The sequence below is a fragment of the Nocardia yamanashiensis genome, from assembly GCF_021183565.1.
Classification (GTDB): Bacteria; Actinomycetota; Actinomycetes; order Mycobacteriales; family Mycobacteriaceae; genus Nocardia; species Nocardia yamanashiensis.
Window position 1 is genome coordinate 5,248,607 of sequence record NZ_CP089226.1, and the last position, 226,974, is coordinate 5,475,580.

Consider the following 226,974-nt stretch of genomic DNA (forward strand, 5'->3'; position numbering starts at 1 on the left):
CTCGCGTTCTCTCGGGTCGCCCCGCATCCGCGGGGAGCACAGTTACTGACCCTGCACAGTCCCTACCCGCTACGAGCCGAGTCGGACCCGACGGCACCAACCGGCACGTACAGGATGCCGGTCCATGTTACCGGGCCACTCTCCGGCGAACGAAACGGGTCGGGCCTGGGGACTTACGGAGTACGCCTACCCCGCGTCGAAGTAGGACGTCTCCAGGTAGTCGTGCACCGCTTTGGCGTGCACCCGGAAGGATCTCCCCACCCGCACCGCGGGCAGCTCTCCCGAATGCACCAATCGGTACACCGTCATTTTGGATACCCGCATCAGATTCGCCACTTCGGCGACAGTCAGGAACTGAGTTCCACCGCCGATGACGTTTCCTGCGCTTACGGGTGAGTTACCGGACCTCGCTTGACTGTTTCCAGACATCATTGCGCCACTGACCTCCGGCACGTCCGCGCCGCCGGCTTCCCCACCGGCGGAACAGACACGCACGTGCTCCTTGAAGCTTAGCGGGACCAGTGGGATTGCTGCGACGGGTGTGAGAAATCAGCCTTTGCTGTGGCGAGTCGCCCCCTTGCAGCAAACCAGCTACCGCCCAGTATCGGAATCGCTGGTGAAGGCGACGGCGAACCGTCGCCTACTCCAACGCTAGTCCGAAATCGCGCCCTGTTCGGCGGAACGTCGTTTTGCGGCATTCAAAGCCTCGTAGAAGGACGAGCGCAGGGCGCCGCGTTCCAGTTCCCGGATGGCCGCGGCGGTCGTCCCGGCGGGCGAAGTGACGGCCGCGCGCAACTCCACGGCGGACTGGCCGGACTCCTCCAGCAGGGCGGCCGAACCGAGCATGGTCTGCTGCACCAGCTGGGTGGCCACATCGCGGGTCAGGCCCAGGCCGACCGCGGCGTCGATCATGGCCTCGACCACCAGGAAGAAGTACGCGGGGCCGGAACCGGACACGGCGGTGACGGCGTCCATCTGCGATTCGGCGACGGTGGCGACCTGGCCGACCGACTCGAGCAGTTCGCTGACCTGCTGCAGCTGCTCCTTGCGGGCGTGCCGGCCGGGCGAGATGACGCTCATGCCCTGGCCGACCAGCATCGGGGTGTTCGACATGACGCGGACCACCGGGAAACCGGCGGGCAGCTTGCCCTCGAAGCGCGTGGTGGGGACGCCGGCGGCGAGCGAGACCAGCACCTGATCGCGTTCGTCGTCCAGGCCGGCGCGGGCGATCTCGGTGACGACGCCGTCCACATCGTGCGGTTTGACCGCGATCACGATCAGATCGGCGGACTTGGTGGCTTCGGAAATATTGTCGGTAGCGCGAATGGCGAAGCGCTGCCCCAGCAATTCCGCGCGGGCCGCGACCGGCTCGACCACCACCAGATCTTTACTCGCCCGCCCGGATTCGAGCAGGCCGGCAATCAGCGCCTCCCCGATCCGGCCTCCACCGATTACCGCAATCCTCGTCATAGGTTTCAAGGCTAGCGTCGAACCCCCCGGCGGAAATTTGGGGGCGAGCCCCCAAACCCCCGAATCGGGTGGGCAGACCGTTCCGGCTAGCGGGCCTGGGGGATCAGGGCGAGCTGGCGGCTCTGGGCTACGACGGCTCCGGCGGAGTCGATGACGAGTTGGTCCTCGTCGAACATGCGGCCGCCTACCTCGCGGGCGTGGGCGATGACGCGGAGCCAGCCGGGGGCGGGGCGGCGGCGGAGGTAGGTGGTGAGCTGAACCGTTGGGGCCCAGCCGAATTGGCCGAGGTTCATGGGGACGGGCGGGGACATGTCGGCGGCCATCATGGCGAAGTAGGCGGACACGTCGGGGTCCTGTTCGTCGCCGGCGCGGGGGCGGATCCAGAGGCGGAGACGGGGTTCGGCGGTTTCGCCGCGGAGGAAGGCCGCCCATTCCGGGTCGATGGCGACCGAGGCGCCCTCGGCCACGTGGACGAGTTTGCCCATGGGGTTGGCGGAGTCGTAGTGCAGGGCGTCGGCGGACGGCTCGGCAGGCATGTCGCCGGCGTGGTCGGCGGTGTAGGCCGGGGCGGTGTCGTCCAGGTGGCTGAACGTGAAGGCGGTGTGCACGAGGGTGCGGCCGCCCTGGATCAGGCTCGCGTCGATCAGGCAGATCTGGCGGCCCACTTTGCGGGTGCGGACGGTGTATTCGACCTCGCCGGGGTCGGGAGCGCCGAGGAAATCGGTGCTGGCGGAAATGGGGAACATGGCCGCATGGTCCGGCGCGGTGCGACGCAGCCATTCGGTGGCGGCGGCCGCGCTGCCGGCGACCATGGTGCCGCCGTGCACCTTCGGGCCGATGGTCCAGGTGGGGTCGATGACGCCGGCGTAGCGGCCGGTCTCCGGATCGCCGCCGGGGAGTTCGGCGAGGGTGCAGACGCGGCTGAACGGCGCGTCGGCGAGATTCGCCGGGTCGAGGTCGACGGTCAACTCCGTTGTCATCCGCTGCTTCCTTCCGCTGTCGGTTTGTACAGCGTACAAGCGCACCCCGGGCAAATTTCTTCCCCGGTGGGATGAATCACTGCCGGATCGGCGAGATTCAGGCGCGGTGAGCGACCGACGGCTCGGGTTCCGGCCGGGGTTCGGGGGCGACGCCGTTGAGGTGTTCACGGGCGAAGGTGAGGGCGCGATTGAGCATCGCGGCGCGGTCCATGGTGGTGCGGGCCGTCTGGGTGTTCACCTCGATCACCGCCTGACCGTCGAACCCGTTGGCCACCAGCTTCTGGCAGAGCTGAGCCAGCGGCTGGGTGCCCTCGCCGGGAATCAGGTGCTCGTCGGTCGCCGCGCCCCGCCCGTCCGCCAGATGCAGATGGGCCAGGCCGGAACCCATGCGCGCGGCCAGTTCGAGCGGGTCCACGCCCGCCGTGGCGGTGTGCGAGCTGTCGAGGGTGTAGTGGCGGTAGCCGGTATCCGTCGGGTCGTAGGACGGGCTGAAGGTGGTGATGGACGGACCGGGCCCGCCGCGCCGCTCCAGCCGCCGCACCGAGCTGCCCCGGAACAGGGTGTCCGCGCGCATGGGAAACATGTTCTCCACCGCCACCGAGACCGGGCTGCCGTCCTCCAGTTCGGCCACCTGGCGGGCGAAACCCTCGGCGTAGCGCCGCTGCCAGCGGAACGGCGGATGCACCACCACGGTGGCCGCGCCGAGCGCCTCGGCGGTGTGCACGCTGCGGGTGAGCTTGGCGACCGGGTCCGACCCCCAGACCCGTTGCGAGATCAGCAGACACGGCGCGTGCACGGCCAGCACCGGAACGTCGTAGCGGTGCATCAACTGCTGCACGGCCGAAATGGATTGGCTGGCCGGTTCCGCCCAGACCATCAATTCGATGCCGTCGTAACCCAATTCGGCCGCATAGCGGAACGCGGCCTCGGTGTTCTCCGGATAGACCGAAGCGGTCGAGAGTCCGATCCGGACTTGCCCGCCCCGGTTCTCAGTCGCCCCCTGCGCGCTGTTCCCCACTGCTGCTCCCTGCTCAGTTAGTACTGAGTAGAAAGGCTAGCGGTCCGAGCGTCACAAAGACGCCTACGACGACGGCAATCACAGTGCTGAAAATATCGTCGGTGCGGCGCAGCACCCGCACGAGCGCGACCAAGCCGAGAATCACGACCATCGCCAATGCCAGGGCAACCCAGGGAAGCAATTCCCACATGCGTTCGAAACCCTTGAACAGCAACATTCCCGCCACCGCGGCGCCCGCGCTCTGGCCGCCGAGCACCATCCATTGCCGGCGATTCTCGTCGTCCTCGGACAGGCCCTTGCCGCGGCTGCGGGACGGGGTCGAACGGGTGCCGCGGGTGGCCTTCGAGGCCAGCGCCGAGAGCCGGCCGACCACGGAAGTCCGTTCCTCGTCCGGGATTTCGTCGTAATCGTCGAGCGGCTCGTAGAAGTCGGTGAGCTGTTCGTCGGGATCAGGTTCGGCGACGGCCGCGCCCCGGCGGCGCGAACCACCGGCCCGGCGTTTGCCGCCGCGGCGCGAATTCCGTTCGTCCGCACGGTCGCGCGCATCGCGGAGCAGATCACCGGCAACCGTCTCGCCGGACAGCAGCTGCTGATCTTCCTCGGCATGCGCCCAGGAATCGGCGTGATCATCGTGGTCGTCGTGGTCGTCCGCGACTTCGGCGGGCCGGCGGCGCGCCGTCCATTCGGCGAGTGCGCTCTTGCCGCGCCGCGAATCGTCCTCGCGCACATCACGACCCGCGCCACGGCCGTTGGGAGCGAGATCGTCACGACCGCCGCGGCCGTTGCGATTGTCGAAACCGGGACCCTGATCGAGTCCGCGCGGGTCCTGCCCGAAGCGCGGCTCCGGGGCTTGACGCTCGGCCTCGGCCTGACGCTGCGCCTCGGCGTGCCGGCGGGCCGAGCGCGACATGGGCGGCGCGGCCGGCGCGGGCGCGGGCGGCGCCATGGGGGCGGCCTGGACGGGATCGAAACCCGGGGTGCGCGGCGGAGCCGGCGGGGCGGCGGGCGCGGACCAGGAGGGCCCGGAGTCGCCGTGCTGCAGGCGGCCCGCACCGTCACCGCGGAAGGGGTGCACCTCGTCGGTGGACTCGTCGTCGGGATCGAAGCGGCGGCGGCGACCGCCCTCACGCGGGGCTTCCGGCGCGGCGCCGCCGTCGAAGCCGCCCGGGGCGAGATCGTCGTCCAGCGGATCGGGTTTGCGGCGGCGGCCGCCGCGCGACTTCCCGGCGGCCGGGGCCTGCCCGTCGAGCAGGGCGGCGGCATCGAAGGAGCCGTTCGTGCCGTTGGGATAGCCGTTGCGGGGGGCGGCGTAATCGTCCGGGGACCCGTAGCCGTTCGGCGCGGCGTACCCGTTGGCGGACTGTCCCGCATAGCCGTTCGCGCCGGCGGCCGGATCGGCGTAACCGTTCGCGCCGTAACCGTTCGGGGCGCCGTAACCGTTGCTTCCGCCGCGCGGGTCGGCCGGGGGCGTCTGCGCGGGGGGCCAGTCGATGCCGCTGGACCAGCTGTAGCCGGAGGAATCGGATAGGGAGCCCGAGCCCGAATCGGGCTGTTCGGTCGGCGCTAGGGGGTCGTAGAACGAAATCGGCCCGGAGAGCGGTGAATACGCGGGCTCGGAATCGGGTACCGAGTAGCTGGAGTAGTCCGGCTGCGGATCGGCGGAAGGAGAGGAATAGTCCGAAAAGTTCGAGTAGTCAGAATAATTCGGGAAGTTCGAATAGTTTGAAAAGTCCGAATCGGTGGACGTAGGTTCGGACGCCGGCTCGGCCGCCGCTTCATCCGGCGCGGCGTGCGAGGAAGGCCCCCGCCCCACCACCGGAATATCACCGGTGAGGTCCGCGACCGAAATCCCGCGGCCGCTACGCCTTCTGCGCCCACCCCCGCCGTTGGCGGGCGCCGCTTGTTGCCCGTTCCGCGCCAATAGCTCGGCGACGGACAGCTGACTTACATCCTCGGTCATCGAGACACCGTTTCGATCGTGCCCGACGCAGCGCCGTTGGGGCCACCGGCTATCGGTTCGCTATCCAGGTCGGTATCGAGTTTTCGCAATATCAATCCCTCCCGTAGCGCCCAGGGACAGATTTCCAGCGTGTCCAGCGACAACGCACGCATGCTCGCTTCCGCGACCAACGCGCCCGCCACCAACTGCTGGGACCGATCAGAACTTACGCCTTCCAATTCTGCCCGGTCGGCCGCCGTCATTCTCGATATGAACGCAATCAGCTGCCGCAGGCCGGAACTGGTGAGGGTACGCCGTACCCGGGTCCCCGCGGTAGAGGGGGCGGCGCCGGTGAGACGGGCGAGCGAGCGGAAGGTCTTCGAGGTGCCGACCGCTAAGTCCGGTTTGCCCACTTCGAGCATCTGCTTGGCGGGGACCACCAATTCGGCGTCCAGCCAGTCCCGCAGCACCGCGACCCGGCGCTTGCCCGGCGGATCGTGCCGCAGCCAGTCCCGGGTGAGCCGGCCCGCGCCCAATTGCAGCGACAGCGCCAGATCCGGATCCTCGTCCGCGCCGTTGCTCAACTCCAGCGAGCCGCCGCCGATATCCAGATTGAGAATCCGCCCGGCGCTCCAGCCGTACCAGCGGCGCACCGCCAGGAAGGTGGAGCGGGCCTCGTCAACCCCCGACAACACCTTCAGGTTCACGCCGGTCTCGGCGCGCACCTTGGCCAGCACCTCTTCGGAATTGGTGGCCTCGCGGACCGCGGAGGTGGCGAAGGCCATCAACTCCACGCAGCCGGAAGTCCTTGCGATACTGGCGAATTCGCCGACCGTCGCGGTGAGCCTGGCCGCCCCGGCGGGCGTGATCCGCCCCCGGCTGTCCATGCTCTCCGCCAAACGCAACGTCGCCTTCGTGGAAGACATCGGCAGCGGATGGCCACCGCGATGCGCGTCCACCACGAGCAGGTGGACGGTATTGCTTCCCACATCGAGTACACCGAGCCGCACAAGAACACGGTACTGGGTGCGTCACGACTTCAGGCATGGCGACTGAACTGTTAGCGTTCCGCGGTGTGACGGCAGGTGCATCGGCGAGCGCGCCGACCGGGCTTCGACCAGCGGCGAAGATCAACCCGGCCCCGGAGGTGGAACTCGACTTCCCCAGGGAATGGATCGAGTTCGTGGATCCAGCTAATGACGAGCATTTGATCGCGGCCGATCTGACCTGGCTGTTGTCGCGCTGGACCTGCGTCTTTGGTACGCCGGCGTGCCAGGGCATCATCGAAGGGCGCATCGACGACGGCTGCTGCTCACACGGGGCATTCCTGTCGGACGAGGACGACGCCAAGAAGCTGCACAAGGCTGTGAAAATGCTCACACCAGAGGATTGGCAGCTGATGCCGGAGGCCACCGACGCCTCCGGGAAGGTGCGCAAGAAGCTGTATCTCGAGGAGGACGACCTCGATGACGAACCGGCGGTGCGCACCCGGCGTTTCGATGGCGCGTGCATCTTCCTGAACCGCCCGGGCTTCGCGAACGGCATCGGCTGCTCGCTGCACACCATGGCGCTGCGCAAGGGTCTGGAACCGCTGACGGTCAAGCCCGAGGTGTGCTGGCAGCTGCCGATCCGGCGCACCCAGGAGTGGGTGGACCGGCCCGACGGCGTGGAGATCCTGCGCACCGTGGTCACCGAGTACGACCGGCGCGGCTGGGGGCCGGGCGGGCTGGACCTGAACTGGTACTGCACCGGATCGCCGGACGCGCATGTCGGCACCCGGCCGGTGTGGGAGGCGTACGCGCCGGAATTGATCGAGCTGCTCGGGCAGCCGGCCTACGACGAACTCGCGCGGCACTGCCGGCGGCGGCAGGGGCTGGGCATCGTGGCGGTGCATCCGGCGACGGTGGTCGCGCAGGAAAAGGCGGCCGCGGAGGCTCCGAAGGCGAAGGCCGCCAAGTCCAAAGCCAAGACGGCCGGGTAATCCCGGAGAAACTAGACAACTGACCGGTAACTTTCTGAAAACCGGTAATTTCAGATAGCTGCTCACTTACTGTGCGACAGACCCATCCCCCTCAATGGGTCGCAGCACAGGAGAACAGCATGAGCACTTTCACCCCCGGCCGCCGCCGTATCGGTCTCGGCATCGCCGGGCTCGCGGTGGCGACCGGCGTGGGCGCGGCCCTCTACGCACCCGCCACGCCGGACGCCAACGCGGCGGTCGACTCGATCAGCGTCTCGGCGACCGATCTGAAGGTCGGCACCCAGTACACGCTGAGCGCCAACCTCAGCGGCGCCGGCTTCGGACTGCTCGTCTACTGGACCGACAACGGCGACGCCATCACCGATCCCGCGGCGAAAGTGCCGTACCCGCCGTACCACACCAGCACCCCGTGGACGCCGAAAACCGCTGGGCAGCATGTGATCGCGCTGTCGCAGGGCAGCAGCACCAAGACCCTGGTGCTGAACGTGAGCGATGGTTCGGTCCCGACCACCACGGTCCCGCCGACCACCACGACCACGGTCCCGCCGACGACTACGGTCCCGCCGACCACCACGGTCCCGCCCACCACCGAGCCGACCACCACGGTGCCGCCCACCACGACCGTGCCGCCCACCACGACGGTCCCGCCGACCACCGAGCCGACGACGACGGTCCCGCCCACCACGACCGTGCCGCCGACCACCACGGTGCCGCCGACCACCACCACGGTGCCGCCCACGACCACCAAGCCCGGTGGCGGCTCGGGCAGCTTCGACGGACTGCCGTTCTGATCCGAAGGGGATTCCGTGTCCCGGGATCCCCTTCTCACCCCTCCCCTGATTCACCCCTCCCCTGATCGCAGCACAGGAGAACCCCCATGAAGTTCAAACCAGCCGGGCGCATCGGCGTCGGTATCGCCGGGCTCGCGGTCGCCGCGGGCGCGGCGCTCGTCGTCGGCAATTCCCCGGACGCCGCGGCGACCGTGGACGCCATCAGCATCTCGTCGAACGATCTGCGTGTCGGGCAGACCTACGACCTGCAGGCGACGCTCAGCGGCGCGTCGGTCGGCCTGCTCATCTACTGGGCCGACAACGGCGAGGCGCTGACCGACCCGGCGGCCCAGGTGCCGATGCCGCCGGGCCACTCCAGCGCCAGCTGGACGCCGAAAACCGCTGGGCAGCACGTCATTACCGCGACCCAGGGCGGCAATACCAAATCGCTGGTGGTGACCGTGACCGATGGCTCGACCACCGTCCCGCCGACCACGACGGTCCCGCCGACCACCACCGCACCGCCCACCACCACCAAGCCGAGCTCCGGCAGCGGCGGCCTGGGCAGCGGTTCGGGCGGTTCCGGCAGCGCGGGCAAGATCCTCGGCGGACTGCTCGGCAGCAGCTAGGTACAGGAGAAACAGCACCATGCGCATCACCCCCGCGCGAATCAGCCTGCGCCGCACCGGCATCGGGGCCACCGGCATCGCCGCGCTGGCCGCCGCCGCGGTCCTGGCCGCACCCGCCGCCCTGGCCTCGGTCGACACCGTCACGGTGGAAGGCTCCGGTTACACGGTCGGCAAGGAATACACCATCTCGGTCACCGTCAGCGGCGCCCCGGCCGGGCTGCTCGTCTACTACAGCGACAACGGCGACTTCATCGGCAAGCCGAAAGTGCCGTGGCCGCCGGGCAAGTCGAGCACCGCCTGGACGCCCTCGACCGCCGGCAAGCACACCATCACCGTCGAGCAGGGCGGGTTCACGCGCTCGGTGGTGGTCGAGGTGAAGGAACAGCCGATCGGGTCCGGCAGCTCCTCCAGCGGCAGCGGTTTCGGGCCCGGCGGTCCGCTGGGCAGCGGCAGCAGCGGCACCACGCCGGACAACAAGTGACAGGACGCGTCATGAGCACCTTCTCGCACCGGATGGGCGCCGCGGTGACGAGCGTGGCCGCCGCGGCCGCCGTGGCCGTCATCGCGGCCCCGCAGGCGCAGGCGACGGTCGATGCCGTGGCCATCTCCGGGGCCGCGCCGTACAAGATCGATACCGAGTACACGCTGACCGCCAACCTGAGCGGGGCGGGCATCGGGCTGCTCGTCTACTGGACCGACAACGGCGAGAAGCTGGAACCGAAAGCGGGTCAGGTGCCGTGGCCGGTCGGCGAGGCCAGCATCAAATGGAAGCCGGCCACGGCGGGGCAGCATCTGATCACGGCCGCGCAGGGCGGGAGCACCAAGACCATCACCGTCAATGTGGTGGATCCGTCCGTCCCCGGCAATCCGGGTACGCCCGGCGGCGGCGATTCGGGGAGCGCGAGCAAGGGCCTGGGCAGCATTCTGGGCGGGCTCACCGGCAGCGCCGGGTCTTAGAGCGATTCCGTATCACCGAAGGTGTCCGGCGGGTGAATTTCCGGGGTTCGGCGCGGTCATTCCAATCAGGCTGCGCCGAACCCGGTTTCGGGAAACCTCGTGGTCGATGACCTGGCGCTGTGAGTAGCCGGAAGTAGGCCCGACACCGTTCGGCTATAGCGAATTCACCAAAACGTGTTAGACATCCTGCCCATGATCAAGAAAACCCTCGCCGTCGCCGCTCTGGCCGCCGGCGCCGCTGTCGCCCTCGCTCCGATCGCCGGCGCCGACAGCGTCGATCCCACCAAGTTCTCCGACCGCACCGCCGATTTCGTGCCCTACAACGATCCGGCCGCGCTGAACGCCAAGGCCAACGGCAAGCTGCTCATCATCAGCCCCACGGGCGTCAACGGCACCATCGCCTGCCGCGGCAACGGCGTGGACGTGGCCTGGTACGACTGCATGCAGGAAGACGCCTACGGCTGGGTCAACCTCAAGGAAATCGACACCCCGCTCGGCAAGGCGTGGACCACCCTGCCGCTCTGACGAACGACCATTCGACGGTCGGGGTGAAAGACTTTCTCGCGCCCGCTTCGGTAGAAGCGGGCGCGAGTTCTTTGCAGGGGTCCTGCCCGAGACCGCCTGGGCAGCGTTCGAAGCCCGCTGCGTGACACGCAGCGGGCTCGAATCATGTTCGGGGAGGCGGTTTTACGCTTCCAGCTTGTAGCCCAGGCCGCGGACCGTGACCAGGTGCTCCGGCTTGGCCGGATCCGCTTCGATCTTCGAGCGCAGGCGCTTGACGTGCACGTCGAGGGTCTTGGTGTCGCCGACGTAGTCCGCGCCCCACACCCGGTCGATGAGCTGCCCGCGGGTCAGCACGCGCCCGGAGTTGCGGAGCAGGTACTCCAGCAGGTCGAACTCCTTGAGCGGCAATGTCACCGACTTGCCGTTCACCTGCACCGTGTGGCGATCCACGTCCATGCGGACCGGTCCCGCCTCCAGCACGCTGGTCTCGCCGCCCTGATCGGCCTCCTCGCCCACGCCGCGGCGCAGCACGGCGCGGATGCGCGCGATCAGCTCACGCGAGGAATAGGGCTTGGTGACATAGTCGTCCGCGCCCAGTTCCAGGCCGACCACCTTGTCGATCTCGCTGTCGCGCGCGGTCACCATGATGACCGGGACGCTGCCGCGAGCGCGCAGCTGCTTGCACACGTCGGTGCCGCTCATGCCGGGCAGCATGAGGTCGAGCAAGACGATGTCCGCGCCGGAGCGATCGAACTCGGCCAGGGCCGAGGGGCCGTCACCGACCACGGTGACTTCGAACCCTTCCTTGCGCAGCAGGAACGCGAGCGGATCGGCCAGCGACTCCTCGTCCTCGACGATCAGCACACTCGTCATCGGGTTGCCTCCACACCGTTGGTTCTGGCCCGCCCGAGGGGGCGCGTGCCGTTTTCCTTCTTCACCGCCGGGATGCCGGCGGAGAGCTTCTTGTCCGCGCCGTTCAGGTCGGCGGGGTGGGCCGGGATCCGCAGGGTGAATGTGGATCCGGTGCCCAGCTTGCTCCACAGGGTGATCTCACCGTTGTGGTTGGCGGCCACGTGCTTGACGATAGCCAGCCCGAGCCCGGTACCGCCGGTGGCGCGCGAGCGCGCCTTGTCGGCCCGGAAGAATCGTTCGAAGACCCGTTCCTGATCTTCCTTGGCGATGCCGATGCCGCGGTCGGTGACGGCGATGTTCACGTAACCGCCGCGCAGCGACCGGCTCACCGAGACGTGCGAACCGCGCGGCGAGTACGCGATGGCGTTCTCCACCAGGTTCGACAGCGCGGTCACCAGCAGGGTCTGATCGCCGAGCACCTCGAGGCCGCTGTTGGCGTCGGTACTGACGGTGATGCCCGCGGCCTCGGCCACGTTCCGGGAGCGCTCGAGCGCCTGGGTGACCACGGAATCGACGTCCACGGCCTCGAGTTCGGGCAGCTTCTCCGCGCCCTGCAGGCGGGACAGCGCGATCAGCTCGGTGACCATCTTGCCCATGCGGCGGGCCTCGCCGTGCAGGCGCTCACCGAAGTGGCGCACCGAATCGGGATCGTCGGCGGACTCCAGCAACGCCTCGGCCAACAGGCTCATGGCGCCGACCGGGGTCTTGAGTTCGTGGCTGACGTTGGCCACGAAATCGCGCCGGGTGGCTTCCATGCGAGCCTGCTCGGAGTCGTCGTCGGCGAACAGGACCACGAAGTTCGTGTTCTCCTGCGAGAGCGGGCGAGCAACCCCTCGGACAGCGAGGCGGGCGCGGCCGGGCATGGGGATCTTGGCGGTGAGCTCGAATTCGACGTCCTGGGCGCCGGAAAGCACCTGTTCGACGGCGGCCCAGGCGCGTTCGTCGAGCAACCGGTCGTGCACCACGCCCAGTTCCTCGGCGCGCGGGTTCACCAGCACCACGTCCCGGTACTGGTCGACCACCGCGATGCCGCTCTCGGAGGCCAGCACGATCAGGTCCAGGACCTGCGACATGGTGAGCCCGGGGTCGGCCGCGGCGCGCAGCCGCTCCTGCCGGGCATTCACATACGGGATGAGCAATCCACCGACGGCCAGTCCAACTACGGCCGCCAGGACTGCCAGAAGCACGGCCTGTGGAACGCTCACATACTGAATCGTACGGTCGCCGACACGCGGGCCAACCCGGGGTGTTGGAAGTTTCACCCAGGTCACGGGCACTTCCACGGGCGTTACCCGGGCGTTTACGTGTTGTTCGCACTCGGCGTGGCGAATCCCCCGCGAACTCCCCGGAGGGAAATGGGGATTCTCCGGGGCGAGCCCCTGAAACCCCAGTTGGGAGGGGAGTCTCGACGGCGCGACCGGACGAAGTCGGCAGACCGGTCAGTCGTCTGGATCGCCGTAGAGGGTCGCGCGGACGGTGTCGCCGTGGCGATCGGCCCACTCCCCCAGGGCGAGAATCGGGATCAGCAGATCGCGGCCCGCGGCGGTCAGGGCGTATTCCACGCGCGGTGGGGCTTCGGCGAATCGGCGACGCTCCAGCAAACCCATGCTCTCCATGCGGCGCAGGGTCTGGGTGAGCATCTTCTGGCTGATGCCGCCGATGGCGCGGCGCAATTCGACCGGGCGCATGGGGCCCTCGCGCAGCGTGTAGACGATCACGGTGAGCCAGGAGTTGCCGAAGATGTCCACAGCCAGCCGGGCAGGGCAATCGGATTCGTAGTCGCCGTAGGGCTGGAACTGCACCACGTTCGGCTCGGCGGCAGTCATGCCTCCAGCCTGCCATGAAACAACTCTCGTAACTCTCAGGGGCAAGCCCCTGAAACCCCTTCGGCCCGAAGCGCACCCGCGGGTGCCTATCGGAATTCGTAGCGTCGGGCTCGTACGACGACCTAGGAGTTCAATCATGCGAATCGGAATCATCGGAGCCGGGGTTATGGCGCGGGCACTCGGCGGCGGCTGGGCGGCGGCCGGGCACGAAATCCTGGTGGGCGCACGGGATTCGGCGCGGGCCGCGGAGACCGCGGCGGCGATCGGGAACGGCGCCCGGAGCGGATCCGTCACGGCGGCAGCCGAATTCGGCGAGGCGGTATTGCTGGCGGTCCCGGTGTCGGCGCTGACCGACGTTCTGACCGAGACCCTCACCGGGCGCACCCTCATCGATTGCACCAATGCCTTCGCGCCCGACAGCGGCGGGTTCGTCCTCTCCGAAGACGCTGTCGCCGAACGGATCGCGGCCGCGGTGCCGGGCGCGCATGTGGTGAAGGCGTTCAATCTGTGTGCGGCCGAGGTGTGGGAAGGAACGGCGCGCGAGTTCGAGGGCCGTCCGCTGCTGGTCCCGCTGTGCGGCGACGACCCGGACGCCATCTCACTGGTGTCCGGCTTGACCGAGGACCTGAAGCTGCGTCCCGTGCCCGCGGGCGGACTGCGCCGGGCCCGATATCTGGAGGCCACTTCGGCTTTCGTGGTCGGCCTGTGGTTCGGCGGGCAGGACGCCCGCGCCATGTTCCCGCCCCTGGAAGCGACCTTCGCGGACGCCGACTAGCCCCGGAAAGGCGAAAACCCCGGATGCGCACGCCGTTGTGCACATCCGGGGATTTCATTCCCGGCGAGGCGGTTTCACCAACCGGTATTGCCGCGGACCGGGATATTCACGAAGCTCGGACGGTTCGGATCCAGCTGGATGTGCTGGTTCTTCAGACCGGTGTCGTTGAGCATGGGCAGGATCGGCAGACCCTTGGGGAAATTGCCGGCGAACACGTCCACCCGCAGTCGATGCCCCGGCTGCAGCACGGCCTGGGTGCCGGACAGCGCGATATCGAGGGTGGTGGCCTCGCCCGGCACGGTCGGCTGCTGCTTGTCGATCGAGGTGAACGAGCGCGGATCGGTGTAGTCGCCGTTCTCGGAGCGAGTGCTGTTGGCCTCGTCCACTTCCCGCAGCGACGCCATGAGCTGGCCGGAGGTCAGCACGGTGGAGGTGCCGTCGGGCGCGACATCGTTGACGGTCACGGTCCAGTAGCCGTCGCTGGCGTCCTGAACGGTATTGAGCCGCACCGCGATCGGGCCGGAGACGGTGGTGGCATCGGCGACCGGCGCGCTGGTGAAGGTCAGCGCGTTGGTCTCGGCGATGCGGGAGTCCTTGGCGCAGAAGTCCAGCAGCGACAGGAAGCCCGCGGTGGCCTGGGCGGCGTCATTGGAGCAGATGGTGCTCAGGCCGGGCGCGACGGTCAGGCGATCGGTGTCGCCGTTGGCCTCGCCGGTGAGCGAGCCGTCGTAGAGGCTGTTGGCGGTGCCGGAACGCTGGCCGGACAGGTACATCCGGCGGTAGCGGGAGGCTTCCTCGGCCGGAGCCGATTCGCCGAAGCCGCCCTTGGTGACCCAGCCGCCGCCCTGTTCGCGCAGGGTGACCGGACCGTAGGTGTCGATGCCGTTGTCGATGCCCTTGAGCCACTTGTCGAACCAGGCGCGCTGCAGCACGTCCAGGCGCGGCGGCAGGCCCGGCTTGCCGGCTTCGGCGCCGGAGGTGATGTGGTAGCCGTTGCCCATGAGCAGCTGCTTCTCACCGGGCGCGGCCGGAATCTCGTTGTAGATCTTGGATTCCGAGTAGGTGAACAGGTCGTGCCAGCCGCCGACCACGAAGGTCTTGGCCCGGATCCGGCTGGGATCGCCCAGCCACGCCTGCCGTTCCGCGGACAGATCGTTGAGCATGGCCTTGACGCGCGGGTCGAGGCTGTTCATATCGGCGCTGGTGTAAGCCGACATGAGCACGTCCAGGTAGGTGAAGGGGTCCGACGCGCGGTCCTGCAGCCACTTGAAATCGAACTTGCCCTGCGCGACGGCGGTCAGGTCCGGCACCCACTTGAGGCCGTTGATGGCGCTGAGCCACAGCGGGATGAAGTTGAAGCCGAAGCCGCCGCCGGGCGCGAGCACATCGTTGATGAGGTCGCTGCCGGGCACGATCGGGAAGATGGCCTTCAGCGCGGGCGGCTGCTTCTCCGCGGCCTGCACCTGGTTGATGGCCGAGTAGGACAGTCCGGTCATGCCGACGTCGCCGGTGGACCAGCCCTGCCGGGACGCCCAGTCGATGACCTCGACGGTGTCGTCCTGCTCGCGGGTGCGCAGCATGTCCCATTCGCCCTGGCTGAAGCCGGTGCCGCGGACGTCGACGACGATCTGGGTGTATCCGGCCTTGACAAGCTGGCGGTCGACGGAGAAGTTGCGGAGTTCGCCGTTGCCCGCGGCGTTCAGCAGTTCGCCGAAGCCGGAAATCGGTGTGCCGGAAAGGTTGATGCCGCGGAACAGGTTGACCAGCGCGTCACCCAGGCCCGGAATGGCGAACGCGCTGTCGGCGACGTTCGACACCAGCTTGGTGTACGGGGTCATGTTCACGACGGCCGGAGTCCGGGTGTCCACGGGACGGCCGGAGGCGTCGGCGGGGTGGTAGACGTTCGCCTTGAGGACGGTGCCGTCACTCATGGTGATCGGGACATCCCATTCGATGAAGACGTTCGGGTACTGCTGCTGCCCGTCCTCGGCGGCGGTCCAGGCCGCGCCCGCGGCGCCGCCGTCCGGGCCGATGGACGTGGGGGCCGCGTCAGCTGCGATGCCGGTCACAGGCAATAGCAGCGCGGCGGCAGCGGCGAGCACGGTGGCCCGGAGCGTGTTCCTCATCGAACGTGATCTACCTCTCGCAAATGGTCGAACGTCCAGAGCATATCTACTCCGAAGTAAGTTGCAAACCCCGGTTACACCTACTGTTTTTAAAGGAGCAATACTTCGGCAAATTCGATTGCGAGAGAAAGAAATACCCTACGGAAGCGTAGTGAGATGCAGCTCACAGTACATTCAGGATAAATGAAAAACGCGCCACTGCCGAGTAATTCGGCCGTAGCGCGTTTTTCGTTTCAGGCTATTGCCCGAGAGTCGTTATTTCCCACCCTGGTTCGCCACGGCGGCGGCGCCGGCGGCGGCGGCTTCGGGGTCCAGGTACTCACCCTTGCCGATGGGGCGCAGGTTCTCGTCCAGCTCGTACTTGAGCGGAATGCCGGTGGGGATGTTCAGCTCGGCGATGTCCTCGTCGGAGATGTTCTCCAGGTGCTTGACCAGCGCACGCAGCGAATTGCCGTGCGCGGCAACCAGAACCGTCTTGCCCGAGCGCACATCGGCGGAGATGGTGTCCTCCCAATACGGCACCATGCGCGCGACGACGTCCTTGAGGCATTCGGTCGCGGGCACGTCGATGCCGGCGTAGCGCGGATCGCCGTCCTGGCTGTATTCCGAATCCACCTCGATGGGCGGCGGCGGGGTGTCGTAGCTGCGGCGCCACAGCATGAACTGCTCGTTGCCGAACTCGTCCTTGACCTGCGCCTTGTTCTTACCCTGCAGCGCACCGTAGTGCCGCTCGTTCAGCCGCCAATCCCGCACCACCGGAATCCAGTGCCGATCACAGGCGTCGAGGGCATTGTTGGCGGTGGAGATCGCCCGGCGCAGCAGCGAGGTGTAGACGATATCGGGGAGAATCCCGTGCTCGGCCAGCAATTCGCCGGCACGCTTGCCTTCGGCCACGCCCTTGTCGGTCAGGCGGACATCCACCCACCCGGTGAAAAGATTCAGGGCATTCCATTCGCTCTCGCCGTGGCGCAGCAGCACGAGGGTGTACGTCATGGGGTCATCCTCCCATCGCGCGGATTCATCCCAGGACTGGGCCTACCGGGTGGCCAGCAGGGCCGCACCGGCGAGGGTGGCCTGGTCGGTGAGCTCCGACGGGACGATGCGCAGGCCGCGCAGGAAGCTGAGCCGGGCATGCCGGGCGGCGCTTTCCCGCAGCGGTCCCCACAGCGGCTGCCCGGATTGCGCGAAGCCGCCGCCGATCACGACCAGGTCGGTGTCCAGCAGCGCGGCGGCGGAGGAAACCGCGACGCCGAGCGCGGTTCCGGCCCGGGCGAGCGCGGCCACCGCGATCTCGTCCCCGGCCTGCGCGTCCCGGGACAGTTCGACGCCGTCCGCACCGGTCCAGCCCTGCCGCCGGGCCCAGCGCACCGAGGACGGTCCGCTGGCCACCGCCTCCACGCAGCCGAAACCGCCGCAGGCGCAGGGCTCTTCATTGCCGGGCACCACGATGTGACCGACGTGCCCGCCGTTTCCGGTGCGGCCCATGATCACTCGGCCGTCGGAGCTGACGCCGCCGCCGATGCCGGTGGAGACCGTCACGGCCAGGAAATCGGGAACGCCCCGCGCCGCACCCCAGCGCTGTTCGGCGAGCGCGAGCGCGACCCCGTCGATGGCGAAGCGAATCCCGGCCGCGGGGAACAGTTTCCGGATCGACTCGACGATCGGGAATCCCGCCGCCCATTCCGGAATGTTCAGCGGACCGGCCACCCCCGTGGTGACGTCCACCGGCCCGGCGGATCCGATGCCGATCGAGGTCACCTCGGCGTCGCCCGCCACGGACAGCAGCAGATCCCGGCACGCCGCCCAGACCCGCGCGGGCGGAACGGCTATCCGCTGCGCATCGATCGGCCGGTCCTCGGCATCCACCAGGGCGGCGGCGAATTTCGTGCCGCCGATATCCACGGCCAAAGCCACCATGGTCCGCTCCGGCTAGTTGTCGTCGGTGTCCACGAGATGTTCGAAAGCGCGCAGGTTCTTCAGCGATTCCCCGCGCGACACCCGCCATTTCCATTCCCGGCGAATGGATTCCGCGAATCCGAGTTCGAGCAGGGTATTGAAGTCGGCGTCCACGGCCTCGAGGATCTGCCCGAACCAGCGGTCGAGTTCGTCCGGCGTGACGCGTTCGTTGGACATCCGGCCGACCAGGTAGATATCGCCCACCCGGTCGATGGTGTAGGCCACGCCGTAGAGCCGGCGATTGCGGCGCAACAGGAATTTGTAGACGCCTTCGAAATTCTCGTCCGGCTTGCGGCACACGAAGGATTCCATGCGAATGCCGTGCTTGCCGATGGAGACGCCGATGACGGTCTTGAGCTTGCGCTCGCCCGGCAGCACCACCACGAACAGGTTCGGGGCTTCCCGGCTGTACTCGATCTCGCGGTCGCGCAGCGTCTCGTCGATGAGTCGCGCTGTCGCACGGGCGGTGTCGTCGTTGAGCTGACCGCTGCTCTCGTGCGGGCGGACGGCGACGCCGCCCTGGGCGCGCGCGGCGGTATCCGGGCGTTCGGTTTCGCTCATCGGCGTACTGCTCCCATCCGGCGGCGCCACAGCGACTGCGATCGGGCGTGATTGCTGTCGGTGTGCAGGCTACCGGCGCGCGGGCGCGGGACACGCGTCTGGGCCATGGCGGCGGAATAACTGTCGAGCAGACCCTCGGCGGTGTGCGCCCAGGAGAAGTTGGCGGCGTGATCGACGGCGGCCGCGCCCATGAGCTCCAGCCGGACCGGATCGGACAGCAGCGAGCGCAGCGCGCCGGCCCAGTCCGGGGTGCGATGGCCGGGCACCAGCAGGCCCGAAACCCCGTCGCGGACAGCCGTTCCCAGGCCGCCCACATCGGCGGCCAGCACCGGCGTACCGCTGGCCTGCGCCTCGATGGCGACCAGGCCGAACGATTCGTTGTAGCTCGGCACCGCCACCAGGTCGGCGGCGCGATAGACCTGCACCAGGCGGTGCGGCGGCTGCGGCGGCAGGAAGGTGACGCGATCGGAAATGCCCAGGGCCGCAGCCAATTCGATCAGCGCGTCGGGCCGTTCCAGACCGGTGCCGGAGGGTCCGCCGACGATCACCACGCGCAGCGGCCGGGCCGGCGGATACGGCAGCGCGGCCTCGTCGGCGAGCATCTGCGCGGCGGCGCGGATCAGCACGTCGGGGGCCTTCAGCGGCTGGATGCGGCCGACGAAGGCGACGATCCGCTCATCGGCGCGCAGCCCGAACTCGGCGCGCGCCGCGGCCTTGTCACCGGGGTTGTAGCGGGTCAGGTCCGCGCCCGGCAGCACCACGTCGATGCGGTCCGGATCGGCCCCGTAGAGCTCGACGAGCTGGCGGGCTTCCTCGGCGGTATTGGCCACCAGTCGGTCGGATTCGGCGACGATCTGCTTCTCGCCGATCTCGCGCGCGGCCGGTTCCGGGGTGTCGCCCTCGGCCAGGTAGGCGTTCTTGACCGCGGCGAGCGTGTGCGCGGTGTGCACCATGGGCACCCGCCAGCGATCGCGGGCGAGCCATCCCACCTGGCCGGACAACCAGTAGTGGGAGTGGATCAGGTCGTAGTGGCCGGGCAGGTTGCGGGCCTCGGTGCGCAGCACCTCCGCCGCGAACGGGCACAACTGCGTGGGCAGATCGTGCTTGTCCAGACCTTCGAACGGCCCGGCCACCACGTGGCGCACCAGGACTCCGGGCGCCGCCTCGACGACGGGTTCGTCATTGGAGGAGGTGGCGCGGGTGAAGATTTCGACCTGGGTGCCGCGGCGGGCCAGTTCGACGGCGGTCTGCAGCACGTAGACGTTCATGCCGCCCGCGTCGCCGGTTCCCGGTTGGGCGAGAGGTGAGGTGTGCACCGACAGCACGGCAATCCGATCAGGCCGTAGGTCGGGGCGTTGACTCACCTCTCCAGTGTGCACGCAACCCGTTATCCGGCCTACGTGGGTTACCCGACCAAGTGAGCTGAGTCACAAGGATTCTCGCCCGGATACGGGTCAGGCCAGGGCGTTCACGAATGCGGTGAGTTCGCTCACGAAGCGCTCGGGGTCCTCCACGAACAGTCCGTGCTGGGCATCGGCCCAGTACGAGGTGGTGGCGGCGGGCACGGTCTCGGCGATGTAGCGGCCGTTCTCGATCGGGACCACCGGGTCGGCGGTGCCGTGCAGGACGAGGACCGGGACGTCGAGGCCGCGCAGGGTTTCGGTGTTGTCGACGGTGCGATAGAACAGCGCCTTGCGGACCCGCGGGCGGGTGGCCAGGCTGCCGCCGAACAGGCGCTGGGCGTCCTCGCCCTTGTCGCGGCCGGGACCGGTATTGGCATTGCCGAAGGCGGCGAACCCGCGATTCGCCCGGCCGGCGCTCTCCTCGAACACATCGGGAATGGCCTTCTGCATGGCGGGGCCGGGCGTCGCGCCCGGGACACCGCGGCCGATGCCGGCCTGCGAGCCGGTGTACACGACGCCCGCGACCGCGCCGGTGCCGTAGGCGGTCAGGTAGTCGGTCAGCACGATGCCGCCGTAGGACCAGCCGAGCAGGACCGCGCCGGCGGTGATCGCCTCGGCGGCGAGCACGGCGGCCACGTCGGCGGCCCAGTTCTTCGGATCGTCGTAACCGGCTTCGGGGGCATCGGAGTAGCCGTGGCCGCGCAGGTCGAGCGCGATGACCCGGAACTCGCGCGCCAGCTCGTCGGCGGCGCGTCCCCAGCAGCGCAGATTGCCGGACCAGCCGTGCAGCAACACCAGCGGCCGCGCGCCCTCCGGCCCGGTGACGCTGTAAACGATATTCGTGCCGTCCGCGCTAGCTACTTCCCTGATCGCCATGTGAGTGAGGCTAACCACCCGCGACGCCGATCCGGTATGCCGTGCCTAAGCTCTGCGTATGAACGGTCAAGCCCGGAGGAGGCAGCGCAGCGTAACCACGCAGGGCTCCGTTCATGCGCGAAAGGACACAGCATGAGCACTCGTACCGCCGTCGTCACCGGAGCCAGCTCGGGCATCGGGGAAGCCACCGCCCGTGAACTCGCCAAGCAGGGCTATCACGTCTATGTGGGCGCGCGCCGGGTCGAGCGGCTGGAAGCGCTGGCGGCCGAGATCGGCGGGACGGCACTGGCGCTGGACGTGACCGACGAGGAATCGGTGCGGGCCTTCACCGACGCGGTCGGGCAGTGCAATGTGCTGGTCAACAATGCCGGTGGCGCAAAGGGTTTGGCGACCGTGGCCGAGGCCGATCTGGACGATTGGCGCTGGATGTGGGAAACCAATGTGCTGGGCACGCTGCGTATGACGAAGGCATTGCTGCCCAAGCTCATCGAATCCGGCGACGGGCTCATCGTCACCATTACCTCGGTGGCGGCGTTCACGGCCTATGACAATGGTTCCGGTTACACCACCGCCAAGCACGCGCAGGCGGTATTGCACCGCACGCTGCGCGGTGAACTGCTCGGACAGCCGGTGCGTTTGACCGAAATCGCCCCGGGCGCGGTGGAAACCGAGTTTTCGCTGGTGCGTTTCGACGGCGATGCCGAGCGGGCCGCGAATGTGTACAAGGGCATCGATCCGCTGGTCGCGCAGGATATCGCCGAAATCGTGGGATTCGTGGCGTCGCGGCCGCCGCACGTCAATCTGGACACCATCGTGGTGAAGCCGCGGGATCAGGCCGAAGCGGGGCGTTTCGCGCGCCGCGGCTGACTCCGCAATTCGGCCATCCCGCAGGGAAATTGGGAGCGCCGCATTCACCTCGAATTTCGCGGTTTTCGCCGATGCGCGCCGGTGACAACGGATAGCGTCCGGTTCGAAAGCACCGACGGCGGCCGCGTCTCCGGATCGCCGGCGGTGACTCTCGGCGAGCTTCGGGTGTGATCAGTATGGCAATCATCATTTCGGCCGTAGCGGTGGAAACCGGCGGCGGCAGCTCCATCGACCAGGCCGTGGCCGCCACCAAGCGGGCCGTCGCGGCGGCGGGCGGTACACCCGAAGCGGTGGACGCGCTCATCAATACCGGCGTGTACCGCGATGCGCACCTGGTGGAACCGGCCGGGTCCGCGCTGATTCAGCAGGCCGCCGGCATCGGCCTCGAATACCGCGGCGGGGCGACGCCGTGCCTGACGTTCGACCTGATGAACGGGGCCGTCGGGGTGCTCAACGCGATTCAGGTCAGCCAGGCGCTGCTGGCGGCGCCGACGGTCGCGCGGGTCGTCGTGGTGGCGGGTGACGCGCATCCGGAACCCGGCTCCCCGAGCAAGCCGGTCGGGGCCGCGCTGGTGCTCGAAAAGACGAGTGCGCCAATCGGATTCGGCGCCCTGCACATCAGCGCCACCGACGGCCGCCCCGCCGCGACCGGCTTCGTCCGACTAACCGAGCCGGGCAGCCCCGGCCGCGAATCCATTACCGTCGACCGCTCCGGCACCGCCACCGGGGAATTGCTGCATCACGCCGAGAGCGCCGCCACCGAAGCGCTCGAAGTAGCCGGCGCCGACCCCGCCCGGGTGTTCCTGCTGTGCGGGCGGCCCACCCCCGAATTCCCCCGGCTGCTCGCCGCCCGCCTCGGGATCGCGCCCGACGCGATCGCCACGGACGACGACCGCTGCCTCGACGACCGGGCGGGAGCCGAGGTCGGCACGAGCTTTCCCCGCGACGCCCGCACCTCCGCGCTGCCCGTCGCCTACCTGGCGGCCCGCGACAGCGGTCGCCTCGAACGCTTCGCCGTGGCATTGTTCGTCGCGGCGGGCGCGGGACCATCCGCCGCCGCCATCACCTATCGCCTGCCCGCGACCGGGTGAACAAGCCGGCGCCACGGTCGGGTATCGAAGGGAGCAGGACATGAGCAGGTTCTCGCCGGCCGGCCCAACCCGCGGCCGGACGCGCTGCTCCCCGGCGAACCGGTCGGCTGGGACCGCACCACGGCCCACCGCCGGCAGGTGAAGGCATGAGCAAGCTTTGGGTCGTCGTGCCCGCCTACAACGAGGAACACGGCATTACCGCGACGCTGCAAGCGCTGGCGGCACAGCGGGATCGCGATTTCACGGTGATCGTGGTGGACAACGAGTCGACCGATCGGACCGCGAAAGTGGTGCGGGAGTTCGCGCTCCAGCATCCGGTGCCGCGGATCGAGGTCGTCGTGGAATCGCGGAAGGGCACCGGGGCGGCGGCCGACACCGGTATGCGGCACGCGATCGCCGCCGGGGCGGTGCGGCTGGCTCGAACCGACGCCGACTGCCTGCCCGCACCCGATTGGACCGAACGGATACACGCCGCTTTCGATTCCGGGCTGCGGCTGGTCAGCGGGCAGTTGCTGCCGCGCACCGATGAGGGCGTGCGGTGGGTGGATCGGACGATCATCCGGGTGGCGCTGGAGTTGGCGTCCACGTTCGGGAAGTTCCGGCCGGGGAATCAGGATCCGCGTTATCTCGGGCCGTATGTGATGACCCCGGGGTGCAATATGGCGATCACGGCCGAATTGTACGAAGCCGCAGGCGGATTCCCGCGCACCGCGATCGAGGAGCTGCACGAGGATCGGGCGCTGGTGAACGCGGTGCGTATGCTCACCACCGACTACGGATTGCGGCGGGATGTGCGGGTGTACGGGTCGAATCGGCGAGTGCGGGCATGGGGGGTGCGGCGGACCTTGGAGTGGTACGCCGACCATCGATACAAGCCGGAAGTGGTCGATATCCGTTGAGCGACAAGGACTTCATCGAACTGCTGCGCGAGCGCGGGCGGGAACAGCCGCTGGCGGCGGCGCTCGGGATCGTCGGGCAGCCGGCGTTGACCTACGCACAGCTCGCCGATCGCATCGACGGAGTGGCGAATCGCCTGCACCGGAGCGGATTCCGGCCCGGCGACCGGATGCTGTTCTCCATCCGGCCGTGCCCGGACGCGGTGGTGCTGATCCTCGGGACCATCGCGGCGGGCGGCACCATCGTATTCGTGGATCCCGGCGTCGGACCGGAACTGTTCGCGCGGCGCATCGAGCTGGCGCGACCGGGCTGGGCGGCAACGGAATCGCTGCTGTATGCCCTCGGCGGACCGTTGCAGGGCGCGGGGCGGCGGCTCGGCCTGTCGCTGCCCGAATTCGCGAAACTGCCGGTGCACCATATCCACAGCGGCCCGAGGCTGCCGGGCACGCCCAAGGGTTCCATCCCGGCACAGTGGCTGCTCGGGCCGAGTTCGCCCGCCGCCGCACCGACGACCGGCACCGCACCTGCCGATCCACCCGGCGGGTGGATTCCCGGCCGCCCGGCCCACCCGGATCCGCTGCCGCACGAGTGGATCTCGCCGGGCTTCATGCCCGACGCGCAGCCGGCGGCCGGACCCGCGGCAGCCGATCCGGCGGCCGAAGCGCTCATCGTCTTCACCTCCGGCACCACCGCCGCCCCCAAAGCCGTGGTGCACACCCGTGGTTCGCTCGGCGCGGGGCTGGCGGCGGTGGCGGGGCGCAGTAGCGTCGCGCGGGGCGCGCATCTGCACACCGAGCAATTGATGATCGGCCTGCCCGCGCTCATGGCGGGCGCGCGCTGGTCCATGCCCCGCTATCCGCGCTTCGGCACGCATATCGATCCGCTGCGCTTCACCCGGCAGCTCGAACCGGCCACGCACGCGTTCTTCACCCCGGCGGATCTATCCACAGTTCTCACAGCTGTGGAATCCGGGCGATTGCGCGCGCCGGGACGGCTGCGCGAAATCTCGCTCGGCGGGGCGCCGGTCACCGCCAACCTCTTGCGGCGCGCCACCGCGGCCCTGCCGGGCTGCGAGTTCCTCGCCATCTACGGCATGACCGAAATCCTGCCCGTGGCAATCACTTCGGGGGCGGCGAAGCTCGGCTACACCGGATCGGGCGATCTGATCGGCGCACCGGTCGACGGCATCACCGCGCATGTCGCCGGGGACGGGGAACTCATCCTGTCCGGGCCGAACCTGTGCCGCGGCTATCTCGGCGAGCCGCCGCTGACCGAGATCGCCACCGGTGATTTCGCGCGCTTCGACGGCGACGAACTGGTGCTGCTGGGCCGCAAGAAGGACATGATGATCCGCGGCAAGACCAATATCTATCCGGGCCTGTACGAACCGGCCATCGGCGCGGTGGCCGGGGTGCGGCAGGCCGTCATGGTCGGGCTGCCGGATCAGGTCGGGGACGAGCGCATCGTGCTGGCCGTGGTGCCGGAGCCCGGGAGCGGCGATGTCGAAGCCCGGCTGCGCCGCGAATTGCCCGCGCTCATCGATATTTCCGCGCTGCCGGACGACATCGTGACGGTCGCGGAGATTCCGGTGAGCGGGCGCACCAGCAAGCCCGATCGCGCCCTGCTGCGGGCGCTGCTGGCCGATCGAATGGCGCGGGCCGGACGCTAACGCGGTTCGAGCAGCTTGGCCATGGTGTGGTCGGCGAACGCCGCGGCCTGCGCCGCGGTCAAAACGCCTTCCGCATAACAGAATCCGAGGCGCAGCTCACCGTGTGCCGCGGTGACGGTGACGGTGAGCGCGCCGGTGCCGGAGTTCGACGCGGCGAGCGCGACGCCCGAAAGTCGCGCGGTCCCGGCCTGTTCCGGCATTTCGACCCGTCCCGGATCGATCACCGAGGTGTTCCAGGTGACCCGGCCGTCCACCGCGTCGACCAGCGCACTGTGCACGGTGACGCCCGCGCGATGGCAGTCCGCGGCCAGTGTGGCCAGCCGCTGCGCGTCCAGCACCCGGTACACGATCCGGGTCCGGCCGTGCGGTTTGGTGAACAGGCAGCGCCAGAAACCGCGCGGCGGAATCCGGATCAGTTCGTTCGCGGGCGGGATGGGAATGCGCGGCGTGCGCGGCGGCGCGCCGGCCGCGGCTTCGATCAGTTCGCGCAGGGCCGCCAGCGACGAACGACCATCGCCGATGATGCGCGACACGGTGAGGATGACGTCGTGAAACTCCCCCGCCGCGGCGTCCCGGCCGTCGACCACGGCAATGCGCGACAAACCCGCTCGCACGTCGAACGGCCGGGCCAGCTCGGCTTCGATCTCATGCTGCCAGGCCTGCGGATCATCGGATGCGATGCGCCGCACCGGAATCACCGGCTCGGCCAGCGAGGCCAGCCACGGATCGTCGGCGGGGCCGCGCACGGCCGCCTGCAGCACGGGATATTCCGAGACCAGGGTGTCCGCGGCCGCTTCCAGCCGTTCCGGCGTGAGCACCCCGTGCACCCGCACCCGCGCAACGCAATTGGCGGGCGAGATCGCGTCGATCACCCAGAACCAGCGCTCGGCCCGGCTCAGCGGCCGCGCGAACCCGCGCCGCGCCCGCGTGAATCCCGTTGCAGCCGTTGCCGCCCCACTCGCCACCGGGCCTCCTCACCACCGAAGCCAGCTCCGGGAGAAACATAACCCGGAATCCGGCGGTCCGCTCGGCGGCGAGGCGCGGCCTTACGGTGCGGCGATCAGCGGGTGCCGCCCGGCGCCTGCGGCGGGACCGGGGTGGCGGAGACCACCGGGGACGGATCGCCCTGCAGCGCGGACATGCTCTTCCAGGTGTTCCAGTCGATGGTCCAGTCGTAGAGATCGCCGTCGGCGGCCGACAGGTTGATGCGGGTGCCGGTCACCTCCACCGGATCGCCGTAGAGCGCGGTCGGGAAGTAGGACTGGGCGTCGCCGTCGCTGAGGTTGATGCAGCCGTTGGTGACGTTCGTATTGCCCTGCGCCGCCGAGGACATCGGGTTGGCGTGAATGAACTCGCCGTTGTTGGAGATCCGCACCGCCCAGCGCTCACGCACATTCGTGTAGTACGGCGGATTGGACATCATGAAGTCCTGGTACTTCTCGGTCACCACGTGCACGCCGGAGCGGGTCACATTGCGATCCTCGTTGCCCTCGCCGTACGAAACCGGGAAATCGAAGACGACCTGACCGTCCCGCACCACCTGCATGCGATGGCTGGGCGCGTTGGCCTTCACGATCTGCGAACGGCCGATGGTGAAATCGGAGGTGATGTCGGAGTCGCCGTACACGCCGTCGCCCAGATTCAGGCCGTACAGCTTGGCCGCCACCTGCACCTTGGTGCCGGGCTGCCAGTACTCCTTGGTCCGGTAGTGCGCGCGGGAGCCGCCGTTGTCGTCGGGCAGCCAGGCCCAGGAGCCCTCGTTGTTCGGGGTGGTGGTGACCGACAGCGCGCGTTCGACCGCGGCCTTGTCGCTCACATGGCCCTTGAACTGCAGGATGATCGGCGCCGCGATGCCGACCTCCTGGCCGTCGCCGATATTGATGGTCGCCGTCGCCACGCTCTTCGGGGTGACCGTGCTGAACTTGGCGTCGATGGCGACCGGCTTGCCGTCGGTGCCGGTGGCGGTGCCGTTCCAGGTGTAGGTGACGCCGTAGCCGAGCGGCTCGGTCACGGTGAACTTGCTGTGGTCCGGGGTGAATTCACCGGCCACCTGCTTGCCATTGGGATTGGTGAGCGCCACCTGGTCGATGCGGCCGCCCGTCACGGAGACGCTGACCGCCGCCTTGGGGTCGACGTCGGCGGTTCCATTGCCGGGACTCACGGTGACCTTGGCGGCGGGTTCGGCTTCCTTGGCCGAACCACCCGACTTGTCGGAGGTGCACCCGGCTACCAGCGCGACCACGGCCAACAGCGCCGCCACTACGGCGGCCGACCGCCGAGACACTTGTCGATTGCTCACTTCCTCGACCTTACCCCGGCAAACCAGGTCCCCCGGTCTGTGCGGAAGTGGTCCAGGACACCAATTACAGGGGCACACCCACGGTCACGGGCTCGGGTTCCAAGGTGATCCCGAAGCGGTCGGCAACCCCCTGGCGAACGGTGCGGGCGAGGGCCGCGAGATCGGCGGCGGTGGCGCCGCCCCGATTGGTCAGGGCCAGGGTGTGTTTGGTGGACAGCCGGGCGGGGGCGTTCGCGCCGGGGTAGCCCTTGGCGAAGCCGGCGCGCTCGATGAGCCAGCCGGCGGAGAACTTCACGCCGCCGTCGGCGGGCCAGGTGGGGACGGCCACATCGGGGCCGGCATGTGTGGCGATCGCCGCCAGCACGGCCGGTACCCGGGAGTCGGGAACGATCGGATTGGTGAAGAAGGACCCCGCGGACCAGGTGTCGTGATCCTCGGAATCGAGCACCATGCCCTTGCTCGCGCGCAGGCGCAGCACCTCGGCGCGGACCGCGGCGGCGGGCCGGGATTCCCCCTCCTGGGCGCCCAGGACATTGGCCAGTTCGCGATAGCCGAGCGGTGCGCTGGAGCCGTCCGCGCGCAGCGCGAATTCCACGGCCAGCACGACGGCGGCGGTACTGTGCTTGAGAACCGAAGTGCGGTAACCGAATCCGAGCTCCTCCGGCTCGGCCCAGCGGGTCTCCCCCGTCGCCCGGTCCAGCAAACGCACGCGGCGCAGCAAACTCGCCACCTCCACGCCGTACGCGCCCACGTTCTGGACCGGCGTGGCCCCCGCGGAACCGGGAATACCGGACAGGCATTCGAGGCCGCCGAAACCGGCGGCCACCGTCTCGGCCACCACCGCGTCCCAGTTCGCGCCCGCCTCCGCGACCACGAACACCTCGTCCTCGTCCTCCTCGGAGCCGCCCGCGGTGACGATGCCGACGCCCTCGGTGGCGATCCGCACCACCACGCCTTCGAAACCGGTGTCGGCGATGAGCAGATTCGAGCCACCGGCGATGAGCAGCAGCGGAATTCCGGCCGCGTCCAGTGCGCGAACCGTCGCGACCAGCGCCTCGGTGGTCTCGCAATCGGCCACCACGGCGGGACCGCCGACCCGCAGCGTGGTCAGTTCCGCCAGCGGCACCGACTCGCGCAGCCGCGCCCCGGTCGCCGCCAGCAGGTCTCGCAGTTCGTCGAACGCCACCACCCGAGAAGTACGCACGACCACAGACGGTAGCCTGTCCCACCATGGCGACACCTCTGGCCTTCACCGCGCACTCGACCCATCCCATGGCCGCGGTGCGTGCGGCGTTCGCCGACGAGCAGTACTGGAAAGACCGCATCGAAGCGGTCGGCGGCCCGGGCGCGCGCATCGACAACATCTCCATCAGCGGCGACAACGTGCGGGTGGAAATGGTGCAGGCCATCTCGCCCGACGATCTGCCCGCGCAGATCACCGCGATCAAGCCCGAGGGCCTGATCATTCCGCGTATCGAGACCTGGCACGGCAACGGCGGCACCGTCGAGGCGCATGTGGACGGCGCGCCCGCGAACGTGAACGGCACGCTGACCGTCACCGACGACGGCACCGGTTCGACCTTCGTGGTGGACGCGTCGATCGACGTGAAGATCCCGCTCTTCGGCAAGAAGATCGAGGCCGCCATCCAGCAGCACCTGACCGAACTGCTGGAGCGCGAAGCCGAGTTCACCGACAATTGGCTGAGTTCGCACTGACGGGGGCTTCCCGGCAGTAACCTGAGCGATCGTGCCCCGCCGACTCGACTACTCCGCACGCTATCCGCTGCACACCACGCAAGAGGTGTACGCGGCGTTGATGAACCGCGACCACTGGGACGCGCGCATCGAGGAAATGCGGAAACACTCGCCCAACGACATCGTCAGCCTGGAGGCCGGCGAGCACGGCATCGAGATCGAGACGCGGCACGTGCTGCCGCGCGAGAAGCTGCCGGAGATGGCGCAATTGGTCATGCACAAGGACATGGTGATCACCCGCCGGGAAAGCTACGGCCCCTTCGGACCCGAGGTGACCGGCGAATACACCGCCGAGATCCCCGGTGGGCCCGGCACCCTGGGCGGCACCATGCGCCTGTTCCCCACCGAGACCGGGTGCACCCTGCGCACCTCTTCCAAGGCCACGGTGACCATTCCGTTCTTCGGGCGCAAGCTCGAACAGGTCATGCTGGTGAACCTGATCGACCTGTTCCGCGCCGAAGCCGAGGTGACGAAGCTCTGGCTGGATCAGCAGCATCCCGTCGGCTGAACAAGCCGATCGGGACGATCACCCGCGGTACCACCGGAATCAACCGCCTGCGGCGCGGGGACCGGTGGATGATGCACGATCCCTTGGTAACTCAGCGCTTGCTGAATGCCGCCGATCCACTCGTGGTCGACCTCGGCTACGGCGCCAGCCCCGTCACCACCCTGGAAATGGCGGGGCGACTGCGCACGGTCCGCCCGGACCTGCGCGTAGTGGGCCTGGAGATCGACCCCGACCGCGTGGTCCCCGGCCGCGACGGCGTCGAATTCGCCCGTGGCGGTTTCGAACTCGCCGGCCACCGCCCAACCCTGGTGCGCGCCTTCAACGTCCTGCGCCAATACCCGGAATCCGCCGTCCCCGACGCCTGGTCCACCATCCTCTCCGGCCTCGCCCCCGACGGCCTCCTCCTCGACGGCACCTGCGACGAACTCGGCCGCCGCTGCGCCTGGATCCTCCTCGACCGATCGGGCCCGCTGTCCCTGACCCTCGCCTGGGACCCCTTCACCGTCGAAACGCCCTCGGACATCGCCGAGCGACTACCGAAAGCCCTGATCCACCGCAATATCCCCGGCGAACCCGTCCACGCCCTGCTGACCGCCGCCGACCGCGCCTGGTCCCACGCCGCGCCCCTCGCCCCGTACGGCCCCCGCGTCCGCTGGCGGCATGCCGCGAACCTGTTGCGGGAGCAGGGCTTTCCGCTCCGCCCACAGCGCCGCCGACTGCGTGACAATCAGCTCACCGTGCCGTGGGCCGCGGTCGCGCCGCTGCCGTCTTCCGAAGCCACCGGCTGACATCGAGATAACCGGGATAGCGGGAATTCGAGACCACGTGGGATGCGGGGTCGAGTGGCACATGGGCGAGGGGGTTCTTCGGCGTGTTGCCGCGCTCATGTGCCACTGATCATGAAGTGGGGGTGGTCGATTCGATTGCGCGGGTGAGGAGGGCGCGGGCTCGGTCTCGGGCTTCTTGGACGCTGCCGGAGAGGGCGGCGGGGGCCAGGAGGGAGCGGGGGGCGAAGGGCTGGCGCCAGAGGCCGCCGTGGGCGGCGCCGAGGGCGAACAGGGCTTCGGGGTTCGCGGGCGGGGGTTCGGGTGGGGTGTGCAGATCGGCTACGAGTTTGGCCGCCAGGAGCGTACGGGCGGTGGCGGGGTCGAAGACCTCCACGCCGAAGGCGGAGACGGCGCGGTAGGCCGCTCTGCGCCAGGCGGTTTCGCGGACGGCGGCGGTCCAGGCGGGCGGGGCGACCGTGTAGGAGACGGTGACGGCGGAGTCCTGGGCGAGGACGGCGCGCCAGCGGGGGAGGCGGTGGGCGAGGGCGTAGTCGGCGCCGGAGAGGACCGGGAGGTTGTCGAAGAGGCCCCATTGGGCGCCCGCGATGTCGGTGACCGGGTTGGTGTAGTTGGGGCTGTAGACGGAGCTGGGGGCCAGGCGGTGCAGGAGATCCTGTGCGGCGCCGCGCAATCCGCGTTCGGTGAAGTGGCGGCGGGCGGCGGTGACGACCTGTTCGGGGACGGCGTAGCAGTCGGTGGGGGAACCCAGGGCGGCCAGGGCGGTGCCGGGGTGGCGGCGGAGCAGGGCTTCGGCGAGGACGTCGGAGGCGGCGGCTACCCGCAGGGCGGCCGCGCCGGGGAGACCCGCGTACATGCCGAGCACCGGGCGAAGGTCCGGCGAGTGGGAAAGCCAATGGAGCAGGGCGGGAAGGCTTCTCGCGATATCCGCGCCGGGACCGGCGGCGGTGACGGGAAAGGTCATCCGGCCCGCGCCCGCTCGGGCGTGAGTGCGCAGGCGATGCCAGCGGCTCCGGCCGGGGCGATCCACGGCGATCACCTCCGCGCCCCAGGCCAGCAAGGGGCGGACCGGGCCCAGTTCGGCTCCCGCGCCGAGTGCGATCAGCCGGAAACCCGGTAGCCGCAACCATTCCGGGTGATCGATCACCTGCTCGATCGCCGCCGCGAAGCCAGGCTCGACGATGCCGCGCCGCTCCCAGACCGCCAATTGCGCCCGCAGTTCGTCCTGGGCGAGCAGCCGCCCGCGCCACGGGATCTCCAGCCGCGGCACCGGTTCGGCCTCGCCGCGCACCTCCCCGGTATCCAGCAGGCCCGCGGCGGATTCCGCCTCCGACTCGAGCGCGTCGGCATCGATCGAATCCAGCGATGTCACCGCCCGCCCGGAAGCGAACCGCAGCATGGTCCGCGCCGACGCCAGGCCGGCCCGCGCGATTCCGAGCGACGCCTCCGGCCGGCTGACCGCCAGCGCCGTCATGTTCCGGAACAACCGATGATGCCGATGCCGCCAATCCCGGCACGTCTCCACCGACTGCGCGAGGTCCGCGTCGAACTCCCGCACCGCGTCCGCCACCACGGCGGCGGTGACCATATCGGAAACCCGATCCGGCGGTCCGGGCGGAAAAACCAGGTCCCACATGCCATCACCGACGGTCCCCATGATCAGCACCCTGCCACGAAACCGGCCCTCGCAAAACTCGAAACCTCGCTGTGCAGTCTCACCACCGGGGACGTCTTCAGGCCCGGGTCAGGGCGCGATGCAGCCGGGCCGCCGTCTGCGGGGGCAGCGCGGTACTGGCGGAACGGATTTCGGCGCGCGCGCAACGGTGGATGGCCACCGCGTCGGCCACCACCTCGTCCAGGGCGGCCTGCCCGATGCCCGCCTCCGCGAGATCGAGGACGGTGCGCAGCGGGGTGGTGACGAGAAAGGTGCCGGCGGATTCGACCTCGTTGCGGGCGAATGCGCGGCGCAGCACGACCAGGCGGGGGGACAGCGGAAACCGGCCGACGCGGGCGGACATGTGCACGAAGCGCGGGCGCAGGCGGCCCAATCCGTGCAGTTCGGCGGCGCTGTGATGGGAGACGGCGGCGGCCCCGTCGAACCAGGCCGACCACATGGCGTACTCGTCCAGCGGGCCGTCCGGCCATTGCGACAGCCGGAGCAGTCCCACCCCGGCGCGCATGACGCTGCCGTCGCGCAGACCGTCCCGGATCCGGGCTTCACATCCGGTGCGCAGCACTTGTCGGGTGGTGAAATACCCCGCGTGCTGCCCGGCCACTTCTTGCAGCGCCTGCCAGCCGTGCTCCGGGTCCGGCTCCGCTGCGGGCTTCCCAGCCATACCGATCAGGCTACGCCAGCCTCCTGTGTGTTATGTCACAATCGGCCGGGGTGACGCGACACCCTCACCGGAAGCACAGAACTCGCACAGAAAGCTCGGGAACAATCGGGCCCATGAGTTCGAAACCCACCTCGGACGACGCGACCGCCCACGGCCCGGAGACCGGCGCCTCGTCCGGCACGGACGACAAGACGCTACGTACGGGCGGCGGGCCCGAAAACGGCGGTGGCGAAACCGAAGTGATCGCCCCCGGACCGGGGGCGACGCCGCAGCCCGCGAACGACGCCGCGCCCACCGAGGCGCTCGGCGGCACGGGACAGAACTGGTGGGACACCGAGCAGGAGCAGCACACCCAGGTACTCGACGCGCAGCACCCCGATGCCCAGCCGACGCAGGTGCTCGGACCGCAGAGCGGCGCGCCCTACGGCACCACCGGATCGCAGCCCACCGAAGTGCTCGGCGCGGGCTTCACCGCACCGCAGCCCGCGGAGGCGGGGCCGGGACCGAATCCGACCCAGGTGCTCGGCGCGGATGAATTCGGAACCACCGGACCGCATTCCACCCAGGTGCTCGGCGAGCCGGTCGGCGCCTACCCGGTGGGCCCGGGCGGCACGCCCCCGCCCGGCACTCCCCCGCCGACGAAGGTCGGTGGCGGAGAAGGCGGTTCGGGCAAAGTGCGGCGTACGCGGCGCACCGTGCTCATCGTCGCCCTGGTGGTGGCGCTGCTCGCGGTCGGCGGCGTGGCGGCCGGCGAGGTCTACACCCGGCGCACCATGGAGAACTGCATCAGCTCGCAGTTCGAGAAGGAGATGGGCACCAGCATCGACGTGTCCTTCGGCTGGAAACCGCTGCTGCTCACCATGTTCGACAACAAGGTGTCGTCGGTGACGGTGGACAGCGAGGACAGCAAGTTCGGTCCCGCGCAGGGCATGGACGTGCACGCTAAGTTCAACGACATCGAGGTCAAGGACAACGGCAAGGGCGGCGGCACCATCGGCAGCTCGACGGCCGACGTCACCTGGAGCACCGACGGCATCGTGAAGACCATGGGCGGCTTGGTTTCCGGCGCGAAGGGCGATCCGGCCAATGGCACCCTGGACTTCGCCGTGCTCGGCGGGCTGGCCGAACTGCAGGTGAAGCCCAAGATCGTCGGCGACAAGGTCGAGGTGGAGACCATCCAGGCCTCCCTGCTCGGCTTCGGCCTGCCCACCGATCTGGTCTCGGGCATCGTGCAGCTCATGACCGAGAGCCTGCAGAGCTACCCGCTCGATATGAAGCCCACCAAGGTCGAGGTCACCAATGACGGCCTGAAGGTGCACCTGGAAGGCGGGCGCACCGAACTGCAGTCCGCGAACGGCCAGAGCACCACGGTCAGCTGCTGATTCGCCGATGACGGCCCGCCAGGCACCCTGGCGGGCCGCATCCGTGCGCGCCGATCAGCCCGGAAAGCCTTCCAGCACTTCGCGGCTGCGCGAGAGCCCCAATCGGGTGGCGCCCGCCGCGATCATCGCCGCCGCCGCGGCCGCGTCCCGGATACCGCCGCTGGCCTTGACGCCCAGCCGGTCGCCGACGGTCTCCGCCATCAGCCGCACCGCGTGCGCGCTGGCTCCGCCCGCGGGGTGAAAACCCGTGGAGGTCTTCACGAAATCGGCGCCGGCCTTCTCGGCGGCCAGACAGGTCTGCACGATCGCCTCGTCGCTCAGCGCCGCCGATTCGATGATCACCTTGAGCAGCGCGCGATCCCCGACCGCCTCGCGCACCGCGATGATGTCGCCCAGCACCGCGTTGTAATCACCCGCGCGCGCCGCGCCCACATCGATGACCATATCCACCTCGGCGGCGCCCTGTTCGACCGCCAGCCGCGCCTCCGCGCCCTTCACCAGCGAATGATGTTTGCCGGAGGGGAAACCCGCGACGGTCGCGACCACCAGCCCGGGTGCGCGCACCGGCAGCATCGAGGGCGACACGCAGATCGCGAGCACCCCCAGCTCGCGCGCTTCCTCGATCAATGCCGAAACATCCGCGGCGGTCGCTTCCGGCGCGAGGAGGGTGTGATCGATCATCGCCGCCACGTCCCGGCGGGAAATCTCAGCCATGAGCACCGAGTTTGGCATATGCGTGGCGAATTTCGTTGCGAGCCGCCACCGATCTCGCGCACACTCGTAGTGTGCTGATCCGTCGTGAACGTACCGGCGACGCCGCCGCGATCGACGCGGTGCACCGCAGCGCATTCGCCCGCCAGTACGCCGCCGCCAACGGCGAGACTGCGGCCGGTGCCATCGAACCGCCGGAAGTGAGCCTGGTCAGGCAGCTACGCGACCACTCCGGGTGGATGCCGACACTGTCCATGGTGGCCGAATTCCGGGACCAGGTGGTGGGCCACGTCTGCCTCACCCGGGCCGGCATCGGGCCGTTCCCGGTGCTGGCGCTCGGGCCCATCGGCGTGCGCGCGGACCAGCAGGGCGCGGGCGTCGGCTCCGCGCTCATGCACGCCGCGCTCGGCGCGGCCGAAGCCCTCGACGAGCCCCTGGTGGGTCTGCTCGGCAGCCTCGATTACTACCCCCGCTTCGGCTTCGTGCCGGGCATCCGGCTGGGCGTGGTCCCCGACCAGGCCGACTGGACCTCGCACTTCCAGGTGCGCCCGCTGGCGGCCTACGACTCCGAGATCAAGGGCGAGTTCCGCTACGCCGAACCCTTCTACGAGCTGTAGCGGAGCTGACCCGGCAATTCGCCGGCACATCGGGGCTGGGACTATGTCCGGTATGAGTTCCACCCCCGATGACCGCCGCTACGTGCTCACCTTGGGCTGTCCGGACCGTCCCGGCATCATCGCCCGCATCACCTCGTTCATTGCCGACTTCGGGGGCTCGATCGTCGAGGCCGGATACCACTCCGACCTGGACACCGGCTGGTTCTTCACCCGGCAGGCGATCAAGGCGGCGACCGTGCCGTTCTCGCTGGAGGAGCTGCGCGACCGGTTCACCGCGGTGGCGGCCGAGCTGGGACCGGACACCGAATGGCAGGTGCACGACACCGGGGCCAAGCGCCGGGCGGTGCTGCTGGTCAGCAAGGACGGGCACTGCCTGCACGATCTGCTGGGCCGGGCGGCGTCGGGTGAACTGCCCGCCACCATCGAGGCCGTGATCGGCAATCACCCGGACCTGGCGGCGATGACCGAGGCGCACGGGATCAAGTTCCACTACGTGCCGTTCCCGAAGGATCCGGCCGAGCGCGGCCCGGCGTTCGAGCAGGTGCGGGAGCTGGTGGACGCGCACGATCCGCACGCGGTGGTGCTGGCGCGGTTCATGCAGGTGCTGCCGGAATCGCTGTGCGAGCACTGGGCCGGGAAGGCCATCAATATCCATCACAGCTTCCTGCCGTCCTTCGTCGGCGCGCGGCCGTACCACCAGGCGTTCGCGCGCGGGGTGAAGCTGATCGGCGCGACCTGCCACTACGTGACCGCCGAACTGGACGCGGGGCCGATCCTGGAGCAGGACGTCACCCGGATCGATCACGCGGACACCGTGCACGACATGGTGCGCCAGGGCCGCGATATCGAGCGTGTGGTGCTGGCGCGCGGGCTGCGCTGGCATCTGGAAGGCCGCGTGCTCGTACACGGCCGCCGCACCGTCGTTTTCGACTGACGAGCCTCGAAAAGCCGAACGCCCCTTCCGCACCGGAGTGCGGAAGGGGCGTTCTTCTTGCGGCCGTGATCTTTTCGATCAGCCCGCGACGGCGACGTTGCCGCGACGGCCCGAGCGGATCACGCGGTGCAGCTCGCTGTTGAAGGCCTGCTCGGCCTCGATGTTCACCAGGTGCCCGGTGGGCAGGATGGTGTAGCGATCCAGGTAGCCGGCGGCCGCGAGGGTGTCGGCGATCTCGCGCGAATGCAGTTCCGGCAGCAGGCGATCCGACGAACCGGCGATGACCGTGGTCGGCACCGTGAGGTTCGCGGCGGCGCCGTGCAGGTCCAGCCGCAGCAGGCCGCGGGCCACGGCCGCACGCGCCGACGGGCGGCAGGAGCGGACGATCGAGGTGCCGAAGGCGACCTGGTCGGCGGTGGCGGTCCTGGTCATCAGGCGGCTCTTGGCGACCATGTGCACCGCGCGGCCGCCGGGCAGCGGGAGCGGGGTGCCGAACATGACCTTGGCGACCCAATCCGGCGCGGGCACCACGTCATTGAGGAACGGGATGACCGTGGCGCGGCCCGGGATCTCGCGGGCGGCGGTGGTGGCCAGCAGCACCGCGGAGGCGCGCCGGGCGACCTGCTCCGGGTAGTGCTTGGCCCACGCCTGGATGGTCATGCCGCCCATGCTGTGCCCGGCGAGCACCGCCCGCTGGCCCGGGCGCAGCACCGCGTCCAGCACCGCGACGAAGTCGTCGGCGAGCTGTTCGGAGCCGAAAGCCCGGCTGCCCATGGTGGATTCGCCGTGGCCGCGCTGATCGTAGGCGACCACGCGGTATTCGCCGGCGAAGGCATTGATCTGGGGATTCCAGTATTCGATGGCGCAGGACCAGCCGTGCACGAGGACGATGACCTCGCCGTCGGCGGGACCGTAGGCGTGCACCCGCAGTCGCGCGCCATCGGGGGTGGTGACGGGAATGACCGCGTCCGGTTCCGGGGTATTGAACGACTCGGTCGCGTAGGTGCGGGACCGCAGTGCGGTTCGGAAGGGGGCGGTCAGCCTGTCGGCGCCCGCCTCAGGCAGCTTTACCAGCATGAGCACTCCTTTGTGTTCCAGGCCACACTACCGCGCTAGCAGTAGTGCTTGCTAGAGCAAGCGGCAAGATTTTTCGATCCTGCCGCATTGCGGCCCGCCTTTCCGGGATACCCGTTCCGCCGCAATGGCATTCCTGTTTTTTGCGCTCGGACCAGGGGACTTCTGTTACCTACAACACAGTTTGGGGCGGATTCATGCCCCGGATAAGGACCCCAAGGGGTGGGAAACCCCACCCGCTCAGGCCCCCACCGCCGTCGCAATCCCGAACGCCGCCTTGGCAATCCGCGCGAGTTCGCCGTTGAACTCCGCATAGGCCTCGACATTGCCGAGATGGCCGGTCGACAGGATTCGATAACCGTCCAGACTGCCGGTCGCGGTGAGCATTTCGACGATCCGCTCCGAATGGACCACGGGCGTCATGTCATCCAGCGATCCGGCGATGACGGTGGTCGGCACGGTCAGGTTCGCCGCGCCCCGGCCCACATCCAGGTAGGACAGCAGGGTGCCGAACTTGCCGCGCACCCGCGCCGGGCAGGACCGCACGATGTTCAGGCCGAAATCGGCGATATCGCCGACCGAGTTCAGGCTCATGATCTGCCGCCGGAAGACCCACTTCATCGGCGCGACCGGCGGGAACAGCACGGGAGCGCTCAAACCGAGCAGGCCCAGCACGAAGGGCAGCTTGGTCAGGCCGCGATTGAAGAACGGCACCACGGTGGTCTCGGCGATGAGATTCCCGGCGGCGGTATTGGTCAGCAGCACCGCGTGCGTGCGCCGCCCGACCTGCTCCGGATAGCGCCCGGCCCAGCCCTGAATGGTCATGCCGCCCAGGCTGTGTCCGACCAGCACGGCCTTCTGCCCCGGCCTCAGCGCGGCGTCCAGCACGGCCGAGAGGTCGTCGGCGAGCTGGTCGGTGGTGAGCGGCGCGGTGCCGAGGTCGCTCTCGCCGTGCCCGCGCACGTCGTAGGCGACCACACGGTATTCACCGGCGAAGGCATTGATCTGGGGATTCCAGTATTCGAGGCAGCAGGTCCAGCCGTGCACCAGCACGATGACATCGCCATCGGCGGGGCCGTAGGAGTGCACCCGCAGGCGGGCTCCGTCGGTGGCGGTCACCGGGATGACCTCGTAGGGCCCGGCGGGCGGGTTCAGGTCCGCATTGCCGTAGGTCCGGGTCCGCAGGTCGGCCCGATGGTTACGCAGCATTGCGCGCATGGGGACACTCCTTTGTGTTACTCCTCGATACAGTAACCCTGCGCACACCGTGCTAGCTAGAGCAAGCACCAAAAAAATTCGGCCGCCACCCGAACGGGTGACGGCCGAAAGCCTGGAAAGGGCGCGACTACCAGCGCGGACCCCGCTGGATCTCGTCCACCTTGGGCCGCACATCGGCGAGATATACACCGGTCGCGATGATCGCCGCGATGCCGAGAATGCCGACCGGCGTCCGGGCCAGCAGCAGCCCGATCAGCGCGGCGGACAGGATGCCGATCCAGACCGGCTTGGTGAGCTTGTCCACGGCGGTGAAGGCGTCCGGCCGCTGCCGGATGGCGTGCACCAGCGCGAACACCGTCATGGCCAGCGCACCTAGTTGCAGCACCCACAGAATGAAATCCGGAATCGCGTTCACCTGCCCCATCATACGAGCGAAGCCCCCGGGTACCAGCTGTACACGGGGGCTTCGGGCGAACGAATCGCGTTACTTCTTGGCGGCCGGAGCAGCCTTCTTCGCGGGGGCCTTCTTGGCCGGAGCCTTCTTGGCCGGCGCGGCCTTCACGGGAGCCTCGGCCGGCTCGGCCTCGGTGGTCACGCCCACGACCTCGGCGTCGACGGTCTCGACGACCGCCTCGGTCTCCTCCTTGGCGCGGCCCAGCAGCGGCGACACCTGCTCGGAGACCTTGCCGAACACGTCCTGGGTCTGCGCGACCAGGTCGTTGTAGAAGCTCTCGGCCTGGCCGATGCGCTCCTCGAAAGCCGGGTTGGTGCGCAGCTTGTCGACCGCCTCCTCGCCGCGGGCGGCCAGATCGGCGTACAGGTCCAGCAGCTGGTGGTAGTACTGGTCGACCAGCTTGCGCAGCTCTTCCGGGGTGGCCTTCTCGCGCAGCTCGGCGAGGTCCTCGGGGAGCTCGGACGGCAGCGCCTGCACGCGCTGGCGCAGGGTCTCGAACTGGCCCTGGGCGTCGGCCGGCAGGTTGGCGAAGCGCTCGCGGGCCTCTTCCACGCGGCCGCTCACGTCGACGGCGGCGGCGCGATCCTTGAGCTGCGCGTAGGCGTCGAGGACGGCGGCGTACACGGCGTCGCCCGCACCCACGGTGGCGTAGATCGGCTTGGTCACGGTGGCGGTGCTGATCTTGGGTTCGGTCATGATGTTTCGTTCTCCTGGCGTGGCGGAACTTCGGTCGTGCGGTGCGGAACCTCGTTGTCCCTCAGGGCATCGCTGCCCTGGATCCCCCCGGGAACGCCCCCTTGGTGGTCCGTCGCGTCCCCTTCGTTCTCGTTCGCCTGGTTCTCGCGGCGAAACGATTCGTAGATGTCCAGCAGCACCTGCTTCTGACGTTCGGTGAGACCGTCGTCGTTCAGCAGGGCGTCCCGGACCGGACCGTGCGGCCTCTGCTCGAGGTACCCGGCCCGCATGTACAAGACCTCCGAGGAGACCCGCAGACCCTTGGCGATCTGCGCGAGTACCTCGGCGGACGGGTTGCGCAGCCCTCTCTCGATCTGACTGAGATACGGGTTGCTCACCCCCGCCAGCGCGGCGAGCTGGCGCAGCGAGACCTGAGCGGCTTCGCGTTGCGCCCGGATGAAGCCCCCGATGTCGTGAGCCGCGCTGGCTACGCGGCCCGACCGATCTTCGGCGGCGGACGTCTCCGTGCCGTCGTTCGGTTCGGGAACCTCGGGGTCGTGTGTCATCACTCACCTTCCGGCGGTTGTAGGGCCAATTCTAGAACGGGGTGCTAACTCTTGCAAGCAGTCTGTTAGCACCATTACGGCTAACGCCCGGCGCCACGCCCGCGAGCCATTTTGGACAATCGATCAGCCATTGAACAGCAAATGTGAAATGGCGTAGATCGCGAGGCCCGCCAGGGAACCCACCACCGTGCCATTGATGCGAATGAATTGCAGATCCTTGCCGGCCGCCAATTCGATCTTGCGACTGGCCTCGTCCGCGTCCCACCGGGCAACGGTGTCGCTGACCAGCGTCGCGAACTCGGCGCCGTAGTTGGCGACGAGATACCGGACGCCGCGCTCCAGCCACCCGTCCACCTTGTCGCGCATCTCCGGATCTGTCGAGAGGCGCTCGCCCAGCTGCTGCACGTTCTCGGCGACCTTGCGGCGCAGCGTGGAGTTCGGATCGTCGGCCGATTCCAGGATCATCCGCTTGCCGGCGCGCCAGGTGGCGTGCGCCATACCGGTGATCTCCTGCCGGCCCATGAGCTCGGTCTTGATCTTCTCGGCCTTCTTGATCATCGCGTCGTCGAATTGCAGATCGTGCGCGAAATCCTCCAGGAAACGATTCGCCGCCAATCGCACTTCGTGATCGGGCTGCGTCCGCACCTTCCAGGTGAATTCCACCAGCTCGCGATAAATGCGTTCGGCCAGCAGCGAATTCACGAATTTCGGGGCCCAGGAGGGCGCGTCGCGATTCACGATGCGATCGAGGGTCTCCTGCGAATCCAGGGCCCACTGGTGCGCGCGCTCGGCCAGCAGATCCAGCAGCGGCGCCTGGCGGTTGTCGGCGATGAGCTCGTTGAGCACCTTGCCGATCGGCGGCCCCCACAGCGGTTCGGCGATGCGCTTGACGATGGTCTGGTCGATGACCTGCTCGACGTCCTCGTCCCGCAGCGCCCCGACGACCGCGCGCAGCAGGGTGGAACTCTCGTCCGACACCCGCGCGGCGTGCTCCGGATCGGCCATCCAGCGGCCCAGCCGGAAGGAGATCTGCGCGGAATTCAATTTCGCCGCCACCGCGTCCGGGGAGAGGAAATTGGTCCGTACGAAATCGCCCAGGCCCTCGCCTACTTGATCTTTCTTCTTACGGATGATGGCGGTGTGCGGAATGGGGATACCGAGCGGATGGCGGAACAGCGCGGTGACCGCGAACCAGTCTGCGAGTGCGCCGACCATGCCCGCTTCCGATGCGGCCTTGAGATAACCCACCCATTCGCCGCCGTTCCCGCGCGATTGATACCACGCGCAGAACAGGTAGATGAGGGTCGCCGTCGCGAGGAAGCCGGTGGCGATGGCCTTCATCCGCCACAGTTCGCGCTTCTTGCCCTCTTCGTCCAGCAGGTCGGCAAACGCCCCGCCGGAGGTGGTGACCGGTTTCGTCGTCTTCGCTTCGAGTACCCCGGCACTGCCGGCAGGTTGCTCCATAAGCTCCATTCTGCTGGTTTCTCCGACAAGTTCCCGGCCACCGGGCCGGTCCCGATCGGCGACCAGCGGACGCATGCGAGGCTTAAGCTGAATAGGCCCAGCACAACCCGCGAACGAGGAGTCCACCCTGTCGACTACGAAGGGCACCGTGAGCGCCGCCATCGACGCCGCCGGAGGCACCCGCGGTACCGGCGGTCGGGTGGACGGCCGCAAGCGCCGCTGGCAGCAGCACAAGATCGACCGCCGGGAAGAACTGGTGGACGGCACCCTCGCCGCGATCCGCAAACGCGGGGGCGACGCGGGCATGGACGAGATCGCCGCCGAGATCGGCGTCTCCAAAACGGTCCTGTACCGGTATTTCTCGGACAAGCAGGATCTGACCCGCGCCACCATGGAACGGTTCATCGAGACCACGCTGATGCCGCGCATCTACGAGGCCATCAGCGACGATCTCGACGAATATCAGCTGGTCCGCAATACTTTGGCCGCCTATGTGCACACGGTCGACGAGGACACCGACGTCTACCGCTTCATCATGGGCAACGGTTCCTCCACCGACACCTCCACCCTCGCGGATTTCGAGAAGCTGTTCGCGCAGGTGGTGTCGGCGGTCATCATCGACAAGGCCTTCGACCGCGGCGTGCAGACCGAAGGCGCGATGCTGTGGGCGTACGTGCTCGTCGGCGGCGTGCAATTGGCCACCGACTGGTGGATCTCCAACCGCACCATGTCCGTCGAGGAGATGCTGGACTACCTGACCATGATGGCGTGGAGCGCCGTCGAGGGCATGGTCCGGGCGGGCGGCGACCGCGCGTGGTTCAACTCCAAGCAGCACACGCTGCCGGACCCGGAGAACATTGACTAGCCTGGGTACGCGACAACTGATCTCGCAAGATTCGGGGTAACTCCCCGGGTACGCCCAAAATCGGTTTGTCTCCCACCGTGGGCACGCATGCAGGACAGGCGACGGCACCCCGCCGGGCGCTAAAGTCGCGGGGAGGCGGCCAAGCACCAACGGGGGTGTTGGCTCCAATGGAGGGTCACTGATGGCGAAAGAGCTGCCTACTTCCAGGCTCGCGCGGGGGACCAAACTGGGCATGGCCGTGGCCGGCAATGCCATCCGGGCGCAGAAGACCCGACGTTCCATGCGCGGCAGATCCGAGGCGGTGCGCGCCCGGATGGCCGAGGAATCCATCATTCGTTCCACCGAGCAGATGGTCATGGTGCTGGGCACCATGAAGGGCGTCGCCATGAAGCTCGGGCAGATGCTCTCGGTGCTGGATCTGGATCTGGTGCCGCCGGAGCATCGCGAACGCTTCCAGCGCCGGCTGGCCGTGCTGCGCGACAGCGCGCCGAGCGTCTCGTTCGAGACCATGGCCGCGGTCATCGAAGAGGATTACGGCAAGCCGCTTTCCGAGGTGTTCGCCGAATTCGAATCCGAGCCGATCGCCGCCGCCTCCATCGGGCAGGTGTACCGGGCCACGCTGCACGACGGGCGGGTGGTCGCGGTGAAGGTGCAGTACCCGGGCGTCGATGCCGCGGTGCGCGCGGATCTGAAGAACCTGGCCATGTTCCGGCGCATCCTGCAGTCGGCCATGCCGTGGGTGACCCCGGCGGTGCTGGACGAGCTGCGGCTGAACCTGGAGAGCGAACTGGACTACGTCGCCGAGGCGACCACCCAGGCGCGCATCGCCAAGGTGTTCGCGGGGCATCCGTTCATCTTCGTGCCGGACACCATGCCGGAGCTGTCCACGCAGCGGGTGCTGGTGAGCGAGTACTTCCCCGGCAAGGGTTTCGAGGAGATCCGGCAGCTGCCGGCGGCGGAGCGGGACCGGATCGGCGAGATCATCTACCGGTTCTACGTGGGCTCGCTCTTCACCTTCAACGAGTTCTGCGGCGATCCGCATCCGGGCAATCTGCTGCTGGGCGCGGACGGGCGGGTGGCGTTCCTGGACTTCGGGCTCTACAACCTGATGGATCCCGAGCACGTGCAGTTCGAGGCCACCTGTATCCGGGCGGCGGCCGAGGAACGCGCGGAAGACCTGCGGGACCTGATGATTCAGCGCGGGGTGATCGACGACGAGGACGAGATCACGCCCGAGGAATGCCTGGAGTACGTGCTCGCCGCCTGTGAATGGGCGCTCATCGACCAGGATCTGACCATTACGCCGGAACTCGCTTCCGGCGCTTTCGTGCTGGCGGTGGATCCGCGGGCGAGCGAGTTCTCGGAGATGAAGCAGCAGAATCTGCCGCCGGAGCATCTGTTCTCGCGGCGCGCGGACTTCCTGACCTTCGGCATGCTGGGGCAGTTGGAGGCCACCGGGAACTGGCATCGGATCGCCCGGGAGTGGTTGTACGGCGACGCGCCCGTCACCGAACTCGGTCGCGCCCATCACGAATGGCTGGCGGGCCGCCCCAAGCCGGAACCCACCACCTCCCAGGCCAAGAAGACCCGCAAGCGCACCGCGAAAGCGTGAGAGGAAAGACCATGGCAGACAGGGAATTCGACCTAGTCCTATTCGGGGCTACCGGTTTCGTCGGCAAGCTGACGGCCGAGTATCTGGTGGGCGCGGCGCCCGCCGGGGCGCGGATCGCGCTGGCGGGCCGGTCGCCGGAGAAGCTGGCCGCGGTGCGCGCCGAGCTGGGGCCGCAGGCGGCGGATTGGCCGCTGGTGCAGGCGGATTCGAATGATCAGGCGAGCTTGAACGCGCTCGCGGCGCGGACCAAGGTGGTGGTGACCACGGTCGGACCGTACCTGCGTTACGGGCTGCCGCTGGTCGAAGCGTGCGCCGAGAACGGTACGCACTACGCGGATCTGACCGGTGAGCCGCTGTTCATCCGGGAGTGCATCGACCGCTTCGGCGAGCGGGCCGCCGCGACAGGCGCGAAGATCGTGAATTCCTGTGGCTACGACTCGATTCCGTCGGATCTGAGCGTGTACCAGCTGTACAAGCGCACCGTCGCGGACAATACCGGCGAGCTGACCGACACCACCCTGGTCGCCTGGCTCAAGGGCGGGGTCAGCGGCGGCACGGTGGATTCCGGCCGCGCCATGATGGAGGCCATCGCGGCCGATCCGTCCAAGGCCTCGGTCATGTCGCACCCGTATTCGCTGAGCCCCGACAAGTCCATGGATCCCGATGTCGGCCGCCAGACCGATCAGGCGCTGCAGCGGGCGTCGAGCATCGACCCGAGCCTGCACGGGTGGGTGTCCACCTTCATCATGGCCGCCCACAACACCAAGATCGTCCGCCGTTCCAATGGCCTGCTCGGCTGGCCGTACGGCAAGAACTTCCGCTACCGCGAGGTCATGAGCGCCGGTTCCGCACCCACCGCCCCGCTGGTCGCGGCCGGTATGGCGGGCGGCATCGTGGCGACCATGGCCGCGGGCGCGGTCCTCTCGCGCGTCGGCCTGGGCCGCAAACTGCTCGACCGGATCGTCCCCAAGCCGGGCACCGGCCCCAGCGAGAAGGCCCGCAACAGCGGCTGGTTCACCATGCGCACCTTCGCCCACACCACCTCCGGTGCGAAGTACGAGTGCACCTTCGCCGGCCAGGGCGACCCCGGCTACCAGGCCACCTCGGTCATGCTCGGCCAAGCCGGCCTGTGCCTGGCCTTCGACCAGCTCCCCGAACTCGCGGGCATCCTGACCCCCGCCTCGGCCATGGGCGACGCCCTCACCGACCGCCTGCGCAAGGCGGACATCACCATCGAGGTCGAACGCGGCTGAGCCTCATGCAGGTCGGCGCTCGATCAATGCATCGAGCGCCGACCGCAGCTCCGCCCGCACTCCGCCGGAATACATTTCCACCAGCGCGATCTCGGCCGCCATCGCGATGACCAGCCGGGCCACCGCGGCCGGATCCGCCCAGCCGAGCATCCCCAGATCGGGTTCGAGCAGCGCGACGAATTCCTGATTACGCGCCAGCACTTCGTCCAGCAGGTCCGTCTCGGTGCGGGATTGGGCCAGGAAAGCCTTGGTGCCCCGGGTGTTCAGGCACGCGTCGAGATAGGCGGTGATGCCGATGCGCAGCCGTTCCGCCCCCGGCGCACGCCCCTCGATGGCCGTCCCGATGAGCTTGCCGAGTTCCTCGTGATACCGCCGGTGCAGGGCGATCACATAGCTGCGCCGGTCCGGAAAATGGTGGTAGAAGGTCCCTTTGGCCATGCCGGCCGCCGCCACCACGGCATTGATGGACAATCCGCGCAAGCCGTCCGCGGCGGCGATATCGGTGCCCGCCTGCAGTAGGGCATTGCGGCCGGGTTCGGGCGGGCGTGGCATAGCCGAATTCCTTTCGTCCTCTTCCGGAAGGGTACACAGCGGCGTTAATCTGTGACCGACCGGTCGGTCATGCTGGACTCGAGGGGTGCCCGGCGGCCGATCGGACCGAAACGAGGAGTACGCCAATGCGATTGGCCCATCGTTGCGCCGTCCTGGCCGCCGCCCTGCTCGCGGCCGTCGCGCCGAACCTGACCGGCAATGCCATGGCCGAGGAACCGTCCTACAGCTACCTGGGCGGCCTGGCCGCCCAGCTCAGCGGTCCCGGCCAGCCGCCGCCCGGCGCGAACGACTGGAACTGCAAACCCACTGCGGCGCATCCGGATCCGGTGGTGCTGCTGAACGGGTTGTCCAACGAGACCATCACCTGGAACACGCTCTCGCCGGTGCTGGCCGGCGCCGGGTACTGCGTCTTCACCACCACCTACGGCGCCGGCCTGCTCGGACCGGTCTTCGGCGCGATGGCGCCGATTCCCGAAAGCGCCCGGCAGATAGCCGCTTTCGTCGATCTGGTACGGACCGTCACGGGTGTGGAGAAGGTGGACCTGGTCGGCCACTCCATGGGCGGTGCGGTGCCGTTCTACTACCTCAACTACCTGGGCGGCATCCCGAAGGTCGACGACTACATCGCGCTCGCCGCGCCGCTGCACGGTTCCACGGTCAGCGGCATCGCCGAACTCCAGCCGCTGCTCGAATCCACTTCGCTCGGTGCGCAATTGGTGGAGCAGTGCGGTCCGTGCCAGCTCTCGCCCGGTAAGACGTTCCTGGACATCTTGAATCCCGACCCGGCCCTCGCGCCCGATATCCGGTTCACCACGGTGGTCACCCGTTACGACGAGATCGCCACCCCATGGCCGACCGGTCAGCTCTCCGGCCCGAACGTCACCAATGTGATCCTGCAGGACCTGTGCGCCACCGATTTCACCGAACACTATGAGCTGACGGCGGATCCGGTGGCGGTGCGCGTGGTGCTCAATGCCCTCGATCCGGCGCACGCCGAACCGGTCGGCTGCCGGGTGGTGCTGCCCTTCCTCGGCCCGATCGGCGGGTGAGCAGGGCGGCGACTGCGGTTCCGGCGCTGACAATTACGGCTCCGGCACCGACAAATCGTGCCATCCGCATTCGGGCGATCGCCATCACCACCTCCGGTTCCCGTTCACGGCGCGCGGCCACACAACTCCTGGTCAATCGACCGGAGGGGCTCGATGCGCACCTCCCGGCCGGAACGCCACCGGGCGTTTGCCGGATTCGAGTGGCTTGTCCGACGAACGGCGACCGGCCGACCCCTCGGGTAGGGTCGCGATCGGGACGGAGGATCGCACCAAGGAAAGGGGGGACACCCGATATGTCCACTTCGGACATCGGGTCAGGTTCGACTGGCCCCGCCTCCACCGGAGGCCGGCCACAGTGAAATGGATCCTGACCCCCGATGAGTTCGCACTGGTCTGGACCCGTGAAACGCAGCGTGACCGCCACCCCTATCCGCTCGACACCATGCCGCCCGCTCCGGAGAACCCCGCCGCCACACCGCGTTTGGCGCATCGCTATCTGCGCCGCACCGATCCCGACCTGGCCGCCGCGCTGGCCCTGTGCGCCCGCAGCGACACCACCACGGTCACCCTCTACGGCGAGCGCACCGCGCCCGAGTCCGGCCGCATCCTGGCCTTCGCCGCCGTCGCCCAGCAGCGCGCGGGCATTCTGGTCGGCCTGCCCGACACCGTGACCGTATCGGTCTGTCCCGCCGAGCAATTGGGCCGGGAACTGGTCGAGATCATCGGTTCCGCGCCGCCCGGCCGGCTCGCCCCCATGCAGGAGGCGCAGAGCGCGGTGCTGCAACCCGATCCCACCGCCGATCCGGCCGGCGCCGACCGCTTCCGCAGCAAGCTGCGCGATCCGGTGGACGGCCGCGGTTTCATCACCGTCTCGGTGGAACCGGCCAATCCGCTGTCCCCGCCGACCCGCCATCGCACCTGGCTGGATTTCTCCGGCGACGGCCGCTATCTGCTGACCACCGCCGCGGATCTGACGCTGGCTCCGGTCAGCGACGAGGAGTTGGCCGACCATTTGGTACGTCTCGCCCGGGTCTGATTCGGCGAGGTTGCCTGCGCGAATGGTCCCCTCGTGTTAACCATGGAGGATGGCGAAAGCGACTACCTGGTCGAAACCGGTTTCGAAAGCCCTGCGCGCCGACGGCGTCCAGGTGAAAGATCTGAACACCGCGGCAACCCCCGGATTCAAAGGCGATAAGAAAGCCGGCGAGAAATATCTCGAGGAACGCCGCGAAGTGCTCTCCGATCTCCAGGAAAAGCTCTACGCCAACGGCCGATCCGGCGACACCCGCAATGTGCTGCTGGTGCTGCAGGGCATGGACACCGCCGGCAAGGGCGGCATCGTCCGGCACGTGATCGGCTCGGTCGACCCGCAGGGCGTGGACCACGCGGCCTTCGGCGTGCCGACCGCGGAGGAGAAGAAGCACCACTTCCTGTGGCGGATCCGCAAGCAGCTGCCCAAGGGCGGGCAGATCGGCGTCTTCGACCGCTCGCACTACGAGGACGTACTGGTGGTGCGGGTACACGATCTGGTGCCGCCGGAGGTGTGGGGCAAGCGCTACGACGAGATCAACAAGTTCGAGCGCAAGCTGGCCGACGAGGGCACCACCATCGTCAAGGTGGCCATGTTCGTCTCGCTCGACGAACAGAAGAAGCGCCTGGCCCAGCGGCTGGAGCGGGCCGACAAATACTGGAAGTTCAATCCGGCCGATATCGACGAGCGGGCGTACTGGCCCGCGTATCAAGAGGCCTACCAAGCCGTTCTGGATCGCACCAACACCGACTACGCCCCGTGGTTCGTACTGCCCTGCGATTCCAAGTGGTACGCCCGCCTGGCCGTCACCGAATTGCTGATCGACGCGCTGCAGGGCTTGAAGCTGGATTGGCCGCCCGCCGATTTCGATATCGAGGAACAGAAGAAGCGCCTGGCGAAGGCGTGATCCCCGCCACCTCTCGAACTCCAAACCGTTTTCGCCGAAACCCCAGGTTCGCGGCCCGTCTCGTTCTGGACTGAGCGGCGCGGGGGAGCGCAGCGGAGGAGCGGAGGGAGGGAAGAACGGAGACATAGGGGGCCGCGAACCCGCCCGGAGCGCAGCGGAGGGCAATAGATACAGCAATCTCTCAGGTTTGCGGGCGAAGATGGGCCCGCAGGACGTGACACGACGGAAGGCGTGGTGAGCGCTCAGGTGAACAAGAAATCCGGCAACAATCCGCTGGCCAAAGCGGCGCAGGCCGATCGCAATCGGAAGGTGCTGATCCAGGTCGGCGTGGCCGTGGTCCTGGTCGGCCTGGTGGCCGCCATCGGCATCGGATTGGCAATGCGCAAGTCCGACAAGGACTCCGGCGGCGACGGCGCCAGCGCCTTCGCCCCGACGGTCACCAGTTCGGGCGCGATTCCGCCGAATGTCACCGCCGGCGGCGCGATCCGCATCGGCAAGGCCGACGCCAAGGTGCGCGTCCAGGTCGTCGCCGACCTGCAGTGCCCGGCCTGCCAGATGTTCGAGCAGGCCAATGCCAAGACCCTCGAGGAGGAGGTGGCCAATGGCACCGCGTCCGTCGAGTACAACATCATCTCGTTCCTGGATCGCGCCTCCAACGGCAACCAGTACTCCACCCGCGCGGCCAATGCCGCCTACGTGGTCGGCTCGGCCGATCCGTCGAAGTTCCAGAACTGGCTGGCCACCATGTTCGCCAAGCAGCCCAAGGAGGGCGGCAACGGCATGACCGACGACCAGCTGATCCAGATCGCGAACGAGGCCGGGTACACCGATCCCGCCATCGCCGAAGCGATTCGCGGCAACAAGTACGCCCAGTACGTCAAGGACGAGACCACCGCCGTGTTCGGCACCGGCCTCAAGTCCACGCCGAGCGTCTATGTGGCCGGCAAGCAGGTCACCGACGGTCAGTCGCTGATGAGCCAGGGCGGTTTGAAGCCGGTCATCGAGGCCGCGGCGAAGCAGTGATCGCCGCGGCTCCCCCCAAGTCCGCCTGGCCGTTGCTGCTGGGCGGACTGATCGGCTGGATCGCGTCGGTGACGTTGCTGGTCGACAAGTTCAAGCTCTTCACCGAACCCGGGTTCAAACCGCTGTGCAGCATCGATCAGGTGGTGGCCTGTACGACCATCATGGAATCGGATCAGGCGGCGGCGTTCGGGTTCCCGAACCCGATCATCGGCGTGGTCGGGTTCTCGGTGGTGGTGACGCTCGGGGTGCTCGCGGTGGCGGGCATCGGTTTCCCGAACTGGATCTGGGGCGGGCTGTGGATCGGCCTGGCCGCGGGGATGGGATTCATCGGCTGGCTGATCTATCAGGCGGTCTTCCAGATTCACGCGCTGTGCCCGTGGTGCATGGTGGTGTGGGCGGTGACGCCGGCGCTGCTGGCCATCGTGACCGGGCAGCTGTGGGGCCGGTCGAAGGGATTGCTGCAGATCATCATGGAATGGCGGTGGACCGTGGTCGCCGTCTACTACGCCGTGGTGATCCTGATCGTCTACATCCAGTTCCAGGATTACTGGGCCGAGAAGCTCTGAAAAACGAGTCGATTGGGGGCGCCGGGGTGTGGGGCGCACGCTAGTTGGGCGGGCCGGCGGTGAGCGTCACGCTCACCGTCCGCTGCACTCCCCCGGGCTCGGAAATATCCAGGTGCACAGCGTCTTCGGGCTTGTACAGGTTCAGCGCCGACTTCAACGCCTGGGTGTTCGCGATCGCCCGGCCGTCGACGGCGGTGATCACCTCCCCCTCGGCGAGCCCCGCCGCGTACGCGGGCTGCCCGAACACCGCGACGTCGATGCGCGCCCCCACCGGTTTGGCGTCCGAGGTGATGATGCCCAGCGTCGCCGTCGGCCCCACGTGCACGCTGTCGGTCGGTGTGCCGGAACGGATCTGGCGGACCACGCGCATGGCGGCGTCGATCGGCACCGCGTATCCGTTCGGCCCGCGCCCCAGCGCTTTCTGCATTTCCCCCGAGGCGGCCGTGACCACCCCGACCACCGCCCCGTACCGGTCCACCAGCGCCCCGCCGGACTGCCCGGCCGCCACCTGCGCCGCCACTTCGATCATGCCGCGCAAGGATTTCCGGGACAGGTCCGCCGAATTGCGCGCCACGATGGACGAATCCAATCCGGTGATATTGCCGCCCACCGCGGTCGGCGAGCCGGTGCCGCCCGCGTTCCCGATGGCCAGCACCTCGTCGCCCAGACGCAGCGGCGCGGAACTGCCGATCCGCGCCACCGGTAGGTCGCTGGCCCCCGGCAGCTCCAGCAGCGCGATATCCGCGCCGGAGTCGTACCCCAGCACGACGGCCTGATACACCGCCCCGGTGCCGATATCCGAAACCGATACGGTGTCCGCCCCTTTGATGACGTGATGGCTGGTCAGCACCTGCCCGTCGGCGGTGAGCACGATGCCCGACCCGGCCGCACCGACCCCGTACGGCCGCAGCCCCGCGGTGATGTTCACCAGCGCGGGCTCGACCTCACCGGACACCAGTGTGGCGTCCAGCGGCGGCAGCGGCGGCCCGACCAGCCCGGCGGTGCTGGTCTGCGCACCGAACGACCAGCGGGCGAATTCGCCGTGATAGCCGAGGAAGGCGGTGCCGGCCAGGACGGCCGCGACGATCAGGGCGAGGACGCGGCCGCCCCAGCTGGGTCGCGTCCGGCGCGAGTCGTCGTACATGGACCCTCCCGACTGCTGTTCGCCCGCCGGCTTCGAGCGTCTGTTATCTACTGGTGTACCAGTTTTTCAATGGCTCAGTGCGGCGATCCCGAGCATGAAGAGCACCCCGGCCAGGGTGCAGAACAGCGGTCCCTTGGCGGGTTTGCCGGCATGTGCCTCGGGCAGGATGTCGGCGGTGGCGAGGTAGAGCAGGAAGCCCGCGAAGTAGCCGAGGTAGAGCCCGACGAGTTCGGCCGGGACCTTCACCAGGGTGCCGATGATCGCGCCCACCACCGGTGCGACGGCGTCCAGGCCGAGCATGATCAGGCCGCGTTTGCGGGCATTGCCGTACAGCGTGGTGATGGTGAAAGTGTTGAAGCCGTCGGCGAAATCGTGGCAGATGACGGCGATGGCCACCGCCGCGCCGATCGCCGAACTGGCCTGATACCCGAACCCGATGCTGAGCCCGTCCAGCGTGGAATGGAACACCAGCCCCGCGCCCGCCAGCAAACCCACCGAGGCGAAATCGTGGTGGTGCGAACCGAATTCGTCCTCGTACCCGGTGTGGATGGCCACCGTGCGCTCGATGATGTGCACGGTGAAGAACCCGACCACCGCGGCCAGCAGCGGAATCGGCACCCCGAGCGCGCTGCCGGTCTCGGCTTCCAGGGCCTCCGGCATCAGGTCGAAGGCGACCACGCCCAGCATGACGCCCGCGGCCAGGCCCAGCACCAGGCGTTTGCGCTCGCCGATGCGGACGGCCAGCAGACCGCCGATCAGCGTCGCGCACATGGAGACCAGGGACAGCAGAATGGCCATCGAACCAGCATGCCGAGCGGTTGCCGGTCCTTCGGCACGCCACACCGCGTGCCATGCTGGAATCCATGAGCACTGCTGCCGCGTATGCCGTATCCAGTCCCGAGGGGCCGTTCGAGAAGGTCGCCGTCGAGCGACGGGAGCTCGGACCGCACGATGTGCTGATCGACGTGAAATACGCCGGTATCTGCCATTCCGATATTCACACCGCCCGTGACGAGTGGGGCGGCACCCGGTATCCGTGCGTGCCCGGGCACGAGATCGCCGGGATCGTGGCCGCCGTCGGGTCCGAGGTGGTCCGGCATCGGGTCGGGGATCGGGTCGGCGTGGGCTGCATGGTCGATTCGTGTGGCAAGTGCGCGCCCTGCCTGGCCGGTGAGGAGCAGTACTGCGTGCCGGGGGCGACCATGACCTACAACTCGCCGGTGCCGGAGGCGGCGCAGGCGGGCGGGTACACGCTCGGCGGGTACTCGACGCAGGTGGTGGTGACCGAGGGGTTCGTGGTGTCGATTCCGGAGGGGATCGGGCTGGATGTGGCCGCGCCGCTGCTGTGCGCGGGGGTCACGCTGTTCTCGCCGCTGCGGCATTGGAACGCGGGGCCGGGCAAGAAGGTCGCCATCATCGGGATGGGCGGGCTCGGGCATATCGGGGTGAAGATCGCCGCGGCCATGGGGGCCGAGGTGACGGTGCTGTCGCAGTCGCTGTCCAAGCAGGAGGACGGGAAGAAGTTCGGGGCGGCGCACTACTACGCGACCGGGGACCGGCAGACGTTCAAGGATCTGCGCGGGCGGTTCGACCTGATCCTCAATACCGTCTCCGCGGATCTGCCGATCGACAGCTACCTGAAGCTGCTGGCCTTGGACGGCACGCTGGTGATTCTCGGCCTGCCCGAAAAGCCTTTGGAGGCCAAGCCTTTCACCCTCGCCGGCTACCGTCGCTCGCTCGCGGGTTCGATGATCGGCGGCGTCGCCCAGACCCAGGCCATGCTGGACTTCTGCGCCGAGCACGGCATCGGCGCCGAAATCGAGGTCATCTCCGCCGACCGCATCGACGAGGCCTACGACCGCGTGATCGCCAGCGACGTCCGCTACCGCTTCGTCATCGACGCCGCCACCATCTAGTAGGTACAACTCTTGAAATTCTCAGGGGCTTCGCCCCCGAACCCCCTCGGGAGGGTGGCGTCCGCACTCTCGGAGACTTCACCCCGAACCCCTTGGGGGAAGGCTGCGTCCGCGCTCTCGGCCACGAACCCCTGGGGAAGGTAGCGCCTGCACTCTCGCCCCCGAACCTCCCCGAGGGAAGGCGGTGCCCGCACTCTCAGGGGCTTGGCCCCGAAGCTCCTGGGGGAGGGTGGTGGCCGCGCTCTCGGACACTTCGCCCCCGAACCTCTTGGGGGAGGGGAATCCGTGGGTTGTGGCGCGCGGCCGCGCGCGCCGCTCCCGGCGGGACAGGCGGTCGCGGACTACGTTTGCCGTGTGTCCGAGGATGATCGTGTTGCCGAGGAAGAGCTAGCGCCCGAGCCGGTTCCGGTGTCGGCGGTGCTGCCGCCGTGGCTACCGCGTGCGTATCTGCTCGCGGCGGTCACGGTGGCGGCGGTGGTCGTCACCTTCTGGGTGCTGTTGCAGTTGCGCGGGCTACTGACCGTGCTGGTGGTGTCGCTGTTTCTGGCGTTCGCGATCGAACCGGCGGTGAACTGGCTGGCGAGCAAGGGGTGGAAGCGCGGGCCGGCCACCGGGGCGGTGTTCGCGGGCGTGCTGGTGGTGCTGATCAGTTTCGTGTGGACGCTGGGCGAGCTGGTCGTCGAGCAGGTGACCTCGCTGGTGCGCAATGCCCCGCGCTATGCGGACGACACGGTGGATTGGATCAATTCGACCTTCCACACCGAACTTTCGGCCGCCGATATCACCGAGCGGGCCGGTGAGGTGAGCTCCTCGCTGGAGGGGTACGTGGTGGGGCTGGCCGGGGATGTGTGGGGCATCGGCACCACCGCCATCGGGGTGATCTTCCAGGGTCTGGGGGTGCTGCTGTTCACCTACTACTTCGCCGCGGACGGCCCGCGCTTCCGCAACGCCGTGTGCTCGCTGCTGCCGCCGCAGCGTCAGGTACCCGTGTTGCGGGCCTGGGATATCGCGGTCGAGAAGACCGGCGGCTACCTGTATTCCCGTGCGCTGCTGGCACTCTGCTCGACTGTCGCCCACTACGCGGCCATGCGGATCATCGGGATTCCGTCGGCGTTCGCACTGGCCATCTGGGTGGGCGTGGTCTCGCAGTTCATCCCGACCGTCGGTACCTACCTCGCCGGGGCGCTGCCGGTGGTGGTGGCGCTGGCGCAGCAGCCGCGCGACGCGCTCTGGATTCTGGCGTTCATCGTGGTGTATCAGCAGTTCGAGAACTATGTGCTGCAACCGCGCATCACCGCCACCACGCTCGATATGCATCCGGCGGTGGCCTTCGGGGCGGTGCTGGCGGGCGCGGCATTGTTCGGCGCGACGGGCGCATTGCTCGCGATACCCGTGACCGCGACCGCGCAGGCGTTCATCGGCGCGTACATCCGGCGCTACGAGGTGGTGCCGCCGGACGTCGCGAAACCCCAAGCCCGCCCGCGCAAATCGCTGCGCGACCGATTCCGTTCCGCTCCCTCCTGAACCTGCCGCCCGCCCGGCTCGTAGTACCGGGTGATCGGTGGCCGCCGTGCGCTACCCGCCGACCGGGTGGAGGCGGATGTCGACCACCCGCCGAACGGCGGGGTGGAAGCCCACCACCTCGAAGAAGGGGGTGGGGGGTGAAACCCCCACACCTTTCCTTCGGCCGAAGGCCGGATCACGGCGTACTGTGACTGCACGGCGCGTGTATCAGGGGAGGTAGGTGCCCGATGCGGTTCCGGGCTGGAGCGAGGTTCGCGGGGTACACCATCGAACGCCAATTGGGCGCGGGCGGAATGGGTGTGGTGTATCTGGCCCGGCATCCGCGCCTGGAGAGACTGGTCGCCCTCAAAGTTCTGAACGAGAGCTTCGCCGACGACGAGAAGGCGCGGGCGCGATTCGAGCGCGAGGCAGCGATGATCACCGCGCTGGACCATCCCAATATCGTGCCCATCTACGACCGCAATTCGCCCGATGACGATGTGCTGTGGATATCCATGAAGTTCATCGAGGGCGGCGACGCCGCCGGGCTGCTGAACGCCTCCGGCGGGCGCATCCCGGTGGCGCGGGCCGTGCGCATGATCGGCGATGCCGCCGCCGCGCTCGACCACGCCCATCGCTACGGCATCCTGCACCGTGATGTGAAACCCGCGAATCTCCTTGTCGAACAAGAGGATTACGAACGCACCCTGGTCACCGACTTCGGCATCGCGCGCAGCCTGGACGATACCGAGACCGGCTCCCGGGTCTCGGCCACCGTCGCCTACGCGGCCCCGGAACGCTTCAGCAGCAACCCCGTCGACCATCGCGCCGACATCTACTCGCTGGGCTGCACGCTCTACAAACTCCTCACCGGCGAGGCCCCGTACCCGCGCCCGGACGAGGCCGCCATCATGGCCGCGCACCTGTACTCGCCGCCGCCGCGCCCCTCCGAGCGCTACCCGGATCTACCGGCCGCACTGGACGAGGTGTTCGCCACGGTGCTGGCCAAGCATCCGGACGACCGCTACACCGACTGCACCAGCATGGCCCGCGCGGCGCACGCGGCGCTGGTGGCCGAACCGTCCGGGAACACCGTGACCCGGCGCTACGTCCCCGCCGCGGACGAGGCGACGATCACCACGCCGCCGGGCGAACCACGCACTCCCCCACCGGCGGACACGCCCGGATCGGATCCTTCCGGCCGCGGACTCGGCTTCTACCAGCCGGAACGCCGTACCCCGACACATCCGGAAGGCATTGCGGCTCAGCAGCTTCCGGGCGGCGGCCCGGTGACCGGTCCCGCTACTGGACCGGAAAGGTCTGCGGCACAGGGGATTACCCCCGAATCACCACGGCGTCTCATCACACGGCGGCGCTTGCTCATCGGCGGCGCGGCAGCTGGGGTCAGCGCGGCGCTCGCGGCGGCGGCGCTCGCGGTCTCGACCCGGGACGGCGACCAGAACTCCGCGAGCGAACCCGCCCAGTCCGCGAAGACCCCGGAGCGGCTCACGCTTCCGTCCCAGGTGCTGGCCCTGGCGTTCACCCCGGACGGCGGCACGCTGATCATCGGCGGCAAGGACAACACCGCCCGCTATTTCGAGGTCGCTTCCGGCCGGGAGCTGGGCAATCCACTGACCGGGCACAGCAATTCGATCCGCGCGCTCGCCATCTCCGCCGACGGCGCACTGCTCGCCACCGGCAGCGAGGACATGACCGTCCGGCTGTGGGACGCGCACACCCGCCAGCCACTCGGCAGCCCGCTCACCGCGCAGACCAATGCCATTCGCGCACTGGCCTTCTCCCCCGACGGCAGCCTGCTCGCCACCGCCTCCGAGGACACCACGACGCAATTGTGGACGGTGCGGTCGCGGCAGCCGGCGGGCGCGGCGCTCACCGGGCACACCGGCGCGGTGCGCGGCCTGGCGTTCCATCCGGACGGCGCCACCATCGCCACCGGCAGCGCCGACACCACGGTGCGGCTCTGGTCGGTCAAGACCCGCGCCGCCCTGGCCACCCTCACCGGCCACAACAGCCAGATCCGCACGGTCGCCTACAACCCGGGCGGTACCCTGCTGGCCAGCGGCGGCGACGACGCCACCATCCGGTTGTGGGCCGACCGCGCCGCCTCGGGTAAACCGCTGAGCGGCCACAGCGAACCGATTCTGAGCCTGGGATTCAGCCCCGACGGGACGCTGCTGGCCAGCGGGAGCCGCGACGGCACCGCCCGGCTGTGGCATCTCGGTACCCGGGAGCCGATCGGAAATCCGTTGTCCGGCCACACTTCTCCGGTGCACACCCTGGCATTCAGCCCGGACGGGAAGGTGCTGGCCACCGGCAGCGCCGATGCCACGGTGCGGCTGTGGCAGGTGTCGGAGCTGCTGCGCTGAACCGAGGGCGACTGTCGGCGCGAACACACTTGGTCCGTCGAGCAGCGGACAGAGAATATCGGCGCTGAACAGCACCATTGTTTGCAAGGGAATCGCCCCGAGTCCCAATGCAACAGGAGCCCATCGCATGAAACACACCGCCAAGCGCCTCGCCACCGTACTGGTCGCCGCCGCCTTCACCCTCCCCCTGGGCGCGGGCATCGCCGCCGCGAACAGCGATCGCGACGACTACCACTACTACTGCGATCGCAACAGCCGCGGTTACGACTGGAACTACTGCTGGAGCCACTACAAGGACCGCTGGCAGTCCGAGCACGGCCACGACCGCGGCGATCACAACGGCAGCGGCGGCAACGGCCGGAACTGGTGAATCCCGCTCCGTCCGGGGGTTCCCGGGGGCCGGGCTCCCGGGTTCCGCCGAGGCCCCGAAAGACCCTGCGGCAGTAGCGAACCGGCGACAGCGTAGCCGCCGGCCGCTCGACGAGGAGTGCCCGCTACTGCTGTCCCGCCTGCTCGTGCAGCGCCTTCTTGGCCGCGTCCTGCACCTTGTCCACGTGCTCGGCGTATTTGCCGGAGGTCTTCTCGTCCAGCATGTCGCCGGCCTTGTCCACCAGCGGATCCAGCTTGTCCGCGTGCTGTCCCGCCAGCTCGGCGGCCTTCCCGGCGGCATCCTTCAAGTTGTCGAACAGACCCACGGCCCTACTCCCATCTCGATTCGAACCCGCCCAGGCTAACCCGGCGCATCCGCCCGATCCGGGAACTCCGGACGCGTTCTACGCCACTCCCCGCCCTAGCGCGAGGTCTTCCACTGCCATTCCGGCGGCGCCTCGCCGGTTTTCTCCCGGTAGCTCTCCCCGGCCTCGCGGGCGGGCGCCGGGTCGGGCTGGGGCTGGTCGGTCTTACCTGACGGATCCATCTCGTTCTCCTTCCGAAAACCTTCCTCCGCAGGCTAATTCGCGTTTCGTGACCGGTTCATGACCGCGCATCGGGCACGAAAAAGGGCGGCGCGGACGAAAGCCCGCGCCGCCCCTCGGTTTTCGAGCTACCCCTGTTCGGCGGCTTCGGCCCGGCGGCGGACGCGGCGGGCGGCCGCGACCATATTGCGCAGGGACGGATCCAGCTGCCAGTGGTGGCGGGTCTTCAGGCCACCGTCCGGATTGGCCCACAACCGCTGCGGCGTAACGGCTTCCGCGGCGGCGGTGAGCAGTTCGTCCAGCTCGTCGATGTCCGGGATGCGAGCCGATCGCGACTCGTACACGCCCGGGCCGACGCCGTGGGTGAGGCCGCGCCCTTCGGCGCAGTCGTCCTTCAGCGATTCCAGCACCCATTCGATGGAGCGGGTGGCGACGATGGCGGTGACGTCGGCGTCGAGTTCCTCGATGGCCTGCACCACGTCGTCCCGGCTGGAATAGCCGATGTGCGTGTGGATCTGGGTTTCCGGCTTGACCCCGGAAGTGGCCAGCTTGAACGCCCCGACCGCCCAGCGCAGGTATTCGGCCTGCCCCTTCTTGCGCAGCGGCAGCAGCTCGCGAATGGACGGCTCGTCCACCTGGATGATGGCGATGCCCGCCTTCTCCAGATCCACCACCTCGTCGCGCACCGCCAGCGCCACCTGGTCGGCGGTCTCGTACAGCGGCTGGTCCTGCCGCACGAACGAGCGCGCCAGCATGGTGACCGGTCCGGTGACCATGCCCTTGACCGGCTTGTCGGTGAGCGACTGCGCGTAGGCGGTCCAGTCCACCGACATGGCCTTGGGCCGGGACACGTCGCCGTACACGATCGGCGGTCGCACACAACGGGATCCGTACACCTGCACCCAGCCGAAGTGGGTGGTGGCGAAGCCGTCGAGCAGCTCCGCGAAGTACTGGATCATGTCGTTGCGCTCGTGCTCGCCGTGCACCAGCACATCGAGGCCGATGTCCTCCTGCAGGCGGATGGTGGACTCGATCTCGGCTTCGATGCGCTTGCGGTACTCGTCGTAGGACAGCCGGCCCTGACCGAGGTCGTAGCGCGCCTGGCGGGCGGTGAAGGTCTGCGGGAAGGAGCCCAGCGTGGTGGCCGGGACCAGCGGCAAGTTCAGCTTGGCCTGCTGCGCGACCTTGCGGGCGGCATACGGTTCGCGCTCGCGCATCTGCGGCGTGATGGCGTACACCCGCTGCCGCACCGCGTGCTTCTGCTTGAAGTGCACCGCGGTCGGCACCTTGCGCCACTTCTCCGAGGGCCCTTCGGTGAGCGCCTTCGCGAGCGAAACCACTTCCAGGACCTTCTGTTTGGCGAAGGCGAGCCGGTCGGCGACGTTCTCCTCGAGCTCGTACTCGACGAGGGTGTCGTAGGGCACGTGCAGCAGCGTCGATCCGGTGGACACCACCATATCCGGGCACACCTGGGCCAGCTTGTGCAGGTAGTCCAGGGTCCGGTAGCGGTCGGCGCGCCACACGTTGGTGCCGCTGATGACGCCCGCGTACAGCCGCTTGCGCTTGATGCCGGGGATCTCGGCCAGCGCCTCCGGGGTGATCCGGAAGCTGGCCAGGTCGAGCCCGATGGCCTCGACATTGGACCGCGCCAGCACCGTGAGCGCCTCGCCGAAGTCGCCGTACTGCCCGGTGACCAGCAGGCGCGGCCGCAGCGGGGCCTTCGAGAGCCGCTGGTACGCCTTCTCGAACAGTTCGATGGTGGACGGCGAGCGATCGCTGGTGAAGCACGGCTCGTCCAGCTGCACGCAGGTGGCGCCGCGCTTGGCGAGCACCTCGAACAGTTCCTCGTAGACCGGCAGCAGCTTGTCGAGCAGCTTCAGCTTGTCGAACTCGGTCTCGCCGGGCACGTGCCCGGTCTTGGACAGCAGCAGCAGCGACAGCGGCCCGAGCACGACGGGACGCAGTTCGATGCCGGCCGCCTTGGCCCGGTCGAATTCGTCCAGCAGCGCCTCGGGGTGCAGCGAGAACTCGGTGTCGGTCTCCAGCTCCGGCTGCCGGTAGTGGTACGGGGTATTGAGCAGGCGCACCAGTTCCAGCGGCGGCAGATCCGGACGGCCACGCGCCATCAGGAAATAGAAGTCCAAGGGGTGCAGGCCTTCTCGCTCCGCCTCGAACCGCTTCGGGACCGCGCCGAACAGCAGCGCGTTGTCGAGAATGTGGTCGTAGTAGGAGAAAGTGTTGCCCGGAACCTGGGTGAGCCCGGTGGCGGCCAGTTCCAGATACTGGCTCTCCTGAATTTCACGCCCGACGGCCAGCAGCTCGTCGCGTGAAAGCGTGCCGTGCCAATAGGACTCCAAAGCACGCTTGAGTTCCCGGTGCGGACCGATGCGCGGGTACCCCAGAATGCTGGACCCGAAGCCGTCGGTGACGTTGACCATGAGCGGGACACTCCTTCCGAGCTGCTGGCCGGACTCGACCTATTTGCAGCTTATGCCCGATGAGGGTGGACGCCGCCACATGCCCGGCGACGCTCCCCTGTGAGAGAGGCTCCGATGAACCCCGCCCGACGCGACCACTGATTTCGCGAGGGGCGGGTAACTCATCGGGTACGTCCAAAATCGGTTGGGCACCCAACCGCCGGCACGGGTTGCCGACGTCGACGGCTCACAGCCGCCCGCTGAGTACGCGGAGAGGCGGGTTAGCCCCGGTTGTACTGGTAGAAGCCCGCTCCGGACTTCTTGCCCAGCAGTCCCGCTTCGACCATGCGCATGAGCAGCGGAGGCGCGGAGTACAGCGGCTCCTTGAACTCCTCGTACATGGAGTCGGCGATGGACTTCACCGTGTCGAGCCCGACCAGGTCGGTCAGGGCGAGGGGCCCCATCGGGTGGGCACAGCCCAGCACCATGGCCTTGTCGACGTCTTCCTTGGTGGCGAAACCGGATTCGACCATGCGGATGGACGACAGCAGGTACGGCACCAGCAGCGCGTTGACCACGAAGCCGGAGCGGTCGGCGGAACGCACGACCTGCTTGCCGAGCACGTCGGCGGCGAACTGCTCGGCGCGCTTGGTGACGGTCTCGGTGGTCTTGAGCGTGGTGACCAGCTCGACCAGCGGCAGCACCGGCACCGGGTTGAAGAAGTGCATGCCCACCACCCGCTCGGGGTTGTTGGTGGCCACGGCGATCTTCATGATCGGGATGGAGGAGGTGTTGGAGGCCAGCACCGCATTGGGATCGGTGACGACCTTGTCCAGCTCGGCGAAGATCGCGGTCTTCACCTCTTCGTTCTCCACGACGGCCTCGACGACCAGCTGACGATCGGCGAAATCGCCGAGGTCCGAGGTGAACCGCAGCCGCCAGGCGGTCTGCTCACGCTCCCGCTCGGTGATCTTGCCGCTGGACACCCCGCGGTCCAGCGACCGCAGAATGCGGGCGCGACCGGCAGCGGCGAGTTCACGAGTCTGCTCGAAAACGAGGACATCGACATGCGCCCGGGCGCAGACCTCTGCGATACCCGCGCCCATCTGTCCCGCGCCGATAATGCCGACACGCTGAATCTTTTCGGTGCTCACGTCCCGCTCCTGCTGGTTGTTGGCCGTCGTGGCTCGTGGGTGAAGGCGTCGGACTGACTTGTGACCCTGCGCCTTCTTAAGGTCTTGATTTCGAAGCTATAGGAAAAAACCCTCCCCGCCGGGGCTGTCGACGGGAAGGGTGGGCGGACCCGCCGAGGGAGGCTTGCCGTCTCCCTCGGCGGATCCGAGGCCCTGGGCAGCGGAAGGTGTGATGCGACTGCTGCCCGGGGTTAGTCCTCAGAACCGGTTGTGGCTCAGTGGAACTGGCCCTCTTCGGTGGAACCCTTCAGCGCCGCGGTGGAGGTGTTGGGGTCAACCGTGGTGGCGATGGTGTCGAAGTAGCCGGCGCCGACCTCACGCTGGTGCTTGACGGCGGTGAAGCCACGCTCGGCGGCGGCCTTGAACTCGCGCTCCTGCAGGTCGACGAAGGCGGTCATGCCCTCGCGGGCGTAGCCGTAGGCCAGGTCGAACATGCCGTAGTTCAGCGAGTGGAAGCCGGCCAGGGTGATGAACTGGAACTTGAAGCCCATGGCGCCCAGCTCGCGCTGGAACTTCGCGATGGTGGCGTCGTCCAGGTGCGCCTTCCAGTTGAAGGACGGCGAGCAGTTGTAGGCCAGCAGCTGGTCCGGGAACTCGCTGCGGACGGCCTCGGCGAACTTGCGCGCGACCTCGAGGTCCGGCACGCCGGTCTCCATCCAGATCAGGTCGGCGTAGGGGGCGTACGCCTTGGCGCGCGCGATGCAGGGGTCGATGCCGTTGCGGGTACCGAAGAAGCCCTCGGGGGTGCGGGTGCCGTCCAGGAACTCACGGTCGCGCTCGTCCACATCGGAGGTGATGAGGGTGGCGGCCTCGGCATCGGTACGGGCGATGATCACCGACGGCACGCCGGCGACGTCGGCCGCGAGACGCGCGGAGGTCAGGGTGCGGATGTGCTGCTGGGTGGGGATGAGCACCTTGCCGCCCAGGTGGCCGCACTTCTTCTCGGAGGCCAGCTGGTCCTCCCAGTGCACGCCGGCCGCGCCGGAGGCGATCATGGCCTTCTGCAGCTCGTAGGCGTTCAGCGCGCCACCGAAGCCGGCCTCGGCGTCGGCGACGATCGGGGCCAGCCAGTTGGCGACCGAGGTGTCACCCTCGACCTTGGCGATCTCGTCGGCGCGCAGCAGCGCGTTGTTGATGCGACGCACCACGGCCGGAACCGAGTTGGCCGGGTACAGCGACTGGTCCGGGTAGGTGTGGCCGGACAGGTTGGCGTCACCGGCGACCTGCCAACCGGACAGGTAGATGGCCTTCAGGCCGGCGCGGACCTGCTGCACGGCCTGGTTGCCGGTGAGGGCGCCCAGGGAGTTGATGTAGTCCTCGTTGTTGACGAGATCCCAGAGGATCTCGGCGCCACGACGGGCGAGGGTGTGCTCCTCGACGACGGTGCCCTGCAGCTTCACGACCTGGTCGGCCGTGTAGTTACGGGTAACGCCCTTCCAACGCGGGTTGGTGTCCCAGTCCTGCTGGAGCTCCGCAGCGGTCTTCGGGGTGCCGACGTTCGACATCTTTGACTCCACTTCTTCGTTCGGTCTCGGTAGCCCCGCCGGTCCTGAATCTCTCGCGATGATTCGGACACTGCTGGAGCGGCAATTTGCAGACTTGCTAGGCCCGCGAGGTGTACTTCCACACGATGGCACAGGAAAAAATGTGCGTCTACCTGTTGCAAGTGTGAATCCCGGCTAGCTTTCACAGGCCTTCTGCTAATCCTGCGAAATTTGCTTGTTAATAGCAGCCGGGCAATCTACTTGCCAGTAGCTCTGACATGCGGTTTTGCATAACGCGCGTACTGTTTGCGTGATCGCGACCACCGCCGACCGACACGCCGGGCATCGCGGTGGTGTGAGCACCTTCACAAGCGGAACAGGCGGCGGTGAGGTGAGGAGGGCCACTCCGCCGGCGAGCGATAGCCAACGCCTACTCTGAGCGAACGTCCAGTCTTTCAGCAGTCTTCGCGCTGGATGTCGCGGCACCACACCCCGGGAGATATCGATGCGGACACGATGGGCAGGCTCGGCGGCACTCGCCCTCGCCACCACTGCGGCGCTGATCAGCGGGGGCCCGGCCGCCCTCGCGGACCCGGCCGGCGACGTCGGGACGGTCACCTCCACCGCACCCCTGGCGCCCGTCGCCACCCCGCCCGGCGCGGTCGATTCCGAACGTTTCCTCTACACCACGACCACGGCGCGCGAGCAGGAGACAACCGCGAGCGCCGCGGTTTACTTCCCGCCCGGCGACGCGCCCGCCGGGGGCTGGCCGGTGCTCGCCTGGGCGCACGGCACCCTCGGGCTCGGCGACCAATGCGCGTACTCGATCGCGGGACCCGCGGCGCGCGACCGGGATTGGGCCTATCTGGCGACCTGGCTGCGGCAGGGGTACGCGATCGTTGCCGCGGACTACGCGGGTCTCGGGACGCCGGGCGACCATCCGTACCTGAACGGCACGGTCGAAGCCCACAATGTGGTCGACTCGGTCAAGGCCGCTACCCGGCACTATCCGGCGCTGTCGCAGCGGTGGGCGGTGATCGGGCAGTCGCAGGGCGGCGGGGCGGCGGTGACCACCGCGCGCTACGCGACCGAATTCGGCGGGCCGGAACTGGATTACCGGGGTGCGGTCGGGACGGGCGTGCCCGCCTATATCGAGGACATCATGCTGCCGCTGGGGCCGGGGGTGCCGCCGGTGCGGCTGCCGTCGCACACCTCCGGGTACGTGCTGTACATCCTGGCCGGGCTGCGCACCACCTATCCCGAGCTGGATATCGACTCGTACCTGACGGATTCGGGGCGGGACTGGCTGAACCGGGCGAACGCGTCCTGCCTGGAGTCGTTCGGCACGGAGCTCACCGCGGCGAACGTGGTCGTGGGTGAGCTGTTCGCGCGGCCGCTGGCGCAGCTGGCCGACCTGCCGGGCTTGCTGACCCGGTACATGGGCCTGCCCGAATCCGGTTACGACAGGCCGGTTTTCCTGGGACAGGGCCTGCTCGACACCGATGTCCTCACCCCGGCGACGCTGGCCTTCGCCGCCAAGCTGCAGGCCGGTGGGCAGCCGGTCACGGTGCGCACCTATCCGACCGATCACAGCGGTGCGGTGAACGCGTCGCTGGTGGACTCGGTTCCGTTCGTGCGCAGCCTTTTCGGCTGATCAGAGACCTGCGCGGAAGTTTTTCCTAGCAGCGCTAGACAATCGAGCTCTAGCGCTGCTATCTTTGCTTCAGTTCCTAGCAACGCTAGATAGCGCAGAAGAGGTCAGGAAAATGCTCATCACCCTCGGCACGATCACCGCCGCTCTCGCCGTCCTCGGCAATGGCGTCATCTACGGCACCGATGCCTGCGCGGGGCTCATCATGCGGTCGGTCTACAAGAAGCTGGACGACGCCACGGTGACCATCAGCGCCGGGTGGGGACACTTCTACGGCGACAAGCGGATGCCCGTCTTCGGGGCCGGCGGCACCGTGGCCACCGCGCTGACGCTGCTGTTCGCGATTCTGGCCGGGCAGGCCGGCGCGGCCATCGGAGCCGGGATCGCCTTGCTCGCCCTGGTCATCTGGCTGGCGCTCTACGCACGGGTCGCCAAGCCGGTCAACAATGCGCAGAAGGCGGCCGCGCAGTCGGGCGTTATTCCCGCGAACGCCCGTGCGCTGCAGGACAAGTGGGACAGCATCATCTGGATCCGGGTGGGGCTGCAGGGCATCGCGCTCGCCGGACTGTGCGCCGCGCTCGCCCTGTTCTGAGGCGGCCGGACACGACGAAGCCCCGCACCGGAGTGCGGGGCTCACACGTGATTACCGGCGTGTCAGTGCGCCGACAGCGAGGGGCGGTGGCCGCGACGGACATCGGTGCAGATGCCGGACAGGTCGATATTGTCCGAGACCACGGCGCATACCGGATCGGCGGTGACGACCTCGGCGGCGGCGACCGGAGCCTCGGTGAGTTCCAGGCCCTGCGCGGAGGCGGACGGCGCGACAATGCTCAGCGTGGCGGCCGCGGCGGCGACCAGGCCGGCGAATCCGGCGGTACGACGACGCGTGACGAACTTGCTCATGTGAATCCCCTGTTCCGAGAAGTTAATTGGTCGTGAAATGGAAACCAGCTCGGAGTCCCCACCCCGCGACGGACAGTATCATCACGGGCCGATCACGCAAATTCTTTTTCGGATACGGCGGAATCACGCAGGTCACGCCAGATTCGGTCGGCCGTCATCGGAAGCCGTTGCGGGCGAACGCCGGTGGCGTCGCGAATCGCATTCGCCAGCGCGGCTGCGACCGGGTTGTACGGGGATTCGCTCATGGATTTCGCGCCCAGCGGGCCGAGCGGATCGCTGGTCGCGGCGAAATAGACCTCGGTTTCGGGTAGGTCGGCGAATTGTGGAATGTGATAGTGGCGCAGGGTTTTCGTGGTGACTTCTCCCGATTCGACGCGGACTTCCTCGTAGAGCGCGCTGCCGATGGCCTGCGCCACGCCGCCCTCGACCTGCCCGCGGCACTGGGCGGGATTGAGCACCGTTCCGGCGTCGGCGGCCTGGACCGATTGCAGGATGCGGATGCGGCCGGTGGGCGGATGGACGGCGACGCGGAAGGCGTGCACGTTGAAGGCGACCGTGCGCGGGGTGCCGTCGTGGGTGGCGGTGGCGTGCGCGGGGCCGTCCGCCGCGAGTTGTTCGCGCAGGGCGAGGCAAGCCGCATGCGTGGCGCGGCCCGCGACGGTGATGCCGGTGGAGCCGAACGCGCCGGTGTCGTGGCCGGTCAGGTCGGTGTCCGCGTGCCGGACGCGGATCCGGTCCAGTTCGACGCCGAGCACGGCGGCGGCGATCTGCGCGTGCACGGTGGTGGTGCCATTGCCGAATTCGGCGGTGCCGACCCGGATTTCGTAGTTGCCGTCCGGCAGCCGGGCGGCGTGCGCGGTGGAGCGGTGCCCGCGCGGCGGCACGGTGGCGATCATGGCGGCGGCCATGCCCTCGCCGATCCGCCAGTCCGGGCCGGGCGCGGCGACGCCGTTGCCGCGGCGCAACGCCCGTTCGGCCAGGTCCAGGCATTGATCCAGGCCGTAACTGGTGATGGTCAGGTCCGGTTCGGGATGACAGAACCCGCCGACCAGATCGTCACCGGGCCGGACCACATTGCGGCGGCGGAACTCGAAGGGGTCCAGGCCGATTCGGCGGGCCAGTTCGTCCAGCGCGGATTCGATGCCGAACATGACCTGGCCGAGGCCGTACCCGCGGAAAGCCCCGGACGGCACATTGTTGGTGTAGACGGCGCGGCCGTCGACCCGCTTGTGCGCGCACCGGTACAGCGCCACCGATTCGCTCACGCCGTGGAAAAGCACTCCGGCACTGTGGTTTCCGTACGCGCCCGCATCGGACAGGACGTCCACGGCCAGGGCGGTCAGGCGGCCGTCGGCATCGGCTCCGGCGGTCACCTCCACCCGCATGGGGTGTCGCACCGTGGTGTGGAATTCATCGGATCTGGTCAGTTCGTACTGCACCGGTCTGCCGGTGCGCAGTACCGCGAGCGTCACCAGGTCCTCGGTGAACATCTCCTGTTTGCCGCCGAAGCCGCCGCCGACGCGGGCGGCGAACACCCGCACGCGATCGCGGTCCAGGCCGAAGACGCGGGCGATCTCGTCGCGGACCAGGAAGGGGACCTGGGTGCTGGTGCGCAGCACCAGGCGGCCGTCCGGATCCAGCCAGCCGATGCTCGCGTGCGTCTCCAGGTGCACGTGCTGCACGCGCTGGGTTTCCCACACCCCGTGCACGACTTCCGCCGCGGCGCGCAGTCCGGTGGTCACGTCGCCGGCGCGGCCGTGCACCTCGGCGACCAGATTGTGCCCGGTGCCGGCGATCCGCGCGCTCGCCGGCTTGTCCGCGTGCAGTTGCGGCGCGGTGTCCGCGATGGCCTCGGCGGGCGTGAAAACCGCTGGTAGCGGCTCGTATTCGACGCGCAGGGCGCGGCAGCCTGCGCGGGCGGCCGCGAGGGAATCGGCGACCACGGCCGCCACTCGCTGCCCGATGAAACGCACCACTCGATCGAGTACCACCGTGTCGTCCGGGTCGTCCTCGCGAATCTCGTGGCGGGCGGTGGAGAAGGTGACGTCGGGGGCGTCGGCGTAGGTGAGTACGGCGCGTACGCCCGGAATCGACTCGGCCGCAGCGGTATCGATGGAGATGATGCGTGCGTGGGCGTGCGGGCTGCGCAAGACCTCGAGGTGCAGCGGCGGTTCCGGGGGTAGGTTCCCGGGTGGCTGCTCGGACGGCCGGTCCGAGTCCAAGGCGGGCGCGTCCATGGTGAACGGCTCTGTGCCGGTGACGATTCGGGCGCCCGCGAGCGCACCCGGACCATCCCCGCATTCCCGCCGTTCCCCGCTGAGCGCTTCGCCGATGGCCCGGTAGCCGGTGCAGCGGCAGAGGTTTCCCTTCAGCGTTTCCGGCAAGGTGGCCGTGTCCAGTGCACCCTGGTTCTCGAGATCGGTTGCGGTGACCAGCATTCCGGCGGTACAGAACCCGCACTGGAACCCGGCGCGGCGCACGAACTCGCGTTGCAGCCGGCTGGGCGCGGCCGGTGTGCCCAGCCCGGTGACCGTGGTGACCGTGCGGCCCTCGGCACGATGGGCCGGATACACGCACGAGTGCACGGCCGCGCCGTCCACCAGCACGGTGCAGGCTCCGCAATCCCCCGCGTCACAGCCCTTCTTCGGCCCCGTGAACCCGTTCTCCCGCAGCAGGGTGCGCAGGCATTGCCCCGGGCGCGCACCGGTCTCGACGGGCTCGCCGTCGACCTGGAACTTCACGACCGGACTCCGTTCAGCTCGGCCACGACCGCCGCCGCGAGCAGACCGGTGACGTGCCGCCGCCAGTCCGGAGTACCGTGCGGATCGTCGTACCAGAGCGCGGCATCCAGCCCAGCCAAGGTTGCCGACAGTTCGCCATCGCCGGGCAGCGCCGGGAAGGACAACACCACCGGGCGCGTGGTGGCGGCGCTGAGGGTGAGCTGACAGCTGCCGTCCAGGTCGTGCCGCCCCATCACCACCGCGCCGGAGCGCCCCGTGGGACTCAACGCGATCTTGCGAAAGGCGGTGCGGGCCCGCAGGTTCGCCTCCGGCACCCGAATCGACCGCACCACTTCACCCTCGCTCAACGCCGTCTGTCCCGGCGCGATCACGAACCGGGACAATGGAATTCGCCGATCCCCGCCCGGACCCCAGACCAGTGCGGAGCCGCCGAGCGCCACCAGCGCCGCGAGCACCCCGCCGGCGGGCAGCGCCAGGCACACATTCCCGCCCACCGTGGCCGTGCGGCGGATCTTGTAGGAGGCGACCAATGCCGAGCACCCCTGCTCGAACAGCTGGGCTCCGGACCATCGCGCCGGATACGCACCACCCGCCAGCTCGGCGAGCGTGCAGGTAGCCGCGATTTCCAGCCCGGCGTCATCGATGGTGAGCGGCGCCCACCCCAGCCCCGTGATATCGACCAGGCGCTCCAGCCCGTCCTGCGGTTCCGAGTACAGCCAGGTCCCGCCCGCCAGCACCGCCGTACCCACCCCGACCGTGCCCAGGTCGGCCCGATCGCGGGCCACCACCACTTCGCGGATCGTATCCAGATCCATCCGTATCACCCGCTCTCACCCGCGTTCCGCACCTCCCGGGCCCGGCGGCGAAACCGCAGGCCCCCGAGAGATGGGATGTTTCCAGCCTAGGAGCGCGGGATTGCGCGGAGATTGCGGAAATCCCCGCCCCTGTTTCGAGCCCGTTACTCTTCCGAAGGAGTCAGCGGTGTCGGCGCCACCCCGCAGAACGGGTAGCACTCCCCGGCCACCCGGGTCTGCGAGACGCCGCGCTCCTCCGGCACCGCGGTGCGATCCCCGCCGCAACTGGTCACCACCACCAGCAGCACCAGCACCGCGAACCCCAGCACCGCAGCGAGCAGCCCGAAGAACCACGCCGCGCTGACCCGCCGATACGGCACCACGAACACGACCGGCCCGATATCGAAGAACTCGAACATCACCCGCTCGCTTCCCCGACGCCGGCCGCCTGCGGACTGTCCTCGCCGCCCGCGCACCGCAACGCCAGCAGACACATCACGTCCGTGAGCGGAATGCCCAGCACCCCCGCGTGCAGCACCGCCATCTCACTGTCGAATTCCCCACCCGCCCCGAACAATTCGAGCATGATCAGCTCCGCCAGCACCACCCCCGCCAGCGCCTGCTCCTGCGAGAACCGCATCCCGGTCGGCGCATACGACAACACCCACCGCCCCCGCCCCGGTTCCGGCACATCCACCCGAAACCCCGCCTCGCACGCTATGTCACTGGTTATCAACCATTCCGAGATCGTTATAGCCATCGATTCACCCCTTCGCGTCCCCCCGGAGCCCGTCCCCGCCGCGGGCTCCGGGTCGTGTCACTCCATTGAATCGATTTCCCGGCACCGGCTGAATCCCAGCGGCGAATGCGATACCTTGGCGTACCCAATGGTGCTTGACCTGCTGAAACATGCGCGGTACCAAGGAAATATTCACATCGGGGGGCGACCGATTGCGTGCGGCCGCCGGGTTCGGGAGGCGCAGCGTGGCAGCCAATGGGGATGCGGAGGTGCACGGGGCGGAGGTGCGTAAGGAGTTGCGGCGGATTCTGCTGGGGACGGGGTTGCGAGAGAACGAGGTGCTGGAGCCGCTGGCTGCGGAGTTGCGGGCGCGGGGGTGCCGGCCGCGGAAGGCGTGGCGGCTGGCGAACGAGCTGACGCAGCAGGAGGTGGCCGACGAGTTCAATCGGCTGACCGGGAAACCCAGTGCGCCAATGAAAGCCAGCCGGATATCGGAGTACGAGAGCTGGCCGGGGGTGCGGGGGGCGGCGCGGAATCGGCCGCGGCCGACGGTGGAGGTGCTGCGGTATCTGGCGACCATCTATCGCACCAGCTGGGATCAGCTGGTGGACACCGTCGATCTGGGGGCGATGCCGAACGGGGAGGTCCGGTCCTATCGGGATGCGGTGGCGGAGCGGTGCACGGCATCACCGCGCGGGCAGGTAATGCCCGCTGCCACTGTGGTTTTCGTCGGACGGCAGCGCGAGCTGGAGGTGCTGGGGCAGCGGGTGCGCGAGCAGTTGCGCACCAATCGGCCGGTGGTGCAGGTGGTCAACGGGCTGGCGGGCACCGGGAAGACGGCCTTGGCGCGGCGGCTGGTCGAGGAGTTCGCGCCCGCCTACCCGGACGGGTGGATCTGGGAGGACCTGCGCGGACACTCCGAAGGGCGGGCGCCGCGCACGCCGACCGAGGTGCTGGAGCAGTTGCTGCTGCGCCGGGGCGTGCATCCGGAGACCATCGATCCCGATCCGGGGCGGCGGGCGGAGCGCTGGCAGGAGGAGATGCGCGACAAGCGGATGCTGATCGTTTTCGACAATGTGCTGGAGAGCAAGCAGATTCGCGATCTGATCCCGAACGCGCCGGGGTGTTTCGTGCTCATCACCAGCCGCCGGAAGCTGACCGGCTTGACCGGTGCGGCGCCCCCACTGCAATTGGACGCCATGCCCCGCGCCGAAGCGGAGGAACTGCTGGTCACGCTCAGCCATCTGCCGCCGGACTACGACGTGGGGGCGGTGCGGCGGATTCTGGAGACGGCGGGCCGGCTGCCGCTGGCGCTGCGCTTGATCGCCGGTCAGCTGGCACACGGCGGCCCGGATATGCTCGCGGCCGCCGATCAGGACTTCCAGGAGCTGTCCGAGCGGTTGCGGCGGGCGTCCGCGGCGGAGGAATCACCGGCGGCCGATATCCTGGCGCGCTTCTCGGCCGAGGGCGAAACCCTGCGCGCCGCATTCGAATTGTCGTATCAGCGCCTGCCGGACGCGGACCTGCGCCGGGCGGTGCGGCTGCTGGGCTGGTTCCCCGGCTCGGAGATCAGCGCCGAAACCCTCGCGGCCATCGGCGATATGTCGGTGGCGAGCGCGAACGTGCTGATCCGGCGCATCTTCGAGGTCGGGCTGCTGGACCCGGCGGAGGCGGGGCCGCGCGGGCCGCGCTATCGCATCCACGATGTCACGCGGCTGTTCGCGCGCACCCAGGCGGCGCTGGAGGATCTGCCCGGTGATCATGCCGCCGCCATCGGCCGCCTGATTCGCTACAGCCTGCGCATCGCCGGAACGGTCGGCGCGCCAAGACCTTTCGATCTCGCGGGCACCTTCCCCAATCCGCCCGCCTCCGACGACGGCGCGCTGCGGCAGGCGAGGGCCTGGCTCACCCGGGAACGCGAGATGCTGCTCGGCTGTGTGCGCGCCGCCGGCTCCGGAGCCGAAACCGGGCGACTGGCAAGGCTTTTGGCCTCGCACCTGTCCGGGCTGGGGCATTGGTCGGACGCGCGCTGGCTGTTCGTGCGGGCGCTGGACATCTCGCGGGGCACCGGCGACCGGATCGAGCAGTGCGATGTGCTGTACGGGCTGGGCACGGTGCACCGGCTGGCCTGCGATTACGACATCGCGTCCCGGTGTTTCAAGGAGGCGCACGCCATCGCCTCGGAGACCGCGGACGCGCTGCGCACGGCCTCGGCGCTGTGGGGGTACGCCGAGGTGACCCGGCATATCGGCGACTATCCGCGCGCCCGCGACGCCTATGCCGATGTGCTCGCCATCGCCCGGCAGCTGGAGAATCCGAAATTCGAGGGTGACGCGCTGCGCGGGCTCGGGCATCTGGAACGCATGGGCCGCAATCCGGATACCGCGCGGATCTACTACGACGCCGCGCTGGATATCGCGATCGCCATCGGCGACAACTACAGTCGCGGCTGGTCGCTGTGGGGCATCGGCGACATTCACCGCAGCATGGGCGAATTCGGCACGGCGCGTGAGCAATTCGAGGAGGCACTGGAGATCGGCCAGCGCATCAAGGACAGCCTCCTGCAAGCGGACGCCTTGCGCGGCATGGGGCACATCGAGCGCGATCTGAAGGAACTGGATTCCGCGCAGGGCTTCTATTCGGAATCCCTCGACGTGGCCCGCCGCAATGGCGATCCGCACGGCGAAGCCGACGCCTGGCGCGCCCTGGCGCTGCTCGCCCTGCTGGTCGGCGTCCAGCATCGCGCCCGCGCCCGCGATTTCCTGTGCCGCGCGCTGGCGTTGTACGAGGCCATGGGGGTCAAGGTGGCCGAACGGGTGCGGGAAGAGTTGCGCGCGCTGGACGAGCGATAGTTCAGCCGGCCTTGGCGACCAGCGCGGCCTGCGCCCGCGCCACATCCCGGCCCGCAGCTACCTCGTCGATGGTCCGAATCTCCCCGTCCCGCACCACGATCCGGCCGTTCACCACCAGCGCCGCCAGCGGTGGCGCGGCGCCCAGAATCAAGGCGGTGATCGGATCCTCGATTCCCGCGTGGGCGGGCCCGTCCAGCCGCCACAACGCCAAATCAGCGAGTTTGCCCGGCTCCAGCGAACCGATCTCGGCTTCCCGCCCCAGCGTGCGCGCCCCGCCGATGGTCGCCAGCTCCAGCGCGGTCCGCACGGTCAGTGAACTCGGACCGCCGCGCTGCCGGGCGAAAAGCAGTGCGTTGCGCGGCTCTTCGATGAGAGAACTGGATTCATTGCTGGCCGCGCCGTCCACGCCCAGCCCCACCGGCACCCCCGCGGCCAGCAGATCCGCGGTGCGGGCGACGCCGCAGCCGATGCGGGCATTGGAGGTCGGGCAGTGCGCCACGCCGGTTCCCGTGCGCGCGAGGGTGGCGATGGCGTCGTCGTCGAGATGGATGCCGTGCGCGTACCAGACATCGGGGCCGACCCAGCCGAGCTTTTCCAGGTATGCGGCGGGCGTGCACCCGTGGGTGCGCAGACAGTAGTCGTGTTCGTCCAGGGTCTCGGCGGCATGGGTGTGCAACCGGACCCCCAGTTCACGCGCCAACGTGGCGGATTCCCGCAACAGTTCGGGCGATACCGAGAACGGCGAGCAGGGCGCCAGCCCGATCCGGAGCATGGAATCGAAAGACGGGTCGTGCCAGCGCGATACGGCGTCCTGGCTGGCGGCCAGAATGTCGTCCAGCGTCTCCACCACCGAATCCGGCGGCAGCCCACCGGCGCTCTGCCCCAGGTCCATGGATCCGCGGGTGGGGTGGAACCGCAGTCCGACCTGCGTCGCGGCCTCGATGGTGGCTCCCAGCAGATCGCCGGCGTCACGGGGGAACAGGTAGTGATGGTCGGTGGTCGTGGTGCATCCGGTACGAGCCAGGGAAGCGAGCGCACCGGTGGCCGCCACCCGGGTGGCGTCGGCGTCGATGCCCGCCCAGATCGGGTACAGCGTGGTCAGCCATTCGAAAAGCGTTGCGTCGGCGGCCAATCCACGCGTCACCCACTGATACAGGTGATGGTGCGTGTTCACCAGGCCGGGGGTCAGCAGGCAGCCGCTCCCGTCGATCCGGTTGCCGCCCTGGGCTTCCGGCGCCCGCCCCGGGCCCACGGCGGCGATCCGATTCCCCCGCACGACGACATGCCCGTCCCGATACTCGGTGCCCGCCGGATCCACCGTCGCCACCGCGCAGCCTTCGATCACCAGGGTCATGTCGTCCACGGGTCAGCTCCCTCGATAGGTGGAATACGCGAAGGGCGACAGCAACAGCGGGACGTGATAGTGCCGTTCCCCGCCCACCGTGAAGGCGATGCTCACCTCCGGATAGAAGGCGTCCACGCCCTGCGCCGCGAAATAGTCCCCGGTAGCGAAGACCAGCCGATACACCCCGGGCGGCAGTTCCGCGCCGAGCGCGCCGATCCGGCCGTCCGCGTCGGTCTTCCCACCGGCGAGTTCCGCCCCGCTCGCGTCGGACAGGCGCACCGTCACCCCGGCGGCCGGTGCGCCCCGGACCGCGTCCAGCACATGCGTGCTCAGCGAGCTCATGCCTGCCCGCCGATCAGGCGCCCCAGCCGAATCCGGTTGATCTTCGCCAATTCCGTTCGCACGATCCGCCTTTCCTCGGCCGGGTCGTTCCCGAGCCGCTCGGTGAGAATGGCGAGCAGCCGCTCCGGAGACAGCCCGGTGGCGCACACCAGATAGACGTGCCCGAACTTCGCCTCGTACTCCCGGTTCCCGGCCGCGATGGCCGCCCGTACCGCGTCGCCGGCGTCGGCCATCCCGGCCTGTTCCCGGGCCGAGTTCGCATTGTCCGGCCGATCGCCGATGCGCGGATGCCCGGCCATGGCCAGATCGATCTCCGCCTCGCTCACCCCGGCCAGCGCCGCGTCGGCGGCGGCGAACAAAGCCCCGGCCGAGCCGTACGGTCTTTTCGCCGCCACCGCCCGCGCCCATTCCGGCGACGCGCAGCATGCCAGCAACAACTCGATTGCCTCGGGTTCCGGCAGCGCGTCGAATCGCGCCGGCCCGATTCCGTTATCCGTCATCCCCTCCAGCATCGGCCAGGCCAACCGCCGCCGCCAGTCGGCCCGTCCGAGCGCGCCGCCGTGTCGCGTCCGGCTGTGAGTCCGCACAGCGCCCGCACGTTCAGGAAGCGAACTGATCGGTACGGAGTTACCCTGCCCGCATGACCCCCCTACGCTGCGACGGCATCGTGCTCGCGGCGGGTGCAGGCACCCGCTACGGCATGCCGAAAGTGCTGGCCGAAAACGGCGCGTGGGTGGAGTCGGCGGTCCGTGCCCTGCGCGACGGCGGCTGCGAGCGAGTGTTCGTGGTACTCGGCGCAACCGGCCCCGCACAACCGGAATCCGACGACCCGGCAGACCTCGACGCCGACCCGAACCACCCCTCGCGGTGGCTGGTGTCACGAACGCCCCGCATCGCACTGCCGGACGGCGCGCACCCGGTCTGGGCCGCCGACTGGGCAACCGGCCTCAGCGCTTCCATGCGCGCCGGCCTCGCCGCCGTCGCGAACGCCGACGCGGCGGCAACGGCAACCGACGCACCCAGCAGGGCGGCAACACCGACGACAACAGCCGTCAGCGGGCCGAACCAGTCGATTGCGACGCGGATTACCAAGGCGGGGAACACTGCACCGCGGAATACTGCCAGCGGGAATACCCCCACTGAAACTTCCGGGCCCGCAGGCTCCGCATTGCCCGATACGAGCGATTCCGCCGCGTCAACCGCGGCCACAGGTGGCGGCGTTGCGGAGTTCGTGGCGATCATGCCGGTGGATACGCCCGATGTGGGGGCCGATGTGGTCGCGCGGGTGATCGCGGCGGCGCGGGGGTCGGCGAGTGGGCTGGCGCGGGCGGTTTTCGGGGCGGTGCCGGGGCATCCGGTGGTGCTGGGGCGGGAGCATTGGGCGGGGGTTTCGGCTGCGGCTCAGGGAAATTCGGGGGCCGGTAGTTATTTGCGGGAACGAGCGGATATGGTGTGCGTCACGTGCGACGACCTTGCGACGGGGATGGATCAGGACTATCCACGCAGCGGCGCACGATGATCTGGAGCTGGTGATGCGGGAAATCGTCGACGACCTTTTGCGGATTTGGCACAGTGGGCGGACCGCCGGATTGGCCACGCTGGTGCGGACGCAGGGGGCGGCGCCGGTGCCGATCGGCGCGTCCATGGTGGTGGACGCCGACGGACGGGCCTTCGGATCGGTGTCCGCGGGCTGCGCCGAAGCGGCGGCCTACGAAGCGGCGGCGGAGGCGGCGCGGACCGGGCGGCGCGGATTGCAGCGGTTCGGCCCGGGCAGCGGGCTCGACGCGGGCATGGACTGCGGCGGCATGCTGGACGTGTTCGCGGAACCGTTCTCCCGGCGGCACTTTCCGGAATTCCCGAACGTAGCGGCGGATATCGCGGCGCAACGGCAGGTCACCGTGTTCACGGTGGTGTGGCATTCCGACCCGGAGGTGATCGGGCAGCATCTGGTGACCGATCGCAAACACGCCACCGAACTGGTGTCGCTGCCGGATTCGGATGTGTTCGTGGCCTCCTTCACCCGCCCGCCGCGCGTGATCCTGGTGGGCGCCAACGCTTTCGCCGCCGCGCTGTCCACCCAACTGCTGCTGCTCGGCTACCGGGTGACCATTGTCGACGCCCGCCCCACCTTCGCCAATCCCGACGCGTACCCGGGCTGCGAAGTGGTCGTCGACTGGCCGCACCGCTACCTGAACACCGTCGCCGCCCGCGGCGAAATCGGTTCCGACACTTCACTGGTGGTGCTCTCGCACGACGCCAAATTCGAGATACCGCTACTCACGGTCGCGCTCCGACTACCCGAGCTGGGTTACCTGGCCGCCTTCGGCTCGGGCTCAGCGCATACGCATCGACTGGAAGCCCTGCAGGCCGGCGGCTTCGACGCCGCCACCCTGGCCCGCCTGCACTCCCCCGCCGGTCTGGAGCTGGGCGCGCGCACGCCCGCCGAGACCGCGCTCGCCATCGCGGCGGAACTGGTGGCGGTGCGCAACGGCGCGACCGGGCACTCCGGTTCGGCCGGTACCGATCCCGGCCTGCGCCGCCCCACCCTCGTCCGCTGAACCGGACGAGAGCGACGACGACAAGTATTACGCCACAGGCTTTTTCAGCTCCGGATGCTCGGCGAACACCTCTTTGAGCACCGACAGGTCGAACAGCTGCTCGGCCTTGATATCGATCTTGGCCTTGGCCAGCGCGCGAATATTGCCGGTGATCAATTCGTCGGACATGGTGAACAGGCCGTTGTAGACCGTCTCCGGCGACGTCACCAGGCTGTTCTGCGCCGTCGCCTCCTTGGTCTGCTCCGCCAGATCCAGCCGCTGGTCCTTGCCGTACACCTCGACGGCCAGCCGCGCCGACTCGGCCGGATTCGCCACCGCGTCCCGCCAGCCCTTGATCTCGGCCACCAGGAACGCCTTCAGCTTGTCCCGCTCGTTGTCGATGGTCTGCTGGCTCACCGTCAGCGTCTCCGCCACCAGGGGCAGCCCGTAATCGGCGAACAGGAAATTGGTATTGGCGAATCCCTTGGCGCTCAACGTGATCGGCTCGTTGGTCACATAGCTGACCCACCCGTCCACCTCACCGTTGGCCAGCGGCGTCGGATCGTACTGCGCGGGCACGATGGTGACGTCGTTCGGCGTCATATTGTTGGCGGTGAGCAGGGCGTTGAAGATGAGCTGATTGGTGTCCTGCACCCCGATCTTGCGGCCCTTCATATCCTGCGGCGTGGCGATCGGCTTGGCCGCCGAACTCACGATGCAGAACGGATTCTTCTGATACGTGGTGCCGACGATCTTGGCCTTCAACCCTTCCAGCAGCGCCGGCGCGGTGGTCTGCGGCGCGGACAGCCCGGCCCAGATCTTGCCGGTGCCGAGCCCCGCCTCCACCGAGGTGCTGGCCGCGCCGCCGGCGATCAGGTTCACCGACCCGAATCCGGCTTCCTTGTAATAGCCCTTGGCGTCGGCGAAGTATTCGCCCGCGAATTCGATGTTCTTGAGCCAGGACAGCTGGACGGCCACCGTCCCGTATTTGGAACCGTCCTGGGTGGTGCCATTGTTCGATCCGGTGGAGTCCTTGCCGCAGGCGGCGAGCACCCCGGCCCCGCCGACCACCGCGCCGGTGAGCCCGGCGTAGCGGAGGAAGGATCGGCGATCCATGGAAAACTGCGTGGCCGGGCGCGGCCGGGACATACGACTCATGGGCCGAATCTAGGAGGTTTGGGTTTCAGATATTTTGCTTTCGCGGACCCATTTGTGTGCGGCACGTTAACTCGTTCACCGGTCGCGGCCGCGTTCGGGCGCGAAGCGGGCCAGAATCAGGTTCTCCAGCACGCCGACCACCGCGTAGGCGAATACCGACACCACGGTGACCAGTGCGATCGACGCCCACAATCGGTTGTATTGGAAAGTCGGAATGGCGCGAATGAGTCCCGCCCCCAATCCGGTTCCGCTGCCCAGCCATTCGCCGAGCAGCGCACCGATCAGCGCGCCGGGCACCGACACGCGGGCGGCCGCGAACACCGACGGCAGCGCGGCGGGTACCGCCACCATGCGCAGCGCCGTCCAGCGCGAACCGCCGTAGGCCGCGACCAGTTCCATGGCCTGCCGGGGCGCGGTCTGCAAACCGGTCATGATCATGACCAGCGCCGGGAAGAACACCACGATGGCCGCCATCACCGCCACCCCGAGCGTGCCGCGGCCGAACACCAGCACGATGATCGGCGTCAGCACCACCAGCGGCACCGAGCGCAGCAGCGTGGCCACCGGCATGAAGGCCGCCGAGAGCGCGGGTACGCCGACGAACAGCGCGGCCACCACCAGCGCCCCGCCCATACCGGCCGCGAAGCCGACGGTGGCGTCGCGCAGGGTGATTCGCATTTCCTCGAAGATGACCCGGCGGGCGCCGTCGGCGTTCGGCCCGGTCACCAGGTAGGTCCAGACCTCGCCGGGCGTCTTGCCGACCAGGCCGACCTGCGGGTACAGCTGCAGGAAGCCGTACCAGAGCGCGACCAGCAGGATGAGTGAAACCACCAGCGGCAGCAGGAATTTGCCGATGGGTCGTAGTACGTCGAGCGTTCGCATGCTCAGGCCTCCGCTCGGGTCCACGGCACCGCGACCCGCGCCACCAGCGCCACCACCGCGTAGCCGAGTCCGGCGAGCGCGGCGGCGGCCAGGGCCATGCCCCAGGTGCGCGGGACGTTGTAGGCGGTCTGCGCGGCGGTCAGGGCCACGCCGATGCCGCTGTCCACGCCGCCGAGGTATTCGCCGATGATCGCGCCCAGCACCGCCGAGGGCGCGGCGATCTTCAAGGCGGCCAGGGTGTTCGGCAGCGCGGCGATCACCTGGACCCGGCGCAGCTGCTGCCAGCGCCCGCCCCCGTAGGCGCGGATCAGGTCGAGGCTGGTGCCGTCGGCGGAGCGCAGACCAGACACCACGCCGACCATGGTGGGGAAGAAGCAGTACATGGCGGCCAGGAACACCGTGGGCATGCGGCCGCCGAACACCACCAGGATGATCGGGCCGAGCGCCAGCAGCGGGGTGCAGTAGCTGAGTATGGCCAGCTGGGTGACCAGCATTTCGATGGGCGGGATCAGGATCACCAGCAGCGCCAGCGCGATGGCCAGGGCATTACCCCACAGAAAGCCTTGCAGCGCACCCCAGGCCGTGATGCGGAAGTTGGGACCGTAGAGCGCCCAGCCGTCGGTGTACATGGTGTGCACGACCGTCCACGGTCCGGGAATGGTGCCGCCCGCGACGTGCAGCGCGGCCGCCAGCTGCCAGATCGCCAGCAGGGCCAGGATGCCGGCCACACCGCCTAGTCGTTGCAGCGAGAATTGCGCGCGCAGGTTCATTCCGCCGTCACCCCGCCCTGCCCGGTGCGGCCGAAGAGCAGCTCCGAGAGATAGTCGTGCAGTTTGTGGAATTCGGTGGTGCGCATCATTTCCGGGGTGCGCGGGCGGGGCAGGTCGATGTCCACCAGCTCCACCACCCGGCCGGGGCGCGGGCTCATCACGGCCACCACGTCGGAGAGGAAGACGGCTTCGGCGATGCCGTGCGTGACCATCAGGGTGGTGGCGGGCTTCTCGGTCCAGATGCGCAGCAGTTCGAGATTGAGGCGCTGGCGGGTCATATCGTCGAGGGCGCCGAAGGGTTCGTCGAGCAGCAGCACCTTGGGTTTGACGACCAGCGCGCGGGCGATCGAAACCCGTTGCCGCATACCGCCGGAGAGCTGTGCGGGTTTGGCCTTCTCGAAGCCTTCCAGGCCGACCAGGGCGATCAGGTCGGCGATCAGCTTCGGATCCACCGGCAGGCCCGCCACCTGCAAGGGCAGTTTGATATTGGATTCCACACTGCGCCAGGGCAGCAGCGCCGAATCCTGGAAGGCGATGCCGAACTCGTGCCGCCGCCGCAGTTCGGCCGGGGTCTCGCCGTTGATGGTGGCGGTGCCCGTGGTCGGGGTGTCCAGGCCCGCGAGAATGCGCAGGATGGTGGACTTCCCGCAGCCGGACGGACCGAGCAGGGACAGGAACGCGCCCTCTTTCGTGTGCAGGTCGACCGTGTCCAATGCCTGCACCGTGCGCCGCCCGGACCGGAAGGTCTTGCTCAGACCGCTGATGTGAATGCCCGAACCCTCGGCGACTTCCGAACTCATAGGGTCACGGTAAGCGCCCGGAATTGCACGCAGATTGCGAATCGGCAGACGAGATTTCGCGGTCGTTACGTCCACGCGCCCGATCCGGTTACCGGAACCTCACCACGGGTCGGGTTCGAACCAGTCCCGCGCCTCGGCCCGGAACAGCAGCACGATCACGATGAGCGACACGATCGGGCCCAGCGGCCCGGGCGGATGACCGTCGGTGATGGACGGGACGGTCCACAACATGTTCATGGCGGCCAGCAGAATCGCACCGATGCGAATGGACTGCCCGACCGAATTGAAGGTCAGCGCGACGAGCCCGAGCAACCACGCGGGCACGAACGGCACCGCGGTCCAGATCGCCGCCTCGGTGCCCAGCAGCCACCCCGACGACGCCGTGCACACCACGCCCACCAGGGCCAGCCCCACCGCGACGAGCTGTGCCGCGCGCACCGTGCGCGGCATCCGAAAACTGTCGTCTACGCCCGACCCCTGATCGGGCGGTATTTGTAGTTCCGACATCTCCCCGACCATACGCGGGCGAACGGTCGGTTCGATGCCACCACGCCGCCAATCAAAAACCGGTCATTTCGGGCATCGGCTCAGGTGTGCCAGCGATGTCAGCCGCCCTTGGCGCGCGCCATCGTCCGGGTGGACGACGTGGGGCGGATTCGGCAGCGCGCTGCTCAGCTCGCGCCGGGCAGCCGGGCGGCGACCAATTCGAGTTCACGCACCCGGACGGTCGGGGCGAGGCGGTCGCGCAGGACGCGGTCGATCTCACCCGCGACCGGAATCACCACGGCGGCAGCGGAAGTAGCGACGGCATCGACGAGAATCGCGGGCCAGTCCGGGACGGGTTCGACGGCGAGGGCGGCGATGAGGGCGGCCACGGCGGCGTCACCGGCACCGGTGGGGTTGCCCGCCAAGGGTTCCGGCAAGGCCGCCGACCAGGCGCGGGTCGCGGTCACGGCGAGCATGCCCGCGCCGCCCCGGGTGACGATGACGGCCGCGACGCCCTCGGCGATGAGGGGTTCCACGGCCGCCAGGATTTCCGGGGCGGTTTCGGCCGGGCGGCCGGTGAGGCGTTCCAGTTCCTCGGTATTGGGGGTGAGCACGATGCCGGGGACGCGGGCCGCGAGTTCCAGCGCGGGACCGTCGAGATCGCAAATGGTCGGGACCCCGGCGGCGATCGCGGTGCGCGCCAATTCGGCCGGAATGTCCGGTCCCACCCCGCCGGGCAGCGATCCGGATATCACCATTCCGCTCATGGCCGAGAGCATGCCGCGTACCCGGACCCGCAATTGGTCGACCGCGTGCGGCTCACTGACCCGCGGCCCGGGTTCCCACAGCGCGGTGGCCGTCCCGTCATCGGATTCGCTGATCACCACCGTGCGCCGCACCCACGGCAGCGCGTGCACGAAATCCACCGGCATCTCCAGCTCCGCCGCGGCGGCGAAGGAATGGTCGGCGAACCCGGTGGCGCGCGCGTACTTCCCGAGCTGGTTCAGCACCCGGGTGACGTTGATACCGCGCCCGCCCAGCCGCTGATCCACCGACCGCACCCGATGCGCCCGGCCGCGCTCGAAATGCTCGACCCGATAGGTCATGTCGTAGGCCGGGTTCATGGTCACGGTGAGGATCACCAGTACCACTCTGCACGGCAGCGCACCGGATGCAAGCCCCAGTTGGTCCGGTGACTCCGAATACCGTTGCCATTCGGAGACATTGGCGTAGCAGGATGGCCGCCGTGCACCCGCTCCCACCGAAACACCTGCTGCTGCAGGCTTGCCGCGGCCTGCCCCCCGACGATCATCCGCTGCTGCGCTGCGCGGGGCTACTCGCGGACCTGCACGAGCGGCGGTTGACGGCGGTGAGCGGCGCGACCGGCCGCATCGACCACGATCGCGCCCGGCTGGTCCTGGACATCGATCGCTGGGTGGCGGCGGAGCTGCCGCGCGCCGACCGGGACGCGCACCTGCACACCGAGACCGTGGGCACGGTGGTGGATCGGCTCGCGCAATTCTCGGCGCTGGCCTACCTCACGCTGGCAAGCGCGCCGGACGACGCGGTGCACGATGCGGCGCAACGGCTCACCGAATTGGCGGTGGCGTACGAACATCTGGCCGGGGATCTGGCCACCGGCCGGCGGCGGCTGCCGAATCTCACCGGGAACCGCGAATACGAATACTGATCGGGCCGGAACGACCGCGCGGCGGGATCGAATGTGAAAGGGTCGGCGGCACGCCCGGCGAGGGGGCGGGGCGTGCCGTCGACAGCACAGGTGGATCATGCGCAATCCACCGCCGACTTACCGGCCCTGCGACTCGGCGCCCGGGTTGAATCCGCGTGTGGAGGCGGGGCAGTACCCGAGCACCGTCACCTGACGACCGCTGGGTCCGATGCATCGACACTTGAATACTGCCCGGTAATTCTCGAGGAGTGCGTCCGCTCAGCTGTGAGTCTGCTGTGAGTCTCGAGCTAGCTGTGCACAGCGTCGGCTTCGAGTTGTATTGCGGCGCCGCCCGGTAGCAGTTCGCGCACCCGGTCGATGGTGTCGGCCTGCGCCGCTTCCTTGTCCGGCCGGTAGCGCACCACGCGCGCGAAGCGCAGCGCCACTCCGCCCGGATAACGCGGGCTGACCTGCACTCCGTCGATGGCGATCTCCACCACCAGTTCCGGGCGCAGGTAGACGGTATTGCCGTCCTGGCGGATTTCGTGCCGCGGGAATTCCACTGTCTGCCAATGCAGCAGCGCGTCGGTCAGGCCCTTGAAGGTCTTGCCGACCATCACCGGCTCGCCGCCCTCGGGATCGCGCGCGCCCAGGTGCAGATTGGACAGGTATCCGGTGCGCCGCCCGTAACCCCATTCCGCGCCGAGCACCACCAGATCCAGGGTGTGAGTGGGTTTGATCTTCTGCCAGGCTCGTCCGCGCCGCCCGGCCGCATAGGGCGCGTCCAGCGACTTGATCATGATGCCCTCGTGCCCGGAAGCCAGTGCGCCGTCGAAGTATTCGGCCGCGATCTCGGGATCGGGCGCGATGAGCGCCGGAATGCTGTGCGATCCGGCCACCCTGGTGAGCGCCACCCGCCGTTCCCGCAGCGGCGCGTCCAGCAGATCCACCCCGTCCAGGTGCAGGCAGTCGAAGAAGTACGGGTGTAGTAGCAAGTCCCGGGTCGAACTCGCCGCCGCCACCGTCTCGACCAGCGCCGGGTCCGCCGCGAAGCGGCTCATGGTCTCCTGGAACGGCCGCGGCCGCCCGGAATCGTCCAGGGCGAGAGTCTCCCCGTCCAGCACCAGACTCGTGCACTCCAATTGCCTTACCAATTCCACCAATTCGGGCACACCGGACGTGATGTCACGCAGCGTCCGCGTGAAAACCCACACCCGATCCCCGTCCCGGTGGACCTGGATACGCGCCCCGTCCATCTTGTGCTCGACGGTCACCTCCCCGCCGAATTCGGCCATCACCTCATCCAGCGCCCCGCCCGGCGAGGCGAGCATCGGCTGAATCGGCCGCCCCAGCTCCAACCGGAACTCCCCGAGCGCCGCCACGCCGCCGGTTCGCGCGGCCATCGCCGTCACGGGCAGGCGTCCCGACAACATGTGCGCCCGCCGCACCGCCTCGATCGGCACGTCGAACGCCGCCGCCACCGCTTCGGCCACGATCGCGGTGAGCGCCCCCTGTCGCATCTCTCCCGTCAGCAACCGCAGCAGAAAGTCGTGTTCGTCTTTCGTCGCCGCGCCGAGCAACCCGCCCAGCAACTCGCGCCGCCGCTCGGCCGACCCCTTCCCGCTCACCCCCGCGAGCTCGCCGAACACCGCGTCCACCGCGCCCACCGTCAACCCCGGTTCGGCGGCCGGCTCGACCTCCATGGTGGTCAGCGTGCGCCACCCCGTACCGATCCGCCCCTGCGGTAGTTCCCCGGATATCCAGGCCACCACCTGCGCCAATTCCGCGGGCGCGGCCTCCCTGAGCAACTCCGCGAAAACCTTGATCTTGTTCTTCCGCGCGGAAGTCTCACGCACGGCCTGCGACGCTCGCACCACATCCGACAAGAGCACGCCTACGACGGTAACCCCGCGGACCGACAAAACCCACGGCATCACGGCGGCGGCCGCGGCGGCCGCCGGGCGCGACCTGTGACGCAAGCCTCAGCAAGCGCTGCTAATTTTTCGTTGGCATGGTTGCGAAAGGGCCCATAAACTGGGCGAATGGCCAAGACTTTTGTCGGGGCGCGGCTGCGTCAGCTGCGTACCGAACGCGGGCTGAGCCAGGTCTCGCTGGCCAAGAAGCTGGAGATCTCGGCCAGTTATCTGAATCAGATCGAGCACGACGTGCGCCCGCTCACCGTACCGGTGTTGCTGCGCATCAGCGAAGTGTTCGGGGTCGACGCGGGATTCTTCTCGTCGCAGGACGACACGCGATTGATCGCCGAGTTGCAAGAGGTCGTGATGGACCAGGAACTCGGGATCGAGGCCGACGCCCAGGAGATCGCCGAGATGGTGTCGGCGCATCCGGGGCTGGCGCGGGCGATGGTGAACATGCACCGGCGGTACCGGAATACGACGGCGCAGCTGGCGGCGGCCACCGAGGACCGGTTCGCGGACGGCAGCGGGTCGGGGGCTATCTCCAAACCGCACGAAGAGGTTCGGGACTACTTCTATCAGCGGCAGAATTACATTCACGAATTGGATACCGCGGCCGAGGAACTCGCGAATCGCATGCGATTCCACGGCGGGGATTTGAAGCGGGAGATTCCGCGGCGGCTGACCGCGACGCACGGGGTGCAGATCGTGGAGCGCATCGATCTGGGCGACGGCCTGCTGCACCGATTCGATCCGGACCAGATGCGGCTGGAGATCGCGCCGCATCTCTCGGGCGGGCAGCGGGTCTTCAAACTGGCCGCCGAGCTGGCCTATCTGGAATGCGGCGAGCTGATCGAGAAGCTGGTGGCGGAGGGCAATTTCTCCTCGCCGGAATCGCGGGTGCTGGCCAAACTCGGGCTGGCGAACTACTTCGCCGCCGCGACGGTATTGCCGTACACGCATTTTCACGAAGTCGCCGAGACCTTCCGCTACGACATCGAGCGGCTGTCGGCGTTCTTCGCGCAGAGTTACGAGACCATCTGCCATCGGCTGTCCACGCTGCAACGACCGAACCTGCGCGGGGTGCCGTTCTCGTTCGTGCGCGTGGACCGGGCCGGCAATATGTCGAAACGGCAGTCCGCCACCGGTTTTCATTTCTCCTCCAGCGGCGGCACCTGCCCGCTGTGGAACGTGTACGAGACCTTCGCCTACCCGGCCAAGATCATGACCCAGATCGCGCAGATGCCCGACGGCCGCAAGTACCTGTGGATCGCGCGCACCGTGGAACGCCGCGCCACCCGCTACGGCGAACCGTCCAAGATCTTCGCCATCGGCCTGGGCTGCGAACTGCGGCACGCCGGCCGCGTGGTCTACGCCGACGGCCTGGATCTCAACGAGCCCAAGGCGACTCCGATCGGCGCGGGTTGCCGGGTGTGCGAGCGCTCCAACTGCCCGCAGCGCGCCTTCCCGCCGCTCGGCAAATCCCTCGACATCAGCGAGCACCGAAGCTCCATCTCGCCCTACGTGATTCAGTGACCGCGGGGGACGGACCCCCGATCCGGCCCCTTCCACCCCCTCTCACCAGCGCAGACTCCGGAATCGATCGACTCCGATCCCGGTGCGGTGAGGATAGTTTCACGTCCCGGCAACATACGAAATCGGACATTCACCGAGAGTCATTCCGGCGCAATACTTCCCGTTTACCGTTCTGCCCACGAATACAGCCGTTGTATACGCGGCGGTATTCGCAAGCGACGCACGTGGCGTCGCGGGTAGACCGTGAGTGAGAAGGGCCCGCCCCATGCAAGAATCCCTCCGCCGAGATCGCAATCGGCGTCTGATGAAGGCGATCACCATTCCGACCGCACTGGCGCTGTCCGCCGTGCTGGTCGCCGGTTGCGGTTCGCGTGACAGCGACACGGCCGAGGGCTCGAGCGCCAAGTCCTGCCTAGACACGTCCAAGGACACCATCAAGATCGGGTCGCTGCACTCGCTCACCGGCACCATGGCGATCTCCGAGGTGACCGTCGCCAATGCCACCAAGCTGGCGGTCGATCAGATCAATGCCGCGGGCGGCGTGAACGGCAAGAAGATCGAGATCGTGCTGGAGGACGGCGCTTCCGATCCCAAGACCTTCGCCGAGAAGGCCGAGAAGCTGATCTCCTCGGACTGCGTGGCCGCGGTCTTCGGCGGCTGGACCTCCTCCTCGCGCAAGGCCATGAAGCCGAAGTTCGAATCGCTGAACTCGCTGCTCTACTACCCCGTCCAGTACGAGGGCCTGGAAGATTCCAAGAACATCTTCTACACCGGCGCGACCACCAACCAGCAGATCGTGCCGGCCCTGGACTACCTGAAGCAGAAGGGCGTCACCTCCCTCTACCTGGTCGGTTCGGACTACGTCTTCCCGCAGACCGCCAACCGCGAGATCAAGGCCTACGCCAAGGCCAACGGCATCGAGATCAAGGGCGAGGACCTGGCCCCGCTGGGCTCCACCGACTTCTCCACCATCGTCAACAAGGTCCGCAACTCCAAGGCGGGCGCGGTCTTCAACACCCTGAACGGCGACTCCAATGTCGCGTTCTTCCGCGAGTACGCCAACGCGGGCCTGAAAGCCGCTGAGATGCCGGTGGTTTCGGTGTCCATCGCCGAGGAAGAGGTCGGCGGCATCGGCGTGCAGAACATCACCGGTCAGCTGACCGCCTGGAACTACTACCAGACCGTCGATTCCCCGGCCAACAAGGCGTTCGTCGCCGCGTACAAGGCCGCCTTCGGCGCCGACAAGCCCACCTCCGACCCGATGGAAGCCGCGTACGCCTCGGTCTTCCTGTGGAAGAACACCGTCGAGAAGGCGAAGTCCTTCGCGGTGGCCGACATCCAGGCCGCGGCCGACGGCGTCAGCTTCGACGCTCCCGAAGGCACCGTCGTCATCAACGGCGCCAACCACCACATCACCAAGACCGCGCGTATCGGTGAGATCCGGCCGGACGGACTCATCTACACCGTGTGGGATTCGGGCAAGGCCGTGCAGCCGGACCCGTACCTGAGCTCCTACGAGTGGGCCAAGGGCCTGAAGTAGATCGGTAACCGCCGATGAGGGGCGGCCGGTGCGAATCTCGCACCGGCCGTATCGGCAGTCACCCGACCGACGCGAGAGAACTGCAGAGGTATTCACAATGGAAGTCGCAGTCGGACAGCTGTTCGCGGGCCTGAGTCTGGGCTCGATTCTGCTGCTCGCCGCGCTGGGCCTGGCCCTGACCTTCGGTCAGATGGGCGTCATCAATATGGCTCACGGCGAGTTCATCATGGCCGGTTGTTACACCACATTCGTTGTGCAGCAGCTCATTTCGTCGACGGGGGTGGCGCTCATCGTCTCCCTGTTCGCCGGCTTCGTCGTCGGCGGACTGCTCGGCGCGGCCCTGGAAGCCGGTCTCATCCGCTGGATGTACGACCGGCCGCTCGACACCCTGCTGGTCACCTTCGGCGTCGGATTGGTGCTGCAGCAGGCCGCGCGCAATATCTTCGGCGCGCCCGCCAAGAACGTGGTCGCCCCCGACTGGCTGACCGGCGGCATCAGCATCGCCGGCGCGGTGGTGCCCAAGACCCGCATCTTCATCATGGTGCTCGCCATCAGCGCGGTGATCGCGCTGGCCACCGCGCTCAAGGTGACGCCGCTGGGCCGCCGCATCCGCGCCGTGGTGCAGAACCGCAGCCTGGCCGAAACCTCCGGCGTCTCTTCGCGTCTCACCGATATCAGCACCTTCTTCATCGGCTCCGGCCTGGCCGCCGTGGCCGGGGTGGCGCTCACCCTGATCGGTTCGACCTCGCCCACCATCGGGCAGTCCTATCTCGTCGACGCCTTCCTGGTGGTGGTGATCGGCGGCCTGGGCCAGATCAAGGGCACGGTCATCGCGGCCTTCGCCATGGGCCTGCTGAATTCCTTCATCGAGTACTCGACCACCGCCTCGGTCGCCAAGGTGATCGTCTTCGTGGTGATCGTGATCTTCCTGCAGGCGCGCCCGCAGGGTCTGTTCACCGTTCGTACGAGGAGCCTGGCATGAGCATCGTCCAGCGTCTCAACGCTCATTCTTCCCTGAAAGCCTTCGGCGGCTTCGCCATCGGCGCCGTGCTGCTGTTCGGCATCGCGCCCGCCGCGCTCAGCGATTTCCGGCTCAGCCTGCTGGCCAAGTTCCTGTGCTTCGCCATCGTCGCGGTCGGCATCGGCCTGGCCTGGGGCCGCGGCGGCATGCTCACCCTCGGGCAGGGCGTGTTCTTCGGCATCGGCGCCTACATCATGGGCATGCACCTGCAGATGGCCGACGCCGCCAAGCGGCACGAGGACGTGCCGGAGTTCATGACCATCTCCGGCATCAGCGAATTGCCCTCGTACTGGCAGCCTTTCGCCTCCGCGCCGGTGGCGCTGCTCGGCATTCTGGTGCTGCCCGCCGCGGTCGCGGCCGTGCTCGGGTTCGGCGTGTTCAAGCGCCGGGTCAAGGGCGCGTACTTCGCCATCCTGAGCCAGGCGCTGGCGGCGGCGCTGGCCATCCTGCTGATCGGGCAGCAGTCCATCGGCGGCTTCACCGGGCTCTCGGATTTCAAGTCCTTCTTCGGTTTCCGGCTCTCCGATCCGGCCAACCGGCGCATGCTGTTCTTCATCGCGGCGGCGACCCTGCTGGTCGTGCTCGCCATCGCGCGGCAGCTGATGCACTCGCGGTACGGGGAACTGCTGGTCGCGGTGCGCGATCAGGAGGAGCGGGTGCGCTTCCTCGGTTACGACCCGGCCAATATCAAGATCGTCGCGTATGTGGTGGCGGCCTTCTTCGCCGGAATCGCGGGCGCGCTGTTCACGCCCATCGTCGGGATCATCTCGCCCGCCGACATCGGCGTGGTGCCCTCCATCGCCTTCCTGATCGGCGTCGCCATCGGCGGGCGCACCACACTGCTCGGCCCGGCCCTCGGCGCGATCGGCGTGGCCTGGGCGCAGACCTCGTTCTCCGAGGAATTCCCGTCCGGCTGGACCTATCTGCAGGGCGCGCTGTTCATCGTGGTGGTCGGGTTCCTGCCTGCCGGCCTCGCCGGACTCGGGCCGCTGGCCAAGCAGCTGCTGGAACGGGTGCGCGCGCTGCGGCCCGCCGGTACGCCCGCGACGCCGGTCACCCCGGCCGCCGAGGCCATCGTCGCCTCGGTCATGTCCACCGGCACGCCCGCCGAGGAAGAGAAGGTGGAAGCGCGATGAGCAGCGAATACCTCGAAATCCGGGGACTGTCCGTCAGTTTCGACGGGTTCAAGGCCGTCTCCGACGTGGATCTCACCGTGCTGCAAGGGGATCTGCGATTCCTCATCGGACCCAATGGCGCGGGCAAGACCACGCTGATCGACGCCATCACCGGCCTGGCGCCCGCCACCGGGTCGGCGCAGAAGTCCGGCAGTGAGCTGATCGGCAAGAAGGTGCATCAGATCGCCCGGCTGGGTGTGGGCCGCACCTTCCAGACCGCGAGCGTGTTCGAGCAGCTCACGGTTTTGCAGAACCTCGATATCGCGGCGGGCGCGGGACGTTCCGCGCTCACGCTGCTGCGCCGCCGCAAGTCGGTGCTGCCCGCCATCGAAGAGGCGCTGGAGATCACCGGCCTCACCGAGCTGCGCGACAAGCCCGCGGGCGTGCTGGCGCACGGGCAGAAGCAGTGGCTGGAAATCGGCATGCTGCTGGTGCAGAACGCCTCGGTGCTGCTGCTCGACGAACCCGTCGCGGGCATGAGCGCCGAGGAGCGCGAGGAGACCGGGAACCTGTTGCGCCGCATCGGCGATACCCGGGTGGTGATCGTCGTCGAGCACGATATGGACTTCATGCGCGCCTTCGCCAATTCGGTGACGGTGCTGGCCGGCGGACGCGTGCTCAGCGAGGGCAGCGTCGAAGAGGTCCAGGCCGATCCCAGGGTGCAGGAGGTCTACCTGGGCACCGCGGCGGCGGGCGATCTGCCGCCCGCTGAGCCCGGTCCCGCCGAAACCGACTCCGCCGCAGCGGAACCCGATGCGGTCGTGGAATCCGAGAAAGAGGAGGCCGCCGATGCTGGAGCTCGTTGACCTACACACGGCCTACGGCCGCACCCAGGTCATTCACGGTGTGTCCCTGACGGTTCCGGACGACGGGGTGGTCGCCGTCATGGGCCACAACGGCGCCGGGAAGACCTCGCTGCTGCGCGCGGCGGTGGGATTGCTGCCCGCCAAGTCCGGCAAGATCCGGTTCGACGGCGAGGACATCACCAAGCTGCCGCCCTCGCGGCGGGTCAAACGCGGCATCGCCTATGTACCGCAGGGGCAGCAGTCCTTCCCGCAGCTGTCGGCGCTGGAGAACCTCCAGGTGGTCGCCGACGGGCGCAAGCGCGGCAAGGAACTGATCGCCGAATCCCTGGATCTGTTCCCAGCTTTGAAGGAACTGCTCTCGCGCAAGGCGGGGTTGCTGTCCGGCGGTCAGCGCCAGCAGCTGGCCATCGCACGGGCTCTGATCACCGAGCCGAAGCTGCTGATCCTGGACGAGCCCACCGAGGGCATCCAGCCGTCGGTGGTGGCCGAGATCGAGCGCACCATCATCGATCTCACCAATCGCGGCGGCTTGAGCGTGCTGCTGGTGGAGCAGCACATCGGCTTCGCGCTGCAGGCCGCCGGACAGTACTACGTGCTGCAATCGGGCCGCGTCACCTCCTCGGGGGCGGGCGGCCGGGGCGCGGAATCCGCGGTCCGCCTGGCGATGGCCATCTGAGCGGACGTCCCGTCATGCTGCGCAGGGGGCGAATCCCGCTGTCGGAAAAGGTATATCGGGAACTACAGCGGGATCTCGCGGCGGGGGTGCTGGCGCCGACCGAACGGCTCGGCGAGGAACGGCTGGCCGAGAACTACGGCGTCTCCCGCACGCCCGTCCGCGAGGCGCTGGCCCGGCTCTACGCGGACGGGCTGCTGGAACGGCACTCGGACGGGCTGTATCCGTACCGGCCGCGGGTCGAAGAGCTCGGGGATCTGTTCGAACTGCGAATCGTGCTGGAGTCCAGGGGGATTCAGCGGCAAGCGGACCGGTCGCACCGGCACGACGCGACGGCGGTGGAGAAGGAGCTGGAAACCTGGCGGCGGCTGCGCGAGGCGCCGCCGGAACCCGGGGCCGAGCTGATCGCGGTCGACGAGCAGTTCCATCTGACGCTGCTGACCGCGGGCGGCAATACCGCGCTCGCGGACGCCCTGGCGGCGGTGTACGCCCGGGTCCGGCCGGTGCGCTCGCTGGATATGCCCACCCCGGAACGCATCGCGGCGATGACCGAGGACCACATCGCCATCGCCGAATTGGTGCTGACCGACGACCTCGACGCCGCCCTCCGCCTCCTCCTGGCCCACCTCACCAGCTCCCGGGCGCACGTCCTGACGCGAGCCCGGCGAGCCTTGGAGCTCACCAAACTCGGTCAAGCCGTGCGGGAGTGAACCGCCACCCGGCGGCTCGGATCAGTGATCGGTTTGGATGCGCAGGGCGGTGATCGTGCTGGCCAGACCTTCGTACTGGTTTGTCAGCAGGACGATTTCGATGAGGCGGCGCTCGTCGTAGTGGACGGCGAGTTCGCGCCAGGCGGTGTCGTCGAGGTCGCGGGTGCCGACCAATTGGTCGACCGCGGTGAGCAGGGCGCGTTCCTTGTCGGTCCAGCCGGCGGCGGACGGGCCTTCGCGGAGCCGGTCCAGGATCGGCTGGGTCACGCCCGCGCGCTTGCCCAATCGGATGTGATGGTCCATCTCGTATTCGCAGCCGCGCAGGTGCGCGACCCGGATGATCACCAGTTCGGTCTCGTAGCGCGGCAGTCTGCCGCCGGGCATCAGCCGCCCGGAGAAGTGCAGCCAGCCGCGGAACAGCCCGCCGGTGCGCCCGAGCGTGCTGAACAGATGGGCGTCCTCGGTCCCGGCGGCCCGGGAGAGCACCTGCCAGACAACCCAATTGACCGGTCCGAGCTCCCGCAGACGGCCGGGAGCGATACGTGGCTGCGTCGACACCATGTGGCCACGCTAACAAGCCCGCACCCATCCCGGGAGTCCCCGGCGGCGGCCCGATCGCGCCAATTCGCCGGGAGCCGCTGTCAGCGGCGGTACACCCGGCCCGTGGGGATCTCACTGGTCGCGGCGTCCAGGTCGTCCCCGTGCACGCGGGCGTGCAGGTGCATGTCGTGCCAGCCGTCGGCATGCAGTCCGGCGCTGCGGTTCACGCCTTCGAGCCCGAACCCGGCCTTGAGCGCCACCCGGCAGGACGGCGCGTTGAGCACGGAGTGCCGCAATTCCAGGCGATGGAATCCGGCGCGCTCGAACGCCCACCCGGTGAGCGCCTCCACCGCGCGCGGCGCCACCCCGCGCCCGCGCGCCTGCGGCGCCACCCAGTACGCCACCGCCGCCATCCCCTGCGACAACACCAAGTGCTGCAGGGCCACCCGCCCCAGCACCCGACCGGTATGACTGTCCGCCACCGCCCAGCTCGCGTTCTGCCCGAGCTTCCAGGTGCGCGCCCACGCCTCCACGCACTCCTCGGCCTCGTCCTCGGATTCCACGGTGCGCACCTGCCAGCGGCTCAGCGCCGGATCCTGGAAGGCCGCGTACACCTCGGGCGCGTCGCGGCGCAGCCACGGCCGCAGCACCAGCGCATCGCCGGCCGGGATCACCGGCTGGGCTGCCCGGGTGAAGGTTTCGGCGGCGACGAGTGCCGGTGCGGATCGCGGCATAGCTGGAATTCTGCCCGCGGGCGCGGCGGAAGGGGAGCCGAATGGCACTATCGTGCCGATCAGCGGCGGACGAACGGCGCGATCGGCTTGAGCCGGATCTGCAGGCGCGCGGTGTCTTCCCACCAGTTGAACACCACCCTCACCACCTCGAAGCGGCCGCTGTCACCGACCGTAGGCCATTCGGATTGTTCCCCGGGTAGGTGCGCGACATCGACGAACGCCTGCACCGGCACCCCGATATCGACGAACAGACCGGTCGCGCCGACACCCCACGGCAGCGCCTCCACCCGGCCCGACACCAGCGCGCCCTGCGGCAGCGGACCCGTGTCCTGCGGTGCGAAATTCCGGTGCAGCACCGCGGTTCTCCACACCCGCCCGAATTCCTCCGCGGATACCGATTCGACCGCAGCCGGTCCGCCGACAGCAGCTCCAGGCGACGCCGACGCGCCGGTCGCGGAGTCCGACGGCGCAGACTCGCACGGCGCGGAGTCGCACGGAGCGGGTGCGCCCGCCGCGAGGTCGGTTGACGGACCGGGTGCGCCCGCCGCGAGTTCGGTTGGCGGCGGTGCGGGTTCGCCGCGCACCGACTCGTACAGCCAGGCGCCGATATCGCCGTAGCGGGCGCGGACTCCGGCCAGTTCCTCGGCGGAGGAGGCCACCACGGCCTGGCCTTCGAGGTCGGGCTCGGTGGGACGGTGATCGGCCGGCAGCGGATTCGGCAGGCGGGTATCGATTTCGACGCACCGCAGCAGGGTTCCGTCCGCCGCCGTCTCCCGCCAGTGCCGGACCGCGCCCACCGAGAATCGAACCCGCCGCACCATGCCGTAACGCTACTACCGAGCCGGGCGGCGGGCAGTCTGTGCGCGAATTCTGTTCAGCGCGAACGTGATTCGATCAGCGTCGCCAGCCCGTCGAGCACCCGGTCCAAGCCGAAGGCGTAGGCGTGATCGGCGCTGTAGGCGCTGTCGTGCGCCTGCCCGGCCGCCGCGCCGACCCGGGCCGCGAGCGGATAGCGCTCGGCGTCGAAGACCCGCTCCAGCAGCGGCGCGGCCCGCTCCCACCATTCGTGGTCGCTCGCACCGCTTTCCGTCGCGGCGCGGGCGGAATCGATGGCCAGCTGCGCGACCGAGGTGACGAAGCCGAGCACATAGGTGAGGGCGGAATCCATCTCCAGATCGTCGAGCCCGAGTCCGTCGAAGGCGCGCAGTTCGTGGTCGTATTTGGCGGCCACGCCGGGGCCCAGCGGCGGGCGGGTGGTGGGCAGGTAGGCGATCCACGGGTGCGCGGCCAGCATGGCGCGATTCTCCGCGGCGATCACCGAAACCCGCTCCCGCCAGGGCATTCCGGTCAGATCATGGCGCTCCATGCGCTGATAGACGGTGTCCAGCATGAGATCCAGCAGTTCGGCCTTGCCGGGTACATAGGTGTAGGTGGCCATGGGCGTGATGCCCAGCTTCGCGGCCACCGACCGCATGGTGAGCGCGCCGAGGCCCTCGGCGTCGGCGATCTCCAGCGCGGCGGCGATGACGGCATCGAGTGTGGTGCGCTGTTTGGGCCCGCGCGTGGGCGCGCCACTGCCGGGCACCCGCCACAGCAGTTCCAATGTGCGCACCGGATCTCCGGCGCCGCTGCGTTCGGCCATTCCGCTCACCTCCACGGCGATCGTAGCGACGTGACAGCCGTCACATGGCAGCCCGTCGGGAATTTCCGTACAAAGTACAGCGTACTAAGTACAGAGTTAACCGGCACCGAGGAGGATCCATGAAAATCACCGCTTCCGTCATCTCCCTGAACGTGCCCGACCCGGCCGCCTCGGCGCGCTTCCTGATCGAGCACTTCGGTTTCGCCGAGCAGATGTCGGCCGACGGGTTCATCTCGCTGGCCCGCGAGGACGCCGGATTCAATATCGTCTACCTGCGCACGGGACTCGGCAGCTTCAAACCCGAGCGCATTGCCGGCGATGCCGGGCAGGGGCTGCTGGTGGCGTTCGTGGTCGAGGAAATCGACGGCGAATACGAGCGGGTGCGCGCCGAAGGCGTGCCGATCGTGACCCCGATCGAGACCGAGCCGTGGGGCGAACGGTACTTCCAGACCGTGGACCCGAACGGGATCGTGATCCAGCTCGTGCAGTGGGTCTGAGAATTTTTTCCGGCCGATGTCGATTTCGCGTCCACTCGTTCGAGGAGTAGCTGAACACACCCGCACAGCGAGAGGATGCAGACATGCGCCATCTGATTTTGATCCGGCTCGACCCGGCTCAGATGCCCGAGGACGGGCCGGGCGAGCAATTGATCGCGGATATGAACGCGCTCATCGAGGAGATGACCAAGGCAGGCGTACTGCTCGAAACGGCCGGGCTGCGGCCCGCCGCGGAGGGCACCCGCATCCGGCAGACCGACGGTAAGCAGACCGTCATCGACGGGCCCTACACCGAGGCCAAGGAGATCATCGGCGGCTACTGCATGTTGCAGACGCGCTCCGATGACGAAGCCGTCGAATGGGCGCGGCGGTTCCTGCGCGTACACGGCCCCGAATGGGATATCGAGGTCGAGGTGCGGCAGCTCGACCACCAGGGATGAGTTCCGCGCGGTCACCCGAAAAGCGGGCCCGCCAGGCCGTCGAGGCGGCCTGGCGGATCGAGTGGCCGCGGCTGGTCGCCGGCCTGACCCGCATGGTCGGCGATATCGGGCTGGCGGAGGAGGTCGCACAGGACGCGTACCTGGCGGCGCTGGAGCAGTGGGTGCGCGACGGGGTGCCGCCCAATCCCGGCGGCTGGCTCATGCTGACCGCCAAACACCGTGCGCTGGACCGGATCCGGCGCGATGCCACCTTCGCGCGCAAGCTGGCGCTGCTGGGGCGGGAGCTGGAACACGGTCCGGAGGAGGCGGAGCCCGCGCCGCCGATCCAGGACGACCTGCTGCGGATGATCTTCACCGCCTGTCACCCGGTGCTCACCCCGCCGGCCCGCGCCGCACTCACGCTGCGCATGGTCGGCGGGCTCAGCACCGCCGAGATCGCCCGCGCCTATCTGGCGCCGGAATCGACGGTGGCGCAACGCATCGTGCGCGCCAAGCGGACCATCGCGAAGGCCCGGGTGCCCTACGAGGTGCCGGCCGGGCCGGAACTCACCGAGCGCCTGGATTCGGTGCTGGAAGTCATCTATCTGATCTTCAACGAGGGGTACACGGCCACCCACGGCGACAGCTGGGTACGAGCCGAATTATGCGAGGACGCACTGCGATTGGCGCGCATCCTGGCCGAACTGCTGCCCGGCGAGGCGGAAACCCACGGGCTGGCCGCATTGCTCGAGCTCCAGGCGTCGCGGCTGCGCGCCCGCGGCGGCGGGGACAGCGCGCCCATCCTGCTGGCGGATCAGGATCGGGCGCAATGGAATCGGCTGCTCATCGGCCGGGGATTCGCGGCGCTGGGCCGCGCGCACGCGGTGAATCGCGCCCGGGCCGCGGCGCCCGGACGCTATGCCCTGCAAGCCGCCATCGCCGCCATGCACGCCATGGCCCCGACCGTCGCCGACACCGATTGGCAGCGCGTCGCGGGACTGTATGCCCAGCTGGCGCAACGCTTCCCATCGCCGATCGTGGAACTGAACCGGGCGGTCGCGGTGGGCATGGCGCTCGGCCCCGCCGCCGGACTGGAGCTCGCCGACAAGCTCGCCGCCACCGGCGTGCTCGACGACTACCACCTGCTCTACGCAGTCCGCGGCGACCTGCTGGCCCGCCTCGGCGACACCGCCGAAGCCCGCACCGCCTTCCTCCGCGCCGCCGAACTCACCGCCAATCGCGACGAACAGGAACTCCTGCGCCGCCGCGCGGCAGAAGCCTGATCCCTTCGCGATCCCGGCGGCGGAACTGGCCTGTTGACCAGCACAAACAGGGTCGGATCGAGATCTCGACACGCCGCGTAGCTCCCGGGACGCGGCTGTTCGCGCGGGTATGGTCGCTGCCTGATCCGTCTATTCGTGATTGGCAACGGTTCGAAGAAGGCGACGCGCCGGAGTTTCCGAGTCGGAGTGCTCGGACTGCTCCTGGCCGCGGCGGTACCGGCGATGACCGGCACCGCACCCGCGGCGCAGGCGGCTCCCGAAGTGGATGTCGCGCTGCTCACCAACCTGTCCGCACGATTGGCCGAGGCGACCATGTCCTCCGGCCTGGTCGAATTCGCCATGGTGCCGGGGCTGACCGTGCTGTCGGCCGTGGTGGAGCCGGAGTTCGCCTACCCCAAGCCGGCGTTGAAGACCATGGCGCTCACCGTGGTTCCGCTCGATCAGTTCCCGGCGTTCGACCAGATCATCACCCATGAGAGCAGCTGGCGGGTGTTCGCCGTGAACCCGTCGTCGGGCGCCTACGGCCTGGCTCAGGCCCTGCCCGCGCACAAGATGAGCAGCGAGGGCGTGGATTGGCTGATCAACCCGATGACCCAATTGCGCTGGGCGTACCGCTACATGGTGCAGCGGTACGGCAGCCCCAACGCGGCCTGGGAGTTCTGGCAGGCCAACCACTGGTACTGAAAAGCGTCAGGCTGGGGGCTCAGCTCAGGGCGGCGCGGAATACCTCTGCGGCCGGGGTCGACGGGCGACCCAGCAGCTGCTGCAGGTGCCCGCTGTTCACGTCCAGCAGACCGCCCTTCGCGATGCCCGCGTCCGCGTCGGCCAGCGCCCGCGCGAATCCTTCCGGCAGTCCCGCCCCGATGAGCCCGGCGGCGTAATCGGCCTCGGGCAGATCCTGGTAGCGGACCGGCTTGCCGGACGCTTCCGACATCGCCTGCGCCAGTTCGTCATAGCTGAGCAGCGCGTCACCGCCGAGCTCGTAGACCTGACCCGCGTGCCCGTCGCTGGTCAGCACGTTCGCGGCGACCTCGGCGTAATCGGCGCGGGCCGCGCCCGCCACCTTGCCGGCGCCCGCCGCGCCCGCGAACACTCCGGTCTCGACCGCGTGCGGCAGCCCGTTGGTGTAGTTCTCCCAGTACCAGCCGTTGCGCAGGATCACATGCGGCACAGTCGCTTCCGCGAGCACGGCCTCGGTGCCGGTGTGCTCCTGGGCGAGGATCATCGGATTGCGGTCCGCGACCGGAATGCTGGTGTAGGCCAGCAGCCGCACCCCGGCCCGCTCGGCGGCGCGAATCACATTGGCGTGCTGGGCGACTCGCGCCCCGAACTCGTTGCCCGACACCAGCAGCACCCGATCGACGCCGGCCAGCGCGCGGTCGAGGGCCGCCGGATCGTCATAGCTCGCCTGCCGCACGTCCACACCGCGCTCGGCCAGATCCGCCGCCCTGGCCGGATCACGGACGATGGCGACCGGCGTCTCACCCTTCTTCAGCAGCGCTTCGACGACGAGACGGCCCAGCTGGCCGGTGGCTCCGGTGACGGCGACGGTCATGACTTCCTCCATGGTTCCAGGGAATGAACTGCTTGATCAGACTGTACTAACTAATAGTAAGCACATCCTATTCCGGAACCGCTACCCCAAAGTTAGGTAATCTCGTCTCATGAGCACGCGGCCCGCCGACCAGGTCGATACCGACGACCCCACCCTGGAAGCCGACGTCTTCGCCCGGAACTGCCAATCCCGGCCGGTACTGCAGGACGTCGCCAGCCGCTGGGGCGTGCTCGCCCTGGTCGCCCTGCGGGCGGGCCCCTACCGCTTCAGCGCCCTGCGCCGCCGGGTGGACGGCATCAGCGAACGCATGCTCTCGCAGACCCTGCAAACCCTGGAACGCGACGGCATGATCAATCGCGAAGTCCAGCAATCCATCCCGCCCCACGTCGAATACACCCTCACCGAACTGGGCGAGCAGGTGGCCGACCACCTCGAAGCGCTGATCGTCGTACTCGAGACGAACATCGAGACGATCAAGGCCGCCCAGGACGCCTACCACCGCGAGTGAGTAGGCAACTCTCGGACTCTCAGGGGCTTCGCCCCCGAACCCCCAGGAACACTCCGGGGCGCACCACCCCCGAACGCTCGGAAACACCCGCCCGGGACACACCACCCCCGAACGCTCGGAAACACCCGCCCGGGACACACCACCCCGAACCCTCGGAAACGTCCCGGGACACACCACCCCGAACCCTCGGAAACGTCCCGGGACACACCACCCCGAACCCTCGGAAACGTCCCGGGACACACCACCCCGAACCCTCGGAAACGTCCCGGGACACACCACGCTGGACACGCAGGAACCAACGCTCGGGGGCATCCCCCGAGCACGACGAACGGAGAGCCTCCGATATGCCGAACGCGACCGAGTTGCGATACCTGGAGCGCTGCGTCGAACTCGCCGCCGAGGCGCTTGCCGCGGGCGACGAGCCGTTCGGTTCGGTGCTGGTCGCCGACGACGGCAGCGTGCTCGCCGAGGATCGCAACCGCGTGGCGGGCGGCGACCACACGCGCCATCCGGAATTCGAGCTCGCCCGCTGGGCCGCCGAAAATCTGAGTCCGGCCGAGCGCGCCACTGCCACCGTCTACACCTCTGGTGAGCACTGCCCCATGTGCTCGGCCGCGCACGCCTGGGTCGGTCTGGGCCCCATCGTCTATGCCGCCTCGACCGAGCAGCTCAGCGCCTGGCTCGCCGAATTCGGCGTCGCCCCGGGCCCGGTGGCCGCGCTTCCCATCCAGGCAATCGCGCCGAATGTGCCTGTCTCCGGCCCGTTCCCGGAGCTGACCGACCGCATCTACGCCCTGCACCGCGAACTGCACCGACCCGCCTGAGCGAAACCGCGTCCCTGGCCGTCCGCCCCATAGGATTCGGCGGGTGGAGAACCGTCTCTCGCATCGGGGCTGGGCCAATGCCACCCGCGTGATCGCCCTGGCCACGGCGATCCTGTGCCTGACCCTGCTCTGGCTCGAGATGTCCGGCGAATCGACCGGATCCACGCTCCTCACCCGATTCCTGCTCGGTCTCACCGCCCTGGCGTGGTTCGGCACCGCCGCCGCCGGCCTGCTGCGCTATCGCGCCTGGGCGCTGAGCCTGCTGGCTCCGCTGGTGGTCCTCGCCACGTTCGTCGTCGCGCGCTCGGGCGCGCCCGCCGACCTCGGCTGGACCCTCTCCAAATCCGCTCTCGAGCAGGCCGCGATCACCTGTGCTCCCACCACGGGCACCCGGATCGGCGTCTTCCACGTCTCCGCCATCGCCAACCGCGAAGGCGGCTGCCTGCTCTACACCACCGGCGGTTTCATGACCTATTCCGGCTTCGCCTACTTCCCCGATGCCGCGCCCGCTCCCGGCGGCGACCTCTATTACGAACCGTTCGAAGGCCCCTGGTATCGCTTCGAGGAGTCCTTCTGATCGACGGCACGAAAACGGCCCGGCCCCAGCGGGTTTCGCTGGAACCGGGCCGTACGAATGCCGTCGATCAGAAGTTGATCATGTGGCCGGCGAGGCCGTGGATGGCTTCCTGGAGGGCTTCGCTCAACGTCGGGTGGGTGTGGACGTTGCGGGCCAGCTCGTTGACCGTGAGATCCCACTTCTGGGCCAGGGTCAGCTCCGGGAGCAGTTCGGAGACATCGGGGCCGATGAGATGGCCGCCGATGAGTTCGCCGTACTTGGTATCGGAGATGAGCTTCACGAAGCCCTGCGCGTCGCCCAGACCGTGCGCCTTGCCGTTCGCGGTGAACGGGAAGGTCGCGACCTTGACGTCGTAACCCTCGGCGCGCGCCTGCTCTTCGGTCAGGCCGAACGAGGCGACCTGCGGCTGGCAGAAGGTGGCGCGCGGCATCATGCGGTAGTCATCGATGGGCAGCGTCTCCGCGCCCGCGATGGTCTCGGCCGCGACCACGCCCTGCGCCTCCGCGACGTGCGCGAGCTGCAGCTTCGCGGTGACATCGCCGATGGCGTAGATGTGCGGGACATTGGTGCGCATGACATTGTCGATGGCGATGGCGCCGCGATCGGTCAGCTGCACGCCGGTCTTGTCGAGGCCGTAGCCGTCGATGCGCGGGGCGAAGCCGACGGCCTGCAGCACCTTGTCGACCGTGACGGTCTCGATGGAACCGGTCTTGTTGTCCTTGATCGCGACGGTGACCTTGGAGCCGTCGTCGTCGATGGACTGCACGGCCGCACCGGTGGTGATGGTGATGCCGAGCTTCTTGTACGCCTTGGTGATCTCCTTGGAGACGTCGGCGTCCTCGTTCGGCAGGGCGCGGTCGAGGAATTCGACGATGCGCACGTCCACGCCGTAGTTCTTGAGGACGTAGCCGAACTCCATGCCGATGGCGCCCGCGCCGACGATCAGGATCGAGCCGGGCAGGTCACGGGTGAGGATCTGCTCCTCGTAGGTGACCACATTGGCGGACAGGGAGGTGCCGGGCAGCAGCTTGGTGACGGTGCCGGTCGCGATGATCACGTTGTCGAACGTGATGGTCTCGGACCCGCCCTTGCTCAGCGCCACGGAGATCGTGTTGGCATCGACGAAGGTGCCCGCACCGTCGAACTCGTCGATCTTGTTCTTCTTCATCAGGAAGTGGACGCCCTTGACGCGGCCGTCCGCCACCTTGCGGCTGCGGTCGAACGCCGCGCCGAAGTCGAAGCTCGCCTGGCCGGAAATGCCGAAGGTCTTGGCTTCCTTGGTGAAAATATGGGCCAGTTCGGCGTTACGCAGCAGTGCCTTGGAGGGAATGCAGCCCACGTTCAGGCACACGCCACCCCAGTATTTCTGCTCGACGATCGCTGTTCGCAGGCCGAGTTGAGCGGCGCGGATCGCGGCGACGTAACCGCCGGGACCAGCGCCGAGAACGACGACATCGTAGTGGGAAGTCACGGCACCGAGCCTAGCCCTGTTCCCGCGCGCTCACTCAGCCATCCCCCGCCTCGGTGAGAGCGCGAACACAGCGGGACTCAGGCTTGCCCGGTCTCGAACCGACTGATCAGTCCGTCGAACAGCGTGAACTTCCAGGCGGTCCGCATCGCGCCCCAGCGATCATTGCTGTAGTCGGCCACGAACGAGGTCGGCGAAGTCACGGATTCGATCTTCATCCGGCCGTTGGTGGCGAAGATCTCGGACTCGGTCCACTGCGCCAGATTCCGCTCCTGCCCGTCGTCGGACATGCTGGCGTCGGAGGCCAGAGTCCGGAAGAAGGCGTCGGAATCGTGCGCGTTCACCGCGTCCACGAACTTCGTCACGATGGGTTCGAGCTGTGCGGTCATCCGGTCATCCCTCTCGAATCGGTTGGGCAGGACGGACAGCGAACACTCGGCAACGAGTCTAGTGCCAGACCTTGCGGGCGACCCGCGCGAAATTGCCGCCGAACACGGCCGCGCGATCGGCGTCCGAGAAACCGCGCTCGGCCAGCACCTGGTTCAGGCCCGGGAAGCCGGACTCGCCGAGGAAGTCCTCCGGCGGCGTCCATTGCAGCTGGCCGTAGCGGGTGTACTCCTCGGAGAAGCTCTCCGGGCTGTCGGCCAGCATGGCGTTGAACTCGTCGGCGTCGAAGGAATAGTCGGAGCCGATCCCGATGTGCTCGATGCCGACCAGCTCCGCGCCGTAGGCGATGTGATCGGCCATGGCGCGCACCCGCTCGGCGCCTTCGTCAGGTGCGTTGTACCCCAGGAAGATTCCCACCCCGTTGATGCCGATGACGCCGCCCGTCTCGGCGCAGGCGCGGGCCTGATCGTCGGTGATATTGCGCGGATGCGCGTGCAGGGCGGCGAAATTGGAGTGGCTGTAGATCATCGGCACGGTGCTGACGCGCGCGATGTCCAAGCCCGTGCGCACCGAGCAGTGCGAGCCGTCGGCGAAGACCCCGACCTCGTTGAGCACCCCGATCAGATCGCGCCCGTAGGCGGTCAGCCCGGTGTCCTCGGTGTCGAGACAGCCGCAGCCCGCGGCATTGCGGGTGTTGTAGGTGGGCAGCAGGGAACGCAGGCCCAGCTCGTGGAACACGTCCACATTGTCGAGATCGCCGTCCAGCGGATTGGAGTCCTCGAGATCGAAGGCCAGCACGCTGGTGTCGTCGACGGTGTCGGCGCCCGGCTCCGGCCAGGCGTCCTCGGCGCCGGCGACCATGCGGAAACGGCCGTCCGCCAAGGCATCCCGGCGGAATTGCTCGGCCAGCGCGCGGGCGTCGGCCGCCGAGTGCGGGGCGTAGCCGATATTGATCGACAGGTAGGAGCCGAGCGGATACCGGCCCAGCTCACCCATATCGGCGGTGGGCAGCAGGGGCGGGCAGCAGTGCTGCTCCCACAGCCGGGGCATGACGATCGCCGGACGCGACAACCCGGACCTCCTCGCGGACTCGGTCTCCGAATCCGCAATCCTACTGACCGGTGCGGAAATGCCCGCTCACTAATGTGAGGCGCGTGGACACGCTCGACGGCACGGTTTCGACCCAGCTCATCCGGCTGGTACGCGATGCCGCGGTCCGGGCGGGGGTCGACGCCGCACAGCTGACCGGGATGCACGGACTCGACGACGCCACCCTCACCGGTGAACTCAACCGCATCCCGTTGAACTCGCTGATTCGGCTGTGGGAGTTGATCGCTCATGCCGGGCCGGCGGCGGGCGCGGGGCTCGCGGTGGTCACGGCGGCCCCGCTCGGCACCCTCACCACCTGGGACTATCTGGTGACCACGGGGGCCACCTTCGCCGATTCCCTGCTCGCCGCCCAGCCCTACCACCGGGTCGTCACCGCCGCCGGTGAGGGTTTCGACCTGGATGCCGACGGCGATCTGACGGTCAGCTATCGCACCACCGCCGGTGACCCGCGAGTGGCGGCCGTGGTCAACGAGTACGTGCTCGCGTACTACCTGCGCCGCGCCCGCGAAGCCACCGGCCGGCCGGTCCGAGCCAAACGCATCACCTTCGGACACGCAGCGCCCCAGCATCATTCGATCCTGACCGCGGCGTTCGGCACCGATGCCATCGAATTCGGCGCCGATTCCGACAGCATCACCTTCGCCGCCGCCGACGCCACCGCACCCCTGCACCGCACCGACCCCATCCTCGGCGACCTCCTGCGCAGCCACGCCGACCTGGTGCTCTCCAGCTCGAAGGCGATTCCCGGTCCGCTGGAAGCCTTCCGAATCGCCCTGGCCGCCGCCCTGGACAGCGGCGACCTCGCCCTGGACGCCGTGGCCCGCCGCCTCCTCCTCAGCCGCCGATCCCTGCAACGCCAACTGGCGGACGCCGGCACCACCTGGCGACACGAAGTCGACCTGCTCCGCTACGAACGCGCGGAAACCCTACTCGCGGAAGGAAATACCACAGTCACGGTAGCCAACCGCCTCGGCTTCACCGACGACCGCGCCCTACGCAAAGCCTTCCACCGCTGGACCGGCGCAGCACCGACACACGCTCACTGACAAGCCGCCACCACCCCCGAGGCCGGACGCACCACAGGACCGGGCGCGACACCGCATGGTCCCGACACCTGACACCGCAGGACCCGAACGCCTGACACCGCTGGTCCTGAATCCCTGGCACCGCAGGACAGGACGCCTGACATCGCAGGACCGGGCGACTGGCACCGGAGGGCCGGGTGGTGGCATCGCGGGACCTGGGAACGGGTGCGGCGCGGCAATAGCGTTCTTCTCAGCAGGCCGGACACACCGGCCGGAGAGACGAAAAGGGCTGTGCGACATGACTACTCAGATCCGCACCGGTAAGGAAATCCTGCTCGCGGCTCGCCCGGACGGCGCGCCCACGGCGGCGAATTTCGAGCTGGTGGAGCGCCCGCTGCCCGAGCTCGCCGAGGGGCAGATCCTGGTGCGGAACACCTGGATGTCGGTGGATCCGTACATGCGCGGCCGGATGGACGACAAGGAGTCCTACATCCCGCCGTTCCAGCTCGGCGCTCCCCTGGACGGTTCGGCGGTCGGCGAGGTGGTGGAATCGCGATCCGATATCCCGGTGGGGGCCACCGTGACCCACTTCGCGGGCTGGCGGGAGTTCGCCGTCGTCGACGCCGCGACGGCCACCGTCATCGACACCGAGCTGGCGTCGCCCCAGCACTACCTGGGCGTGCTCGGTACCACCGGGCTCACCGCCTACGCGGCGCTCACCGAGGTCGCTCGGGTCAAGCCGGGTGACACCGTTTTCATCTCGGCGGCGGCGGGCGCGGTCGGCAGCGTCGCGGGGCAGATCGCCGAGGCGCTGGGCGCGAAGCGGGTGATCGGTTCGGCGGGCGGTGCGGCGAAAACCGCCCTGCTGCTGGAGGAATTCGGCTTCGACGCGGCCGTCGACTACCGGGCCGGGAATCTGAAGGAGCAGCTGGAGGCAGCCGCGCCGGAGGGCATCGACGTCTACCTCGACAGCGTCGGCGGCGACCACTTGAAGGCCGCAATCGAGGTCATGCGCCAGGCCGGCCGCATCGCCCTGGTCGGCGCGATCAGCGGCTACAACGGCGCGGCAGCCGAACAAACCCCAGACCTCTACCTGGCCGCCACCAAGGAGATCACCCTCCGCGGCATGCTGGTCACCAGCTTCTTCGACCGCTTCCCCGAATACATCGGCCGCGCCGCCGGCTGGCTGGCCGACGGCACCCTCCGCACCCGCGAAACCGTCTACGAGGGCCTCGAACAAGCCCCGGCCGCCTTCCTCGGCGTCCTCTCGGGCCTGAACACCGGCAAGATGCTCGTCCGCCTCGGATAAGCACGTCCTGGGAATCCAGGATTCCGAGGCTTCAAGGGGTCCCGGGCATTCCAACAATCCGGGGTCTGCGAGGGTCCAGGGCACTCCGGGGGTCCGGGGGCCTGGCCCCCGGAGTCCCTTGTTCACCCCACGGGGGTGCGGGAGCGCAGCCCCACTCCCAGGGTTCGCGACCAGCGAACGCGGTGCTCGGCAACAATGTGGGCATGACCGGTGTTGGAGAGAGCGTGACAGATCCGTACCTGTGGCTGGAGGAAGTGACGAGCGATCGCGCCCTGGACTGGGCACGAGCGCACAATGACGTGGTCGTCGAGAGGTTCGCCTCCTCGGACCGGTTCAGCGGCCTGGAGTCCCGCATCCTCGCCATGCTCGACACCGACACCCGCATCGCCTATCCGGGCCGGCGCGGCCGCTGGCTCTACAACTTCTGGCGCGACGGCGACCACCCGAAGGGCCTGTGGCGGCGCACCACCTTCGCCGAATACGCGAAAGCGGAGCCGGCGTGGGAGGTGCTGATCGACCTCGACGCCCTCGCTCGCGACGAGGAGGAGAACTGGGTGTGGGGCGGCGCGGCGGTGCTGCGCCCGGAACAGCGCCGGGCTTTGATCAGCCTGTCGCGCGGCGGCGCGGACGCCAAGGTGGTCCGCGAATTCGATATCGAGGCAAAGGCTTTCATCGATCCGGCCGACAATGGCTTCTACCTGCCCGAGGCGAAATCCGAGATCCGCTGGATCGACGACGACAATGTCTATGTCGGAACGGATTTCGGCGACGGCTCGCTGACCGATTCCGGTTATCCGCGCATTGCCAAGCGCTGGCGGCGCGGAACCCCTTTGGCGGCAGCCGAATCCGTATTCGAGGGGCGAATGTCCGATGTAGCGGTTTCGGCCGGCTACGACCGCACCCCCGGTTACGAACGCCATTTCATCGGCCGCGCCACCGACTTCTTCAACGAAGAGGTCTATCTGCTGGAAGCCGACGGTTCGCTGCGGCATATCGACGTCCCCACCGACGCCTCCGAATCCTGGTACAAGGATTGGTTCCTGGTGCGCCTGAAGTCACCGTGGGAGGTGAACGGCAGCAACTATCCGGCGGGCGCCCTGCTGGCGCTGAACTTCGAGGAATTCCTCGCCGGCGGACGCGATTTCGAGGTCCTGTTCACCCCCGACGCGCACACTTCGCTGCACGGCTACGGCTGGACCGAGAACCACCTGCTGCTCATCACCCTCGCCGACGTGCAGACCGAACTGCACGTGCTGACCCCCGGCCCGGACGGCTGGGTGCGCGAGCCGCTGGCCGACGCCCCGCCCATGGCCACCACCAGCGTCATGAACCTGGACCCGCTCGAGGGCGGTGACGAATTCATGCTCTCCACCAGTGGTTTCACCAGCCCGACCACGCTCATGTCGGCGTCGGTCGGCGGCGCCACCGAGGTGCTCAAGCGCGAACCCGAGTTCTTCGACGCCGACGGGGTGGAGACCGAGCAGTTCTTCGCCCGCTCCGACGACGGCACCATGGTCCCGTATTTCGTGATCCGCCACCGTGATCGCAAGGGCGTGCCCGGACCGACCATCATGTCCGGCTACGGCGGTTTCGAGGTGTCGCGCACGCCCGCCTACAGCGGCGCGTCGGGCATGGGCTGGCTGGAACGCGGCGGCACCTGGGTGATGACCAATATTCGCGGCGGCGGCGAGTACGGCCCCGAATGGCACACCGCCGTCCTGAAGGCCAACCGCCACAAGGCCTACGAGGACTTCGCGGCCATCGCCCGGGATCTGGTGGCGCGCGGCATCACCACCCACGATCAGCTGGGCGCGGTCGGCGGCAGCAACGGCGGTCTGCTGATGGGCGTCATGCTGACCCGCTACCCGGAATTGTTCGGGGCCATCGTGTGCCAGGTCCCCCTGCTCGACATGAAGCGCTATCACCTGCTGCTGGCGGGCGCGTCCTGGATGGCCGAGTACGGCGACCCGGACAAGCCGGAGGAGTGGGAGTACATCGCCAAGTACTCCCCGTACCAGAACACCGATCCGGAGGCGAAGTACCCGCCGATCCTGCTCACCACCTCCACCCGCGACGACCGCGTCCACCCCGGTCACGCCCGGAAGATGGCCGCGCTCTTGGAATCCCAGGGTCACCCGATCTGGTACCACGAGAACATCGAAGGCGGGCACGGCGGCGCGGCGGACAACAAGCAGTCCGCCTTCCAAGCGGCGCTCATCTACGAATTCTTCACCCAGACGCTGATCGACCGCACCACGCCCTGAGCGCCCACGGTAGTGGACAACTCTCGTAGCTCTCAGGGGCAAGCCCCTGAAACCCCGCGGGAGTGATCGCGGCTACGGGAGCACGGTCGCCGAATCAGCGGTCCCGGAGCCATTTTTCGACGTAGTCGAGGGTGGATTCGGGATCGCTGATCCAGCCGTTGTGGCCCAGCGACTCCGGGTTGTGCCAGCGGGTGACCTTGGCGTTGGGCAGTTTGTCGAGCAGGTGGCCGGCCGAATTCTGCGGCGTCAGCTCGTCTCCGGTCAGCGTGATCGACAGGACCGGCAGTTTGAGCCTCCGAATGCGCTCCTCGTAGTCGATATCGGCGTCGGCGGGCTGGAACCTGCCCGTGCGCGCCAAACGCGCCCAATCGGCGATCAGCTGCTTCGACTGCCGGCCGAATCCGCCTGCGGGCAGCGTGTTCCCGGGCCAGAATCCGGCCAGGTTGGCGGTCAGCGAGACGGCCGCGCTGCCGAGCCGCAGCCCGGTCCCGGTCAAGCCGTGGAATCCGCGGTGATACGGCGTCCCCGAGGCGACCAGGATCAGCCCGCCCAGGCGCCCGCGGATGCGAGAGGCGTACATGACCCCCAGCTGCCCGCCCATGCTGTGCCCCAGCAGGTATGGCGTGCTGTCCGGGAACCGTTCCCGCACCACCTCGAACATGGCCGGGAAGTCCACCGCCACCAGCTCCTGATACCCGTAGGCGGAGGCGGGATTCGGCCGGCTGTCCCCGTTGCCGCGCAGCTCCAGCAGCGCCACGTCGAACCCGCGTGCGGCCAAGGGCGATCCGAACAGCGAGTAGTACTCCCCGGGCACGCCCAGCCCCGGCACGATCACCACCACCGGTCGCGGCGCGTCGGGCGTGATCGGATGCCGGTGCGCCCCACGCGCCGGAATCAGCCGCACCTTCACGGCGGTTCCGTCCGGCATCTGGATCGGCACAGTCTCCATGCGCGGCACGCTACCCGCCGGAACTAGTTCGCACCCGTCCCCGGGCAGGGGAAACGGGTGCGAATTCGCTGTGGTGGATGCCGGATTCGGCGTGGGTTCAGGCGCTGACCGCGCCCATGATGATGCGGCGCAGGACGGCGATGACGTCGTCCAGCGGTGGTCTGGGTTCGGACCCGCTCCAGGCGTCGACCACGTAGTTGACCGCGCCGATGATGGCGAGGACGCGCATTTCGTAGTCGCCCGGCGGGATTTCGCCGTGCATGGCGGCGTCCTCGGCGGCGGAGGCGAGCAGCGCGCCCCAGGCTCGGCGGAGTTCCAGGCGGAACTTCTCGACCTTGGGGCCCGCGCCGACGACTTCGACGAGGGCGACTCTGGCTTTGCGTGGGTCGCGTCCGATCGACTCGATGTAGGCGCGGACCGCGGCGTCGATGACGTCCACGGCGCTGGCCTCGGATTGCTCGGCGATGGTGGCCGCCACCGCTTCCCGCGATTCCCGGTCGATCTGTTCGTAGAGTTCCAGCAGCAGCGATTCGCGACCGGTGAACTCCTCGTAGAACTGCCGTGAGGAGAGACCGGCGTCCTTGCAAATCGCGCCGACGGAGCTGTTGGCGTATCCGTCTCGCGCGAACACCGTCAGCCCGGACTCCAGAAAACGCGCACGACGCTGCCGCTGCCGGTCTTCTACGGGCTGCCCGGCGTACATTCTTCCCGCGTTCGTTTCCTGTGACATTGCGCCAGACAATACCGAAGGGCCCGATCCCCTCGTCATGGATCGGGCCCTTCGTTTGTTCCTTCGGCTTACCGCGCGTTAGCCGAAAGTTGGCTCAATGACTTCGGGTACTGCGACGCACCCGGGACAGCGGGTATAGGCAGGGGAACTGTCCCGGGTTCGGAACGCGGGTCCGGGGGGAGACACGCGGTCCGATGTCGCAAAGACCCGAAAGTCACTGATCGTTTGCCGTTCCACACGATACAGAGCGGACGAACTGGACGGAATACTTTTCTAGGATATTTTTAGAACTTATTCCGCGAGTCGGCGCGACGCGCGTGGCGACCAGCCCCGGAGCGCCGGCGCACCCCGGAGACGACGACGGGCCCGATCCCCTCGTCATGGATCGGGCCCGCGACCACCCGCTCGGCTTCCGCGCAGTAGCCGAAAGGTGGCATCGCCGTGGCTACTTCGCCGACAGGCTCGCCGAACCGCTGGCGATCAGCTTCAGGATGGTCTGGGAAAGGATGCCCGAGATGAGGTCTGTCATTGTGGTGCTCCGATTCGAACTATGCGGTCAGTGCTGTCACTGACTGTTTGCTATCGGGACCATACCGACCGCCATGACTCGCGCGGAGGTTTTCCAGGAAAAATCTAGGTTTATTTCGCGATCTTGCGGAAACCGCTTCCACCTGCGGTTATCCAAGTCCCCGGAAATGCCGAACGCTCCGGCACCGCCGAAGCGATACCGGAGCGCCGGGAAATGGCTGGAACCGTTTGTCACGGCTCCGAAGGTTGCGGGACCTCCGGTTCACCGAGGGTGAGCATGAGCCGATTCGCCCACGAGAACGACGCGGTGGACAGCACCAGATCGTGAATCTCGGTATCGCCGAAACCGACCGCGCGCAGCCGGTCCAGGTGCGCCTGTTCCGCACGCGGCGGATTGGCGGCCAGCGCGTCCACGAAATCGATTACGGCATCCCATTTTTCATCGATCCGGACGGTATTGCCTTCGTCCAGCAAACGCTGCACATCGTCGCCGCGCTTGGACAGCGCGGTGGTGAATCGGGAATGCACGGAGGCGCAATATTCACACCCGTTGTGCCGGGAGGTGACGGTGGCGGCGAGTTCTCGTTCGGCACGCCCCAAACCGGTACGGCCGTAAAAGATCTCTTTGTCGTTCGCGCTGCGGTGCCGCAGCACGCCGGCATTGCGCGCCAGCAGCCGGAAGTACGGCCCGATACCGCGGTCACCTTCCAGCAACGGACGCTGCGCGTCGTCGGCGTCGGCCAGCACGATGGGCTCCACCCACGGCACCCAGTCCAGCTGCTCCTGGGTGAATCCGGTTGGCCGCCGGTCGATCTCGACGCTGCGGACCTCACTCATGCGACGCTCCGATCAGGCTGAGGCCGGCCAGCAGCCGGACCTGGTAGTGCACATATCCGATGAGCTGGGCGACCGTCACGATGTCGCGCTCGGACAGTCCGGCGGCGGCGAGCGCGTCGATATCGGCGCGGGTGATGGCCGCCGGGGCGCTGGTGACCCGCGCGGCGTGGCGCAGGATGGCCGCCAGCACCGGATCGCCCTCGGCCGGGGTGGTGCCGAGACCGGCGTAGTGCGCGGCCAATTCGGGCGCGCCCGCCAGTTCGGCGACCGCCACAGCGGCCGCGACCAAGCGTTCCCGGCCGACCGACTCGGCGGCGGGACCGTCGAACAAGGCGTCGTAGACGCCCTGGGTGTGCTCGACCACGGCGGGTCGCGCCTGCCGCAGTTCCCGCACCGCGGCCGCGTGGTCGCCCAGCACCGCGTCGATCACATCGCCGGACCGGTCGCCGGCCACCGGGGTGGCCTCGGCCGGCGCGACGGCAGTCGCCTCGCTCACTGCTGATTCCTTTCGTCGGCTCGCCAACCCAGTTGCGGGGCAACCTCGGTGGCGATGAGTTCGATGGAGCGCAGGGTCGCCGCGTGGCCGGGATCGACCGGGTGGACCTGCACGATGAAGTCGGTGGAGCGCAGCAGCGCGGTGTCGGCGGACAGCTGCTCGACCACCTCGCCGGGGGTGCCGAAGTAGGAGTCGCGCAGCACGTCCGAGACCGTGGTGGCGAGGTCCGGAACATGGTTGCGGCGCAACTGCTCCAGGAAACGTTCCGCGCCGCGTTCGGCCAGGGCGACGGCGGCGTCGTGATCGTCGGCCACGAAAACGCCTCGGGAGGCCCCGATCCGGGGTTCGACGCCGTCCGGCAGCGCCTTCAGGTAGGCGTCCACCAGCGGCTGCTGGATTTCCCACAGGGTGGCGTCCGCGTTCGCGGCATCGCGCGGCTGTGCCTTCGACAGCAGCAGCCCGTCACCGGCGCGGCCCGCCCGTTCCGCGCCGCCGGCCGAGAAAGTGGCCTGCCACAGACGATTACGCAGACCGCCGGCGGGCGGATTCAGACCGCGATCCTCGACCAGCGGCGCGCCATCCAGTGCGGCGACGACTTTCGCGAGCTTGTCCGCGTACACCCGCTGCCGGTCCGCGTCGCCGAGATCGAACAATTCGAAGGCGTGCTTGGAACCACCCGCCCCGAAACCCAATTCGAGCCGCCCGCCGCTGAGCACGTCCAGCACCGCCGCGTCCTCGGCCACCCGGATCGGATCCTCGAGGGCCAGCGTCACGATGGCCGTTCCCAGCCGCAGTCGCGGATTGCGCGCGGCGGCGTGCGCCAGGAACACGAACGGCGACGGCAATCCGCCCTCCGCCGGATCCAGATGATGCTGCGCCACCCACGCGGTGTCGTAGCCCAGCCGTTCCGCCAGCTCGAACTGTTCCAGCGCCTCCCGATACACCTGCGCCGCATCCTCACTCGCGTCGGCGCGCACCAGCCGGGTGAAGAACCCCAGCCGCCGGATCGCGGTGCCCTGCACACTCATACCGTCACCTTCCCCAGATACGCGTCCCGCACCGCCGGATCGCCCACCAATTCCGCTGCCGGACCGTGCAATACGATCTCCCCGGTCCGCAGCACGTTCGCCGTGTGCGCGATGCTCAGCGCCAGTTCGGCCTGCTGCTCCACGATCAGAATCGCCAGCCCGAGTTCCTTGTTCAGCCGCGCGATCTCATCGAGCACCCGGTCCACGAACAACGGCGACAACCCCATGGTCGGCTCGTCCATGCAGATCAACCGCGGCTTGCTCATCAACGCCCGCGCGAAAGCCAGCATCTGCTGCTCCCCACCGGACAATGTCCCCGCCCGCTGCTTCCGCCGCTCGGCCAAGCGCGGGAAATGATCGAACATCTCCCCCGCCCGCGCAGCCAGCACCGCCCGCCGCTCCTTCCGGATATACCCGCCGACGAAAAGGTTCTCCTCCACCGTCATGGCCGGAAACACCCGCCGCGCCTCGGGCACCGAAGCCAACCCCGCCGCGATCCGCGCCGACGGCGGAGTCTTGCTGACATCCACCCCGTCGATCCGCACCGCCCCCGAGGTCGGCTTCAACAACCCCAGCGCCGTCTTCATAGTCGTCGACTTCCCGGACGCGTTCCCGCCCAGCAGCGAAACGATCTCCCCCGGAAACACCTTCAGCGAGACTTCGTTCAACGCCCGCGACGGCCCGTAATGCACCACCACCCGATCGAACTCGAGCAGCGGCACGCCCTCGGTCTCAGGCATCCGCCGTCACCTTCCCTTCACCGCGCACCTCGTCGGACCGGCCCGCGCCGACGGCTTCGTCTCGGTCTTCCTCGCCGGATACGCTCACCGCGGTCTCCGGCCCGGCTTCGGGCTCGCCCGAACCATCCACTCCGGATTCAGCGGCCGGAGTCACCCGGCTGCGGCCGAGGTAGGCCTCGATGACGCGGGGGTCGGCGAGGACCTCGTCCGGTTTGCCTTCGGCGATGACGCGGCCTTCGTCCAGGACCAGCACGCGGTCGGAGAGGTCGTGGACGATGTCCATCTTGTGTTCGACCAGCAGGACGGTTTGGCCCTGGGCCTTCAGTTCGGCCAGCTGCCTGCCGATTTCGGCGGTTTCGGTCTGGTTCATGCCGGCGGCCGGCTCGTCGAGGAGCAGCAGGTCCGGCTCCAAAGCCAGGGCTCGGGCGATCTCGGTGCGGCGGCGGTTGGCGTAGGAGAGGGTGTAGGCGGGGTTTTCGGCGCGCGGGGTGAGGCGTTCGCCGAAGCGGGCCAGTTGCGCGTCGATACGGTCCGCGGTCGCCTTGCGTTCCGCCCGCGCGGCGGGCGTCGGCACCAGGGCCACGGCCAGTTCGGCGAGCAGCGAAACCCAGCGCAGCACCGGCAGATTCGCCAGCGACCGCAGTGGGCGAGACGCGGTGAGCGTCGTCTGCAAGCCGACGTCCACGTTCTCGCGAACCGTCATATTGCCGAAGACACGGCCGTTCTGAAAGGTCCGGGCCAGCCCGGCCGCCGCGGCGGCTTCGGGCTTGCCGGGGCGGATTCGCTTGCCGCGCACCAGGACTTCCCCGGCGTCGGGTTTCAGGACGCCGGAGATGAGGTTGATGGTGGTCGATTTGCCGGAGCCGTTGGGCCCGATGATCGCGACGAACTCGCCGGGCGCGACGGTCAGGTCGATGCCGTCCACGGCGTGCACGCCGCCGAACGAGCGGCGCAGGCCGGTCACCTGCAGCACGGGTTCAGGCGTTGACGGGGACACGTTCCCTCCTCACCAGGATGCCCTGCGGCCGGAAGCGGACCACGAGCAGCAAGACCAAGCCGTACAACACGATTCGCCATTCGGGTGCCAGCCGGAGTGCCTCGGGCGCGCCGATCAGCACCGCCGCGCCGAGCACCGCGCCGTACGGCGACGAGGTGCCGCCGAGCACCAGGATCGTCACCACCAGCAGCGACATGGGCAGGTTGAACACGGTCGGATCGATGTAGGAGTACTGGTGCGCCAACAGCGCCCCGCCGATCCCGGAGAAGAACGCCGCGATGGCGAAGGCCAGCGCCTTGTAGTCGCGCACCGGCACACCGGCCGAGCGCGCCGCCACTTCGTCCGCGCCGATCGACTTTATGACCGTGCCCAGCCGTGACCGCTGCACGCCCACGATCACCGCCAGCACGATGGCCAGCACCACCAGCTCCAGCTGGAAAATCTGTTTGTGCGTGGTGAATTCGAACCCGAACAGCGACGGCGCGGGAATCCCGAAGATGCCGTAGCTGCCACGCGTCACCGGCTCCCAATTGCGGATCAACGCCACCGTCACGATGCCGATGCCCAGGGTGGCGATCGCGACATAGTGCCCGCCCAGCCGCCACAGCGGCGCGGCCAGCACCGAAGACGCCACGGCCGCGACGATTCCCGCGATGACGATCGCGGGCAGAAACGACCGGCCGTGCGAAACCGTCAGCACCGCAGAGGTATACGCCCCGATGGCGATCGGACCCGCCTGCCCGATGGCCAGCTGTCCCGCCGACCCCGCGACCAGCGTCATGGACACCGCGATGATCGCGTACGCCACGATCTGCGTCCCCACCGAGATGCCGTAATCGTTCGAGATCGCCGGAATCACCAGTCCCGCAAGGGCGAACGCGATGAGCGCATGCCACCACCGCACCCGCAGCTGCCGCCCGGCCCCCAGGAACGTCCCGGTCAGCGGTTCGGATTCGATGGCCGGCGGCCGCGCCAGCAGCCCGCCCGGCCGCAGCACCAGGAACACCACCAGCAGCCCGAACGTGATCAGGTCCCGGTACCCGTCCCCGAAGGTGTAGATGCCGAACGCCTCCACCAGCCCGAGCACGAAACCGCCCACCACGGCCCCCGGAATCGATCCGAGCCCGCCGATGGTGGCCGCCACGAACCCGGTCATCCCGACCACCCCGCCGCTGGTCGGCGAGATATTCGAGTTGTAGAGCCCGACGAAGATCCCCGCCAGCCCGCCCAGCCCGGACGCGATGGCGAAGGCCAGCGACTGCACCCGCCCCACCCCGATGCCCATCTGCGCGGCGGCGTCCGGATCCTGCGCGGTGGCCCGAATGGCCAGCCCGTGCCGGCTGTAGCGCAGGAACGCCCACAGCCCCGCCATCACCGTGACGGTGATGGCGAACATGACCACGTCGGAGGTGCCGAACCGCACCCCGCCGAGCCGGAAGTTATTGGTGGACAACACCTGTGGGAACGGCCGGGTGTCCGGCCCGAACACGATGGCCACCACGTTCTCGATGATCAGCCCGACCGCCACCGTCGCCAGCAGCGCCGCGATGGCGGGCGCGCGCCGCAGCGGCCGCACCGCCAGCACGTCGATGGCGACGCCGACCAGCGCGGTCGCCCCCACCACCAGGATCAGCGCCGCCCACAGCGGCAGCCCGTGCTCGGCGATCAGCCACCAGCCGAACACCGACCCGAAGGCGAAGATCGCGCCGTGCGCGAAGTTGATGACATTGCTGACCCCGAAGATCAGCGTGATGCCCACGGCAATGAGCGCGTACGCATTGCCGTGGACCAGACCCGCGATGAGCGTGTCGAACATCTACTTGTTCCCGGTGGGCACGAACTGCCCGTTCTTCAGCACCAGCTCGATCGGCTTCACGCCGCTGGGACGACGCGTGCCCTGGTCGAAGGCGAACGTGCCCAGGCCGATGCCGTCGAAGTCCTTGATCTCGCGCAGGCCCTTCAGAATGCCCTCGCGGGTCGCCCCGCCCTGCTTGGCGGCCTTGACCAGCACATTGAGCGCGTCATAGGCGTACACGTTGAAATCGCCCGGGTCGGTGCCGAACTTGGCCTTGAACTTGCCGACGAACGCCTGGATCTTCGGGTTCGGGTCCGAGGCCGAGAACACGCCGTTGACGATGTCGCCCTCGGCCGCGGTGCCCGCCAGCGAGATGAACTGCGGGGTGTTCTGCCCGCCGAAGAACTGCCCGCCGAAGCCGACATCGCGCAGCTGCTTCACCACGAGCGCGCCGTCCGGGCCATAGCCCAAGTGCACGAACGCATCCGGGTTGGCGTCGCGGCCCTTGATCAGCACCGGACGGAAGTCCTGCGAGTCGGGCAGGATCGGCGACGAGTACACGATCTCGACGCCCTTCTCCTTCGCGAACTGCTCGAAGAACTTGAAAGCCTGCTTACCCCAGTCGGTTTCGAGGTAGACCACGGAAACCTTCTTGGCCTTGGCCGACACCCACTGGGCGTTGCGCTCCTGGAACACGTCCAGGGTGATCGACGGGCTCCACGAGTAGTCCCCGCCCTTGGTGAAATCGGTGGAGGAGTTGGTGAACCCGTACTGCACCAGCTTGCCCCGGTTGTACACCGGCGACGCCGCGATGGAGGCCGGCGAGGAGAAGTCGCCCAGCTCCGCGATGATGGAGTTGTCGCCCACGAACTTGGTGGCGATCGGCACCGTCTGCTTCGGGTCGGATTGCGAGTCCTCCCACTTCAATTCGACCTTCTTGCCGTCGATTCCGCCGGCCGCGTTGATCTCGTCCAAGGCCAGGTCGAAGCCCTGCTGCCAGAGCCGCCCGTACTCCGCCGAGGCGCCCGTCTTGGGCCCCGACACCCCGAAGTAGACCGTCCCCTTGTCCGCGGAAGAACTGTCGGAGCACGCCCCCGTCAGACCCGCCACCAACGCCGCCGACGCGACACCCACCACCAGCCGGAGCCGACGCGACCCGGACCACTGCTTGCTCATCTTGTTCCTCTGTGACTCACCCACGCGACGCCCGGGCCTGAAAGCGCTTGCGATGCCCGGTCGGACACCGCCTGGTCGTCACCCGGGGCACCCCACCGCCGCGCGAGGGTTGCCGATCAGCGAGCCGGGGCTCGAACATGCTGATACTCGTGACCGTGCGCCAGAGAGTAATTAGGCGCCACGGGCCTCGACAGTGTTCGAATCACCGTGAAGTCAAAGACCATCCGCGCCCGCCCGGGAACAGGGGGCGAGCGCGGGCCGTCGAATGCGCCGCCGGGGGCGGAGATTCGGTTTCGCGCGTCAGGCGTCGAGGTGACCGGCGAGCCAGGCCGGGAACTCGGTGAGGTCGGTCAGCACCACGTCCGCGCCTTCGGCCGAGAGTTCCTCCGCCGCATACGGTCCCGTGGTCACCGCCACCGCGATCGCGCCCGCGGCCTTCGCGCCGCGCACATCTCCGAGGTGATCGCCGACGTAGATGCGGGCGCCGTGCGCGCGCAGCACCTCGCCCTTCTCCTCCGCCCACACCCCGCCCACGAGATCATCCACATCCATCCCCAGGTGATCCACATGCAGTTGCGCCTGCGGCTGGTTCTTGGCGGTGATCACCAGGACCTTGCCGCCCGCCTTGTGCACGGCCGCCAGCGCATCGTCCACGCCCGGCAGTTCCCGGCTCGGTGTGATGGCCAGCCCGGGGTACAGCTCGCGATAGCGCGCGACCACGCCCGGCACCTGATCTTCCGGGAACCAGTGCGCGGCCTCGATCTGCAAGGGCGGCCCGAGCCGTGACACGGCGAGCGCGGAATCGATCGGCACGCCGGTTTCGGCGGCCACCGCATCCCAGACGGCGGCGATGCCCGGCCGGGAATCGATCAAGGTCATATCCAGGTCGAATCCGACGACGAGCCCATCGCCCCGACCGGTCGCATGATCAACAGCCACGGCTCGACCCTACGGACCGGCGGGAAAACCGGAGGCGGCAGGGTTCGGCCGCGAACTAGGCTCGGGCCATGACTGATCAGGGCACGCTGTTCTGCGGGATGGAGCTGGGCGCACGCATCGAGGGCGTGGAAACGGATCTGATCACCAAGGGCGCGGCCGCCGCCCACGCCCGCCGGTCCGACGGCCAGGGCTTCGCCATCCCCCTCGCGGGCGGCGTGGCCGCCTACGCCGAACCCGGTTCACCGCTCAACAAGGTGGCGGGCCTCGGCTTCGACGGGGTGCCCACCACGCGCGAACTGGTCGAGATCGAAGCCCTGTACGCCAAGCGCGACACCCCCGTCCAGGTGGAGCTCTCCCACCTCGCCGACCCCGAGATCGGCGCCCTGCTGACCGCCCGCGGCTATCGGCTGCTCGGATTCGAGAACGTCCTCGGCCTGGCACTCACCGGCGTAGACCTGCCCACCCCCGCACCCGGCGTCGTCGTCTCCCCCAGCGACGACACCGAATTCGACCTCTGGCTCACCCTGGTCGCCGACGGCTTCGCCCACCCCGACGCCCAGGGCATCGCCTCCCACGAGGAATTCCCCCGCGAAATCATCGCCGCCGCCATGCGCGACCTGACCGCCGCCGCCGGCGTGACCCGCTACCTCGCGCGCCGCAACGACGCCCCCGCCGGCGGCGCGAGCATGCGCCTCGCCGCAGGCATCGCCCAATTGACCGGCGCGGCAACAGTTCCCGCACATCGCCGCCACGGCGTCCAAACCGCCCTGCTCGCCGCCCGCCTGTCCGACGCCCGCGCCGCCGGCTCCGACATCGCCACCATCACCACCCAGCCCGCCTCAAAATCCCAGCAGAACGCCCAGGCCCGCGGCTTCTCCCTGCTCTACCCACGCGCGATCCTCGTCAAATCCTGACCCCCACAGCCGGAACCCCCGGCCCGGCAGACGATCTCCACGACGAGCGGTCATATCGGCGATCTGCTGCCGGGTCGGCAGTTCCCCTGCCGTCCCAGCCGTCCGGCCGAGGCGAGCAGATTGAACTGGGTGGGGGGTGAGCCCGAGCGGCAGCAGATTCCGTATTCGGGCGCAGGAATCGGGGCGGAAGTCGGTGGCGGCGTAGCAGGTACGCCGCCACCGACTGGTCCCGTGGTTACTGCGCCGGGGCGTAGCCGAGCGGGCGGGTGGTGAAGGTGCCTCGGCCTTGGGTTCGGCTGCGCAAACGGGTTGCGTAGCCGAATAGTTCGGCCAGGGGGACGGCTGCCGTGATCACCACGACGCCGGTTCGGGTCACCGAACCGGAGACGCGGGCGCGGCGGGCGGCCAGGTCGCCCAGGACGGCGCCGACGTAGTCCTCCGGCACCATGACGGTCATTTCCACCACCGGTTCCAACGTTGCCATCGCACTGGCGCGGAGGGCGTCCCGGAGGCCGAGGCGGGCCGCGGTGCGGAAGGCCAGCTCGGAGGAGTCCTTGCTGTGCGTCGCGCCGTCGACCAGCGTGACGTGCAGCCCGGTCACCGGGTGGCCCGCCAGGGGACCCGTCGCGAGTGCGTCGCGGCAGCCCTGCTCGACTGCACGGACGAACTCGGCGGGCACCCGGCCGCCCACCACGGTGGAGGCAAACTCGAAACCGGTGGCGGCCGTGCGGAAACCGCTTGTCTCGTGCTCGACGAGGCCGGGAGCGGCATCGCTGTCACGAGATGCACCCAGCGGCCGGACGTCGAGGACGATGTGCGCCCACTGTCCGGAACCGCCGTCCTGCTTGACGTGGCGGTAGGTGAAGCCGGTGACTCCGCGGACCACGGTTTCGCGGTAGGCGACCTGCGGTTGGCCGACGGTCACCACCAGGCCGCGGTCGCGGCGCAGCTTCTCCACCACGACCTCGAGGTGCAGTTCGCCCATACCGGCCAGCAGCGTCTGACCCGTTTCGGGATCCGTGCGGACCACCAGCGACGGGTCTTCCTCCGCTATCCGGGACAGCGCCACGGCCAGCTTCTCGGCCTCGGCATTGTTCTTGGCCTCGACCGCCACCGAGATCACCGGATCCGTCGGGTTCGGCGGTTCCAGCAGGACCGGAGCCTCGGGTGCGCACAGGGTCGCGCCGACCCGGGCCTGCTTCGGGCCGACCAGCGCGACGATATCGCCGGCGGTCGCGACCTCCACCTCCTCGTGCCGATCCGCCTGCACGCGCAGGATGCGGGCGATGCGTTCGCGGCGGCCCGGACCCGCGTCCAGCACCGTGTCGCCCTTGCGCAGCTCGCCCGAGTACAGGCGCACGAAGGTGAGCCGGCCGGTGGGCGTGGCGTGCACCTTGAACACCAGTGCCGCAAGCGATTCCGCCGGATCGGCTGTCCGGTCCAGCGGCGAGGGCAGGTAGGCCACGGCGGCGTCGAGCAACGGCTCGATGCCACGGTTGCGGTAGGCCGCGCCGCACAGCACCACGACGGCCGCACCCGAAAGGGTCAGCGCGCGCAGGGCCGCGGACAGGGTGTCGTCGGCCAGTGCCGAGTGTTCGACATATTCCTCCAAAGCGTTCGAATCATGTTCTACTACTGCTTCTTCCAGCGCGCGACGACGGTCGCGCGCCTGCTCGGCGAGGTGATCGGGAATCGGTTCCACGACGGGCACCGCGGCCCCGTCCGCCCACACCATGGCGCGCATGCGAACCAGGTCCACCACTCCGGTGAACTCGTCTTCGCTGCCGATCGGCAACTGCACCAGCAGCGGATTCGGGTGCAGCCGTGCGCGAATCGACGCGACGGCCGCGTCCAGGTCCGCCCCGGCGCGATCCATCTTGTTGACGAACGCGAGGCGCGGCACGGCATAGCGATCCGCCCGCCGCCACACCGATTCGCTCTGCGGCTCCACACCGGCGACCGCATCGAAAACCGCTATGGCACCGTCCAATACGCGCAGCGAGCGCTCCACCTCATCGGAGAAGTCGACGTGCCCGGGAGTATCGATGACGGTCAGCCGGTGACCGTTCCACTCACAGCTCACGGCGGCCGCGAAAATGGTGATGCCGCGATCGCGTTCCTGCGGATCGAAATCGGTGACGGTGGTGCCGTCGTGCACCTCACCGCGCTTGTGCGTCATACCGGTGCGGAACAGCATCCGCTCGGTGACGGTGGTCTTCCCCGCATCGACGTGCGCGAGAATGCCGAGGTTGCGAACGGTGGCGAGGGATTGTCGGGAAACATTGGTACGCACGGTCTTACGTCCTTCGTGCTGATCCTGGACAGGACAGCGCGATTCCCGGACCGGGAATTACGGGATGAATGAGGTCCGGGTACTCAGTACCGGCCGCGCAGCCGGCACCGAGCCGGCGAAGACACCAGGATCACCTCGTAGCGAGGGCGAGCCACGACAGCAGCGTGTGGACGCATGACCGGCTCCCTTCCTGGTACGAGTCGAGCGGTCCGGCGGACCGCAGGCGGCGAGGAGAGCGGAGGTGCTGGAGTGTTTTCTACCCAAAGAAAGATTAGAAGGAAGCTCCCCCATGGCCTCGCCGCTTCCCACGGTAACAGTCAGGCCGGGATCAAGTCACCAAGATTTTCCGGAGTGAAGATCTCGCAACCCGCGGGCAGGTCGTCCGGGCGGGCCATCCCGATGAAAGTGACCGGCTCGGTGAGGGTTTCGCCGCTCCACACCACCACCTCGGCGCTCATCAAACCCGCGAGATAACGCACGGTCAGGTAGTCCCGGTCCACCACGGCCCGGGCCAGATCGGCCGTCGTCACCGAATTCTCCTCCACCCGGTTGTAATCCGGCTCGCCCGCCAGATTCAGATGCAGCCACTTCACCCGCCACTCGTCGCCCCGGCGAAAGAACACCAGCGGGAAGGAGATCCGGCCCGCGCCCCGCAGTTCGGATTTCATGCGCACGGTGCGCGGCTCGTACGGCAGTCCGGCCTGATCCGCCTCGCGCAGCATGAAACCGAAGAAGGACTCCCGCACCTGCTCGAAACCCTCCCCCGAGTAGATGTTCACCTGCGGTAGCACCGCGTGCGCCGCCACCTTGCCCAATTCGATCTCGATGAATTCCGAAGCGCCGTCGGGAGCCTCGGTGATATCGCCGGAATGCATGCCGCCCAGCTCGGTCAGATTCGTGTACGACAGCCAGCCGCATTCCTCGAAGCCGGTGTCCAGCAGTAGCGCCGACAGATCGAAATCAGTGCGCTCGGCACGCTCGTGCCAATACACGAAGAACCGCAGCAGCTCACCCCGCACCTGGCCGATCGACCCGCGCGGCAGTACCCCCAGCCCGCCGCTGATCGCCTTGCCGCTCAACGGCAAGGCCACTTCCAGCATGTCCGGGTCGATCACCACGCGGGGCCGCACCGGCAGCCGCCGGCGCAACTCGGCATCCAGCAACGCGCACAACCGGTCCAGGAGACCGGCGTCGATCGGCTCCCGGGTATCGGGAACCACCTTCCCGCGCCCCACCCGATTCGTGAACACCCGCCGCCCGGCCGCACCGTGCGATACCGGGGTATCCGGCGTCGCAGCCCGGTTCTCCAGGTGTTCTCGGACCGACAGCAGCACCCGGCCCGACACCTCACCACACGTGGCCTCGACCGCGCTCACCACGGCCGCGCGCTCGGAATCGTCAGCCGCCGAGCGCAAGAGCCGGTCCAGCGAGCGGAACAGCTGACCCGGCGCCGCCCGCAGCAGAGTGACCGCACCGATCACATCGCCGGTGGACAACAGCCGCTCGAGGCGCGACGCGAAGGACGGGGCGTGCCGGTCGCCGCGCGCGACCTCGAAAACCGCCGCGGCATCGGGCCACTGGGGAAACTCGTGCGGATGCAGGCGCTCGCCGAGCCGTTTCCAGGCTTCCCGGTGGGCCGCGATATCGCCCAGTTTCGCGGGCTGCGCCGCGATCACCGCATCCAGGGCTGCGAGTAGAGCGCGACGATTGCGGCGGGACAGCGAACGAAAGCGGGTAGGCGACAACAGGGAGGCGTCGCCCTCGGACAGCCGGCAGGCCAGGCGCAGTACATCGGTCACGGTATCGACGAGCAGTTCCGCGCACGCGGCGAGCCGGACCTCGTTCACCAGCGTCCGATGCTCACGGACGGGAATAACGGCGGGCTGTGGACCGGTGGCGCAGTACAGCGCCAGCTCTCGGAGCGCGGCCAGCTCCTCGGCGCCCAGCGGCGTCGTTGCACCGGCCATGGCGAGATACAGCGCCGAGATCTCCTCGGCCAGTGGCGCTCCGGCGTGCAGCACGGTTACCCGATCGCTCGCGGAGGCCAGCAGTTCGTCGTGCGCCGCCGCCAGTTCCGCATAGGTGTGCTGGTAGCGGCCGTACTTCGGCAGCGCCAGCAGGTTCAGCACACCCAGGTCGGCGTCAGCGGCGATCCGCGCGGCGGCGAGCTCGTCGGTCAGGGCGTCGAGCAGGCAGTCCATCCAGAACTCGACGGTGTCCGGCACATTCGCGGGGAAGTCCTTGAAGTACGCGTTGTGCTCGACGTGTGCGCCGGCCATGCGCTCGACAATCGGCAGCACGCGCACCGCGGTATCGATGACGGTCGCCTCCGACAGGCCCGACAGGCGGGTCAGCAACGCACCGGAAAGCTTGAACCCCACCGACATGAGCACGGCGTCGAACTGGCGGGTGGCGGTGGCGCCGGGTCCGGCCGGGCCGTCGACCTCCGGGAGGCGCAAGGTGCGACGGATGACGAACGTTTCCGGATCCCAACTCACCCCGGCATCTTCGCATCAACCGATGAGCAGCGCCGCTGATAAAAGTACGGCCAAGGCGAGCAGTGCGCCTTCGATCCAGGTCAGGCGGCGGCGTGGAGTGTCGGCGGCTTTGAGCATGCGGTAGCCGAGGGCCAAGCCGATGGCGAGGGCCAGGAGGTGACCGACATTGGTGAAGGTGCGGCCGGCCAGGACGGCGTCGATGGCCAGGGCGGACCAGCCTGCGGCCCAGAGGAATCGGAAGTCACTGGGGATGGAGGCGATCAGCGCGCCGACCAAAGCCATGGCGCCGTAACTGATTCCCACGTCCTCGGCCGACGCGATGCTGTCGGGGAGCCAGTCCTGGTGGACCCCGATCCAGAGACCGATGGCTACCAGCAAAGTCGCGCCGATATGACCGGCGAGGAAGACCGCCAAGAGCCGGCGACCGCCGAACCTCAACTCCGACAGGGCGAGCAGCGCGCCGAACATGATCAGCACGCCCCAGGCGACGGTGTCATCGCCGATGATCAGCGCGCTGGAGAAGAGGGTGCCGACGTGGCCGTGGAGCAGATTGTGCAGGTTGGTGCTGGCGTGCAGGACGACTTTCGTTGCGGCGGCATCGTTCAGGATGGTGAGCACGATCGTCGACAAGGCGAGCAGCAGCAGGTAACTCAGCGTCACCCGCAGCCTCGGCCGGCTGGTAGCCGGTTCTCGCACAGCCGAATCCATGCTTTGCACAACGGAACCCGCGGCACGCGTTGTTCCCCGCCACGCCGGTTGTGCCATAAGACGCAGCAAACTCACCCCGAAAACGCAGAAACCCCCTGACCGTGAGGTCAGGGGGTTTCGCGAATGATGTTCCGGCGGTGTCCTACTCTCCCACACCCTGTCGAGTGCAGTACCATCGGCGCAGGTGGCCTTAGCTTCCGGGTTCGGAATGGGACCGGGCGTTTCCCCACCGCTATAGCCGCCGTAACTCTATGAAACTGTCACTCCCGTGACGATCAGGAATATTCGAGGGCAAACCCTCGAGCACCCAGATCGGGGAAGACTCCACACCCCGAAAGGGAGTGTGGACCACCCTCTTCCGAGGGGGTTCGGGGGCGAAGCCCCCGGAATCTTCTCCAACACACGGGACGTGTGTTGTTTCAGATACCGCACAGTGGACGCGTAGCAGCTTTGTTGGTAAGTCCTCGGCCTATTAGTACCGGTCACCTACACCCGTTACCGGGCTTCCAGTTCCGGCCTATCAACCCAATGGTCTGTTGGGGGCCTTAACCCATCAAGTGGGTGAGAAACCTCATCTTGGAACAGGCTTCCCGCTTAGATGCTTTCAGCGGTTATCCCTTCCGAACGTAGCAAACCAGCCGTGCCCTTGGCAGGACAACTGGCACACCAGAGGTTCGTCCGTCCCGGTCCTCTCGTACTAGGGACAGCCTTCCTCAAGTTTCTGACGCGCGCGGCGGATAGAGACCGAACTGTCTCACGACGTTCTAAACCCAGCTCGCGTGCCGCTTTAATGGGCGAACAGCCCAACCCTTGGGACCTACTCCAGCCCCAGGATGCGACGAGCCGACATCGAGGTGCCAAACCATCCCGTCGATATGGACTCTTGGGGAAGATCAGCCTGTTATCCCCGGGGTACCTTTTATCCGTTGAGCGACACCGCTTCCACTTGCCGGTGCCGGATCACTAGTCCCGACTTTCGTCCCTGCTCGACCTGTCGGTCTCACAGTCAAGCTCCCTTGTGCACTTGCACTCGACACCTGATTGCCAACCAGGCTGAGGGAACCTTTGGGCGCCTCCGTTACATTTTGGGAGGCAACCGCCCCAGTTAAACTACCCACCAGGCACTGTCCCTGAACCCGATCAGGGTCCGAGGTTAGAGGTCCAATACGATCAGAGTGGTATTTCAACGACGACTCCACGAATACTGGCGTGCATGTTTCACAGTCTCCCACCTATCCTACACAAACCGTACCGAACACCAATACCAAGCTATAGTGAAGGTCCCGGGGTCTTTTCGTCCTGCCGCGCGTAACGAGCATCTTTACTCGTACTGCAATTTCGCCGAGTCTGTGGTTGAGACAGCTGAGAAGTCGTTACGCCATTCGTGCAGGTCGGAACTTACCCGACAAGGAATTTCGCTACCTTAGGATGGTTATAGTTACCACCGCCGTTTACCGGGGCTTAAATTCTCAGCTTCGCACCGAAGTGCTAACCGGTCCTCTTAACCTTCCGGCACCGGGCAGGCGTCAGTCCGTATACATCGTCTTACGACTTCGCACGGACCTGTGTTTTTAGTAAACAGTCGCTTCTCACTGGTCTCTGCGACCCCTCCTAGCTCCCACCGTAAAGGTGTTCACCGGGCTGGGTCCCCCTTCTCCCGAAGTTACGGGGGCATTTTGCCGAGTTCCTTAACCACAGTTATCTCGATCGCCTTAGTATTCTCTACCTGACCACCTGTGTCGGTTTGGGGTACGGGCCGTGTACCAACTCACTAGAGGCTTTTCTCGGCAGCATAGGATCACTGAATTCGCCTCAATCGGCTACGCATCACGTCTCAGGCTATATGCGGTGCGGATTTGCCTACACCACGCCCTACACGCTTACACCAGGTATTCCATCACCTGGCCCAGCTACCTTCCTGCGTCACCCCATCGCTTACCTACTACACCCAGGGTCTCGTGCAGCCACTTCCGGCTCCCCGAAGGGAGTCCATCCGCTTTTGGACGATTAGCACAGATGATTCGATATTTGGCGCGGATACACGGGTACGGGAATATCAACCCGTTGTCCATCGACTACGCCTGTCGGCCTCGCCTTAGGTCCCGACTCACCCTGGGCGGATTAACCTGGCCCAGGAACCCTTGGTCATTCGGCGGACGAGTTTCTCACTCGTCTTTCGCTACTCATGCCTGCATTCTCACTCGCGCAGCCTCCACGGCTGGATCACTCCGCCGCTTCCCTGGCTACACGACGCTCCCCTACCCATCCACGCTCCTGGCCCGAAGGCGGGATAATGCGTGAATGCCGCGGCTTCGGCGGTGTACTTGAGCCCCGCTACATTGTCGGCGCAGGATCACTTGACCAGTGAGCTATTACGCACTCTTTCAAGGGTGGCTGCTTCTAAGCCAACCTCCTGGTTGTCTTCGCGACCCCACATCCTTTTCCACTTAGTACACGCTTAGGGGCCTTAGCCGGCGATCTGGGCTGTTTCCCTCTCGACTATGAAGCTTATCCCCCACAGTCTCACTGCCGCGCTCTCACTCACCGGCATTCGGAGTTTGGCTGACTTCGGTAAGCTTGTGGGCCCCCTAGGCCATCCAGTAGCTCTACCTCCGGTGAGAAACACGCGACGCTGCACCTAAATGCATTTCGGGGAGAACCAGCTATCACGGAGTTTGATTGGCCTTTCACCCCTACCCACAGCTCATCCCCTCAGTTTTCAACCTAAGTGGGTTCGGGCCTCCACGACGTCTTACCGTCGCTTCACCCTGGCCATGGGTAGATCACTCCGCTTCGGGTCCATAGTGTGCGACTCGTTCGCCCTATTCGGACTCGCTTTCGCTACGGCTCCCCCACACGGGTTAACCTCGCCACACACCGATGACTCGCAGGCTCATTCTTCAAAAGGCACGCCATCACCCCACAAGAGGGCTCTGACGGTTTGTAAGCGCACGGTTTCAGGTACTATTTCACTCCCCTCCCGGGGTACTTTTCACCTTTCCCTCACGGTACTAGTCCGCTATCGGTCACCAGGTAGTATTCAGGCTTATCGGGTGGTCCCGACAGATTCACAGCAGATTTCACGGGCCCGCTGCTACTCGGGTGCTCATTACAAGAGCCAAAATGTTTTCGTCTACCGGACTCTCACCGTCTACGGTTGGCCGTCCCAGACCAATTCGACTAACACTTTGGTTTCTTACTCTTGCTCCTCACGGCAGTGAGAAGAAAATGAGTCCCACAACCCCAGAAACGCAACGCCTGCCGGCTATCACACGCTCCTGGTTTAGCCTCTTCTGGGTACTGAGATGTTTCACTTCCCCACGTTCCCTCCACACACCCTATATATTCAGGTGCGGGTGACACGACATCACTCGTGCCGGGTTTCCCCATTCGGAAATCCTCGGATCTCAGCTCGTTTGACAGCTCCCCGAGGCTTATCGCAGCCTACTACGTCCTTCATCGGCTCCTGGTGCCAAGGCATCCACCGTACGCTCTTTATCACTTACTAACAAAGATGCTCGCGTCCACTGTGCAGTTCTCAAACAACACACCCACTCAAACCTGTATCTCGGGGCCAGCCGCAGCATGCTGCGCGGTACTCACGAAGATCCGAGCGGATCGTTTGTTGATTTCCTAGAAAGTCCAAACTCGCGTCTGTTCTTTCAGGACCCAATAGTGTGTCGGTATATTCACCGCGATGTCGGACATGGCCGGCATCGTAGTGCGGTGAAGATTGTCAGTGTTCCACCCATGAGCTCCAGCCGGACTACGTGTGAGTCCGAAACTGTCTCTGCCAGAGCGACATTCACCTGTGTGAAGTGCTTCTGGAGAAGTGCTCCTTAGAAAGGAGGTGATCCAGCCGCACCTTCCGGTACGGCTACCTTGTTACGACTTCGTCCCAATCGCCAATCCCACCTTCGACGGCTCCCTCCACAAGGGTTAGGCCACCGGCTTCGGGTGTTACCGACTTTCATGACGTGACGGGCGGTGTGTACAAGGCCCGGGAACGTATTCACCGCAGCGTTGCTGATCTGCGATTACTAGCGACTCCAACTTCACGGGGTCGAGTTGCAGACCCCGATCCGAACTGAGACCGGCTTTAAGGGATTCGCTCCACCTCACGGTATCGCAGCCCTCTGTACCGGCCATTGTAGCATGTGTGAAGCCCTGGACATAAGGGGCATGATGACTTGACGTCGTCCCCACCTTCCTCCGAGTTGACCCCGGCAGTCTCTCACGAGTCCCCGCCATTACGCGCTGGCAACATAAGATAAGGGTTGCGCTCGTTGCGGGACTTAACCCAACATCTCACGACACGAGCTGACGACAGCCATGCACCACCTGTACACCGACCACAAGGGGGGCCATATCTCTATGGCTTTCCGGTGTATGTCAAACCCAGGTAAGGTTCTTCGCGTTGCATCGAATTAATCCACATGCTCCGCCGCTTGTGCGGGCCCCCGTCAATTCCTTTGAGTTTTAGCCTTGCGGCCGTACTCCCCAGGCGGGGCGCTTAATGCGTTAGCTACGGCACGGATCCCGTGGAAGGAAACCCACACCTAGCGCCCACCGTTTACGGCGTGGACTACCAGGGTATCTAATCCTGTTCGCTACCCACGCTTTCGCTTCTCAGCGTCAGTTACTGCCCAGAGACCCGCCTTCGCCACCGGTGTTCCTCCTGATATCTGCGCATTTCACCGCTACACCAGGAATTCCAGTCTCCCCTGCAGTACTCTAGTCTGCCCGTATCGACTGCAAGCTTGCAGTTGAGCTGCAAGTTTTCACAATCGACGCGACAAACCGCCTACAAGCTCTTTACGCCCAGTAATTCCGGACAACGCTCGCACCCTACGTATTACCGCGGCTGCTGGCACGTAGTTGGCCGGTGCTTCTTCTACAGGTACCGTCACTTGCGCTTCGTCCCTGTCAAAAGAGGTTTACAACCCGAAGGCCGTCATCCCTCACGCGGCGTCGCTGCATCAGGCTTTCGCCCATTGTGCAATATTCCCCACTGCTGCCTCCCGTAGGAGTCTGGGCCGTGTCTCAGTCCCAGTGTGGCCGGTCGCCCTCTCAGGCCGGCTACCCGTCGTCGCCTTGGTGAGCCGTTACCTCACCAACAAGCTGATAGGCCGCGGGCCCATCTCGCACCAGTAAACCTTTCCAACAACCCCCATGCAGAGGCTGCTCATATCCGGTATTAGACCCAGTTTCCCAGGCTTATCCCAGAGTGCGAGGCAGATCACCCACGTGTTACTCACCCGTTCGCCGCTCGTGTACCCCGAAGGGCCTTACCGCTCGACTTGCATGTGTTAAGCACGCCGCTAGCGTTCGTCCTGAGCCAGGATCAAACTCTCCGTTGAAGACTCTCGAATCCATCCTTGCGGATGTAATCGGAAGAATTAACCAGAGTCCGAAAACCTTGGCAAAATCAAACGCCAACAAAAAGTATTTGCTGACTAAATGTCCAGCCCCATCACACGGGGGGTGTGAGGCCGGAACCAAATTAAATATTTGGCACTGACATTCATCGACACACTATTGAGTTCTCAAAGAACACACGCACACACCAACATCCCCGGCTTGAACCGGCTAGTCGGTGAGGCTGCTTGTTTCTTGCTGGTGAAGCTTAGCTCAACCCTTTCAGCAGAACCAAATCCGCTGTTCGGGTGAAGCTGATGTGATCATCAGGCGCTCGCCGTCCAACCTCGTGTCCCTGGCCTCTCGGCTCCGGGTCGGTGTCCGTGTCGCTCTGACCTGGAATAAGTTACGTGTTGGTAGTTCGCATGTCAAATCGCCTGTTCAGGAGGGGTTTTCGCGAACACGTCCCGACACCTGTTGTTCAGTCGGCGGTTCCGACCCGTTCGATCTCGGCCCCGAGCGAGCGCAGGTTCTCCACGAAATCCGGGTAGCCCCGGTCGATATGGAAGACATCGTGGACTTCGGTGACCCCGTCGGCGACCAGACCGGCGAGCACGAGTCCGGCGCCGGCGCGAATGTCGGAGGACCAGACCGGCGCGCTGGACAGCCGCGGAATCCCGCGCACCACAGCGTGATGCCCGTCGGTGCGGGCGTCGGCGCCCAGCCGGATCATCTCTTCCACGAAGCGGAAGCGCGCTTCGAAAATGTTCTCGGTGATCATCGAGGTGCCGTCCGCGATCGCCGCCAGGCCGATGGCCATCGGCTGCAGATCGGTGGGGAAACCCGGGAACGGCAGGGTCGAGAAGTTCACCGCGCGAGGGCGATCCGACTGCACCACCCGGAAACCGTCCGGCTCGAACGAGATTCGCGCGCCCGCGGAACGCAGCTTGTCCAGCACCAGGGACAGGTGCTTGGGGTTGATACCGGTGACCCGCACATCGCCCTGCGTCATGGCGGCGGCGATACCCCAGGTGGCGGCGACGATGCGGTCGCCGATCACCCGGTGGGTGGTGGGCGAGAGCTTGTCCACGCCCTGCACGGTCAGTACCGAGGTGCCCGCGCCGGCGATCTGCGCGCCCATCTGGACGAGCATGTTGCAGAGGTCGACGATCTCCGGCTCGCGCGCGGCATTGTCGATGACCGTCTCACCGTCGGCGAGCACCGCGGCCATCAGGATGTTCTCGGTCGCGCCCACCGACGGGAAGTCGAGGCGGATGCGCGCGCCCTGCAGCTCCTCGGCACGCGCCACCAGGCAGCCGTGCTCGATTTCGCTGGTCGCGCCGAGCAGCCGCAGTCCCTGCTGATGCATATCGAGGGGACGCGAACCGATGGCGTCGCCGCCGGGCAGCGCGACGACCGCGCGCTTGCACCGCGCCATGAGCGGACCGAGCACGCACACCGAGGCGCGGAACTGGGTGACCGCCGGGAAGTCCGCGTGGTACTTGGGTTCCGGCGGCGTCACGATGGTGACCGTGGCGCCCTCCACCGTCACATCGCAGCCGAGACCGCGCAGCACGTCCGCCATCAACGGCACATCGAGGATGTCCGGGCAGTTGGTGATGGTGGTCGTACCCTCGGCCAGCAGCGCGGCGGCCATCAGCTTGAGGACGCTGTTCTTCGCGCCGCCCACCGCGACCTCACCGACGAGCCTGCTGCCCCCGGTCACCAGAAACCGTTCACTCACGGCAGTCAGCCTAATGGCCCTCACCCTCCCCCGTGGCTTCTCCGCCCGGGCGCCAGAGGATGTCGCCGTCGGGATTGGCGACACGGCTGAGGATGAACAGCAGATCCGACAGGCGATTGAGGTATTTGGCGGGCAGCGCGCTGGTGTCGTCCGGATGTTCGGCGACGGCGGCCCAGGCGGAGCGTTCGGCGCGTCGCGCGACGGTGCGCGCGGTGTGCAGCAGGGCGGCGAGCGGGGTGCCGCCGGGCAGGATGAACGAATTCAGCGGCGGCAGAGGCTCATTGAACTCGTCGCACCACTTCTCCAGGCGATCGATATACGGCTGGGTGATGCGCAGCGGCGGGTACTTGGGGTCCGCGACGACGGGCGTGGAGAGATCGGCGCCGGCGTCGAAGAGATCGTTCTGTATGGAACGCAGCACCCCGAGAATGCGATCGTCCGGCTGCCCGAGCGCGATGGCGACGCCCAGCGCCGCATTGGTTTCGTCACAGTCCGCGTAGGCGATCAACCGCGGATCGGTCTTGGCAACTCTGGAGAAATCACTCAACCCCGTCGTACCGTCGTCGCCGGTCCGGGTATAGATCCTCGTCAGATGCACGCTCACGGGGTTCACACTAACCGGGCTCGTGAACGCTCGTGCGTCAGCTCGCGCGGCGGCGGCGAATACGTTCCGAGGGGCGGGATTCCACCCAGGACAGCAGCGAGACCAGGGCACCGCGATCCAGCGCGACCTCGAAGCTGCCGTCACCGTCGGACAGTTCGATGATGAGCTCGTCGGTCATGATGTCGTACTCGTCGCCGTCCGGGGAGCGCCGCTTGCCGACCTCGACGGTCAGGCGGCGCAGGGTGGAGTCCGGGCCGAGTTTCAGGCTCGAGAGTTTGTAGAAGACCAGCTGATCCTCGTCGTAGCGGATCAGGCCGTGCCGCCAGCCGCCGCCGTGCCCGCGGGCCGGCATGACGCGCATCAAGGCGGCGGTGCCGCCGCGACGAAGCATGACGAGGCGATATGTCGAGGCCAAGGCCAAACCGACAAGCAGCACCACCAGAATGATCAGCACAACCATCCCGGTCCGCAATGCTGGTCCGTCCCTTCACTTCTACCGCGCTGTCGGGTCCGTATCGGCCGGTAGGCCGGGACCCGTTCGCTCGATCCTAGCGACCGCGCGAGCGGAGGTCCCGACCATCCACCGAATGTGACGTATGCCCTGTTCAGGGAACGGGGTCGATCACCCGATGCTGAACGGCTGGCCGTAGAGCACCAGGTTGCCGATGTAGTACGTGCTGTCGACCTCGGCGGCGACGAACGACCGCGCCTGCGCGTACCCGCCACAGCCGTCCACCGCGAAGGTCTCGTCCGCCCAGGTGACCCCGGCGTGCGGGCCGGGCACCTTGTTGTAGCGCTTGTGCGACTCCTGGCCGTAGTCGTCCGGCTTCTCCAGATCGAGCATGAGCAGCGCCTTGGCCTGGCCGGGTCCGAGGGTGATGCCCGCGCCCATGGTCTCGGTCGGCAGGCCCGGCGTGATCCCGCTCTGGCCGATGGTCGCCTGCTCGCTGGCGTTCTCGCTCGGCGAGAAGGAGCCGATGTCCACCTGGCAGCCGACGATATAGCCGGGGCTGATCTTGATGGTGGCCGATGACGCGGTCGGTCCGTCCAGATCGATGGTGGCGCGCGCCGAGGTCCACACATTGCGGTGCATCGGCGTACTGCCCATGGAACCGCTGATGTTCGCCGATTCCTCCGTGATCCGGACCGTCATGACGGTGCCGTCGCCGAGCGTGCGGCTGATGGCCGCGCCCGGCAGCGGAACGAAGGTGTCCGCCCGCGCCACATCCGCCGGACCCAGCCCGAACGCCAGCGCCGCGGCCAGCGCGACACCCAGGACCCGGCCGCCGCGGACGCGAATTCCCTTGCCGTACATACGATCCCTCCCTAGAAGTGGATCCGTCAGCCGATGCTGAACGGCTGACCGTAGAGGCTGACCTTGGCGTAATCGGTGCCGATGATCTCGACCACGGAGACCTGCCGGGCCTGCGCGTAACCGCCGCAGCCCTGGATCTCCATCGGGACGTCCTGGTAGTTGATGGTGTAAGTGCCGCTCTTGACCAGCTCGATGTTGTTGATCGCTACCCAGACCACCTGTCCCGGCGAGATCGGGAAGCTGAACCCGCCCGCGATGGTGGGCGTCAGGCTCAGGGCGAACGACGAGTTCGCGCTCAGCACGCCCAGGTTCACCTGACAGCCGACGATGTATCCGGTGGTGAGGTTGGACGACCCGTGGGTGCCCGAATTATTGGTGCCCGGGAAATTCTTCGGGCCGTTGTTGGGGCCGACCGTGCCGTCCGGGGTGTCCACCTCGGCGATCACATTGCCGGTCACCCAGGAGGTGCGGCCCGCGCCGTTGGCCGCGAGCGACGGCGAAATGATCGCGCGCTCACCGACACTCGTGAGCTTGACGCCCGCGCGCTCGATGTGACCGTCCGGCAGCGGGACCCACGTATCCGCGTTCGCCGCGCCCGGTGAGAAGAAACCGAGGGCCACAGCGGCTACGACCGCCACGCCCCACTTGCCAATTCGAAGCCCGCTCATCAACCCCTCGCTCGTCGTGCAGATGTGCAACGCATGAGGCAAAGCTGAAAACGCTGGAATTGCCATGGCTTTGCCGGATGCTTCAGATCACATCCGGATACCGGCGAAAGCATTTAACCACACGTCTAGTCCCCGGCCCACTCAGTGGGATAGGGCATGTCCCACAACTGGAACATGTTCTTATGCTCCGGACAATTCGGATGTGTTGGAGGAGATTCCGTGGAAATTACCGCAGCGGTCGCCCGTGGCGCGGCAGCGCCGTTCTCGCTGGAGAACGTGACGATGGAAGAACCGCGAGCCGGTGAAGTGCTGGTTCGCCTGGTCGCGACCGGGGTGTGTCACACCGATCTGGTGACCAAGAGCGTGTTCCCCGCCGAATTGCCGATCGTGGTCGGACATGAAGGCGCGGGCATCGTCGAGGCGATTGGCTCGGAGGTAACCGGCATCGCGGTCGGCGATCACGTACTGATGACGTACGCCAGTTGCGGTACGTGTTCACGCTGCACGAACGGGCTTCCGCCGTACTGCGAGAATTTCGTCATTCTGAACACTTCGGGCGGGCGATCGGATTTCACTTCCGCGCTGAGCGTCAATGGGGAACGGGTGATGGGCTCGTTCTTCGGGCAGTCGAGTTTCGCCACCCACGCCTTGGTCCCCGCGCGTTGCATCGTCGTCGTGGACGAGAGCGTGGATCTGGTGGCGACCGCGCCGTTCGGGTGCGGCGTGCAGACCGGTGCGGGTGCGGTCGCGAACGTCATGAAGCCGGGGCCTGAAGACTCCATCGCCATTTTCGGCGTGGGTGGCGTGGGTATGGCGGCGCTCATGGCTGCCCGCGCGATCGGCGTCGGAACGATTGTCGCGGTGGATCTTTCGGCTGACCGCCTGGCGGTGGCGAAGGAGCTGGGCGCGGACGTCACCATCGATGGCGCGGCCGAGGATGTGGTGGCCCAGGTGATCGCCACGACGAACGGCGGGGCGAATTTCGCGCTCGACACCACCGCCCTCAACGCGGTCATCGCCAAGGGCCTGGAAGCCCTCGCCCCCATGGGCACGCTCGTGCTCGTCGGCCTCGGTGAAGCCACCATGAATGTCGAGATCGGACATCTCACGGGTAATGGCAAGGCAATTCGCGGCTGCATCGAAGGCTCCACCGATCCGCAGAAGTTCATCCCCCAGCTGCTGCAGTGGCATCGCGAGGGCAAATTCCCGATCGAGAAGATCAGCAAGCAGTACAAGTTCGAAGACGTCAACCAGGCTTGTGACGACGCCCACCACGGGACCACGATCAAGCCGATCCTGACCTTCTGATCGACCCGCAGCACGAAAAGAGCGGCGGCCCTAGGGAAATTCCCTAGGGCCGCCGCTTTCGCTTCGTGAGAAGGCTAGGCCGAAGCCGCCTTCTCGAGGGCACGGATCTGCCCCTGCGCCTTCGCCAGCGCCGCCGGCGAGGCATCGGCATCGGCGAGCACGGCCTTGGCCGCGGCCTCGTCGATGTCGTCGGAGAAATCAGCGGACTCCGCGAGCACGCGCACCGAAGTGCCGGTGACCGAGAAGAACCCGCCGTGCACGGCCGCGACGATGCGCTCGTCGTTGTCCGACACGATGGTCACGGTCCCGGCCTCGACCAGCTGGCCGAGCAGCGGCTCGTGACCCGCGAGAATGCCGATCTCACCTTCCGTGGTCTGCGCCGAGACGAACTTCGCCCGGCCCGACCACAGCAGTCGCTCGACGGCGACCAGATCAACGGACATATCTGCCATGGGTGACTACTTCCCGAGGATCTTCTTCGCAGCAGCCTCGACGTCATCCAGGCCACCGCAGGAGTTGAACGCCTGCTCCGGCAGGTGGTCGAACTCGCCCTTGCAGACGCGATCGAAGTCGTCGATGGTCTGCTCCAGCGGCACGACCGAACCCGGCTGACCGGTGAACTTCTCGGCCACGATGAAGTTCTGGCCGAGGAACTTCTCCAGACGACGGGCGCGGCCGACGAGGACCTTGTCCTCTTCGGAGAGCTCGTCCATGCCGAGGATGGCGATGATGTCCTGAAGTTCCTTGTACTTCTGCAGGATTCGCTTGACCTCGTTGGCCACCCGGAAGTGACGCTCGCCGACGATCGACGCCTCGAGGATACGAGAGGTCGAGGACAGCGGGTCCACGGCCGGGTAGATGCCCTTCTGCGAAATCGGACGCGAAAGCTCGGTGGTGGCGTCCAAGTGCGCGAAGGTGGTGGCCGGCGCGGGGTCGGTGTAGTCGTCGGCGGGGACGTAGATCGCCTGCATGGAGGTGATCGAACGGCCACGGGTCGAGGTGATGCGCTCCTGGAGCTGACCCATCTCGTCCGCCAGGGTGGGCTGGTAACCCACGGCCGAGGGCATACGACCCAGCAGGGTCGAGACCTCGGAGCCGGCCTGGGTGAACCGGAAGATGTTGTCGATGAAGAGCAACACGTCCTGGTTCTGCACATCGCGGAAGTACTCCGCCATGGTCAGGGCCGACAGGGCGACGCGCATACGGGTGCCCGGCGGCTCGTCCATCTGGCCGAAGACGAGGGCGGTGTCCTGGAGGACGCCCATCTCTTCCATTTCCAGGTGGAGGTCGGTGCCCTCACGGGTACGCTCACCGACGCCCGCGAACACCGAGGTGCCGGAGAACTCGCGAGCGATACGGGTGATCATCTCCTGGATCAGCACGGTCTTGCCGACGCCGGCGCCACCGAACAGACCGATCTTGCCGCCCTTGACGTACGGGGTCAGCAGGTCGATGACCTTGATGCCGGTCTCGAGGATCTCGGTCTTGCCCTCGAGCTGGTCGAAGGCGGGCGGCTGGCGGTGGATGCCCCACTGCTCGCCGTCGCGGCCGAGGCCCGGGGTGTCCAGGCAGTCGCCGAGGGCGTTGAACACGTGGCCCTTGACGATGTCACCGACGGGCACCGAGATCGGCTTGCCGGTGTCGCGCACCTCCACGCCACGCACCAGACCGTCGGTCGGCTGCATGGAGATGGTGCGGACGATGTTGTCGCCCAGGTGCTGCGCGACCTCGAGGGTCAGGGTCTTGGCCACCGACGGGAGCGCGATGTCCACGTTGAGGGCGTTGTACAGATCAGGGATCGACCCGCGCGGGAACTCGACGTCCACGACGGGGCCGATGACACGGGAGACGCGGCCGGTGCCGGCGCCAACCCGGGTTTCGTTGCTGACAGCTGCGGTCATTGGTTCTCTTCCTGGGCCTAGTCGCGGTCCGAGCTCGACGCCAGCGCGTTGGCGCCACCGACGATTTCCGTGATTTCCTGCGTAATCTGTGCCTGGCGCAAGGAGTTCGCGGTACGGGTCAGGCTGTTCACCAGTTCCGTAGCGTTATCCGTTGCGGCCTTCATGGCGGTGCGGCGCGCAGCCGACTCCGATGCCGCCGCGTCGAGCAGCGACGAGTAGATCCGGGTGTTGACGTACTTCGGCAGCAGCGCGCCCAGCAGGCGATCCGCATCCGGCTCGAACTCGTACTGCGCGGTCAGCACAACCTCGTTCGAATCGGTGAAGCTGTCCGGACCGAGCTCGTAGTTCTCGTCCACGTAGCTGACCTGGATCGGGGCCAGCCGGCGAACCTCCGGCTGCTGCGACAGCATCGACACGAAACGCGTGTAGACGATGTGCAATTCGTCGACGCCGGCCATGGTGCCCTCGCCGTCCGGCGCGGGAACCTCGCCGTCGGCGCCGGCCATGAAGGCCTCCACCAGGTGGTTGCACGCCGCGGACGCGTCCGCGTAGTTGGGCGTCTGGGAGAACCCGGTCCAAGATCCGTTCACGGCACGCTTACGGAAGTTGTAGTAGGTCAGACCCTTCGAGCCCATCACGTAGATCACCGGCTCTTTGCCCTCGGAACGCAGGGTGGTGACGAGCTCCTCGGCGCGCTTGAGCACGTTGGAGTTGTAACCACCGCACATGCCGCGGTCGGAGGTGATGACCAGAATCGCTGCGCGACGCGGGTTCTCACGCTCGGTCAGCAGCGGGTGCGAGAGATTGCCGCTGGCGCTGGCCAATTCGGCCAGCACCTTGGTGATCTCCTCGGCGTAGGGCTTGGCCGCGGCAACGCGGGCCTGCGCCTTGCTGATTCGCGAAGTCGCGATCAGCTCCTGCGCCTTGGTGATCTTCTTGATCGAGCTCACGGAGCGAATTCGGGAGCGAAGTTCACGCACGCTTGGCATTAGCGGTCCAGCCTCCCTTCATTCGTCGATTCGGTCAGTCGCATAGCAGTCTCGATTACTTCTCGACGTGCTTGCGGGTGACGGAAAGGGACTCGACCTCTTCGTGGTCCAGCTGGCCCGCTTCGGCCTCGTTGACGACACGGCTGCCGTCGGAAGCCAGGAAGCCCTGCTTGAACTTGTCGGTCGCGGCCTTGATGGCGTCGGCGGCCTCGCCCTCGAGCACCTTCGCGCCGCCCTGCAGGGCGTCGAAGGAGGACTGCACGGTGGCGTGCAGGTTCTCCAGCAGCTCCGAGTTGAAGCGACGCACGTCGGCGACCGGCACCGAGTCGTAGTAGCCGCCGTCGACCAGGAACAGCGAAACAACCTGGTCCTCAACGGAAACCGGGGCGTACTGGTCCTGCTTGAGCAGCTCGACCCAGCGCGCGCCACGCTCCAGCTGCGCCAGCGACGCGGCGTCGAGGTCGGAAGCGAACGCGGAGAACGCCTCCAGCTCACGGTAGGAGGCCAGCTCCAGACGCAGCGAGCCCGAGACCTTCTTCATGGCCTTGGTCTGCGCGGCGCCACCGACTCGGGACACCGAGATACCGACGTTGATGGCCGGGCGGACACCCTTGTTGAAGAGGTCCGACTCCAGGAACACCTGGCCGTCGGTGATGGAGATGACGTTGGTCGGGATGAACGCCGAGACGTCGTTGGCCTTGGTCTCGATGATCGGCAGACCGGTCATCGAGCCCGCGCCCAGCGCGTCGGACAGCTTGGCGCAACGCTCCAGCAGACGCGAGTGCAGGTAGAAGACGTCACCCGGGTACGCCTCGCGGCCCGGCGGGCGACGCAGCAGCAGCGAGATGGCGCGGTAGGCCTCGGCCTGCTTCGACAGGTCGTCGAACACGATCAGGACGTGCTTGCCGTCGTACATCCAGTGCTGGCCCAGGGCCGAACCGGTGTACGGCGCCAGCCACTTGAAGCCGGCGGAGTCGGACGCGGGGGCCGCGACGATGGTGGTGTACTCCATCGCACCGTGGGCCTCCAGCGCGGCCTTCACGCCCGCGATGGTGGAGCCCTTCTGGCCGATCGCGACGTAGATGCAGCGCACCTGCTTCGACGGATCGCCGGTGGCCCAGTTGGCCTTCTGGTTGATGATCGCGTCGATGCAGACCGCGGTCTTGCCGGTCTTGCGGTCACCGATGACCAGCTGACGCTGGCCGCGGCCGATCGCGGTCAGGGCGTCGATGGCGGTGATGCCGGTGGCCATCGGCTCGCCGACGGGCTGGCGCTCCAGCACGGTGGCGGCCTGCAGCTCGAGCACGCGACGCTCGTCGGCCTCGATCTCGCCGAGGCCGTCGATGGGGGCGCCCAGCGGGTTGATCACGCGACCGAGGAACTTGTCGCCGACCGGGACCGAGAGCACGTCGCCGGTACGACGGACCTGCTGGCCCTCTTCGATGGTGTCGAACTCACCCAGGATGACGGCACCGATCTCGGTGTCCTCCAGGTTCAGCGCCACGCCGAGGACGCCGCCCGGGAACTCCAGGAGCTCGTTGGCCATCGCGGACGGCAGGCCACTGATGTGGGCGATACCGTCGCCGGTGTCGGTGACGACACCGATCTCTTCGATGGAGGTCTCGGGGGTGTAGCTCTGGGTGTAGCTCTCGATCGCGCTACGGATCTCATCGGGGGAGATCGTCAGCTCCGCCATGTTCTTCCTGCTCTCGCTGTGGTCTCGAATGTCGGTGTGTTTATGCGCTTTTGGCGTGTCTCTAAGCGAGAGACTGACGCAAGCGCTGCAGCCGGCCGACGGCGCTGCCGTCGATCAGGTCGTCGCCCACGCGCACGACGACGCCGGCCAGCAGGCTCGGGTCTTCCTGCACGTGCACCGTGATCGGCTTGTCGTAGATGCGCTGCAACGAGGCAGCCAGCTGCTCCCGCTGCTGCGGCGTCAGGGCCACCGCGGCGCGCACGTGCGCCACGATCTGCTCCCGGAGCGACGCGGCCAGGTCGGACAGGGCGTCGAAGGCGTCGCCGATATCACCCTTCTTGCTGCGGGCCACGGCCTGCTGCACGAGTTCCAGGGTGATGTCCTCGACCTTGCCCGCGAGCAGACGCTGCACCAGTTCACGCTTGGCCGAGACCGGCTTGCCGTGATCGGTCAGCGCCTGCTCCAGCGCGGGGTTGTCCTCGACGATCCGGCCCAGCCGGAACAGCTCGTCCTCGACGGCGCCCAGGCGACCGCGGTCCTCCGCGGCGCGCAGCAGGGCTTCGCGGCCGAGCAGCACCAGCGTGTCGACCAGGTCGCGAGCCCGCGACCAGTCCTGGGCCACCGCGGTGGTCAGCACCGCCTGGGTGGTCCCGCTGATCTTGCCGCCGAACACGCGTTCGGCGAGCTCGGCACGGGCCGAGCTCGACACCGACTTATCCGCGAGCGCCACACGCAGCGAGCGCTGGTCGTCGAGTACGGCGACAACGGCGAACAGTTCGGAGCCCGTCGTGGCCGCGACGGTGTCGCTTCCGGTCAGAGCGGCCCGAAGAGCTTCCCGCGCACGGGAGCTCGCCTCGCGGCTCGCTGCGTACATGCTTCCCACTTTCGGTTCGTTACCTTCCGACCCCGATGCCGGCGTTCGAATCCAGTTCCGCCAGGAACCGGTCGATCGACGCCGCCTGCTTGGCCTCGTCGGCCACCGACTGACCGATGATCTTCTCGGCCAGGTCGACCGCGGTACGGCCCAGTTCGGACCGCAGCTCGGTCACGATCTGCTGGCGCTGAGCCTCCAGCTGGGAGTGACCCGCGGCGACGATGCGGTCGGCCTCGGCCTGAGCCTCGGTGCGCATCTGAGCGAGGATCTGCTGGCCCTGCGTACGGGCCTCTTCGCGGATCCGGGCAGCCTCGAGGCGAGCCTCGGCCAGCTGCTCCTGGTACTGCTGCAGGGTCGCCTGCGCCTCGGCCTGCACGGCCTCGGCCTTCTTGATGCCGCCCTCGATCTTCTCCGAGCGCTCGTCCAGCACCTTGGTCAGGCGCGGGACGACGTACTTGGCGAAAGCGAAAGCGATAACGATGAAGACGACGGCAGACCAGAAAATGTCATACACCTCGGGGATGAGGGGGTTGACTTCTTCAGCCCCCTCAGCCGCGAGCAAGTAAGTGCTGTTCATCGTCGATTCCTAGTCTTAGGGGCCGGAATCAGAAAATGAAGCCGGCGACGAGACCGATCAGCGCCAGGGCTTCGGTGAACGCGATACCCAGGAACATGGTGGTCCGGATCTGGCCCTGCAGCTCGGGCTGACGGGCGATGCCCTCGATGGCCTTGCCGACGACGATGCCGACGCCGATGCCGGGGCCAATCGCAGCGAGGCCGTAACCGATGGCGCCGTAGCCCTTGGCCTTGGTCTCAACGGCTTCCTGGGCCAGGTACGCGAGGGTGCTCATTTGTGTTTATTCCCTTTCTGTCGCCCACCCGCCGATGGCGCGTGTAGCAGATTTGGTGTTGGTACCGGTCGGTCAGTGAGAGTCAGCGTGCTGCGCGAGACCGATGTACACAGCGGTCAGCAGCGCGAACACGTACGCCTGCAGGAAGACCACCAGCAGCTCGAAGAGGGTGAAGCCGAAGCCCGCGAGCAGCGAGAACGGCGAGAACACCTTCATCCAGTTGGCGGCATCGAACAGGAAGAACTGGGTGGCACTGAAGAACAGCACCAACATGATGTGGCCGGCCAGCATGTTCGCCATGAGACGGACGGTCAGCGTGAACGGACGCAGCAGGAAGGTCGAGATGAACTCGATCGGGATCAGCAGCACGTGCAGGGCAGGCGGCACATTCGGCACCACGATGCTCGAGCGCATGTACTTCAGGAAGCCGTACTTCTTGATACCCACGTAGTTGAAGGTGACGTAGGCGACGACGGCCAGGACCAACGGCATACCGATTCGCGCGTTGGACGAGATATTCAGGCCCGGAATGACACCCGAGATGTTCAGGAACAGGACCGTGAAGAAGATCGACGCGATGAGCGGGAAGAACTTCTTTCCGGATTCCTTGCCCAGGACTTCATCGCAAATCTGTTCCCGCACGAACACCAGACCGGTTTCCGCGACGTTCTGCAGACCCCGGGGAACCAGTTTCGGACTCCGGAATGCAAGGAACATGAAAGCCAGCAGCACGGCCGACATCAGGATGCGAATGAGCATCAGACGGTCGAGCTCGAACGGCGTCCCCTCGAACAGCACAGCTGGAGGGAAGAAGTCGTTAAGCGACGGCGCGTGGAACTCGCCCGCCAAAATGGTGACGCTCAGCGTTCTCTCCCGTGTTCGGGCCGCAGAAGATAGTTTTCTCCTGCGGTTCGATCGGACATTGACGATCTGGTGGGTCGACTCAGGTCGGCTCGAAGTTCGTCAGCAGCTGATGGGCTTTGCGGCCCGGGCGTCTGTACGCGCGTCGGCGACATCGTCGACGGTGCAGAACCGTGACCCGATGGGTCCGGTACGGCTGTAAGCATAACCTGCTCTCAGGCGGGTCTCAGGTGACCCCCCCTGTTGATTCGGTTGGCTACAGGTAAAGAGTTTATCAAGTTATCTACGACAACGTGTAGGGGGTCGCGGAAACTCGCGGTGAACTGTGTCGCAGGGCCTCGGTTTGCCGGCCGATGGCTACAGGTCGCGGTCGACCTGAACGTACGGAACCTTGTGGCGCAGAAGGCCATACGTCTCCGCGCCGAGCACCACCAGCAGTGCGCCGACGACGGTCAGGAACAGGGCCGGGCGGCTGTAGAAGTCGTAGTTCTGCAGCACCGCGACCACGATCACGGCGACCAGCAGCTTGCCGACCCAGCTACCCAGCAGCACGACGCCCTGCAAACCCGATTCGATCTTGGCGCTGAACAGCACCGAAGCCGCGGTCGTCAGGATGAAACCGCCGCCGATGGCGGAACCGATCAGGGCGCCCCAGAGACCGGGGAGACCGGCGAAGATCGACGACAGAATCGCCGAAATCACCACCAGCACAGCCAAACCGGCAATGCCATAGCGCAGCGCCGCGCGGAGCGGGGCATCGGGATGGGAATCGGAAGGCGTGCTCACGTTCGGCCACTTTACCCGGCGGCGGATTCCGGGCCGGGCGGCGGTTTACGCCCGGCGCGCGCGCTCAGTTCCCGCCAGGACGGGACGGCGGTGACGATCAGCGCGAAAACCAGTCCGGCCGCGAACAACAGCACCACCAGCGTGCGATCCATCAGCGAGGTGCCGACCGCGCCGAATGCCAGCACGCTCACCCACAAGTAGATCAACAAGACCACCCGGCGATGGGAATGGCCGATCTGCAGCAGGCGGTGATGCAGATGCATTTTGTCCGGAGTGGAAAAACTCACACCGGCGCGGACGCGGCGCACGATGGCCATTACAAGATCGAGAACGGGAATGAACATCACCGCTCCCACCAGCAACAAAGGCGACAGCAGACCCACGATGTCGCGCGGGCCGTAACCCTGCAGCGGAATTCGCCCCGAAGCGCCGGTGGAGACCGCGGCGAGCATCAAACCGATGAGCATCGAGCCGGAATCGCCCATGAATATTTTTGCGGGCTGAAAATTGTGCGGCAGAAATCCGAGACAGCCACCGGCCAGCGCGGCGGCCAGCAACGCCGGCGGATAGGTGTCGGTGGCGCCGCCGACTTCGTAGAGCAGGCCGACCGTGAACACGAACACGGCCACCGAGGCGATGAATCCCAGGCCCGCGGCCAAGCCGTCCAGGCCGTCCACGAAATTCATGGCATTGATCATGGTGACCGTGATCCCGACGGTAACCAGGCCGCCCTGCAGGGGGTCGAGCACCACGGTTTCGTTGGTAAAGGGGTTGTAGATCGCCACCCAACTCAGGCCCATCACGGCCATCACGCCCGCGGCGGTGACCTGTCCGACGAACTTGGTGAGCGCGTCCAGGCCCCAGCGGTCGTCGATGATGCCGACCAGCACGATCAAAGTGCTGGCCGCCAGCACGGCCGGAATGTCCTTCGGATATTCGAATCCGCGCCGCAGGGCGGGCAGTTGGTGCGCGAAGGCGACCGCGGCCAGCACACCCAGGTAGATGCCCACACCGCCCATCCGCGGAATCGGCTTCACGTGCACGTCGCGCTCACGCGGGACGGCGACCGCGCCGAACCCGATGGCCAGCGAGCGCACGCCGCCGCCCACCAGATAGGTGATCACCGAGGCGACCAGCAGCACCAGCAGCAGCTCCCGCAGCGGGACGACCGCACCCTGGCTGAAAACGCCCTGACTCAGCAGCATCTATCGGGCCGTCACCGCGTGCCCGGCTCCCGGAGCTCCTCCGGCGACATGCCGAGGACCTCCGCGACCTTCTCCGCCGGGATCGCGCCCTCGCGCAGAATGCGCGGCGAATCCGAAGTCAGGTCCACGATGGTCGAGGCGACCGCGTGATCGGCGGGCCCGCCGTCCAGGTAGACGCTCACCAGATCGCCCAGCTGTGCCTTGGCCTCGTCCGCGGTGGTCGCGGGCGGCTGACCCGAGACGTTCGCGCTCGACACCGCCAGCGGGCCGACCTCCTTGAGCAGTTCCAGCGCCACCGGATGCAACGGCATCCGCAGCATGACCGTGCCGCGCGCGTCGCCCAGATCCCACGCCAGCGAAGGCGCCTGCTGCACAACGAGACTCAGGCCGCCCGGCCAGAACGCGCGGATCAGCTCGCGGGCCTGCGGGCGCACCGAGAACACCAGTCCGTCGATGGTGTTCCACGAACCGACCAGCACCGGCACCGGCATGTCCCGGCCGCGCCGCTTGGCCGCCAGCAGCGCGCTGACAGCCTGGCTGTCGAAGGCGTCGGCGGCGAGGCCGTAGAGCGTGTCGGTCGGAATGACAGCCAGCCGCCCGGACTTCAGCGCACTCCGCGCCGCATTCAGCCCGGCGGCACGCGAATCGGGATCGGCACAGTCGTAGACGGTACTCACGGCAGACATCTTGGCACGGATGAACTCTCCATAGCTCTCAGGGGCTTCGCCCCCGAACCCCCTCGGGTGGAGGAGAGGACAACTCTCGTAGCTCTCAGGGGCTTCGCCCCCGAACCCCCTTGTGAGGTTGGGACGACAACTCCCGGTGCTCTCAGGGCTGCGCCCACGAACTCCGTCGCGCGGTGGCACGACAACTCTCGAAGGCCCGACGCGGCAACTCACGTGGCTGTCGGTGCTTGGACTTCGACGGCGTTCACAACGTCCAGGGGCTTCGGGCTTGGAGCTGTTCGGCGATCGACGGCGGGTCGAAGGCTGGGACGAGGGATGGGTCGTTGAAGGAGGTTATGCGGGAGATGTGGGGGCCGATGAGGGTGAGGACTTGGACGCAGTAGGGGGTGTAGTCGGAGGTGGGGGTGCGGCGGTAGACGGTGAGGGCGGGCTGGCCGTTGGCTCGGGTGGGGTGCATGCGCCAGGTGTGGGGGCGGAGGACTCGGGCGGTGAAGAAGCCGATCACGGCGGGGCGGCCGGTGAACCAGGTTGGGATGGGGGGCATTTCGAGTTCCACGTCGGCGCGGAGGAGGTTGACGAGGGCGTCGGGGTCGGAGGTCTCGAAGGCGGCTACGTAGTCGTCGAGGAGGGCGCGTACCGCTTGCTCGTCGGGTTCTCCGAGATCGTCCTGCACCGGTCCGGCCTCGGCCATGCGGGTGCGGGCGCGCCGGAGGGCGCTGTCGACGGCCGCGGCGGTCATATCGAGGATCTCGGCCACCTCGGCGGTCCGGAAGGCGAGTACGTCGCGCAGCGTGAGGACGGCCCGCTGGCGGGCGGGCAGGAGTTGGAGGGCGGCCACGAAGGCCAGGCGGACGCCGGCGCGGGCGGTCACGACGGCGGCCGGGTCGGCCGCCGTCGACGCCTCCGGGATGCCCAGGCGGGCATCGGGGGCGGGTTGCAGCCAGGGGACGGTCGTGTCCCAGGCGCCGACCCGGATTCGATGGTCGTCCGACGGCGCGCCGAGACCGGAGGGAAGCGGGCGGCGGGCCCGGGATTCCAGGGCGGTCAGGCAGGCCCGCGTGGCGATCGCGTAGAGCCAGCGGCGCACCGAGGAGCGGCCTTCGAAGTTCTCGAAACCGCGCCAGGCGCGCAGATAGGTCTCCTGGACGAGATCCTCGGCGTCGTGGATCGAGCCGAGCAGCCGATAACAGTGGGCCAGCAGGTCGGGACGGAAACCTGCTGCCAGCGTGTCGAATTCGGCGAGCGATGCCATCGCGGGGCTCCCTTGGTCAGGAATTCACGGTAGTCCGGGCACCGGGCTCAGCCGAGCGGTTCCGCGCCCGCGCCGGTGACGCGGTACTCGGCGGCGGCGCCAGGATCGGCCGCGATCTCGAGCACGGTCTTGGCGATGTGGTCGGGAGTGAGGATCGGGGTCAGGCCTTCGACGAAGGTGGCGGTGTCCACACCTGTGCGGGCGGCATAGGCGGCCACCGCCATTTCGCCCATATCGGTGGCGGGCGTCAATTGCGGCAGCAGGGTGACGAAGCGAATACCGAGACCGGCACGCTCCGATTCCTCGGCCGCGTACCCGCGCATATAACGAATGGCCTGCTTGGCGCTGGCGTACCCGCCGCTCAACGGCGAGCCGAGCAGCGCGGCGGCGCTGGAGAGCGAGACGACCACGCTGCCCGGTGCGAGGGGCGCCAGCAGGGCGGCTCGGGTCCAGGTGAAGACGTGCCGGGTATCGGTGTTCCAGTTGCGGCTGAAGCTGTCCCAGGTTTGCTCCTGGATGGGCCGCATGAGCGCACCCACCCCGGCATTGAGAACCAGCAGGGTCGGGCGGTGCTCGCGAATCGTGCTGTCGGCGAGCGATTCCGCGGTGGCGTCGGCGGCGACGGGGGTGAAGTTCGCGCCGAGCTCGGCTTGTACGGCGCGCAGCCGGTTCTCGTCGCGGGCGATGCCGACGACCTGGGCGCCGGCGGTGACGAGGGCGGCGGCGATGGCGCGGCCGAAGCCACGCCCGGCGCCGGTGACGACTGCGGACTGGATGGGATCGGACATCGGAAGCTCCCTGGGCTCGAGGGTCGGTCCATATCTAGACCGCCCGCACGCCCGGAATCCGTCGCCGGGATCGGAGAAAGTTTCAGTCGGCGCGGCGGCGCGCGACCACGAAGCGGGGTTTACCCGCCAGATCGGGATGCTCCACCACTTCGGTGAAGCCGCCGTGCATGGTGAAGAGCGCCGCGACGCCGGAACCATTGCTGTCGTCGTGTTCCACCGCGACCGTCCCGCCCGGGCGCAACAGCCGGGCGATGGTGCCGATCATCGGCCGGATGACGTCGAGCCCGTCGGGTCCGCCGAACAGCGCCCGGTGCGGATCGTGGTCCGCCACTTCGGGATCCAGTACGGCGTCTTCGGGAATGTAGGGCGGATTGGACACCACCACGTCCACCCGGCCGTTCAGATGCTCGAGGATGGCCGGGTCGGTGACGTCCCCCGCGTGCAGATCGATGGGTGTGTCGCCCTCGTCCGCGAGTTGCAGCGCATTGCGTTTGGCCCAGGCGTGCGCTTCCGGATCCAGCTCGACCGCGTGCACCTGGACGTCGGGCCGGGCATGGGCGATGGCGAGCGCCAGCGCCCCCGACCCGGTGCACAGATCCACCGCGATCGGCTGGTGCTCGTGTCCGAGCGCTTCGAGTTGCCCGAGCGCCCAGGCGAAGATCAGTTCGGTTTCCGGCCGCGGGACGAACACCCCCGGGCCGACCGCGAGATCGATCTCGCCCATCGCCGCGGTCCCCGTAAGGTGTTGCAACGGAACACGTTCCGCCCGCCGCGCGACGAGTTTGCGGAATTCCTCGAGCTGGTCGGCGGTGAGCATGGGCATGAGCGCCAGCCGCATCCGATCCACCCCGAGCACATGAGCGGCCAGGTATTCCGCGTCGGCGGCCGGGCTGTGCACCCCGGCGGCGGCCAGGATGTCGATGGCTTCGCGGATGGCCGGACGCAAGGGCACTCTGGTCATGACAGGCCTCCGCTTCTGCGCGCTGGGCTGATGGTCTCGATTCTCCCCCGCACGCCGCTACCCGGTCGCGGTTCGGTGCGGACCGGGTAGCGGTGCGGGCGTGGCTTATTCGGCGGCGAGCCGCGAGGCACGGTCGGCGGTGCCGAGCGCGTCCAGCAAATCGTCGAGGTTGCCGTCGAGGACGGAGTCGAGGTTGTGCGCCTTGAACCCGATGCGGTGATCGGCGATCCGGTTCTCCGGGAAGTTGTAGGTGCGAATGCGTTCGGACCGGTCGACGGTGCGGATCTGCGAGGCGCGCCCCGCGGCCGCGTCGGCGTCGGCCTGCTCTTCGGCCAATGCCTGGAGCCGGGCCGCCAGCACCTGCATGGCGCGGATCTTGTTCTGCAGCTGCGAGCGCTCGTTCTGGCAGGTCACCACGAGCCCGGTGGGCAGGTGGGTGAGGCGCACCGCCGAGTCGGTGGTGTTGACGCCCTGACCGCCCTTGCCGGAGGACCGGTACACGTCGACGCGCAGGTCCTTCTCGTCGATCTGCACTTCCTCGACCTCGTCGGGCTCGGGGTAGACGAGCACGCCGGCGGCCGAAGTGTGAATGCGCCCTTGGGATTCGGTGACCGGCACGCGCTGCACGCGGTGCACGCCGCCTTCGAACTTGAGCCGCGACCACACGCCGTCGCGCGTGGGTTCCTTGCTCTTGATGGAGAAGGTGGCTTCCTTGTACCCGTCGAGATCGGAGTAGGTGACGCCGAGCACCTCGACCTTCCACCCGTGCCGTTCCGCGTACCGGATGTACATGCGCGCCAGATCCGCCGCGAACAGCGCCGATTCCTCGCCGCCTTCGCCGGACTTCACTTCCAGCACCACATCGTCGGCATCGTGCGGGTCGCGCGGCGCGAGCAGATCGGTGAGCTGCTTGTCCAGCTCCTCCACCTGTTCCTTCAACGCCGGCACCTCGGCCGCGAACGACGAGTCGTCGGCCGCCAGCTCCTCGGCCGCGGCCAGATCGTCACGCGCACTGGTGAGCTTGTTGTAGGTAGCCATGATCGGCCCGAGTTCGGCGAACCGCTTCCCGACCTTGCGGGCCGCGCCCGGGTCGTTGTGCAGCGCCGGATCCGAGAGCTGGAGTTCCAGCCCCGCGTACTCGGCCAGAATGTCGTCGATGGCGGACGGTGCCGTGGACTTCTCGGCCATGGCGGAAATTCCTCCTGTGGGAGTCGTACCCGGGTGGGCCGCCCCGGAGTCTGTGTATCGAGGCCCTACAAACGCCGCGACGCCCGGCCTGCTCGAGAGCAGGACGGGCGTCGGCAGGGTCGCTAGTTGGCAGCCTTGGTGCGCTTGCCGTAGCGGGCCTCGAAGCGGGCCACGCGGCCGCCGGTGTCCAGAATCTTCTGCTTGCCCGTGTAGAACGGGTGGCACTGGGAGCAGACCTCGACCGTGATCTGGCCCGACTCCTTGGTGCTCTTGGTCTGGAAGGTGTTGCCACAGCCGCAAACGACCGTGGTGTCCACATACGTGGGGTGAATTCCCGCCTTCATGGGTGTCCTTTCGAAAGGCTCCGGGTCGCCTGGCCTACGCGAGACGTGAACCGGAACCGACTTGAGGCATGGTTGCCGACGGACCAGTATAAGCGGTTCTCGCACGCGCTTATTCCAGCCCCCCGCCACCGCGCCCGATCACCGCCCACCCGGCGCCGGTCAGCCCTGGCGACTCGGCGCGACGCCGCACGGACCGGGGCAGGCCGCGTGGCGGCTGCGGGCTGTTGACCTTGCTACGCGGGAGCAGGTAGCCGTTTTGCGCGGCGATCCCCAAGAAAATACGGGCACGCATATTTCCGGGGCTCGAGCGAGGCTGAAAGTCGAGTAGTTCGCTACTCAAGAATGCGAACACTCGTGTTCATAGAGTTTGTCCAGGTGAGAGTCCCACGACGATCGGAAGGGCGATACGTGACCGGGAAGGACGCGACGGGCGGGGGACTTTTCCCCGCTGCCGTGCACGCCGTGACCGGGGGAGGACACCGGCGGCGCGCGGAAATCGTCGCGGGGGCGGTCCTGGGCACGTTGAGCCTGATGGTGGTCGTGGGGTGGCGGTCCGCTCCCGGGGAGTCCGGCGAAGCGGTGGGGAACCAGACCCTGGCCCCTACCCCACCGCACGGGGACGGCGCCCTCACCTACACGGCGGTCACGGCGTCGGGCTCGTCCGACGCCGTGACCGCTTCCATCCTGGCGTTCATGATCGCCGGGGCGGCCCTGATCGGACTGTTCTTCTACAGCCCGCGGCCGGATGCGGATGCGCCCGCATTCGTCCGGGCCGCCCTGGCGCAAACGCAAAGGCGGCTCCGCCGAAGCGGAGCCGCCTTTGCTACGACCTGCCTGCGCGGGGCCGAAGCCCTTGCGCACGAGGCCTATTCGTCGATGGCGCCCGGGGCGGTCTTGGAGACCGTCATCAGGAACTCGACATTGCTCTTGGTCTTCTTCAACCGGTCGACCAGCAGGTCGATCGCCTGATGTGAATCCAGACCGGACAGCACGCGCCGCAGCTTGTGCAGCACCGCCGCCTCGTCGGCCGACATCAGCAGATCGTCGCGGCGGGTGCCGGACGGGTTGACGTCGACGGCCGGGAACACGCGCCGCTCGGCGATCTTGCGATCGAGCTTGAGCTCGGCATTACCCGTGCCCTTGAACTCCTCGAAGATGACCGTGTCACCGGTGGAACCGGTCTCCACCATCGCCGTGGCGATTATGGTCAGCGAGCCGCCGTTCTCGATATTGCGGGCCGCGCCGAGGAACCGCTTGGGCGGGTACAGCGCGGTGGAATCCACACCACCGGAAAGGATTCGGCCCGAGGCCGGGGACGAGTTGTTGTACGCACGGCCCAATCGGGTGATCGAGTCGAGCAGCACGACGACGTCCTGACCCGCTTCCACCAGTCGCTTGGCCCGCTCGATGGCGAGTTCGGCGACCGAGGTGTGATCGCTCGGCGGCCGGTCGAACGTGGAGGCGATGACCTCGCCGCGCACCGAGCGCTGCATATCGGTCACTTCCTCGGGACGCTCGTCCACCAGGACGACCATGAGGTAGCACTCGGGGTTGTTCACGGAGATCGCATTGGCGATGTCCTGCATGATCGTGGTCTTACCGGCCTTGGGCGGCGACACGATCAGCGCGCGCTGACCCTTGCCGATCGGCATGATCAGATCGATGATGCGGGTGGTCAGCTTGTTGGGCTGAGTCTCCAGGCGCAGGCGCTGGTTCGGGTACAGCGGCGTGAGCTTGCTGAATTCCGGTCGGCGCTTGGCACTTTCGACATCCGCGCCATTGACGGTGTCCAGGCGCACCAGCGGATCGAACTTCTGGCGCTGGTTGCTCTGGTCGCCGTCGCGCGGAGCGCGCACCGCACCGGTGATGGCGTCACCGCGGCGCAGGCCGTTCTTGCGCACCAGGTTCATCGACACGTACACGTCGTTCGGGCCCGCCAGGTAACCGGAGGTGCGCACGAAGGCGTAGTTGTCGAGCACGTCGAGAATGCCCGCCACGGGCTGCAGGACGTCGTCCTCGCGGAGTTCGGGCTCGCGCTCACGGCTCTCGCCGCCACCTGCCACGCCGCCGTCACGGTCCCGGCCACGACGACGCTCCCGGAAACGCCGGCCGCGGCGTCCACCGCGCTCGTCGTCATCGCCGCCACGGTCACGATCGCGGTCCCGGTCGCCCCGCGGGGCGCCGTTCTGCTGGCCACCGTTCTGGTTGCGCTCACCCTGCTGGCGATCGCCCTGCTGGTCGCGGCCGCCCTGATTGCGCTCGCCCTGCTGGTTGCGGTCGCGGTCGCGGCGACGCTCGCCGCCCTCGGACTCGGTCTTCTCGCCGGCGTCCGCACTGCCCTCGGCATTGGCGGTCGCGGCGGCGGCACGCTGCTCGCGGCCTCGGCGCTGCCGGCCCCGGCCACGCTGACCGCCCTCGCGGTTGTCGTCACCGCCCTCGGCGCGCGCGTTGTCCCCGGCCTCGTCACGCTTGGATTCGCGCGCCTCACTGGCGTTTTCGCGAACCTCGGCCGGAGCCTCGGTCTTCACCTCGGCCTTGGACTTGGCCTCGGTCTTCGGCGCTTCGCTGCGCGCCGGAGCGGACTCGGCCTTGGCCGGAGTCAGCCCCGATCGTGCGACGTCAGTTTGTTCGCTCATCTTCGAAATCTGTCCGGATTCACTTTCGCGGCTTCCCGAGGAATTTTGACTTTCCACCCCGGGTGTCGCGAGCAGGTCCGTATCTGTCACGGAAATCCTTTCCTTCCCTCGACTGCCGTGTGCCTGTTCGAGGGTTCCTCCTGCAGTCCGGTCTCGTGCCGGACTCGGATGCCGTATCGCCTGTCTCGCCGGGTTGGTGGATTACTTACCACCGCGTGGGCTATCGCATCGATTCCTGTGCTCATCGACAGACAAGGTGGGAGAGATCATTCCAGTTGACTGGCTACCCCCAAGTTTCGAGCCTCAAGCCTCGAGCCCGAGTAAGGAGCCTCTGGAGCGATTTGCCCTGATGAAGCACCGGCGTCTGACGCGCACGATGTACGGACTCGCTCAGGATAGCCGTCGCCCGTATCGTCGGCAAGGCAGGCACGCTGTCAATCCACCATTACGGCTTTTACTCAATTCACCAGGACGCCGTCGGCAATACCCGGTTCCAGCACGCGCAACCCTTCGGAGATCGCGAGTTCACGCAGTTCCGCGGGAAATTCGCTGGTCACGAAGGCGAGCACGGTCGGACCGGCGCCGGAAACGGTGGCCGGGATGCCCGCGGCGCGCAGCCGTTCGATCCATTTCGTGGTGAGCGGCAGCGCCGAGGCGCGGTAGCCCTGGTGTAGCCGATCCGCGGTGGCGGCCATCAGTAGCTCGGGTCGTTGCGTCAAGGCGACTACCGCCAGTGCCGCGCGCGACACATTGAAGGCCGCGTCGACGTGCGGAACCGTGTCCGGGAGCAGGCCGCGGGTGTGCGCCGTGGAGGAATGCTCCTCGGGAATCAGCACCACGGGGCGCAGGCCGGCCTCGGGTTCCAAACGCACCGCACGGTATACGCGGGGATTGTGGTCGCCGGCGCCGTTTCCGTCTGCGGGACGGTCGGTTTCGGTCCAGGACACCACCACGCCGCCCAGGATGCTGGCCGAGGCATTGTCGGGATGACCCTCGAATTCCGAGGCCAGCTGCACCATCACGTCGTCGCCGTAGGCCAGCGCGGCGTCGAACTTGGCGGCCAGACCGCGGCCGGCGGCCAATCCGCCGACCACCGCCGAGGCGGAAGAACCCATCCCCCGCGAATGCGGAATCACGTTGTGGCACACCACGTCCAGGCCGTCGGCCCAGACGCCCGCGGCCTGCAGGCCGCGCTCGATGGCGCGCACCACGAGATGCGAAGGGCCCCAGGGCACATCGGCGGCCCCTTCACCCTCGACGCGGATGGTGAGACCGGAGTCCGTGGTGGACACCGTGATCTCGTCGTACAGCCCCAAAGCGATTCCGAGGGAATCGAAACCCGGCCCCAGATTGGCACTGGACGCCGGAACCCGCACGGTGACGGAGATTCCGGCGGGCAGGGTCCTGGTCATCAGCTGACCTTCGCGCGAATTCAATGTCAGGCCAGCTCGAGTGCGTGTGCGACGGCGATCGGATCGACCGCGATGGGCTGAACTTCGGGCATGCCCTTGAGGGCGTTGTCCGGGTCCTTGAGGCCGTTGCCGGTGACGGTGCAGACCACCCTCAGGCCGGAATCGAGCCAGCCTTCCTTGCGGGCGGCCAGCAGACCGGCGACCGAAGCGGCCGAAGCGGGTTCGACGAACACGCCTTCCTTGGACGCCACCAGGCGGTACGCGGCCAGGATCTCCTCGTCGGTGGCCGCGCGGAACGCGCCGCCGGACTCTTCCTTGGCGGCCATGGCCTGGTTCCAGGAGGCGGGCGCGCCGATCCGGATGGCGGTGGCGATGGTCTCGGGATCCTTGACCGGAGCCCCGTTGACCAGCGGCGCGGCACCGGCGGCCTGCACGCCGAGCATGCGCGGGCGCGAGGTGGTGACGCCGTCGGCGTAGTACTCGCTGTAGCCCTTCCAGTACGCGGTGATATTGCCCGCGTTGCCGACCGGGAGCACGTGCACGTCGGGGGCCTTGCCCAGGGCGTCCGCGATTTCGAAGGCCGCGGTCTTCTGGCCCTCGATGCGGGCCGGGTTGACCGAGTTGACCAGGCCGACCGACGGGAATTCCGCGGTCACCTTGCGGGCCAGCTCCAGGCAGTCGTCGAAGTTGCCGTCCACCTGAATGATCTTCGCGCCCAGCATGACCGCCTGGGCCAGCTTGCCCATGGCGATCTTGCCCTGCGGGATCAGCACCGCGCAGTGCAGGCCCGCGCGGGTGGCGTAGGCGGCGGCCGAGGCCGAGGTGTTGCCGGTGGAGGCGCACAGCACCGCGGTCTTGCCGTTGTACTTGGCGTCGGTCATGGCCATGGTCATGCCACGGTCCTTGAACGAACCGGTCGGGTTCGCACCCTCGACCTTGAGGTACACCTCACAGCCGGTCAGCTCGGACAGATGATGTGCGGGCACCAGTGGAGTACCGCCCTCGAAGAGGGTGACGGCTTCCCAGTCGGCCGGAATCGGGAGACGATCCCGATAGGCGTTGATCAGGCCGGGCCACGGGGTGTGCACGGCTGCTGCTCGTGCGGTTGCACTCATTCCTCGGTGCCTTCCAATCTCAGAACACTGGTCACGGACGTGACGGAGTCCAGTTCGGCCAACGCCGCAACGGTATCGGCCAGTGCCGATTCCTGCGCGTGGTGGGTCACCACGACCAGGCGAGCGCCTTCGTCGTGGCCTTCCTGGCGGACCGTCGAGATGCTCACACCGTGCTTGGCGAACTCACCGGCGACCGCTTCCAGCACACCGGTGCGGTCGGCTACCTGCAGGTTCACGTGGTAGCGGGTCGGGGTGTCGCCGATCGACGCGATCGGCAGCTCAGCATAAACCGATTCGCCCGGCGCGCGGCCACCGTAGAACTTGTTGCGCGCCGCCATCACCACGTCGCCCATCACGGCCGACGCGGTGGGCGCGCCGCCGGCGCCCTGACCGTAGAACATCAGGCGGCCGGCGTTCTCGGCCTCCACCACCACGGCGTTGAACGCGCCGCTGACCGAGGCCAGCGGGTGCTTGCGCGGGATGAGCGCCGGGTAGACGCGGGCCGAGATCTGCTCCTTGCCGCCCTCGTCCACCACGCGCTCGGCCATGGCCAGCAGCTTCACGGTGCAGCCGACGGCCGCGGCGGTCTCCAGATCCTCGGAGGTGATCTTGGAGATGCCCTCGCGATAGACATCGCCGGAGGTGACGCGGGTGTGGAAGGCCACCGAGGCCAGGATCGCGGCCTTGGCGGCGGCGTCGTAGCCCTCGACATCGGCGGTCGGATCGGCTTCCGCGTAGCCCAGGCGGGTGGCCTCGGCGAGCACGTCGTCGTAGTCCGCGCCGGTCTCGGCCATCGCCGAGAGGATGAAGTTGGTGGTGCCATTGACGATGCCGACCACCCGGTTCACCCGGTCGCCGGACAGCGACTGGATGAGCGGGCGCACGACCGGGATCGCGCCCGCGACCGCGGCCTCGAAATACAGGTCGGCGCGGTGGTTCTCGGCCGCGTTGGCCAGTTCGCCGGTGTAGTCGGCCAGCAGCGCCTTGTTGGCGGTGACGACGGACTTGCCCGCGTTCAGTGCGGCGGTGATCAGGGCGCGAGCCGGATCGATGCCGCCCATGAGCTCGACCACGATATCCACATCGTCACGGGTGACGAGGGTTTCGGCATCGGTGGTGAGCAGCTCGGCCGCGATGCCGCGATCCTTCTTCAGGTCCCGGACGGCCACCCCGCGCAGCACGACGGGCGCGCCGACACGGTTGCACAGATCGTCCGCGTGATCGCGAATGATGCGAACCACCTCGGTACCGACCGTGCCCATGCCGAGGACCGCCACGCCGATCGGATGATCCGATCCCCACACACCGGTCTTATTAGCTACCTCGGTCATGCGTTCACCTCCAAGCTCAGTAGGTCCTCCACCGTTTCACGGCGAAGAATCAAGCGCGCCTTGCCATCCCGCACAGCGACCACGGCGGGCCGGGTGAGCAGGTTGTAGCGGCTCGACATCGAGTAGCAGTACGCGCCGGTCGCGGCCACCGCCACCAGGTCGCCGGGGCCCACATCGGCGGGGAGCCAGGTATCGCGAATGACGATATCCCCGCTCTCGCAATGCTTTCCGACGACTCGTGCGACCACCGGACCGGAATCGCTACTCCGCGAAACCAATCGGCAGTCGTACTCCGCTTGATACAGGGCAGGGCGAATGTTGTCGCTCATGCCGCCGTCGACGCTGACATAGCGTCGGCGATTACCCCCGTCGAGCACAACATCTTTGATGGTGCCGACCTCGTACAAGGTCACGGTGCCCGGACCCGCGATGGCGCGGCCCGGCTCGACGGCGATGGTCGGGACCGGCAGTCCCGCGCGCTCGGCCTCCTCGGCGACGATGCGGCGCAGATTGGCGGCGAAGTCGTCCAGGGCCGGCGGATCCTCGTGCGGCAGGTACGAAATACCCAGGCCGCCACCGAGATCCAGAATGTGCACCTGCGCGGCGCGTTCGGCGCCGAACTTGTCGGCGACCTCGCGCAGCACCCCCAGCATGCGGCGGGTGGAGATCTCGAAGCCGTCGATCTCGAAGATCTGCGAGCCGATGTGCGAGTGCAGCCCGACCAGGCGCAGATTGTCGGACTCGAAGACCCGGGCGATGGCCTGCATGGCATCGCCGCTGGCGATCGAGAAGCCGAACTTCTGATCCTCGTGCGCGGTCGAGATGTATTCGTGGGTATGGGCTTCCACGCCGACGGTGACCCGGACCAGCACGTCCTGCACCCGGCCGGCGCGCTTGGCGACGGTGTCCAGGCGCTCGATCTCGATCATGGAGTCCAGCACCACGTGCCCGACGCCGCGCTCGACCGCCAGCTCCAGCTCCGGCACCGATTTGTTGTTGCCGTGCAGGGCGATCCGCTCGGCCGGGAACCCGGCGTGCAGCGCCACCGACAGCTCGCCGGCGGAGCACACGTCCAGGTGCAGGCCCTCGTCGCGGATCCAGCGGGCGATCTCGCCGCACAGGAAAGCCTTGGAGGCGTAGTGGACTCGCGAGCCCTCGCCGAAGGCGCGCACCATATCGCGGCAGCGGGAACGGAAGTCGTCCTCGTCGATGACGAACAGCGGGGTGCCGTATTCGGCGGCCAGCTCGTGCACCGGCACGCCCGCGAACAGCACGACGCCGTCCTGATCGCGGGATGCGTTGCGCGGCCACACATTCGCGGGCAGCTCGATCATCTGCTTCGGATCGGCGGGACGCTCCGGCAGACCCGGGGCGTGCGGGATGTCCGCGTGACGGGGACCGGCGGGGTGGGCACTCATCTACATACGCTCCGGTGCACTGACGCCTAGCAGGCCGAGGCCGTTGGCGAGAACCTGACGGGTGGCTTTGACCAGCTCGAGCCGAGCCGAGTTCAAGGGGGTGACGGGATCGTCGCCCTGCGGGATCACCCGCATGTCGTTGTCGGACTGGAAGGCGTGGTAGACGCCGGCCAGATCCTCCAGGTAGCGGGCGATGCGATGCGGCTCCCGCAATTCGGCGGCGGTGGCCACCACGCGCGGGAACTCGCCCAGGGTGCGGATCAGATCGCCTTCCCGGCTCGAGCTCGCGAGCGCGAAATCGGCGGGAACGGCCTCGAATCCGAAGGCGGCGGCATTGCCGATGATGGAATTGGTGCGGGCGTGCGCGTACTGCACGTAGTAGACCGGGTTCTCGTTGTCGGTCCGGGTCCACAGGTCCAGGTCGATATCGATGCTGGAGTTCACCGAGGACCGCACCAGCGCGTAGCGCGCGGCGTCGACGCCGATCATCTCGACCAGATCGTCCAGTGTGACAACGGTTCCCGCGCGCTTGCTCATCTTGACGGCCTTGCCGTCCTTGACCAGGTTCACCATCTGGCCGATGAGCACCTCGACGGTGTCGGGGTTGTCGCCGAACGCGGCCGCGGCGGCCTTCAGCCGGCCGATGTAGCCGTGGTGGTCCGCGCCCAGCATGTAGATGCACAGGTCGAACCCGCGCGAGCGCTTGTTCTGGAAGTAGGCGATGTCACCGCCGATGTAGGCGGACTTGCCGTCGCTCTTGATGACGACGCGGTCCTTGTCGTCGCCGTACTCGGTGGAGGCGATCCACCACGCGCCGTCCTTCTCGTACAGGTTCCCGGACGCCTTGAGGGTTTCCAGGGCCTGCTCCACCGCGCCGCTGGCGAACAGCGAGCTCTCGTTGAAGTACACGTCGAAGTCGGTGCCGAAATCGTGCAGGGTCTGCTTGATGTGGGCGAACATCAGCTCGACGCCCTCGCGGCGGAACAGCTCGTGCCGTTCGGTCTCCGGGAGTTCCAGCACGCCCGGATTGGCCTTGACGACGGTGTCGGCGATCTCGTTGATGTACGCGCCCGCGTAGCCGTCCTCGGGGGTCGGCTGCCCCAGCGCGGCGGCCACCAGCGAATTGGCGTAGCGGTCGATCTGCGCGCCGTGATCGTTGAAGTAGTACTCCCGGGTCACCTCGCCGCCCTGCGCGGCCAGGATGCGGCCCAGCGCGTCGCCGACCGAGGCCCAGCGGGTGCCGCCCAGGTGGATGGGTCCGGTGGGGTTGGCGGACACGAATTCCAGGTTGATCTTCGTACCGGCCAGCGCGTCCGCGGTGCCGTACTTCGCGCCGGCGGCCAGGATCTTCTCCACGATGGCGCCCTGCGCGGCCTTGGCCAGCCGGATGTTCAGGAAGCCCGGGCCCGCGACCTCGGCGACCTCGATGCCCTCGGCGTCCGACAGCGCCTCGGCCAGCAGGTTCGCGAATTCACGGGGGTTGATTCCCGCCTTCTTCCCTACCTGCAGCGCCACATTCGTGGCATAGTCACCGTGCTCGGGGTTGCGGGGACGCTCCACCTTGACCTCGTCGGGCAGGACCGCTGGGTCGGATCCGCGTTCGACAAGTACCTTCGCCGCTGTGGCACGAAGGAGATCTGCAAGGTCAGCTGGAGTCACGAGTCACTATCCTATGGTCTGAGCAGGTAACCGCCGCGCGCGGGCACCTACCGGGCAGGCGCCCAGCAAACGATGCGGCCGCACCGTTTGATTGTCCGATACGTCGAAAAGAGCACCAAAACCATGCCGAGCAGGACCAGCGCCAAGTCGGCCAAGGCCATCAAGGCGGCGGGCAAGTCCGCCCCGTCCAAGAAACGCGGTGGGGGTGGCAAAGTCGGTGGCAAGCGTCAGATTCCCTGGCTGACCATCGCGGCCGTGGTGTCGATTCTCGCCCTGATCGGCGGAATCGCGGCCTATCTGGTGCCGAAGTACAACGCCAAGGAAGAGCTCAAGAACCCTTCCGCGTACATCGACGGCATCGTCAAGAAGGACTACCCGGCCGGGCTGCACGTGGCCTCCGCCCAGCGCGTGGCCTACGACCAGGCCCCGCCCTTCGGCGGCCCGCACGACGGTTCCTGGGCCGATTGCATGGGCACGGTCTACGAGAAGGCCATCCGCACCGAGAACGCGGTGCATTCGCTGGAGCACGGCGCGGTCTGGATCGCCTACAACCCGGACAAGGTGGACGCGGCCGGCATCGACACCCTGAAGCAGAAGGTGGCCGGCAAGCCCTACTCGCTGATGTCGCCGTACCCGGGCCTGGACGCCCCGGTCGCGCTGATGTCGTGGGGCCATCAGCTGAAGGTGCAGAGCGTGAGCGATTCGCGCGTGGACCGCTTCATCAAGGATCTGCGCCTGAACGAGAAGTTCTACCCCGAGGTGGGCGCGAGCTGCTCCAACCCGACCTTCGACACCAAGAACCCGCCCGCCTTCGACGCGTCGGCCCCGGGCCCGGACGCGGTGCCGATGGACGGTAAGGGCGCGACCAAGGTGCAGAACGAGGGCAGCGGCGGCCTGGGCAGCATTCCGGGCATGCCCGGCGGCCTGACCGGTCTGCCCGGCGGTCTCACCGGCATCGACCCGACCGGCGGCCTCGGCGGCGCCGGCCTGACGCCCGAGGGCGTGCCGAGCATTCCGAACCCGGCCGAGGCCCCGCAGACCGAGCCGCAGGCCGGTCAGCAGCAGCCGGGCCAGTGATGCCGCCCCTCGTGTCCGGCGACGACGTCTTCGATCACGACCAGGCCCCGGACGCCGATCCGGCCGCCCCGCAGCGGAGTCAGCGCACCGCGCTGCTGGTGCTGGGCGTCATCGGCGTCCTGCTGATCGGCGTGGCGCTCGGCCTGTTCGCCCACATTCCGCTGGAGAAAGCCGGCAAGGCCGATCCGAATCCGGTGGATATCGGCTTCAGCCAAGACATGTCGGTGCATCACGCCCAGGCGGTGGAGATGTCGGCGGTGGCGCTGAGCGGTTCCACCGATCCGGACGTGAAGCGGCTCGCCTACGACATCCTCACCACCCAGCAGAACCAGATCGGCCGCATGCAGGCCTGGTTGCAGGGCTGGGGCGAACCGTTCCTCGCCACCGACGGCTACATGTCCTGGATGACAGGCACTTCCGGGGCCTCGCATCACGGCGGCGGCACCGCGGCGCACACCGGACCGATGAACACCATGCCCGGCATGGCATCTCAGGACGAGCTGGCGGCGCTGAAGAAGGCCACCGGCACCGCGCTGGACATCCAGTTCCTGCAACTCATGCTGCGCCACCACCAGGGCGGCATGGGCATGATCGAGTACGCCGAGCAGCGCGCCGACACCGATGTGGTGCGCGCGCTGGCGCAGAGCATGGCCAAGACGCAGACCAGCGAGGCCGAACTGATGACCCAGATGCTCGCGGCCCGCGGCTCCGCGCCGCTGCCGATGAACTGAATCCGAGGGTGGACCGGGCCGCAAAACGCCCGGTCCACACCGGTTTTTGGCGCAGCGCACCCAATGCGATAGGCTTTCCCAGCCTGCTCGAGGAAACCCGAGCGGGACCATCCCCGCCCTCGTAGCTCAGGGGATAGAGCGTTTGCCTCCGGAGCAAAAGGCCGCAGGTTCGATTCCTGCCGAGGGCACCGATAAGGCCCCGACCGTGAACCACGGTCGGGGCCTTACTCGTTCGCGCGGGCGGCTCAGGCGGTGACCGATTCGCGCTGCGCGGCCAGCCATTCGGCGAAGGTGGGCCCGGCCAGGCGCGCGTGCGGATTGGGGAGCAGGCCGCCGTTCTCGTTCAGCGGGGTGTCGGGGTTGGCGGGATCGGAGACCTCGTCCACCGTCACCGGCAGTTCGAGGTGTTCGGCGAGCTGTGCGGCCGCCTCGGCCAGGCGCTCCTCACGCGGGCCCGCGATCTCCGGGAAGGGCACGGCGGCAGTGGCTTCGGGATCGAAGGCCAGCCGGACCAGTTCCTCGGCCACGGTGCGGGCCGCGACCAGCTGGGTGCGCATCTTCGGCAGGTTCGCGGTCTCCCACCGCGTGCCCCAGCGCAGCAGCAGTTCCACGAATTCGTGGAACTGGGCCGCGCGCAGGATCACCGCGGGCACCGGACCGGCGAGCACCTCCCGCTCGTGGATCTGCTTGGCCAGGTTGTATCCGGCTGCGGCGGCATTGATTCCGATAATGGAGACGACCACCAGCCGCCGCACCCCGGCGGCCTGCCCGGCGGCATGCAGATTGCGGGCCGAGGCGGTGAAGAATTCGGTGGCGACCGCCAGGTCGGGGGACGGCGTGCTGGAGGCGTCGATGATCGTGTCGACTCCGGTCAGCGCCTCCGCCAGGCCCGCGCCGGTGACCACGTCCACGCCCTGGGAACGGGACATCTCCACCACCTCGTGACCCTGCTCGCGCAGCACCGCCACCACGTGGCGGCCCAGCCGTCCGGTGGCGCCCGCGACGGCAATCCGGTTGTGCGCCTTGACGTTCTGGTTATCGATGGTCATCGTCCGCTCTTTTCTCCGCGCTCTGTTTCCGGGTTCACCGGGATGACGGGACAGCCGGCCCAGGTGTGACACGGGCGGGTTCATTGCCACCACGGAGATCAACGGACCGGTATGTTTTTGGACATGTCGGACATCGGAAACGCCTCCGCGCCACATCCGGCAGCTCGGCGCGCCCGGCGTTCCGGACGACTCACGCCCGCCCTCGCGGCCGCCCTGACCAGCATCGGAATGGTGACCGCGACGGGCACGGCCGCCGCCGCCGGGGAACCCGACCCCCTGGCCTTCTACACCCCGGCCGCGGAACTGGTGGCGGGACCGCACGGTTCGGTCATCCAATTGCGATCGATCACCGGCGATCCCGGCTTGGCGGGCGCGCGCAACTACCTGGTGCTGTACCGGTCGATGGATATGCAGGGCCGCACCGTCGCCGTCTCCGGCACCGTCGCGATCCCCGAGGGCACTCCCCCGCCCGGCGGCTGGCCGCTCATCTCCTGGGCGCACGGCACCACCGGCGTGGCCGATATGTGCGCGCCGTCGCTGGATTCCTCGCCCGAGTATCCGGCGCACGATTACACCGCCCTGGTGCGCCGGGTCCAGGAACAGTGGGTGGCCGCCGGTTACGCGGTGGCGCAGACGGATTACCAGGGCCTGGGCACGCCCGGACCGCACGGCTATCTGATCGGGACCGCCGAACAGCGGGCCGTCACCGATATGGCCCGGGCCGCACGGGAAATCGATGCCGAGATCGGCACCCGCTGGGTGGCGGTCGGGCATTCACAGGGCGGGCAGGCCGCCGTCTTCACCAATTCCCAAGCGCGGCAATGGGCTCCGGATCTGGAACTGCTCGGCTCGGTCGCGCTGGCGCCGGCCTCGCATCAGGGGCTGGGCGTACAGGCGTCGCAACTGGCCACCGCGGCCGGCGCCGCACCGGTTCTGGCTCCGATCACCGGCGGCGCGACTTCCTTTCTGCCCCTGATCATCCGGGGCGCGCAGACGGTCACCGTGGTCGATCCGGCCCGCTTCCTGACCCGGCGTTCCGACGACATGCTGGCGCTGGCCGACACGGGCTGCATCGGGCAACTGCGGCAGGCCGACGAATGGGGCGGGCTGAACGCCGCCGAGGTCTTCGCGCCGAACGGCGACATCGCCGCACTGACCCGGGTGCTCGATGAAAACGACCCCAGCGCACTGCCTTTCACGCAACCGCTGCTGGTGCTACAGGGGCGCGCCGATACCACAGTGCCCGCGGTCGCCACCGATGCCATGGTGATCCAGCAGCGCGCGTCCGGCCGTCCGGTGGAGTACCGCGGTTATCCGGGCATCGACCATCGCGGCGTGCTGGAGGCGTCCTATCGCGATGCGCTGGCCTGGGTCAACGCCAGATTCGGCCGCTGATCCGGGCGTAGCTTCGCGGCCGCCGGACGCCGCCGGATGCGATAGAGCAATGCCAAGGCCAGCGCGCATCCGGCCGTGACGCCCAGCGCCGCCCAGCCGGGGGCCGCCGAGGTCAGCCCCTGCGGGTCGCGATACCAGCGCGGTGAATACGCCACCCGGCCGAAACTGTTGCCGCGCATGGCGATCACCAGGCAGGGCACCAGCAGCACGGCCAATCCCACCGCCACGCCGGGCGCTCCGTTCGGCAAGGCGGCGGCGAAGCAGTAACCCGTCACCAGCCCGATCGCGGTGATGCCGAGGACCGGCAGCATCGCACCGGTGTGGGCTTGGTTCGCGGTGACCCCCGCGAAGACCGACAGGGCGGCGATCCCGGCCAGCCCGATCCACGGCGAGGGGAAGCGCCGACCGGCGAAATAGCCCGCCGCGACGGCGGCGATCGGGATGGGCGCACTCCAATCCGGCCGGGGCACCGCCACTATCGCACTGCCCGCATTGGTGACCGCGATCATGAGCAGCAGCACCGCCCCGTCCCGGCCCGGGAGCAGCAGCGCGGCCACCAGCCCGGCCAGCACGGTGCCCGCCGCCACCACCGCGACATTCGGCAGATTGTCGGTGTGCCGGACGAACCACTCGGTCGAGAACGCCACGGTGACGACCAGCAGCAGCGCGGCCAGGATGGGGCCGATGGGCAGATCCGAGGTCTCCTCCTCGGTGGGCCGCAGCCATTGCATCAGCAGGGCGCAGGCCAGCGCCGGCACGGTGAGCAGCAGCAGCCACATCGGCGGCGTGCCGCTGGACGCCCATTCGATGAGCGAACGGTCGGTCACGTGCCCGGCGGGCAGGGCGGTGAGATCGCCGATCAGGATGGCCGACAGCGCGCCGATCAGGAAGGCGGCGCGGGTGAGCGGTTTGCCGAAGGCGGCCACCGCGAGCGCGCCCAGCAGGATGCCGCCGAAGATGGAGTCGATGTAGTTGACGGTGGTGAGGGTGCCGGTGGTGGCCACGTCCCGGTCGGTCAGATGTCCGGCGAACAGCACCAGCAGGCTGCCGAAGGCGGCGACCCAGGCGGTGCGGCGGCCCAGGGCGACGGCGAGCGCGGCGGCCACCGCGGCGAAAATGGCGCCCGCGGCGGCGGCGCGGGGCATATTGAGCACCAGCATGTCGAGTTGCAGGATCGGGCCCTCGGCGGTCCACGCCAGATCGAGCGGGGCCATCAGCAACAGTCCGGCGACCACTGCGCCGAGGAAGGCCGCGATGCCCTCGAGCTGCCCCGCGAACCTGCGCAAATCGGGCATGGCGGCCACTTGGGCCGGTCGGGCCATCGCGAATTTCGCGCCCATCTCTCACCTACCTGTCGGTGATGCGACGCCTATCGCGCTGCAAGCAAAAGAATCAGCAAACTTACTCACAGGCTAACAACAAGCGACCACAAGGGCCGACGCGGTGACTTTCCTCATAGTCCGCGAGCGCGGCGGCGAGTCAGGCCGAAGCGCCGGCGTGCCAGTGCGGATCCCGGCCGAACCAGGCGGCCAGCCGGTCGTAGGCGGGCGCGTCCGCGGCGACCGGCACCTCCGGGCCGAAGGCCTTGCCCGGACCGCGATACTCCGGCCGCAGCAATCGCTTGGACCAGGCCAGCGCGCGTTCGGCGAGTTCCGGGTCCAGTTCCGGTTTCTGCCCGGTGGCGCGAGCGAGATCCCAAGTGTGCATGGCGAATTCGGCGATCTGCTGATCCGCGCGCCCGCGCAGCGGCCCGGTCCCGCCCATCGCCCGGACCGGGCGATCCAGGTCGCCCGAACGCCACGCCTCCAGCAGCGGGCCCGAGCGCACCTCGAATTCCGCGCTCCAGTCGGCGTCGATCTCCTCGTGCGGGACCGACGCCCAGTCCACGTCCTCGCCGCGCGCGGCGGTGGTGAAGGCGGGCAGATCCTGCCCGACGAGATGGTCCAGCAACCGGCCCACCCGCCACTCCTCGCACGGAGTGGGAAGTCCGGCCTGGTCCGGACGCACGGCGGCGATGACGTCACCCAGCTGGGCGACCGCCCGTTCCACCAGATCGACGGTCGGGTCCGAACGCGATGTGTCGCCCATGCCGCCAGAGTAGTCCTGCCGCAAAGCTGTTCGTGGAGCCTTCAGCGCACCCGGAAGGTCTGCGGCACGGGACCTCGGCGCAGCCAGACCTTCGGCGCGGTGTGGCCTCGGGCGCGGTGACGACCTAGGCGCAGCGGAATCGGAAGGTGGCGATGGGGGTGATGCCCGGCACCGCCGTGACCTGCTGGGTGGGGTCGCCGTCGAGCGAGCAGCCGGTGGGGGTGGCCACCTTCACCTGGTAGCAGCCCGCGCCGCCGTGGAAGGTCGCGGTGCCGTCGGCGCCGGTGGTCACGGTGGCCGGGGCCCCGCCGGTGCACGGCGCGACCTCGGCGGCGACCTCGCCGATCGGGAACTGTTCGGGCCCCCACACGGCCCGCACCTGGACCGCGGCGTCGGCGGGCTCGGCGGCGGCGAGCGGGGTCGCGGCGCAGGCGGCGGCGAGGACGGACAGGGCGAACAGCGAGCGGCGCAAAGGATCTCCTCGAATGAAGCCGGACGTTTGGTCCACCGGTCAATATAGGTGGTCGCCGCCGCGGGCCGGTCACATTACATCCGGGCGTCCGGTCACCGGAGCATGAGCAGGAAACTCCGGGGCGAGCCTCGCGTCCTCGGGTATCGGCTGACCACCATCATCAGGGCCGAATCCGCGTGCACCGGATCTGGACGGCAATCGCCTCACCCCAGGCGGGTTCTGGACCGCCGCCGCGATCGCGGAGTTCGTTCCGCTGACCGGCGGTGTCACGGATATCGCGTCAGGTTCGGCGATGAATCACCGGGTGTGGACGGCGTTCTTCGGCCTGTGCGTGCTGATCTCATGGGGTTACGTGCCCCCGCCCTCACGCCGCCGACGCGACAGCCGAATCGTTCCGCGCCACCGCGGCGGCACACTGCTCGGATGTGAAAGCCACTGCCGCACCGAGGACTTCGATATCCACCCGATCGCCGACCGTGGGTGCGCCGACGCTGACCCGGCGCACCTGGATCGGCTCGGCCCGGCCGTCCAGGTCCAGGCTCAGCATGACGTCCGCGCCCCGGAACTCGACGGCGCGGACCGTCGCGCGGCCGCGGCTGCCGTTCGAAACCACATGGGCGACAAGCTGTTCCGGTCGCATCATGACGGTGGCGGCGGAATTCGGGGCGCCGGACTGGACCGGGATGCGGCCCAGCGCGGTGTCGGCCGTGCCGGCCCCGACGGTGGCGTCGAGCAGCACGGTGTCGCCGAGGAAGCCCGCGGTGAACAGATCGGCCGGGGCGGCGTAGACCTCGGCGGGCGCGCCCACCTGGGTGAAGCGGCCGGTGCACATGACCGCGACCTGATCGGCGAAGGACAGCGCCTCCTCCTGGTCGTGGGTGACCAGAATGCTGGTCATGCCCGCCGCGCGCAGGGTTTCGGCGACGGCCTGGCGGGTGGCGGCGCGCAGTCCGGTGTCGAGCGCGCTGAAGGGCTCGTCGAGCAGCATCACCTCGGGCTTGCGAGCCAGCGCACGGGCCAGGGCGACGCGCTGCTGCTGACCGCCGGAGAGCTGATGCGGGCGGCGATCGGCGTAGGACGCGTCCAGCGACACCATGTCCAGGAGTTCGGCGATGCGCTGCTTGTGCTTTCGCCGTCCGGCCAGCCCGCCGTTCAGGCCGTAGGCGATGTTCTGTCCCACCGTCAGATGCGGGAACAGCGCCCCGTCCTGCGCCACGTAGCCGATATTGCGGCGATGCGCGGGCAGCGTGAACCCTTGGCGCGTCACGGTTTCCGCGCCGACGGACACCGATCCGGCGTCCGGGTGCTCGAATCCGGCGATCACCCGCAGCAGCGTGGTCTTACCGCAGCCGGAGGACCCGACCACGGCGGTGGCGCTGCCGTCGGGCACATCGAGGCAGATCTCATCGAGCACCAGGTTGCCCCCGAAGTGCTTCGAAACATTCTCTACGACAAGACGACTCATACCCCCGCCGCCTTTCTGGATTGAGTGAACAGCAGATACGTGACCGGCACCGCCGCGATGATCATGATCAGCGCGTAGGGCGCGGCCGCCGCGTAGTCCAGTTCGCCGGACAGCGACCAGAAGCGCATGGCCAAGGTGCGAGTTCCGTTGGGAGCCAACAGCAAAGTCGCGGTGAGCTCGGTGGCTACCGCCACGAAAACCATCGCCGCGGCGGCAGCAGCGGCGGGCGCGGTGAGCCGCAGAGTGACGCGGAAGAAGGTGACGGCGCCAGACTTTCCGAGCGCCTGCGACACCTCCTCCAGGCCGACCGGCACCTGCGCCAGGCCCGCGCGCACGCTCACCAGGGCGCGCGGCAGGAACATGAGCGTGTACGCGGCCAGCACCATGGCGGCGGTCTGGTACACGGCGGGCAGCCATTTCAGCGTCACCGTCACCATGGCCAGCGCGATCACGATGCCCGGCAGCGAACTGGTGATGTAGTTGCAGCCCTCGATGACGCGGGCGAATCGCGAGGTGGAGCGCACCGCGATCCAGGCGACCGGAAAGGCGCACAGCGTGGTGATCACCGCGGCGGTGGCCGCCAGCCCGACGGTCTGCCCGAGCGCCTCGCCGATATCGGCCCAATCCCACACCGCCGCACCGCCGATGCGCAGCCAGCGCAGGATGGTCCACAGCGGCACGCCGAGCGCCGCCACCAGGGCGGCGGCCAGCAGCAGGAACATCGGGGCCTTACCGGCGCCGAGCCGGACCCGCACCGCCGCGCGCGGCACGCCGCTGCCGATCCGGGCATAGCGCGCATGCCCGCGGGCGGCCGATTCCCCGGCCAGCAGCACCAGGCAGCACAGCACCAGCACGCCGGCCAGGGTGCTGCCCGCCGATCCGGCGAAGCTCGACTGGTACTGCTCGAAGATGGCGGTGGTGAAGGTGGAGAACCGCACCATGACGAACGCGCCGTATTCGGCGAGCAGGTGCAGCGAGATCAGCAGTCCGCCACCGAGAATCGCGAGCCGCAATTGCGGCAGCACCACGCGCACGAACACCTCGAACGGCCCCGAGCCCAGCGCCCGCGCCGATTCCTCCACCGCCGGATCCAGCCGCCGCAGGGTGGCCGCGGCGGGCAGATAGACCAGCGGGAAATACGACATGGTGGCGATGAGCACGCCCGCCCACAGGCCGTGCAGCGACGGGAACGCGCTCACCCACCCGTAGGAATTGACGAAAGCGGGAACGGCCAAGGGGGCGGCGAAGATCGGCCCCCACAGCGCGGTGCCCGGCACGTCGGTGCGTTCCACGATCCAGGCCAGGCCGACGCCCAGCACCACGCAGATCGGCACCGTGAGCACCACCAGACTCGCGGTGTTCTTCAGCAATTCGCCGACGCGCGCCCGGAACACCAGGTGTGCGGTCTCGCTCACGCCATTGGAGATCAGGGTGGACACGATGTAGCCCAAGGGCACGAAAGTCGCCGCCACCAAGAGCAGTGCGGCGATCGCGACGAGAAGCCCGGGCCTGGTGGCCCGGGTGGCTACAGCGGTCCGGACTGCCACGGTTAGAGCAGACCCGCCTCGGTCATCAGCTGGGTGACCTTCTTGGCGTCCAGCTTGGCGGGATCGATCTTGGGCGCGCCGAGCGTGTTCAGCGGCGGCAGTGCGGGATTGGCGCTCACATTGCTCGCCACCGGGTACTCCATCGAGTCACCGTCGCGCAGTACTTCCTGGCCCTGCTGCGAGGTGATGAAGGCGACGAACTTCTGCGCGTTCTCCTGCTTCTTGCTCGACTTCAGCACGCCGCCACCGGAAACGGAGACGAAGGCGCCGGGATCCTGGTTCTTGAAGTAGTACAGCGCGGTATTGCCGCTGTTCTCCTTGGTCTTGGCCTGATCGCGGTACCAGTAGTAGTGGTAGATCACGCCGCCGTCGAACTGCCCCGCGTTGACGCCCTTCATGGTCGTCACATTGTTCTGCGAGACGATGGCGTTCTCCTTCATGCCCTTCAGCCACGCCTTGGTCGCGTCCTCGCCCTTCAGCTCCAGCAGGGCGGCCACGATGGCCTGGAAGTCGGCGCCGGACGCGCCCGCGCTCCACTTGCCCTTCCACTGCGGCTGTTGCAGATCCAGCAGCGACTTGGGCAGCTGGTCGGCGGTCAGCTTGCCGGTGTTGTAGACGAAAACCGTGGAGCGCGCGGCGATTCCGGTCCATTTGCCGGTGGACGGCCGGTATTCGGCGGGCACATTGGCGACGGTGCTCTGGTCCAGATCGGCGAAGAGCCCGGCGTTCTCGACCAGCGCCATGGCGGGCGAGTTCTCGGTGAGGAAGACGTCGGCGGGCGAGTTCTTGCCCTCGGCCACGAGCTGGTTACCGAGATCGGTGTCGCCGCCCTGGCGCAGGGTGACCTTGATGCCGGTCTGCTTGGTGAAGGCCGCGGCCCACTCCTTGGTCAGCGACTCGTGCTGGGCGTTGTAGACGAGGATCTCGTTGTCGTCGCCGGACGAGTTGGAGCAGGCCGTGACTCCGAGCAGCGTGATAGCCGCGAGCGCTCCGGACACGAGTTTCCATCGAGCCGCCGTCATGACCGTCCTTTCGACACGCCAATCCTCATCGCTGAGGTTTGGCTAACCAACGTACAACCATTGAAACCGGACGGAGGCGGCACCCCACCGAATCGCAACGGTTTTGCCGTAGTCTGCGGACATTCAGTGGTGGCGCGAGCACAAGGAACCCGATGACCTTCCCGCCCGGCGGACAACGGTACAGCGCAGTTCAGGACGTTCAGCAATCTTCAAGCAAGCTTCACCTACTGATCGGGGCTCTCGCCCTGGGCGCCACCCTGCTGAGCGGCTGCACCGCCGCGGCCGGCTCCACCGGCACCGCCAAGACCGAGGAACAGCAGGTCGAATCGGCGGTCCGGGACTTCTACCAGGCCCTCAGCAAGGAGGGGCCGGGCGTCGCCTCCACCAAGGCCTGCGCCCCCGATCGCACCGAATACCAAGCACTTTCGGACGCCCAGAAGAAAGCCGCCGAGCAGGGCCGCTTCGAGATCCACATCGATTCGGTCGGCAAGGTCGCCATCACCGGCGACCGGGCCACCGCCGAAATGAAGGGCACCGTCGCACTGCCGGGCGCGGAAGGCAAACAGACCACCGGCAATGAGCACCTCCGCCGGGAGGACGGCAGCTGGAAGGTCTGCTCCTCGGACGGGAAATAGCGGCCGGCGAACGAAAAGGCCCCGGCGAGATTCTCACCGGGGCCGATCCGACAGAGCGAGCGGCGGGAATTGAACCCGCGTGAAGGGCTTTGCAGACCCTCTCCTAAACCACTCGGACACACCCGCATGCTTTGTCCGGTCCATTCTGGCCGTCCGGAGCGGCCGTGCCCATCGTTGAAATCAGGGTGATTCCAACGATGTCGGACGATGCGGGGCCGCCGTGCGATGATCGGGGCATGTCTCGGCCCCGTCCCCTGCCGCTCGATCCCATCGAGGAGGCGCATCGCCAGTGGTCCGAGCACGGCTGGGGCGATGTCGCCGACGGGATGGCGGCGGTCACCTCGCTGGTGCGAGCCCAGCAGATCGTGATGGCGCGGGTGGACGTGGCGTTGAAGCCCTCCGGGCTGACGTTTTCCCGCTACGAGCTACTGATGCTGCTGAACTTCAGCAAAACGGGTGCGTTGCCGATGGCGGTGGCCAGCGCCCGGCTGCAGGTGCATCCGACCAGCGTCACCAATACCGTGGACCGGCTCGAGGCTGCGAAGCTTGTGAAGCGGGTCCCGCATCCCAGCGACCGCCGGGCCACCTTGATCGAAATCACCGATGCCGGGCGGGAATTGGTCGACAAGGCCACCGGTCAATTGAATCGGCAGGTCTTCGCCGATGCCGGTCTGCCGCCGGAGCGTTTGCAGTTGTTGCTGCAATTGCTGGCGGAATTCCGGCAAGCCGCGGGCGACTTCGACACCGGTAGCGAGGCCAGCCGCTGGGCCGGACAGTAACCGTCCAGCATCCGACTAGCCAATTTCCTGCGTCATAGTCTTGGAATCGGACCGGAATAGGTTCACCATGGAGGCCATGGTGCTGGTCCTCGGGGTGTCGGCGGGCGCTGCTGGCGCACGCGCCATGCTCACCCATTCCGACCAGCCGCATCTGCCGCCCATCGACCGCTGCCTGGTGCCCAGGCGTAGCGGCGGCGGCGTCGAAGAGGGCGTTTTCGAGGCCATCCGCCTGATGCGCAAGTCCGCCGCCAAGCGCGACGAATTCATTACCGGCATCGCCGCCACCTGCCGTTGCACCTCGCACGCCGACGCGCTGCGCACCACGGCCGGCCGCAATCGACTCACCGTCATCGACGAGCCGGTGGCGCAGCTCAGATATCTCCGGTTCACCGGCCGGCTGCCGGCCGAAGGCTCGGTCGTGCTCTACGACCTGGGCGCTTCCGGTCTCACCCTGACCCAGATCGACTGCCGCACCGACGCCATCATCGCCACCAAGCGCAGCACCGTGCTCAGCGGCGACGGCCACGACGCCCTCCTACGCTGGTTACTCGTGCGGGGCGGCGTCACCGTGGACATGGGCGTCACCCGCCGGCACAAGGAAGCGCTCGCCTCGGACCGGGTACTGACGGTCTGCGATCCCATCTCCGGCCACCGCACCGTGGTCACCCGCAGTGATTTCGCCGAGCTCGTCGAAGCCGGCATCCACCATTCGGCTTCTTTCATCCGGCACATGGTCGAGGAGACCGGCGTGCACCCCTCGGCGGTGGCCCTGCTCGGCGGCTGCTCCCGCAACAAGAGCATCCGCGACGAGCTGAAACACCAGCTGGCCATGCCGCTGATCTACGACCCGGAACCCGAGTTCGTCTCCACCCGCGGCGCGGTCCTGCTGGCCGCCGAACGCCCCTCCGCGCGCCGGGTGCGCAGCGTCCGGTCCGCACCGGTGGTGCACGCCCACGCCAATCCCGATTCGCCGGTATCGCGCAAGAAGCTGGTGGCCGCGGTCGCGGTCACCGCCACCCTGGGCGGCACCATCGTGGGCGCGCTCGCGCTGGACCGGCAGACCGGCGACCACACCGACGGCAAACCCCCGACCGTCGAAGTGGTCGGTCCGCCCAAACACGGCTGAGCCGCCCGCCCGGGTGCGCGCCGGGCGTCAGCGTGCGAGACCCAGCCCGGTCAGCCGTACCGTGCCGCGCGCACCGCAGGACACCGTGGTGCGACGTAGCTCGGACGGGGACCACACGCCCCGCGCCTGGGCCTCCGCGACCAGCAGCGCCGCCGCCGCGGACGCGCTCTCCGGTTCGGAGAAGGGAAACCTGGTCGCCCACCCGTACCAGGTTTTGCGCTGCCAGCCGCGCGCCCGCATCGCGGTGGTGGCGGCCGTGGAGTAGCTGCCACCGGCATGCTGCAGCAGCACGCTCAGTCCGCCGGGTTCGACGGCCACTCCCAGGCGGGCTTCCTCGTACGGCAGCAGAATCTGGAAGTCGAGCGTGTCGGCTCCCACCTGCGGGGACAGTTGTTCGCGCAGCGCGGTGAACAAGCGGGTCAGCGCATCCTGCCATTGGCTCATGGTCCGCGCCGCGCTGCCCTCGGGGAACGATTCCGGATTGTCTCCGGCGCCGTTCCGGTCGAGCTGCCAGAGATACGGCAACTCGGTCGATTCGGCGGTCGCTGGCGCGTCTTGCCCACCGCTGCTGTCGAATTCGAGTTTCTCGTCGCGGTCCAGCGACTCGGTGTCGTACCCCTCGAAGCGGATGTCTCCGGCCCGGCCACGCAGTATCAGGGTGCGATTCGCATTGCGCCAGCGCACTTCCGGGCCGTCGGACCGGCCGCCGTAGAGCGTGGGCCCGCCGATGACCCCCATCACCGCGTCCAGTACCGCGCCGTAGATCGCCCGGCGTTCGCCCGCCGTGGCGTCGTTGCGGTGCTCCCATACGCTCACCGTCGAAACCGGTTGTCCGGCAGCGGTTCCCAGCTCCGCCGGGGACCAGGGCCCGGGTCCGAGGTCGTGCAACGTCCGGGCGAACCGCTCGATCCGGTCCAGGTCCGCCTCCGGCACCAGATCGGCGCCGGGCCGGGTCGGGCGCAGTTCCAGCCACGCGAGCCGGTTGCTGCGTTGCAGCAGCAGCGTGCGGTCGGGTAGCTGCCAGCGGAGTCCGGTGGCCACAGCCGTCGAGTGGTGCGGGACCGGGGCGCCCGCCTGCGCCAATTCCGTGACGAGCGTGCCGAATTCCTCGCTGTCGTGCAGGTGAGCCGGCAGCGAGAGTTGTGCGCCGCGGTACTCGCCCCGCTCCGGTCTGGCCTTCCCGCACTGGAAGTCGAGATAGCCGGCGGGCGTGGCGATCCGGGTGTAGGCATTGGTGGATTTCACCGTCCACCATCCGGGCATCGCGGTCGCCGCCTTCGTCACCGCCTGGACCGACCAGTCTCCCAACTCCAGGCCGCATACCCGCTCGATTGTGTAGACAAGTTCGGACCTCATCGGCAAACCCCCAGTTCGCTCGCCCCTACCCCCCAATTCTATTGGGCCCCACCGACACAAAACGCCCCGCCATTCGCGCGGAATGGCGGGACGTTGCGATGGAACGTGAGCGCAGCCTACTTGTTGCCGAAGTTCGGCGCGCGCTTCTCGACGAAGGCGGTCATGCCTTCCTTCTGATCGTCGGTGGCGAACAGCGAGTGGAAGACGCGGCGTTCGAAGCGCAGGCCCTCGGTGAGGGTGGTTTCGAAGGAGCGGTCGACGGCTTCCTTGGCGATCATGACCGAGGGCAGCGACATGGAGGCGATGGTGGTGGCCACCTCGAGCGCGGTCGAGACCAGGTCGGCGGCCGGGACGATGCGGGAGACCAGGCCGGCGCGCTCGGCTTCCTCGGCGTCCATATTGCGGCCGGTGAGAACGAGATCCATGGCCTTGGCCTTGCCGACGGCGCGGGTGAGGCGCTGCGAGCCGCCCATGCCGGGGATGACGCCGAGCTTGATCTCCGGCTGTCCGAACTTGGCGGTGTCGGCGGCGATCAGGATGTCGCACATCATGGCCAGTTCGCAGCCGCCGCCCAGCGCGTAGCCCGCGACCGCCGCGATGATGGGCTTGCGGAAGGCGACCAGACGGTCCCAGCCGGCGAAGTGGTCGGCGAGGAACATGTCCATGTAGGACTTGGTCTGCATCTCCTTGATGTCGGCGCCGGCCGCGAAGGCCCGGTCCGAACCGGTGAGCACCACCGCGCCGATCTCGTTGTCGTGCTCGAGTTCGTCGAGCGCCGCCGAGATGTCTTCGAGGACTTGCGAATTCAGCGCGTTCAGGGCCTTCGGCCGGTTGAGCGTGATGAGGGCGACGCGGCCCTTCCGCTCCAACAGAATGGTCTCGAACACACTCACGCGGGTTCCTCTCCAGATCGCTTACGGATATCGGTGACGATAGCCGAGAAGTCCTTGCCAGCTTCGTCCTGGTTGAAGCGCTGGTAGATCTCGGCCGCGAGCTGCCCGATCTGCCCGTCGACCCCGTTGGCCTGCAGCGCACTCGCGGCCAGACCCAGGTCCTTGGTCATGAGCGCGGTCGCGAAGCCCGGCTTGTAGTCGTTGTTCGCGGGGCTGGTCGGCACCGGTCCCGGCACCGGGCAGTAGGACGTCAGCGCCCACGACTGCCCCGACGCGGTGGACACCACATCGAAGAACTTGTCGTGCGTGAGCCCCAGCTTCTCCCCCAGCACGATGGCCTCGCCCAGCCCGATCATCGAAATGCCCAGCAGCATGTTGTTGCAGATCTTGGCGGCCTGGCCGACGCCCGCGCCGCCGCAGTGCACGACCTTGCCGCCCATGACCTCCAGCAGCGGCAGGGCGTCGGCGAAGTCGGCGTCCGCGCCGCCCACCATGAAGGTGAGGGTGCCCGCCGCCGCGCCCGCCACGCCGCCGGAGACCGGGGCGTCCAGGGCCCGGTGTCCCGCTGCCACAGCCAGTTCCGCGGCCCGCTTGGCATCGGCCACGTCGATGGTCGAGCAGTCCACGAACAGCGTCCCCGGCTTGGCGGCCGCGAGGATCTCGGAGTAGAGGTCGAGCACGATGCGCCCGTTGGGCAGCATGGTGACGACGAGGTCCGAGGCCGCCACGGCCTCGCCGGCGGTGCCGACCACGGTCGCGCCGTCGGCCTTCGCCTGTTCCCGCGCCGCGGGCACGGGATCGAAGGCCAGGACTTCGTAGCCCGCCTTGACCAGGTTGGCGGCCATCGGGCCGCCCATGTGCCCGAGGCCGAGGAAGGCGACCTTCTTGTTCACATCTGTGCTCACTGCTCGTCCTTCGGTGCGGCCAAACCCAATTCGTGCGCGCCGAGCGGGACGAAGTAGGCGTCCACGTCGGCGTCGGTGACGTCCGCCAGGGTCGCGGGCGACCATTGCGGATTGCGATCCTTGTCGATGACCTGGGCGCGAATGCCCTCCACCAGGTCGTGGGTGGCGAGCGAGGCGATCGACACCCGGTATTCGGAGTTCAGCGCGGTCTCCAGGTCCGCGGCGGTGCGCGCCGCCCGCAGCGAGCGCAACGTGACCTTCACCGCGACAGGCGATTTCGCCAGCAGATCGGCCGCGGCCTTGGCGGCCTCGGCGCGGCCGTCGTTGCGCAGCCGGTTCACGATCTCCTCGACGGTGTCCGCGCTGTAGCAGGCGTCGATCCAGTCGCGCTGGGCCACGAACTCCGAAACCGGCGCGGGCTGCGCGAATTTCGCGATCGCCACGTCGGCGGGGTTCTCCCGCAGCGCGTCCAGCAGCGCCGGAAGCTGTTCGGACGGAACGAAATAGTCCGCGAATCCGGCGGCGATGGCGTCCCCGGCGTTCATGCGCGCGGTGGTGAGCCCGACGTGGGTGCCGATCTCACCGGCCGCGTGCGACAGCAGGTAGGTGCCGCCCACGTCCGGAATGAAGCCGATGCCGACCTCGGGCATGCCGACCATGGAGCGTTCGGTGACCACGCGATGCGAGGCGTGCCCGGACAGCCCGACGCCGCCGCCCATCACGATGCCGTCCATGACCGCCACGTACGGCTTCGGGTACCGGCCGATGTAGGCGTTCAGGATGTACTCGTCGCGCCAGAACTTCCCGGTCGCCGATTCCGCGGCGGCAACGCCACTCGCCCCCTCAGCCCCTCCGACCCCCGCTGCCCCAGCAGCGGGGGTCGGGTTCTCCAGGTTCTGTCGCGCCGCGACGATGTTCTTCGCGTCGTTGTGGATGGCCACGATGTCGCCGCCCGCGCACAACCCGCGTTCGCCCGCGCCGGTGAGCACCACGGTGCGCACCTCGTCGTCGTGCTCCCACGCGCGCAGCGCGTCCAGGATGACCAGCGCCATGGCATGGGTCAGCGCGTTGATGGCCTTGGGCCGGTTCAGCGTGATGAGTCCGAGCCCGTCGCGCTTGTCGATCAAAACCTCAGGCTCGCTCATGCTGCTCCTACTACCGAGCGGGCGACAACCACCCGCATGATCTCGTTGGTCCCCTCGAGAATCTGATGCACCCGCAGGTCGCGAACGATCTTCTCGATACCGTATTCGGCCAGGTAACCGTAGCCACCGTGCAATTGCAGGGCCTTGTTGGCCACATCGAACCCGGCGTCGGTGGCGAACCGCTTGGCCATGGCGCACAGCTCCACCTTGTCGGGGGCGTCGGCGTCCAGGGCCGCGGCGGCGCGCCACAGCAGGGTGCGGGCGGCCTCCAAAGAGGTGCGCATATCGGCGAGTTCGAACTGCAGCGCGGTGTTGTCCAGCAGGCGCGAGCCGAAGGCCTTGCGCTCGGCCAGATAGGCCACGGTCTTGTCCAGGGCCGCCTGCGCGCCGCCCATGGAGCAGGCGGCGATATTCAGCCGCCCGCCGTTGAGCCCGTTCATGGCGATGCGGAAGCCGTTGCCCTCCGCGCCGAGCAGGTTGGCGGCGGGCACCCGGGCATTGTCGAGAATGACCTGGCGGGTGGGCTGCGCGTTCCAGCCCATCTTCTTCTCGTTGGCGCCGAAGGACAGTCCCGGCGTGTCGGCGGGCACGATGAAAGCGGAGATCCCCCGCGCCCCTTCGGTTCCGGTGCGCGCCATGATCACGTAGACGTCGGTGCTGCCCGCCCCGGAGATGAATTGCTTGACCCCGGTGAGCAGATAGTCGTCGCCGTCGCGAACGGCCTTGGTGCTCAGGGCCGCCGCGTCCGAGCCCACCGACGGTTCGGTGAGCGCGTAACTGGCCAGCAGGTCCATGGACGTGAGCCCCGGCAGCCACCGATTCCGTTGCGCCGCATCGCCGTACGTGTCGATCATCCACGTCGCCATATTGTGAATGGAGATGTAGGCGGCGATGGCCGGGCAGCCGGTGGCGAGCTGTTCGAAGATGCGCACCGCGTCCAGCCGCCGCAGCTCCGACCCGCCCACGTCCTCGCCCACGTAGATGCCGCCCAGCCCGAGCGATCCGGCCTTGCGCAGCACATCCACCGGGAAGTGTTTGCGCTCGTCCCATTCCAGCGCGTTCGGCGCCAGTAGCTCGTCGGCGAAGGAGCGGGCGGTCTCGACGATCGCCTGCTCTTCCTCGTCTAGTACGAACATCGGTCAGTCCATGGTCGGAATGACGAAGGCGTTGGACTCCTTGAGGCCGGAGGGCCAGCGCTGCGTCACCGTCTTGGTCTTGGTGTAGAAGCGGATCGAGTCCGGGCCGTGCTGGTTGAGATCGCCGAAGCCGGAACGCTTCCAGCCGCCGAAGGTGTGGTACGCGATCGGCACCGGGATGGGCACATTGATGCCGACCATGCCGACCTGCACGCGCGCCGCGAAGTCGCGGGCGGTGTCGCCGTCGCGGGTGAAGATGGCCACGCCATTGCCGTATTCGTGCTCATTGGGCAGCGCGAGGGCTTCCTCGTAGTCCTTGGCGCGCACGATGGCCAGCACCGGACCGAAGATCTCCTCCTTGTAGATCCGCATCTCGGGGGTGACGCGGTCGAAAAGCGTTGCGCCGGAGAAGAAGCCCTCTTCGCCGCCCTCGACCACCAGGCCGCGTCCGTCGATGACCAGCTCCGCGCCTTCGTCCACGCCGATCTGCACGTAGTTGTTCACCCGGTCCACGCCGTCGCGCCCGACCAGCGGCCCGAAGTCCGCGCCCGGATCGTCGGAGAGGCCGACATTGAGCTTGCCGACGCGCTCGATCAGCTTGTCGCGCAGGCGATCCGCGGTCTCCTCGCCCACCGGCACCGCCACCGAGATAGCCATGCAGCGCTCGCCCGCCGAGCCGTAGCCCGCGCCGATGAGCTGATCCGCCACATCGTCGAGGTCGGCGTCCGGCATGACGATGGCGTGGTTCTTGGCCCCGCCGAAGCACTGCGCGCGCTTGCCGTTGGCGGTCGCGGTCTCGTAGATGTACTGCGCGATCGGGGTGGAGCCGACGAAGCCGACGGCCTTGATCCGATCGTCGCCCAGCAGCGTGTCGACGGCTTCCTTGTCACCGTTGACCACGTTGAACACACCGGCCGGCAGCCCGGCCTCGAGGAACAGCTCGGCCAGCCGCAGCGGCACCGAGGGGTCGCGCTCGGAGGGCTTGAGCACGAAGGCGTTACCGCAGGCCAGCGCCGGTCCGGCCTTCCACAGCGGGATCATGGCCGGGAAGTTGAACGGGGTGATGCCCGCGACCACGCCGAGCGGCTGCCGCATGGAGTACACGTCGATGCCGGTGCCGGCGCTCTCGGTGTACTCGCCCTTGAGCAGATGCGGGATGCCGGTGGCGAATTCGATGACCTCGAGTCCGCGCTGGATATCGCCCTTGGCGTCGGGGATGGTCTTGCCGTGCTCGGCGGAGAGCAGCGCGGCCAGCGAATCCATCTCGTCCTGCACCAGGGTCAGGAACTTCATCAGCACGCGGGCGCGCTTCTGCGGGTTGAACGCGGCCCATTCGCGCTGCGCCTCGGCGGCATTCGCGATGACGGCTTCCACTTCGGACTTGGACGCCAGCGGCACCCGCGCCTGCACCTGTCCGGTGCTCGGGTTGTAGACGTCGCCGAATTTGCCGGACGTTCCCGGGACGTGCTGCCCGCCGATGAAGTGGGTGAGTTCGCGAACCATGCCAGTCCTGTCTCGAAGCTTGCGCGCGAATTGCGCGGTACGTTGGCGATCCTATAGTTGGACATCCAAGTATTGGTTGTGGGATAATTCACAGCAGCTACCGGTGCGCAATGACTCCCCGAAACTTGGAGAACCCATGGCCGACCTGCATGTCCCGGCCCATCCCGTGCGGTTCGTGACCGCCGCGGCACTGTTCGACGGCCACGACGCGGCTATCAACATCATGCGGAGAATCCTGCAATCGCAGGGGGCCGAGGTGATCCATCTCGGGCACAACCGGGCGGTGAGCGAGGTGGTGGACGCCGCGGTCACCGAGGACGTGCAGGGCGTGGCCGTCAGCTCGTATCAGGGCGGGCACATCGAGTATTTCGAGTACCTGACGAAGGCGTTGAAAGAGGCCGGGGCCGGGCACGTGCGGATCTTCGGCGGGGGCGGCGGGGTGATCATTCCGGAGGAGATCGCGCGGCTGGCCGAGTCGGGGGTGACGATCTTCTCGCCGGAGGACGGGCAGCGGCTCGGCCTGCCGGGCATGATCAATCAGCTGATCGCGGGCTGCGATGTGGATCTGTCGGTGTCGCCGCCGGATATCGACGCGGTGCTGACCGGCGACCGGGCCGCGCTGGCGCGCACGCTGACCTGTTTGCAGCAGGACAATCTGCCCGCGGAGGCGCTGGCGACCCTGACCTCCGCCGCGGCCGCGCGCCGGGTTCCCGTACTGGGCATCACCGGCACGGGCGGTTCCGGAAAGTCCTCTCTCACCGATGAATTGGTGCGCCGGCTGCGCACCGACCAGCAGGACAAGCTGCGGGTCGCGGTGCTCGCGGTGGATCCGACCCGGCGGCGCGGCGGCGGCGCGCTGCTCGGCGACCGCATCCGGATGAACGCCCTGGACGGCGACCGGGTCTTCTTCCGTTCCCTCGCCACCCGGGGCGAGCGCGAGGTGCCGCGCAATATCGACGAGATGGTGATCGCCTGCCAGGCAGCGGGTTACGACCTGGTGGTGCTGGAGACCCCCGGCATCGGGCAGGGCGATGCCGAGATCACCGGGCACGTGGACGTATCTGTGTATGTGATGACGCCGGAGTTCGGCGCGGCCTCCCAGCTCGAGAAGATCGACATGCTGGATTACGCGGATGTGGTGGCCATCAACAAGTTCGAGCGGCGCGGGGCCGAGGACGCGCTGCGGGACGTGTCGCGGCAGCTGGTCCGCAATCGCGAGGACTTCCACGCCCTGCCGGAGGACATGCCGGTATTCGGCACCAGCGCGGCCACTTTCAACGACGACGGGGTGACGGCGCTCTATCAGGAGTTGAGCGCCCGGCTCGCCGAGCACGGACTGCCGCTGGAACCCGGCGTGCTGCCGCGGGTGGACACCCGGGCCTCGACCCGGTTCGCGCAGATCATTCCGCCCGCGCGGGTGCGGTATCTGGCCGAGATCGCGGAGACGGTGCGCGGGTATCACGCGGAGACGGCGCGGCAGGTGCCGGCGGCGCAGCGGGTGCAGCGGTTCGAACAGGTGCTGGCCGAACTTCCCGGGGAGGCATCGGTCGCGGAGCTGCTCGAGCGCGCCCGGCGCGAATTGCCCTCGGAGAGCGCGGCTCTGATCGCGCGGTGGCCCGCCCTCACCGAGTCGTATCAGGGTGACGAGCAGATCGTGCGGGTCCGCGACAAGGAGCTGCGCCGGGAAACGTTGTCCGGCAGCTCGATTCCCCGGGTGGCGCTCCCCCGCTACACCGATCACGGTGAGCTGCTGCGTTTCCTGCGCGCCGAGCATCTGCCCGGCCATTTCCCGTACACGGCGGGAGTGTTCCCGTTCAAGCGCGACGGCGAGGATCCGGCCCGCATGTTCGCGGGCGAGGGCGATGCCTTCCGCACCAATCGCCGGTTCAAGGTGCTCTCCGAACACGCCGACGCCAAACGGCTTTCGACCGCCTTCGACTCGGTGACGCTCTACGGCCACGATCCCGCCGAACGCCCCGACATCTACGGCAAGGTCGGCACCTCCGGGGTCTCCATCGCCACCCTCGACGATATGAAGGCGCTCTACGACGGTTTCGACCTGGACGCGCCCGGCACCTCGGTGTCCATGACCATCAACGGCCCCGCGCCGACCATCCTGGCGTTCTATCTCAATGCCGCCATGGATCAAGCGCTGGAACAGTTCTCGGCCGCCGAGGGGCGCGAACCGACCGCCGCGGAAGCCGCCGAATTGCGGGCCCGCACCCTGGCCACCGTGCGCGGCACGGTGCAGGCCGACATTCTCAAGGAGGATCAGGGCCAGAACACCTGCATCTTCTCCACCGAATTCAGTCTGCGCATGATGGCCGATATCCAGGAATGGTTCGTGCGCAACAGCGTTCGCAATTTCTATTCGGTCTCCATCTCCGGATATCACATCGCCGAGGCGGGCGCGAACCCGATCAGCCAGCTGGCCTTCACCCTCGCCAACGGCTTCACCTATGTGGAGGCGTATCTGGCGCGCGGTATGCGCATCGACGATTTCGCGCCGAACCTGTCCTTCTTCTTCTCCAATGGCATGGACGCGGAATATTCGGTGATCGGCCGGGTGGCGCGGCGCATCTGGGCGATCGCCATGCGCGACAAGTACGGGGCCGACGACCGCTCGCAGAAACTCAAGTACCACATTCAGACCTCCGGCCGGTCGCTGCACGCACAGGAGATGAGCTTCAACGACATTCGCACCACGCTGCAGGCGCTGATCGCGGTCTACGACAATTGCAACAGCCTGCACACCAATGCCTACGACGAGGCGGTGACCACGCCCACCGAGGAATCGGTGCGCCGGGCGCTGGCCATTCAGCTCATCATCAACCGGGAATGGGGGCTCGCCATGAACGAGAACCCGCTGCAGGGCAGTTTCGTCATCGACGAGCTGACCGATCTGGTGGAAGAGGCGGTGCTGCGCGAATTCGAGCGGATCAGCGAGCGCGGCGGGGTGCTCGGGGCCATGGAGACCGGGTATCAGCGCGGGCGCATCCAGGACGAATCCATGCTGTACGAACGGCGCAAGCACGAGGGCAGCCTGCCGATCATCGGCGTCAACACCTTCCGCAATCCGCACGGCGAGGAGCAGCGGGTGCTGGAATTGGCGCGCGGCACCGAAAGCGAGAAGCAGTCGCAGCTGGAGCGGGTGCGCGAGTTCACCGCCCGCCATCGCGGGGAGGCCCCGGCGGCACTGGCGGAACTGGCTGCCGCGGCGGCCGGCGACGCCAATGTTTTCGAGGTGCTGATGAACGCCGCCCGGGTGTGCACGCTGCAGCAGATCACCGATGTGTTCTTCACGGTTGGAGGTCAGTACCGCCGGAATGTGTGACAATCCGAATCAGCCGATTCGGACGGAAGGGACGTCATGGACCTTGCGGGAATGACAGTCGTCGATGCGCACATTCACCAGTGGGATCCGCTGACCACCCCGCGCGAGTTCAGCCCGGTGGCCAGACTCTTCCGGTATCTGCCCGTTCCGATCGATGTCGCCAAACGGGTGGCGCCGCGCCGGGATCGTGAATTCGTCGGCGACCCAGCGCCTTTCGTCGCCCCCTATCTGCCCGCCGACTATCGCGCCGATGCGGGCGAGGTGCCGGTCGAGGCGATCGTGCACATCGAAGTGGAGTGGACCGGGAAGGGGCCGCTGCGCCAGGTCGACGAGACCCGGTGGGTGGCGAGCCTGCCGTTCGGGGTGGACACGCCGATGCTGGGCGCGATCGTCGGCGCGGCCGATCCGGTGCGACCCGGATTCGCCGAACTCCTCGACGCCCATCGCGCGGCCTCGCCGTTGTTCCGGGGTATTCGCACCCGGGTCGAATATCACCCGGATTCCGGTGTCCGCGCGCACAACAAGGAACCGGGCGCGCTCACCGCCCCGCGTTTCCTGGACGGTTTCGCCGCGCTGGCCGAACGCAAGCTGGGTTTCGAAGCCTGGGTCTACTCGAATCAGCTACCCGAGGTGACGGCGCTGGCCGGGCACTATCCGGACGCCACCATCGTGCTCAACCATCTCGGCACGCCCGCCGGTATTTTCGGGCCGGTCGGCAAGCACACCGGCCGCAATCCGGGTGAGCGCCGCGAGCTGTTCGTGCGCTGGCGCGACGATATCGCCGCGCTGGCAACGCATCCGAACGTGGTGGCCAAGGTGAGCGGGCTGATGATGCCGATCCTCGGCCATCCGGTGCCGCCGCGCGGCGAGCCCACCCCGGTACCCGTACTGCTCGACCGCATTTCACCCCTGCTGCACCACGCCCTGGACGTCTTCGGCCCCGACCGCCTCCTGTGGGGCTCGAATTTCCCGGTCGACAAACCGATTACGAGCATTCCCCATGCCGCCGCGGCGGTGGCGACGGCGCTCACCGACCACGGCGCGGACGCCTCCGCCCTGGATCAGGTCTTCCGCACCACCGCGCAGCGGGTCTACGGGGTCGGGGACTGACCTCCGGTACCCGGGGCTCGAACAGCGCTTCGGCCCCGCACGCCCACCCATTCCAGCGCCCCGAACACCGCGACGAAAACCGCGCCGATGAGCAGGAACGCGATACCCCACCCGGTCAGGTCGATCAGCCCGGACCAGGTCAGCGCGATCAGCCCGACCGCCGATGCCGCATTGACGGCGACCACCGAATAGCCCAGGCGCACAGGTATTTCCGGGTATCCGGCGATCAACAGCAGCGCGATGGCCCCGCCGAGCACGGCGACGCCGAACGGAATCGACCAGGCCGTCGGCAGGCCGAGCGGATCCCGCAGCGCCCGGGCGGCGGCCAGCATGAAGACGCCGAAGACGCCGGTGCCCGCGCCGTCCAGGCGCAGGGCCGTACGCAGCGGAACGACCGGCGCGGCGGATGTGGCGGGCGCGGTGATGACGGTCATGAGCGAGAACCTCCCGTAACTGGCTGAATTCCGCCTCCGACGCTCCCCCACCGCGAGCAGCGTCTCAATAACCTCGGAGGTTATGGGATGCCCGCACCTGCATGGCTACGCTGCGCATATGACGCAGACCGCACCGCGGCTCTCCAGAATCGGCGTGCTGCTCCGGGATTGGCGGCAGCGGCGCCGATTGAGCCAGCTGGACCTCTCGCTGGCCGCCGGCACCTCGGCGCGGCACCTGTCCTATGTGGAGACCGGGCGCGCCGAACCCAGCCGCGGCATGGTGCTGCGGCTGTGCGAAACCCTGGATATCCCACTGCGGGAACGCAATACGCTCCTGCTCGCCGCCGGATACGCCCCCGAGTACCGGGAGAGCAGTCTCGACGACGCCGGACTGGCCGCCGTGCGCAGCGCGCTCGACACCATGCTCACCACCCACGAGCCCTACCCGGCGGTGGTGGTGGATCGGCATTGGGATGTGGTGACCGGCAATCACGCCATGGGGGTCCTGATGCGGGGCATTCCCGATCACCTGCTCGGCCCGCGCCCCAACGTGTACCGCCTGGTCCTGCACCCCGAGGGCCTGTCCCGGCACCTGGTCAATGCGGCTCAGGTTCGCGAAGCGTTCCTGGAACGCCTTGCCGCCCAGGTCGATGCGACCGGCGATGCCCGGCTGCGGGCGCTGCGCGAGGAGATATCCGCCTATCCCGCGGCCGACTCCGGCGAGCGCACGGATGCTCCCGAGACCGGTCCGTTCCAGGTTCCGCTGCGCATCCGGACCCCGATGGGTGAGCTGTCCATGTTCAGCACCATGGCCACCTTCGGCGCGCCCGCCGACGTCACCCTGTCCGAGCTGGCCATCGAATTCTTCTATCCCCTGGACGAATTCACCGCGACCACGCTGCGCGGCCTGGCCGGGCAGCCCTGACCGCGCTCAACCGCGTCCCAGCCGGACCGCGCCCACGCCCAGCACCGCCGCACCGGCCACCAGGATGAGCACGGCGGCGCCCACCGAATGGTCGGTCCATTCCCAGACCGCTTGCACCACCGCGATGGTCACCAGTGCGCCGCCGCCGAGCACCAGCACCGGGTTGCGGTCGGTGAAGTAGAGAGCGAAACACGTTGCGGCGGTCGCCAGCAGGAAAGCGACGGCCCAGCCGGTGTGCAGGTCGCCGGTCAGTTCGGCGCCGACGACGGCGATCACCATGGCGATGACGTAGCCGGCCCAGGTCGGCGCCGCACGGCCGGAGCGGCCGGCCGCGAACCAGATTCCGGCCAGCACGAGCAGGCCGATACCCATGCCGAAATCGTCCAGATCCGCCCAGACCGTGAGCATCGCCGCCACCGCCGGGGCGGAGAACAGGCCACCGGCCACCAGCCCCATCAGCGATGGCAATGCCGTGTAACCGAGCACCGCCAGACCCGTGCCGACCAGCGCGGCCCAGACGAACGCGTTGTCGTCGCCGCGTTCGTCGATGGCCAGCCCCACCAGCAGCGCGGCGGACACCGGAGCCAGGGCGAACAGCGTCGCCGCCAGCCGGGCCGGACCGGTGCGGGCGAAACCATCGGGCTGGAACAGTCCGCGCCGGCCGCCCGCCAAGGCCACGCCGCCCGCGATCAATCCGGCCGAAACCAGTGCCAGCGCCAGCATTTTCCCGGCCGTGCCGAGGTCGTCCCAGGAGGAATCCAGCAGCACCACCAGCCCGGCCAGCACCAAGCCCGCCCCCGCATAGGCCGCGATCTCGGCCAGCAGCCGCCCGGGCGCGAGTCGTGCCGCGCGTTCCCGCGCCACCGCCGCCACCACGGCATCGCGCTGATCCCCGGTCAGCACTCCGTCGTCGACCAACCGCGCCAGTGCGGTCCCCACCTCACGATCAACCGTCATGCCTCATTATCGGCGGGCGCGAGCATTGCGCATCGCCGTGTGTTCGCGGCGTGGCGGATCAATCCGGCAGCGCCAGATACTGGGTGCCGAGCAGGTCGGCGGTGCGGCAGACGTGTTCGACGATGGCGGCGGTATCGGCCTCGATGGCGCCGGTGCGCCAGGCGGTGAGCAGCTCGCTGAATCCGCCGATGCCCATGAGAGTGCTCATCCGGAAGGCGGATTCGTCCACGCCGGGGCGCAGGTAGGGACGGCCGGTGGCGATGAGCAGATCGGTGGCCTCGGTGAGGGTGGCCTTGCGGCGCTCCTCCAGCACCCGGCTGCCGGCGTGATTGTCGAACAGGATGCGGGCGTGCCCGTTCGACTGCAGATCGATGGCGCGCGCCACCGCCAGGTGCAGGATATCCAGGGGCGCTTCCGAAAGATGTTCGGCGACAACGGCGGAGAGCTCGCCGAAGACCTCGAAGCAGACCTCGTCCCAGACCGCGCCCAGCAGTTCGTCCCGGTCGGCGAAATGCTCGTAGAAGTAGCGGTCGTTGAGCGCGGCGCGAGTGCACACGCCGCGCATGGTGACTGCGGCCCAGCCGTTTTCGAGCCAGATCTCCAGGGCCGCGTCGAGGAGCCGGCGGCGGCGTTCGGCGCGGCGTTCCTCGGGGGTGCGGCCGCCCCAGGTTCGAGCGGGTGCGCGGACGTCCATGCTTGACAAAATAGCGCACCGCGCGCCTAATTGGTGGCAGGTGCGGCCAATGGGGGGCAGACGCCACCAGTTGACCGCCCGGATGCCAACTCTCCGGGAGTTCCCATGCGGCTCAATCCATTCGGCGGCGCTCGCCGCACCCGGCACGCGGACGCGGTGGTCACCGGCTCCGGCAGCGGGATCGGGCGGGCCTTCGCGGTCGAGCTCGGCCGGCGCGGCGGGCGGGTGGTCTGCTCCGATATCGATCCGGCGCGAGCACGGGCCACCGTGGACCTGGTGTGCGATGCCGGCGGCAAGGCCTTCGACGTGGTGTGTGATGTGAGCAGCCTGAATCAGGTTGCGGCACTGGCGAACACCGCCGAGGAGTGGTTCGGCAAGCCCGCCGATGTGGTGATCAACAATGCCGGGATCGGCCGGGGCGGAGCCGTGATCGGCGATGCGCCGCTGAGCGAATGGCATCAGGTGCTGGATATCAATCTGTGGGGCGTCATCCACGGCTGCCACGTCTTCGCGCCCCGGCTGCGGGCCGCCGGACACGGGGCGATCGTGAACGTGGCCTCGGCCGCGGCCTTCGGATCCGCGCCGCGCATGGGCGCCTACAACGTGAGCAAGGCGGGCGTGCTGGCGCTCTCGGAGACCCTCGCGGCCGAGCTCTCCGGTTCCGGCGTGCACGTCACCGTACTGTGCCCCACCGCCGTGAAAACCAACATCCTGGAAGGCGTTTCGATCGGCGACGAATCGGTCGAACGCTGGGGTGATCGCCTGCTGCGCTGGACCGGGCGACCGCCCGCCGCCATCGCGCGCACCACCCTCGACGCCGTCGACAGCGGCCAGTTCTACGTGGTGCCGCAGCTCGAGGCCAAGTTGATCTGGCAGTCCAAACGGCTGCTGCCCGACCCGTACACCCGCGCCGCCGGATTACTGGAGCGGCTGGTGCGCTGATTCGCAGGGAGTCTGAACAATGGCGTTCGCATATTCCGACATGCTCGCAACGGTCCAGGACCGGCAGTGGGCGCTGGCCGATATCGATTGGGACGCACCGGGAGCCGAGCTCATCACCGACGAGCAGCGGCCGAACCTCGCCAAGTTCATGGCGGATCTGGTGTGGATCGAGCATGTAGGCGCGCGCGGATTCGCGGCCCTCACCAAACGCGCCCCCGAAGGCCCGCTCAAGGAGATCTACCGGCACTTCCACGCCGAGGAGCAGAAGCACGCCAATGCCGAACTGGCGCTCATGCGGCGCTGGGGCATGCTCGACGGCGACCGGATGCCGTTGCCCAACAAGAACATCCGCCTCATCATCCAATGGCTGGACCGGTACGGGGACGGTCTCACGCTGCCGGTACTCGGCACCGTCATCCCGTCGCTGGAATGCGCCCTGGACGGCGCGCTGGTCAAGTTCCTGCTCGACGAGGTGCGAGATCCGCTGTGCCACGAGGTTTTCCGCAATATCAACAGCGACGAATCCCGGCATCTGGCCGTGGGCTTCCAGGTGCTCGAACAGCTCGGCGCGGGGCCCGCGCGGCGCATCGCCATCGAAACGGCGGGCTACGCGCTGCGCCCCACCTTCCTGATGGGCGCGCTGCTGTACACGCCGCTGCTGTCGCGCATGTCGGCCAACATCATGGCCATGGGCCTCGACGAGGAGAAGCTCTGGAACGCGGTCCGGCGGTACGAGAAGGCGGGCGAGCGCAGCCCGGATATCAAGCGGCTGCCGCTGTTCCACGTGGTGCGCATGCACGGGATGGCCACCATCAACCGCTGGCAGCCGGTCCAGGCCGTGAACGACGGCTTGAACAAGGCCATCGACCACTTCCCGGTGCGCGTGCTGGGCCGCACGCCGTCCTGGTCCAAGGCGCTGACCCATGAGCCGGTGGCGAAATGAGCGCCCCGATCCGGCGCGGTGATCGGCGCGGGCGCGGCGCGGCGGCGTATCAGGGACCGGAGGTGCGCTGCGCGCATTGGCGCGACCAGCTCGACCTGCGTGGACGGCATGCGGCGGTGATCGGCGGCGGCGCGGCGGTCGCGCGGGTGCTGCCGCCGATCCTCGCGCGGGCGCGCAGAGTGACCGTCTTCCAGCGTGATCCGGTGTGGGTGCTGCCGACGCCGCCGCTGCCGGGCGCACGGGAGCTGGTGCGCCTGCTGCCCGAGGATCTGCTCGGATTGCTGCCGTCCGATTCGGCTCCGCCACTGCCCGGCGATCCCGCGCCGGGGACTCGCGCGCCGAGCGGACGGGTAGCGCACCGCCTGACTCGGTCGATCCTGCACGGCGCGGCATCGCTGAATCTGCGTGTGCAAGTTCGTGATTCGTGGCAGCGGCGGCAGCTCACCCCGGACACCACGGCGGGCGTGCGCGTGCACGGCCACTACTACCGAGCCCTGCAAGACCCCCGCTGCACGCTCGTCACCTGGCCCATCGCCCGGCTCGCTCCGCTGGGCATTCGCACCGTGGACGGCATCGAGCATCGGGTGGACTGCATCATCTACGCGGAGGATTGATATGAGCACCGCATCGCGCAGCGATTCCATGAGGGGTGGTGGTCGGGCGGCGGGTGGGCACAGCACCGTCGTCGACCACGAGATACTGATCGTCGGAGCCGGCTTCTCCGGCATCGGCATGGGAATCGCGCTGCGCAAGGCCGGATTCGAGGATTTCGTGATTCTCGACGAGGCCGACGGCGTGGGCGGGACCTGGCATTGGAACACCTATCCCGGTATCGCCGTGGATATTCCGTCGTTCAGCTACCAGTATTCGTTCGAGCAGCAGAACTCGTGGTCGAGGGTGTACGCGCCCGGTAAGGAGCTGAAGGCGTACGCCGAGAAGTGCGTCCGCAAGTACGGCCTGCGCCCGCGAATCCGGTTCGGCACCACCATCACTCGCGCCGATTTCGATGACGAGCTGCATCTGTGGCGGGTCGGCACGGCCGACGGGGACGAGATCACCGCACGCTATCTGATCGGTGCGACCGGCGTGCTCACGCGGCCCAAACTGCCCGAGATCCCGGGAGCCGAACGGTTCGAGGGCATCACCATGCACACGGCGCGCTGGGATCATGCACAGGACCTGCGCGGCAAGCGCATCGGCATCATCGGCACCGGAGCCTCGGCGGTACAGGTGATTCCGGAGATCGCACCCGAAGTCGCGCATCTCGTGGTCTTCCAGCGCACCCCGATCTGGTGCCTGCCCCGGCCCGACGCCCCGCTCTCCCCCGCGCTGCGCACCGTCATGCGGCTGCCGGGCGGGCAATCGCTCACCCGGCTGCTGAGCCAGGCCTTCGTGGAGCTCACGTTCCCGCTGTCCGCGCACTATTACAAAGTGCTGCCCGCCGTGAAACTGGGCGAGCGCACCGGGCTGGCGCATCTGCGGGATCAAGTCGAGGATCCGGTGGTGCGCGACAAGCTCACCCCGCGTTATGCGCTGGGCTGCAAGCGCCCGTCGTTCTCCAACGACTACCTGAAGACCTTCAACCGGGACAATGTGCTGCTGGAGACCGACCCGATCACCGAGATCACGCCGACCGGATTGCGCACCGCCGCCACCGATCACGAGGTGGACGTGCTCATCATGGCCACCGGCTTCAAGGTCATGGAATCGGGCAATATGCCGACCTTCGACCTGCACGGCAGTGCCGGCGTGCGCTTGGAGGACTGGTGGGACAAGAACCGGCTGCAAGCCTACGAGGGCGTGAGCGTGCCGGGTTTCCCGAACTTCTTCACCATCATCGGCCCGTACGGCTACAACGGTTCGTCCTACTTCACCCTCATCGAGATGCAGACCCGGCATATCCTGCGGCTGCTGCGCCGGGCTCGCAAGCAGCACTGCACCCGGGTCGAGGTGACCGGCGAAGCCAATGACCGGTACTTCCGGGAAATGCTGAATCGCCGTGGCACGCAGGTGTTCTGGCAGGACAGCTGCGCGGTGGCCAACAGCTACTACTTCGACAAGAACGGCGATGTGCCGCTGCGGCCCATGAGCACCGTCGAAGCCGCTTGGCGTGCAGGGCATTTCGACCTGGACGACTACCGATTCGACACGGTGCCCGCGGATTCCTACGCGTCCAGCGAGCGGTACACGGCGCGCAGCTGACGCAGCCCGGATTCGGCGCTGCGCTCGTCCTCGGCGGTCATGCGCAGCGCCTGCCGCAGCAGGATGGCGTCCAGATCCTCCGGGGCCGGGCGGAAATCCGGTTTCGGCAGGGCGGGCAGGGCGGTCTCGTCGCCGTAGATATCGGTGGATGTCGCCGTCGCGCCCGCCTGCTGCACGCTGCCGATGAGCGCGTCCAGTTCGACCCCGCGCAGGGTGAGCAGATCCAGCGGCCGCTCGTCGAAGCGCTCGGCAAGCACGTAGCAGACCGCCGCCACATGCTTGCAGGGCCAGCCCATATCGGGGCAGTTGCAGGAGAAATCCAATTCCGACGCGGTGGTGGGCAGCAGCAGCGGGCCCAGCGCCCTGGGCAGGGTGCCGGCGGCGATCTCGCCGAGCATGCCCGGCGTGGAACGCACCAGCTCCACCAATTCGTCGAGCCGTTCGTCCCGCAATTGCCGCAGGCTGAGCACGCAGACGAACGGGCGCGGCTGACTGCCCTGCACTTCCGCGCCCACCGCGCCGGGTTCCAGGTGATAGCTGATCACCTGGCCCGCGCGGGCGTAGGTGCGGCCGCGCGTCAATCGGCCTTGATCGGCGACCTGTTCGACGGCTTCCAGGAACGAACGGCCCCACCAGGTTTTGGCGAAGGCCGCCCCGCGCTGACTGCGCGCCGCGACGCCGCCCTTGACCGGGCGGCGCTTGCCGAACTCCGAGTAATCCACGAACGGGCTCATTCGCCGACCGCCTCCGCACCCAGCGCGAACAGTTCGCGCAGTTCGTCGTCGCCGAGTTCGGTGATCCACTTCTCGCCCGCGCTCACCGTCAGATCGGCGAGTTTGCTCTTGCCGCGCAGCATGTCGTCCACCCGCTCCTCGATGGTGTCCACGCACACCAGCTTGCGCACCTGCACGTCCTTGCGCTGGCCGATCCGGAAGGCGCGGTCGGTGGCCTGGTTCTCCACCGCCGGATTCCACCAGCGATCCAGGTGCACCACGTGATTGGCGGCGGTCAGGTTCAGGCCGGTGCCGCCGGCTTTGAGCGAGAGCAACATGAGCGGCGGGCCGTTCTCGGACTGGAAACCGGTGACCATGGCGTCGCGGCGCTGTTTGCTGACGCCGCCGTTCAGGAACGGGACCTCCGCGCCGAAACGTTCGGTCAGATACGGGGCCAGCAGGTTGCCGAACTCGGCGAACTGGGTGAACAGCAGCGCCCGTTCACCGTCGGCGATGACGGACTCCAGGATGTCCTCCACCAGCGCCAGCTTCCCCGACCGGTGATGCCCGCGCCGCAGCAGCGCGGACCCGTCGCTCAGATAGTGCGCCGGGTGATTGCACACCTGCTTGAGCCGGGTCAGCGCGGCCAGCACCGCGCCCTTGCGCTCCATGCCCTTGGCGGACTTGAGCTTTGCCGACATATCGTCCAGCACCGCCTGATACAGCGCGGCCTGCTCCACGGTGAGGTTGGCCCGCACCGTCATCTCGATCTTGTCCGGGAGGTCGGAGATGACCGCCGGATCGGTCTTCACCCGGCGCAGCACGAACGGGGACGTGATGGCCTTGAGCCGCGTCACGGCATTGGCGTCGTGCTCTCGTTCGATCGGCACCGCGAACCGGGCGTGAAAGTCCTTGGGCTTGCCCAGCAGCTGCGGATTGGCGAAATCCAGAATCGACCGCAGCTCTTCCAGGCGGTTCTCCACCGGAGTTCCGGTGAGCGCCAGGCGATGCCGCGCCGGCACCAGCCGCGCCGCCCGCGCCTGCCGCGTCCCCGCGTTCTTGACGTGCTGCGCCTCGTCGAGCGTCACCCGCTGCCACGGCTGCCGCTTCAACTCCTCCACATCCCGCGCCAGCAGCGCATAGGTGGTGATCACCAGATCCGAATCCGCCACCGCCGCATCCAATTCCGCGCCGGAGCGACGCGCCGCCCCATGATGCACCAGCACCCGCAGATCCGGCGCGAACCGCTCCGCCTCCCGCTGCCAGTTGCCGACCACGGACATCGGGCACACCAGCAAGGTCGGGCCGACCGCGAGACCGTCCGCATCCGGTCGCCCGGCCTCGGTGATCTGCACGCCGCCGACGGAAAGGGCAGCGCCGCTGGAAAGGGCAGCCCCGGGGAGGAGCACAGCAGCGTCCCCGGACAGCGCTGCCCCAACGGGCGGCGCAACTCCCTCCGGCAGTGCGATTCCAGGCGGCGGAGCGCCCCCGGGCAACCCGGTAACCGGCGTCGGAGCGGCTGCCGTTCGAGTCGAATCCTTAACGGCGGCAGCCGTTTCCCGCTCGTGGACGAGTAGCGCGAGGACCTGGACCGTCTTGCCCAGACCCATATCGTCGGCGAGGACCGCACCGCAGCCGAGGCGGCTCATGGTGGCCAGCCAAGTCAGGCCGCGCTGCTGGTAGGGGCGGAGCTGCGCCTTCAGGCCGATCGGTTCCGGGACCGGTTCGACGGCGTGGTCGGCGTCGAAAAGCTGTGCGGCCCAACCGGTCGCGCTGACCTCTTCGACGGGCACGCCGATCACCGGTTGCCGCGCGAGCTCGGCGAACAGGCCGCCCATGGTGGTCTCGGTGCCGTCGGTGCGGCCCGAGACGTAGTCGGCCGCCGCGGCCAGCATGCGGTGGTCGGCCTGCACCCATTCGCCGCGCAGCTGCACCAGATCCGATTTGGACTGCACCAGCCGCGCCATCTCGGCGGGGGTCAGCACGATGTCGCCGAGGGCCAGTTCCCAGCGGAATTTCACCAAACCCTGTAGCCCGACCGCGCTTTCGGTCGCGGGCGGGCTCTGCACCTGCAATTTCATGGTGGGCGCGGCCACCCGCCAGGCGCGCGGCAGCAGCAGCCGCACCCCGGCCGCCTGCAGTACGGGCGCGCCGTGCGCGACCAGGTCCATGACGACCTCGGTGGGCATGAACAGGTCCATGCTGCGCGAATCGCCCGGCAGGTCGCGCAATCGCGGATATGCCTGTTTGGCGGCGGCCAGCTTCTCCCCCGCCAGCCGCACCAGATGCGGATCACCGGGCAGCAGCACCGGTTGCGGCGCTTCGCCTTCCGTGCGCAGGCACACCTCCAGCCGCCACAAGCCGGAGGTGTCGTCCTCCTCGGGTTCCAGCAGCCGCAGCACCAGCACCGGCTCGTCCACGGTCAGGCTGGTCCGCCAGTCCTCCAGCACCGCCGACACCCGATGCGATCCGGTCTCCAGGGGTTCGGCGGTGAGCAGCGCGGTCAGCAGCGGATGCGATGGCGCGTCCGGCGTCCCGGCATGCCGGGTGGCCGCGTCGTCGCCCAGATGCGTCCGAACGATCGGATCGGTCAGCTCGCCGATCAGGTTCTCCAGCAGTTCGGTGGGGCGGCCCGCCACCTGAAGCGCGGGCGGCATGGCCACCGCGAGCTCGGCCAGCCAGGCCCGTTGCCGCTGGCCCCCGACCAGTCGCCAGCGCGCCCACCATTCGCCGTCGTCACGCCGGACCTCCGGCACGATGCGCCCGGCCCGGACCCAGCGGTCCACCCCCCTGGCAACATGGGCGAGGAAGCGCAGATCCCCCGCCACCGCCCCGCTGGGCAGTGCTTGCAGCAGCACCCGGGCGGCGAATTCAGGGGCCAGGGCGTGCGCGGGCACCTTGGCGCGCTCGGGCCCGTACATCGCGTTCACCAGCACTTCGGCCTTGTGCCGGAACTTGGCCGCACGCACGATCCCGCCCAGCGGATCGGGCAGATTCACGCCATCGGCCGAGGTCAGCGGCTCACCCGGGGTCGCCGCAGCACCGGCGCCGGCCGCCGGGTCGCGCCACAGCAGCAAGCCCGAGCCCGGTGACCACAGTCCGTGCAGCATCCGACCATCAAATCAGCCGGGTCCGACAGCCCGGAATCAACCCGTTATGCCGTGTTTCCGAGGTGTCATCCGGGGGCATTGCGGAAATCCGGCAAATCACCGCCCCCGGCAGGTCTTCTCTTTTCCGCCGCCACGGAACATACTGGTATATCCGCAGGTCACCGCATACGGCGAGGTCGCTTGTGCCCGTCCGCCGACGGGTCTCGGCGTCGACCGGCGGGGGCGCACCCTGATAATCCACCGCGACTCAATCCGGAGCCGTGGCACTTTCGATACCGAGGGAGGCCGTGAAGATGACGATTCTGCTCCAAGTGCTCGAGCAGAGCTTCACGCCGACAACGCCGTGGGAACGACGCAAGTTCACCTTCGTGGACACGACCAAGATCGTGGGGATGCGCCTGGACGGGCAGTCCGGCGTCTGGCTGGACTTGTCCAGGCCGGGAGAATCACAGCGCCTGGCGCGCACCGCCGACCCGCGTGACTCCATCACCTTCCTGCTCACCACCTTCGCCAAAATCGCCGAATGCGAGGACCGCGGCGGGTCCTGGCTGATCGGCCACGACGGCGCGCACAGCGAATCCATCCAGGCCATGCGGTACCCACCGCAGCTGTCCGAGACCGCGGCGGACGACCTGCTGGCGCACGCCTGGTTGTAGACACACCCGCGCGGGTCGCGCGAACCTGCCCGAAAGCGGCGTAGGACAGCCGCTTTCGGGTAGACCCGTGAGGTGTCCTCCGCACTTCCCGGGCCGTACGCGCATCGGATACCGGCCGCGCTCGCGGTGCTCACCGCGCTGATACTGCTCGCGACAGGGTGCACAGCTATCGGCGGGGAAACCGCGCCCGCGCCCGGCAGTCCGGCTCGCGCGGAGCTCGAAAAGCTCCTGACCACAGTGCGAATCGTGGATTCGCGCGGGCATCCGGGCGGATACGAACGCGGGTGCAAGGCCGGGCAGGGCTGTGTTTTCGGGCCGGCGTGGAGCGACGATCAGGACGCGCCGCGCGGGCACGACGGCTGCGACACCCGCAATAATGTACTGGGCGAACAGCTTTCGGGCGTGGTGCGTAAAGGCGACTGCGTGGTGGTGTCGGGGACGCTCGACGATCCGTACACCGGCAAGCGCATCGACTTCACCAAATCCGACGCCAAGGATATTCAGATCGATCACGTGTATCCGCTGGCGGCGGCCTGGGATATGGGCGCGTCCGGGTGGGGCGCGGCGCAACGCCTGCGGTTCGCCAATGACGTGGAGGTCAACCTGCTGGCCGTGGCCGCGAAAGCCAACCAGGACAAGGGTGATCGAACGCCCGGCGACTGGCTGCCGCCTTCCCGGGCCGGGCACTGCTTCTACGCCGGCAAGTACCTCACCGTCGCGGTCCGCTACGAGCTACCGGTCACCGCCGCCGACCGCGACGCGCTCGCCCGCATAGCCCGAACCTGCCCATAGCTCCCCGAACCTGCGGAACGCCTCCGCCGCGGTGAGCGGATCGCGTGGATCCACCACCGCTTCCTGCAATCCGAGCAGGCCCCAGGACAGGAAGGTCACGGTGGCGGCCAGTTCCCGCGGCGGCAGTCCCAGTCGCGGGCCCAGATGCTCGGTGAGCAGATCGGCGTACATCTGCCGGACCGCCCGCAGCACAGTGGCGTTCGCGCGCGGGCCGACCAGCGGGTTGTACACCTGCGGATGCTCACCGGCCAGCCGGAACAGGATCGCCACCGGAGCCAGCAGCGAGCGGTCCGCCGGACGCGCCGCCAGGCCGTCCGCGATCATCGCCCGCACATGCTCGGTGCAGCTGACCAGCAGCAGATCGTCCTTGTCGCGATAGTGCGCGTAGAAGGTGGAGCGGCCGACGTCCGCGCGATCGATGATGTCCTGCACCGTGATCCGCTCGTACGGTCCGGCGGTCATGAGTTCGATGAGCGCCTGATGCAGGGCCAGCCGGGTCCGCCGCACGCGCCGGTCCCCGGCCGGCAGCGGCGTTTCCGCACACTTTCCCCGGCCCTGTGCGGAAACGGACGGATCTGCCGAAACTGGTTCTGGCCTGGACTTTTCCATCCTCCGATGATGAACACATGGCCCGAAACGAACAAGGCTCCACAGCCGAATCCACCGCGGTCGGCGGTCTCATCACCTGGCCGCGCCGCTACAACCTGCTCACCGATGTGTTCTTCCTCGGCCGCACCGGCCGGCTGATCGCCGAACTCGCCGATGCCGGCGGCGTGCGCTCCGGTGACCACGCCGTCGATATCGGTTGCGGCCCCGGCCGGTTGGTGCGCGAGCTGAGCACCCGCGTCGGCCCGCACGGCCGGGTGGTGGGCATCGACCCGTCCGCCCCGATGATCGACTACGCCACCGCGCACTCGCCCGCCAACTGCCGCTTCGAACTCGCCCCCGCCCAATCCCTCACCCAGCCCGACGCCGCCTTCGACGTCGCCACCTGCACCTTCGCGATGCATCACATCCCGGAAGCGGAACGCGAACGCGCCCTGCGGCAGATCTTCCGCATCCTGCGCCCCGGCGGCCGGCTGCTGCTCGCCGACGCCACCCCCACCAGCGGTTTCAGCAGCGCGGCAATACGATTCATGGCCCGGGTATCGGCCCGCCGCCACGGACGCGGCGGCGCTGCGCACAGCCACCACGCGCACGACGAAGTGCACGGGCACGACTACAGCGCCAACGCGAACGACCCGTTGGCGACGGTGAACGTACAGCGCTACCGGAAAGTGCTGTCGGACATCGGCTTCACCGACTTCGAATACCGCACCAGCCGCTTCCCAGTCGGCATCCTGACAGCCGTGAAGCCGGCGTGATCAGCTCACTGTCCATTGGGCGCAGCCCACTGAGCACACTTGGCGTGTACAGCCCGTGTGCACAGTCGGCGTGCACAGCCCGGTGTGCGCACTCGGCGTGAACAGTTCGGTGTTTACAGCCGACCGGCGACCCGGATTACGTTGGGGCGCAGCGGGATCAGACCGGTTCCGGACCGGTGGCGACGGGGCGCTTGGGGTCGTTGGACCATTGTGACCAGGAGCCGGGGTAGAGCGCGGCGTCGATGCCCGCTACTGCGAGGGCGGCGACCTGGTGGGCGGCCGTTACGCCGGAGCCGCAGTAGGCGGCGACCTGACCGGAGCCGAAACCCTGGAAGCGGGAACGCAATTCGTCGACCGGTTTGAAAAGGCCTTCTGTCGTCAGGTTTTCGGCGGTCGGGGCGCTGACCGCACCCGGAATGTGCCCCGCGCGCGGATCGATGGGCTCCACTTCGCCGCGATAGCGTTCGCCCGCCCGGGCATCCAGCAGCAGTCCGCTCCAGGAAGCGGCCGCGTCGGCGTCGATCACCGGCATGTTCCCCGAACTCAGCACCACGTCCCCGGTCTCCGGATCGGGCTCCTCCCCCGACATGATCTTGCCGCCCGCCCGCTCCCAGGCCGGCAGCCCGCCGTCGAGAATCCGCACCTCGGCCACGCCCGCCCAGCGCAGCAGCCACCACGCCCGCGCCGCCGCCATCCCGCCGGTGGCGTCGTAGACGACGACCGAATCCCCTTCGCGCACACCCCAACTCCGCGCGCACTTCTGCAAATGCGCCACCTCCGGCATCGGATGCCGCCCCTTGGCGGGCGACGGCGGCGCGGCCAGCTCGGTCTCCAGGTCCACGAACACCGCCCCGGGAATGTGCCCGTCCAGGTAATGCTGCGGCCCGTCCGGATCCCCCAGCGCCCACCGCACATCCAGCAACCGCGTCCGGGAAGCCCCGGCCGCCAGCCGCTCCTGAAGTTCCCCGGCCGAGATCAGCACCGCGCTCAAGCCCACTCCTCTTCGCAGAAATCCGCACCTGAAGACGACGCCCCCACCCTACGCAGCCACCGCCGCCGCCACACCGGAAGCCTATGGACGAGTGCGGCGCCTGCGTCCCGCCGTCTCGAGGCGGGTCTCACCCGCACCGTGAGATTCCGGCCGAACGCGGGCCGGAACAACCGAGCAAAGCGGAACGACGGCGGACGCGGCGCGACCTTCGGTCAGGCGGCGGCCGGGGGCAGGAGCCAGCGCACCAGCAGGCCCGCGACCAGGGCCCAGAAGGCGGCGCCGATGCCGAGCAGGGTGACGCCGGAGGCGGCCACCAGGAAGGTGAGGGCGGCGGCGGAGCGGTGGGCGGCGGGGGTGAGGGCGGCGGTCAGGGCGGCGGCCAGGGTGGCGATGAGGGCCAGGCCCGCAACGGTTTCCAGAACGCCCTCGGGTGCGGCGGCGACCAGGGTGACCAGGGCTCCGGAGGCGAGGGCCAGGACGAGGTAGGCCAGACCCGCGGTGAAGGCGGCGATCCAGCGGCGCTTCGGATCGGGGTGCGCGGAGGGGGCGGCGGAGAGGGCGGCGCTGATGGCCGCCAGATTGATGGCGTGACCGCCCGCGAACGCGCCGAGCGCGGTGCCGATGCCGGTGACGCTCATCGCGGCTCGCCAGGGGACCTGGTAGTCGAAGGTCTTCATGACGGCCGTGCCGGGGATGTTCTGCGCGGCCATGGTGACGATGTAGAGCGGGACCGCTACGCCGATGAGCGCCTGCCAGCTCCAGTGCGGGACAGTCAATTCCACGCGCGGGACCATGGCGGCGAAGTCCAGGCTGCGATGCGTGACGACGATGTCGATCGCCGCGCCGACGGCCGCCACCGCGAACGCCGCCAGCACGGCCCAGCGCGGGGCGAAGCGTTGCAGCAGCAGCCAGGTCACGATGACCGGGACGACCACCGCCGGGCTCACGGTGAGCGCCTTCATGGGCGCGAGACACAGCGGCAGCAGCACGCCCGCGAGCATGGCCTGCGCGATCTCCACCGGAATCGCGGCGATCAGCGCGCCCAGCCGCTGCCAGAAACCGGTCAGCACAATGAGAATGCCCGCCACCACGAACGCGCCCACCGCCGCCGGCCAGCCGCCCGCCACCATGCCGGTGCTCGCCAGCAGCGCCGCGCCGGGCGTGGACCAGGCCAGTGTGATCGGCATCCGGTAGTAGCGGCTCAGCAGCAGCATGCCCACGCCCTGCGTGACGCAGATGGCCAGCAGGCCCGAAGCCGCTTGCCCGGCAGTAGCTCCCATGGCGGTGAGACCGGCCAGCACCACCGCGAAGGAGCTGGTGAAGCCGACGAGCGCGGTGACGATACCGGCGCCGATGGGCTGCCCGAGCCCGGTTTCGGGAGGGCTTTCCACGGCCGGGGCGATATCGCTTGCGCTCGTGCTCATCGAGCTATCGTGGCGGTCCAGTCGGGGGCAGGTCAGCGGCCAATCACGTGAAACTGGACTGAAATTGGTGGCGAATGCCCGGAACCGTGAGATCCCGGCCGAAAGCACGCCGGGATGACGGGCGGGGTTCAGCGAAGGTCGAGGTCTTCGGTGGGGCGAGTGGGAATGGTGTTGGTGGTGGCGAGCCGTTCCAGGAGGGGTGTGGCGCGGGGGCCGACCAGGGAGCGCATGACCAAGGCCATATTGGTGCGTTCCACGCCGGGGATCTTCAGGATGTGGCCGGTGATGCGGTAGAGGTCGTCGGCGTCCTGGGCGACCACGCGGACCGTGAGGTCGGTGGGGCCGGTCATACCGCAGACCTCGGTGACCTCGGGGATTTCGGCCAGTTCGGCGACCACCGCGTCCAGTTGGTGCTGGTCGACGACCACCGCCACGAAGGCCGAGAGAGGGTAGCCGAGAGCTCGCGGTTCGACCCGGCGCTCGAAGCTGGCGAGCACCCCGTTGGCTTCCCAGCGCGCCAATCTGGCCTGCACCGTATTACGCGAAAGCCCCAGGCGGGCGGCTAGTTCCACCCCGGTCGCACGGGGATTGGCCACCAACTCCAGCAACAGCCGGGCATCGGTGGCGTCGATCGTTCCGGTAGCGGGCTCCCTACTGGACATGTCAGGCAGTATGACACCCCCGACCCGCGCCCAACCGCGCATTCTGCTCAGTTGCCGTGTCGCTGCTTGCGCAGTTCGCTCGAAAGAGGATGCTGTGTGGTACAGGACACACACCGGTTGCTCACAGGACACAATCCTCCGGCGATGACGGTGTACCCGGTGTTTCGAGGAGGCGATACCCATGCCCGAGAAGAACGCCTATCCGGTGCAGTTGATCCAGCCCGACGGCCGCCGCGTGCACGATCGCGTCCACGCCCCGCTCGTCGCCGATATCGATGCCGAACGTTTGCGGGCCATCTACACCGATATGGTGATCGCCCGCCGCATCGATACCGAGGCGACCGCCCTGCAACGGCAGGGCCAGCTCGGCTTGTGGCCGCCGCTGCTCGGTCAGGAAGCCGCCCAGATCGGCTCGGCCCATGCCTTGCGCACCGACGATTACGTGTTCTGCAGCTATCGCGAGGCGGGCGTGGCCTGGTGCCGCGGGGTCCCACCGGAGCAGATGACCACACTCTGGCGCGGGGTCGCGCATTCCTGCTGGGACGCCGACGCGGTCAAGATGACCAATCCGGCGATCGTGGTGGGCGCACAGGGTTTACACGCCACCGGCTACGCCTTCGCCGCCCATCTGGAAGGCGCGGAGATCGCGACCATCGCCTACTTCGGCGACGGGGCCACCAGTCAGGGCGATATCGCCGAAGCGCTCGGGTTCGCGGCGAGCTGGAGCGCCCCGGTGGTGTTCTTCTGCCAGAACAATCACTGGGCGATCAGCGCCCCGGTCCGGGTGCAGAGCGCCACGCCGATCGCACAGCGCGCCGTCGGCTACGGCATTCCGGGCATACAGGTGGACGGCAACGACGCCCTGGCCGTGCTGGCGGTGACCCGGCAGGCGCTGATCCGGGCCCGGTCCGGCGGCGGGCCGTCGTTCATCGAGGCCATCACCTACCGGATGGGCCCGCACACCACCGCCGACGATCCCACCCGCTACCGCACCGCCGCCGAACTCGAACTGTGGCAGCGCCGCGACCCGATAGACCGCATCCGCCGGCTGCTGGAGCGAGAAGAGCTGTGGGACAGCGATTTCGAACAGGAAGTGGCGGTCCGCTCCGACGAGGTGGCGGCGCGGCTGCGCAGCGCCACCCTGAACATGCCGGACCCGCAGGTGTCCGACCTCTTCGACCACGTCTACGCCACCCCGCACCGGCTGCTCGCGGAGGAACGCCGCGAGTACACCGCCTACCTGGAGGGAGCCCAGTCATGAAGACGACATTCGCGGGCGCGATCAACTTCGGGTTGCGGCGAGCCTTGGAGGACGATCCCAAGGTCGTGCTGATGGGCGAGGACATCGGGCGGCTCGGCGGCGTCTTCCGGGTCACCGACACGCTGCAGAAGGACTTCGGGAACAATCGGGTCATCGACACCCCGCTGGCCGAATCCGGGATCGTCGGAACGGCTTTCGGAATGGCATTGCGCGGGCTGCGACCGGTTTGCGAAATCCAGTTCGACGGATTCGTGTATCCGGCATTCGATCAGATCGTCAGTCAGGTCGCGAAAATCCACTATCGGACGCGCGGAAAAGTGGTCGCGCCCATCACCATTCGCATTCCGTTCGGCGGCGGGATCGGCTCCGTCGAGCATCATTCGGAATCGCCGGAGGCGTATTTCACGCACACCGCCGGGTTGCGGGTGGTGTCGCCGAGCAATCCCGCGGACGCGTATCTGATGATCCGGCAGGCCGTCGCGCTCGACGATCCGGTGATCTTCTTCGAACCGAAACGGCGTTATTGGGACAAAGCCGACGTGGATTTCGAGGGGCTGGACCGGGACGGCGGATTGGCCCTGGACCAGGCGCGGGTGTGCGTCAGCGGCACCGACGCCACCGTGGTGGCCTACGGCGGCACCGTCGCCACCGCGCTCACCGCCGCCGATATCGCGGCGGCGGAAGGACATTCGCTGGAAGTGATCGATCTGCGCAGCCTGTCGCCGATCGATTTCGACACCATCGAGACCTCGGTGCGCAAGACCGGACGCTTGGTGATCACGCACGAAGCGCCGGTATTCGGCGGGCTCGGCGCGGAAATCGCCGCCCGCATCACCGAACGCTGTTTCTACCAGTTGGAATCGCCGGTATTGCGGGTCGGCGGGCACGACATCCCCTATCCCCCCGCTAAACTCGAACGGCACCACCTGCCCGACCCCGACCGCATTCTCGCCGCGGTCGATCGCACGCTCGCCGCCTAATCGGTCACGCACGGAGGAAGCTCGGTGGACAATCAGCGTCAGGTCATGGAATTCCGGCTGCCCGATCTCGGCGAGGGTTTAGCGGACGCCGAATTGGTGTCCTGGTCGGTGGCGGTCGGCGACACGATCGAGCTGAACCAGATCATCGCCGAGGTCGAAACCGCCAAAGCCCAGGTGGCCCTGCCCAGCCCGTACGCGGGCACCGTGACCGAACTGCTCGCCGAACCCGGCGAGACGGTGCTCGTCGGCGCACCACTGATCCGGGTGGCGAGCACGGCCGACGCCGATCGGAGCCCGGAGGCGACGGCCGGAACCGCCTCCGGCACAACGAGCCTCGCCGAGGTGAGCAGCCCTGCCGAGGCGCCGAGTGGGCGGCAGTCGGTGCTGGTGGGCTACGGCCCGGAGAACGAGGGCGTATCGCGGCGGGCCCGCGCTGCCGCGGCCCGGGGCGTCACGGCGGCAGGGGATGTGGATATCGCACGCCCCTCGGCGGACACCGCCCGAACCGGTGCGGTCGGCCAGGGAAACGCCGTGGCGGCCGGCGAGACCGATGCGGCGCGACCCGCCGCGACGCCGGCAGCGCGCAAGCTCGCACGGGAGATGGGGGTGGATCTCGGCACCATTGCGGGGTCCGGGCCGGACGGGGCCGTACGGGTGGAGGATCTGGCCGGGGCACGGCCACAGCCTCGCGCCGATCACATTCCGATCCACACCGCGCCACCGGTCACGCCGATGAGCGCGACGGGTACGGAGCGGGCGAATTCCGGTGAGCGCGAGACGCGTACGCCGATCGCGGGCGTTCGTAAGCGGACGGCGGCGGCCATGGTGGCGAGTGCGCAGCACATTCCGCAGGCGAGTGCGTTCGTGACGACAGACTTCACGGGGTCGATGGAGCTGCTCGATCATCTGCGGGCGACGACGTCGTTCGCGGGGCTGACGCTCACGCCGCTGGCGCTGGTGGCGAAGGCGACGCTGGTGGCGCTGAGCGAGTTTCCGGAATTGAACGCGCATTGGGACGAGGCGAATCAGCAGATCGTCACCAAGCATTACGTGAATCTGGGGATCGCGGTGGCGACCGAGCGCGGGCTGCTGGTGCCGAATCTCAAAGAGGCGCAGGCATTGAGCCTGCGGGATCTGTGCCTGGCGATCGGGAAGGCGGCGGAGGTGGCGCGGGCGGGGACCGCGACGCCGGGCGATCTCACCGGCGGGACGTTCACCATCAGCAATGTGGGGGTGTTCGGCGTGGATGCCGGTGTGCCACTGGTGAATCCGGGCGAGGCGGCGATCCTGTGCCTGGGCTCGATCCGCAAGAAGCCGTGGGTGCATCGCGACGAATTGGCGGTGCGGTGGGTGACCACGCTCGGTGTGAGCTTCGATCACCGGCTGATCGACGGCGAACAGGGTGCGCGGTTCCTGGCGAATATCGCTGCGCTGCTGGAAGATCCGCTCACCCTGCTCGGCCGGGTCTAGCTGTCGGCGGCCGCCGTCACGACCAGCGGTTCGACGGCATCGCGGATCACGTCCGGGATCGGCACCGGCTTGCGCGTCGTCTCGTCCACGTAGACGTGCACGAAGGTGCCGGTCGCGGCCAGCTCCAGATCCACGCCGTCGAGGCGGAAGATGGCGAGCTCGTAGCTGATGCTGGAGTTGCCCAGCCGTGCCACCCGGATACCCACCCGTAGTTGATCCGGGAAGCTGACCGAGCCGACGAACTTGCAGGACGTCTGGGCGACCACGCCGATCGCGGGTAGGTCGCGGATATCGGTGCCGCTGGCGTGAATCAGGAACGCATTCACGGCGGTATCGAAGTACGAGTAATACGTCACGTTGTTGACGTGCCCGTAGTGGTCGTTGTCCGCCCAGCGCGTCGGCATGGGCCAGAGCACCGGGTATCCCGAATCCTGAGTCACCAGCCGACCGTATTTGATTTGCCTCCGCTACGCTCCGGCGGGGTTCGAGATCATCAAGCGGAGCGCTGATCTGCGCCGTTGCGGTGGTCACGCGGGCTCACGCCGTAGTGGCGTTTGAAGGCCGTGCTCAAGGCGAACGCGCTGCCGTACCCGACCCGGCGGGCAATGGATTCCAGGGTGGCGTCGGATTCGTGCAGCAGATCCGCGGCCAGTGCCAGCCGCCAATCGGTGAGGAACGCCATGGGCGGCTCGCCGACGAGTTCGGTGAAGCGCCGGGCCAGCGCGGCGCGCGAGACGCCCACCTCGGTGGCCAGCAGCGCGACCGTCCAGCCGTGCGCGGGATTGTGCTGCATGAGGCGCAGTGCCTTGCCGACCAGCGGATCACCGTAGGCGTGATACCAGGCGGGGGCGTCGTCGCGGGAGAACCAGGCGCGCAGCGAGGCGATCAGCAGCAGATCCAGCAGGCGGTCGAGCATGGCGCCCTGCGCGGGCAGATCCTTGGCGGCCTCGTCGACCAGCAGATCCAGCACCCGATTGTCGATATCGCCGCGATTCAGCACCGCGATGGGCGGCAGCGCGCGCAATAGTCGGCGGCTGGCCGCGCACTCCTGCTCGTAGGTGCCGGTGACCAGCACGGTCTGGGCGTCGGCGCTGGTGCCCCAGCTGCGCACGCCCAGGCTCAGGGTCTCGCACAGCACTTCGCCCTCGGGGGTGGTGGTGACCTGACCCGGGTGGATGATCACCTGCGGCAGCGTGCCCGGATCGTCGGACATGGTGTAGTGATCGGGCCCGCGGAAGATCGCGATATCGCCGGCGCGCAACTGGCGCGGCGCGACCGGCTTGCCGTTCTTGGGGTCCGGCACCACCCAGCCGCCGCCGCGCACCACCGCCACCAGGGTCAGCGGCGCTTCGTCCCGGATCCGCAGGGACCAGGGCGGATCGAACGATGAGCGCATGACGAATGCCGCCCGCGCGCGTGGACCTTCGAGCAGGCTGGCCAGCGCATCCATACCGAAGACGATGGCAAATGCGGGCGCGCTTCTCAACCATGTTTCGTCTCGAGTATTCGGGATGTACTTGTCACATGACGATCAAAGACATTGTGAGCAGCGAAAATACCGTGCTGGTGCTGGGCGCCACGGGCAAGACCGGTAGCCGGATCGTGAGCCGGTTGACGGCGCTGGGCGTGCCGGTGCGCCGCGGGTCGCGCTCGGCGGCAATCCCGTTCGACTGGCAGGACCGGGCCGGCTGGGCCGCCGCGCTGACGGGTGTCGACGCCGTCTACATCGCCTACCAACCCGATCTGGCGGTGCCGGGCGCGCCCGCCGATATCAAGGCGCTGTGCACCGCCGCGGTCGCCGCCGGGGTGCGCCGGCTGGTGCTGCTGTCCGGGCGCGGCGAGCCCGAGGCGCTGGAATGCGAAGGGATCGTGCGGGATTCGGGGCTGGAGTGGACCGTGGTGCGGTGCGCGTTCTTCGCCCAGAACTTCAGCGAGGGCGCGTTCACCGACTACATCCTGGCGGGCGAGGTGGCCATGCCGTCCGGTGACGTGCCGGAACCCTTCGTCGATGCCGACGATATCGCCGACGTGGCGGTGGCGGCGCTGACCGAGGCCGGGCACACCGGCGAGGTCTACGAGCTGACCGGCCCGCGCGCACTGACTTTCGCCGCGGCGACCGCCGAGATCGCGGCCGCCGCCGGACGTGAGATCGCCTTCGTTCCACTGTCCCGCACCGATTTCGTGGCCGCGCTGACCTCCTACGGCGTGCCCGGCGACGAGGTGAGCCTGCTCGACTATCTCTTCGGCACGGTGCTCGACGGCCGCAATTCACAGCTGTCCGACGGGGTGTTCCGGGCCCTCGGCCGCGCGCCCCGGGACTTCGCGGACTATGCCCGCGACGTGGCGTTTTCCGGTGTCTGGTCGGTCACAGCGCCGGCTTAATCTGTCGGTGCCCGGGCATACAATGAATACGAAAGAGCTTGGAAGTCACAGGATTCGGATCCCCGATCGGGCGCGTCGACGCAGCCGCACCGGCAGGGGGTGACGAGGAGCCACCGATCTTCGGTAGCGTCGTGCCGATGGCCGCCGCGACGCCCGCTCCTCCGATCCGAAAAGCGCGACTCGCCCTGTTCGCGGTGTTCGGCCTGAATGGAATGCTGGCGGCCATCTGGATCGTCCACATCCCGGCCGTCACCGAGCGCACCGGGGTCTCCCACACCACCCTGGGAATGCTCATCCTGCTGATGGCGGCGGCCGCCATCGCCGGGATGCAGACCGCCGGTCCCTTGGCGGACCGGCTGGGCAGTCGCGCTCTGACCGCCCTGGCCGCCACCGAGATGTCGCTGGCACTGCTCGGCCCCGGCTTCGCCGGCTCGCCGCTCACCCTGGCAATCGCCTTGGCCGCCTGGGGTTTCGGCAACGGGGCTTTGGACGTCTCGATGAACGCCCAGGCCGTCCACGTGGAACGCGCCTATCCCCGGCCCATCATGTCGGCCTTCCACGCCTTCTTCTCCTGCGGCGGCTTCGCCGGTTCCGTCGTGGGCGCGGCCGCCCAGCGCGCGGGGTGGAACATCCACCTGACCTTCGCGCTGGCGGGGGCCGCCGGCCTCGCGGTGGTGGCGCTCAGCGTGCCGCACCTGCTGCCGCACCGCGCCACCGCGCTCACGGATTCCCCGGAGACCCCGGCCGAGACTCCCGCCCCCGGCACGCCGCCGACCCCACCGCTCGACACGCATGTGGACGCCGCGCCGGTGCCCGGCTCCGGCTCGGGGCTCACGCGAAAAGTGCTGCTGCTGGGCCTTATCGCGTTCATCCTGCTGATGGCCGAGGGCGTGGCAGCGGACTGGAGCGCGCTGCAACTGCGCGACCGGCTCGGTGCGGACGCCGGCACCGCCGGACTGGGATTCGCGGCCTTCTCCCTGACCATGACCCTCGGCCGTTTCGCCGCGGACCGAGTGAGCGGGCGCTTCGGCCGCGTAGCGATCGTGCGATACGGAACCCTGCTGGCCGCAGCGGGTTTCGCGATCGTGCTGGTCTCGGCCTGGACGCCCCTGTCCATCCTCGGCTGGGCGCTGTGCGGCATCGGCCTCTCCGGTGGCGTACCCCAGGTCTTCACCGCCGCCGGAAATCTCGGTTCGGCCACCGCCGCCACCGACATGTCACGCGTCTTCGGCCTCGGCTACGTGGGTCTTCTCGCGGGCCCGGCCATCATCGGCTGGCTCAACAAACTCATCCCGCTCACCACCACCATGCTCGTGCCCTGCGCCGGCCTGCTGCTGTGCGCATGGCTGGCGCGCTCGGTCGAGCCCGCGAAAACGGTTTCGCGCCAGTAGTTCCCGGTCTCGCCCGGCCGCCCGATTTCAGCGGTCGGTACCGGCCGGGCGGCGGTCGCGGGCGCCCGGGACGAAGTCGCCGATGCTCTCGGCGTGGTCGAGGAAGGCGTCGACCATGCGGTGGTTGAGGATCGCGAGGGCTTGCAGGTCCTCGGTGGTCCAATCGGCGAGGGCGTCGGCCATCCAGCCGCGCAAGACTTCTCGCACCGCGTCCACGGCCGCGCGGCCCCGTTCGGTCGGCTTCACGCGCTGGGCGCGGCGGTCGTCGGGGTCGGGCACGCGTTCGACGTAGCCCGCCTTCTCGAGGCGCTGGATCTGCCGGCTCACGTGCGGGGCCTCCACATCGAGGCGGGTGGCGAGTTCGCCGAGGCGCATGGGTTCCTCGGCGTCGGCGAGCAGGCGCAGCAGCGGCACGCTGGCCCGGTCCATGGTGATTCCGCACTGCGTCATGGCGCGGTCGTGACGGCGGACGCGGGTCAGCAGGTAGGCGACTCGCGCCAGCGCGCGTTCCAATTCCACGATGTGACCTGCGTCAACTTCGGGCACGGAGATGGCTTCCGGGGGCGGCATGTGGTTATCTTACGAAACCCATTTACTTAATTTTGGTAAGTAATCCAAAGGGAAAGTAAACCGTAAGGATCAGCGCTCCCATGACAACGACCTCAGTCGGTCAGGCCGTCGACACGAAACCCGACGACCGCTCGCAGGCCAACCTCGGCCTGACTCTGCTCGCTCTCTGCGCGGCCGGCCTGGTCGTCTCGCTGCAACAGACCGTCGTCATCCCGCTGCTGCCGCGGATGATCGTCCAGCTGCACACCGACGTCTCCGGCGTCACCTGGCTGTTCACCGCCTCGCTGCTCACCGGCGCGGTGTGTACTCCCCTGCTGTCCCGCTTCGGCGATATGTACGGCAAGAAGCCGATGGTCATGACCGCCATGGGCGTGCTCATTCTCGGCTCGGTGATCTGCGCCTTCGCCACCACGCTCGGCGTCTACATCGTGGGCCGCGCACTGCAGGGCATCTCGGCGGCCATGATTCCGCTGGCCATCGGCATCATTCGCGATACCTTCCCGCCCGAGCGCCTGGTCGGGGCCATCGGTGTGGTGTCGGGCACCATGGGCGTCGGGGGCACCGTCGGCCTGCTCGCCACCGGCATCATCGCCGATCACACCCAGAATCCGCACCCCGTCTTCTGGCTGACCGCGGGCCTCGGCGTCGTCGCCACCGTGCTGATCCAGGTGAGCGCCAAGAACAATGGCGTGCGGCACGGCGGCAAGCCCGACTTCATCGGCGCGGCGCTGCTGGCCGGATTGCTGGTGTGCCTGCTGCTCGGCATCAGCGAGGGTCCGCGCTGGGGCTGGGGTTCCAGCTCGGTGATCGGGCTGTTCGTGGCCGCGGCCGTGCTCACCGTGGTGTGGGTGCTGATGGAGCTCAAGGTTTCCCAGCCGCTGGTGCGGTTGCCGCTGCTGGTCGGGCCGCAGTCGCTGTCGGCGAACGTGGCGTCGGCGCTGCTCGGTTTCGCCATGTTCGGGTCGTTCACGCTGATCTCGAACTTCATCCAGACCCCGGCCGACAAGGTCGGGTACGGGTTGTCGGGATCAGTGCTGGCCGTGGGTCTCTACGGCATTCCGAGCGCGGCGCTGATGACGTTCTTCTCCTTCCGGACCGGGCGCATCGCGGCCAAGATCGGTCCGGCGTACACGCTGGCCATCGGCGCGGCGTTCGCGGGCGCTTCCATGGCGTGGCTGGCGATCTCGCACGATCACGGGTACGACATGGTGATCTCGCAGATCCTGCAGGGCACCGGATTCGGCATCGGCTACGCGGCTTTGGGCACCCTGGCGGTGCAGCACGTGCCGATGAGCGAGAGCGGTATCGCCTCGGGCATCAATTCGCTGGTGCGTACCGCGGGTGGTTCCATCGCCGGTGCGGTGACCGCGTCGATCCTGTCCGCGCACCTGATCGCGGGCACCAAGGTGCCTTCGGTCAACGCCTACGTGGCGAGCTTCGCGATCCTGTCGGTCGGCGCGTTCCTGACCGCGGCCGTCGCCGTCGGCCACGGCCTGCGCCACAAGGGCGAATGAGCTGACGCTCCTTCGGAGCAAAGCGGATTCCGGCCCCACCGCGTACCGCGGTGGGGCCGGTTTCGTTCAGGTGAGGACGTCCAGGCGCTCGCCGTCCACGACCACCACGTGATCGTCGGTCAGCGCCCAGTGCGGGGTGCCCGCGGCGATGTAGGCGCGCACCAGTTTCCGGGACAGGCCGTCCGGGTCGGTGGGCGAGTCCAGGTGCGGGACGATGGGGCGGTCCACCAGACCCAGTCCGTCCCAGCGCGGTTCGATGCCGCAGGCGGTGCGGACTTCCGCGGGATCATCCATGGTCTCGATGCCGTGCAGGTCCGGGGTGAGCACGCAGGCGCCGGCGCTGTAGCCCGCGTAGACCAGGGCGTCCTCGGCGAGCAGGCGGGTCAGGGCGAGATCGGCGCCGCTGCGGGCCAGCTGGGCGCGCAGCACGAAGGTATTGCCGCCGCGCACCCAGACCATGGGGAAACCGGCGAGCGCCGCGGCGACCTCGTCCGGGCGATCCACGTATTCGCGCAGGTCGAGCACCTCGGGCTGAAATCCCAAGCGGCGCAGCGGCACCAGATCGCTGGTGACCGCGCTCTGCCAGGCCGAGGGCCAGGCGTCACAGGCGTTGGCGATGACCGCGACCCGGCCGGGCGTGCCGACCAGGGACAGCAGCCGCTGCTGGTGCGCGCCGAAACGGTAGCTGGACAGGAAGAGTCGCACCGGAGCTCAGAGGGTGAAGGCCAGCGCGCGCACCAGGCGCTCGCCGAGGTCGGTGTCGCCGGTGACGGTGTACTCGCCGGGATGGGCGTCGGCGGTGGTGCGGCCGCCGCGCAGGCGGGCGAACAGGTCCGAGCCGAGGGTGAGCACGAGAGTGGCCGGAGCGTCCAGGGTTTCGACCAGGTCGGCCCGGCCGCCTGCCACCGCGATGTGCACGGCGCGCGCTACCGGACCGGTCACTTCGAGGGTGATGCGCGAGCCGTCGGCCGCCTTCGCGCCCTTGACCACGGCGCGGCCCAGGGCCGGCAGCAGTTCCTCGAACGCGAGCTCGCCGCGCTGCCCGCCTTCGTCGACGGAGACGCGCAGGCCATCGGCGATATCGTGCTCGTGCATCCAGCAGTCGAACAGCCGGACGCGCATGAACCGCCCGTACGGAGCCATCCCCACCGGGGTCGGCACCAGCCCGGCCCAGTCCGCCGGGGCGATCTCGCGGAGCGCCTTCAACCGCCGCCCGGTGACCTCGAGAAACCGGTCCAGCAATTGCGTCCCGGCGAGCGGCCGCAGCGCCTGGATCCACTTCTCGTTCAGCGCGCCGATGTCATTGCGCACATGCCCGAATCCGCTCACGTCCAGATCCGGCGCGGGCTCGCCGAGCAGCAGCGATTCGGTGCCGACGATATGCGCGAGCACATCGAACACGGTCCAGCCCGGCAGCGCCGAGGGTGTGCGCCAGCCCTTTTCATCCAGGCCGTCCACTAGCCGGGTGAGCGCGTCCCACTGGTCGGATAAGGCGGCGGTAATGACGGCGTGGTCGGGCACCGTGTCGGTCATGCGCTCGCTTCTTTCATCTAGACAGCCTTTTCTTCGGCGGCGAGCCGGTCCAAACCGGTTCGGATAGCGGCCGCGGTCGCTTCGCGGTCGTGCGGGCGGCGCAGGACGAAACCCTTGGCGAAGGTCAGGGTGTCGCCCTTCTGCCTGGGTACCACGTGCAGATGCACGTGATGCACGGTCTGGAAGGCCGCCTTGCCGTCGTTGATCAACAGATTGGCGCCGTCGGCGGCCAGATCGCTGCGCCGCATGGCCTTGGCGAGCCGGTGCCCGAAAGCGAACAGCTGTGCACCGAGCGCGGGATTCAGCTCGTCCAGATCGGTGGCGTGCCACTTGGGGATAACCAGGGTGTGCCCGCGCGTGATGGGACGGATGTCGAGGAACGCCATCAGGATGTCGTCCTCGTGGATCTTGGTGGCCGGCGCGGTGCCCGCCACGATCCGGCAGAAGATGCAGCCGCTCACGCTGCAGACATTACGGCGTAAGAGTGATACGCGACACCCCGGAGGCAATCCCCTAGGGCCCCAGCTGCATACACACCTTCCGGTTGGTATCGCACATTTTCGTTGGTACTTGTGGCCGGTACGGGCGGTGTCCGAGCATTGAGATGTGGAGAAATTTCGTTCCACTATGTGATGTCCATCTCCGCTATCCTCACCGCGGACCAGGTACAGTAGCGAGAATTCTCACGAACTTACTCAAGAGTAAGTTCGGCCCATCGTTGGACCGGTGACGCGGCCCATCAAGCAGAACCAGGGTGGCCTGGGCTCACCACGAGAAGGAAGTTTGACAAGTGGACACAACGCAGAGCGCACAGACGGCTGCTGCGCCCCGCGGTGCGCGCGTCGGCGTGGTTCGTGAGACGAACCCGGACGAACGACGCGTCGCATTGGTGCCGAAGATCATTCCGGCCCTGCTGAAGCAGGGTGTGGAAGTGGTCGTCGAAGCCGGTGCCGGTCTGGGCGCACTGATTCCGGACGAGGCGTACACCGAAGCCGGTGCGACGCTGGGCGATCCGTGGAGCGCCGAGGTCGTCGTCAAGGTCGCCCCGCCGAACGATGCCGAGATCGCCAAGCTGCACTCCGGGCAGACGCTGATCGGCTTCCTCGCGCCCCGCAATGCCGACAACAAGATCGGCGCGCTGAAGGACGCGGGCGTGCAGGCCTTCGCCGTGGAGGCGATTCCGCGCATCTCGCGCGCCCAGGTCATGGACGCGCTGTCCTCGCAGGCGAACGTGGCGGGCTACAAGGCCGTGCTGCTGGCCGCCAGCGAATCCACTCGCTTCTTCCCCATGCTGACCACCGCCGCGGGCACCGTGAAGCCGGCCACCGTGCTGGTTTTGGGCGTGGGCGTCGCGGGCCTGCAGGCCCTGGCCACCGCCAAGCGCCTCGGCGGCCGCACCACCGGCTACGACGTGCGGCCCGAGGTCGCCGACCAGGTGCGTTCCGTGGGCGCGCAGTGGCTGGATCTGGGCATCGACGCCGCCGGTGAGGGCGGGTACGCCCGCGAGCTCACCGACGAGGAGAAGGCCGCCCAGCAGGTCGCGCTGGAGAACGCCATCAAGGGCTTCGACGTGGTGGTCACCACCGCGCTCGTCCCCGGCCGCCCGGCCCCGCGCCTGGTCACCGCCGCCGCCGTCGAGGGCATGAAGCCCGGCAGCGTGATCGTGGACCTCGCCGGTGAGACCGGCGGCAACTGCGAGCTGACCGAACCCGGCAAAACCGTTGTGCGCCATGGCGTCACCATCGCCTCGCCGCTGAACCTCCCGGCCACCATGCCGGAGCACGCCAGCGAGCTGTACTCCAAGAACATCGCCGCCCTGCTCGAACTGATGCTGAAAGACGGTGCGCTGGCGCCCGATTTCTCCGATCAGGTGCTGGCGGACTCCTGCGTCACGCGTGAGGTGAAAGCCTGATGTACACCGAACTGCTGGCGAATATCGCGATCCTGGTGCTGTCCGGGTTCGTCGGCTTCGCCGTCATCTCGAAGGTCCCCAATACCCTGCACACCCCGCTGATGTCGGGCACCAACGCCATTCACGGCATCGTGGTGCTGGGCGCGCTGGTGGTGTTCGGCAAGGTCGAGCACCCGTCGGTGCTCATGCAGATCATCCTGTTCGTCGCGGTCGTGTTCGGCACGCTGAACGTCATCGGCGGCTTCGTGGTGACCGACCGCATGCTGGGCATGTTCAAGGCGAAGAAGCCTGCCGCGCAAGAGAAGGCGAGCAAGTAAGCCATGGACAACCTGGTCAATATTCTCTACATCGTCGCCTTCTCGCTGTTCATCTACGGCCTGATGGGACTGACCGGTCCCAAGACGGCGGTGCGCGGCAACTGGATCGCCGCGGCAGGCATGGTGATCGCGGTCATCGCGACCTTCATCTCCATTCGTGACACCAGCAACTGGATCATCATCGCGGCCGGTCTGATCGTCGGTATCGCGCTCGGCGTGCCGCCGGCCCGGTTCACCAAGATGACCGCCATGCCGCAGCTGGTCGCCGCGTTCAACGGCGTCGGCGGTGGCACCGTGGCGCTCATCGCGTGGGCCGAATTCCTCGACAGCGACGGCTTTTCCGCGCTGCACGAGCAGCCGTCCGTGCACATCGTGATCGGCTCGCTGTTCGCGGCCATCATCGGCTCGGTGTCGTTCTGGGGCTCGATCATCGCGTTCCTGAAGCTGCAGGAGACCCTGCCGGGCCGCCCGATCGGCATCGGCAAGCTGCAGCAGCCGCTGAACCTGCTGCTGTTCGCGGGCGCCATCGCGGCGGCCGTGGTGATCGGCATCGGCGCCACCAACGATGGTGTGCCGCAGTACTGGATGATCCTGGTACTGGTCCTGGCCGGCATTCTCGGCCTGATGGTCGTGCTGCCCATCGGCGGCGCGGACATGCCCGTGGTCATCTCGCTGCTGAACGCGCTCACCGGTCTGTCCGCCGCCGCGGCGGGCCTGGCGCTCAACAACACCGCCATGATCGTGGCCGGCATGATCGTCGGCGCGTCCGGCACCATCCTGACCAACCTGATGGCCAAGGCCATGAACCGCTCCATCCCCGCCATCGTGGCCGGTGGATTCGGCGGCGGCGGCACGGCTCCCGGCGCTTCCGGCGGCGAGCAGAAGCAGGCCAAGGCCACCTCCGCGGCCGACGCGGCCATCCAGATGGCCTACGCCAACCAGGTCATCGTGGTCCCCGGCTACGGCATGGCCGTCGCCCAGGCCCAGCACGCGGTCAAGGAAATGGCGGCCCTGCTCGAAGCCAAGGGCGTCGAGGTCAAGTACGCCATCCACCCGGTCGCCGGCCGTATGCCCGGCCACATGAACGTGCTGCTGGCCGAGGCCGAGGTCTCCTACGACGCCATGAAGGAAATGGACGACATCAACGGTGAGTTCGACCGCACCGATGTCGCCCTGGTCATCGGCGCCAACGACGTCACCAACCCGGCCGCCCGCGAGGACTCCTCGTCGCCGATCTACGGCATGCCGGTGCTGAACGTCGACAAGGCCAAGTCGGTCATCGTGCTCAAGCGCTCGATGAACTCCGGCTTCGCCGGCATCGACAACCCGCTCTTCTACGCCGACACCACCTCCATGCTGTTCGGCGACGCCAAGAAGTCCGTCGGCGCGGTCACCGAGGAACTGAAGGCGCTGTAAGCGCGGCTCACGCAAGATGATTCGGCCCGCGCCCCGCTCCGGAGCGCGGGCCGCTTCTTTCCCATGATTCTTGACCTCAAGGTCTAGAACGGGGTAGGTTCGTTCCCATGGGCAGGCCGCGCAACTTCGAGACCGACTCCGTGGTGGAGGCGGCGATGGAGGCGTTCTGGACCCATGGGTACGCGAATTGCTCACCGGCGCAGCTCGCCGAAGCCACCGGCATCGGGAAAGGCAGTCTGTACAACGCTTTCGGGAGCAAGCGGGAGTTGTTCGATCTCGCGATGGCGAAGTACGACCGGGCCGGAGTGGAGCTCGTGCAAGAGATCCTGTTCCAGCCGGGCACCGCGAAGGAGCGGCTGCGCGCCTGGATGCGGTTCCTGGTGGACCGCGACCTGGAGGCTCCCGCCCGGCGCGGGTGCCTGGTGGTGAATACCGCCATGGAAATGGCGGGGCAGGACCCGGCCGCCGCCAAGGCCGTGCGGGAGGCCTACGACCACATGACCGAGGCGTTCGTGGCGCGCATCGCGCAGGGGCAGCAGGACGGCGACGTCCGGGGCGATCTCGATGCGCGCGAGTACGCGGAGTATCTGATCAATGCCATTGGCGGACTTCGCATCAGCGCCAAGGTGTCGGAGGCCGAGAGCCTGTACCGGATCATCGACACCACACTGTCCACCCTCTGACATAAAGGCCGCGCCCGGCGGCCTTTTCTTCTGCCCTAGTTTTTGACCTGTAGTTCAAGAAAGGTACGTATCATGGATCTCGGATTGAACGGGAAGACGGCGCTGGTCACCGGAGCGAGCCGCGGCATCGGACTGGCCGTGGCCGAAGCGCTGGCGGCGGAGGGCGTACGCGTGGCGGGCGTCGCGCGCACGATCACCCCGGAGCTCGAAAAAGTCGCGGCGGCAACCGTTTCCGCCGATCTCAGCACGACCGCGGGCGCCGTGTCCGCGGTGGAGCGGGCGCTCGAGGAACTCGGCGGGCTCGACATTCTCGTCAACAATGTCGGCGGCGGCGACGCGGACAAGCTGACACTCGGCGGGTTCCTCGACATCTCCGACGACCAGTGGCGAAACATGTTCGATCTCAACCTGTTCGGAGTCGTCTCGACCACGCGGGCGGCGCTGCCGAGCCTCATCGAGCGCAAGGGCGCGGTGGTGAACGTGGCGTCCATCAACTCGCGGATTCCGGCGGTCGGACCCGTCGGCTACAGCGAGGCCAAGTCGGCGCTCAGCTCGTTCAGCAAGCGGCTCAGCGAGGAGTTCGGACCGGCCGGGGTACGGGTGAACACGGTCTCGCCGGGCGTGGTCGCCACCTCGATCTGGCACGGGCCCGACGGCATCGGCGCGAAGCTGGCGGCCGCGAACGGCATTGCGCAGGAAGACTTCCTGAGCGCCGTGCCCGCCCAGTTCGGGATCGCCTCCGGGCGCATCTCCGAGGCCGACGAGGTGGCCGCGCTGGTCACCTTCCTGACCTCGGCGCGCGCGGGCAATATCGTCGGCGCGGACTTCGTCATCGACGGCGGGACCGTCAAGACCATCTAGAGGTAGAGCCCGGTGCCGTGTTCGGGGTGGGAGTTGGCGACGGCGTGCAGATCACGTTCGCGCAGTACGTAATACGCCTGCGCGCCCACTTCCACCTCGAACTGGTCATCGGCGCTGAAGAGCACCTGATCGCCGACGCTGACGGCGCGGACGTGCGCGCCGACGCCGCAAACCTCGCCCCAGGACAGACGTTTGGCCACCTGCGCGGTGGCCGGGATGAGAATGCCGCCGCTGCTGCGCCGCTCGCCCACTTCCGGGCTGAGCTTGACCATGACCCGGTCGTGCAGCATCTGGATCTCTAGCTTGGCATCGGACACCGCGGCAGTGTACTGCGCGGATCAGGGGGCGGGCGGGGGCGGGGCGACCAGGCGGCGGATGGCGTCCTTGGTCCAGGCGCGCAGCGTTTCCGGATCGATGGTCGCGGCCTGGTCCAGGGTGAACAGGGCGACCTGCGGCAGCGCCATGGGGTAGTTGATGATGCTCATGAGCTGGAGCAGGATGACGCCGGCGGGCAGGTCGTCGCGGATCAGCCCCTTGGCCTGGGCGGCCTCGACCTTGGTGCGCTTCTCCAGATAGCGGCCGCACCGAAGTTCGTCGGCGGTGGCCTTCTCCGCACCCAATTCGAGGGCCTCCCACATGAGCAAGCGCAGGAATTCCGGCTTCTGGATGTGGTAGTCGAGGTGCTCGTCGATCCAGGTGTCGAGGTCCTCGATCTCGGTGGTGACCGAGCCCGCGACATCGAGCATGGTCCGTTCCAGGACCTTGTGGAAGAGCTTCTCCTTATCGCCGAAGTAGGCGTAGATCAGCTGTTTGTTGGCCTGGGCATTGCGGGCGATGCGGTCCACCCGGGCGCCGGCGATGCCGAAGGCGGCGAATTCGGCGGTCGCCGCCTCGAAGATGCGCGCTTTGGTCGCTTCGGGATCGCGGGTGCCGGCCATGCCGTTCATCTTAACCAACCAACTGGTTGACAAGCCGGGCGAGCGGGTGGAATATCAACAACCAACCGGTTAGTTACAAATCCCGGTGCAACGCCGCACCGCTTCCTCCCTCGGCCCACTTTCGGGAGAACTTCGTGACAATCACCCAAACCCGGCCCGCCCCGGCGCTTTCCGCACCCGGCATCGACCCGAATCGCTGGCGCGCCCTGCCGGTCATCCTCACCGCCATGTTCATGGCCATGTTCGACTACTTCGTGGTCAATGTGGCGGCCTCGTCGTTACAGCACGATCTGCACGCCGGGGAAGCCGCGCTGGAACTCGTCGTCGGCGGGTACGGCTTCGCCTACGCCTCCGGGCTGATCACCGGCGGGCGGCTCGGCGACAAGTTCGGGCACCGGCGCATGTTCCTGATCGGCATGATCGCCTTCGCCATCGCCTCGCTGCTGTGCGGATTGGCCTGGGACGCTTGGTCCCTCGTCGGCTTCCGGGTATTGCAGGGCATGACCGCCGCCGCGCTGGTGCCGCAGATGCTGGCGCTGATCAACACTATGTTCCCGGTCCAGGAGCGCGCCAAGGCCATGGCCGGATTCGGCGCCACCGTCGGCCTCGGCGCGGTGTCGGGGCAGGTGCTCGGCGGCGTGCTGCTCGATCTCGATCTGTTCGGCTGGGGCTGGCGGACCATCTTCTTCATCAATCTGCCGATCGGCGTCATCGCGGCGGTACTGGCCGCGCGCTGGCTGCCGCGGCACGAACCGGCGCGCCGCCCCAAGATGGATCCCGTAGGCGCGCTGGGCATCTCGGCCGCACTGGCCCTGGTGCTGGTGCCCATCACCCTGGGCCGGCCCGAAGGCTGGCCGGTGTGGACCTGGGTGTCCATGGCCGCCGCGCTGCCGGTGCTGCTGCTCACCCTGCGCTACGAGAACCGGCTGCTGCGCGCGGGCGGGGAACCGGTGCTCGACACCACGCTGGTGCGGGACCGGGTGTTCGGGGCGGGCATGATCGTCTCCGGCGGCTACCTGGCCTTCTTCGCCGGGTTCATGCTGTGCCTGACGCTGCTGTTGCAGAACGGGCTGGGGATGTCGCCGCTGGCGGCCGGGCTGGCCTTCGCGCCGCTCGGGCTGACCTTCGCCACCACCTCGTTCTTCGCCCGCAAAGTGGCTGAGCGCGTGGGGAATCGGGTGATCCTGCTCGGCGCGTCGGTGAGCCTGGCCGGGATGCTGGTCACCATGGCGACGCTGGCCTGGTACGGGTCCGCGATCAGCGCGGCGGTGCTGATTCCGGGCATGATGCTGGTCGGCGCGGGCAACGGGCTCTCGATTCCGTCCACGCTCGGGGCGGTGCTGTCGAGCGGGACCATTCCGGTGCATCAGTCGGGGATGGCGGCGGGGGTGCTGACCACCGCACAGCAGTTCGGCAATGCCATCGGGGCGACCGTGCTGGGCACCGTGTTCTTCGGGGCCGTCGCGAACGCGCACGGGGTGGGCGATTTCGTCCACGGTATGGAGGTCGCCGGACTGGCGGCGCTCGGCATCATCGCCGTCGTGCTGGTCTCCGCCTTCGTGCTCACCCGGCCGGTTCCGGACAAAGTCGGCGCGACGAACTAACTTCGGAGTGTGGACCCGAACACACCCGACGTCGATTCCCTTCGTGAACTACTGCCCGCGGGAATGGTGGTGACCGACCCCGACATCCTCGGCGCCTACCGGCAGGACCGGGCGCTGGATCCGGCGGCCGGGATCGGGCTGGCGCTGGTCCGGCCGCTGACCACCGAGCAGGTTTCGATCACCGTCCGATGGGCACACGAGCATCGTGTGCCCATCGTGCCGCGCGGAGCGGGAACCGGACTGTCCGGCGGCGCGACCGCGCAGCACGGGGCCTTGGTATTGAGTACCGAGAAGATGCGCGAGATCAGCGTCGATACCGTCACCCGGACCGCCGTGGTCCAGCCGGGACTGTTGAATGCCGAGGTCAAGCGGGCCGTCGCCGAACAGGGACTGTGGTATCCGCCGGACCCGTCCTCGTTCGAGATCTGCTCGATCGGCGGGAACGCGGCCACCAACGCGGGCGGGCTGTGCTGCGTGAAGTACGGCGTCACAACCGATTACGTGCTGGGCATGGAGGTCGTGCTGGCGGACGGGACCGCGGTACGGCTCGGCGGGCCGCGATTGAAGGATTCGGCAGGGCTGTCGCTGACGAAGCTGTTCGTGGGCAGCGAAGGAACGCTGGGGATCATCACCGAATTGACGCTGCGCCTGCTGCCCGCCCAGCCGCCGCAGTCCACGGTGGTGGCGACCTTCCCCACCATGACCGCCGCGACCGAGGCGATTCTGGCCATCACCGGTCAATTACGGCCCTCCATGCTGGAATTCATGGATGCGGTGGCCATCAACGCCGTCGAGGACGAGTTGCGCATGGGGTTGGATCGCGAGGCGGCCGCGCTGCTGGTGGCACGGTCGGACGCGCCCGGTCAGTTCGCCGGGCACGAAGCCGACATCATGCTGGCCGCCTGCGAGAAGGCCGGGGCGACGGAGGCTTTCCGCACCGACGATCCGGAGGAGGGCGAAGCCTTCTGTGCCGCACGGCGATTCGCCATCCCGGCGGTGGAACGCAAAGGGCCGCTGCTACTGGAGGACGTCGGCGTGCCGCTCCCCCGGCTCGGCGACCTGGTCGAAGGCATCGCGGAGATCGCGCGGAATCGTGCGGTGCTGATCTCCGTCATCGCCCACGCGGGGGACGGCAACACCCATCCGCTGATCGTGCACGACCCCAACGACCCGGCCGAATCCGAACGCGCGCACCTGGCGTTCGGCGAGATCATGGACCTCGCCATCGGCCTCGGCGGCACCATTACCGGCGAACACGGCGTCGGCCGGCTCAAGAAAGCCTGGCTCCCCGACCAACTCGGACCCGACGTGATGGCGCTCACGCGGCGCATCAAGGACGCCCTGGACCCGCACGGCATCCTGAATCCCGGAGCCGTCCTTTGAAAAGGGGTTCGGGGGCTTCGCCCCTGCCTCCCCCATCGCCCCGGAGGGGCGGAACAATCCTCTAGCCAACGGAGTTGAAAACGATCATGAGCACGAAGCTGGCCCATAATGCCGACGCGACCCGCTACGAGATCTTTCTCGATGACACCCTCGCGGGCTACGCCGACTACGCGGAGCGCATCGACGGCGACGTCAAGATCCGCGACATCCAGCACACCATGACTTTTCCGGAGTTCCGGGGCCGCGGCGTCGCGGCCCAGGTCGTGGAGTTCGCACTGAACGACGCTCGCGCGGCGGGCTTTTCGATCATTCCCACCTGCTGGTACGTGGAGAAGTACATCGCGGCGCATCCCGAATACGCCGACCTGGTCGCCTAATTCGCGCGATGGCGGCTGTCGTAGCGCGAGCCCTGCGCCCGCCGCCACACCAGGAACTGCCGGTCGGCGACACTCACCATCGCCTCGACCACCTTCTCGTTGTCGAAGCCGGGTAGCGCCTGCAACCTGGCCAGGAACGCCCGGTCGGCCGCCGAATGCGGCACCACACAACCCTTACCCGTGGCCCCGATCAATACGAAGAACACGTCTTCGGCGAACGGCCCGTCGGCCGTCGTAATGATCCGCACCTCTGTCAGTTCCGTCCACGCGACCTCTTCCACCCGTCCGTCGGCCAATGTGCGCCGGACGAAGGTGTCGGTGATTTCGACTCCGGCCATGAGTCCATAGTGCTCCTCGCATGCACGGACAAACAGCCCCGAAACCACTGCTTTACCCGCGGCCGACGCAAAGAAAAGCTCCGGTGACCCCCGTGGCCGCCCCAACCGCGGCCCCCGGAGTCCCGGAGCAATCCCTTAGCTACCGAACAGTTTTCGGCGTGCGGCTCAGCGCAGGATCTGACGCGACATGACGACGCGCTGGATCTGGTTGGTGCCCTCGTAGATCTGGGTGATCTTGGCGTCGCGCATCATCCGCTCCACCGGGAAGTCGGTGGTGTAGCCGGCGCCACCGAAGAGCTGCACCGCGTTGGTGGTGACCTCCATGGCCACATCGGAGGCGAAGCACTTGGCGGCGGCGGAGATGAAACCGAGGTTCTTCTCGCCACGCTCGGCGCGCGCGGCCGAGGTGTAGACCATGAGGCGGGCGGCCTCGATCTTCATGGCCATATCGGCCAGCATGAACTCGGTGTTCTGGAAGCTGGCGATGGTCTTGCCGAACTGCTTGCGGTCCTTGGTGTAAGCGATCGCGGCGTCCAGCGCGCCCTGCGCGATACCCACGGCCTGCGCGCCGATGGTCGGGCGGGTGTGGTCCAGGGTCTGCAGCGCGGTCTTGAAACCGGTGCCCGGCTCACCCACGATGCGATCGCCCGGCACCTTGCAGTTCTCGAAGTACAGCTCGGCGGTCGGCGAACCCTTGATGCCCAGCTTGTGCTCCAGCGGGCCCACCACGAAGCCCTCGTCGTCCTTGTGCACCATGAACGAGGAGATGCCGTTGGCGCCCTTGTCGGGATCGGTCACGGCCATCACGGTGTACCAATCGGACTTGCCGCCGTTGGTGATCCAGCACTTGGAGCCGTTGATGATCCAGCCGTCGCCGTCCTGGCGGGCGCGGGTGCGCATGGAGGCGGCGTCGGAGCCGGCCTCGCGCTCGGACAGCGCGTAGGAGGCCATCTTGCCCGCGACGATATCGGCGAGCACCTTGGTCTTCAGCTCTTCCGAGCCGTTCAGGATCAGGCCCATGGTGCCCAGCTTGTTCACGGCCGGGATCAGCGAGGACGAACCGCAGACGCGCGCGACCTCTTCGATCACGATGCAGGTGGCGACCGAGTCGGCGCCCTGGCCGCCGTAGGCCTCCGGCACGTGCACGGCATTGAAACCGGCCGCGTTGAGGGCGGTCAGCGCCTCCTCGGGGAAGCGGGCGTTGCCGTCGACGTCCTTGGCGTACGGGGCGATCTCCTTCTCGGACAGGCCGCGAATGGCCTCGCGCAGCTCGTGATGGAAGTCCTCGAGCTGGAACAGATTGAAGTCGGGATTGCCCGCCATGAGGTGTCTCTCCTGGTCGTCGGTACGGCACTCAGTGCCAGTTGCAGCCAACTATACGCCGCGATAGTGCGGCCACGTGCGGGTACTTCGTCACAGGCCCCTGGCACCGAGTGTCACAACCGCTTCGCGGTTGCGGAGGGAGAGATCTCGGGGGCAAGCCCCCGAACCCCCGGGAAGCCGGGTGCCGGAACCGTAGAGATCGCGGGGGCAGAGCCCCCGAACCCCTGGGAAGCCGGGTGCCGGAACCGTAGAGATCGCGGGGGCAGAGCCCTCGAACCCCCGGAAGCCGGGCGATCGAGCCGTTTAGAGGGTATCCAGCCGACGGGCCAGAAGATCGGCGACCTGCCGAGCCGAGAGGTCGCGCGGGAACACCGCGACGACCATTTCGTCCGAATTCGGCCGGGGCGCGGCGGCCGTGCCGGCCCGGGGAATCGCGAACAGCGCGGAGCGCAGATCCGCCGGACTCGCATCCGATTCCCCGCGGACCAATCTGCGCAGCATGTAGTTGTGGGTCGCCGTCACTGCCGCCGTGAACTGCACCAACGCCAGATCCGAGGCGCCGTGCGACCGTCCGCGCAGGAAATCGGTGAAGAGGCGCTCGTAGCGGAACACCGTCACGATCTCGCGCTCGCGCAGGGTGGGCACCTGCCGGACCACCCGGTAGCGGCGGGCCGCCAGCTCACGCCACTGCGTGAATCGCTCGAACACCTCGACGACGGCCTCGCACACCGCATCCCACGGATCTCCGTGCGCCGCATCCAGAAACGCCCGCGCCTGCGTCAGCTGCGATTCGTGATCGGCGAAGACGACGTCCTCTTTCGACCGGAACTGGCGGAAGAAGGTGCGGCGGGAGATGCCCGCCGCTTCGGCGATCTCGTCGACCGTCGTTGCCTCGTAACCCTTTTCGGCGAACAACCGCAGCGCCTGATCCACGACGGTCAGGCGGCGGGCGGTCTCGTTCAGGTCGGAGGGCATCCGTCAACGGTAGTCGGTGGGCTGATCAGCCCATCAGCTTGTTGCGGAGGGCGGCGTCCTTCTCCAGGACCATGCTTTCCAAGCCGGCCTGGAAAGCCGCCATGCGGGAACGCAGTTCGGGGTCCGCGGAGGCCAGGATGCGGACGGCGAGCAGACCCGCGTTGCGCGCGCCGCCGATGGAGACCGTGGCGACCGGGACGCCCGCGGGCATCTGGACGATCGACAGCAGGGAGTCCATACCGTCCAGGTACTTGAGCGGAACCGGGACCCCGATCACCGGGAGCGGGGTGGCCGAGGCGACCATGCCGGGCAGATGGGCCGCGCCGCCCGCGCCCGCGATGATGACCTTGATCCCGCGCTCGGCCGCGGACTTGGCGTAGTCGAGCATGCGCTGCGGGGTGCGGTGGGCGGAGACCACGCCGACCTCGAAACGAATGCCGAACTCGGCCAGGGCTTCCGCCGCGGCCTCCATGGTGGGCCAGTCGGAGTCGGAGCCCATGATCAGGCCAACCTGTGCGGTATCAGTCATGGTGGGGATCCCATCCGTCGGTCCAGATGGCGTGCGACATCCAGTGCGCGGCACGCTCTGCTTTTTCGCGGGTCTCGGTGACGTCGTCGCCGAGGACATTGATGTGGCCGATCTTGCGGTCGGGGCGTTCGCCCTTGCCGTAGAGATGCACCTTCGCGTCGGGGATGCGGGCGGCCAGATGGTGCAGGCGCTCGTCCATGGACATCGCGGGGGCTTCGGGAGCGCCGAGGATATTGGCCATTACCGTGACCGGCGCGAGGGGTCGGGTACTGCCCAGGGGGTAGTCCAGGACTGCGCGCAGATGCTGCTCGAACTGGCCGGTGCAGGCGCCGTCCATGCCCCAGTGGCCGGAGTTGTGCGGGCGCATGGCGAGTTCGTTGACCAGGAGGTCGCCGGAATGGGTTTCGAAGAGTTCCACGGCCATCGCCCCGGTGGTGCCGAGTTCGGCCGCCAGGCGCAGCGCCAGGGCCTCGGCGGCCGTCGCCTTGGCCTCCTCCAGGTCGGGGGCGGGCGCGATCACCACGGCGCACTGGCCGTTGCGCTGCACGGTCTCCACCACGGGCCAGGCCGCGGCTTGGCCGAAGGGGGAACGGGCGACCATGGCGGAGAGTTCGCGCTTGAGGTCGACCTTGGCCTCGGCGAGCAGCTGGACGCCGTGGGCCAGTTGGTCTTCGACGATCTTCGTGGTCTCGGCGGCATCGGCCGGCATCCACACGCCGCGGCCGTCGTAACCGCCGCGCACGGCCTTGAGCACGAACGGCCAGCCGTGCTCGTCGCCGAAGGCGATGGCGTCCGTGGCGGAAGTCACCTCGGTGAAAGCGGGGATGGGAATGCCGAGTTCGGCCAGCTTGCGGCGCATGGCCAGCTTGTCCTGGGCGAAGATGAGCGCGCGCGGCGGCGGCTGCACGTTCACGCCCTCGGCGATCAGGGCTTCCAGGAGTTCGGTCGGCACGCCCTCGTGATCGAAGGTCACCGCGTGCGAGCCGACGGCGGCCTTGCGCAGCGCGGCCAGGTCGTTGTGGCTGCCCAGCACCACGTCCGGCGTCACCTGCGCGGCCGGGTCGCCGGGGTTTT

At 68.1% G+C, this 226,974-nt stretch carries 217 protein-coding genes, 2 tRNA genes, 3 rRNA genes, 1 pseudogene and 1 riboswitch (1 of these 224 running past the window's edge); of the genes and pseudogenes, 86 read left to right on the forward strand and 137 right to left on the reverse strand.

Features of this window, described 5'->3' with window-relative positions; genetic code table 11:
* Positions 1-186: 186 nt before the first annotated feature.
* The 6 genes and pseudogenes from LTV02_RS24660 to LTV02_RS24685 form a co-directional block, all read right to left on the reverse strand.
* On the reverse strand, positions 187-432 hold the full coding sequence (locus LTV02_RS24660; protein ID WP_408639419.1) for a helix-turn-helix domain-containing protein: 246 nt from the start codon (positions 430-432) through the stop codon (positions 187-189).
* A 219-nt stretch (positions 433-651) separates the two neighbouring features.
* Positions 652-1,470 carry a pyrroline-5-carboxylate reductase gene (proC, locus tag LTV02_RS24665; RefSeq protein WP_067716653.1) on the reverse strand — a complete coding sequence of 273 codons (819 nt, stop codon included), beginning with the start codon at positions 1,468-1,470 and terminating at the stop codon, positions 652-654.
* Between the two features lie 86 nt (positions 1,471-1,556).
* A complete protein-coding gene (locus tag LTV02_RS24670; protein ID WP_233034144.1) occupies positions 1,557-2,450 on the reverse strand; it encodes a thioesterase family protein in 894 nt (297 codons plus the stop codon).
* Positions 2,451-2,547: 97 nt separating this feature from the next.
* Entirely contained in the window at positions 2,548-3,417 is an 870-nt protein-coding gene (locus LTV02_RS24675; protein WP_332909601.1) for a sugar phosphate isomerase/epimerase family protein, read from the reverse strand.
* 64 nt (positions 3,418-3,481) lie between these two features.
* A pseudogene (locus LTV02_RS39705) lies at positions 3,482-3,736 on the reverse strand (hypothetical protein); the annotation flags it as partial.
* Between the two features lie 1,688 nt (positions 3,737-5,424).
* Complete coding sequence (locus LTV02_RS24685; RefSeq protein WP_067716661.1) at positions 5,425-6,417, reverse strand: Ppx/GppA phosphatase family protein; 993 nt, start codon at positions 6,415-6,417, stop codon at positions 5,425-5,427.
* A 65-nt stretch (positions 6,418-6,482) separates the two neighbouring features.
* Between LTV02_RS24685 and LTV02_RS24690 the strand changes: the two genes are divergently transcribed.
* From LTV02_RS24690 to LTV02_RS24715, 6 genes are all read left to right on the forward strand, one after another.
* Positions 6,483-7,388: a hypothetical protein gene (locus LTV02_RS24690; RefSeq protein ID WP_233034146.1), complete on the forward strand. Its 906-nt coding sequence runs from the start codon at positions 6,483-6,485 to the stop codon at positions 7,386-7,388.
* A 119-nt stretch (positions 7,389-7,507) separates the two neighbouring features.
* Positions 7,508-8,179: a hypothetical protein gene (locus LTV02_RS39330; RefSeq protein WP_269821559.1), complete on the forward strand. Its 672-nt coding sequence runs from the start codon at positions 7,508-7,510 to the stop codon at positions 8,177-8,179.
* A gap of 86 nt (positions 8,180-8,265) precedes the next feature.
* Positions 8,266-8,787: a hypothetical protein gene (locus tag LTV02_RS24700; RefSeq protein ID WP_233034147.1), complete on the forward strand. Its 522-nt coding sequence runs from the start codon at positions 8,266-8,268 to the stop codon at positions 8,785-8,787.
* Positions 8,788-8,806: 19 nt separating this feature from the next.
* Entirely contained in the window at positions 8,807-9,268 is a 462-nt protein-coding gene (locus LTV02_RS24705; protein WP_233034148.1) for a hypothetical protein, read from the forward strand.
* Between the two features lie 11 nt (positions 9,269-9,279).
* Positions 9,280-9,744: a hypothetical protein gene (locus LTV02_RS24710; protein WP_233034150.1), complete on the forward strand. Its 465-nt coding sequence runs from the start codon at positions 9,280-9,282 to the stop codon at positions 9,742-9,744.
* Between the two features lie 192 nt (positions 9,745-9,936).
* A complete protein-coding gene (locus LTV02_RS24715; RefSeq protein WP_067716674.1) occupies positions 9,937-10,269 on the forward strand; it encodes a hypothetical protein in 333 nt (110 codons plus the stop codon).
* 162 nt (positions 10,270-10,431) lie between these two features.
* Here LTV02_RS24715 and LTV02_RS24720 read toward each other — a convergent pair whose 3' ends face one another.
* The 3 genes from LTV02_RS24720 to LTV02_RS24730 all read right to left on the reverse strand — a co-directional run bounded on the left by LTV02_RS24720 (position 10,432) and on the right by LTV02_RS24730 (position 12,986).
* Positions 10,432-11,121 carry a response regulator transcription factor gene (locus LTV02_RS24720; protein WP_067716677.1) on the reverse strand — a complete coding sequence of 230 codons (690 nt, stop codon included), beginning with the start codon at positions 11,119-11,121 and terminating at the stop codon, positions 10,432-10,434.
* Positions 11,118-12,365, reverse strand: a complete 1,248-nt coding sequence (locus LTV02_RS24725) for a sensor histidine kinase (RefSeq protein WP_067716680.1) — start codon at positions 12,363-12,365, stop codon at positions 11,118-11,120. The genes LTV02_RS24720 and LTV02_RS24725 overlap by 4 nt, the downstream gene beginning before the upstream one ends.
* A gap of 234 nt (positions 12,366-12,599) precedes the next feature.
* A complete protein-coding gene (locus tag LTV02_RS24730; RefSeq protein WP_233034151.1) occupies positions 12,600-12,986 on the reverse strand; it encodes a winged helix-turn-helix transcriptional regulator in 387 nt (128 codons plus the stop codon).
* Between the two features lie 136 nt (positions 12,987-13,122).
* Here LTV02_RS24730 and LTV02_RS24735 point away from each other — a divergent pair, with 136 nt between their 5' ends.
* Positions 13,123-13,761 carry an NADPH-dependent F420 reductase gene (locus LTV02_RS24735; RefSeq protein ID WP_233034152.1) on the forward strand — a complete coding sequence of 213 codons (639 nt, stop codon included), beginning with the start codon at positions 13,123-13,125 and terminating at the stop codon, positions 13,759-13,761.
* A gap of 74 nt (positions 13,762-13,835) precedes the next feature.
* Here the strand turns inward: LTV02_RS24735 and LTV02_RS24740 are convergent, their stop codons facing one another.
* The 6 genes from LTV02_RS24740 to LTV02_RS24765 all read right to left on the reverse strand — a co-directional run bounded on the left by LTV02_RS24740 (position 13,836) and on the right by LTV02_RS24765 (position 20,683).
* On the reverse strand, positions 13,836-15,887 hold the full coding sequence (locus LTV02_RS24740) for a CocE/NonD family hydrolase (RefSeq protein WP_233034153.1): 2,052 nt from the start codon (positions 15,885-15,887) through the stop codon (positions 13,836-13,838).
* A gap of 255 nt (positions 15,888-16,142) precedes the next feature.
* Entirely contained in the window at positions 16,143-16,880 is a 738-nt protein-coding gene (locus LTV02_RS24745) for a phosphoglyceromutase (RefSeq protein ID WP_233034154.1), read from the reverse strand.
* 42 nt (positions 16,881-16,922) lie between these two features.
* Positions 16,923-17,804 carry an ROK family protein gene (locus tag LTV02_RS24750; protein WP_233034156.1) on the reverse strand — a complete coding sequence of 294 codons (882 nt, stop codon included), beginning with the start codon at positions 17,802-17,804 and terminating at the stop codon, positions 16,923-16,925.
* 12 nt (positions 17,805-17,816) lie between these two features.
* On the reverse strand, positions 17,817-18,404 hold the full coding sequence (locus LTV02_RS24755) for a type III secretion system chaperone family protein (RefSeq protein WP_233034157.1): 588 nt from the start codon (positions 18,402-18,404) through the stop codon (positions 17,817-17,819).
* Positions 18,401-19,768 (reverse strand): D-inositol-3-phosphate glycosyltransferase, encoded by a 1,368-nt coding sequence (gene mshA, locus LTV02_RS24760; RefSeq protein WP_233034158.1) that lies wholly within the window; start codon positions 19,766-19,768, stop codon positions 18,401-18,403. The genes LTV02_RS24755 and mshA overlap by 4 nt, the downstream gene beginning before the upstream one ends.
* Positions 19,769-19,858: 90 nt before the next feature.
* On the reverse strand, positions 19,859-20,683 hold the full coding sequence (locus tag LTV02_RS24765; protein WP_233034160.1) for an alpha/beta fold hydrolase: 825 nt from the start codon (positions 20,681-20,683) through the stop codon (positions 19,859-19,861).
* Between the two features lie 132 nt (positions 20,684-20,815).
* Between LTV02_RS24765 and LTV02_RS24770 the strand changes: the two genes are divergently transcribed.
* From LTV02_RS24770 to LTV02_RS24785, 4 genes are all read left to right on the forward strand, one after another.
* Complete coding sequence (locus LTV02_RS24770) at positions 20,816-21,550, forward strand: SDR family NAD(P)-dependent oxidoreductase (protein WP_067716702.1); 735 nt, start codon at positions 20,816-20,818, stop codon at positions 21,548-21,550.
* Between the two features lie 176 nt (positions 21,551-21,726).
* Positions 21,727-22,641 (forward strand): beta-ketoacyl-[acyl-carrier-protein] synthase family protein, encoded by a 915-nt coding sequence (locus LTV02_RS24775; RefSeq protein WP_233034162.1) that lies wholly within the window; start codon positions 21,727-21,729, stop codon positions 22,639-22,641.
* A 146-nt stretch (positions 22,642-22,787) separates the two neighbouring features.
* The gene (locus LTV02_RS24780) at positions 22,788-23,540 is read left to right on the forward strand and encodes a glycosyltransferase family 2 protein (protein ID WP_233034164.1); all 753 of its coding nucleotides are present in this window, start codon (positions 22,788-22,790) and stop codon (positions 23,538-23,540) included.
* Entirely contained in the window at positions 23,537-25,207 is a 1,671-nt protein-coding gene (locus LTV02_RS24785; protein ID WP_233034166.1) for a class I adenylate-forming enzyme family protein, read from the forward strand. Before LTV02_RS24780 ends, LTV02_RS24785 begins: the two co-directional genes overlap by 4 nt.
* Here the strand turns inward: LTV02_RS24785 and LTV02_RS24790 are convergent.
* The 3 genes from LTV02_RS24790 to LTV02_RS24800 all read right to left on the reverse strand — a co-directional run bounded on the left by LTV02_RS24790 (position 25,204) and on the right by LTV02_RS24800 (position 28,644).
* Positions 25,204-26,172, reverse strand: coding sequence for a hypothetical protein (locus LTV02_RS24790; RefSeq protein WP_233034168.1), 969 nt, complete (start codon positions 26,170-26,172; stop codon positions 25,204-25,206). The genes LTV02_RS24785 and LTV02_RS24790 overlap by 4 nt on opposite strands.
* A 95-nt stretch (positions 26,173-26,267) precedes the next feature.
* Positions 26,268-27,506, reverse strand: coding sequence for a L,D-transpeptidase (locus LTV02_RS24795; protein WP_233034170.1), 1,239 nt, complete (start codon positions 27,504-27,506; stop codon positions 26,268-26,270).
* 64 nt (positions 27,507-27,570) lie between these two features.
* Positions 27,571-28,644, reverse strand: a complete 1,074-nt coding sequence (locus LTV02_RS24800) for a UDP-N-acetylmuramate dehydrogenase (RefSeq protein ID WP_233041696.1) — start codon at positions 28,642-28,644, stop codon at positions 27,571-27,573.
* Positions 28,645-28,736: 92 nt separating this feature from the next.
* Between LTV02_RS24800 and LTV02_RS24805 the strand changes: the two genes are divergently transcribed.
* The 3 genes from LTV02_RS24805 to LTV02_RS24815 all read left to right on the forward strand — a co-directional run bounded on the left by LTV02_RS24805 (position 28,737) and on the right by LTV02_RS24815 (position 30,557).
* A complete protein-coding gene (locus LTV02_RS24805) occupies positions 28,737-29,222 on the forward strand; it encodes a DUF2505 domain-containing protein (RefSeq protein WP_067716715.1) in 486 nt (161 codons plus the stop codon).
* Between the two features lie 31 nt (positions 29,223-29,253).
* Positions 29,254-29,769, forward strand: a complete 516-nt coding sequence (locus LTV02_RS24810) for a DUF2505 domain-containing protein (protein ID WP_233034171.1) — start codon at positions 29,254-29,256, stop codon at positions 29,767-29,769.
* A gap of 68 nt (positions 29,770-29,837) precedes the next feature.
* Positions 29,838-30,557, forward strand: coding sequence for a class I SAM-dependent methyltransferase (locus tag LTV02_RS24815; RefSeq protein ID WP_233034173.1), 720 nt, complete (start codon positions 29,838-29,840; stop codon positions 30,555-30,557).
* A gap of 109 nt (positions 30,558-30,666) precedes the next feature.
* On the opposite strand, the gene LTV02_RS24820 is transcribed toward LTV02_RS24815, so the two are convergent.
* The gene (locus tag LTV02_RS24820) at positions 30,667-32,211 is read right to left on the reverse strand and encodes a hypothetical protein (protein ID WP_233034175.1); all 1,545 of its coding nucleotides are present in this window, start codon (positions 32,209-32,211) and stop codon (positions 30,667-30,669) included.
* 76 nt (positions 32,212-32,287) lie between these two features.
* Positions 32,288-32,890 carry a hypothetical protein gene (locus LTV02_RS24825; RefSeq protein ID WP_233034177.1) on the reverse strand — a complete coding sequence of 201 codons (603 nt, stop codon included), beginning with the start codon at positions 32,888-32,890 and terminating at the stop codon, positions 32,288-32,290.
* 113 nt (positions 32,891-33,003) lie between these two features.
* Between LTV02_RS24825 and LTV02_RS24830 the strand changes: the two genes are divergently transcribed.
* The gene (locus LTV02_RS24830) at positions 33,004-34,272 is read left to right on the forward strand and encodes an LmeA family phospholipid-binding protein (protein WP_233034179.1); all 1,269 of its coding nucleotides are present in this window, start codon (positions 33,004-33,006) and stop codon (positions 34,270-34,272) included.
* Positions 34,273-34,326: 54 nt separating this feature from the next.
* On the opposite strand, the gene deoC is transcribed toward LTV02_RS24830, so the two are convergent.
* A complete protein-coding gene (gene deoC, locus LTV02_RS24835) occupies positions 34,327-34,986 on the reverse strand; it encodes a deoxyribose-phosphate aldolase (protein WP_174567212.1) in 660 nt (219 codons plus the stop codon).
* A gap of 71 nt (positions 34,987-35,057) precedes the next feature.
* Here deoC and LTV02_RS24840 point away from each other — a divergent pair, with 71 nt between their 5' ends.
* Both LTV02_RS24840 and purU read left to right on the forward strand, forming a co-directional pair.
* Positions 35,058-35,600, forward strand: a complete 543-nt coding sequence (locus tag LTV02_RS24840; protein WP_067716730.1) for a GNAT family N-acetyltransferase — start codon at positions 35,058-35,060, stop codon at positions 35,598-35,600.
* Positions 35,601-35,643: 43 nt separating this feature from the next.
* Positions 35,644-36,534: a formyltetrahydrofolate deformylase gene (purU, locus tag LTV02_RS24845; protein WP_067716733.1), complete on the forward strand. Its 891-nt coding sequence runs from the start codon at positions 35,644-35,646 to the stop codon at positions 36,532-36,534.
* Positions 36,535-36,612: 78 nt separating this feature from the next.
* On the opposite strand, the gene LTV02_RS24850 is transcribed toward purU, so the two are convergent.
* The 6 genes from LTV02_RS24850 to LTV02_RS24875 form a co-directional block, all read right to left on the reverse strand.
* Positions 36,613-37,611, reverse strand: coding sequence for an alpha/beta fold hydrolase (locus tag LTV02_RS24850; RefSeq protein WP_233034180.1), 999 nt, complete (start codon positions 37,609-37,611; stop codon positions 36,613-36,615).
* Positions 37,612-37,848: 237 nt separating this feature from the next.
* Positions 37,849-38,826 carry an alpha/beta fold hydrolase gene (locus tag LTV02_RS24855; RefSeq protein ID WP_233034182.1) on the reverse strand — a complete coding sequence of 326 codons (978 nt, stop codon included), beginning with the start codon at positions 38,824-38,826 and terminating at the stop codon, positions 37,849-37,851.
* Between the two features lie 127 nt (positions 38,827-38,953).
* A complete protein-coding gene (locus LTV02_RS24860; RefSeq protein ID WP_233034184.1) occupies positions 38,954-39,250 on the reverse strand; it encodes a DUF2516 family protein in 297 nt (98 codons plus the stop codon).
* 60 nt (positions 39,251-39,310) lie between these two features.
* Entirely contained in the window at positions 39,311-39,976 is a 666-nt protein-coding gene (locus tag LTV02_RS24865) for a heparin-binding hemagglutinin (RefSeq protein WP_233034186.1), read from the reverse strand.
* Entirely contained in the window at positions 39,973-40,521 is a 549-nt protein-coding gene (locus LTV02_RS24870; protein ID WP_067716744.1) for a helix-turn-helix domain-containing protein, read from the reverse strand. Before LTV02_RS24870 ends, LTV02_RS24865 begins: the two co-directional genes overlap by 4 nt.
* A gap of 123 nt (positions 40,522-40,644) precedes the next feature.
* Entirely contained in the window at positions 40,645-41,985 is a 1,341-nt protein-coding gene (locus LTV02_RS24875; protein ID WP_408639259.1) for a DUF445 domain-containing protein, read from the reverse strand.
* A gap of 148 nt (positions 41,986-42,133) precedes the next feature.
* On the opposite strand from LTV02_RS24875, the gene LTV02_RS24880 reads away from it, so the two are divergent.
* The 3 genes from LTV02_RS24880 to LTV02_RS24890 all read left to right on the forward strand — a co-directional run bounded on the left by LTV02_RS24880 (position 42,134) and on the right by LTV02_RS24890 (position 45,715).
* Positions 42,134-42,850 (forward strand): TetR/AcrR family transcriptional regulator, encoded by a 717-nt coding sequence (locus tag LTV02_RS24880; protein WP_233034195.1) that lies wholly within the window; start codon positions 42,134-42,136, stop codon positions 42,848-42,850.
* A gap of 181 nt (positions 42,851-43,031) precedes the next feature.
* On the forward strand, positions 43,032-44,462 hold the full coding sequence (locus tag LTV02_RS24885; protein ID WP_233034197.1) for an ABC1 kinase family protein: 1,431 nt from the start codon (positions 43,032-43,034) through the stop codon (positions 44,460-44,462).
* An 11-nt stretch (positions 44,463-44,473) separates the two neighbouring features.
* The gene (locus LTV02_RS24890; RefSeq protein WP_233034198.1) at positions 44,474-45,715 is read left to right on the forward strand and encodes a saccharopine dehydrogenase family protein; all 1,242 of its coding nucleotides are present in this window, start codon (positions 44,474-44,476) and stop codon (positions 45,713-45,715) included.
* Between the two features lie 3 nt (positions 45,716-45,718).
* Here LTV02_RS24890 and LTV02_RS24895 read toward each other — a convergent pair whose 3' ends face one another.
* Positions 45,719-46,267: a TetR/AcrR family transcriptional regulator gene (locus LTV02_RS24895; RefSeq protein WP_233034200.1), complete on the reverse strand. Its 549-nt coding sequence runs from the start codon at positions 46,265-46,267 to the stop codon at positions 45,719-45,721.
* A 125-nt stretch (positions 46,268-46,392) separates the two neighbouring features.
* On the opposite strand from LTV02_RS24895, the gene LTV02_RS24900 reads away from it, so the two are divergent.
* The 5 genes from LTV02_RS24900 to LTV02_RS24920 all read left to right on the forward strand — a co-directional run bounded on the left by LTV02_RS24900 (position 46,393) and on the right by LTV02_RS24920 (position 50,842).
* Positions 46,393-47,316, forward strand: a complete 924-nt coding sequence (locus tag LTV02_RS24900; RefSeq protein WP_233034202.1) for an esterase/lipase family protein — start codon at positions 46,393-46,395, stop codon at positions 47,314-47,316.
* 355 nt (positions 47,317-47,671) lie between these two features.
* A complete protein-coding gene (locus LTV02_RS24905) occupies positions 47,672-48,352 on the forward strand; it encodes an ESX secretion-associated protein EspG (RefSeq protein WP_233034204.1) in 681 nt (226 codons plus the stop codon).
* Between the two features lie 49 nt (positions 48,353-48,401).
* The gene (locus tag LTV02_RS24910) at positions 48,402-49,253 is read left to right on the forward strand and encodes a polyphosphate kinase 2 family protein (protein ID WP_233034205.1); all 852 of its coding nucleotides are present in this window, start codon (positions 48,402-48,404) and stop codon (positions 49,251-49,253) included.
* A 234-nt stretch (positions 49,254-49,487) separates the two neighbouring features.
* Positions 49,488-50,276: a DsbA family protein gene (locus tag LTV02_RS24915; protein ID WP_233034206.1), complete on the forward strand. Its 789-nt coding sequence runs from the start codon at positions 49,488-49,490 to the stop codon at positions 50,274-50,276.
* A complete protein-coding gene (locus LTV02_RS24920) occupies positions 50,273-50,842 on the forward strand; it encodes a vitamin K epoxide reductase family protein (protein WP_332909532.1) in 570 nt (189 codons plus the stop codon). The genes LTV02_RS24915 and LTV02_RS24920 overlap by 4 nt, the downstream gene beginning before the upstream one ends.
* Positions 50,843-50,882: 40 nt before the next feature.
* Here LTV02_RS24920 and LTV02_RS24925 read toward each other — a convergent pair whose 3' ends face one another.
* Both LTV02_RS24925 and LTV02_RS24930 read right to left on the reverse strand, forming a co-directional pair.
* Positions 50,883-51,986, reverse strand: coding sequence for a S1C family serine protease (locus tag LTV02_RS24925; protein ID WP_233034207.1), 1,104 nt, complete (start codon positions 51,984-51,986; stop codon positions 50,883-50,885).
* A gap of 66 nt (positions 51,987-52,052) precedes the next feature.
* On the reverse strand, positions 52,053-52,784 hold the full coding sequence (locus LTV02_RS24930; protein ID WP_233034208.1) for a ZIP family metal transporter: 732 nt from the start codon (positions 52,782-52,784) through the stop codon (positions 52,053-52,055).
* A gap of 65 nt (positions 52,785-52,849) precedes the next feature.
* Here LTV02_RS24930 and LTV02_RS24935 point away from each other — a divergent pair, with 65 nt between their 5' ends.
* From LTV02_RS24935 to LTV02_RS24950, 4 genes are all read left to right on the forward strand, one after another.
* A complete protein-coding gene (locus LTV02_RS24935) occupies positions 52,850-53,902 on the forward strand; it encodes an NAD(P)-dependent alcohol dehydrogenase (protein ID WP_233034209.1) in 1,053 nt (350 codons plus the stop codon).
* A gap of 354 nt (positions 53,903-54,256) precedes the next feature.
* Complete coding sequence (locus LTV02_RS24940; protein WP_233034210.1) at positions 54,257-55,426, forward strand: AI-2E family transporter; 1,170 nt, start codon at positions 54,257-54,259, stop codon at positions 55,424-55,426.
* A 227-nt stretch (positions 55,427-55,653) separates the two neighbouring features.
* Positions 55,654-57,792, forward strand: a complete 2,139-nt coding sequence (locus tag LTV02_RS24945) for a WD40 repeat domain-containing serine/threonine protein kinase (protein ID WP_233034211.1) — start codon at positions 55,654-55,656, stop codon at positions 57,790-57,792.
* A gap of 127 nt (positions 57,793-57,919) precedes the next feature.
* Positions 57,920-58,162 (forward strand): hypothetical protein, encoded by a 243-nt coding sequence (locus tag LTV02_RS24950; protein ID WP_233034213.1) that lies wholly within the window; start codon positions 57,920-57,922, stop codon positions 58,160-58,162.
* A gap of 124 nt (positions 58,163-58,286) precedes the next feature.
* Here the strand turns inward: LTV02_RS24950 and LTV02_RS24955 are convergent, their stop codons facing one another.
* The 5 genes from LTV02_RS24955 to aceA form a co-directional block, all read right to left on the reverse strand.
* Positions 58,287-58,487, reverse strand: a complete 201-nt coding sequence (locus LTV02_RS24955; RefSeq protein ID WP_067716776.1) for an antitoxin — start codon at positions 58,485-58,487, stop codon at positions 58,287-58,289.
* Positions 58,488-58,582: 95 nt separating this feature from the next.
* Entirely contained in the window at positions 58,583-58,708 is a 126-nt protein-coding gene (locus LTV02_RS39335) for a hypothetical protein (RefSeq protein ID WP_267888431.1), read from the reverse strand.
* 126 nt (positions 58,709-58,834) lie between these two features.
* Positions 58,835-61,144, reverse strand: a complete 2,310-nt coding sequence (gene metE, locus LTV02_RS24960; protein WP_067716778.1) for a 5-methyltetrahydropteroyltriglutamate--homocysteine S-methyltransferase — start codon at positions 61,142-61,144, stop codon at positions 58,835-58,837.
* A gap of 260 nt (positions 61,145-61,404) precedes the next feature.
* On the reverse strand, positions 61,405-62,277 hold the full coding sequence (locus LTV02_RS24965; protein ID WP_067716781.1) for a 3-hydroxybutyryl-CoA dehydrogenase: 873 nt from the start codon (positions 62,275-62,277) through the stop codon (positions 61,405-61,407).
* A gap of 254 nt (positions 62,278-62,531) precedes the next feature.
* Entirely contained in the window at positions 62,532-63,821 is a 1,290-nt protein-coding gene (gene aceA, locus LTV02_RS24970; RefSeq protein ID WP_233034215.1) for an isocitrate lyase, read from the reverse strand.
* A 484-nt stretch (positions 63,822-64,305) separates the two neighbouring features.
* On the opposite strand from aceA, the gene LTV02_RS24975 reads away from it, so the two are divergent.
* Positions 64,306-65,454: an alpha/beta hydrolase gene (locus LTV02_RS24975; protein WP_233034216.1), complete on the forward strand. Its 1,149-nt coding sequence runs from the start codon at positions 64,306-64,308 to the stop codon at positions 65,452-65,454.
* A 112-nt stretch (positions 65,455-65,566) separates the two neighbouring features.
* Positions 65,567-66,043: a DUF1772 domain-containing protein gene (locus tag LTV02_RS24980; protein WP_233034218.1), complete on the forward strand. Its 477-nt coding sequence runs from the start codon at positions 65,567-65,569 to the stop codon at positions 66,041-66,043.
* A gap of 62 nt (positions 66,044-66,105) precedes the next feature.
* Here LTV02_RS24980 and LTV02_RS24985 read toward each other — a convergent pair whose 3' ends face one another.
* The 5 genes from LTV02_RS24985 to LTV02_RS25005 form a co-directional block, all read right to left on the reverse strand.
* The gene (locus tag LTV02_RS24985) at positions 66,106-66,354 is read right to left on the reverse strand and encodes a hypothetical protein (RefSeq protein ID WP_233034220.1); all 249 of its coding nucleotides are present in this window, start codon (positions 66,352-66,354) and stop codon (positions 66,106-66,108) included.
* Positions 66,355-66,446: 92 nt separating this feature from the next.
* Positions 66,447-69,095, reverse strand: coding sequence for a molybdopterin-dependent oxidoreductase (locus tag LTV02_RS24990; RefSeq protein WP_233034222.1), 2,649 nt, complete (start codon positions 69,093-69,095; stop codon positions 66,447-66,449).
* Entirely contained in the window at positions 69,092-69,910 is an 819-nt protein-coding gene (locus LTV02_RS24995; protein WP_233034224.1) for an FAD binding domain-containing protein, read from the reverse strand. The genes LTV02_RS24990 and LTV02_RS24995 overlap by 4 nt, the downstream gene beginning before the upstream one ends.
* A 143-nt stretch (positions 69,911-70,053) precedes the next feature.
* On the reverse strand, positions 70,054-70,308 hold the full coding sequence (locus LTV02_RS25000) for a hypothetical protein (RefSeq protein WP_233034226.1): 255 nt from the start codon (positions 70,306-70,308) through the stop codon (positions 70,054-70,056).
* Positions 70,308-70,649, reverse strand: coding sequence for a hypothetical protein (locus LTV02_RS25005; RefSeq protein ID WP_157762431.1), 342 nt, complete (start codon positions 70,647-70,649; stop codon positions 70,308-70,310). The genes LTV02_RS25000 and LTV02_RS25005 overlap by 1 nt, the downstream gene beginning before the upstream one ends.
* Before the next feature lie 224 nt (positions 70,650-70,873).
* On the opposite strand from LTV02_RS25005, the gene LTV02_RS25010 reads away from it, so the two are divergent.
* On the forward strand, positions 70,874-73,480 hold the full coding sequence (locus tag LTV02_RS25010) for a tetratricopeptide repeat protein (RefSeq protein WP_233034228.1): 2,607 nt from the start codon (positions 70,874-70,876) through the stop codon (positions 73,478-73,480).
* 1 nt (position 73,481) lies between these two features.
* Here the strand turns inward: LTV02_RS25010 and LTV02_RS25015 are convergent, their stop codons facing one another.
* Genes LTV02_RS25015 through uraD form a run of 3 tightly spaced genes read right to left on the reverse strand, consistent with a single transcriptional unit; the run spans position 73,482 to position 75,667 of the window.
* A complete protein-coding gene (locus LTV02_RS25015; protein ID WP_233041700.1) occupies positions 73,482-74,834 on the reverse strand; it encodes an 8-oxoguanine deaminase in 1,353 nt (450 codons plus the stop codon).
* Positions 74,835-74,846: 12 nt separating this feature from the next.
* Positions 74,847-75,167, reverse strand: a complete 321-nt coding sequence (gene uraH, locus LTV02_RS25020) for a hydroxyisourate hydrolase (protein WP_067716807.1) — start codon at positions 75,165-75,167, stop codon at positions 74,847-74,849.
* Positions 75,164-75,667 (reverse strand): 2-oxo-4-hydroxy-4-carboxy-5-ureidoimidazoline decarboxylase, encoded by a 504-nt coding sequence (gene uraD / locus LTV02_RS25025; protein WP_233034230.1) that lies wholly within the window; start codon positions 75,665-75,667, stop codon positions 75,164-75,166. Before uraD ends, uraH begins: the two co-directional genes overlap by 4 nt.
* A 140-nt stretch (positions 75,668-75,807) precedes the next feature.
* Here uraD and LTV02_RS25030 point away from each other — a divergent pair, with 140 nt between their 5' ends.
* Together LTV02_RS25030 and LTV02_RS25035 are read left to right on the forward strand one after the other, a co-directional pair.
* Positions 75,808-76,686, forward strand: coding sequence for a nucleotidyltransferase family protein (locus tag LTV02_RS25030; protein WP_233034231.1), 879 nt, complete (start codon positions 75,808-75,810; stop codon positions 76,684-76,686).
* Between the two features lie 13 nt (positions 76,687-76,699).
* Positions 76,700-77,725, forward strand: coding sequence for an XdhC family protein (locus tag LTV02_RS25035; protein WP_233034232.1), 1,026 nt, complete (start codon positions 76,700-76,702; stop codon positions 77,723-77,725).
* Positions 77,726-77,752: 27 nt separating this feature from the next.
* On the opposite strand, the gene LTV02_RS25040 is transcribed toward LTV02_RS25035, so the two are convergent.
* From LTV02_RS25040 to LTV02_RS25065, 6 genes are all read right to left on the reverse strand, one after another.
* A complete protein-coding gene (locus LTV02_RS25040) occupies positions 77,753-78,853 on the reverse strand; it encodes an ABC transporter substrate-binding protein (protein WP_408639420.1) in 1,101 nt (366 codons plus the stop codon).
* An 84-nt stretch (positions 78,854-78,937) separates the two neighbouring features.
* The gene (locus LTV02_RS25045; RefSeq protein ID WP_233034234.1) at positions 78,938-79,744 is read right to left on the reverse strand and encodes an ABC transporter permease; all 807 of its coding nucleotides are present in this window, start codon (positions 79,742-79,744) and stop codon (positions 78,938-78,940) included.
* 2 nt (positions 79,745-79,746) lie between these two features.
* Complete coding sequence (locus LTV02_RS25050; RefSeq protein ID WP_233034236.1) at positions 79,747-80,514, reverse strand: ABC transporter permease; 768 nt, start codon at positions 80,512-80,514, stop codon at positions 79,747-79,749.
* Complete coding sequence (locus LTV02_RS25055; RefSeq protein ID WP_067716822.1) at positions 80,511-81,314, reverse strand: ABC transporter ATP-binding protein; 804 nt, start codon at positions 81,312-81,314, stop codon at positions 80,511-80,513. The genes LTV02_RS25050 and LTV02_RS25055 overlap by 4 nt, the downstream gene beginning before the upstream one ends.
* A 99-nt stretch (positions 81,315-81,413) precedes the next feature.
* Entirely contained in the window at positions 81,414-81,764 is a 351-nt protein-coding gene (locus LTV02_RS25060; RefSeq protein ID WP_233034238.1) for a hypothetical protein, read from the reverse strand.
* Positions 81,765-81,985: 221 nt separating this feature from the next.
* A complete protein-coding gene (locus LTV02_RS25065) occupies positions 81,986-82,942 on the reverse strand; it encodes a hexose kinase (RefSeq protein ID WP_233034241.1) in 957 nt (318 codons plus the stop codon).
* Positions 82,943-83,037: 95 nt separating this feature from the next.
* Here LTV02_RS25065 and LTV02_RS25070 point away from each other — a divergent pair, with 95 nt between their 5' ends.
* Positions 83,038-83,490 carry a DUF4254 domain-containing protein gene (locus LTV02_RS25070; protein ID WP_067716828.1) on the forward strand — a complete coding sequence of 151 codons (453 nt, stop codon included), beginning with the start codon at positions 83,038-83,040 and terminating at the stop codon, positions 83,488-83,490.
* Positions 83,491-83,777: 287 nt separating this feature from the next.
* Here LTV02_RS25070 and LTV02_RS25075 read toward each other — a convergent pair whose 3' ends face one another.
* The gene (locus tag LTV02_RS25075; protein WP_233034243.1) at positions 83,778-85,361 is read right to left on the reverse strand and encodes an ATP-dependent DNA ligase; all 1,584 of its coding nucleotides are present in this window, start codon (positions 85,359-85,361) and stop codon (positions 83,778-83,780) included.
* Between the two features lie 150 nt (positions 85,362-85,511).
* Here LTV02_RS25075 and ramB point away from each other — a divergent pair, with 150 nt between their 5' ends.
* From ramB to LTV02_RS25110, 7 genes are all read left to right on the forward strand, one after another.
* A complete protein-coding gene (gene ramB / locus LTV02_RS25080) occupies positions 85,512-86,921 on the forward strand; it encodes an acetate metabolism transcriptional regulator RamB (protein WP_233034245.1) in 1,410 nt (469 codons plus the stop codon).
* A gap of 304 nt (positions 86,922-87,225) precedes the next feature.
* Entirely contained in the window at positions 87,226-88,461 is a 1,236-nt protein-coding gene (gene urtA / locus LTV02_RS25085; protein ID WP_408639421.1) for an urea ABC transporter substrate-binding protein, read from the forward strand.
* A 97-nt stretch (positions 88,462-88,558) separates the two neighbouring features.
* Positions 88,559-89,443, forward strand: a complete 885-nt coding sequence (urtB, locus tag LTV02_RS25090; RefSeq protein WP_067716839.1) for an urea ABC transporter permease subunit UrtB — start codon at positions 88,559-88,561, stop codon at positions 89,441-89,443.
* Positions 89,440-90,618 (forward strand): urea ABC transporter permease subunit UrtC, encoded by a 1,179-nt coding sequence (gene urtC / locus LTV02_RS25095; RefSeq protein ID WP_233034247.1) that lies wholly within the window; start codon positions 89,440-89,442, stop codon positions 90,616-90,618. The genes urtB and urtC overlap by 4 nt, the downstream gene beginning before the upstream one ends.
* A complete protein-coding gene (gene urtD, locus LTV02_RS25100) occupies positions 90,615-91,463 on the forward strand; it encodes an urea ABC transporter ATP-binding protein UrtD (protein WP_233034249.1) in 849 nt (282 codons plus the stop codon). The genes urtC and urtD overlap by 4 nt, the downstream gene beginning before the upstream one ends.
* Entirely contained in the window at positions 91,447-92,139 is a 693-nt protein-coding gene (gene urtE / locus LTV02_RS25105) for an urea ABC transporter ATP-binding subunit UrtE (RefSeq protein WP_067716841.1), read from the forward strand. The genes urtD and urtE overlap by 17 nt, the downstream gene beginning before the upstream one ends.
* Before the next feature lie 14 nt (positions 92,140-92,153).
* Positions 92,154-92,846, forward strand: a complete 693-nt coding sequence (locus LTV02_RS25110; RefSeq protein ID WP_067716844.1) for a GntR family transcriptional regulator — start codon at positions 92,154-92,156, stop codon at positions 92,844-92,846.
* Positions 92,847-92,867: 21 nt separating this feature from the next.
* Here the strand turns inward: LTV02_RS25110 and LTV02_RS25115 are convergent, their stop codons facing one another.
* The 4 genes from LTV02_RS25115 to LTV02_RS25130 form a co-directional block, all read right to left on the reverse strand.
* Complete coding sequence (locus LTV02_RS25115) at positions 92,868-93,407, reverse strand: carboxymuconolactone decarboxylase family protein (RefSeq protein WP_233034250.1); 540 nt, start codon at positions 93,405-93,407, stop codon at positions 92,868-92,870.
* Between the two features lie 80 nt (positions 93,408-93,487).
* On the reverse strand, positions 93,488-94,120 hold the full coding sequence (locus LTV02_RS25120) for a GNAT family N-acetyltransferase (RefSeq protein WP_067716848.1): 633 nt from the start codon (positions 94,118-94,120) through the stop codon (positions 93,488-93,490).
* A gap of 59 nt (positions 94,121-94,179) precedes the next feature.
* Positions 94,180-94,941: a flagellar biosynthesis protein FlhF gene (locus LTV02_RS25125; protein ID WP_233034251.1), complete on the reverse strand. Its 762-nt coding sequence runs from the start codon at positions 94,939-94,941 to the stop codon at positions 94,180-94,182.
* 53 nt (positions 94,942-94,994) lie between these two features.
* On the reverse strand, positions 94,995-95,762 hold the full coding sequence (locus LTV02_RS25130; RefSeq protein ID WP_233034252.1) for a TetR/AcrR family transcriptional regulator: 768 nt from the start codon (positions 95,760-95,762) through the stop codon (positions 94,995-94,997).
* Positions 95,763-95,881: 119 nt separating this feature from the next.
* Here LTV02_RS25130 and LTV02_RS25135 point away from each other — a divergent pair, with 119 nt between their 5' ends.
* The 4 genes from LTV02_RS25135 to LTV02_RS25150 all read left to right on the forward strand — a co-directional run bounded on the left by LTV02_RS25135 (position 95,882) and on the right by LTV02_RS25150 (position 98,645).
* A complete protein-coding gene (locus LTV02_RS25135) occupies positions 95,882-96,259 on the forward strand; it encodes a VOC family protein (protein WP_233034253.1) in 378 nt (125 codons plus the stop codon).
* Positions 96,260-96,342: 83 nt separating this feature from the next.
* Positions 96,343-96,699 (forward strand): YciI family protein, encoded by a 357-nt coding sequence (locus tag LTV02_RS25140; protein WP_233034254.1) that lies wholly within the window; start codon positions 96,343-96,345, stop codon positions 96,697-96,699.
* Positions 96,696-97,961 carry an RNA polymerase sigma factor gene (locus LTV02_RS25145; protein WP_233034255.1) on the forward strand — a complete coding sequence of 422 codons (1,266 nt, stop codon included), beginning with the start codon at positions 96,696-96,698 and terminating at the stop codon, positions 97,959-97,961. The genes LTV02_RS25140 and LTV02_RS25145 overlap by 4 nt, the downstream gene beginning before the upstream one ends.
* A gap of 186 nt (positions 97,962-98,147) precedes the next feature.
* Positions 98,148-98,645, forward strand: a complete 498-nt coding sequence (locus tag LTV02_RS25150; RefSeq protein ID WP_067716863.1) for an aggregation-promoting factor C-terminal-like domain-containing protein — start codon at positions 98,148-98,150, stop codon at positions 98,643-98,645.
* Between the two features lie 19 nt (positions 98,646-98,664).
* Here the strand turns inward: LTV02_RS25150 and LTV02_RS25155 are convergent, their stop codons facing one another.
* A complete protein-coding gene (locus tag LTV02_RS25155; protein WP_233034257.1) occupies positions 98,665-99,516 on the reverse strand; it encodes an SDR family oxidoreductase in 852 nt (283 codons plus the stop codon).
* A gap of 109 nt (positions 99,517-99,625) precedes the next feature.
* Between LTV02_RS25155 and LTV02_RS25160 the strand changes: the two genes are divergently transcribed.
* The 3 genes from LTV02_RS25160 (at position 99,626) to LTV02_RS25170 (ending at position 101,425) form a co-directional block, all read left to right on the forward strand.
* Positions 99,626-100,024, forward strand: a complete 399-nt coding sequence (locus LTV02_RS25160) for a winged helix-turn-helix transcriptional regulator (RefSeq protein ID WP_233034259.1) — start codon at positions 99,626-99,628, stop codon at positions 100,022-100,024.
* 344 nt (positions 100,025-100,368) lie between these two features.
* Entirely contained in the window at positions 100,369-100,848 is a 480-nt protein-coding gene (locus tag LTV02_RS25165) for a nucleoside deaminase (RefSeq protein WP_233034270.1), read from the forward strand.
* Positions 100,849-100,891: 43 nt separating this feature from the next.
* Positions 100,892-101,425 carry a hypothetical protein gene (locus LTV02_RS25170; RefSeq protein ID WP_233034272.1) on the forward strand — a complete coding sequence of 178 codons (534 nt, stop codon included), beginning with the start codon at positions 100,892-100,894 and terminating at the stop codon, positions 101,423-101,425.
* A 67-nt stretch (positions 101,426-101,492) separates the two neighbouring features.
* Here LTV02_RS25170 and lpdA read toward each other — a convergent pair whose 3' ends face one another.
* The 3 genes from lpdA to LTV02_RS25185 all read right to left on the reverse strand — a co-directional run bounded on the left by lpdA (position 101,493) and on the right by LTV02_RS25185 (position 104,330).
* Complete coding sequence (lpdA, locus tag LTV02_RS25175) at positions 101,493-102,896, reverse strand: dihydrolipoyl dehydrogenase (RefSeq protein ID WP_233034274.1); 1,404 nt, start codon at positions 102,894-102,896, stop codon at positions 101,493-101,495.
* A gap of 77 nt (positions 102,897-102,973) precedes the next feature.
* On the reverse strand, positions 102,974-103,282 hold the full coding sequence (locus tag LTV02_RS25180) for a nuclear transport factor 2 family protein (RefSeq protein ID WP_233034275.1): 309 nt from the start codon (positions 103,280-103,282) through the stop codon (positions 102,974-102,976).
* A gap of 58 nt (positions 103,283-103,340) precedes the next feature.
* Positions 103,341-104,330, reverse strand: a complete 990-nt coding sequence (locus LTV02_RS25185; RefSeq protein WP_233041701.1) for a dipeptidase — start codon at positions 104,328-104,330, stop codon at positions 103,341-103,343.
* Positions 104,331-104,434: 104 nt separating this feature from the next.
* Here LTV02_RS25185 and LTV02_RS25190 point away from each other — a divergent pair, with 104 nt between their 5' ends.
* The 3 genes from LTV02_RS25190 to LTV02_RS25200 all read left to right on the forward strand — a co-directional run bounded on the left by LTV02_RS25190 (position 104,435) and on the right by LTV02_RS25200 (position 108,988).
* Positions 104,435-105,436 (forward strand): AraC family transcriptional regulator, encoded by a 1,002-nt coding sequence (locus tag LTV02_RS25190; RefSeq protein ID WP_233034276.1) that lies wholly within the window; start codon positions 104,435-104,437, stop codon positions 105,434-105,436.
* 277 nt (positions 105,437-105,713) lie between these two features.
* A complete protein-coding gene (locus LTV02_RS25195; protein ID WP_233034277.1) occupies positions 105,714-106,724 on the forward strand; it encodes an NADP-dependent oxidoreductase in 1,011 nt (336 codons plus the stop codon).
* A gap of 203 nt (positions 106,725-106,927) precedes the next feature.
* A complete protein-coding gene (locus LTV02_RS25200; protein WP_233034278.1) occupies positions 106,928-108,988 on the forward strand; it encodes a prolyl oligopeptidase family serine peptidase in 2,061 nt (686 codons plus the stop codon).
* 94 nt (positions 108,989-109,082) lie between these two features.
* Here the strand turns inward: LTV02_RS25200 and LTV02_RS25205 are convergent, their stop codons facing one another.
* From LTV02_RS25205 to LTV02_RS25250, 10 genes are all read right to left on the reverse strand, one after another.
* Positions 109,083-109,937: an alpha/beta hydrolase family protein gene (locus LTV02_RS25205; RefSeq protein WP_233034279.1), complete on the reverse strand. Its 855-nt coding sequence runs from the start codon at positions 109,935-109,937 to the stop codon at positions 109,083-109,085.
* A 97-nt stretch (positions 109,938-110,034) separates the two neighbouring features.
* Positions 110,035-110,667, reverse strand: coding sequence for a TetR/AcrR family transcriptional regulator (locus LTV02_RS25210; protein WP_233034285.1), 633 nt, complete (start codon positions 110,665-110,667; stop codon positions 110,035-110,037).
* Positions 110,668-111,426: 759 nt separating this feature from the next.
* On the reverse strand, positions 111,427-112,032 hold the full coding sequence (locus tag LTV02_RS25215; protein WP_067716892.1) for a peroxidase-related enzyme: 606 nt from the start codon (positions 112,030-112,032) through the stop codon (positions 111,427-111,429).
* A complete protein-coding gene (locus tag LTV02_RS25220) occupies positions 112,025-112,528 on the reverse strand; it encodes a hypothetical protein (RefSeq protein WP_084535233.1) in 504 nt (167 codons plus the stop codon). The genes LTV02_RS25215 and LTV02_RS25220 overlap by 8 nt, the downstream gene beginning before the upstream one ends.
* A complete protein-coding gene (locus LTV02_RS25225; RefSeq protein WP_233034286.1) occupies positions 112,525-113,556 on the reverse strand; it encodes a putative FMN-dependent luciferase-like monooxygenase in 1,032 nt (343 codons plus the stop codon). Before LTV02_RS25225 ends, LTV02_RS25220 begins: the two co-directional genes overlap by 4 nt.
* Positions 113,553-114,296 carry an ABC transporter ATP-binding protein gene (locus LTV02_RS25230; protein WP_233034288.1) on the reverse strand — a complete coding sequence of 248 codons (744 nt, stop codon included), beginning with the start codon at positions 114,294-114,296 and terminating at the stop codon, positions 113,553-113,555. The genes LTV02_RS25225 and LTV02_RS25230 overlap by 4 nt, the downstream gene beginning before the upstream one ends.
* Positions 114,289-115,293 (reverse strand): ABC transporter ATP-binding protein, encoded by a 1,005-nt coding sequence (locus tag LTV02_RS25235; RefSeq protein WP_233034289.1) that lies wholly within the window; start codon positions 115,291-115,293, stop codon positions 114,289-114,291. The genes LTV02_RS25230 and LTV02_RS25235 overlap by 8 nt, the downstream gene beginning before the upstream one ends.
* Entirely contained in the window at positions 115,274-117,109 is a 1,836-nt protein-coding gene (locus LTV02_RS25240) for an ABC transporter permease (RefSeq protein WP_233034290.1), read from the reverse strand. The genes LTV02_RS25235 and LTV02_RS25240 overlap by 20 nt, the downstream gene beginning before the upstream one ends.
* Positions 117,110-118,264, reverse strand: coding sequence for an ABC transporter substrate-binding protein (locus tag LTV02_RS25245; protein WP_067716903.1), 1,155 nt, complete (start codon positions 118,262-118,264; stop codon positions 117,110-117,112).
* A 38-nt stretch (positions 118,265-118,302) separates the two neighbouring features.
* A riboswitch (SAM riboswitch) is annotated at positions 118,303-118,419 on the reverse strand.
* Between the two features lie 145 nt (positions 118,420-118,564).
* Positions 118,565-119,203, reverse strand: a complete 639-nt coding sequence (locus LTV02_RS25250; RefSeq protein ID WP_233034292.1) for an HAD family hydrolase — start codon at positions 119,201-119,203, stop codon at positions 118,565-118,567.
* 86 nt (positions 119,204-119,289) lie between these two features.
* Here LTV02_RS25250 and LTV02_RS25255 point away from each other — a divergent pair, with 86 nt between their 5' ends.
* On the forward strand, positions 119,290-120,117 hold the full coding sequence (locus LTV02_RS25255) for a GNAT family N-acetyltransferase (protein WP_408639422.1): 828 nt from the start codon (positions 119,290-119,292) through the stop codon (positions 120,115-120,117).
* 235 nt (positions 120,118-120,352) lie between these two features.
* Here the strand turns inward: LTV02_RS25255 and fusA are convergent, their stop codons facing one another.
* The 11 genes from fusA to LTV02_RS25310 all read right to left on the reverse strand — a co-directional run bounded on the left by fusA (position 120,353) and on the right by LTV02_RS25310 (position 135,305).
* A complete protein-coding gene (gene fusA, locus LTV02_RS25260; RefSeq protein WP_233034296.1) occupies positions 120,353-122,410 on the reverse strand; it encodes an elongation factor G in 2,058 nt (685 codons plus the stop codon).
* Positions 122,411-122,727: 317 nt separating this feature from the next.
* Positions 122,728-124,908: a TerD family protein gene (locus tag LTV02_RS25265; RefSeq protein WP_233034298.1), complete on the reverse strand. Its 2,181-nt coding sequence runs from the start codon at positions 124,906-124,908 to the stop codon at positions 122,728-122,730.
* A gap of 15 nt (positions 124,909-124,923) precedes the next feature.
* On the reverse strand, positions 124,924-125,604 hold the full coding sequence (locus tag LTV02_RS25270) for a rhomboid-like protein (protein WP_233034300.1): 681 nt from the start codon (positions 125,602-125,604) through the stop codon (positions 124,924-124,926).
* Positions 125,605-125,745: 141 nt separating this feature from the next.
* A 5S ribosomal RNA gene (gene rrf / locus LTV02_RS25275) occupies positions 125,746-125,862 on the reverse strand.
* A 206-nt stretch (positions 125,863-126,068) separates the two neighbouring features.
* A 23S ribosomal RNA gene (locus LTV02_RS25280) occupies positions 126,069-129,124 on the reverse strand.
* Between the two features lie 335 nt (positions 129,125-129,459).
* A 16S ribosomal RNA gene (locus LTV02_RS25285) occupies positions 129,460-130,976 on the reverse strand.
* Together the 16S, 23S and 5S rRNA genes form the textbook arrangement of a ribosomal RNA operon.
* A 479-nt stretch (positions 130,977-131,455) precedes the next feature.
* Positions 131,456-132,718: a UDP-N-acetylglucosamine 1-carboxyvinyltransferase gene (murA, locus tag LTV02_RS25290; protein ID WP_233034307.1), complete on the reverse strand. Its 1,263-nt coding sequence runs from the start codon at positions 132,716-132,718 to the stop codon at positions 131,456-131,458.
* A 10-nt stretch (positions 132,719-132,728) separates the two neighbouring features.
* The gene (locus LTV02_RS25295; RefSeq protein WP_233034308.1) at positions 132,729-133,322 is read right to left on the reverse strand and encodes a cob(I)yrinic acid a,c-diamide adenosyltransferase; all 594 of its coding nucleotides are present in this window, start codon (positions 133,320-133,322) and stop codon (positions 132,729-132,731) included.
* Between the two features lie 37 nt (positions 133,323-133,359).
* Positions 133,360-133,782 carry a DUF2550 domain-containing protein gene (locus LTV02_RS25300; RefSeq protein ID WP_067722075.1) on the reverse strand — a complete coding sequence of 141 codons (423 nt, stop codon included), beginning with the start codon at positions 133,780-133,782 and terminating at the stop codon, positions 133,360-133,362.
* Positions 133,783-133,944: 162 nt separating this feature from the next.
* The gene (locus LTV02_RS25305) at positions 133,945-134,637 is read right to left on the reverse strand and encodes an MspA family porin (protein WP_233034309.1); all 693 of its coding nucleotides are present in this window, start codon (positions 134,635-134,637) and stop codon (positions 133,945-133,947) included.
* 26 nt (positions 134,638-134,663) lie between these two features.
* A complete protein-coding gene (locus tag LTV02_RS25310; RefSeq protein WP_233034310.1) occupies positions 134,664-135,305 on the reverse strand; it encodes an MspA family porin in 642 nt (213 codons plus the stop codon).
* Positions 135,306-135,524: 219 nt separating this feature from the next.
* Here LTV02_RS25310 and LTV02_RS25315 point away from each other — a divergent pair, with 219 nt between their 5' ends.
* Positions 135,525-136,613, forward strand: a complete 1,089-nt coding sequence (locus LTV02_RS25315; protein ID WP_233034312.1) for an NAD(P)-dependent alcohol dehydrogenase — start codon at positions 135,525-135,527, stop codon at positions 136,611-136,613.
* Between the two features lie 74 nt (positions 136,614-136,687).
* On the opposite strand, the gene LTV02_RS25320 is transcribed toward LTV02_RS25315, so the two are convergent.
* The 16 genes from LTV02_RS25320 to rpmE all read right to left on the reverse strand — a co-directional run bounded on the left by LTV02_RS25320 (position 136,688) and on the right by rpmE (position 150,995).
* Positions 136,688-137,065 carry a F0F1 ATP synthase subunit epsilon gene (locus tag LTV02_RS25320; protein WP_067722083.1) on the reverse strand — a complete coding sequence of 126 codons (378 nt, stop codon included), beginning with the start codon at positions 137,063-137,065 and terminating at the stop codon, positions 136,688-136,690.
* Between the two features lie 6 nt (positions 137,066-137,071).
* The gene (gene atpD, locus LTV02_RS25325; RefSeq protein ID WP_067722085.1) at positions 137,072-138,514 is read right to left on the reverse strand and encodes a F0F1 ATP synthase subunit beta; all 1,443 of its coding nucleotides are present in this window, start codon (positions 138,512-138,514) and stop codon (positions 137,072-137,074) included.
* A 17-nt stretch (positions 138,515-138,531) separates the two neighbouring features.
* Positions 138,532-139,503 carry a F0F1 ATP synthase subunit gamma gene (locus LTV02_RS25330; RefSeq protein WP_233034313.1) on the reverse strand — a complete coding sequence of 324 codons (972 nt, stop codon included), beginning with the start codon at positions 139,501-139,503 and terminating at the stop codon, positions 138,532-138,534.
* A 55-nt stretch (positions 139,504-139,558) separates the two neighbouring features.
* Positions 139,559-141,199, reverse strand: a complete 1,641-nt coding sequence (gene atpA, locus LTV02_RS25335; protein ID WP_233034314.1) for a F0F1 ATP synthase subunit alpha — start codon at positions 141,197-141,199, stop codon at positions 139,559-139,561.
* Between the two features lie 61 nt (positions 141,200-141,260).
* Positions 141,261-142,073, reverse strand: coding sequence for a F0F1 ATP synthase subunit delta (locus tag LTV02_RS25340; protein WP_067722091.1), 813 nt, complete (start codon positions 142,071-142,073; stop codon positions 141,261-141,263).
* Between the two features lie 19 nt (positions 142,074-142,092).
* Complete coding sequence (locus LTV02_RS25345; protein WP_067722093.1) at positions 142,093-142,650, reverse strand: F0F1 ATP synthase subunit B; 558 nt, start codon at positions 142,648-142,650, stop codon at positions 142,093-142,095.
* A 28-nt stretch (positions 142,651-142,678) separates the two neighbouring features.
* Positions 142,679-142,924: an ATP synthase F0 subunit C gene (locus LTV02_RS25350; RefSeq protein ID WP_067722095.1), complete on the reverse strand. Its 246-nt coding sequence runs from the start codon at positions 142,922-142,924 to the stop codon at positions 142,679-142,681.
* Positions 142,925-142,996: 72 nt separating this feature from the next.
* Complete coding sequence (atpB, locus tag LTV02_RS25355; RefSeq protein WP_067722097.1) at positions 142,997-143,722, reverse strand: F0F1 ATP synthase subunit A; 726 nt, start codon at positions 143,720-143,722, stop codon at positions 142,997-142,999.
* A gap of 420 nt (positions 143,723-144,142) precedes the next feature.
* The gene (locus LTV02_RS25360; protein WP_067722099.1) at positions 144,143-144,571 is read right to left on the reverse strand and encodes a hypothetical protein; all 429 of its coding nucleotides are present in this window, start codon (positions 144,569-144,571) and stop codon (positions 144,143-144,145) included.
* A gap of 11 nt (positions 144,572-144,582) precedes the next feature.
* Positions 144,583-145,776 (reverse strand): MraY family glycosyltransferase, encoded by a 1,194-nt coding sequence (locus tag LTV02_RS25365; RefSeq protein WP_067722101.1) that lies wholly within the window; start codon positions 145,774-145,776, stop codon positions 144,583-144,585.
* A gap of 11 nt (positions 145,777-145,787) precedes the next feature.
* Complete coding sequence (locus LTV02_RS25370; RefSeq protein WP_067722103.1) at positions 145,788-146,453, reverse strand: L-threonylcarbamoyladenylate synthase; 666 nt, start codon at positions 146,451-146,453, stop codon at positions 145,788-145,790.
* A gap of 253 nt (positions 146,454-146,706) precedes the next feature.
* Positions 146,707-147,714, reverse strand: coding sequence for an RNA polymerase subunit sigma-70 (locus LTV02_RS25375; RefSeq protein ID WP_233034315.1), 1,008 nt, complete (start codon positions 147,712-147,714; stop codon positions 146,707-146,709).
* 47 nt (positions 147,715-147,761) lie between these two features.
* Positions 147,762-148,502: an SDR family oxidoreductase gene (locus LTV02_RS25380; protein ID WP_233034316.1), complete on the reverse strand. Its 741-nt coding sequence runs from the start codon at positions 148,500-148,502 to the stop codon at positions 147,762-147,764.
* Between the two features lie 82 nt (positions 148,503-148,584).
* Entirely contained in the window at positions 148,585-149,463 is an 879-nt protein-coding gene (gene prmC / locus LTV02_RS25385; protein WP_233034320.1) for a peptide chain release factor N(5)-glutamine methyltransferase, read from the reverse strand.
* A gap of 105 nt (positions 149,464-149,568) precedes the next feature.
* Positions 149,569-150,651, reverse strand: a complete 1,083-nt coding sequence (gene prfA / locus LTV02_RS25390) for a peptide chain release factor 1 (protein ID WP_067722111.1) — start codon at positions 150,649-150,651, stop codon at positions 149,569-149,571.
* Between the two features lie 122 nt (positions 150,652-150,773).
* Positions 150,774-150,995: a 50S ribosomal protein L31 gene (rpmE, locus tag LTV02_RS25395; protein ID WP_067722113.1), complete on the reverse strand. Its 222-nt coding sequence runs from the start codon at positions 150,993-150,995 to the stop codon at positions 150,774-150,776.
* A gap of 408 nt (positions 150,996-151,403) precedes the next feature.
* On the opposite strand from rpmE, the gene LTV02_RS25400 reads away from it, so the two are divergent.
* Positions 151,404-151,964, forward strand: coding sequence for a hypothetical protein (locus tag LTV02_RS25400; RefSeq protein WP_233034325.1), 561 nt, complete (start codon positions 151,404-151,406; stop codon positions 151,962-151,964).
* Here the strand turns inward: LTV02_RS25400 and rho are convergent.
* From rho to argS, 6 genes are all read right to left on the reverse strand, one after another.
* Positions 151,862-153,721, reverse strand: coding sequence for a transcription termination factor Rho (gene rho, locus LTV02_RS25405; RefSeq protein WP_233034333.1), 1,860 nt, complete (start codon positions 153,719-153,721; stop codon positions 151,862-151,864). The two genes, LTV02_RS25400 and rho, sit on opposite strands and share 103 nt — an antisense overlap.
* A 368-nt stretch (positions 153,722-154,089) precedes the next feature.
* Positions 154,090-155,043: a homoserine kinase gene (gene thrB, locus LTV02_RS25410; protein WP_233034335.1), complete on the reverse strand. Its 954-nt coding sequence runs from the start codon at positions 155,041-155,043 to the stop codon at positions 154,090-154,092.
* A 26-nt stretch (positions 155,044-155,069) separates the two neighbouring features.
* Positions 155,070-156,158: a threonine synthase gene (gene thrC / locus LTV02_RS25415; RefSeq protein ID WP_233034337.1), complete on the reverse strand. Its 1,089-nt coding sequence runs from the start codon at positions 156,156-156,158 to the stop codon at positions 155,070-155,072.
* Entirely contained in the window at positions 156,155-157,489 is a 1,335-nt protein-coding gene (locus tag LTV02_RS25420) for a homoserine dehydrogenase (protein ID WP_067722121.1), read from the reverse strand. Before LTV02_RS25420 ends, thrC begins: the two co-directional genes overlap by 4 nt.
* Positions 157,486-158,907, reverse strand: coding sequence for a diaminopimelate decarboxylase (gene lysA, locus LTV02_RS25425; protein WP_233034339.1), 1,422 nt, complete (start codon positions 158,905-158,907; stop codon positions 157,486-157,488). The genes LTV02_RS25420 and lysA overlap by 4 nt, the downstream gene beginning before the upstream one ends.
* Positions 158,908-160,566 (reverse strand): arginine--tRNA ligase, encoded by a 1,659-nt coding sequence (argS, locus tag LTV02_RS25430; RefSeq protein ID WP_233034341.1) that lies wholly within the window; start codon positions 160,564-160,566, stop codon positions 158,908-158,910.
* A 123-nt stretch (positions 160,567-160,689) separates the two neighbouring features.
* Between argS and LTV02_RS25435 the strand changes: the two genes are divergently transcribed.
* From LTV02_RS25435 to LTV02_RS25445, 3 genes are all read left to right on the forward strand, one after another.
* Complete coding sequence (locus LTV02_RS25435) at positions 160,690-161,643, forward strand: DUF3105 domain-containing protein (protein WP_233034343.1); 954 nt, start codon at positions 160,690-160,692, stop codon at positions 161,641-161,643.
* Positions 161,643-162,374 carry a DUF305 domain-containing protein gene (locus LTV02_RS25440; protein ID WP_067722129.1) on the forward strand — a complete coding sequence of 244 codons (732 nt, stop codon included), beginning with the start codon at positions 161,643-161,645 and terminating at the stop codon, positions 162,372-162,374. Before LTV02_RS25435 ends, LTV02_RS25440 begins: the two co-directional genes overlap by 1 nt.
* A 115-nt stretch (positions 162,375-162,489) precedes the next feature.
* A tRNA-Arg gene (locus tag LTV02_RS25445) sits at positions 162,490-162,562 on the forward strand.
* A 57-nt stretch (positions 162,563-162,619) separates the two neighbouring features.
* Here LTV02_RS25445 and LTV02_RS25450 read toward each other — a convergent pair.
* Positions 162,620-163,423, reverse strand: a complete 804-nt coding sequence (locus LTV02_RS25450; protein ID WP_233034353.1) for an SDR family oxidoreductase — start codon at positions 163,421-163,423, stop codon at positions 162,620-162,622.
* Between the two features lie 123 nt (positions 163,424-163,546).
* On the opposite strand from LTV02_RS25450, the gene LTV02_RS25455 reads away from it, so the two are divergent.
* On the forward strand, positions 163,547-164,818 hold the full coding sequence (locus LTV02_RS25455) for an alpha/beta hydrolase family protein (RefSeq protein WP_233034354.1): 1,272 nt from the start codon (positions 163,547-163,549) through the stop codon (positions 164,816-164,818).
* On the opposite strand, the gene LTV02_RS25460 is transcribed toward LTV02_RS25455, so the two are convergent.
* The 6 genes from LTV02_RS25460 to LTV02_RS25485 all read right to left on the reverse strand — a co-directional run bounded on the left by LTV02_RS25460 (position 164,773) and on the right by LTV02_RS25485 (position 171,412).
* Complete coding sequence (locus tag LTV02_RS25460) at positions 164,773-166,158, reverse strand: hypothetical protein (RefSeq protein WP_233034363.1); 1,386 nt, start codon at positions 166,156-166,158, stop codon at positions 164,773-164,775. The genes LTV02_RS25455 and LTV02_RS25460 overlap by 46 nt on opposite strands.
* Before the next feature lie 139 nt (positions 166,159-166,297).
* Positions 166,298-166,906 (reverse strand): TIGR03086 family metal-binding protein, encoded by a 609-nt coding sequence (locus LTV02_RS25465; protein WP_233034364.1) that lies wholly within the window; start codon positions 166,904-166,906, stop codon positions 166,298-166,300.
* Positions 166,907-167,030: 124 nt separating this feature from the next.
* Entirely contained in the window at positions 167,031-167,378 is a 348-nt protein-coding gene (locus LTV02_RS25470) for a prealbumin-like fold domain-containing protein (protein ID WP_233034367.1), read from the reverse strand.
* Between the two features lie 364 nt (positions 167,379-167,742).
* On the reverse strand, positions 167,743-168,843 hold the full coding sequence (locus LTV02_RS25475; protein ID WP_233034369.1) for an ABC transporter ATP-binding protein: 1,101 nt from the start codon (positions 168,841-168,843) through the stop codon (positions 167,743-167,745).
* On the reverse strand, positions 168,840-170,390 hold the full coding sequence (locus LTV02_RS25480) for an ABC transporter permease (protein WP_233034371.1): 1,551 nt from the start codon (positions 170,388-170,390) through the stop codon (positions 168,840-168,842). Before LTV02_RS25480 ends, LTV02_RS25475 begins: the two co-directional genes overlap by 4 nt.
* A 2-nt stretch (positions 170,391-170,392) precedes the next feature.
* Positions 170,393-171,412: an iron ABC transporter substrate-binding protein gene (locus tag LTV02_RS25485; RefSeq protein WP_233034373.1), complete on the reverse strand. Its 1,020-nt coding sequence runs from the start codon at positions 171,410-171,412 to the stop codon at positions 170,393-170,395.
* A 152-nt stretch (positions 171,413-171,564) separates the two neighbouring features.
* On the opposite strand from LTV02_RS25485, the gene LTV02_RS25490 reads away from it, so the two are divergent.
* A complete protein-coding gene (locus tag LTV02_RS25490) occupies positions 171,565-172,047 on the forward strand; it encodes an Rv0361 family membrane protein (RefSeq protein ID WP_233034376.1) in 483 nt (160 codons plus the stop codon).
* A gap of 54 nt (positions 172,048-172,101) precedes the next feature.
* On the opposite strand, the gene LTV02_RS25495 is transcribed toward LTV02_RS25490, so the two are convergent.
* Positions 172,102-172,173: transfer RNA gene (locus LTV02_RS25495), tRNA-Cys, on the reverse strand.
* A gap of 110 nt (positions 172,174-172,283) precedes the next feature.
* Here LTV02_RS25495 and LTV02_RS25500 point away from each other — a divergent pair.
* Both LTV02_RS25500 and LTV02_RS25505 read left to right on the forward strand, forming a co-directional pair.
* Positions 172,284-172,826, forward strand: coding sequence for a MarR family winged helix-turn-helix transcriptional regulator (locus LTV02_RS25500; protein WP_067722148.1), 543 nt, complete (start codon positions 172,284-172,286; stop codon positions 172,824-172,826).
* Between the two features lie 76 nt (positions 172,827-172,902).
* Positions 172,903-173,952 (forward strand): acetate and sugar kinases/Hsc70/actin family protein, encoded by a 1,050-nt coding sequence (locus LTV02_RS25505; RefSeq protein ID WP_233034377.1) that lies wholly within the window; start codon positions 172,903-172,905, stop codon positions 173,950-173,952.
* Between the two features lie 27 nt (positions 173,953-173,979).
* Here the strand turns inward: LTV02_RS25505 and LTV02_RS25510 are convergent, their stop codons facing one another.
* The 6 genes from LTV02_RS25510 to LTV02_RS25535 all read right to left on the reverse strand — a co-directional run bounded on the left by LTV02_RS25510 (position 173,980) and on the right by LTV02_RS25535 (position 180,890).
* A complete protein-coding gene (locus tag LTV02_RS25510) occupies positions 173,980-175,308 on the reverse strand; it encodes a hypothetical protein (RefSeq protein WP_233034378.1) in 1,329 nt (442 codons plus the stop codon).
* Positions 175,309-175,424: 116 nt separating this feature from the next.
* Positions 175,425-176,201: an enoyl-CoA hydratase gene (locus tag LTV02_RS25515; protein WP_233034381.1), complete on the reverse strand. Its 777-nt coding sequence runs from the start codon at positions 176,199-176,201 to the stop codon at positions 175,425-175,427.
* The gene (mmsB, locus tag LTV02_RS25520) at positions 176,198-177,058 is read right to left on the reverse strand and encodes a 3-hydroxyisobutyrate dehydrogenase (protein ID WP_233041702.1); all 861 of its coding nucleotides are present in this window, start codon (positions 177,056-177,058) and stop codon (positions 176,198-176,200) included. The genes LTV02_RS25515 and mmsB overlap by 4 nt, the downstream gene beginning before the upstream one ends.
* A gap of 44 nt (positions 177,059-177,102) precedes the next feature.
* Positions 177,103-178,251 carry an enoyl-CoA hydratase/isomerase family protein gene (locus LTV02_RS25525; RefSeq protein WP_233034383.1) on the reverse strand — a complete coding sequence of 383 codons (1,149 nt, stop codon included), beginning with the start codon at positions 178,249-178,251 and terminating at the stop codon, positions 177,103-177,105.
* The gene (locus LTV02_RS25530; protein ID WP_233034384.1) at positions 178,248-179,387 is read right to left on the reverse strand and encodes an acyl-CoA dehydrogenase family protein; all 1,140 of its coding nucleotides are present in this window, start codon (positions 179,385-179,387) and stop codon (positions 178,248-178,250) included. Before LTV02_RS25530 ends, LTV02_RS25525 begins: the two co-directional genes overlap by 4 nt.
* Positions 179,388-179,390: 3 nt before the next feature.
* Positions 179,391-180,890, reverse strand: coding sequence for a CoA-acylating methylmalonate-semialdehyde dehydrogenase (locus tag LTV02_RS25535; protein WP_233034385.1), 1,500 nt, complete (start codon positions 180,888-180,890; stop codon positions 179,391-179,393).
* A 136-nt stretch (positions 180,891-181,026) separates the two neighbouring features.
* Here LTV02_RS25535 and icmF point away from each other — a divergent pair, with 136 nt between their 5' ends.
* The gene (gene icmF / locus LTV02_RS25540; protein WP_233034388.1) at positions 181,027-184,224 is read left to right on the forward strand and encodes a fused isobutyryl-CoA mutase/GTPase IcmF; all 3,198 of its coding nucleotides are present in this window, start codon (positions 181,027-181,029) and stop codon (positions 184,222-184,224) included.
* Between the two features lie 51 nt (positions 184,225-184,275).
* The gene (locus tag LTV02_RS25545; protein ID WP_233034391.1) at positions 184,276-185,334 is read left to right on the forward strand and encodes an amidohydrolase family protein; all 1,059 of its coding nucleotides are present in this window, start codon (positions 184,276-184,278) and stop codon (positions 185,332-185,334) included.
* Here the strand turns inward: LTV02_RS25545 and LTV02_RS25550 are convergent.
* Complete coding sequence (locus LTV02_RS25550; protein WP_233034392.1) at positions 185,316-185,768, reverse strand: hypothetical protein; 453 nt, start codon at positions 185,766-185,768, stop codon at positions 185,316-185,318. The two genes, LTV02_RS25545 and LTV02_RS25550, sit on opposite strands and share 19 nt — an antisense overlap.
* 118 nt (positions 185,769-185,886) lie before the next feature.
* Between LTV02_RS25550 and LTV02_RS25555 the strand changes: the two genes are divergently transcribed.
* Complete coding sequence (locus LTV02_RS25555; protein WP_233034393.1) at positions 185,887-186,693, forward strand: helix-turn-helix domain-containing protein; 807 nt, start codon at positions 185,887-185,889, stop codon at positions 186,691-186,693.
* Between the two features lie 6 nt (positions 186,694-186,699).
* Here LTV02_RS25555 and LTV02_RS25560 read toward each other — a convergent pair whose 3' ends face one another.
* Complete coding sequence (locus LTV02_RS25560; RefSeq protein WP_233034394.1) at positions 186,700-187,650, reverse strand: DUF2157 domain-containing protein; 951 nt, start codon at positions 187,648-187,650, stop codon at positions 186,700-186,702.
* A 58-nt stretch (positions 187,651-187,708) separates the two neighbouring features.
* The gene (locus tag LTV02_RS25565; RefSeq protein WP_233034395.1) at positions 187,709-188,344 is read right to left on the reverse strand and encodes a TetR/AcrR family transcriptional regulator; all 636 of its coding nucleotides are present in this window, start codon (positions 188,342-188,344) and stop codon (positions 187,709-187,711) included.
* A gap of 105 nt (positions 188,345-188,449) precedes the next feature.
* On the opposite strand from LTV02_RS25565, the gene LTV02_RS25570 reads away from it, so the two are divergent.
* Genes LTV02_RS25570 through LTV02_RS25585 form a run of 4 tightly spaced genes read left to right on the forward strand, consistent with a single transcriptional unit; the run spans position 188,450 to position 192,431 of the window.
* Entirely contained in the window at positions 188,450-189,286 is an 837-nt protein-coding gene (locus tag LTV02_RS25570; protein WP_067722171.1) for an SDR family NAD(P)-dependent oxidoreductase, read from the forward strand.
* A 19-nt stretch (positions 189,287-189,305) separates the two neighbouring features.
* Entirely contained in the window at positions 189,306-190,229 is a 924-nt protein-coding gene (locus tag LTV02_RS25575) for a ferritin-like domain-containing protein (protein WP_233034397.1), read from the forward strand.
* Positions 190,226-190,843, forward strand: coding sequence for an NAD(P)/FAD-dependent oxidoreductase (locus LTV02_RS25580; RefSeq protein WP_233034399.1), 618 nt, complete (start codon positions 190,226-190,228; stop codon positions 190,841-190,843). The genes LTV02_RS25575 and LTV02_RS25580 overlap by 4 nt, the downstream gene beginning before the upstream one ends.
* 28 nt (positions 190,844-190,871) lie before the next feature.
* Positions 190,872-192,431: a flavin-containing monooxygenase gene (locus LTV02_RS25585; RefSeq protein ID WP_233041703.1), complete on the forward strand. Its 1,560-nt coding sequence runs from the start codon at positions 190,872-190,874 to the stop codon at positions 192,429-192,431.
* Here LTV02_RS25585 and LTV02_RS25590 read toward each other — a convergent pair.
* The gene (locus LTV02_RS25590; RefSeq protein WP_233034401.1) at positions 192,395-193,165 is read right to left on the reverse strand and encodes an SWIM zinc finger family protein; all 771 of its coding nucleotides are present in this window, start codon (positions 193,163-193,165) and stop codon (positions 192,395-192,397) included. The two genes, LTV02_RS25585 and LTV02_RS25590, sit on opposite strands and share 37 nt — an antisense overlap.
* Complete coding sequence (locus tag LTV02_RS25595) at positions 193,162-196,254, reverse strand: DEAD/DEAH box helicase (protein WP_233034402.1); 3,093 nt, start codon at positions 196,252-196,254, stop codon at positions 193,162-193,164. Before LTV02_RS25595 ends, LTV02_RS25590 begins: the two co-directional genes overlap by 4 nt.
* A gap of 293 nt (positions 196,255-196,547) precedes the next feature.
* Between LTV02_RS25595 and LTV02_RS25600 the strand changes: the two genes are divergently transcribed.
* Together LTV02_RS25600 and LTV02_RS25605 are read left to right on the forward strand one after the other, a co-directional pair.
* A complete protein-coding gene (locus LTV02_RS25600; RefSeq protein ID WP_067722201.1) occupies positions 196,548-196,910 on the forward strand; it encodes a hypothetical protein in 363 nt (120 codons plus the stop codon).
* 72 nt (positions 196,911-196,982) lie between these two features.
* Positions 196,983-197,702, forward strand: coding sequence for an HNH endonuclease family protein (locus LTV02_RS25605; RefSeq protein ID WP_408639260.1), 720 nt, complete (start codon positions 196,983-196,985; stop codon positions 197,700-197,702).
* Here the strand turns inward: LTV02_RS25605 and LTV02_RS25610 are convergent.
* A complete protein-coding gene (locus tag LTV02_RS25610) occupies positions 197,643-198,209 on the reverse strand; it encodes a TetR/AcrR family transcriptional regulator (protein ID WP_233034404.1) in 567 nt (188 codons plus the stop codon). The genes LTV02_RS25605 and LTV02_RS25610 overlap by 60 nt on opposite strands.
* 119 nt (positions 198,210-198,328) lie before the next feature.
* Between LTV02_RS25610 and LTV02_RS25615 the strand changes: the two genes are divergently transcribed.
* Complete coding sequence (locus LTV02_RS25615) at positions 198,329-199,066, forward strand: class I SAM-dependent methyltransferase (protein ID WP_233034405.1); 738 nt, start codon at positions 198,329-198,331, stop codon at positions 199,064-199,066.
* A 157-nt stretch (positions 199,067-199,223) separates the two neighbouring features.
* Here the strand turns inward: LTV02_RS25615 and LTV02_RS25620 are convergent, their stop codons facing one another.
* The 3 genes from LTV02_RS25620 to LTV02_RS25630 all read right to left on the reverse strand — a co-directional run bounded on the left by LTV02_RS25620 (position 199,224) and on the right by LTV02_RS25630 (position 202,143).
* Entirely contained in the window at positions 199,224-200,045 is an 822-nt protein-coding gene (locus tag LTV02_RS25620; RefSeq protein WP_233041705.1) for a sulfurtransferase, read from the reverse strand.
* Between the two features lie 224 nt (positions 200,046-200,269).
* Positions 200,270-201,481: a benzoate/H(+) symporter BenE family transporter gene (locus LTV02_RS25625; RefSeq protein ID WP_233034406.1), complete on the reverse strand. Its 1,212-nt coding sequence runs from the start codon at positions 201,479-201,481 to the stop codon at positions 200,270-200,272.
* A 128-nt stretch (positions 201,482-201,609) separates the two neighbouring features.
* The gene (locus LTV02_RS25630) at positions 201,610-202,143 is read right to left on the reverse strand and encodes an Lrp/AsnC family transcriptional regulator (RefSeq protein WP_233034407.1); all 534 of its coding nucleotides are present in this window, start codon (positions 202,141-202,143) and stop codon (positions 201,610-201,612) included.
* A gap of 181 nt (positions 202,144-202,324) precedes the next feature.
* Here LTV02_RS25630 and pdhA point away from each other — a divergent pair, with 181 nt between their 5' ends.
* From pdhA to LTV02_RS25645, 3 genes are read left to right on the forward strand one after another with little or no spacing between them, the layout of a single operon-like run.
* Positions 202,325-203,404 (forward strand): pyruvate dehydrogenase (acetyl-transferring) E1 component subunit alpha, encoded by a 1,080-nt coding sequence (gene pdhA, locus LTV02_RS25635; RefSeq protein WP_233034408.1) that lies wholly within the window; start codon positions 202,325-202,327, stop codon positions 203,402-203,404.
* Entirely contained in the window at positions 203,401-204,384 is a 984-nt protein-coding gene (locus tag LTV02_RS25640) for an alpha-ketoacid dehydrogenase subunit beta (protein ID WP_067722186.1), read from the forward strand. The genes pdhA and LTV02_RS25640 overlap by 4 nt, the downstream gene beginning before the upstream one ends.
* 45 nt (positions 204,385-204,429) lie before the next feature.
* Entirely contained in the window at positions 204,430-205,854 is a 1,425-nt protein-coding gene (locus LTV02_RS25645) for a dihydrolipoamide acetyltransferase family protein (protein ID WP_233041706.1), read from the forward strand.
* On the opposite strand, the gene LTV02_RS25650 is transcribed toward LTV02_RS25645, so the two are convergent.
* Positions 205,851-206,258: an acyl-CoA thioesterase gene (locus LTV02_RS25650; protein WP_233041707.1), complete on the reverse strand. Its 408-nt coding sequence runs from the start codon at positions 206,256-206,258 to the stop codon at positions 205,851-205,853. The two genes, LTV02_RS25645 and LTV02_RS25650, sit on opposite strands and share 4 nt — an antisense overlap.
* An 89-nt stretch (positions 206,259-206,347) precedes the next feature.
* Positions 206,348-207,304, reverse strand: coding sequence for an AraC family transcriptional regulator (locus LTV02_RS25655; protein ID WP_067720573.1), 957 nt, complete (start codon positions 207,302-207,304; stop codon positions 206,348-206,350).
* Positions 207,305-207,378: 74 nt separating this feature from the next.
* Here LTV02_RS25655 and LTV02_RS25660 point away from each other — a divergent pair, with 74 nt between their 5' ends.
* The gene (locus tag LTV02_RS25660) at positions 207,379-208,236 is read left to right on the forward strand and encodes an NAD(P)H-binding protein (protein ID WP_233034409.1); all 858 of its coding nucleotides are present in this window, start codon (positions 207,379-207,381) and stop codon (positions 208,234-208,236) included.
* A gap of 137 nt (positions 208,237-208,373) precedes the next feature.
* Positions 208,374-209,627, forward strand: coding sequence for an MFS transporter (locus tag LTV02_RS25665; protein ID WP_233034410.1), 1,254 nt, complete (start codon positions 208,374-208,376; stop codon positions 209,625-209,627).
* Positions 209,628-209,654: 27 nt separating this feature from the next.
* On the opposite strand, the gene LTV02_RS25670 is transcribed toward LTV02_RS25665, so the two are convergent.
* Positions 209,655-210,197, reverse strand: a complete 543-nt coding sequence (locus LTV02_RS25670; RefSeq protein WP_233034411.1) for a MarR family winged helix-turn-helix transcriptional regulator — start codon at positions 210,195-210,197, stop codon at positions 209,655-209,657.
* Between the two features lie 80 nt (positions 210,198-210,277).
* Between LTV02_RS25670 and LTV02_RS25675 the strand changes: the two genes are divergently transcribed.
* Positions 210,278-211,711, forward strand: a complete 1,434-nt coding sequence (locus LTV02_RS25675; protein WP_233034413.1) for an MFS transporter — start codon at positions 210,278-210,280, stop codon at positions 211,709-211,711.
* A gap of 66 nt (positions 211,712-211,777) precedes the next feature.
* Here the strand turns inward: LTV02_RS25675 and LTV02_RS25680 are convergent, their stop codons facing one another.
* From LTV02_RS25680 to LTV02_RS25690, 3 genes are read right to left on the reverse strand one after another with little or no spacing between them, the layout of a single operon-like run.
* Positions 211,778-212,416 (reverse strand): Type 1 glutamine amidotransferase-like domain-containing protein, encoded by a 639-nt coding sequence (locus LTV02_RS25680; RefSeq protein WP_233034414.1) that lies wholly within the window; start codon positions 212,414-212,416, stop codon positions 211,778-211,780.
* Between the two features lie 6 nt (positions 212,417-212,422).
* Positions 212,423-213,244 carry a maleylpyruvate isomerase N-terminal domain-containing protein gene (locus LTV02_RS25685; protein ID WP_233034415.1) on the reverse strand — a complete coding sequence of 274 codons (822 nt, stop codon included), beginning with the start codon at positions 213,242-213,244 and terminating at the stop codon, positions 212,423-212,425.
* Between the two features lie 17 nt (positions 213,245-213,261).
* Positions 213,262-213,705: an HIT family protein gene (locus LTV02_RS25690; protein ID WP_067720580.1), complete on the reverse strand. Its 444-nt coding sequence runs from the start codon at positions 213,703-213,705 to the stop codon at positions 213,262-213,264.
* Between the two features lie 329 nt (positions 213,706-214,034).
* Here LTV02_RS25690 and LTV02_RS25695 point away from each other — a divergent pair, with 329 nt between their 5' ends.
* The 5 genes from LTV02_RS25695 to LTV02_RS25715 all read left to right on the forward strand — a co-directional run bounded on the left by LTV02_RS25695 (position 214,035) and on the right by LTV02_RS25715 (position 218,433).
* On the forward strand, positions 214,035-215,156 hold the full coding sequence (locus LTV02_RS25695) for a Re/Si-specific NAD(P)(+) transhydrogenase subunit alpha (RefSeq protein WP_067720581.1): 1,122 nt from the start codon (positions 214,035-214,037) through the stop codon (positions 215,154-215,156).
* Positions 215,156-215,473 carry an NAD(P) transhydrogenase subunit alpha gene (locus tag LTV02_RS25700; protein ID WP_067720582.1) on the forward strand — a complete coding sequence of 106 codons (318 nt, stop codon included), beginning with the start codon at positions 215,156-215,158 and terminating at the stop codon, positions 215,471-215,473. The genes LTV02_RS25695 and LTV02_RS25700 overlap by 1 nt, the downstream gene beginning before the upstream one ends.
* Before the next feature lie 3 nt (positions 215,474-215,476).
* Positions 215,477-216,889 (forward strand): NAD(P)(+) transhydrogenase (Re/Si-specific) subunit beta, encoded by a 1,413-nt coding sequence (locus LTV02_RS25705; RefSeq protein ID WP_067720583.1) that lies wholly within the window; start codon positions 215,477-215,479, stop codon positions 216,887-216,889.
* A gap of 107 nt (positions 216,890-216,996) precedes the next feature.
* Positions 216,997-217,572 (forward strand): TetR/AcrR family transcriptional regulator, encoded by a 576-nt coding sequence (locus tag LTV02_RS25710; RefSeq protein ID WP_233034416.1) that lies wholly within the window; start codon positions 216,997-216,999, stop codon positions 217,570-217,572.
* 72 nt (positions 217,573-217,644) lie between these two features.
* Positions 217,645-218,433, forward strand: a complete 789-nt coding sequence (locus LTV02_RS25715; RefSeq protein ID WP_233034417.1) for an oxidoreductase — start codon at positions 217,645-217,647, stop codon at positions 218,431-218,433.
* Here LTV02_RS25715 and LTV02_RS25720 read toward each other — a convergent pair.
* Positions 218,430-218,750, reverse strand: coding sequence for a GroES family chaperonin (locus LTV02_RS25720; RefSeq protein ID WP_233034418.1), 321 nt, complete (start codon positions 218,748-218,750; stop codon positions 218,430-218,432). The genes LTV02_RS25715 and LTV02_RS25720 overlap by 4 nt on opposite strands.
* A gap of 21 nt (positions 218,751-218,771) precedes the next feature.
* Positions 218,772-219,371: a TetR family transcriptional regulator gene (locus LTV02_RS25725; protein WP_233034419.1), complete on the reverse strand. Its 600-nt coding sequence runs from the start codon at positions 219,369-219,371 to the stop codon at positions 218,772-218,774.
* Between the two features lie 134 nt (positions 219,372-219,505).
* Here LTV02_RS25725 and LTV02_RS25730 point away from each other — a divergent pair, with 134 nt between their 5' ends.
* The 3 genes from LTV02_RS25730 to LTV02_RS25740 all read left to right on the forward strand — a co-directional run bounded on the left by LTV02_RS25730 (position 219,506) and on the right by LTV02_RS25740 (position 222,735).
* Positions 219,506-220,975, forward strand: coding sequence for an MFS transporter (locus LTV02_RS25730; protein ID WP_233034421.1), 1,470 nt, complete (start codon positions 219,506-219,508; stop codon positions 220,973-220,975).
* 63 nt (positions 220,976-221,038) lie between these two features.
* Entirely contained in the window at positions 221,039-222,358 is a 1,320-nt protein-coding gene (locus tag LTV02_RS25735; protein WP_233041708.1) for an FAD-binding oxidoreductase, read from the forward strand.
* A gap of 86 nt (positions 222,359-222,444) precedes the next feature.
* A complete protein-coding gene (locus LTV02_RS25740) occupies positions 222,445-222,735 on the forward strand; it encodes a GNAT family N-acetyltransferase (RefSeq protein WP_233034423.1) in 291 nt (96 codons plus the stop codon).
* Here LTV02_RS25740 and LTV02_RS25745 read toward each other — a convergent pair.
* From LTV02_RS25745 to LTV02_RS25765, 5 genes are all read right to left on the reverse strand, one after another.
* The gene (locus LTV02_RS25745; protein ID WP_067720589.1) at positions 222,732-223,073 is read right to left on the reverse strand and encodes a hypothetical protein; all 342 of its coding nucleotides are present in this window, start codon (positions 223,071-223,073) and stop codon (positions 222,732-222,734) included. The genes LTV02_RS25740 and LTV02_RS25745 overlap by 4 nt on opposite strands.
* A 165-nt stretch (positions 223,074-223,238) precedes the next feature.
* Positions 223,239-224,396 (reverse strand): acyl-CoA dehydrogenase, encoded by a 1,158-nt coding sequence (locus LTV02_RS25750; protein WP_067720590.1) that lies wholly within the window; start codon positions 224,394-224,396, stop codon positions 223,239-223,241.
* A 303-nt stretch (positions 224,397-224,699) separates the two neighbouring features.
* Positions 224,700-225,371, reverse strand: a complete 672-nt coding sequence (locus LTV02_RS25755; protein ID WP_067720591.1) for a TetR family transcriptional regulator — start codon at positions 225,369-225,371, stop codon at positions 224,700-224,702.
* A 25-nt stretch (positions 225,372-225,396) separates the two neighbouring features.
* On the reverse strand, positions 225,397-225,900 hold the full coding sequence (gene purE / locus LTV02_RS25760) for a 5-(carboxyamino)imidazole ribonucleotide mutase (RefSeq protein WP_233034425.1): 504 nt from the start codon (positions 225,898-225,900) through the stop codon (positions 225,397-225,399).
* A protein-coding gene (locus LTV02_RS25765; RefSeq protein ID WP_233041709.1) for a 5-(carboxyamino)imidazole ribonucleotide synthase crosses the window boundary here: on the reverse strand, positions 225,893-226,974 show its 3' portion. The gene runs 94 nt beyond the window's last position; only the last 1,082 of its 1,176 coding nucleotides appear in the window; the start codon falls outside the window, past its right edge — the gene reads right to left on this strand; its stop codon occupies positions 225,893-225,895. Before LTV02_RS25765 ends, purE begins: the two co-directional genes overlap by 8 nt.

Bases quoted from the DNA above. Each gene is read 5' to 3' on its own strand.
- deoC (WP_174567212.1), bottom strand. From the start codon at position 34,986: ATGGCTGAGATTTCCCGCCGGGACGTGGCGGCGATGATCGATCACACC.
- LTV02_RS25725 (WP_233034419.1), bottom strand. From the start codon at position 219,371: ATGGCCGGCACCCGCGATCCCGAAGCGACCAAAGCGCGCATCTTCGAG.
- LTV02_RS25130 (WP_233034252.1), bottom strand. From the start codon at position 95,762: ATGGCCGAACGCAGCGGCGCCGGAGATCCGGTGCGCACATTGGAACTG.
- LTV02_RS25590 (WP_233034401.1), bottom strand. From the start codon at position 193,165: ATGAGCCCGTTCGTGGATTACTCGGAGTTCGGCAAGCGCCGCCCGGTC.
- LTV02_RS25110 (WP_067716844.1), top strand. From the start codon at position 92,154: ATGCTGCGCAGGGGGCGAATCCCGCTGTCGGAAAAGGTATATCGGGAA.
- LTV02_RS39330 (WP_269821559.1), top strand. From the start codon at position 7,508: ATGAGCACTTTCACCCCCGGCCGCCGCCGTATCGGTCTCGGCATCGCC.
- LTV02_RS25625 (WP_233034406.1), bottom strand. From the start codon at position 201,481: ATGAGCACGAGCGCAAGCGATATCGCCCCGGCCGTGGAAAGCCCTCCC.
- LTV02_RS25145 (WP_233034255.1), top strand. From the start codon at position 96,696: ATGAGTTCCGCGCGGTCACCCGAAAAGCGGGCCCGCCAGGCCGTCGAG.
- LTV02_RS25530 (WP_233034384.1), bottom strand. From the start codon at position 179,387: ATGTTCGTACTAGACGAGGAAGAGCAGGCGATCGTCGAGACCGCCCGC.
- LTV02_RS24855 (WP_233034182.1), bottom strand. From the start codon at position 38,826: ATGCGCGCAATGCTGCGTAACCATCGGGCCGACCTGCGGACCCGGACC.
- LTV02_RS25700 (WP_067720582.1), top strand. From the start codon at position 215,156: ATGTACACCGAACTGCTGGCGAATATCGCGATCCTGGTGCTGTCCGGG.
- LTV02_RS25125 (WP_233034251.1), bottom strand. From the start codon at position 94,941: ATGGTGCGGCGGGTTCGATTCTCGGTGGGCGCGGTCCGGCACTGGCGG.
- LTV02_RS24735 (WP_233034152.1), top strand. From the start codon at position 13,123: ATGCGAATCGGAATCATCGGAGCCGGGGTTATGGCGCGGGCACTCGGC.
- LTV02_RS25350 (WP_067722095.1), bottom strand. From the start codon at position 142,924: ATGAGCACCCTCGCGTACCTGGCCCAGGAAGCCGTTGAGACCAAGGCC.
- LTV02_RS25030 (WP_233034231.1), top strand. From the start codon at position 75,808: ATGACCCCCCTACGCTGCGACGGCATCGTGCTCGCGGCGGGTGCAGGC.
- metE (WP_067716778.1), bottom strand. From the start codon at position 61,144: ATGGTCAACGTCACCGACGGCTTCGGGTCCAGCATTCTGGGGTACCCG.
- thrC (WP_233034337.1), bottom strand. From the start codon at position 156,158: ATGAGTGCAACCGCACGAGCAGCAGCCGTGCACACCCCGTGGCCCGGC.
- LTV02_RS25675 (WP_233034413.1), top strand. From the start codon at position 210,278: ATGACAACGACCTCAGTCGGTCAGGCCGTCGACACGAAACCCGACGAC.
- LTV02_RS25565 (WP_233034395.1), bottom strand. From the start codon at position 188,344: ATGGACGTCCGCGCACCCGCTCGAACCTGGGGCGGCCGCACCCCCGAG.
- LTV02_RS25055 (WP_067716822.1), bottom strand. From the start codon at position 81,314: ATGAGTTCGGAAGTCGCCGAGGGTTCGGGCATTCACATCAGCGGTCTG.
- LTV02_RS25580 (WP_233034399.1), top strand. From the start codon at position 190,226: ATGAGCGCCCCGATCCGGCGCGGTGATCGGCGCGGGCGCGGCGCGGCG.
- LTV02_RS24710 (WP_233034150.1), top strand. From the start codon at position 9,280: ATGAGCACCTTCTCGCACCGGATGGGCGCCGCGGTGACGAGCGTGGCC.
- LTV02_RS24770 (WP_067716702.1), top strand. From the start codon at position 20,816: ATGAGCACTCGTACCGCCGTCGTCACCGGAGCCAGCTCGGGCATCGGG.
- LTV02_RS24825 (WP_233034177.1), bottom strand. From the start codon at position 32,890: ATGGCTGGGAAGCCCGCAGCGGAGCCGGACCCGGAGCACGGCTGGCAG.
- purU (WP_067716733.1), top strand. From the start codon at position 35,644: ATGTCCGGTATGAGTTCCACCCCCGATGACCGCCGCTACGTGCTCACC.
- LTV02_RS25040 (WP_408639420.1), bottom strand. From the start codon at position 78,853: ATGTCCCGGCCGCGCCCGGCCACGCAGTTTTCCATGGATCGCCGATCC.
- uraD (WP_233034230.1), bottom strand. From the start codon at position 75,667: ATGACGGATAACGGAATCGGGCCGGCGCGATTCGACGCGCTGCCGGAA.
- LTV02_RS25650 (WP_233041707.1), bottom strand. From the start codon at position 206,258: ATGCCGACGCGCTGGGCGGACAACGACCACTACGGGCACGTCAACAAC.
- LTV02_RS25710 (WP_233034416.1), top strand. From the start codon at position 216,997: ATGGGCAGGCCGCGCAACTTCGAGACCGACTCCGTGGTGGAGGCGGCG.
- LTV02_RS24850 (WP_233034180.1), bottom strand. From the start codon at position 37,611: ATGCTGGTAAAGCTGCCTGAGGCGGGCGCCGACAGGCTGACCGCCCCC.
- LTV02_RS25715 (WP_233034417.1), top strand. From the start codon at position 217,645: ATGGATCTCGGATTGAACGGGAAGACGGCGCTGGTCACCGGAGCGAGC.
- LTV02_RS25435 (WP_233034343.1), top strand. From the start codon at position 160,690: ATGCCGAGCAGGACCAGCGCCAAGTCGGCCAAGGCCATCAAGGCGGCG.
- aceA (WP_233034215.1), bottom strand. From the start codon at position 63,821: ATGTCGAACGTCGGCACCCCGAAGACCGCTGCGGAGCTCCAGCAGGAC.
- LTV02_RS24935 (WP_233034209.1), top strand. From the start codon at position 52,850: ATGAGCACTGCTGCCGCGTATGCCGTATCCAGTCCCGAGGGGCCGTTC.
- LTV02_RS25320 (WP_067722083.1), bottom strand. From the start codon at position 137,065: ATGGCAGATATGTCCGTTGATCTGGTCGCCGTCGAGCGACTGCTGTGG.
- LTV02_RS25340 (WP_067722091.1), bottom strand. From the start codon at position 142,073: ATGTACGCAGCGAGCCGCGAGGCGAGCTCCCGTGCGCGGGAAGCTCTT.
- LTV02_RS25645 (WP_233041706.1), top strand. From the start codon at position 204,430: ATGGAATTCCGGCTGCCCGATCTCGGCGAGGGTTTAGCGGACGCCGAA.
- LTV02_RS25115 (WP_233034250.1), bottom strand. From the start codon at position 93,407: ATGGTGTCGACGCAGCCACGTATCGCTCCCGGCCGTCTGCGGGAGCTC.
- LTV02_RS25535 (WP_233034385.1), bottom strand. From the start codon at position 180,890: ATGGTTCGCGAACTCACCCACTTCATCGGCGGGCAGCACGTCCCGGGA.
- LTV02_RS25240 (WP_233034290.1), bottom strand. From the start codon at position 117,109: ATGTTCGACACGCTCATCGCGGGTCTGGTCCACGGCAATGCGTACGCG.
- LTV02_RS25185 (WP_233041701.1), bottom strand. From the start codon at position 104,330: ATGCCCCGGCTGTGGGAGCAGCACTGCTGCCCGCCCCTGCTGCCCACC.
- urtE (WP_067716841.1), top strand. From the start codon at position 91,447: ATGCTGGAGCTCGTTGACCTACACACGGCCTACGGCCGCACCCAGGTC.
- urtB (WP_067716839.1), top strand. From the start codon at position 88,559: ATGGAAGTCGCAGTCGGACAGCTGTTCGCGGGCCTGAGTCTGGGCTCG.
- LTV02_RS25600 (WP_067722201.1), top strand. From the start codon at position 196,548: ATGACGATTCTGCTCCAAGTGCTCGAGCAGAGCTTCACGCCGACAACG.
- LTV02_RS25165 (WP_233034270.1), top strand. From the start codon at position 100,369: ATGCCGAACGCGACCGAGTTGCGATACCTGGAGCGCTGCGTCGAACTC.
- LTV02_RS24870 (WP_067716744.1), bottom strand. From the start codon at position 40,521: ATGACACACGACCCCGAGGTTCCCGAACCGAACGACGGCACGGAGACG.
- LTV02_RS25200 (WP_233034278.1), top strand. From the start codon at position 106,928: ATGACCGGTGTTGGAGAGAGCGTGACAGATCCGTACCTGTGGCTGGAG.
- LTV02_RS25490 (WP_233034376.1), top strand. From the start codon at position 171,565: ATGACCTTCCCGCCCGGCGGACAACGGTACAGCGCAGTTCAGGACGTT.
- LTV02_RS25180 (WP_233034275.1), bottom strand. From the start codon at position 103,282: ATGACCGCACAGCTCGAACCCATCGTGACGAAGTTCGTGGACGCGGTG.
- prmC (WP_233034320.1), bottom strand. From the start codon at position 149,463: ATGACCAGAGTGCCCTTGCGTCCGGCCATCCGCGAAGCCATCGACATC.
- icmF (WP_233034388.1), top strand. From the start codon at position 181,027: ATGGCCGACCTGCATGTCCCGGCCCATCCCGTGCGGTTCGTGACCGCC.
- LTV02_RS25420 (WP_067722121.1), bottom strand. From the start codon at position 157,489: ATGACCGAGGTAGCTAATAAGACCGGTGTGTGGGGATCGGATCATCCG.
- LTV02_RS24860 (WP_233034184.1), bottom strand. From the start codon at position 39,250: ATGGGGCAGGTGAACGCGATTCCGGATTTCATTCTGTGGGTGCTGCAA.
- mmsB (WP_233041702.1), bottom strand. From the start codon at position 177,058: ATGGGCGGCCCGATGGCCGCCAACCTGGTCAAGGCGGGCTACGAAGTC.
- LTV02_RS25630 (WP_233034407.1), bottom strand. From the start codon at position 202,143: ATGTCCAGTAGGGAGCCCGCTACCGGAACGATCGACGCCACCGATGCC.
- LTV02_RS25665 (WP_233034410.1), top strand. From the start codon at position 208,374: ATGGCCGCCGCGACGCCCGCTCCTCCGATCCGAAAAGCGCGACTCGCC.
- LTV02_RS24815 (WP_233034173.1), top strand. From the start codon at position 29,838: ATGATGCACGATCCCTTGGTAACTCAGCGCTTGCTGAATGCCGCCGAT.
- LTV02_RS25655 (WP_067720573.1), bottom strand. From the start codon at position 207,304: ATGGATGCGCTGGCCAGCCTGCTCGAAGGTCCACGCGCGCGGGCGGCA.
- LTV02_RS25005 (WP_157762431.1), bottom strand. From the start codon at position 70,649: ATGGCTATAACGATCTCGGAATGGTTGATAACCAGTGACATAGCGTGC.
- LTV02_RS25155 (WP_233034257.1), bottom strand. From the start codon at position 99,516: ATGACCGTCGCCGTCACCGGAGCCACCGGCCAGCTGGGCCGTCTCGTC.
- LTV02_RS24985 (WP_233034220.1), bottom strand. From the start codon at position 66,354: ATGAGCAAGTTCGTCACGCGTCGTCGTACCGCCGGATTCGCCGGCCTG.
- LTV02_RS25375 (WP_233034315.1), bottom strand. From the start codon at position 147,714: ATGGCATCGCTCGCCGAATTCGACACGCTGGCAGCAGGTTTCCGTCCC.
- proC (WP_067716653.1), bottom strand. From the start codon at position 1,470: ATGACGAGGATTGCGGTAATCGGTGGAGGCCGGATCGGGGAGGCGCTG.
- LTV02_RS25215 (WP_067716892.1), bottom strand. From the start codon at position 112,032: ATGAGTGAGGTCCGCAGCGTCGAGATCGACCGGCGGCCAACCGGATTC.
- LTV02_RS25705 (WP_067720583.1), top strand. From the start codon at position 215,477: ATGGACAACCTGGTCAATATTCTCTACATCGTCGCCTTCTCGCTGTTC.
- LTV02_RS25210 (WP_233034285.1), bottom strand. From the start codon at position 110,667: ATGTCACAGGAAACGAACGCGGGAAGAATGTACGCCGGGCAGCCCGTA.
- LTV02_RS25455 (WP_233034354.1), top strand. From the start codon at position 163,547: ATGTCGGACATCGGAAACGCCTCCGCGCCACATCCGGCAGCTCGGCGC.
- LTV02_RS24820 (WP_233034175.1), bottom strand. From the start codon at position 32,211: ATGGGGACCGTCGGTGATGGCATGTGGGACCTGGTTTTTCCGCCCGGA.
- LTV02_RS25755 (WP_067720591.1), bottom strand. From the start codon at position 225,371: ATGCCCTCCGACCTGAACGAGACCGCCCGCCGCCTGACCGTCGTGGAT.
- prfA (WP_067722111.1), bottom strand. From the start codon at position 150,651: ATGGCCGAGAAGTCCACGGCACCGTCCGCCATCGACGACATTCTGGCC.
- atpD (WP_067722085.1), bottom strand. From the start codon at position 138,514: ATGACCGCAGCTGTCAGCAACGAAACCCGGGTTGGCGCCGGCACCGGC.
- LTV02_RS25615 (WP_233034405.1), top strand. From the start codon at position 198,329: ATGGCCCGAAACGAACAAGGCTCCACAGCCGAATCCACCGCGGTCGGC.
- thrB (WP_233034335.1), bottom strand. From the start codon at position 155,043: ATGACCAGGACCCTGCCCGCCGGAATCTCCGTCACCGTGCGGGTTCCG.
- LTV02_RS25595 (WP_233034402.1), bottom strand. From the start codon at position 196,254: ATGCTGCACGGACTGTGGTCACCGGGCTCGGGCTTGCTGCTGTGGCGC.
- atpA (WP_233034314.1), bottom strand. From the start codon at position 141,199: ATGGCGGAGCTGACGATCTCCCCCGATGAGATCCGTAGCGCGATCGAG.
- LTV02_RS24745 (WP_233034154.1), bottom strand. From the start codon at position 16,880: ATGACGTACACCCTCGTGCTGCTGCGCCACGGCGAGAGCGAATGGAAT.
- LTV02_RS25745 (WP_067720589.1), bottom strand. From the start codon at position 223,073: ATGGCCGGAGTCGAAATCACCGACACCTTCGTCCGGCGCACATTGGCC.
- LTV02_RS24780 (WP_233034164.1), top strand. From the start codon at position 22,788: ATGAGCAAGCTTTGGGTCGTCGTGCCCGCCTACAACGAGGAACACGGC.
- LTV02_RS24765 (WP_233034160.1), bottom strand. From the start codon at position 20,683: ATGGCGATCAGGGAAGTAGCTAGCGCGGACGGCACGAATATCGTTTAC.
- LTV02_RS24775 (WP_233034162.1), top strand. From the start codon at position 21,727: ATGGCAATCATCATTTCGGCCGTAGCGGTGGAAACCGGCGGCGGCAGC.
- LTV02_RS25750 (WP_067720590.1), bottom strand. From the start codon at position 224,396: ATGGCGGGCAATCCCGACTTCAATCTGTTCCAGCTCGAGGACTTCCAT.
- LTV02_RS25380 (WP_233034316.1), bottom strand. From the start codon at position 148,502: ATGTCCGATCCCATCCAGTCCGCAGTCGTCACCGGCGCCGGGCGTGGC.
- LTV02_RS24700 (WP_233034147.1), top strand. From the start codon at position 8,266: ATGAAGTTCAAACCAGCCGGGCGCATCGGCGTCGGTATCGCCGGGCTC.
- LTV02_RS24895 (WP_233034200.1), bottom strand. From the start codon at position 46,267: ATGCCACGCCCGCCCGAACCCGGCCGCAATGCCCTACTGCAGGCGGGC.
- LTV02_RS25505 (WP_233034377.1), top strand. From the start codon at position 172,903: ATGGTGCTGGTCCTCGGGGTGTCGGCGGGCGCTGCTGGCGCACGCGCC.
- LTV02_RS25685 (WP_233034415.1), bottom strand. From the start codon at position 213,244: ATGACCGACACGGTGCCCGACCACGCCGTCATTACCGCCGCCTTATCC.
- LTV02_RS24660 (WP_408639419.1), bottom strand. From the start codon at position 432: ATGATGTCTGGAAACAGTCAAGCGAGGTCCGGTAACTCACCCGTAAGC.
- LTV02_RS24715 (WP_067716674.1), top strand. From the start codon at position 9,937: ATGATCAAGAAAACCCTCGCCGTCGCCGCTCTGGCCGCCGGCGCCGCT.
- LTV02_RS25015 (WP_233041700.1), bottom strand. From the start codon at position 74,834: ATGACCCTGGTGATCGAAGGCTGCGCGGTGGCGACGGTGGATCCGGCG.
- purE (WP_233034425.1), bottom strand. From the start codon at position 225,900: ATGACTGATACCGCACAGGTTGGCCTGATCATGGGCTCCGACTCCGAC.
- LTV02_RS25660 (WP_233034409.1), top strand. From the start codon at position 207,379: ATGACGATCAAAGACATTGTGAGCAGCGAAAATACCGTGCTGGTGCTG.
- LTV02_RS24865 (WP_233034186.1), bottom strand. From the start codon at position 39,976: ATGACCGAACCCAAGATCAGCACCGCCACCGTGACCAAGCCGATCTAC.
- LTV02_RS25205 (WP_233034279.1), bottom strand. From the start codon at position 109,937: ATGGAGACTGTGCCGATCCAGATGCCGGACGGAACCGCCGTGAAGGTG.
- ramB (WP_233034245.1), top strand. From the start codon at position 85,512: ATGGCCAAGACTTTTGTCGGGGCGCGGCTGCGTCAGCTGCGTACCGAA.
- LTV02_RS25575 (WP_233034397.1), top strand. From the start codon at position 189,306: ATGGCGTTCGCATATTCCGACATGCTCGCAACGGTCCAGGACCGGCAG.
- LTV02_RS25550 (WP_233034392.1), bottom strand. From the start codon at position 185,768: ATGACCGTCATCACCGCGCCCGCCACATCCGCCGCGCCGGTCGTTCCG.
- pdhA (WP_233034408.1), top strand. From the start codon at position 202,325: ATGCCCGAGAAGAACGCCTATCCGGTGCAGTTGATCCAGCCCGACGGC.
- LTV02_RS25585 (WP_233041703.1), top strand. From the start codon at position 190,872: ATGAGGGGTGGTGGTCGGGCGGCGGGTGGGCACAGCACCGTCGTCGAC.
- rpmE (WP_067722113.1), bottom strand. From the start codon at position 150,995: ATGAAGGCGGGAATTCACCCCACGTATGTGGACACCACGGTCGTTTGC.
- LTV02_RS25000 (WP_233034226.1), bottom strand. From the start codon at position 70,308: ATGTTCGAGTTCTTCGATATCGGGCCGGTCGTGTTCGTGGTGCCGTAT.
- LTV02_RS25365 (WP_067722101.1), bottom strand. From the start codon at position 145,776: ATGCTGCTGAGTCAGGGCGTTTTCAGCCAGGGTGCGGTCGTCCCGCTG.
- LTV02_RS24950 (WP_233034213.1), top strand. From the start codon at position 57,920: ATGAAACACACCGCCAAGCGCCTCGCCACCGTACTGGTCGCCGCCGCC.
- LTV02_RS25345 (WP_067722093.1), bottom strand. From the start codon at position 142,650: ATGAACAGCACTTACTTGCTCGCGGCTGAGGGGGCTGAAGAAGTCAAC.
- LTV02_RS24730 (WP_233034151.1), bottom strand. From the start codon at position 12,986: ATGACTGCCGCCGAGCCGAACGTGGTGCAGTTCCAGCCCTACGGCGAC.
- LTV02_RS24830 (WP_233034179.1), top strand. From the start codon at position 33,004: ATGAGTTCGAAACCCACCTCGGACGACGCGACCGCCCACGGCCCGGAG.
- urtD (WP_233034249.1), top strand. From the start codon at position 90,615: ATGAGCAGCGAATACCTCGAAATCCGGGGACTGTCCGTCAGTTTCGAC.
- LTV02_RS25735 (WP_233041708.1), top strand. From the start codon at position 221,039: ATGGTGGTGACCGACCCCGACATCCTCGGCGCCTACCGGCAGGACCGG.
- urtC (WP_233034247.1), top strand. From the start codon at position 89,440: ATGAGCATCGTCCAGCGTCTCAACGCTCATTCTTCCCTGAAAGCCTTC.
- LTV02_RS25640 (WP_067722186.1), top strand. From the start codon at position 203,401: ATGAAGACGACATTCGCGGGCGCGATCAACTTCGGGTTGCGGCGAGCC.
- LTV02_RS25555 (WP_233034393.1), top strand. From the start codon at position 185,887: ATGACGCAGACCGCACCGCGGCTCTCCAGAATCGGCGTGCTGCTCCGG.
- LTV02_RS24945 (WP_233034211.1), top strand. From the start codon at position 55,654: ATGCGGTTCCGGGCTGGAGCGAGGTTCGCGGGGTACACCATCGAACGC.
- LTV02_RS25300 (WP_067722075.1), bottom strand. From the start codon at position 133,782: ATGGTTGTGCTGATCATTCTGGTGGTGCTGCTTGTCGGTTTGGCCTTG.
- LTV02_RS25485 (WP_233034373.1), bottom strand. From the start codon at position 171,412: ATGACGGCGGCTCGATGGAAACTCGTGTCCGGAGCGCTCGCGGCTATC.
- LTV02_RS24890 (WP_233034198.1), top strand. From the start codon at position 44,474: ATGGCAGACAGGGAATTCGACCTAGTCCTATTCGGGGCTACCGGTTTC.
- LTV02_RS25050 (WP_233034236.1), bottom strand. From the start codon at position 80,514: ATGAACCTGCGCGCGCAATTCTCGCTGCAACGACTAGGCGGTGTGGCC.
- LTV02_RS24925 (WP_233034207.1), bottom strand. From the start codon at position 51,986: ATGTACGACGACTCGCGCCGGACGCGACCCAGCTGGGGCGGCCGCGTC.
- LTV02_RS24755 (WP_233034157.1), bottom strand. From the start codon at position 18,404: ATGAGCGAAACCGAACGCCCGGATACCGCCGCGCGCGCCCAGGGCGGC.
- LTV02_RS25500 (WP_067722148.1), top strand. From the start codon at position 172,284: ATGTCTCGGCCCCGTCCCCTGCCGCTCGATCCCATCGAGGAGGCGCAT.
- LTV02_RS25060 (WP_233034238.1), bottom strand. From the start codon at position 81,764: ATGCCGCGCACGGTGCGCGCGGCACAGCTCGTCGCGGTGGGGCTGGCC.
- LTV02_RS24980 (WP_233034218.1), top strand. From the start codon at position 65,567: ATGCTCATCACCCTCGGCACGATCACCGCCGCTCTCGCCGTCCTCGGC.
- LTV02_RS25045 (WP_233034234.1), bottom strand. From the start codon at position 79,744: ATGCGAACGCTCGACGTACTACGACCCATCGGCAAATTCCTGCTGCCG.
- LTV02_RS25525 (WP_233034383.1), bottom strand. From the start codon at position 178,251: ATGAGCGAGCCTGAGGTTTTGATCGACAAGCGCGACGGGCTCGGACTC.
- LTV02_RS25195 (WP_233034277.1), top strand. From the start codon at position 105,714: ATGACTACTCAGATCCGCACCGGTAAGGAAATCCTGCTCGCGGCTCGC.
- LTV02_RS25305 (WP_233034309.1), bottom strand. From the start codon at position 134,637: ATGTACGGCAAGGGAATTCGCGTCCGCGGCGGCCGGGTCCTGGGTGTC.
- LTV02_RS25450 (WP_233034353.1), bottom strand. From the start codon at position 163,423: ATGACCATCGATAACCAGAACGTCAAGGCGCACAACCGGATTGCCGTC.
- LTV02_RS24910 (WP_233034205.1), top strand. From the start codon at position 48,402: ATGGCGAAAGCGACTACCTGGTCGAAACCGGTTTCGAAAGCCCTGCGC.
- LTV02_RS25070 (WP_067716828.1), top strand. From the start codon at position 83,038: ATGGCCGCCGTGCACCCGCTCCCACCGAAACACCTGCTGCTGCAGGCT.
- LTV02_RS24975 (WP_233034216.1), top strand. From the start codon at position 64,306: ATGCGGACACGATGGGCAGGCTCGGCGGCACTCGCCCTCGCCACCACT.
- LTV02_RS25465 (WP_233034364.1), bottom strand. From the start codon at position 166,906: ATGGGCGACACATCGCGTTCGGACCCGACCGTCGATCTGGTGGAACGG.
- LTV02_RS25460 (WP_233034363.1), bottom strand. From the start codon at position 166,158: ATGGGCGCGAAATTCGCGATGGCCCGACCGGCCCAAGTGGCCGCCATG.
- LTV02_RS24740 (WP_233034153.1), bottom strand. From the start codon at position 15,887: ATGAGGAACACGCTCCGGGCCACCGTGCTCGCCGCTGCCGCCGCGCTG.
- LTV02_RS25510 (WP_233034378.1), bottom strand. From the start codon at position 175,308: ATGAGGTCCGAACTTGTCTACACAATCGAGCGGGTATGCGGCCTGGAG.
- LTV02_RS24670 (WP_233034144.1), bottom strand. From the start codon at position 2,450: ATGACAACGGAGTTGACCGTCGACCTCGACCCGGCGAATCTCGCCGAC.
- lysA (WP_233034339.1), bottom strand. From the start codon at position 158,907: ATGAGTGCCCACCCCGCCGGTCCCCGTCACGCGGACATCCCGCACGCC.
- LTV02_RS24930 (WP_233034208.1), bottom strand. From the start codon at position 52,784: ATGGCCATTCTGCTGTCCCTGGTCTCCATGTGCGCGACGCTGATCGGC.
- LTV02_RS24885 (WP_233034197.1), top strand. From the start codon at position 43,032: ATGGCGAAAGAGCTGCCTACTTCCAGGCTCGCGCGGGGGACCAAACTG.
- LTV02_RS25475 (WP_233034369.1), bottom strand. From the start codon at position 168,843: ATGAGTCGTCTTGTCGTAGAGAATGTTTCGAAGCACTTCGGGGGCAAC.
- LTV02_RS25545 (WP_233034391.1), top strand. From the start codon at position 184,276: ATGACAGTCGTCGATGCGCACATTCACCAGTGGGATCCGCTGACCACC.
- LTV02_RS25230 (WP_233034288.1), bottom strand. From the start codon at position 114,296: ATGCCTGAGACCGAGGGCGTGCCGCTGCTCGAGTTCGATCGGGTGGTG.
- LTV02_RS25135 (WP_233034253.1), top strand. From the start codon at position 95,882: ATGAAAATCACCGCTTCCGTCATCTCCCTGAACGTGCCCGACCCGGCC.
- LTV02_RS24805 (WP_067716715.1), top strand. From the start codon at position 28,737: ATGGCGACACCTCTGGCCTTCACCGCGCACTCGACCCATCCCATGGCC.
- LTV02_RS25570 (WP_067722171.1), top strand. From the start codon at position 188,450: ATGCGGCTCAATCCATTCGGCGGCGCTCGCCGCACCCGGCACGCGGAC.
- LTV02_RS25160 (WP_233034259.1), top strand. From the start codon at position 99,626: ATGAGCACGCGGCCCGCCGACCAGGTCGATACCGACGACCCCACCCTG.
- urtA (WP_408639421.1), top strand. From the start codon at position 87,226: ATGAAGGCGATCACCATTCCGACCGCACTGGCGCTGTCCGCCGTGCTG.
- LTV02_RS25560 (WP_233034394.1), bottom strand. From the start codon at position 187,650: ATGACGGTTGATCGTGAGGTGGGGACCGCACTGGCGCGGTTGGTCGAC.
- LTV02_RS24875 (WP_408639259.1), bottom strand. From the start codon at position 41,985: ATGGAGCAACCTGCCGGCAGTGCCGGGGTACTCGAAGCGAAGACGACG.
- LTV02_RS24705 (WP_233034148.1), top strand. From the start codon at position 8,807: ATGCGCATCACCCCCGCGCGAATCAGCCTGCGCCGCACCGGCATCGGG.
- LTV02_RS25245 (WP_067716903.1), bottom strand. From the start codon at position 118,264: ATGAGCAAGCAGTGGTCCGGGTCGCGTCGGCTCCGGCTGGTGGTGGGT.
- LTV02_RS25440 (WP_067722129.1), top strand. From the start codon at position 161,643: ATGCCGCCCCTCGTGTCCGGCGACGACGTCTTCGATCACGACCAGGCC.
- LTV02_RS25035 (WP_233034232.1), top strand. From the start codon at position 76,700: ATGCGGGAAATCGTCGACGACCTTTTGCGGATTTGGCACAGTGGGCGG.
- LTV02_RS25330 (WP_233034313.1), bottom strand. From the start codon at position 139,503: ATGCCAAGCGTGCGTGAACTTCGCTCCCGAATTCGCTCCGTGAGCTCG.
- LTV02_RS24720 (WP_067716677.1), bottom strand. From the start codon at position 11,121: ATGACGAGTGTGCTGATCGTCGAGGACGAGGAGTCGCTGGCCGATCCG.
- LTV02_RS25670 (WP_233034411.1), bottom strand. From the start codon at position 210,197: ATGCCGCCCCCGGAAGCCATCTCCGTGCCCGAAGTTGACGCAGGTCAC.
- LTV02_RS25225 (WP_233034286.1), bottom strand. From the start codon at position 113,556: ATGAGTGTGCAGGGCACCGCGATCCGGCGGCTGGGGTTCTTCACCCGG.
- LTV02_RS24750 (WP_233034156.1), bottom strand. From the start codon at position 17,804: ATGGTGGCTTTGGCCGTGGATATCGGCGGCACGAAATTCGCCGCCGCC.
- uraH (WP_067716807.1), bottom strand. From the start codon at position 75,167: ATGAGCTCGCTGAGCACGCATGTGCTGGACGCGGTCCGGGGCGCACCG.
- LTV02_RS39335 (WP_267888431.1), bottom strand. From the start codon at position 58,708: ATGGATCCGTCAGGTAAGACCGACCAGCCCCAGCCCGACCCGGCGCCC.
- LTV02_RS24900 (WP_233034202.1), top strand. From the start codon at position 46,393: ATGCGATTGGCCCATCGTTGCGCCGTCCTGGCCGCCGCCCTGCTCGCG.
- LTV02_RS25140 (WP_233034254.1), top strand. From the start codon at position 96,343: ATGCGCCATCTGATTTTGATCCGGCTCGACCCGGCTCAGATGCCCGAG.
- LTV02_RS25120 (WP_067716848.1), bottom strand. From the start codon at position 94,120: ATGCCGCGATCCGCACCGGCACTCGTCGCCGCCGAAACCTTCACCCGG.
- LTV02_RS25310 (WP_233034310.1), bottom strand. From the start codon at position 135,305: ATGAGCGGGCTTCGAATTGGCAAGTGGGGCGTGGCGGTCGTAGCCGCT.
- LTV02_RS24995 (WP_233034224.1), bottom strand. From the start codon at position 69,910: ATGGATCTGGATACGATCCGCGAAGTGGTGGTGGCCCGCGATCGGGCC.
- LTV02_RS25740 (WP_233034423.1), top strand. From the start codon at position 222,445: ATGAGCACGAAGCTGGCCCATAATGCCGACGCGACCCGCTACGAGATC.